The organism is Melioribacter sulfuriphilus (genome assembly GCF_052656625.1).
On sequence record NZ_JBQXXK010000002.1, the window covers coordinates 115343 to 346028 of the forward strand.

Sequence of the window (230686 nt, forward strand, 5' to 3'; positions counted from 1 at the left end):
TTCTATCTTGCCGTTATGTGCTTCGACTATCTGCTTGGTAATCGAAAGTCCAAGACCAGTACCTTCTTTTTTACCCTGTGTAAAGAAAGGTTCGAATATTTTTTCTTTCAGGCTATCTGCGATGCCCAGTCCGTAGTCACGAATTAATATCTTAACGACTCCTTTTTTTTCATCTTTCTTTGTAATTACTTCGATCGTGCCACCATCGGGCATGGCATCGCATGCGTTTTTAATAATATGAGTATAACACTGATAAAATTCTTTAACGTCAATTTTTACGGTTACATCTTTATCGAATTCATTTTTAATGCTGCAATTCCTCGACTCTACATAAGTGCCGATACGCGAAGCATAGTCGTCTAATGTTTTGTTAAGACTTATATTCATTGTACGCAGAATCGATTTTCCTTCAGAATAGCTCGATGTAGTTTGAACCAGATCGGCAACGTGGTTTAACTGTTCGAGCAACATATCGATAATTTGAATGTTATCCTGCGATAAATCTTTATTTCTCAAATGCTCGGCATAACGTTTACTTACCAATATCGGCTTTTTAATATCCTGGATAAGGAAGTTAGCCATTTTGCCGAGCGATTGAACTCGTTCTACCTTAAGAAGCCGTTCTACCATTTCTGCGTTTTGCAGTGCAATGGCAGCGTGTATCGACATAGCATTTAAAACTTCCTCGTCATCTTTTGAAAATTCGCCGTGTTTACTGTTGAGTAATTGAAGCACACCGATTATTTCACCTTCTCTGTTTTTGATCGGAAAAGTAAGAGCGTTTCTGGTTTCGTATCCGCTGGCTTTGTCGAAATCCGACCTGTAGCGAATATCTTTCGATACGTCTTTTATATTAAGAACCTCTCCCGTCTTTGCTACATATCCAGCCATTCCTTCACCGATTTTTAATCTGATCTCTTTAATTTCTTTTCCCATCGCAATCAACGACCAGAGTTCGTTTTTTTCTTTATCGATCAGATAGAGTGTGCCTCGGTCGGCTTCGGCAATTTCTGTGGCTGCTTCAACAATATTTTTCAATACTTCGTCTATCTTAACTGTGGAGTTAACCAGCTCGGCTGCTTTGATTATTTTCTTCAGTTGAGCAATATCCATTTTATTTCCCTCTTCTTTTTTACTTTCTTTTTGTTCATTCTTATCGCCCTCGTTTATATTTTCCTGAACAATCTCCTCAAAATTGTTTTGTTCTTCGTTAGTAATTTCTGGCATATTTTCATCGCGCTTTTCAAAAGTTTGCTCAACTCTTGTTTCTTTGATTTCTTCAGTGGCATTTATGGAATTGTCTATTAAGTCAGGAGTAAATTTATCTTCGTCGTGTTCTGTATTGGCTTCCTCAGTTTCTTCCTGTCCAGCAAGCAAATCAAAAATTGCCTCGTCGAGTTCTTCTTTCACTGTTTCCTCTTTTGATCCAATTATATCTTGCAACTCAGATTCTGGTTTCGGAATTCCATCTTCATCTAACAGCAGGTCAAAATTGAAATCATCTACCTGGTTTTGATTCTCCTTGCTTTCGGTTTTTTCTTCAGGAAAATCAATCGAAGTCAGGTCGCTTAAATCTTTATTTTCTGGCAATTGTTTATCGTCAATCGGCTTAAAAAATTCCTGCGTTTTTGAATGTTCTTCGCCTCCGAGAATCTCATTTTCAGAAGTAGAATCTTTTACTTTTTCTATGGGCTGTTGGGTCAAATTTATTTTAATATTCTCGTCGATCTGAAGCAAATAATCGATTTCCTCTTTTGAAAGCGCAATCAAGTATGAATCTGATAATGCAATAGCTACTGCAGTTCTCGAAGTGCCTTCGAGTATTTCATCCTGTCCGAAGAATTCGTTTTCCTCGAAAATGTATGCTTTCGATTTACCGAGTAGTTTCTTTTTTATCAAATTAACTTTACCCGAAATAATTAGATAAACAGCGTCGGCAGGTTCCCCTTCCCTGTAAATCGATTCGCCTTCGTTGACAGTGAAAAGCTTACCTCTTATTTTATCCGCTTCAATTTTAGATATATCGACATTTTTAAGTAACTTATTCCTGCTTAATCTGCTTATTAATTGATTTTCCATAAAATTGCTTTGATGTTATGAAAAAATTTGAAATTGAAAGAGCACTTTTGCATCTCAGCAGAAACGACAAGGTGCTATCAACGTTAATAAAAAACAATGGTATTTGCAATTTACCGACACACAAAAAATACTTTATTGCTCTCTTAAGAGCAATAATTGGCCAACAATTATCGATTAAAGCTGCAGATTCAATAAACAGGAAATTCTTGTCATATTTTGACAATTCCCCCACACCAGATTTAATTCTTTTCACAAAAGACGAAACACTCCGTTCCCTCGGTCTTTCGAATGCAAAAGTGAAATACGTTAAGGATCTGGCCTTAAAGGTAAAAAACGGTGAAGTCAGACTTCAAAAATTGTTGAACAAATCCGACGAAGAAATTATTGTCGAACTTACAAAAGTCAAAGGCATTGGTGTTTGGACTGCACAGATGTTCTTAATTTTCACACTCGGAAGACCGGATGTCTTGCCAGTCGATGATCTTGGCATTAGAAAGGCTATAATGTTAAATTACGGCTTTAAAAATTTACCTTCTGGCGAAGAAATAGTCAGATTAGCAAAAAATAATGGATGGTCGCCCTTTTCCACTATAGCTTCACTTTATCTGTGGAAAAGTCTCGACACTAATTTTGAAACTATTTTAAGGTAACGGCATCATACCAGATGAATGAACAACAATTAATCGAGGCGGCTCAAAAAGGCGACAGAAAAGCTCTGGCAGAACTGGTCAAAATGTATGAGCAGACAGTCTATAATTTTTCGTTCAAGCTGTGCCGAAATCGAGAAAGAGCCGAGCACACAATGCAAGAAACATTTTTAAGTATGGTTAAGAACTTGAACCAGTTCTCGGGACAGTCGAAGCTATCCACATGGCTCTACCGAGTTGTTGCAAATCACTGCTTGATGCTGGCTCGTTCTGAAAACAGGTATGGATTTTCATCATTCGACGATGACGAGTCATACATCGACGAAAAAGAAATTGCCGAATGGAAGGTGACACCCGACAGGATTACCGAGAACAACGAGCTGAAAATGATCCTTGACGAGTCGATTCAAAAACTTGCGCCCGAATACAGAGTGGTTTTTATGCTCAGGGACGTCGAAGGCCTTTCGACTGAAGAAACAGCCAAGCTGCTCGATTTAACAGTGCCTGCTGTCAAATCGAGACTCCATCGTGCACGCGCTTTTTTAAGGAATGAATTAAACGAGAGATTTGCACATGAACTCAAATAAAATATCGTGCAAAGAAGTGATGTATCACATTTGTGATAATCTCGGTGAAGATTTAGATTCTCCGCGTTGTATCGAGATCAAAACTCATCTGGAAAATTGCGAGAACTGCCAGCACTATTTCCAGAATATCGAGTTGACAATTCAGTTTTACAAAAAATATAACGTGGACTTACCCAAAGATGCTCACAATCGACTGATCGACTTTCTTGGATTAAGCGACTGCATCGAGGAAAAATAAAAGTAAATTTACCTCATAATACCGCTCAGTGCTTCTTTAATCAAATCTTCGAGTGCCATCGAAGGATTTTTATCCAGAGCAGCCTTTACAGATTTTTCAGCTGTTTTTTGATTGTAGCCCAGGTTAACCAATGCCGCAATCGCATCACCAGCAATTTGTTGCAAATCGACAGCTTGCTCGATTTCACCAGCAGATTTTATTTTGTCTTTCAATTCTAAAATTAATCTTTCAGCAGTTTTTCTTCCAATTCCCGGTGCAGATACAATCCTCGAAACATCACCTGTTAGAATTGCTCTTTTCATCTCGTCCACACTAATACCGGATAAAATACCGAGAGCTGTTTTTGGTCCAACTCCGCTCACACCGATAAGTAATTCGAACATCTCTTTCTCTTCTTCACCGTAAAAACCGTATAAGTTGAGTGCGTCATCTTTAACGACAAGATATGTATACAATTCGGCTTCTTCTCTGGTGTTGACTTTTTCGTATGTAGCAATTGAGATATTCAATGTGTAACCAACTCCATTTACATCAAGAATTAATTTAGTCGGTTTGATAGAAATAATTTTACCCCTTAAATATCCAATCATAATATTACCCTGTCTGGATTTTTTTCGATATATTCTTTCCAGTTGCGGCTTTTGGATTTTGAAGCAATCGATTTGTATTTAAATGCATGGCACACAGCAACAGCCAGTGCATCGGTTTCGTCGAATTTCAAATTATCAGTTTTGATGCCGCAGATTTTTGAAATCATAAATTGAATTTGTTGTTTGGACGAAGAGCCTTTTCCGCAGATTGCTTTTTTGATTTCTCTCGGCGAATATTCCCGAACAATCAAATTATTCTGTGCTGCAGTCAATAACGATACACCTCTGGCATAACCGATTTTAAGGGCTGACTGAACATTTTTGCCGTAAAAAGCTGTTTCGAGTGCAAATTCGTCAGGCTTATATTTTTTAATAACTGCCGTTAGATCGTCGTGTATTTTTTTGAGTCTCAGTGCAAAGTTGTCTACCGCAGGAATACGTATAATACCCGAAGAGATGTATGAAATTTCATTGTCTTTAAAATCGATGATCCCGAAACCCGTTATAAGGGTGCCGGGATCAACACCTAATATTCTCATTTTATTATTCTTCAACAAAATCTGCGTTTGTAAAAACGTTTTGCACGTCGTCGTTATCCTCGAGCGCTTCAATCAACTTCATAACTTTTTCAGCTTCTTCACCTTTAACTTCAACTTGATTTTTTGCAATCCATTGTAATGATGCATTTTCAACGGGCAAGCCTTTTTCGACTAAGGTGCGTCTTACGGCTTCAAAAGATTCGAGCGTTGTAACGACTTCGAAAAACTCCTCTTCGGTTTGTAGATCATCGGCTCCAGCATCGATAATTATTTCCATCATTTCGTCTTCAGACATGTTGTTGCGTTTAACCGTAATAATACCTTTTCTTTCGAACATCCATGCGACGGAATTCGATTCGCCGAGGCTACCACCGTTTCTCGAAAAGAGATGTCGAACTTCGGCAACGGTTCTGTTTTTATTATCAGTTGCGGCTTCAACTAAAATTGCAATGCCGCCTGGACCGTAACCTTCATAAACGACCTCATGGTAAGCTGCTCCTTCGAGTTCGCCGGTGGCTTTTTTAATTGCTCGTTCTATATTTTCGGCGGGCATATTAGCTGATTTTGCATTGTCGATTGCCAGTCTGAGTCGCGGATTTCCCTCCGGGTCACCTCCGCCCTGACGCGCTGCTATCGTAATTTCTTTAATCAGTTTAGTAAATAATTTACCTCTCTTAGCATCTAATGCGGCTTTTTTCCTTTTAATGGTAGCCCATTTTGAATGTCCGGACATAAATTACTCCTTTATATTATTTTTGATCTTTAAATCCTTTACGCGTATTTGTGGATATTCTTTGCCATCTTTATTAATTGTTTCAATCGTATATACAATATCTACTAAATCTCGGTCTTTATCAATATGTTCTGCATAGTAACCGAGGTTGAATCCGATTGCGTCGAAGACCTTGTCGTTGCCATTTTGTTTGAAAGACGTTACAAGGTGATTCATTCCAACAATTTTGGGAGGGTAAACAAGTTTGACGTTATCACTCAAAAAAACCGGTCGCATATTACCCGGACCGAAAGGAGCGAATTGTCGGAGTATACGCAAAAATTTAGGCGATATCTCTGAAAACGAAAGTTTTAAATCGATCGTAATTTCTGGATAGATATCTTCTTCGTTCATCGACTTGCAGAGAATATCGTTAAAGCGTTTTTTGAACTCGTCAAGTTTATCGATTGCAACCGCCAGTCCTGCGGCCGCTTCGTGACCACCAAATTGAAGTAGTAAATCTTCACAGCTCTGGAGTGCCTCGTAAATATTGAATCCAGGGATGCTCCGCGCAGAACCCTTTGCAATACCATCAACAGTAGTAAGCATTACTGCAGGGCGGTAGAATTTTTCGACAAGCCGTGAAGCCACTATTCCAATTACACCTGGATGCCATTCAGGGTCGTGCAATACTATCCCCATATTAGTATTCAGGTCGATCTCTTTTTCAACAATGCTGACAGCATGGCTGAATGTGGCTTCGTCGATTTCTCTTCTTTTTGAATTTTCTTCTTCGAGTATTTTTGCCAGTTGAATTGCTTTTTGAGGATCGTTCGTAGTAAATAATTCAACAGCTCGATGTGCATCACCGAGTCTACCAACCGCATTGATCCTGGGAGCAATTGTAAATACAATTTGTCCTGCGGATAAATTTCCAGGCTCCATTCTTGCCGAACGGATCAGAGCTTCGATGCCTGGCCTTGGATTTTTATTGATTATTTCGAGACCTTCCCGAACAAGTATTCTATTTTCATCTACGAGTGGGACAATATCAGCAGCACTGGCGAGCGCCACCAGATCGAGATATTTATAGGCCATTTCCTTCTTGCCAATTCTGTCGCCGATCGCAGTAGCCAGTTTAAAAGCCACACCTGCACCAGAAAGACTTTTGAAGGGATATGTATCTGTTGGTTTCAGGGGGTCCAGCACTGCATAAGCATCGGGCAATTGTTCTTTAGGTTGATGGTGGTCGCAAACAATGACGTCAATTTTATGAGATTTGGCGTGTTGAATTTCCTCAACTGCCGTAATGCCACAATCGACTGAGATAATCAGATTAATGCCCTGCTCGTTTAAATAATCGATACTTTGATTCGATATTCCATAGCCTTCAGTAAGTCTATTGGGAATGTAGGTCATCACATTGGCACCCAGTTCCTTCAGGAAAAGATACATAAGGGCTGCCGAACAGGTGCCATCGACATCGTAGTCGCCATAGACACAAATTTTTTGGTTGCTTGTAATTGCCTCGATAACCCTTTGTGTGGCTTGCTGCATGCCATCCATCATAAAGGGATCGTGAAGAGCCTCGAGCGATGGACGGAAATACGTCTTAGCTTCGAAAAAATTGGTAATTCCTCTTTGAATCAGGAGGATGGCTAAAGCTTTTGAAATATTGAGACTGTCTGCCAACGATAGAATTGATTTTTCATCTGGTAAATCTTTTAGTTTCCAGCGTTTAGATTTCATATTATTTCAGAAGAGGGAACAGATGAATCGTGTCTGTAAGCCGAATTCTGTAATCCGCCAGAGGCGGACGGCAGTTATTTATCTTGACCCGGTATTACTACCGAGTTCCAGCGGTCTACCCGAAGGTACTAAAGGCGAACAACCTTTTTCCCTTATAAAAGGGAAGACCTTCTGCTTGACCTTGCTCCAGGTGGGGTTTACCTTGTCCTGCCAATGGCAGGATCCCGTAACGGGACCTCCGACATTACTGCCGAAGCGGTGAGCTCTTACCTCACCTTTTCACCCTTACCCCAACTAAAGTCAGGGCGGTCTGTTTTCTGTGGCACTATCCGTCTTCCGATTTAATCGGAATCCCGGGCGTTACCCGGCACCTTGTTCTGCGGAGTTCGGACTTTCCTCCCCTTACATATCGGGGCAACTGCCCAACACGATTCATCTGCTCTTCTTCTGCTCTTATTATTTATACATTACTTTTTCAATTGAGACAAATATAATAAATTTAATCCCACTCCGCACTACTAAAATTCGGGCTTATAATAACATCAAACTATGGTAAAAGTTTCTGCGAGCGACTATCTAATTGCTCATCAAATTGGCAAGAAAACGCATATTCTTGGAATTTGAATTCGATATGATGATCTTTATGACGGCTGTTAACGGCACAGATAAAAACATCCCTACTATTCCCCAGATATAGCCCCAGAGCATTAGAGAAATCAATATCACCAGCGGGTTCAAACCCAAACGATCGCCAAAAACCATTGGTTCGACTATGTTTCCAAGTATGTTTTGTACGAGAATTAATGTTGCTGTTACAAGTATTGTGTACCCGAATGATTCAAATTGTATCAAAGTCATCAATGCAGGTAAAATTACTGCTATTATCGAACCAATATTAGGAATAAAATTCAGCAAAAAAGAAAGCGTAGCCCACACGATATAAAATTCAACTCCATATAGCCATAGTACTAATCCTATTAAAATGCCGAGCGTAAAACTGATAAGAAATTTTGTAATGATGTACTTCTGTACTTGATTCGTAATATCTTTAAATGTTTTCTTCAATTTCATTTCCCTTTGTATGGTCATAGTAGCAAGCTGGTCGTCAATCGATTTTTCATACAATCCTTCTTTAAGACTTTTTTCTTTCAATTCCTTTTTCAGTTTTTTCACAGTCGTCTGGACATTCTTTTCGACATACCGGATTCTGATTGCTTCGAATATTTTTTCGTGACCGCTGCTGATAAAAATGAAAAAGAAGAGAATCAGAAAAAGACTCACAAAAATATCGAGAGTTGACGTGAACAATCCGCCCACTATTGAACCGTAATCAATATTTTCAATTGTTTTAAGAAGTTCGTGCATCATCATATCGTTCATTCCAATGGAATGCATTCCTTCCTGAAACAAACGGATTATCTTTTCCTGATATCTGGGCAAAGCTTCTCCAAAACTTACAAACCGCCCTACAATTATCTGAACCACACCGCCAAATAACGATATTGTAATTATTATATTAAACAAGATTGTAAATGGGAGAGGTATTTTCTTTTGTTTTAGGTAATTGTTTATCGGTTCAAATACGAAATAAAGAAAATATGAAATAACGAACGGAATAAAGATGTGTCGTAATTCTTTTAACACCATAAAAATTATTACAAGACCTATTACCGATATAAAAAAGGTAATTGCCGGATCGATGTTTTTTTTCTTCATATCTGCCCTTATCAACTATTACAATATAATGAATTCTTTTCTAAGTAAGAGTGATGTGTGGCCGCACAACAAATAATTTTATGACAAATTTTTACACTGACAAAATAAAATAAATTTATTATCGTTATATATAAATATGAGTTTATATTGAGAAAAATTGTTACCCTTATGAAAATTCGCTAATCCCAAAAACATATCTTACGATAATTAGTTAGGAAATAATTTAATACGCTCGGAGGTTCTATGGAACAGCTGAACTTAAACATCTTTATTACCTCTGCAGACGATGCAGAATTGGCCGAATATAAATTGCTGGCAGCTCTGAAAAATTACAAAGAGGAATTTCATAAATATCGTCTCTATCCATTCTTCGGTGAAATTGTTGATGTTAGCAACCAGCTTCGTCAGTTAATTAATAGCAAAGAAGAATTTAACAAACTCCGTTCGAAAAAAATAACGGGGATAGATCTGGAAAATCAACAATTGATTTACGAATACACCGAAGAGACACTGAGCGAGGAAAAGATATCGCGCGTCTTTTCATTTATTGAATGGGCTCTGCCGAAGATTAAAGAAACTCTGGAAGAAGGAGTTGCAATTTACGATTTTGTAGAAAGCAATATCGAGATTAAAGAAATCGGTTTGCTCCCGATTTATAAGGATGAAGGTTATTTTTTTGTAAGAGACAATCTGGAACGAATGCTCTACATCTATAAATTTTCGGTGACAAAAGTTGTCAATTCCAGCGTTCCGTTCCAGTCGCTAAAAACAAATTTCGTTGAAGTGTTCAAAGAAGAGACTGCAGTTGTACCGCCGGAGGCAATAAAACTGGAATTAATTAAGAAATATCCCGATTTGCCAAATCCGGCAACATACAACATTGACACGGACGTGGATTTCCCCTTCAACGAAACAGTACTGCCCGTTGCTAAACGGAAGTTTATTCGTTTTCTGGCCGCTTAGGTACAGATCGGAGGAAAATTCCGAACTGCTTTTGTTCTTCAAGGCGGCACGACCAGACCAGGTCGCCGTTCCATACTGTAATATCCGGGCAGCCGTCGCACATACTCTGGCGTCCATCCTGCATAAAATCCACGGGCTGGATAAAAAGGATTGTCTGCATGTGAACTTTTCTGAAAACATTTAACGGATTTTTAAGATAATTTGCAAATGCCTTTCGAACCCCTTTGTCGAACAGGAAGCTGAGCAGCATGGTAGAGCGCCCCATCGATGCCAGAGTTGGAGATGCATACGAAAGATATTTCCCTTTCAACAGATGATGGAAAGTCATAATCATTTCGATAAACTTAGCACCGCCATAACCGTAAATTTTTCCTTTCGAACCAAAGCGCTCTGTCAATAGCCATTTGAAAGAATCAACTTTTTCCGTGCCATTGAGAAAAGCAGCAGGCTTGAAATCCGGGTAAATTTTACGCGCCTCGGCCACCATATCAGTCGAAAGGATATCAATTTTTCTTACGTTATCAGAATGATATGCAATTGTCTTCCAGTCGATTTTTTGTCCACCTGCATACCAATCAAACGGTAAATTAGGCACCACATGACGGAATGCGATGAAAACCATCGTATGAACTATATCGATATTTTCCTCTGCCCATTTAATCAATTGGGGTAAATAATGGAGAGTATCTTCATAAACTGTCGAATTGAACGAACAGGCAATGCCTCCTTCATTAGCAAGCATACGAGCATATTCATATCTCAATTCATTTAGCTCGATTTCATTTTTGCCCTTCCATTTGCCTCCTCTGCCTTGTTTACTATCCACGTGAAAAGTAAATCCAAAAACTCCAGCTTTTTTCAAATCCTTCAATAATGTTTTATTGAGCGCCACTCCGTTTGTGTTGAGTATGGGTTTAAAACCTCGCCTCTTAATTTCGGCAACTATTTCTACAATTTGAGGATGTAGCAGTGGATCGCCTCCAGCAATCGAAATACAGTCCGAATTTCTTTTCGATTGAAATACGTCAAGTTCATGTTTGATTTCGTCGAATGGTTTATGAGAATTTTTTTCATTTGCACGGTAGCAACCGTCGCATGCAAGATTACACATTGCCGTCGGTTCGAGCCACGAAATTGCATTGTCTGCCAGATTCCATGGAAGTCGGTATAATTCCCTGTGATTAACTACCTGACCGTTCATTTTGACCCTCGCATTTTTTATTTAGAAAACTTAAACGGAATCAGGATAATAGTGATGTCAAGTGTATTAAGTTTGCAATTGATAAAACAAACAAATTACAATTTGCTTACTGAAGCTTTCCTCTTTAAGAATTGAATTCCAATTGCAGTTTTAATAAAAAAATTACTGAATTTAACAGCCCGTTTTAAATTTTTAGACTTCCTTACCCATATCAAACATATAATATATTTCTATTCGAATCAAGGTGGCTAAATGCCTGTTAACAATAAAATAATTTATTTCACCAACAGCATTGCCCTCGTTAATTCCGTATTATCCGAAATAAGTCGGTAGAAATAAATACCCGCAGAGAGATCGGCGGCGTCGAAAAAAACAGAATAATCTCCTGGTTTATGATGTCGATGTGCCAGAGTTTTTACTTCCCTGCCGAGCACGTCATAAACTTTCAGCGACACAAAACTTTCTCGTCCAACTGTGTATTCAATTTGAGTGGAAGGATTAAAAGGATTTGGATAATTTTGCATCAATTTGTAACCGTATGATTTAAAAACTCCCTCTTCTATAGAAGTAGGGACACCTTCGCCGTAAGCTTCCACTCCGTACCAGAGAGTTTTGTACGTCGATTGATTAAGGTTAACGATAAAACAATTCGACGAATTTGGCTTCACAATGAAAGCTTTCGAGTGGTCTTCCTCCCCTTTGTTATTAAGCGGAATTATTTTTATTGAATCGGCATGAAGTGTTAATTCTAAATAAATATCGAGTGGTTGAATTTCGGTCGTACTATTACCCCAGTTGTTTTTCAAAGTGGTGTTATTGTTATACCAGACCATGCCGCTGTTTTGTATTTTTGATGCAATGGTAATAAGCGATTTTCTCGAATGTAGAAGCGAGTCATCGTTTAACGATAGCCAGGTAATAACACCGAAATCATTTCCCGACCCTGATTGTTTCACTTTTATAGCACTTCCTTCAACGTTCTTTAATTGAGAAAGATAGCCACCCAGACCGATGAATCTTTCAGTTAGAATGACGAATATTCCTTTATTAGCATCCCACTCAATTTCGCCCGTATCAGTTTTGTATGGATTTGAAGGAGATTGCTCAAGTGTTTCAAAATCTGTTGTATGGTCGCCAAAATATGTTTCTGTTTTGATCGAATGTTTCAATGCAAGCTTTCTATCGAAATAAGTAGGGCCAGTCCACCCTGCAGCGTCTTTGGATGGCATACTATAAATAGTGTCGGCAGTGTAAGAAAGATATATCGGATTTGAAGACGGTTTAACTAGTTCATTCCTGAATACATGAGCAATCGTTGGAAAGAACGACATTAAAACCGAATTACGGTTGATGGCAAAAAAATTGTTAATTCTATCGATACCCCAGTCGTAAGCCTCGTCGTATGCAAAATACATAAATCCATCTGCGTCATTGAATGATGCATAGCCGGTAGAAAAGAGAACCGATTCGACCTGGTATCGATTTGGAAAAGCGTGGTTGTATTCGCTTACTGTAAAAGGTTTCCCTTTGATTGGCACTCCCGCAAACAATGCAGGAATTATCCCGCCGTTAATATCTTTTACCATTGGTGTATTATTTATCAACCAGTCGGTCGACGACCAGGGCTCGTTGGGAAATTGTGGATGATCCCAGTAGGCATGATTATCGACATAATTACCATCGGACATTGCGGCTAAATCTGCCGTACCTGTATTCCAGTTAGTAGTTAAAATCGGAACTTTAACGCCTAATGTATCTTTTAGATATGCTATCATTTCTTTAAAATATTGACGTTCCAGAGAGATATAAAATTCCGACATATCTTTAATACGTTGTGAAGAAAATTGAACTGCTTTACTATAGTCGATCCTTCTTACATTTCCTGAAGCAAGTGATTCTCCCTCGCGCAATCCTTCAAGCCCGGCAGATCTAAATCTGATATTGTCGAACCAGTAGGTATTGATTTCCAGACCTAAATTGAATGAAAGGCGTGTATGTCCATTATTATCCTCCGGCGCCCTGAAGCTGAAGGAAAACTCCTGCCAATCTGAATTCAAATTAAGAGTTATACCCGAATAATAGGTATATGGGGAACTATCGTTCATTACACTTACACTTATTTGTGTCGGCGAACTTGACATAGCAGCAAAGTTGATTGTATACGTAGAATCTTTTTTAATAGTCGCGTAAGGAAATTTAAATTGAATATGCCAGTTCTGATCGGACGATTTTGTTACTTCCACCTTGGCACTTTTACTGCCATTGAACGATACGTTCGAATCGATTGAAAAAAATGCAGATGCTCCTGAATGTTGCTCCAGCTGCCACCTTCCTTTCGAACCGGATTCGAAACTTCCATCATCAATTTGTTCGTCGATACCTGTTTCTTTTGTGTTACTGTTCCAGGCATTTTTTAATGCTTCGTCGTTTTTATATTTTTCTCGAAGAAAGTCGATCCACAAACTGTCGAGCATTTTCGAATATCTATAAGGCAATTCCCCGCCCTCGGAAATTGGTTTGAGATTGTCCTCGCGCCAGAATCGATAGAGAGAATTTTCGTTAGTAATTTCGAGCATTGCCATTACGGGGTCGTCCTTCAAAGGTAGACCAGTATAAGGATTTACATGCGTAAGTAGCTGGTGTGCATATTCTTTATGCAGACTTTTAATGTATGGGTCGAAAAAATTTACTCCCTTTCCAAATTCTGGTAACGAATCGTATGACGGCACATTGTCGTTAATTCTGAATGTACGCGACACATGGAGGTTCATATTAATATAAATTCCGTTGCGTTTCAATTTGTCAATCAGATTTTCGAGAATATCGAGATAATGCGAATTAAGTTCTCGCGTCGAAGTTTTACCCAACAGACTGCGCTCAGACCATGGATTGTCTAAGTGATGAAGTCGAACGAGATTAATGCCAAATTTGCGCATTCTGCCGGCAAGTAATTCACATTTATCCTGAGGAGGGAATGCAGCGTCGGCTCCTAAATTTGTACCCCAGAATCGTACTCGTTCTCCGTTAAGACTAAAATGGCCTTCGTCGTCTATTGTGATAAAATCCTTTATTTCTTTCACTGGAAATTTTGGTAGAAAATTTACTGACACTGTATCTTCTGAGGGAAGATAAAAATTAAATCCACCAGTGAAGTTCTGTGCAATGAGAGATGTTAAAGGAAGTAATAAAACAACAAGTAATTGCTTTAATAATTTCATAAATGCTCTGTTTACTTAATTAATTCAAATAAGTAAGAATTTTTTGTACGGATGTAATTTCTGATAGTTTTACCGGACAATGTGAGATTCGATTCACTCCATCCACCCGTAGCTGCAGCTCCAGGTACTAACGCAGCCGAGCTCTCATTCTTATCCATTATCGACCAATTACAATTACTCAATTTATTTTTTTCCATAAAGTCGAACCAGAGATTTGCTTCGTTCATGTCGATATTTCCGTCGCCACTTGCCTCGCTCAGTCCGTATTCAGTTACAAACAAAGCGACCCCCTTTGCAAGTGCGCTTGAAGCTTTCGTTCTGTTAGGTTGTTTGTGAGTGCTGGAATAAAAATGGAGTGAATAGGCAACGTTGATATCATCAATCGGATCTTTTGCGGCAATATCCACATCCTGCGACCACGTGGAATTTCCCACTACAATTAAATTATCAGGGTCGTATTCTCTAATTGTTTTTATAACTTCAACTGCATACGGCTTAATTGTTTTGCTCCACGAAACTTGCATCGGTTCGTTATAAATTTCATATATTAGGTTAGGCCTGTCACCATACTTCTGTGCAAGCAATTTGAAGAACTCTTTAGCTTCTTTGAGGTGGTTTTCGGCGTGATGGTCGTGCCAGTCGACAATTACATAAATACCGAGATTAATAGCCGCATTTATAATTGTTTCAGCCTTCTGCATTTCAGTTTCGGGATTGGAAAGATATCCACCACTTTCGATTCCAATTGAAGCTCTTACAACAGTACACTTCCAGTCATCTCGCAGCCATTTAATACATTCTTCATTATAATATTTCCCACCCCATTGACTCCAGAACAAACTCATACCTCTCAGTACAACCGTTGTATCAGCTTTGCCGACAATTTTATTTCCGTCTACTTTCAAAGGTCCAATTAATTCAACAATTGTTTTGGGAGTGAAATTTTCTTCAGGATTAGTAACCGCCGAATTTTCATCTCCACAATTGAGTAAGGAAAATGAAGTAATTATTATAAGAATAATATTTTTAATGGACATTATCCCTCTTAATTTTAATTAATCAGTTCAAATTCTGTTTCCAGCAGGTCTTTCGAATTAGGCCCTACCATAAGTTTGAATTTACCTGGCTCAAGCAGATAATTCATATTTACATCAAAAAATTTCAAGCGGTCAACGGGCAGTTCGAATTCAACAGTTTTTGTTTCTCCTGGCTTCAAACTAATTTTCTTGAAATCTTTCAATTCTTTCACAGGACGTGTAACACTTGCAACTAAGTCCCTTATATAAACCTGAACAATTTCCTTTGCTTCATATTTGCCAGTGTTAGTTACATCGACACTGAACTTAACAGAATCGTCACTTTTAACTTTGTCGGTTTTCAATTTTAAATTAGAATACTCGAAAGTGGTATAACTGAGGCCATAACCGAATGGGTAAAGAGGTTCTAAACTGAAGTCGATATAATATGAAGTAAAGCGTGGATTTTCGGGATTGTATGGGCGGCCAGTGTTTTTATGGTTGTAGTAGAGTGGAATTTGACCAACTCCTTTCGGGAACGTGACTGTGAGTTTTCCACACGGAACATAATCGCCAAAAAGTATATCAGCAATGACGCTGCCATGTTCGCAACCGAGATACCACGATTCAATAATCGCAGGAATATTTTCAGATATCCAGTTAATTGTCAAAGGTCTGCCGTTCATTAAAATTGCTACCACAGGCTTACCGGTCTTTTTAATTTCTTTAATCAATTCTTCCTGAACGCCGGGTAAATCGAGCATGGCTTTCGAATGTGCTTCACCGCTCATGTCGCGTGTTTCTCCAATTACAACTATTGCCACATCAGATCGATTAACGGCATCGATAGCTTCTTTAAATCCAGATTTATCGTTACTGCGTACTTTGCATCCTTCTGCATAATTTATTTTAATTCTGTCGCCGACTTTATTTTTTAATCCTTCGAGAATCGATACGACAGTTTCTGGAGTTCCTTGCTGTGCCCAAGGTCCAAGCGGGTCGTCTTTTGAGGCTGCTAATTCGCCAATTAATGCTATCGATTTGATATTCTTATTCAAAGGAAGCAAATTGTTCTCGTTCTTGAGTAATACAACCGACTCAAGTGCCACTTGCTTTGACGCCCTTCGTAAGTCTTCGCTCAGTGTAACTCTGGCTTCGCGTTCGGAATTGCAATATTTGTATGGATCGTCAAACAAACCAAGTTTGAACTTAGCTTTCAGGATCCTTCTTACAGCATCATCAATATATTTAATATCGACTTTCCCCTCTTTCACAAGTTCGGCAAGATAATTGTGGTATCCGTTACTTTCCATATCCATATCGATCGAAGCTTCAATTGCAATTTTTGTTGCTTCTTTCAAATCGTTAGCAATTCCATGAATAAGAAATTCACCAATTGTATTCCAATCGGTTAATACAAATGCATCCGACTGCCATTCGTTCCTCAGTATTTGAGTCAACAATAATTTGTTTGCAGAAGATGGAACGCCGCCAATTTCATTGAATGCTGACATCAAAGAACCGACGCCTGCATCGACTGCAGCTTTGAAAGGTGGAAGATAAATTTCTCTCAATGTACGCTCTGAAATGTCCACAGTATTATAGTCTTTTCCTCCTTCAACAGCTCCGTATGCAGCGAAATGCTTGGCGCAAGCGAGTATAGTATTTTCATCATTTAAATTTTTCCCTTGATATCCTTTAACACGTGCGGCAGCCATTACTGAACCGAGATACGGGTCTTCACCGCTCCCTTCCATAATTCTTCCCCATCTCGGATCTCTGGCTATATCGACCATTGGACTGAATGTCCAGTGAACGCCTGCAGCCGAAGTTTCAATTGCCTGCATACGTGCCGAAAACTCGACTAATTCAGGATTCCAGCTACATGCCTCGGCAAGCGGTATCGGAAAAGTGGTTTTATAACCGTGTATAACATCAAGGCCAAAAATTAAAGGAATTTTCAGTCTACTTTCTTCTACAGCTATTTTTTGAAGTTGCCTGGTTTGTTCAGCACCTACTATATTCAAAAACGAACCAATTTTTCCCTGTCTTACCAGTTCTTCGTGTCCCTCTTTCGGTTTCCTTGTTTCTGTGCCTGTGTCCCATCCCGCACTGTATTGAACTAATTGACCAACCTTTTCATCGAGCGTCATCAATGCAAGCACCGAATCGACTTTTTGTTCGAGAGTTTTACTTTGTGCGTATAGAAGTGACCCTATAAAAAATAAAAGAAAATATTTTTTCATGACTGTTATCCTATAGATTTTCTGAGATAATTAAGACCTTACAAATAAAACAAAAAAATAATGCTCAAGATAGTTTACTTTTCTGCACACAATTTTATGAAGTTTTGAATATAAAGGATATCCCTAAGATATCATTTCTTATTTTTCCATTTCGTTCCATATTAAAGCTGCGGCTCCCATAATTCCGGCTCCTTTTCCGGGTAGTGCTGAAGGTATAATTTTAACCTTATTCTTGAAGATATTGAGCATATGTTTTTCCATATACTTTTTCGTCGGCTTAATTAGCAAATCACCGGCAAGAGCCAGGCCTCCGTAGAGTATGATAGCTTCGGGACTTAAATGAACGACAGTGTCTACAAGTTTAAAACCGAGTACTTTTGCTGTAAAATCAAAAGCTTCAAGAGCCAGTTTATCTCCTTTTAGAGCGGCATTATAGATATCTTTTGCCGATAACTTTTCACAATTTAATTTTCTCAATGTGCTGGGATATGGATATTTAGCCATTAATTCCAGAAGTGTCCTTTTTATGCCCGTTGCCGAAGCATAGGTTTCGAGGCATCCAAGTCTGCCACATCCGCACAATCTGCCATTCGGGTCGTAAGTAGTATGTCCGAGTTCACCTGCAAAGCCGTCGTTGCCATAAACTAATTTTCCATCGACGACTATTCCGCTTCCGAGTCCAGTGCCAAGTGTAATGACGACAAAATTTTTCATTCCTTTAGCCGCACCGAAGATCATTTCGCCAAGAGCAGCTGCATTTGCGTCATTTGTAATAACCACCGGTAAATCTGAGAACTCTTTAATCAATTTTACAACATTTACATTACCCCAATTTAAATTGGGCGGCATTTCCACTGTCCCTTTGTAATAATTTGCATTCGGAGCACCAATCCCGATACCAACGAGCTCATAGTTTTTTTCAAATTTCTTAAATGACTTATCGGCAGCCTTAAATATCCTTTCAAACAATTGCCGCGCATCTAAATCTGCTTTAGTGGGAAGTGAAGCGTCATAAATTAACTTTCCTTTTCGATCGACAAATCCAAATGCTGTATTTGTTCCCCCAACATCGATTCCCATAACCAACTGAATTTTGTTCATTTTAATATTTCTCCTGTTCTCCGAAAAAAATGATAAACTAATTTATAATACAAATTTTATGCCTTAAGCAAGATATAGAAAACATCATTTTTTAGTTAAAAATGGATGACAGGTTATTAAAATAATATAAACGATTATTAATTTAATAAATTTATTAGCAGACCTAAGGATTGCACGATAAGTTCTGCTATTCGAGGACAGCCGAAAGAAAGGCTTTTGAATTGGAGTGAGATTAAAATAGATGAATAATTACTGCTACATTGTAATAATCTGATCTTCTTGCGTTAAATGAAATGATGACTAACTTTTTCAAATTAGGATTTTTTATAATTTCCTAAATCTGGCGGTCCATTTATTATTACTGATCCAGAATTATATATATCGTTTAGCTTTTTGAAAAACGTTCATTTGAAAAAATTTTAGTTAAGCATATATCTTAAATAATGGCTGAGTAATCGAACATAGAATATAAAACAAACTTGCGCAACCAGTACTGCAATCTGTGCCCGATGTTAATCGGGAAAGCATCGAGAAAATTAATCATAATTACAAAGTCACTGAATTAATTTCAGAGAGAATTCAAGTTCAATAGGTTCAATCATACTGGCGAACCTTGGTAAACGGCTTCCGATACGATTTCCCCTCATACCTCCTTCAAAATCGGCGGGCATTTTAGTAGGTTCTTCAGTTTCGAGTTTCATTAAAATTACCTTATCCTTATCAGTTTTAATCAATCCAGTATCAACCGGAAGTTTAAGTTCGTAAACAAATTCTGATTTAAGCTGATTTATTTCCGCCTTAATTCCATATTTATTCTCGGATTTATTAATTAATGTCAGAGGATAATTTTCTTCGTTTACAATTTCAATCTCTTTTTGATTCTCCAAAAATTTGTGTAATCGCTCTTCGAACATTTTTCTCATTTCATCTCTGTCCATCAACATTTCTCTGTTAAAATCCTCGCGTATTCTTTCTCGATAGACCATCGGAAACTTAAGACCGATTTTATGATTATCGGATTCAATCCACAATGTAAGTCCTCCTCTTAATACGGGCAAAAAACTTCTGAATTCCTTGAAAATGAAACAAAGATATAGATTGTCCTTGTCGTTTGTATAAGCGACTCCGATATTTTTTTCGTCGAAATTAAAAAACTTACCGTTCCATTCGGAAGGATTAGCATCAATTACAACATTTGTTACTTCGCTCTTTTCGAGAAGAGTTGCAGATGAGCACGCAAAAATAATAAGAGGTAAAAATATTACACACCATCTTATATTTTTCATAATTAACCCCGTTTAATTTTTTATTTTTTGACAAATAGAGTCCAAGCAGGGTTTACAATTTTTTCATTTAAAATAGCCACTCACAAATACAAGAGGAGCGTTCCAGTTAATTGCAATTTCATTCGACGACCAGCTTCCTGTATCGTCTGCAAAACAGAGGGCAGGAGGGGTATTTTTATTAAACAATTTTAGTAAAACGGGATCCTGTAAATATTGATTCGGACCACCAGACAAAAACCCAGGTATTGGCTCGTCGATTCCATCCGACGCAGTAGGTCGATGATGTGGATTGCGCACGTAGTTTGAACCTATTCCTGTAACAAATGAAACTTTATGCGCATTTGCTCCTAAAATGTAATTAAGTTGTCCCAGTGCTAAGTTGTAAAAATTTTTCTCACCTGTAATTTCATAAGCTATAATTAAAATGAGCGCATTGTTTAAAACGTCAGAGTTAGAACCCCATCGATATTCGCCGGGCAATATTGTAACACCGTAACCGTCTTTATTACTTTTGGCTAAAAGGTAATCCGAATAACCCAATAGTTCAGCTTTAATTTTATCCGTGATTTCATCTGGAATATTTCTTTTAGAACTATTGACCAGAATTGTAAAATTAGCCAGGTCATTCAATTGCGACCAGCTTATTGATTTAAAGTGGAAATTATTTTTGCGAGCATATTCAGTAAAATAAATAAGATACTCTCTATCGCCTGTTGTCATAAATAGTTCTGAGGCAGCCCATGCCCTTTCATCCGAATCGTCCCTATCGCCATATTCACCTGTCACGGTACTTTCGGGATTTTTAAAGCCTCCAGCAGGAATCATATTTGGATTGTCGCTTAAAAATTTCCAGGCAGAAATTGCTGCATCCAGAAATTTTTTTGACAAATCCCGGTCGTAATCTTTTATTAACCTAGAGGCTTTCGCTAAAACAGCCGCAAAATCCGCTGTTGCCGTTGACGATATTTGATAAATCAAACGTCCGTCTTCGGTATCTTTATCGGGCATAACAAAATCTTCGAATTTTTCTTTAGTCACTTTAGTAAAAACAGCACCATCCTCACGTTGCATTTTTAGCATCCAATTGATCTCAAATATAGCTTCGTCCAGAATATCCGGTATTCCGTTTCCACTTTCTGGAATATTCAAGCTATCGCTCAGGAACTTGGCAGGGAAAAATTCGTAAGCCATCAATAAAGTGCCGACGGAAACTCCTGCATTTACAATATATTTTCCGTAATCTCCAGCATCATGCCAACCACCGGTAACATCCTTAAAGCCATCTCCAGCTAATGGATGAAAACGAGCATCTTTTGTATGACATTTTCCGTAAACATAACCTCCCGCAAATTTTTGATCGAGTCCAACGCCGCACCTTTGATAATAATACGATTTCAAGGATGCATTAAACAAGTGATTATAAACTGTATCAGAAATTTCGAATGGTGCAGATTTTTTTCCGTTAGGGAGTGTTATAAAAAATTTCCCAGAATTTTTAAAATCTGAAAAATCACCAATATAAATTTCCATTCCGCTTGCAGGATCACTCTTAGTCTTAAGCTTAATTTCACCTTTAAAAACTATTTTTCCGTCAGCAGCATCATGTAAATAAAACGAATCTGCCGGCTCATTAATAAAAAAATACTTTGGCGCAACTATTAAATATCCTGCCTGATTTATTGAAAAATCGCCTGCACTTATTATTAAAGAAGTGGCAAAGAAGAACAAAAACGTAACCTTTTTCATATTACGCCTCGATGAAATTATGGATTAAATTTTTTCAAAAATAATTAAAAATATTGATAGTGCGTAACAGACTTTTGAATTAATTGGATAAAGCACCACGATCTTTCAAGGAAGGAAAAATTTGTAGTTTAAATAGGCAGAAATGAAATTCTGATTGTAAAGAATATGCAGTTTACCGAACTCTTGCTTTGCTTCGAAAACAACCTAATTGGTTAACTCAACGATCGTGTAATTACAATTATTTAATCAAAACGATCTTTTGTGTGTTAATAAATCCGTTCAGATTGTAATTGACGAAATATGTACCACTTGTTAAGCCTAATTTATCTGCATTCAGGTAATACGAATGTTTGCCGGGCGCCTGAATTTCGTCCAGGAGCACCGCGATTTCCTGGCCGAGGATATTATAAAGTCTAACTACAACTCTGCCGAATTCTGGCAGCGACCATTCAAGTGTAGTGCCTGGGTTAAAAGGATTTGGATAGTTCTGAGCAATCACAAAACGATTTGTTATGCCATTTAAATCATTTTCCATTTTAGTAATTATTTCTTTACCATCAGATGGAGTTGGTAATTTTTTTGATGTATATAGATGAAACTCGCCTGGTTGAAGACTAATAAACGAACTTCCATTTTCGACAAGCACGCTATCGCCGGTAAAATAGTCATACCAGTATCCATTCTGGGAAAAAGAATAATTTGCAGAGCGGGATAAGACGTCGAAGTTACCGATGATTTTCACATTCACAACAGAATCGAGTAGAGTTATTTCTTTTGTCGGTCCGGTTACATTCATGTTAAAATCGTCGGTCGAAAAGACTGAATAATTTTTTTTCAATTTTATTAGTTCTGCAAAAAAGCGGAAAAGTTTCTGTCGTTCAGATTGTTGAGGCTGCGTATAATAGTCCCATCGAATTGGTTTTTCACCAAGCCGTCCATTGTAATCAATTGAATAGTCGTATCCCAATTCTTCGAATTGCCACAGCATTTTAGGTCCTGGAACTGTAATAAAAAATGCAGCTGCTAACTTTATTCTCGAGAGAGCATAATTCAATTTTTTAATATCGTAATCGCCATAAGAATTCCCCCAATTTAAATTTTTATACATCAACCTTTCCTCGTCATGACTTTCCATATATCCGACCAGGTAAGGTTTTGAAAACCCCTGTGCTTTATAGGAAATTCTATAGAAGTTTGACTTGCCGCTATCGTTCCATCCCATTGCAGCTTCCGAATAATTATAATTCAGATTTCCCCAGAGCATCATACCATAATTAGATAGTTCTTTTTCTTCACGATCTTCTGCAAAGTGTTCAAGGATAACGTAAGCCTCTGGGTCAACTTTCCAGACTTTATCGGCCATTCTTTTCAATATTTTAATGCGTGCAGCGTCATAACTGCTGCCGTCGCCTGGAGTGTTCGTAAGCCCTTTTGTGAAGTCGAATCTGAATCCGTCTACTTTAAATTCACTTAACCAGTAAGATGTAACTCTGTCAACATAATATTTTGTGTTGTTGCTTTCGTGATTGAAATCGTAGCCCCACGAAAAAACAGGATTGGGTGACACCTGATTAAACCACGGATTATTAGCGGCTGGTCTTCCCTGAGTAGTGTCCCAGTACATTCTCACCATTGGGTTTAATCCGTAAACGTGATTCAAAACAACGTCTAAAATCACTGCAATATTATTGGCATGACAGGAATCGATAAATTCTTTCAACTTTTCTGCAGGGCCATAATATTTATCTACTGCAAAATGCATCATGGAATTATATCCCCAGCTTGAATTACCTTCGAATTCCATAACTGGCATAAGTTCAACTGCATTCACACCGAGTTTTTTAAAGTAACCAATTGTGTCGATCAAAGTAGCAAAGCTGTGGGTTTGTACAAAATCTCTCACCAGCATTTCATAAATAACAAGCTTCTCTTTTGGTGGTTTATTGAAATCAGTTACTTTCCAATTGTAATTTTTCGGAGTTGTATTGAAAACTCCTACGATGTTTTCCGTTTTACCGTAAGGATATGCTTTCAAATTTGGATAGATTGTTACTGGTATCTCAGCGTCGTTCCACGGGTCAAGTATTTTTTCAGAATAGGGATCCGGTATTCTTAAGCTACCATCTATAAGATATTGAAACGCATACTCTTTACCTGGTTCCAAATTACTTAATTTAGTCCAGTAAATTACGCTATCGGGTCGTATCTGGTATCGATTCATCAAATAATTGTTATCTACTTTCCAGTCGTTAAAATCGCCGAGCAGATAAATAAATTTTTTATAAGGGGCAAACAGGACAAGATAAATTCCGTCGTCCCTATAATTAATTCCATGTTGAAGACCTTCGGGCAGTTGCATTTCGGGAATTTGCGGAACATTGACAATGGCAAAGATGGCTGTATCTTTCTGGCCGAAAATGCTTTCGGCAATTATCCTGACCAGGTTTGTGTGTTGATTCGGATTAGGTACAAAAGTATACTCTATGGAATCTGTAAATGATTGACCGACTAATTGATCGTTAATGATCATATTGATACTTTTTGTAGATGTGCCGATTGCAACACTTCTTGCAGAAATCTGCACCTGCTTGTTGTCGGCAATAAAATAAGGAGAACGCATCGGGTCACCAAAATAATTAGCGGCTTGTGGTGATTTCAATACTACTGTAATTCCTGGATCATAAATCGGCACAAATATATCTTCGGTTTGTTTTGAACCGTCGCTACTTCTTAAAACAAAACAGAGTTGAGTAATATCTACCGAAGGATTACTAACATTATAAAACTTTCTCGGGTTTTCGATTGTAATCCGATAAACGTTTTCTGTGATTCTTGTGAGTTTGGGCTGGACTGAATTATTACCCCAATTGCCGATTACATTTTGCCAAGCCGTTACATTCCCCTTATTATCCCTCAATGTAACGCCAGTATGAGCATATACATCACCTTGATAACCTGCAATTTTATTTTGATGAGTTGCATTAGTTACATCAAATGTAATTGTAATTGTGTCGGTCTGGATTGGATATTGTGGTATGGTATAAAATTGAGTGCCTGAACTGCTCTGGGCAAGAATCAATTCCGTAATTAAAAAAATCCATACAAGTATACTTTTTTTCATATCAATTCACTCTTATAATTTTTGAAAGGAGCCCTTATTCAGGGCTCCAATAATTTAATTATTTAATGAGAAGCATTTTCATCGTTCTGGTAAATGTTGAAGTTTTGAGAGTATAGAAATAAATTCCGCTGCTTAATTTCGACCCAATAAAATCAACTTCGTAGCTGCCAGCATTCATTTCTTTATTTACAAGAACGGCTACCTCTTCTCCTAAAGCGTTAAATACTTTAAGTGTGACGAAGTCGCTGTTTGGTATTGTAAATCTAATACGTGTAGTCGGATTGAAAGGATTGGGGTAATTTTGCTCGAGAGTAAAATTATTTGGAACAGAGGATTGAATTTCACGAATATCTGTCGGCAGACCTTCTGGCCAACTTTCTACCTGATCTGATTTATCTTCTTGATCTGTCCAGTTATCGAGAGGAGCAGTATACGGTTGGACGAACTGACGCGAGCCGGTCATAGCACAATAACGAACACGGTATGCATTTTTACCATATCCGGCTGTTTCCTGTTTGAAAGTGCCATCGCTAGCTCTCTGGAAAGCATATCTATACTCGAATGCATTGATACCGGGTCCAGAAACAGTCAATGTACCTTCATATATTTTATCGCCATCGGGGTCAGTCAATTCAAAATAGGTTTGTTCATCGCTATCTTCCCAACCCATCAATTTACTAAACAGAGGTTGTTCACTTATCCAGTATACTTTATCTCCTGGTTGCATAGGTTCGCCTGTTTTATCTGGGTCCATAGCATCGGCCATATTCACGCGAAAAGTAACTGAAATTTGTTGACCTTCAGGAATAACGAACTGTGGAAATACATCGTCATAGTAAACCATGTCGAGCACCTGATCGTTGGAACCTTCGAAAATTGCTTCTCTATTTCCCCCACCCATCGAAAGTGGTCTTTCCCAGCCATCAACCCAAATTTCGCCTGCTGTATCTGCTAAAGAAACATAATATTTGAATTGAAGTACTGAATTTACTTCGTATTTTTCAAATGGTACCTGCAAGAACCAATTGCTCGGGAAAAGTGGGTCCTGATTCATATGCGAACGTGCAGGGTCACTATCACTCCATCCGTTGAATCCTCCCCTTACCTGCAATTGATCGACAGCCGGATCATAAACTCCAAGTTCTTCCAGTACACTCATATCAACATTAAAAGTAATGTTGCCATCTGCAAGTTGTACATTTGGATTTACATCATTGAAATATCTTTCAATAACGTTTTCTCCATCTTGCACAAAGTAAGTTCTGTTCGGATCTCCTTCCCACGTTGTACCGCCGCTTTTATTAGTATAGAGGAATTTGTAGTTGATTGTTTGTCCTGAATTGATTTCGACGGTTTTTGAATAAACCGAGTCATTGTCGTCATCAGTTAACTCATCTTGAGAAGTACTCCAATTGTTGAAGCTACCGGCGACAAATACTTTACCCGTGCCGGGTATGAGTTCGCCTTGTTTAATTGGAAGTCTCATATCGGCTTTAAAGGTTACCTGGGCGGGATTTCCAGATGGCATTGGGATATCATCATAGTAGACAACGTCGAGTACAAGGTCAGAAGCAACATTATCTACAACACGATTACTAATTGATTCCCAACCGCCATTTGTAGCATTAGCTCCATTGTGAAAGAATTTGTATTCGAGCTTACCAGCGGGTACTTGAGCAGTTACCTCGTAAATTTTGTCCCCGTCGGCATCTGCCATAGGTGTTTCTCCCCAAGAATTGAAACTACCTCTTACTGATACCTGATTCGAGGCGGGGTCGAATTTACCTTTGGCAATCTCCACGCTCATATCAACTTTGAAAGTTACATTATAATTCTGAGCCTTAAGAGATGCAAAGGCAAACAGCAATATGAAAAATGGAATTAGTTTTTTCATGATACCTCCATGTTACATTAAATGAATTAATAATTTAGTTTGGTTAAAAACCAATAGTTACTCCAAAGCTGTGGATATTATCGAGATATTGATATTTTTGATACGAGTAATCAACCATAATTCTCAAAACTCCGAATTGATAGTTGATACCTGTACCCAATGTTAATCCCTCCTGATTATCTTTCAGGAAGAGTCCTTTATATCCACCTCTCAGGCAAAAAAGATTATTGAAAAGCGATAGTTCTCCCCCAATATTTACCCATTGATTATTGTCGTTCGGGTGTATTGCATCTACAGAAAAAACAAATTTTTGATCATTGAGAAATTGGAATTCTTTTGATATTCCGATTTGCAATCTTAATGGCAATTCGAATTCTTCAGTTTTATAATAAGCATCGAGTGTTTCGTTATTGCCTGCTCGTTGCGGGTCGGAGTCGTGCCGAATAAGAAGATCTTCTCCCTCCATTTTCATTTTAGAACCGTAATTTGTTATGCTGCTGGCAAATCGGATTCCATAAAAAGGTGTATTGAAAATCGTACCAATGTCAAAGCCGATGCCTTCTGCAGTTGAATTAAATATATTTTCTCTTATATACTTCACATTGACGCCAATCGAAAAATCCTGTGTTATAAATCGACCGTATGAAATACCAAATGCATAACTGCCGGCACTGAATGTTTCACCGGTACCTTCGGGGTAATACTCAGTAGTTACTTCCATATCGCCTATAGTTAGAGCAGTAACATTGAAACCAAAAGAACCGTAGTCTCCTGCTGGAATAACCACTCCGAAGTAATTAACGTTTAAATCGGCAAACATTTTTGTATAAGTAAAAGTAGCCTGAATTTCCTTCATATAAGAAATTCCAGCTGGATTCCAATACATACTTGTAACGTCGTTAGCAACCGAGCTGTACGCTGAACCCATTGCATTTGCTCTGGGTCCAATTCCTATACTAAGGAATTTAGCCGCTGTTGTACCTGTTTTGGTAACCTTCTGAGCTTGCAGTGGATAAACGCTTAATATGCAGAAGATTAAAACAGTCAATAGATATTTTATATTCACGTTTTTACTCCTTAAAATTTTCATCTCGCTTACTCCCAGTTATTTAATTATGGCGAATTTACCGGTTTTACTTCCGATTCCTGGCGCATCGACATGATAGATATAAACGCCATACGAAACCGAGAGATTATCTTTAGTTAACAAATTCCATTCAGCTGAACCATCGTTATATGGGCTTTCATGTTCGATCACATCTACCAGTTCACCATTTACTGTAAAAATTCGGATTGTACATTTACTGGGTAAGTGTGTAAAATGAATGGAACGAGGACCTCTACCACTGGAGTACGGATTTTTTGGCTCCCACAACGCTGTTGCTACATACGGATTCGGAACCACTTTAATATTGTCGAGTTCCGCTTTTGCTTTTTCCGTATCGATGTATCCCTTCCTTGCCACGAATCTAAATTTATCGCTCGAAAGGAATGGCTTTTTCAATTTAATAGTAATAATGTCACCTGCTTGAGGCAATCGTGTGCCATTTGTCGGATTTGGAGTATCCAGCAGATAGAACCACCAAGTATAAACTGGAATATTGTTTTTATCAGGTTCTACAAAAATAATCCTGTCACGCTTTGCTCCGTTGGTAGACAACTTACCATCGTTTCCATCTACTTCTACAAAGATAAAATCGATATATTCATTTCTACTTAAATTGAACACTTTGAAATTGACAGGTTTGGCAGGAAAAACATTATTGCCGAGTTTTCCTTCTATCGATGTTCCGAATCCCAGCTCACCAAATTCAATTCTGTAGTCATTGGGTCTTTCTTCGCCTTTGAGACCTGTAGGCCATACGAATTTTTCAAATTGATAATTCACAATTGTCGAGTCGCTCCATTTTGATTCAGAGCGGTTTAATTCAACTCTGCTTTCATTCTTAAACTTCAGTCTGAAACCATCTACTATCGGCTGTTCATAAATCTCGCTTATTTGCGTGGATTTGTTGATTACTAATTTGTTTTCTGTAGAATCTATCAGAGAATAATTTTTTGTTGTCAACGTATCGGGCTGTCCAGGACGTTGTGCTGTCTTAATTGTATCTTCGAATACGATATGATAGACGTGGCCTTCTTTGATTTTATTTATATCAACTATTTCATAAGATATCGTACCTGATGTTGAACCTTCTACTCGTGTAATTGTACCAAGCGTGGGTTCAATATAACCAGCTGCAGGAGCTTCTGGAGTAACTCTTACAACGTTAGAACCAAGTTTAACACTTCCATCCTGTTGTAACGAAACACGTATTGGAGATTCAGAAGGTATAATTTGTCCTTCAGGATAACCGAAGTCATAAGCTACCAGAGCATAATAATATGTAAAGCCATTTTGAACTGTTGTGTCTACGAACGAATGTTTAATTCCAGAATCGGTACCTAAGAAATACTTTACTCCGTCTATGCCAACAGGATCGAATCCCTGAATACCGTCTACCAGGTCGAATTGTGCAATTGGGGTTTTAAATTGTCTGTTTCCATAACCGTTAGTTATATTTTCCGCATCCTGAAAAGCGGGATCCGAAGACCTGTAGAGTTTATAGCCTTCAAAATCGTGACCGTTGCCACCAATTGCATCTATATATTGATCAAAAGAGGATTCTGCTACGTCGTCCCAATAAAGAGTAACTTTATTATCACCCGGAATTGCAGTTAGAGTTGGAATTAGAGGTGCGTTTGCAAAGCGGTAATCGTTATTATAGGTTTCCTGAGCGCGTACTCTTTTACGTAAAATCTCCTGTTTTCTGAATTGCCCGTTGGGATCTGGAACAGGGCCATTGGCCAGCAAAACAACCAATGATATAGGTTCTGTTTGTCCAGCTTTCAAGGGGAAAAGACTTGAAGACACAAATAAGTCATATTCACCTGCTACGACTTCCTGAGGGTCATAGAACTTACCTGGAATCATAAAGTCGAACCACATTTGAGCATCGCTGTTGATATTCAAACCACCTGCAGGTACATAATCGGCATTAGTTATACCGATCTGATCTGTTTCGCTTACGTCTGTAACGTCAACATTTGGTTCTCCAGGCAATCCTAAACGTGCACCAGAAGTTGGATGCGAATCATTTTCGCCTGGGTCACCCGATTGAGCAACTCCATCTAAACCCACATCGTCTCTCATCGGATCCCAATCGTAATCATTATCAATACCATCATTTCGAGCCTCATCTATTAATACATCGATGCCATCATCAATCCCTTCGTCAATTGATCCGTCGTTGTTATTATCCACTCCATCAGCATATTTCATTCCTAAAGTCGAAGCTACCACATTATAGAGAATGATTTTATCATTAACTCTGTATCTGAAGTAAGGAGCATCTTGAGCAGCGGCGTTGATCATTTGTTGTGTAATTACAGGACTGCCTCCTTCGCCGTCGTTATCGTTATCGATTCCATCTTTAAATGGGAATCCTAGTTTATCTTGTGTTACCATAATTAAATGGATCTGTCCTTTCTGGAATTCATCCAGCGGTGGCCAAATATTCCATTTAACCCCAGAAACCTGGTTAATCATTTCTTGTGTGACAGTTGGACTATTGGCTTCCACTTTAAATCGTGGATGTTTGGTTACATATTCCGGATCTACGGGTTGAGCTATACGGTCAGCATAAGTAACGCCGCGTTGAACTCCGAAAGGAATGTGAGTTTGATTTTCGTCGATAAGACCGTTTCCGTTGTCGTCAACGAGATTATCAGGAGTTTCACCCTCGAGCATCTCAGCAGAAATAAAATTGTTTAATTCAGGGCTATCGCCGTCATTGTCTATTCGATCGGTGGCATTACCAGGAGTTTCGAGGAATGAAACAGCTACAATTCCGACAGGATCGGAACCGAATGTAGGCGCTTTGTGGTCGTTATCTCTCGACCATGCAATATCTTCGAGCAAGTCGAACTCGGAAATATCATCCTGAGAATCACCGTCTCCGCCTACGAAATCGGCATACCATACCGTCACGCCAACTTTATTGATATCCCTTGTGCCATCATTTTTGATGTAATGCAATAAATAGAGAGCGTCTTCGACAAGTACTTGTGACCAGGCAAGTGCACGAACATCAAGGAGAATGCCGAGACCTTTACGTGTCATGTCAGTAGTGTCGGGGAAATAGTTCACATAGCGGTCATATTTATCGTCAGAGGCTCTGTAGAACATTTCCTGGTCAGCGTTAAATACATTCTTACCAAAATATCCATTCCATGAACCTGGCCAGCCGGGGTCAACTTCATCGTTCATTTTATCCGGCCAGAAAGCGGGCCAAGTTTCTTCATCCACACTCGTTGCAATTTCATTTTTCTTTTCGTTGAAATATCCTGGTACAGGCTCGAAATTCCATGTTTTCCCTTCCGGAGATTGACGGAAATTAAAGACGTCTATAATCCTCTGTCTTTCGCCTGCATTATCGATAACTTCACCACCGACAAATACTCCCTGCATAGCCAGATATACTTGACCGGTATTTTTAGGCCATTCGTATGGAGTTTGAACAGAGATGGGATACTGTCCACCTTCTCTTCCAGTCATTCCGAAATTAAATACCGTAGTCCTGATACGGTTTCCTTCCATCTGTCCTTTAGTTCTTTTGGTCGGGTCGCCTCTTTCTTTACCCGGAGTATATTGTGCATAAATATTAACAGTCATCATCATGGAAACAATTATGCATAAAATTTTGATGCTCTTGTTCATATCAGTTCTCCTGCTTTCCATTAAAATGATAATTCTAAACCAAATTGAATTAAACGCGGCTCACCGTAGTTAGTGGGATACCGCAAATATTCTTCTACCGAATTAGGACGTTTAGGATCGTCGCCCACATTTCTTCCTTCTGTCGTATAATCGGGTTTACCGGTATCGCCGAAAACGTTAACTACCACACGTGTATCGAATAAATTAAATACATTCAAAAACGATGTAAGGGAGATACCGGCGATATCAAATGTTTTGTGTAGTCTAAGGTCAAAAACATGTTGCGTAGGTCTACGCCTGCTATTTCTTTGCAACCCAGAAGTTATTCCCCTGTCTGCGATATACTGTGTAATAGAAGGAGTATATGGCAATCCAGTGCCGTATCTGGCAATAAGAGATGCGCCCCAATCATTGTCTCCCACAAAGAAAGAGAGGTTAACAAGATGTCTCTGATCCCAGTCGAGCGGAATTAAATACAATGTCGGTTCGTTATTGCCAAGTTGTGCATAAAATTCATCTTCTGGGTTGGAATTGCTACCTTCGGCTACCTGATAAGTATAATTAAGGTCGATAGCATAATGATTGCTGAAACGTTTATTAAGATTTAATGTAATCCCTTTCACATTAGAATAATCTTTATTTATATAGGTAGAATAACTAACAAGATTTCGAGTGATTATAAGTGGACCTGCAGTAATCCAATTTCTTATGTCGCGATAAAATGTAGTTACATCTACAGTATAATCCTCGAAAAATTGTTGCCTGAGTCCGATTTCGTACATAACAGTGCTCTGTGGCTTGAGGTCTGGATTGCCGTACGGTCCATAAGCGCTTCCAGTATTGGGCACGTAATACGGCCCGCGATTGTAGAGATACTGGAACGTGGGCACCTGTAAAAATTGTCCGTATGAAAAATGTAATACTCCTTTGTCACTAATTGGATATGCAATACCGAAGCGAGGACCAATAGCCCATTTCGGTGTTGCATTTTTATAAAAATATGGTTCTCTTTCTTCGATGCTCAAAGCTGCAAGTTCTTCTCTTAACGGTAAATAAATGTTTGGATCTGTTGGGTCTACCAATACTTTGGCATTCGAATTAAAATAATCGAGACGAACACCGATGTTAATAATCACACTTTCATACTCGATTTTATCCTGAATATATGCAGAAAATTCATACGGTGTATTCGAATATTTTGTTCTATTCGGTGTATTCTCTGCAGGTATTGAAGGTACAAAAGGTTCTACAGGCACACCATTTACTCTCAAGGGCTCCAAATTATAATCGTCCACGTCAATTTTATGCCAGCGTCCTTCAACCCCAAATTTTACAAGATGTTTATCCGTAATCTGGCTTGTAAAATCGAATTTACCGATAAGTGAATTTGTACTTCTGAAGAATCTGTGAAGATTTGTGCCTTTTGATGCAAAGGCATAGCTTACTGTAATTAAAGAATCGGGATGCAAATATCTTGAGTCAAGAGGATCTTCGTAGAGCCATTCGTTAAATTCCTTAAAAAAATTGGAAACTTTAACAGTATAATAAGTCCTGCTCGAAAGTGTATGAGTAAGAGTAAATGTTGCATTATAGCTATCCGAAAATTTATTAACGTCGCCATCAGGATTTAATTTAAAGAAATGATTATAATCTCTAAAATCCTCAGTAGAATAGAGCAATTCGGCATTCATTTTAATTGCAGAAGTTGCCCATAAACTAAGATTCAACTGGCCTAAAAAACGTTTATTCCAGTTCATTGGGACCAGCTCGCCGTCGCCAGTTGTACCGTCTGGATTAAATTTTCTTATACCATAAAGATAACCGTCGTCATAGACGTATCTTGCATTTGAAAAGAAAGTAAGTTTATTATTAGTAAATGGTATGGGACCACTCAAACTGCCCTGGAAATTATAATTTGCAACTGGATTAAATTTGTCGATCCCAGTAAAATATTTAGTAAAATTCGAAAGATAATCGCTGGTGTAGACTTTAACATTGGCATCGTATTTTGAACTGCCTTCTTTTGTTACAACGTTAATAATTCCAGAAAGAGCCTGTCCGTATTCTGCATTGAAGGTACCGCTTATAACTTGCAATTCCTGGACGCTACTGTTGTCAATTTCAATACCACGGCTGTTGTCGAAAGCATCGGTAACCGAGATACCGTTAACCCAGTAAGCAATTTCAGAAGATCGCCCGCCACGAATATGAAATTCGCCCCCTGCTCCTTTTGTGACACCTGCTTGAAGTTGCAATACGTCGTTTAATTCAGTCACAGGTAAATTGCTTATCTCCTCGGAAGTAACTTTAGCCTGACTGGAAGTAATGTCTTTCTGGATGCCATAAACATCTGCACTAACTACAATATCTCCAAGTGTAACAGCAGATTCTTCCATTTCTACATTCTGTACAGTTGTAAGATCAATCGATATTTTTACATCGTTTACAATTACGGTTTGATAACCAACGAACTGATATTTAACAGTATATTTCCCCGGCGGTATATTAAGAATAATGTAATTTCCATCAATATCAGTTGCCCCGCCGATTGTTGTGCCTTCCAGAATAATATTAACAAGCGGAAGTGGTTCCCCCGTCTTTTTATCGGTTACTTTTCCGACCAGTTTACCGGTCGTTCCTCCTTGAACAACCTGCACAATAGATATTATCATTACTATTACAATCGATAATACTTTTTTCATATTATGACTCCTCTAATATTTCAATTTCACTCAATAATTTTTCATTTATTTTGATATCTATATTTTTCTTTTTCCCGTTTATGTATTGTTCCATTATCATTTTTGACTTTTCTTTTTTGAGCAATCTTTCCGCACTATCTTTTACCTGTTCATAAGGTATCAATCCACCTTCTTTCTTGCCCAAAAGTTTAACTATTGCGTATCCATTTCCAGTTTTGACCGGTCCTATCAGCTCACCTGGTTCGGCGTTTAATAAGTTGTCTTTAAGAATTCCAAAATTAGAAGCAGCTGTAAAATCGACCACTCCTTCATTTACCGCAGTGGACTTTCGCACTGAATATTCTTTTGCCAGTTTGCCAAAATTGTCGTTATTGTCGAGCCATTTACGAATAGTATCTGCCAATTCTTTATTTTCTACTACTATTTCTTGAACTTTTAGCAAAGGCTCTTTTTTGAAATATTGTGGATTCTCCAGATAAAAACGATAAATAGCACTATCTGCAAATTTATACGCGTTATGAATCTCTTCACGTTTATATTTCAGGAAGAGATTTTTATGATATTTCTCGATAACCTTCTCTACTTCTAACTCTTTATCATAGCCTCTTTCAGCGGCAGTACTTAATAATATTCCTTGTAAAATAATTCCTTTTATAACTGTTTCAAGGGAGTGTGTATCTGTAATTTTAGTTCGATGATAACTTGGTATGGCATTAATTTCGTTGTATAGTTCTGCTACTGAATATGCTTTACCGTTGTATTCTGCACAAACATCTGCCGCATCATTATTAAATTGTTCTTTATTGTCTGCCTTTAATAGTAAGTAGTAAAGTTTATTAATTCCTGCCTGGTTGAATTTGATTTTATCGAAATTAATCATGTTGTTCATATAATTTAACTCGGCATCGCGTTTTTTACGTAAACGTACTACCTGCATCATGTGTGATTTCTTTTTTTGAAATTCCCATTCGGTAATTATTGGCAATGTAACTTTGTCTTCGAGTTTAATAATACTATATCCATATTTTGTCTTCACTGGTGTAGAAATTTCACCAATTTTCATTTTGTATGCAGCATCTTCAAATGCGGGGTCCATATCGCCCCAACTAAAGTATCCCAGATATCCACCGTTATTAGCAAGTAAACTATCCGTAAAAATAGTTTTAGCAAGAGAATCAAAATCAGCGCCGTTACGAAGAAGCTCATATAAACTATCTGCTTCTTCTTTTGTAAAAGCAAAGAGATGTCTCGCAGCTACTTTTTGATTTGTCTTTAAGAATGCGTCTCGCAATTCTTCTTCAGTAGCGGTTATTTTTGCATAAATTTCACGGTCTTTCAAGTAAGCTAATATAGTCTGCTTTCTTGCCCATTCGAGCTCTTTATTGTATTCTGGATTATTAAAAATTGCACTGTTGTCATCATAATAATAAAGTAGAATTTCATTGATCATATTGTTCAAAATTGCTTTACGCGTAGTAATATTGTCTTTAATGCCGGAAGCCAATAAATATTCTTCATAACGCGAAACAAAATCATTTACATTAATAATTTTTTCGCCTACTACTGCCAATGCTGAATCTTTATGTTGAGCAGTAGCCAGCTTGAATGTTACAAGTAAAGAGACAATCAAAATTAAATACTGTTTACTATTCATAATTTCTACTTTAATATCATTATCTGATAACCATTTAATGAAATTTTTCCGCTGCAATTTATTGCCTTTCCCGTAATCAGGTCGGTCTTTGTATTCGTCTGGTTAATTTCAATTTCCTTTTGCTCGTTATCGATATTAGCAACTACAATAATTTCTTCTTCGCCTAAAATTCTTTTGTATGCCAGTATATTTTTCTCAGCTAATTTGTCATTGAATTCGAGAGTACCAATTGCTAAAACTTTATTGTCCTTTCTAATTGCCGCCATTTTTTTATACCAATCAAAAAGCGATTGGTCAAAAAAGACTGAATCTGCAGGTCGGGCTTTTCCAGATGGATGCGATTTCTCGACTTCATAATTTAATTCCTTCCAGATCATCGGCTTACGACAGTCGGGGTCATCGCCACCCCACATTCCAGCTTCGTCGCCGTAGTAAATGTGAGGCGCACCTGGAAGCGTAAATTGCAATGCAACTGCAAGTTTTTGTTTTTCTCTTTCGATTTCATTTGGTTTCCTTACATCGAAGTCGGGATTTTGTCCAGGATTGCCCGATTGGTCATACATATTATCGGGATTAACAATCAAGGAAGCCAGCCGTTCGGTATCATGACTTCCCATTAAATTCATCATTGCATAAAAATTAATACCGTATTGTTTCATCATAGTATTAACAGTGTCGATGAAACCATCTACACCAGTAAAAAACTTTTTCGAAAAAATGAGGTCTTTAACCGCGCGCGTAAATCTGTAATTCATTACTGCATCGAACTGAGTTTGTAACCATGGAGCAGCATTAAACATTTCATTATTGTTCCAGTTCTTCCACCATACTTCACCGACCAGATAAGCTTCGGGATTAATTTCCCTGACCCATTTTCTGAATTTAATCCAGAACGTATGATTAACCATTTCTGCTACATCGAGTCGCCAGCCGTCAATACCGTCTTCGGGATTGCCGTCATTGTTTGGATCCATCCATCTCTTTATTATATAATGAATATGTTCCGCAGGCTCTTCAACTATTCCGTTTTCGTCTTCTCTAATTTCAGGTAAATCTTTAACCCCGTACCAGCCTTCATAATCAAATTCGTCTTCAGGTGTTGTGGGATCGTCCCATTTTTTAATTGTATACCAGTTCTTAAAACGGGAATTCTGTTGATTCTTTATTATCTCCTGAAAAGCCCAAAAATTTCTGCCTGTATGATTGAATACTCCATCGATAATTATTTTAATCTCTCTTTTGTGAGCTTCTTTTATCAATTCGAGGAAAAGTTTGTCTGCCGAAGTCCATTGCCAGGAAGAAGGATCTTCTGGATTTTCTTTTTCCCAAACTAGTCGATCGCCTTCAGGATCTGGCCCGAAATTATTATCGATATGGTGGTACATCGAAGCATCGTATTTATGCAACGACGGCGATTCAAAAACAGGGTTGAGATAAATTGCCGTTATCCCAAGTTCTTTTAAATAATCGAGTTTATCAATAATTCCTTTAATATCGCCTCCGTATCTTCTTAAGCCTGCATTTCTGTAAAAGTCGAAACCCGTACTTTCTTCCCATGGTTGGAGTTTATACCAGTCAGAAGTCCAAGGATGAGTTTGCCAGCCTTTTGGTGTAAAATATGGCCAGGCGCCTTCCATGTCTTCTGGCTTTGGATCGTTCGATTTATCCCCGTTATTGAAACGTTCAGGAAAAATTTGATACCAAATTGCTTCTTTTGCCCACTGCGGTGGCTCATCGAATCTTACTTGTCCGAAAATAAACGCAGTCGAAAAGATGATTAAAATCGTTGTAACAAATTTCATATCATTATCCTAATACTTTAATTCAATTGTAATGTTATCCGACACCGGTAGCTGTATGCTTAATTGGTTATTTTCAAAATGGAAATCATCTGTTTTATTGCCGTTGACTGTTAAAGTGCGCGGCTTTTCGACACCTACAAAAAGGAACTCGTATTTTTTGACGCTGCTTTTGTAACCCTTGTGTTCCTTTGTCGCTTTAAGGGATATCTGCTTGCCATTGGTATTAAGAATGAACTTCGTAAGAGAATATTGACCGTTTTTATATTCATAAGAAATGCCATCGTCTTCGTAGAATTGATATTCCGAATTTGCAGTCGGGAATACAAGAAAGCGGAGCGAGTCGATCTCTTTTTCGCCAACGTAGTTAACTACTTCCTGCATTGGAATAATTCCGCCAGCTTTAACAAAAAGTAAAATTTCATCGAGTGGCACTTCTTTAATTATCCACCTGCCGCCGTCGACCACACTGTTGTTTGTCCAATCGTACCACTTTCCTTCGGGTAGATAAAGTTTTTTGAATTTATCGTAAGATATTAAGACGGGAGCTACCAGCAGATTTTCGCCCACCATGAATTGGTATTGAGCCTCGCGACTGTATGAATTTTCATCTTCTGGATAGTTTACAAACATGGCTCTCATAATGGGCAAACCCGTCATCGATGAGTTATAAAATTCATTATATAAGAATGGAAGTAGACGGTATCTCATTTCGATCGCTTTGCGCACGTCTTTTTCAACAAACTCGCTGAAATTATACGGCTCGCGTTGACGGGTATCTACAGCAGAATGACCCCGGAAAAACGGTGTAAAAGCTCCTAATTGATACCATCTTCTGTAAAGATTATCCGAAGGTTCTCCGATAAAACCGCCTACGTCGGAACCAATGAACGGTACACCACTGAGTCCCATACCAAGCGACATTGTACAAGCAAGTATTAGATGTTCGTCGTTGGCAACATTATCACCCGTCCAGACTGCTGCATATCTTTGGATACCAGCATAACCAGCGCGTGTTAAAACAAAATGTCTTCTGTCTGAATATCTTTTTAATCCTTCGGCAGTAGCTCGTGCCATCGACAATGCGTAAACATTATGAATTTTTTTATGTGTGGCTTTATATCCATTATCGTCAAAGAGAACGATATCCGGGAAATTTTGTCCCCATACAGCAGGCTCGTTCATATCGTTCCAGAAACCTTCAACTCCCTGTTTAAGAAAAAGCGATAGTTTGTCGCCCCACCATTCTCGTGTTTCTTTTTTAGTGAAATCCGGGAAATACGCCCAGCTTGGCCATACTTCTCCCTGATAATATTCTCCGTCCGGATATTTTGCAAAGAGGTCCTTTTCAACACCCTCTTTTGCAACAAAATAGTTCGAGTCGACTTTAACTCCTGGATCGATAATCGGTACAACTTTATATCCCATTTCTTTCAAATCCGAAAGCATTTTTTCAGGCTGCGGAAATCGCTCCTTGTTCCAAGTAAATACCCGGTATCCGTCCATATAATGGATGTCAAGATAGAGGACATCACACGGAATATTACTGTCACGGAAAGCTTTCGCAACTCTACGTACCGACGATTCGGGATAATAGCTGTATCTGCTTTGTTGATATCCGAGAGCCCATTTTGGTGGCAATTCCATTCTACCGGTTAATTTAGTATAATCGGAAATAACTCTCTTGATGTCAGGTCCGTATATGAAATAATAATCCATTTCACCTTTCTCTGCTCCGAACCAGTAAAACCGGTTATTGCTTGCCCCAAAATTAAAATGGGATTTGTACGGATTATCAAAGAAGATGCCGTAGGCTTTGTAATCTTTAATCCCGATGAAAAAAGGGATTGACTGATATAATTCGTCCTTGCGTGTATCGTATGCAGGAAAGTCGCTATTCCAGAGAGTATATTGCTTGCCATTCTTTAATAGTCCGTCCGATTTTTCGCCGAGTCCATAAAATCTTTCATTCGTGTTTAATTCTTTGAAACATCTTATGTCGTCGCCGTCGAAAGCAACGCCGAAACTTTTATGATCTGCATTAACAAGATTATTGTCTTTATCGTAGATTGATACACGGCAGGGATTTTTAGAAATCTTTATCTTTAATTCCGATGTGGTAATAACAAATTCATCGCCTGAGTCGTTAAAATCGAAATTGGTTCTTTCTGGCATTTCATAAACAATGGCATAGGAGGGTGCAGCATCGAATTCATTTCTTTGTGTATATCTAAATCTAATTATATTTCGATCCAGAACGTAAAGGTTGAATTTCGCATTATCCAGCACGAACTCAACACGATTGTTTAGCACATTATATTCTTTAACTTTTCCTACAAATTCGAATTCCGCAATAATTTCAACAGATTGAATAACTACCAAAAAAAGGATGACAGCAAATTTTTTCATTATATCTCCTGTTTATTCAACTGAAAAAAAACCAGATGCCGATCGTTAGAAAAAGAATGACACCTGCGAATAAAATTGTTTGTTTATCGTAAACGCTGCCCGAAGAAGTAAATTGAAGAATCGGATTTGCATGCCGGGATTTCAAAATTGCATTGAATAAGAACATCACCGACAAAGTGAACACAAAGAGCAATATTGCAAAATGGAGATAATTGATATTAATCAGGAACAAGAGAATTTCGTTCGTCACATAACCACCTCTGTTCATCGATTCGATTGCAAATCGAAACAAGCCGACAAGTTCACCTGTAGTCAATGCGAGGAAAATCGATTTAAAGTTGATATTTTTCACAAAAAGTGCAGCAATAAATACAGCAGTTATCGGTGCGCTTACATAAGCCTGCGTGCTCTGAAGAAATAGATAAATCTGGTTATTAACTATTTTTATAAATGGCAGAAGTACCAGTGTTAAAACTACCACAATAATAGTGGCCATTCTTCCCACAAGAACGAGAGTCCTTTCCGATGCATCCGGATGTGTCGATTTATAGAAGTCGATAGTATAAACAGCAGCTATGCTGTTAAATGCAGCCGACAAAGACGACATCATTGCACCAAAAAATCCAGCTATTATAAGTCCTTTTATTCCCGCAGGTATAATGTCGCTCACAAGGAGCGACGTGTAAGCATAATTTCCTTTCAATTCAGGATAGAGTACCACAGCAGTCATCCCCGGAATTACAAATAAGAAGATCGGCAAGATTTTAAGTAATCCTGCAAAGAGAGTACCCTTTCGTGCATCTTCAACTCTTCTTGCAGCGAGTATACGTTGTACAATGTAATTATCCGTGCACCAGTACCAGAAAGCAATAATAGGAGCTCCGAATAGAATGCCCGTCCAGGGGAATTCAGGGTCGTCCATCGGTTTGAACATCTGAAAATAGTCAGCTGGCAACTTTTGAAACAATTGCTCGACGCCACCGATTTCCTTCAATCCGATAAACGCAAAAATTGCGGATGTAATGAGGAATAAAATTCCTTGAAAAATTTGGGTTCTTATAACAGCCGAAAAACCTCCTATCAAAGTATAAATTCCGCTTGCCAGAATTATAATTATGGCAGAGGAAAACAAACTCCATCCCAGAACTGCATTAAAAAGGATTCCACCGGCAAAAAGTGTTACAAGAATTTTCGTAAAAATGTGCGAGAATATCGTTAGTCCTGCAAACAGTTTTCTATTTTTTTCTCCGTAAACAATTCCAAAAAATTGAGGTGAGGTAAGGACTTCTGACTTTTTATATAAAGGAGCCAGCATCCATCCCAGCAAAACCAGCAGGAAAATGGCAATCAATTCATATTGCCCCACAGCCAATCCTCTTTGCGAACCCGACTCAGCCAGTCCAATTAAATGTTCGCTCGAAATATTTGTAACAAACAACGAGAAACCAACTATTACCCAGTTTAAGCTACGGCCCGCCAGGAAATAATCGTCGACACCCTTATCTTTGAATTTTGAATAGAGACCAATAACAATAACTATTAGCAGATAGCCAATAATTATTATACCGTCATATATATTTATCACACCATTCATAGGGCATAACATCATTCAAATTAAATACCAATTTCAGTATGGGTTAAAACGCAATAGAAGCATCTTTTAAAACAGGGACGATCTGTCAATTATCATATTTATAATCAAGCGTTATTATAATAATAAGTCGATGGGATACTTTTTCCTGAATTGAACTTTTTGTTTTAGTCGATAATTGTTTTTGTTATAAACTCGTTTTTTGAAAAAATTTCTTTTAACTTAGTGTTCAAATTTCAATGAAAAACGGATGAGGTTTTAAAATGTTTGACGAGAACTACAAATTCACCGCAGTCGACCGCTTTTTGAAATACGTTAAAATCGAAACTACATCAAACGAAGAATCGACCACATTTCCGAGCGATAAGAAACAACTCGAACTTTCAAAGCTCTTGGTTGAAGAATTGAAAGATATTGGTATGCAAGACGTTGAAATGGACGAGTACGGTTATGTAATGGCTACTCTCCCTTCCAATATCGACAAAGACATACCGGTAATCGGATTTATTGCGCATGTCGATACTTCTCCAGCAGTAAGTGGAAAAGATGTTAAACCGGTGATTCATAAAAATTATCAGGGTGGAGATATTATTTTGCCAGGCGACACTACGAAAGTAATTAAAGCCGAAGAAAATCCAGAGTTGAAGAACATGATAGGCTTCGACATTATAACAAGCGATGGCGCAACACTTCTGGGTGCCGACGACAAAGCCGGCATTGCCGAAATAATAGATGCAATGAATTACTTAATTGAGCACCCAGAAATTAAACACGGCAAAATTAGGGTATGTTTTACTCCCGACGAAGAAGTGGGGCGAGGTACAGAAAAATTCGACGTTAAAAAATTCGGTGCAAATTACGCTTACACAATCGACGGCTCGACTCGTGGCGAAGTTGAAACCGAGACATTCAGCGCCGACGCTGTAGTTGTTAAATTCCACGGCAAAAATGTGCACCCCGGCTACGCAAAAAACAAAATGATAAATGCAATTAAAATTGCAGCCAATTTCATCGATATGCTGCCGAAAACATATCTCTCACCCGAGACCACTGAAAAACGGGAAGGCTACGTACACCCGACTTCCGTAACAGGCAATGAAACTGAAACAGTAGTAAAATTTATTATTCGCGATTTTGAAGCAGAGAAATTAGAAGAATATGAATCCCTCCTCAAAGAACTGGCAGAAAAAGCTGTTGCCAATTTTCCAGGTTCTTCATACGATTTTGAAGTAATTGAACAATACCGGAACATGAAATACATTTTGGACCAGCATCCACAGGTTGAAGCATACGCAATTGAAGCTTTGAATCGACTCGGCATAAAACCGATTAAATCTGCCATCAGAGGCGGTACAGACGGTGCACGCCTGAGTTATATGGGACTTCCTACTCCAAATCTTTTTGCTGGCGGACATAATTTTCACGCATATACAGAATATGTTGCCGTTCAGGATATTGAAGCCGCTGTCAAAATGATCGTTACACTTGCACAAATATGGGCAGAAAAATCGTAATTTTTGCTTGAACTGCCGCTGTCCGAACTCAGCGGCATTATTTTATAAATTACTACACACTTATGAAACAACTTAAGCGTGCAACTGACATAACTCTCGGGATAAATATTTTCCTGTTTCTAATCAAAGCAATTGTGGGAATATTGTCGAATTCAATTGCTGTAATTTCAGAAGCACTTAATTCATTTACAGATATTCTTGTTTCAATTGGAATTAAAATTGCAGTCAAAATTTCAAAAGACAAACCGGATTCAAAGCATCAATTTGGTCACAACGCCGCACAGCCAATTGCTGCTTTTATACTGGCGGTTTTCGCTTTTGTAGTAGGAATTAATATTGTCGAAGAATCGATCAAAAGATTGATAAAACCTCACCCGATCAACCCGATTCCAGAAGTTTATATAGTTCTTCTTGTCACAATTATTACAAAAATCATATTGAGCAGATATCAGATAAGTATCTGTAAAAAATACAAAAGTCCTGCAATCAAAGCAGCCTCGATAGACAGTATTAACGACGTACTTGCATCTTCAATTGCTTTAGTCGGATTTTGGGGCAGCGTTTACAATCTCGAATATTTTGATGGAATTGCAGGCATAATGGTTGCCATGTTCATTTTCAAATCCGGTTATGAAGTAGGCCGGGAAAATATCGATTACTTGATGGGGCGTTCGGCTCCCGCAGAATTTGACTCTCAACTGAGAAATATCACAATGCAAATTCATGGTGTCAAAGGGATAAACGAACTCCGTTCCCACTTCGTGGGCGATAAATATCACATCGAAATCCACATCGAGGTAGACAAGGATATTCCCACATCAATTTCTCACGACATCGGTAATAAAGTACGCCAGAGTCTCGAAGAGCTCGATGAAATTCAAAAGGTATTCGTTCATGTCGACCCCATATAAGTTGAATTTTTGTCGATAATTTTTGTTATTATTTGTGTCAATATTATGAAGTGTGAAAATTGAAAAAACTAACCTTATTGGAAGTACTAAATTCAAGCTGCGAGAAATACAGCAACAACACTGCCGTATCATACATCGATCAGCCTCCAATTACGTATCAAAAATTCAAAGAAAAAGTCGAAAATATTTCTGCGTATCTCAAATCAAACGGCATTATTGCAGGCGACAAGGTGGCCATATTGAGCGAGAATCAGCCTAACTGGGCTGTTACTTATTTTGCTATTACAACAATGGGCGCAATTGCCGTTCCGGTTATGACTGAATTCACCGCTTCGGAAGTACAACATGTACTCAGGCATTCAGAATCGAAAGCAATTTTTGTTTCGTCCAAACAGTTTTCTAAGATAGAAGATTTCGACAGTAATAATTTAACTCTCCGAATTTTAATTGACGATTTTTCGATAATACCGGCTAATACGAAAAGCGATCTACTCAAAGAAATATTGAAAAGCGGTAAAAGGGAATTTTCAAAAATTAAAGAAGCAGCTTTGAAATTCATTGGTTTATTATCTGACGAAGTGGAAGAGGAAAATCCCGCACTGATACTTTATACTTCGGGCACCACCGGCCATTCCAAAGGAGTTGTACTGACGCATAAAAATATTGTTTCAAATGCACTCGACACTTTATCGATCGTAGAAGTTACTTCGACAGACAGGCTGCTCTCAATTCTCCCCTTATTCCATACAATTGAATCGACATTGGGATTGGTAACGCCCTTCATCGCTGGAGCATCGATAACATATTTATCGAAACCACCAACAGCAGCAGTTCTGCTTCCTGCTCTTCAAAAAGTAAAACCGACTGTTATACTCGCCGTCCCTTTAATTATCGAAAAAATTTATAAGTTGAGAGTATTGCCCGAAATAAACAGAAAGATGATTACGAGGAAATTGTACGGCATATCATATTTCAGAAAAAAGATTAATTCAATTGCAGGTAAAAAATTGATGCAAACATTCGGTGGAAATTTGAAGATGTTATGTCTTGGTGGAGCGGCTCTTGCTGCAGACGTCGAGTTGTTCCTAAAAGAATCGCGGTTCCCTTATGCCGTAGGTTATGGCTTAACCGAAACTTCACCACTTGTAACCGGTACAAAACCGGAACTTGTTAAATTCAGGTCGGCTGGCAAAGCTCTTCCGAACGTAAGTATCAAAATTGACAATCCTGACCCGACAACAGGAGAAGGCGAAGTGCTGATCAAAGGCCCGAATGTGATGAAAGGTTATTTCAAAGATTTAGAAAAAACAAAAGAAGTGTTTACGGAAGATGGATGGTTCAGAAGTGGCGACCTCGGATTTATCGACGAGGAAGGTTATCTCTTTATTAAAGGTCGTTCTAAAAATGTAATTATCGGTCCAAACGGAAAAAACATTTATCCCGAAGAAATCGAATCACTAATAAACGAATCGACTTATGTGCTGGAATCGCTTGTTGTCGAAAATAATGGTCAATTGATAGCGCGTGTCTTTCTTAACTACGACGTTATCGATAAAGAAACTAAAGACATGGACGACTCTCAATCGCGACAATTCATTCAGAAATTATTGAATGACATTTTAACAAACGTTAATTTGCGCGTTAATAAATTTTCACAATTAAATAAAATTATAGAGCAACTGGAACCATTTGAAAAAACACCTACTCAAAAAATCAAAAGATATCTCTACACATAATAGAAACTATTTTAATTTGTCAATGTATTAATACCAAATAATTCGGACTATTCAATGAAAAAATTAACTCTGTTACTCAGTTTTATATTGCTTGTCGGCTCTGTCAACGCACAAAATTTAGAAGAAGTAATTAAGAAAAACCATTCAATCGATTCATCGAGAGTAATTCTTCCGGAAGAAACAAATGCAAGAGTCGCTCAGGTAATAACAAGAATTCTCAGCCGTTACCACTTTCGCAAAGAGCCACTTTCAGATACTCTTTCATCCCTCATATTCGACCAGTACATAAAAAATCTGGACAATTCTAAACTCTATTTTCTAAAAAAAGAGATAAATCAATTTGAGAAATATCGTCACGAATTCGACAACTATCTTGAGACAGGCGATCTGACAGTTCCATTTGAAATATTCAATCTCTATAAAAAAAGATTAGGTGAACGCGTAAAATACGTTGAAAAAATTCTCCAGCACGAATTCGATTTCACTGAAGATGAATACTTTCAACCCGATAGAGATAGCGCTGAGTGGGCTGAAACAGAAGAAGAATTAGACGAGTTATGGAGACTTCGTTTAAAAAACGACGCATTGAATTTAATCCTATCGGGTAAAAACTGGGAGGGTGCAGTTGATGTTTTGTTGAAGCGTTACCGGAACTATCACAAAATCATTCTTCAATACGAATCCGAAGACGTGTTTTCCGTCTTCATGAATTCAGTAACTCAGGTTTACGATCCGCATTCAGATTACTTATCGCCTTCGGCTTCTGATAATTTCGATATCAGTATGAAGCTTTCGCTCGAAGGAATTGGCGCTACTCTTCGCCAGGATTATGATTATACAGTAGTAGTTAGCATTGTGCCTGGTGGTCCTGCAGATAAAAGCGGTCAACTGCATGCTGAGGATAAAATAATCGGAGTGGCTCAGGGCGAAGATGGTGAAATGGTCGATGTTGTTGGCTGGCGCCTCGATGATGTAATTAAATTAATACGCGGTAAGAAAGGTACACTGGTGCGTCTATCGATTCTTAAGGCTGAAGACGGAAGCAATGCGCAACCCACAGAAATTAAAATTGTGCGCGACGAAGTTAAACTCGAAGAGCAGGCTGCCAAAAGTGAAATTATTAACATCGAAGAAGATGGATCGAATTTCAAACTGGGCGTTATTAAACTTCCATCATTTTATAGCGACTTCGAAGCACAACAGAAAGGATTGCAAGATTACCGAAGTACTACACGCGACGTTAAAAAAATACTCGATGAATTTAAGAAAGAAAAAGTAGACGGTGTAATTCTCGATTTAAGAAATAACGGTGGTGGTTCCCTTCAGGAAGCAATTAATCTTACGGGTTTATTTATAAAAGCTGGTCCAGTGGTTCAGGTAAAAAATATTATGAACATAGTCGAGGTAAACAGCGATCGCGATTCGGCAATTTATTACGATGGTCCTCTGGCAGTACTTGTCAATCGATTCAGCGCATCGGCTTCCGAGATTCTATCGGGTGCAATTCAGGACTACGGGCGCGGGCTTGTAATAGGAGAAAATACTTTCGGCAAGGGCACCGTTCAAAACTTGCTCGACTTGAACAGCCAAATTCCGATTAAAGACAAAAAACTGGGCAAACTGAAATTAACAATTGCCAAGTTTTATCGCATTACAGGCAATTCTACTCAAAACAAAGGTGTCGAACCTGATATCAATTTCCCATCTCTATACGAATCAAAAGAATTCGGCGAAAGCGCTTACGACAGAGCGTTACCGTACGACACAATCAATCCCCTGCCATACGACCCGTACGATAATTTGACGAGTTTAATTCCGCTTCTGGAAGAAAAACACGAAAAGCGTGCACAAAATGACCCGGAATATCAATTCCTCCTCGATGATATAAGGGAATTCAAAAAGAAAAGAGAAAAGAAACTTTTTACTTTGAATCTTGAAGAAAGAAAAGCTGAAAAAGAAAAAGCCGACGCCGAGAAAAAAAGAAGGGACGAAGAGAAAGCAAAATTACTTGGCATCGATATTAAAGAAAAGGACGAAACTTCTTCAAAAGACTCATGGATTAAAGACTACGAATTGAAAGAAACCGGCAGAATTTTAGCAGACTTTATATTAACCAAAGTAGGTTAACATGTGCGCTTTCCCGATACTAATTCTAATCTATTGACTAATATCGGGAGAGCGCTTTATCATATCAATTTAATTCATTTCTATTGCACATCTATTAAAAATATTTAAAAGAATTTAAATTCCTTAAAAAACATTTCATCAAGCATTTCGTTTTTCGTTCGTTTTAACTCAATTCACTACGGCACGTCTTTTGTAATCATACCTATCTATGATTGACGATCAATACATACAACTCTCTTTAATACTGTTGTACATTCTAATGGTTGCAGTATTGTGCCGAATGCTAATAAAAATCGGTAAAAAATAACTACGGAAAAATTGTTATGACAAAAACCAAATTGCTTTTTATTTTACTATTATTTACTTATCCTCTTGCCGCTCAATCCTACGATTCAAATCTCGAAAATCTAATCGAACGGGCAATACGGGTAAGCCCCAAACTGAAAATGCTGCGTGTCAAACAAAACATATCGGAATCAAAAATACCACAGGTTTCCAATCTGCCTGACCCGATGCTTACATTCGGAGCTATGAATCTTCCGGTTAATTCATTTAAATTCTCACAGGAACCGATGACGTCTAAAATAATCGGACTGAGTCAAGCCGTACCTTTCCCGGGCAAATTAAACGCAGCAGAAAGAGTGCAGGCACAGGACGTGGAAATTAATCAGCAGGAAATTGACGATGCAATAAATGAAATCATCAACGAAGTCCAAAAATATTATTACGACCTTCGATTCTATCGCGAAGCCATCCGCATTGCAAATAAGAGCAAAAATCTGCTCGCTCAAATTGCCGAGGTAGTTAGAACAAAATATGCCGTTTCGAAAGCCAGTCAACAAAACCTGATACAAATTGAAGTGGAGATAACAAAAATCAACGACAAAATCGAAGAGTTGAAAAGTATGGAGAACTCTGCTCTAACTGCGTTAAATTCGCTGTTGTTAAAAGAACCCACATCTCCAATCGAAACGGACACTATTCCTGACATTAAACATTTAAGAATCGATTTTAACAAATTGGTTGAAATTGCCAGAGAAAACAGACCTTTTTTAAAAGGAATTCTTCTGGCAAAAGAAAAATCTGAACTAATGGAAAAATTGTCTGAATATGAATTCTATCCGAACTTCAACTTTGCAATTCAATATTCGCAACGCGATAAACTTGCGCCGTCAAATATTGCATTAAACGATTTTCTGTCTTTTGTAGTCGGTCTGAATATTCCCCTCGATTACGGCGGAAAGAAATCCTCTAAAGTAGAAGAAGCGAAATTAATGCAACAACTTTATACCGATCAGTACAATCTCGCACTTCAAACTCTCTATAAAAATTTCGGTAATTCGTTAGCAAGACTAAACGAGTTCAAAGAAAGAGAAAAATTGATCGAAGACGGATTGCTACCACAAGCAATTCAATCGTTAAATGCGGCAGTTGCAAATTATCAGGTTGGCGAAATTGATTTTATCAACGTACTCGACGCACAAAATAAAGTTTATGAAATTGAAACCAATCTCTGCAGAATAAGAACTAATTTCTTTAAGGAAATATCGCAACTCGAATTTTTAATCGGCAAAAGAATCAATAAGGAGCAATTCTGATGAACAAGAAAACAATTATAATCGTATTAATTGCGCTTGGAATATCAGCTGCCGGATATTTTCTGTTTGCAACAAAAGAGAGTATTCAAATAACGGGAAATAAAACGGAGATGAAACAACTATGGACCTGCGGAATGCATCCTGAGATAATTATGGAAGAGCCGGGCAACTGCCCGATATGCGGAATGAAATTAGTCCCCAAAAAAGGAACGGGCAAAACGACTGGCGAAAGGAAAATTCTCTATTGGCGCGCTCCGATGGACCCGAACGAAATTTATGACCATCCCGGCAAATCGAAAATGGGCATGGAACTGGTTCCGGTTTATGAAGACGAAGCTGGTTCATCAGGTATTGTTACAATAGACCCCGCCGTCGTTCAGAACATGAACGTTAAGACCGAAAAAGTAAAATCGATGAAACTCTCGAACATAGTCGTTACAAACGGAATTCTTACTACAAACGAGCAAACCGATTATATTGTGACGACAAGGGTCAACGGATGGATTGATAAACTATATATTAATTACACAGGACAAAAAGTAAACAAAGGCGACAGGTTAATGGACATCTATTCGCCCGAACTTGTTGCAGCTCAGCAGGAATTATTATCCGCAATCGCATATAAAAAAGCCGTAAGCAATACCGACATTAATGACATCCTTGATAGCGGGGATATGCTCATCAAGAATGCAATCAGGAAATTACAGCTTCTGGAAATATCCGACTCCGACATAAAAAAACTCATAGAGACAAAAGAAGTTAAAACCTATGCAACTCTTTACGCTCAAAAAAACGGAACCGTAATTTCAAAGAATATACTTGAGGGACAAAAAGTTATGCCCGGGATGCCGTTGCTGCACATTTCGGACCTTTCGCTTTTGTGGTTGACTGCCGATATATACGAATACGAACTTTCAAAAATTCAGTTAGGCTCAAAAGCTGAGATCCGTTTTAATTTTTTGCCGGATAAAACATTTACAGGTAAAATAAGCTTTATCTATCCGACTGTAGAACCCAAAACAAGAACAGCAAAACTTAGAATTGATATCCCAAATAAAAACGACTTGTTAAAACCCGCAATGCTTGCAAATGTCACAATATACGGCAAGGACCTGGGTGTTAAACCCGTAGTTCCCGAAAATGCAGTAATTCGCAGCGGCAAAAAAGATATTGTTATTATTGCACTGGGAGAAGGTAAATTCAAACCGCAGGAGATAAAACTCGGAGGATATTCAGACGGTTATTATCAGGTTCTCCATGGTTTAACCGAAGGAACTACAATTGTTACATCTGCTCAGTTCCTCATCGATTCGGAAAGCAATCTTCGAGCGGCAGTAAATCAATTTACTTCCGGAACTTCCGAAGAAATCAATTCTTCACATGATACCACAACTTCTCACAATATGAAGAGCGACGCTGTACACAATTTTCACTCGAATGATAATTTGAAAAATGTCGATATAAAGAACGAGAAGAAGACCGAATCGATCATTCGGGAAGGCATTATTGATTTAACTGCAATCGACAAGAACAAAGACGGGAAAGTATATCAGGATTTAATGGACTGGAACGTAATCTCGGACGAACCGGGGAGATGCCCGATTTGTAATATGTATTTATCCGAAGTAACAATCAGAGAAGCTAAACAAAATTTAATCGAACACGGTTTCCAGGTTAAGTAAATAAGGAGCTTCTGATGTATACCGATGAAAAACAAAAAGAAGGTTTAATTGCCAAATTAATAGAATGGTCTTCGAATAATAAGTTTCTTGTTATTCTTTTCACTGTGGCTCTAATCTTAGGAGGAGTTTGGTCTATAGTAAACACCAAAATAGACGCCCTTCCCGATTTGAGCGACGTTCAGGTAATTATCTATACCGAATACCCCGGACAGGGTCCACGCATCGTTGAAGATCAAGTAACTTATCCACTTACAACAAAAATGCTTTCAGTGCCTTATGCTAAGGACGTACGCGGATATTCATTTTTCGGATTCTCGATGGTGTATATAATATTTGAAGACGGCACCGACATTTATTGGGCAAGAAGCAGAGTATTAGAATATCTTTCTAGTCTCAGCAATACACTGCCTCAAGGAGTTTCACCTCAATTAGGACCCGATGCTACAGGCCTCGGCTGGGTCTATCAGTATGTTCTTAATTCCGATAAAAGAAGTCTACAGGAACTCAGGTCGATACAGGACTTTTTCCTCAAATACGAACTTTCGTCGATACCGGGCGTCTCAGAAGTTGCAAGCATTGGTGGATATGTTAAACAGTACCAGGTTAATGTAGACCCGACAAAACTTGCTGCTTATAATATCCCACTCCAAAAAATTAGAACGGCTATACAGAGAAGTAATAATGACGTAGGTGGCAGACTAATTGAAATGGGCGAAACCGAATTTATGGTAAGAGGTTTAGGCTATATAAAAAGTATTGACGACCTTAAAAATATTTCGATAGGAGTATCGCCCAACACAGGAACGCCTGTTTACCTCAAAGATGTAGCTACAATTAATATTGGTCCGGAACTACGAAGAGGGCTTGCTGACTGGAACGGTGAAGGAGAAACTGTAGGAGGAATAATTGTACTCCGCTATGGCGAAGATGCGCTTACTGTAATCAACAGAGTAAAAGAACGACTCGAAGAGTTAAAAAAATCTTTGCCCGATGATGTTAAAATCGAAACTGCATACGACCGTTCATCGCTAATCTACAGCGCCATTGACAATCTAAAAGGGAAATTGCTGGAAGAAACACTTATTGTTGCCCTAGTTATAATTGCTTTTCTTCTTCATATCCGCAGTTCATTCGTAGCTATATTTACATTACCCACTGCTGTTCTACTCTCTTTTATAATTATGAAATTACAGGGTATCAATGCCAATATAATGTCGCTTGGTGGTATTGCAATTGCCATAGGAGCAATGGTAGATGCTTCGATTGTACTAGTAGAAAATGCTGCCAAACATCTATCAGAAGAATACGACAAGCCGCCAGAAAAACAAAGACCACACTGGAAAATAATTGCCGATTCTGCTAAAGAGGTGGGTCCTTCTATCTTTTATTCTCTTTTAGTAATTACCATCTCATTTCTGCCAGTCTTTACGCTTGAACAGCAAGAAGGAAGATTATTTAAGCCGCTGGCATTTACCAAAACTTATGCAATGGCAGGGGCGGCAATTTTAGCAGTTACTATTGTTCCAATTTTGCTCGGCTATTTTGTGCGTGGGCGAATGCGTAAGGAAGAAGATAATCCGATTACGAAAATCCTAATCAAAATTTATCATCCTATTGTAGACTTTGTTATACGTAAAAGATGGTGGGTAATATCGACTGCATTAATATTAATTTTACTTACAATTTATCCTTATTCAAAATTAGGTTCCGAATTCATGCCGCCTTTATATGAGGGCGACTTGCTCTATATGCCCACAACTTTACCAGGAATATCAATAACGAAAGCTCGCGAGCTATTACAACAGACCGATAAAATTATCAAGTCGTTTCCAGAAGTAGAATCAGTATTTGGTAAAATTGGACGAGCCGAAACTGCAACAGATCCCGCACCACTTACGATGATAGAAACAACAATCAGGTTAAAACCACAGAATCAATGGCGAAAAGGGATGACTCCCGATAAATTGATAGAAGAACTTAACACAGCCATACAAATTCCCGGACTAACAAATGCCTGGACTATGCCTATCAAAACACGCATTGATATGTTATCAACTGGCTTTAAAACACCTGTAGGAATTAAAGTGGCTGGACCCGACTTAAATAAACTTGAAGAGATTGGAAAAAAAATAGAATCGATCGCCAGAACGATACCAGGAACTCGTTCTGTTTATGCCGAAAGATCTGTAGGAGGTAATTATATTGACTTCAAAATAGATCGAAATTCTATTGCACGCTATGGGCTCTCGGTGGCTGATGTCCAAGACGTTTTTATGTCGGCTGTAGGCGGAATGAATATAACAAAAACTGTCGAAGGTCTCGAAAGATACCCGGTAAATCTTCGCTATTTGAGAGACTATCGTGAAAATATCGAAGCTTTAAGACGAGTTCTTGTTCCTCTCCCCTCTGGAGGAAACGTCCCACTAGAAGAACTGGGCCAAATTGAAATTAAAAAGGGACCGGCAAGTATAAAATCCGAAAATGCACGACCCAACACCTGGGTTTATATTGACTTGAATCAAGATGCCGATATAGGTACTTATATTAAACAAGCAAAAGAAATACTCGGGAAAAAATTACAATTGCCAGCAGATTACTCGATAAAATGGTCGGGACAATATGAGTACATGGAAAGGTCGTCTAGACACTTGATGATGGTAGTGCCGCTTACGCTTTTAATTGTTATCGTGCTTTTGTATATGAATACTAAATCAGCCTGGAAAACTGGAGTGGTCTTACTGGCACTTCCTTTTTCGATGGTTGGAGCTATCTGGTACTTGTACCTCGCAGGTTATAATTTGAGCGTTGCTGTTTGGGTGGGCATTATAGCGCTGCTGGGAGTAGACGCCGAAACTGGCGTTATAATGTTGCTATATCTCGATCTGGCGTATGAAAAATATAAAAAGGAAGGAATGATGAATTCACTTACCGACCTTAGAAATTCGATCTTTGAAGGGGCCGTCAAAAGAATTCGTCCCAAAATGATGACGGTGCTTACAACACTGCTTGGCTTGTTGCCAATTATCATTGGCATTGGTACCGGCTCAGACGTTATGAAAAGAATTGCCGCACCGATGGTCGGTGGAATTATCACGAGCATGATAATGGAATTGACAGTTTATCCAGCTATCTACTATTCAATCAAGAAAAGAGAAATTATCAAAAACAATCTTACATATCTGTCAAATGATTGATAATAATTTCATAATGAAAGAGTTATCTTTTGGTATAATTTTAAAGCGCCTGTTCGCAAAGTCAAATTTTTAAAACAGCGTATAAAATTAATTTTTTAAGAATATTGCTTTATAAAATGTTATCGGCTAATTTTGCTGCCCGTTTATATCCTTGCGCAGAAGCCGTAAACGTTGTTCAGGAATTTTTTGTTATTTAGAATAAAATTATTCTGGGATAAATCGGTTGCGTATAATAAAGTAAATTATCAATTAACAAATATAAAAAGGAGTAAATTATGAAAACCCTCAAATCAGCTTTGATTATTTTAATAACGGTATATACAATGGGCATTCAAGCTCAGGATAAAAAGGAGAATCACGAAGCAAAATGTCAAATGATGGTCGAAAAGATCCAAAAGACCGACGCAAACATGGATGGTAAAGTATTTGCCTGTCCAAAATGTGAAGTTTATCAGGATGAAGCCGAAAAGTGTTCTAAATGCGGAGGCGAATTGCACGAAATGACTGTCGACGAATTGCACAAGGCAATTTGTGCAAAAGATGAAGCTCACCATCATAAAATGGAAATGAAGTCTGCTAAGGACTTGGATAAAAATAAAGATGGTAAAGTATTCCAGTGTAATATGTGCGCCAATGAAATTTCGGACGCGGCCGGCGAATGTCCTGCATGCGGTATGAAATTAACGGAAGTTTCTGTTGAGAAAGCTCAACAAAACCTGAGCAGGTCAAAAGAAAAGATCGAAATGAAAAAGAAAGAAGCAAAATAATTGAGAGAAAGCCCGTCACAATCAAGAGTGACGGGCTTTTTAACAACCACATACGTTAGACATTCTAACAGAAATTATAAATTTTGTTTTATCATATTCGCTGTCAAAGATGTTTTTTAATAAAGAAAATATTTTATTTGCCTCACCTTTTACTAAAGTCGACATTTCGCCTATCTTAAATTCAAGATCGCTTTTTCTTATAATTTCAAGAACACGTTCAACATCGGCGATGTAATCTTCAGAACCAAGAGGTATAAATGCAATTTCGCAAGTCATAATTTTTTCTTCCATAACGCTGCAATGAATCCTGGTTTGTTTTTATTTGAATAAATTTTTTCTTTTTCAAGAGATGGTTCGTTTTCGTCAGGTGGAGTATATAATGTTTCTTTAATATCAATCAGTTCGCCAGTATGAATCGAGCGGATTTCGTCGATACCAAGTAATCTGGCATATTTAAAAACTGTGTTTTCCTTGAAGTAATTCGACTGATAAAGTTCACCCCAGTTGCTATTTTTATTTATAAATCCGATTACAATTTTACCGCCGGGTTTAACAACTCTGAATATTTCATTGACTCCTTTTTGCCAATTATCAAAAAATTCAACCGCAGCCACGCAAACAGCCGCATCAAAAAGATCGTCCTCAAAAGGCAATTTGGTAACATCGGCAAATAAAAAATTCACTTTTAAATTACGATATCGAGCTTTTTCAATGGCAATGTCAATCATTTTTTTAGAATTATCTACACCTGTTACATTGCAGCCCAATGCAGCTAATTCGAGCGAATAATTACCCGTGCCGCAACCGACATCGATTATACTTTCACCCTTTGTCGCATTAAGGAGCGAAAAGATGGCTCGTCTTTCAAGACGATCAACAAAATTGCCCAGCGGCGTTTCGTACCATTGGTCGTAATTATCCGCTTCTGTATCAAATATTGCCATTTGATTTCTATCCTAGATATAAATAAATATTCTATCTTTTTGATTCATCTTATTCTCGCACAATAAACAAGGATAAACTAAATGAATTAGCAAACGCGTAAACCAAACAAAATCGTTAATTTAATCGATAAACAAATTACGTCATTAAATACTACAAAAAATTTCTAAAAATCTCCGCTTTTACAATAGTACTCTTGTAAAATCATTAAGTGAACCGACATCTTCGCATCGGTTCATGAAATAGTAATCTTTTTGAGTTACGTATGAATTCTTATAATTTATTTGACGAAGTGTAAACCATTATGTGTATCGAGTTTTTCTTCTGCAATGTCGATAATCACCAGTTTGAAATTTTTATTGCTTTTTTATTTGGGAGCAATAAATTACAATTTCATTAATTATTCAGACTGCCTCATTTTTCCTGTCTTTCCCAGAGCTGCTTTCGACTCAATTTTGTAAACATGTAAATCGATTAATCCTGTTTCAATTTCACACAATCAGCTTTAAATACAAACAAGACAAACTATTAGTAACCTTTGAACGTATTATATAATTCAAGTTCTTTTACTTATTGTATTCATTCAGAGCAAGTTTTTCGAGTTCACGTTTTAATTCCTTTGGCAATATTACTGTATCGTAATACTTACCGTCTTTTCCTTTTTCGTTTGGAGCGGATACAAACAGCCCATTCGACCCGCTAACGAGACGGAACCCTTTTATAACAATTTCTTCATCTGTTTGAATATCGAAAAAGGCAGCAGTTTTACCTCCGCTTTGAACCTTATTCATTCTTACTATTTTCATTTTTGCTCCTAATTATGATGATTAATTATTTATAAGAAAGGATAAAAACTTGAAGCGAGTTAACAAGTAGCTTCATATTGTACCATCTGCCCTTCTTTTGCAAATCAAGATAATTATTTTTTTAATTTTTGTCTACATAATTACAAATGTAAGAGAGTATTTAATCAAACATACTGAATAAAAGGAGAATTAGAGTTAGTGAATTGATTTTAAGCAATTTTAATTTCTGGCGCCCCTGAATTTTAAAAAAAAGAAGACATAGTTACTTGTAAAATAATTTTAGATGACTGCCCTTTATGGTACATATCCGCTTATGAAAAGTGCATTTAATACACATTTTTGGTGTGTTAGAATGCTACAATTTCATTATGTCAGACTTTCTTTAGAAAAAGAAATCATACGTAAGTAATTTCAAAATTCTCTTCCGTAGTGTTCGTCAATATCGATGTATGTGTTAGGAAGATAAGGAATATCCTCGTCCGTTTCTTCATCGTAATAATAATGATAGTCGTTGGGAGTATACATATCATCGATTCTTTGATTCATATATTCAATAGCGTTCCTTACATTAGTTTCTTCGTCGCCACTGTCTAACATTTCTTTAATTCTGTCGTTTACAGGGAAAATTCTTCGCATATTAAATTTTGATACATCTTGATCCCTTCGGGAGTGTATTTCTTAAATAGTGGTAAAAGTAACTCCCAGTATCCACCTACATATTTGTAAACACCTGTTCCGTCTTCACTTTTAATCCAGGTATTTAATAAATTATTTAACTGCTTGATAACGTAATCAGACATTTTTACCTCGATTTTTGTGGGGAGTAAATTTATAAGTTTTTGTATTTAGACTGCAAATTTTGAAGGGCAAATAATTTTTTTTTCACAAATGCTATTTGTTTACTTTGATTATTACTTCTTTATTGATATGCCAGCTTTTGTTTGCTTTATCTTTCAGACTTTAATTCAAACTACTTTCCTTTTAATAACACACTTTTTGTCTACACTACATCTTATCACTTCGAATGTCGTTTTTATATAAATTCCAGAATCGTGTACTTCTGAGCTATTCATTTTCACAATAGTTTTTCACAATAGTTATATTAATTCCCTTCTTAAGTGACTCGTCGGACCACCCAATTTTCGGAGTTCGTCCCGCTCTTTAAGCGGGACGAACGACGACCCCCGCCATAGGCGTGGACAATTCTACTATACCTGTCCGACTCTGACGGACCTGCCCGACTAAGACGGATTCGATTAATCCCGTCATTACATGACTCGTCGGACCTTTCGATTTTCGGAGTGAGTCCCGCTCTTTAAGCGGGACGAACGACGACCCCCGCCGTTGGCGGGGGCAATTCTATTATACCTGTCCGACTCTGACGGACTCGCCCGTCTTTGACGGGGTTCGATTAAGACCATGAGGAATATATAGAAGAGACGCTGCAATATCTGAAATTTCAATTCTACTATAGTTCGATTAATCCCGCCGTTGGCGGGACGACTCGTCACGTCGTTACGTGACTCGTCGGACCTTTCGATTTTCGGAGTGAGTCTCGCTCCTTAAGCGGTATGAACGACGACCCCCGCCATAGGCGGGGCAATTCTATTATACCTGTCCGACTCTGACGGACCTGCCCGTCTTTGACGGGGTTCGATTAAGACAAACCCGAAGATGCACAAAATGCATACCACATTTTCGCCCGTCTTTGACGGGGTTCGATTAAGACTCCCTAAATATCCTCATTTTTAGTTTATTTTGCAAACATTTTTTTTACTTTTTGTCGTCGTCCTATAATAATGTAAAAATCCCAGGGGGTCGACGACTTTATATAATTCAACTAAATTCCATTCATAACTTCTCGTAAATTTTAATCTAAATAAAAGAATCAATCTCATTTTTCTCAACCCCAATTATCCCCCTCTCATGATAATTCTGGGCGTCAAATCGGTAATAAATTACGCTATCATTTTTATCGTTGATAATTTCCTTTATACCATGCTTCAAAATTTCAAATTCGCTCTCTGTAATTTCTCCTTCAAAAACTGAATTTTGTACCCAGTTTAAATAACGCCGTAGGTATTTCATCAATTTTGTTCCCCTTTTGGGAGCTGCATCGTATACTACAATGACATACATCTTACCACCATATAGTAAATGGTTTATATTCCTTTTCACCTAATATGTGCTTTATTAATTTATAGCATTCTAACCTAATCAAATGCCGATAACTTACACTCCTTTTAAGCTGCCTATGTTTAATAGTGGTTTTTAATCTTTCGTCAAATTCTTTAAGATATATTTTTCTTCCTTCGTCTATTAAATAGCACTGATTGAGTTCTTTACTGAAATGTTTTTCCTGAATTTGATTTTTATTAAGCAAAGAAAAAATAATTCTGTCTGCCAGTAAAGGCTTGAATACTTCGGCTATATCCAGTGCCAGTGAAAATCTTCTTTCTCCAGATTCATGTAGATAACTTATCAATGGATTTAACTGCGTCCGATAGATTTCACCCAATACAACCGTATAAACCAACGCATTCCCGAAAGATATTAGTGCATTTATTGGATTTGTAGGCGGGTGCTTTTCTCTCTTTGTAAAATTAATCGTAGGATTAATTATTAAATTCCAGGACATATAATATTCTGACCTTAAATTCCCTTCAATTCCCATAAGCTCCTGAATATCGTTACAATCGGGGATTCTACGAATTGTTTCGTCGGCCTTTTCAATAAAATATGAAAGATCTTTATCACGGCTGTTGTAATACTGCAAATTCTTTTTAATATTTTCTGCCGCACCCAGAATAAATTTTTTAGCAATATTCAATCGTTCATTTCTGTCAATATGCTTTTTAACCTGTTCTACCAATAGTTTACCCGACAGGTACGGCTCGCGCGGATAAAACGACGAGGTATAATATCCGTAATAATTAAAAAGATGTAGTATAATTTCTTTTTGCGCAAGGAAGTTTAGAAATTTAGTATTGAATTTTAATTCACCATAGCAATAGATCGAATCGATATCTTCTACAGGTATCGGTTTACGGGGCAACTTTACCGGTTCTCTTTCTTCGATTTCCTTTTCAGTTATAGATTCGTCTTCTACTTCGATCTCATCTGAATGACTATCTTCTTCCGCCTCTGACAATTCGCCTGGTTCAAAATATAACGTATTGTCTTTGCGGATTAATTTGCCACTGCTGAAGATGTAGTAGTTTCGTTTCATTTTTCTTTCGATGATTATTTAAGATTGCAAGATTATTGAATATTCATTTGGTGTAATTAAATTTTAAATGGTGCTTTGATTTTTTTTATCATTATAAGTTTTTAAATATTTTATAAAATTAAAATTTGGCAAGTCAGTTAAATCGTAAATTGATTTTACAAAAGCCCTTGCATCTTGTCACACTTTCAATTCCTCAAATGCTCTAACCATTTACCCTTAACATATTTTTTATAAAATTTGTAACAATTCAACAATCCAGTAATTTTATAATCGTATAATCACCCGAATTTTGTAATCTTGTTAATCTTGTAATTTTTTAATTCATTAATCACACATAGCACAAATCATAATATGCGCACTGTTTGCAAAATGGCTTATTGATAATATCAGGTGGAGCGCTCCGTTCTATTATTTTTCTTACATCTTCTCGAATTTCTTTAAGTTTCTTTCTGTCGTCGTCACTCAATTCTACTCTTATTCTCTGCTTTAGCTTGGGATAATCGATTTCTCCTGTAATGTTACTAATGCCCCTTTTCTCAAGTACATAAATATAGAATTTGACCTGCCATATGTGAGTTTCTTCCATTTTATCTGACTTTTTTACTTCATGTATGGTTTTAGTCTTGGCGTCATAAAAGTCCAGTACAATATCATCTTCATCGTCGGAAATGTGTATCTCGTGTTTTTCGCGTTGATATGTAGAATCAGAGATGAACTTACCAATAGCAACAGAGTCACTCGTTTGTTCCATTTCGATATTACGAGAGAAAAGCCATAGTTTACGAGGACAAAGGAAATAATAAGATATTTGTGTACCTGTCATTAATGACCTTTAAAAATAGTGCAAGATTTTATAGTTGCAAGGTTTTTTAGATTACAAAGATTATTAAACTACTTTTATATAAATGAACTATACTCAGGAAAATCATAATCGTATATCCCTACATTATCATCATATTCCACTTTTACATTATCATCATATTTCACTTCAACTATAAATATATTCTTACACCACTTTTTTAATAAGTTAATTTGTGACTTTGAAAAGTCATTTTCACAAGTTTCTAACCAATAACTTAGTCGAATGTCTTCTCTAAATCTAATAGTATCATATTTCCATTTGTTGAACGGAACATTTAAAACATATTTATTTAGTATCTCTTTCTTGAATCTGACATAAAGATTTTTTTCCTCCGAATTATTCTCAAAGAAAACTATTAACGCATTTTTAAGTTCTTCTAAACTCGACATAGGAATAACTATAATGTTTGAAATTTCTCTGAAGATACGATGCGCTTCTTCTTTTCTTTCTGCCATAAATCCAGCATCGAGAATATCAAGGGTTTTGTAAAATTCGGACAAATAACTTTCTGACACAGCAAACCATTTTTTATCATATAATTCATCCACCAAGTCCCTTTTCTTTTTCTCTGATAATAAAAAGTTATCATCGTCCATATTTTTTATTTTTTTAAAAAACTGATCTACTGTTTTTACATTTCGCCAATCATTAGATTTTTTCTTATAGTAACCATTATTGTCGAGCCAATCTTTTTTTGAGTCATCAACTGAATTTGAAAGTAATTTTAAAGTAATCTCGACCAAATCATTTGAATAAACTTTATGTCCACCGGATTCAATTCCGTTTTCAAAAATAGTTATGAAAACATTAGGGCTTTCCAGAGAGCTTGGAGATTCAGTTTTATAACGACGTAAAACTCTACCCATTCTTTGAATAAGTGAATCAAGAGGGGCAAGTTCAGTGAAAAGAATATCGGCATCTAAATCGAGTGATGCTTCAACTACTTGAGTAGCAACAACAATCTTTGGCATTTTTTCATTTTCGGGCTTGGGATTTGAAAATTCCCTTTCAATTCTCTTCTCTTTTTCCTGACGAATATTAAAGGTCAATCTGGAATGAAGCAATTCAAGATAAAAATTATTTTCTTTTTCAATTAGTTTGTGTAGCTCATTGAATGTATCTACTGCAAGTTTAACCGTGTTAACAACAACCAGCACTCTTTGTCCGTTATTTTCTTTAGCTTTAGCAACCATGCCCCTTATTAACTCATTTGAGAATTGATATTCTTTCTCATTATGTTCTTCTCTGATAAAAGCCAGCTTATGTTTTTTAATATGTGCGTAAGTTTCATTTTGTTCATAATAATCAACCAACTCAAAATCCGGGCGTTCCTCATTTTCTTTTTTTATTCTTTTTTCTAATTCTTGTTTAATAAAAGAAGGCAAAGTAGCTGTAACCAGTAAAAACTTTCCTCCCATTTTATGAATATCCTCTAAATACTTTACAATTATTGCCGCTGCTTTTGGGTCGTAAGCCTGTACTTCGTCTACAACCAGGCGTGAATATGAAAACGTAGCATAAATTCTTTCGTAGGATGGAGGTCTCAATGCATAAGGAAAAAACTGGTCGCCCGTAGAAACCATAAATGGATAGCTCAGTTGTCTTGCCATACTGTATGATTCCAGATTTTCCGTTTCATTACCATCGCCCAGTAAATATACATCTGCATCTGAGTGTAATAAACCAGTTCTTTCAACCTTTTCATCATCAAATAAAACTTGAGATCGCTTAAATATTTGATTAACTGCAGAACGTAACGGCAGAGTATAAAAAGTTTTTTCGCCATTTGACCAGAGGAATGAAAATTCAGTTTTCCCGCTTCCCGTTGGAGCAATAAGGATAACATTTTTGTTCTTAAGATCATTCTGCTCAATTAGTTCGGCTTGCCAGAGATTGACAGTAGCACCATTACTTAATTTTTCACCAATGCTTGTTGTAATTTTTTCCTTAATCTTGATATACTCCAATCCTGGAATTTCAATTTGTAATTCATAGTTATTTTCGCTTTCGCAAAATGAAGCAAAGTGGTCACATCGCATCAAAAAGCCGGCAATTTTAACCCAATCAGTTAGGTTCACCTTTTCAAAAGAAAGTCGCATTGGTAGCCAGTATAAATTGTAAGGAGGTATTGCATAATTCTGTATTTGTGCACCATTGAGTATTTCCTTTGCCATTATTTCATCGAATTGAATTAAGTCGGTTTTACCTCTGAAAATATCTTCCAAATCTTCTTTAAGATTTTCTATTATTTCATTTATCAAATTAGAATTCAATAGTTTTTCAAGGTCGTTGTTTGAATATCGCACTACTTCTTCAAAATTATTCCGCCAATGATGATATGCAACCGCAGACAAAACAAATTGAGTGTACTCATCTGCTTTTTGCTGATAGTAACCTTCAATCAATTCTTTTAAATACTTTTTATTGACTAAGAACAATGAGAAGATTGAATGCGGTAGGTTTGTTGTCACTTCGAATGGCTTATAATTTCTGTTACCAACGCTTCTAATTTGAAAATATGGCAATGCTTTGCCTATATCGTGAAGCAGCACTGAAATCTTTATCAATTCATAGAGATTATCATCTTTAATGTATGGCCTTAGTTTGTCAATATTATCTTGAATATCTTTTATGTGCTTGTTTAGCGAAATTCCTTTTTCTTTGTCCTTTGATGGACTTTTTGCCCAGATTTTATAATCAGTTACTTCCATTTAGATCACCTAAAAAAAATGGTAAGGTTAATTCTTTATCTATCATCAATTTATGACCTATAATTAATCCATCATTTAATTTCGTTTTTACATAATCGAAAGTTCTTCTACCGTGACGGTTATAATTATCTTCATAGCCTTCAATTGTGCTAAATGTGGGAAGATTATATAATAATCCTTCGAAACCATCATAATCGATCTGTTTCCATATCTCGTTTTCATGAATATAAAATTTCTGAGGGATCCAAAAGAAATGATTAAAGTTACCACCATTATGTTCGTATACTATCTGGGAATCGTCGAGTAATTTTGGTTCTTCTTCCAGAACAATCCAGTCTTCAGCTCGACCGAGATGAAGGATTTCTAATCTGTTTGCAGGATCAGAAAGTTCCTCACCAATTCTTTTGAGTACGTCAATACTTTCGTGTCCTAAATAAAGAAGCAAATGGACATCATTCAATACATCAATTCGCATTGGGGATTGTCCACCCGGGTGTTCAACTGTTCCATTATTTACTCTATTTCCCGGATAGTGAAATCTTGAATTATGCGCTTTTTTACTCATATTTCTAAACCAAACATATTCTGTTATCTTGCTATCAAATTTTCCCGCCAGTGAGATTTTGAGATTCTTTATCCCTTCATTATAAAAATTATCTCTTTGGTCCCATATCCCGAGTGCATTAATAAGAAATCCGATTACCGTTGAATAAGGAGGCAAGGGATAAGTTTGCCTCCTCTGATATGCAAATGGCAGTCTATAATGTGCATTCGGTTGATAAATCCTAATTCTCAGCAGATGCATTTTCTGCCTCATTACCGTTTAAAAGTCCCACTTCTTTAAGAAATTCTTCCCAATCATATGTAATGTTATTATCTTGAATATTAACGGGAATCCTTTCACTACATTTAAGATATACCTTACTATCAATCCAACCATTTTCTAAACAATCTTTTATACCTATGACCTTAAATTGTCCATCTTCTCTTTTAACATCAATGTACGAATGAAAAATTGGTGAAGGAATTGTTACACCGCTGGCAATTATAAATAAGGGAACAATTGTATTAGCCTCACCGCTGGATTGCGAATGGAGACCATTTTTAATTGCATTTAATATTTGTTGTATCCTTTCCTTTTTTGTGTTTTCAGCTAGAACAAATTTTATCTTATATGTGTTTGGGTTAATTTGTTCAGTTATAATTCTTCCTATTTCTATTCTTGAAGAGTTTTCTTCTTTCTCAATAAAATAAAGGTTTTCATCATTGCTGTCTTTTCTACATCTAATTCTTTTTTGTTTATCAACTATTTTTATCAATAATTCATTATTGTTGTATTGAGGCTTTTTATCAATAATCCAGGTATCAAATCCAAATAACTTTTCATCTATTGAAAAACTCACTTTATACAATGATGTATGTTCTTCTTTATTATAAGGATCTGGGGCTGGATACTTATTACCTGATGCTTTAATACCTTGGTTTAATGCTCTAGATACTAAATCATGATTACCATAGAATGCTAAATCTTGCCCATAACTAAATATAGAGACAGCTTTTGTAATTCCAATAGGGCTTTTCCTTGTAATTGCACCTTGTTCACTTATTGTATACATATAACCGAAAGCATTTAATTCAGGACTTGATATAATATCAGATTGCGTTATGTCAAATTGAATAATATCCTTTTTCCCAAATAATACGTTTGTTTTTTCCCATTCATATTTCTTATTCACCGTATCAAACAAATAATGTCTGATAGCAGGCTTGCTTATGTAAGATTTAATTTCGCCGTTTACATTCATTTTTTTAATTGAAAGAATATTACCGCCAACTTTTTCGTCGCGGTTCAAAGCCGAACCTTCAAATATCATTGTTAACGTTACGTTTTTCATTTTATAACTCCTTTAATTAATATCTAATTGTTTTTCTTCTCCAATTATGCTACTCAAAAAAGAGAAGATGAATACTTTGAACATTTCATCGGTGTAAATTGGTTTGAAAGCTTCAATTAGCTCACCAGGGAAATTTATTTTGTGTGCTACGAATATCCTAAGGATACCATAATAAACATCCTCTTTTTTGCCGGCTCTTGTTTGCTCAAGTAAACGATAGCCCATATTTTCGAATGCATCTCCCAGCTCTTTTTTAAAAGCGTATCCTTTCCGGTTAAGTTTATCTACAAGCTCCGATGCATTTCTGCCAGCTACTCGCCGATAAAGTTTTCCAAATTCTTTTTCATCCTTCTTTAGTTCTGAGGCATATTCAAGTAATTTCTGAAATTCGTCATACTTTTGATTGAGCTCATTGTAATAATCTTGAAAATCTTTGAGAATCGGGTTACACTTTTTCAATTGTTCGCTAAGTATTTTTAATTTCTCTTCCATTTTAGTTCCTCTTTAATTTATCTTCTATTAGTGAATACAATTTTAGAATTTTTGTTGCCGTTGCGGTGAGATTATATTGATTTTTTGATTGGTAAAGTATGCTGTTGATTAACTTATCATTTCTATCATTATAATCTTTAAAACTCTCACGTAATAATTTGTACCCAAGCTCAATCAGATAAGAATATTTTCTATCTAATACAATATTGAGGATTTTAACCTCTCCTAAATCAGATAGAATATTTGAAATGCTTCTATCTGTAATAATTTGTATTACTTCTGTAGGTAACGAAAAGAATTCAATTCTATCTTCTAATTTTCCTTTATCAATTTTTATTTTATATTTATGCACAATTTCAATATTCATAGTAGTCCAAATACCAAGAACACTTTGCATTTTTCTTGTGTATTCAATTATTGTAGTTGCCAGTATATCCCTAACCTTTTTATTTCCTTTATCTGATGAATTCCCATACAATTCTTTCACAAGTTTATTCAAGTCGTACATCAGACGAAAAGATGGTGTGTTAATAAAGACTTGCGATAGACCTGTAAGTTTTGTAATAGCTAAATGATGATGAATTTCCAAGAAGCTGCATAAATGACATATTCTAATCCCCAGGCGGTTATTCCAATATGAATTTGGAAACTTTTCTGGAGCCGGCCCTAAATCCTGATTATGAACAAAGTTAAAGTTTGTTATTCTATTGAGAAATTTTTTGTCACTGGTCTGTTTATTATTTATATCCTCAAAATCTTTATTTGTAAGGAAATATCCGTTATTGCAAAAATCACATTGTGCATTTTGCTCAACATTATCTAATGCCTTCACAAATACATGAAAAAGTTTTTTCTCCTCCTCTGTAGTAATAAAATTTCTATACATTCCATTTCTATAAATAGAAGAAATCTTTTTTTCACTAAAGTATCTCATGTTTATATCTATCTTACTAAAGAGTGGTAGTTTAAGGACTACTTCTCCTGTATCTTGTAGAGACTCTTTAATATCAATCTCCTTTTCAATTCTCTCAACAGAATTAATAAAACCAATTACGCTAGCATTATAAAGCCAATTAGAAGGATAAAGTGTTATTACGTTGTTTTTTTCACTCATTTCACCACCTCCAGCAGTCCAAATCCTTGTGAACGATGTACTCCAAGTCCAATATCATAAATCATCTGGAGTATCTGCGGCTTGGACTTAATTTTAAATATTCCAATAATCCCGGGCATTTTTTGGTAATGATATAAAATCCGTTTTTTGTAATCTTTTACCTCGAATTGAAATGTGAAATCTGTACTTTCATTTAAATATTCTCTTGCACACTCACGAACGGAGAATTCTAATCCTTCTAAAAACCCCTCCTCACCGGGCAGCAAGAATTTATTTGAATCCCCCAGATTGTTAACAAGAAGTGGCGAGAGTGTTTTAACAGTAATTTCTTCTTTATCAATTATTTTGACCGGTTGAAGATTAGCTCTAACTGGCTTGAAATTAATTGAGCTTACGTTGTTTTGCCAGGTGTGCTCTTTCACTTTCAAAAAGCCATTGTAAATACTTGTTGCAAGTTGAACCGATGACGTAGAAAAATTGAGTTTAACAATTTTACCAACATTAAGCTTGTCGCCTTCTTTTCCACGTAGCATTGGGAAATATGTCCCGAAGGTAAATGGTTTTAATTTAGGCTCGTTGTAGTAAAGATTAAATTGCAAACTATCTCCCGCTTCCAATAGCTTTTTTATCAACGAGATAAAACCTCTACCATAGTTTTTGGGGATGATTTCAGGATTAATTTCATATTCAAATAAAATTCTCATCACGCCTCCTTAAATTTTTTTGCAATCTTCTAATTTTCTTACGCAATGATGAAAAGGGATAACAACTTTGCCCCCTCTTCTATAATTCAATTTTCGAACTGAAAGACTAAATTTAACTGGACGGAATTCCCTCTTACATACTGCATTTTCTTAATTCAAATTTTATTATCTCTGTTTTTTAATACAGAAATAGTTACTTTCAAATTAAATATTTTTTTAATATTTGTCTATCAATTTGATTGAAAAATTTTTCTGTATCTAATTTCTGATATTCATACATTTATTCAAAAAAATGATCAGATTATTCTATGCCAGGAAGGTCTGAAAATACAAACTATGTCAATTATCTTATCGAACTATCGCAAGCTGGCAGAAAAAATGCATTCTTCGACCTGTGCGAAATAAATCTTAAGAATGTATTCACTACAGTCTACCGTTTATTAGCCGACTACAACAGTGCTCGCACAATTACAATCGAAACTTTTATTAACGCATGGGAAGAAATAAAGTCGTACGACTACAAAATCCCTTTTGTTCTATGGATTAAAAAAATTGCTGTCACTACCACCATACCTAAAATCGACAAAATTAGAATCGTAAAACTACCTGAGGTACTGCCAGACGACCCCAGAAAAAAACTTGAATTACTGATCATGAGTCTCGACTATTTCAGGCGAACTATATTTGTGCTCCATGACCTCGAAGGTTATGACTACGATCAGATTGCACAATTTCTCTGGTACGACAAAACGGACGAAATTGTTATGGCATTGATGGAAACCCGCGAATATTTAATCGAAGCGGTGTGTAAAAAATGAACTGCAGCGATATTTATATTTATCTACACAGGTATGTCGATAATTCACTCGACGAAAAATCGCTTCATGAACTCAAAATTCATGTGGCAAGCTGCGAAGTGTGCCGCAAAAAGTACGATAAATTCACACGCTTTTTCGAACTTCTCAAATCGATGCCCTATTCGATTGAACCGCACTCTGACCTTATCGAATTACTTTCTAAAGAATTATTAAAAAAGTCTCTAAGTCAAGTTGATAAAGAGCACAGAACAAAAATCATACAGGATTTCAGAAAGAAAAGAGAGCAATCACGCCAGGAAAAATTTTTAAACGAAACGCGAGGCCTAACAAAAAAAAGTCAGATGAGTCGCTCGTTAAAATCCTCACATCCACATCTATCTACCGGAAAAATTATTTCGGCAATTATAGCCGGTATTTTAATTTTCTCTGCACTCGCTTATTTTGTTTACCAGTACAGTCAAAATAATTCACCGTGGACAATTGAAAGTATAAATGGAGCTTTTGAATTAAACGGGACCAAACACACCGATGCCTTCTGGTATGAAGGCGATAGATTAGTTTGTTCAGACTCATCGCTTCTACAAGTTATTGTGCCAGGCGAGGGAAGATTTCAACTGGCAGGAAAATCCTCTGTTTTATTAGTGCGAGCTCAAAAGAAAAATAATCAAATTTTTCTCGAATACGGCTCGCTTATTGCAGACAATAAACTTGGTAATCTTGGCTTGACAATTAAATTTGGAAACAACGAATTGCGCGGAAATTTTGCTTCCTATAAATTTTCTCTGTCTAAAGGGAAAGGAGAATTAAGCGTTTTGACAGGAGCAGTCGATATTAACGGTCAAATTACCGTCGACAATAATTACTTCGTTAAGTTCTATAATTATTCGTCTGGCACGCCATTAAGAACAGATGCCGAAAAGCCATTCAAAAATTTTGTTGAGCAGTTCGATACAGGTCATCTGGATTCACAAACAATCTCGGGAATAATAAAAAGCGCACGTCCCGAGGATTCGATTTCTCTCCTTTCGATACTTGAAAGGTCACCATTAAAATACAGAGGAGAATTATTTCAGACGGTTGCTAATTTCTTCCCTCCCCCAACGGACGTGACTTATGATGGAATTATTCACCTGAACAAAAAAATGCTGTCAAGATGGAAATACGAAATTGAAAAATCAATCGAACTTCAGTAAGTAAATACAGGCACACTTATCGAACGATAAATTTTCCAGTCTCCCTGATTATCTTTGAGCAAAACTTTCATGCTCCTTTCGGAATATACAGGATTTCCTTTTGATTCTAAGGGGTCGGGCATTACAAAACTACTGATTATTATTACATAGCCAATTCCATCTTTTATTAACATTTCCTCAATCGAATATTGCCATTTGCCTTCGGGATACTCGGTTTTATACTGATAAAGTTCTCTTTTAAAATTTTCAAGCCCTACAATTTCATCGGACTCGGATAGAATGGCTTTGTAATCCCGTGAAATACAGGTTAGAGCACTATCTATATTCCCTTTATTAAATTCATTGTAAAACGATTCAATCAGTTTATTAATTTTATTTTTTTCTGTAGTTTGAATTATGCTTTTATCTTCTTCAGGTACATCTTTTGTACAGGCAGCAATAAATAGAAGTAAAAGCAAAATTGAAATATTTTTTAACATAATAACACCACTCTTTTTATGAATCATTATATAATAGACGGCAATAATCTAATCGGAAAAATAATGAAAAATATGAAGACCGTAAACAAGGGGGCCTGCAGAGATGAATTGGTACGAATTTTAAACACTCATTTTGCAGGAAAGAAGTGTAGTGTTTCTCTTCATTTCGACGGGTACGAAAATATTCCTCTTTTATTTACAAAAGGAAAAATTATTTATTCTAACAACAGGACCTCAGACGAAAAAATCCGTGAAGAGATTGATAATTCGACATCAAAGCGTAAAATTATTTTAGTTACTTCGGACAGACAATTGGCAGAATATGGTCGAGTTAACAGTTGCAAAGTAATTTCGTCGGAGGAATTTGGTGATGATATTAATAGCAAACGACAGAGTGACGAAGAAGCTGAAAGAATTAAAGAGATAGAAAGAGAGAATGAAGAATTTAAAAAGTTATTTGGGGCATAAAAAAAGCCCGCTTGCGGCGGGCATTTGAGGGGAAGCATCAGGAATTAGAAGCTTAACCGACGTTAAGGAGCCTGTGTTTCGTAACATGCGAAACAGAATCTATTTTGAAGCGCATAACTAACGATTGGAGATTTTCTGTAAGATTTCTGAGATTTTCACTTGCTTTGGCTATTTGTTGGATTCCCATTGCCGATTGTCCGGTAACATTATTAATGAATTCGATATTCTTCCCGATTTGTTCAACTGCGGCCGATTGCTGTTGACTGGCGGCAGCAACTTGAGATGCAATGTCTACAACTTCCTCAGCGCCTTTGATAATGTCTGTGAGCGATTTACGAGCTTTATCGGCAGAAGTTTTGCCTTTATCAACTTCTCGAGTTCCCTGATTCATCGATTCAACTGCGCCGCTGGTATCTTTTTGAATTTCTTTAATCATAGCAGCTATTTCTTTGGTGGCTTTAGTCGTTCTTTCGGCAAGCTTTCGAACTTCGTCGGCAACAACAGCAAAGCCACGTCCCTGTTCTCCTGCGCGCGCTGCTTCGATTGCAGCATTGAGAGCCAGTAGATTTGTCTGGTCGGCAATTTCGTCAATTACCTGAATTATTTCACCAATTTTATCGCTGTTTAAACCAAGTTTCTGAACTGTTTCGGCCGATTTTTGAACAACCTCTGCGATTCTGTTAATTCCAGCGATCGTTTCTTCGACTACAATACCACCGTTTCGAGCTGTTTCGCCCGATTCTTTTGCAGCTCTGGCAGCGTATTCTGCATTTTTAGTTGTCTCAAGTATTGTTTGAGTCATTTCAGCTACTGCCGCAGCGACTTCTGAAGATTGCGCCGATTGCTCCTGAGCGCCTGCAGCCATCTCTTCGGTGCTGGCAGATATCTGATTGGCTGCACTTGCAGCTGCCTGCGCAGAGGCAATAACTTCATCGAGAATATCATTGAAAGATTCACTCAAACGGTTTACACTATCCTTAATGATTTTGAAGTCTCCTTTATAGTCGCTATTAATTCTTACAGTTAGATCGCCTTCGGCAATTTTTTCAAGGGCTTTGGCACCTTCTTGAATTGGAATAATAATGGTGTCGAGTGTTTTATTGAAACCTTCAATAATTTCTTTGTAAACACCGTCGAGACCACCCGTATTGCCGCGTACATTCAGATTACCATCTAAAGAGGAACTAATAAGTTTAATTGTTTCTTCTCTTAAACGCCTCAACGTAGTAACAATTTTATTTAATCCTGGAGTCAACTCATCTTTGGCGTCGAGCAATTTAGCCTCATTACTTAAATCCCCTAGCGAAACCTTATTCATAATTTCATTAAACTCGCGTAATGTATTAGAGAATTCATTAATCGAATCGGCAAGCACTCCTACTTCGTCCTTCGATTTAATATTGAGATTTACATTAAGATGACCTTTTTTAAGTTCACTCATGACTTCGGTAGCCTCGGCAATCGGTTTACCAATTGAGTTAAAAAGTAAGTAGCCACCAATTAGCGCAATTAAAGAGGAGAATATTAAGCCTATAATTGAAATTGTAGAGGCATTATTATACGAAGTAAATGCGTCTTCTTTTTCATTGAGTGCAAGAGTTTCAATTTGTTCCGTAAGCTTGTCGATTATATCGCGTGCAGCTTCGAAAGAGCGGTTTCCCTCTCTAAACGATAACTCGATCGCTTCGAGTCGCCCTTCTGGTGTATCGCTTTCTCGTGCCTGAACAATTTTAGCTGAGTAGTCTATCCACTCTTTACGCGCAGTTTCGTACTGTTTATACAGAGTTTTATCCACTCCATCAATATCAATTGCTTTAAACTGATTCCAGCGGTCAATAGCCTGCTGAATATTTTCATTATTTTCCTTTTTTAATTCCTCAAATTGCTCGCTGCCAACGCTGGAAAAGATCATTGTCCTTTGAGCTACAAGAGCCTGTTGCATATCCCGATCGATTTGAAGCAGAAGATCGGTTCCATTGAGCAATTCTTCTGCAAAAAGCTTTACATTGGCGTTGATGTTTTTCATATTCAAGAGAGCTATTACATTGACAATAAGGATAATTGCCAAAATAGAAGTAAATGTTACCAGTATTTTCTTTTTAATCGATAAATTTAAAAACCATTGTTTCATAAATGCCTCCGTTATTTCAGTTTTCCAGTATCGATACCGAATGTTGCCGTTCCTATTGTTATACCACCTTTTTTGACAGGCACAGACACTTGTATTACATAGGTTTGAACACTCTCATCGAAAGTTTGTTTGCCATAAAATATTTTACCCTGCCCACTGTTAAAACATTTAGTGAACTTATCTTCGTCGCCCTGCCAGTAATCACTTGTTTTGTTGCTCATAGCGACGTTTGCGCCTTTATTATCCGTAACGAAAATTTCAACCAGATATGGTTTTTGTTTCATCAAACTTTTAAGATAGCGAGAACATTCATTATTGATCAGTTCTTTCATGAAATCGTTCAGTCCTGAAGTGTTCTGCCATTCACTGTCGATTTGTTTGATTTTGGCGAGAGAAAAATTCTTTGCGTTTTGAGATTCCACAGCTGATACAACTACGGAATTTGACACTATTTTCAGAAGCTCTGAATTGGCCACTTTTACTACATTTGCTGGCACATCCTGAGCCTGCATATTAACATGAAGAAGAAATACGAATAACTGGAATAAAATAGTTACTGTTGATTTTTTCATAACTTTGTCCTCCTAAAACCTTGTTTGGAGTTCAATAAATAATATATTTGGGTTATCCCTGCCGTCTTTGTAATTGTAGATTTCGTAATTGATTCTGAGTTGAGCAAAATTGATTTTTGCAAAGTGGAAGGAAATGCCGCCGGTAATTTTTTCAATTTCGTTTGAATCGATTGAATTATTCGGTTCGTAATACTCGTACCTTATTGCAGGCATAATATAAGAGAGAATCGAGTTGTCGAGTTTAATCGAATAGACTCCATAGACAAAGAATGCATTCGAAGTTATAGAATAAGAACTCAAGTCGGTATTACGCTGACCGAACTCACCGTTTAGAGTAAAGTTATTATATTCAAATGCAGCGCCTAAGTCGAAAATATTTACATCCTCGTTGTCAAGTCTACCTCCGTAATAATTTGCCGATAATTCCACTCCATCGATTATTTCAGTTACTGCGCGAATAGAATAATTAGCAGTATTATCGGTTTCGCTTTTATTTTGTCCGCTGCCGTTAAAAAGTCCTGCACTTAACATTAATGGCACGTTTGAACTAAATTTATACTCGGCCATTACACCCACGTCTCTCAATCCGGGGGCTACACTGGTTAATAATGGTCTATTTACAAATTCGATATCCGCTGCACTTTTAAGATTATCCGTACTAAAAGGGACTTTATACTGTCCTAAGGAGAGGGTAAAATTTTTTGTCGGTTTTAAGATTGCCTGTGCATCGAGCAGTACATCGGAAAAAGAAGCGCTTACAGATGAGACCACGCTTTTGCCATCAATATTAGTATAAGTGGTTTTCAATTTTCCCAGACGAGCGAAATCGACAAGGAGGCGATAACCGGTGTATTGATTGACATCGCCTTTGAAGCCGAAACGCGCCATTTTAACTTTGAACTCGCCGTGATTTTCTGAAAAGTCGGTTTCGTACCAGCTCCGCACATAACCGAAAAATTTCATGGAGCTTTCCGATTTATTCTGAGCCGCAATTGTAACGGCAATAAACAAGAAAAGAATAATTTTATTTTTCATAGTTTCCTTCCTAATTTGTTAATGAGTTTAAATAATTACTTACATCGGCTGATAGAACTCTTTCCAGATCGAGTAAAATCAGAAGACGATCTTCCAATTTCCCGATAGCTTTGATAAGCGATGAATCGACACCTGCTACCATAGCAGGAGGTTGTTCTGTAATATCTTCTGGTATACGAAGCACTTCGCTTACTTCGTCGACGAGAAATCCAATTGTCTTTCCGTTTAGATCTACAACTACAATCCTCGAATTCTTGTCGGCTTCTATTCTTTCCAGCCCCAGTTTAACCCGGAGATTTACAATTGGTATGATCCTGCCTCTTAGATTTACTACACCGTCAATATAATATGGTGCGTTTGGCAATCGGGTTAAATTTAGCATCCTGTTAATTTCCTGAACTCTCAGGATGTCGATCCCGAATTCTTCTTTCCCTATCTTAAAACTTACAAGTTGAAGAATTTCGCTGGAGGTCTGTCTATCTACATTCATAAATCCTCTTTTTATTTTGTTCATGGGAAATTATCGCAGAGAGTGAATTGTTTTTGAGTGTTTTTCTACAAGCGATGAGTTAAATAAATAAGCGGGTTAATTGATGAATAAGCGAGTTTAAGTCTTATTAAATTAGCAGTATTTTAATTATATGCTATTTTTATCTTTTATTTTTGAGATGTATCGCTGGCTGATTTCAATTTTCCTGTTTAATTCTTTTAAAAAGATGAAATACTTACGATAGTTCTCCTTTTCAACATAGTCGATACAATTCGTGTTGACAATAGTCGATTTTCGAACTCTAAGAAAATGATCCGGTGGCAGAATCTCTTCCCATATCTTCACCAATTTGTTTGTATAATATCTTCTTTTCTCAGTCAAGAATAGGGCAGTGCCGGTATTTTCGGATTCTATTAGAATAATTTCTTTGATTTTTATCATTACTGGCGTGTTACCCGATTCGATAAAAACAGGATCTTCGTAGTTAAATTTTTTTCCATAATTGTCGTATCTATTTAAATTTTTCAAAGCTTCGTATTTAGCAAGCCGAAGCTCGATTGTATTCAAAAGGTCGGCTGCTTTAAAAGGCTTATAAATATAGTCGTCGGCACCGAGATTCATTCCCCTGCGCAGATCTTCGTAATCGGCTTTAGCAGTCAAGAAAACGAAAGGAATGAAAGCTGTCTTTTCATCCTTTTCCAGACGGTTCTTGACCTCATATCCGTCGATTCCAGGCATAAGAATGTCGCAAATAATCAAATCGGGATGAGCTTCCCTTGCAATTTTAATTCCTTCCTCGCCGTTTGAAGCAATAAGAAGTCTGTAATCTCTTTTATTCAATAAATAGTAGAGATTTGTACGGAGAAGCGAGTCGTCCTCGATTATCAATATCGTTTTCATAATTCGGTCCTTCTTAATGGAAAGGTAACAATTGCACTCGTGCCTTTGTTCAATTTACTTTTAATTTCGACTTTACCTCTCAAGGCTTCTGTCCAGCGCTTAACAATTGCAAGCCCGAGTCCAGTTCCACTGTAATTTACTGCATTAGAAGCTCTGAAAAAAGGATTGAAAATATCTTTTAGTTCGTACTCAGGTATGCCGATCCCTTCATCTTTAACAGTAAGACTAAATTCTTTGTCGTTAGAATTTAGAATGACTGAGACTTTGCTCTGGTGCGGCGAAAACTTAACGGCATTGCTAATAATATTATAAACCACCTGAGTAAAAAGCTGGGGGTCAACTTCGGCTGTGAATCGTTTTCCTTTTAACTCAAAATTGATCTCTTTATTATTAAGAAGTTTGAAATTTTCTACCAGTTCTTTGACCTTTTCAAAAACGTCAATTTCCTCATATTTGAGTTTAATTTCTTGCATATCCGACTTGCTCAAAGAAGTAATTGCATTCAACATCGAAATCATCGTATCGATCGATTTAAAAATATTATTGAAATGAGTTTCGGTTTCCGATCGGGTTAATTTATTCCTGTAGAGCTGGAGAATTTCAGCTGAGGTCTGGATTGCAGTAAGTGGAGTCCTGATCTCGTGAGAAACCATCGAAATGAATCTCGATTTCAGCTGATTGAGTTCAATAGCTTTGTCGAGTGCCTTTTTGATTTCTTCTTCAACTTTTTTGCGCAGAGTAATATCCTGAGCTATCCCAGCAACGCGATAATTGTCGTTAATTTTAGCAATAGGGAAAGTTTTGGCATAAATCCATTTTGCATTTCCTTTAGAATCAATAAGACGGAATTCCTTCTGAAAAAATTTTTCCCTGTCGTAATCGTGATAAACAAAATCCTTAATCATTTCCCTTTTATCATCTGGATGAATTTTATCGATGAAATCGTTTGCACTTTTATAGAGATCATCCCTTTTCGATTCCCACACCCGCTCATAGGCAGGGTTTATGTAGAGGAATTTTCTACCTTCCTGAAGCCAGATAACGTCTTCCAGATTTTCAGCCAGTTCCCTGAATTTTCTTTCGCTTTCATAGAGTTCTTTTGACAGGTCGGTCAGTTTTTGATTTAATTTTTTCATCTCCCTGTTGCTCTGAATCAATTCTATGCTTTTAAGCGATAGTTCGTTATACTGCGCATTAATTTTTTCATCGGCTCTTTTTCTCTGAATTGCATTTGAAATGGCGTGCGTGCTAAGCATTAGTAATTCGATATATTCCTTATCCCATTGTTTACTCTCATTTTTCGAATCGTAACCGATAAAACCAATTAATTTATCATTCGATAGAAGAGGCAAAAAAATGATTTTTGAAGTATCAAAAAGACTTCCTATTGCCGATTTCCACAAAGCCGTATTTATTTCAAGGTAGGCGCCATTTTGAAGAGTAGCAAGAATATCCTCTATATTGTTCAATTCGATTTTCGATATTTTTTTACTCAATGGTGACGAGTTGGGAGCTACATATTCTGTTACTAATTCCATCGATTTATTTTCCGACTCAACAAATAGATATCCTCTGTCGGCCCCGATTAAACCGGCAATCACTTCGATTGTACTTTTAATTCGCGATTCGATCTGAAGAGGATGTATATTTATAAAGTCAGAGGATACTTGGGTAATTATTCTAATATGTTCAAGTTTTTCAACCAGTCGATTTTCTGCACGATTTTTTATATCAATTACTTTATTTAAATATTCATTTCTTTCTTTTAATTCCGTATTAACTTTATAAAATTTCTTTTTATACGTACTGGCAACACCCACAAGTAATGCTATGACCAGTTGTAAAAAACCACCAACTACATCGAGTAGCTGAACCTGCTGAACATCAATTAATAGAAAAAAATTAAGATAATTAATTAAAAAGAAGAAGACTGCAACTATCAGAGCAGCCAATGCGCCATAGTACCAGGAAATAGTGAGAACTGGAAGTAACGAGAAGAGTCCTGCGGATGTATTAATCTTAAATGCAAATAATATTACCAGAATCTCATAAAAAACGAGTGATAATATAATTACAATATTCTTATATTTTTCCAAAGTGACCCGGATTTTTATATTTACAAATATATTAAGGATTACTCAATGTTGGCTTCTTAAAAAACATAAATGTTATCCATTACAAATGAAATGGTTGTCATTTTAATACTATAATCGGAATTTTAAGAAACTATTTTAAGTACTAATAGTATTCGGTTTAGTTTACTATTATTTATAAAAAGCCTATTTTTAATCGGAAAATCAAGTCATGAAATGAAAGAAAAGAATAGATATTTGACCACATTTTATTTCTCGATTACTGCAATTACTTTTTTCGCAGTTTCGGTCTTCATTTTTACCACACTTTTTGGCGACTTGCTGGTAACCGACGACAACGAGCCGGTAAAGATTTATTTTGCCGATAATATTTCGCCGAGCCACAAAACGGCCATCGAAAAATTCAATCGGCTTCATAAAGGGGAAATCGAGGTGATTCCGGTCGACCTCCCTTTCGAGAAATTTACAACGAACGAAAGAAAAGAACTTCTAATTCGTTATTTACGTGGCAAAAGCGAGCGGCTCGATATTTTTTCGGTGGATCAAATCTGGGTGCCACGCTTCGCAAAATTCGCTACACCACTCGGAGAATATTTCACTTCAATTGAACGCGACGCTATCGTATCCGAAGCCCTTCAATCGTGTTACTACGACGAGCAATTTATTTCGGTTCCTCTCTTTTTCGATATTGGAGTAATGCACTATCGAAAAGATAAACTAAAAAAACTTCCCGATTACCCCGAAATTAAAAAGAAGCTCGACAGCTCGATAACATGGAAAGATTTCCTTGCTCTCGGGAAAAGGTTATCAAAAGATGGGACTCCTTTTTATCTCTTTGCTGCAGATGCTTACGAAGGTCTTATGTGCAGTTTCATGGAGCTTATTGCTTCACAAAACGGAGCTTTACTGGAAAATGGCAAAATCAAATTGAACACACCCGAATGTCGAAGGGCGTTGAATTTACTCAAAGATTTGATTTATAAATACAAACTTTCTCCTCCTGAAGTGGCAAGTTTTACCGAGAACGAATCGTATGCTTATTTCGTCCAGAACAACGGTTATTTTTTGCGAAGCTGGCCTGGATTTATTACCTGGTACAGAAATAATGTAGACAGCAAGAAAGACACCCTTCTTTTTGATAGAGCACCAATTCCAAGATTCGAAGGCGGCAATTCGAGGAGTACAATTGGTGGCTGGTACTTAATGCTTTCGAAATATTCCGAAAAGAAAAAGGAAGCTGCTAAATTCATCAAATTCCTTCTGAACAACGACATTCAAAAAGAATTTTATTATTCCGGATATCTGCCCGTTACCAAATCCATCTATTCAGATTCTCTGTTTGTCAAAAACAATCCCGATGTTAAATTTTATTACTCGCTACTCAAAAATGCCGTGCGCAGACCATTTGTCGAAAAATATACACGTTACTCGGATGTAATTTCGTATCATCTAAACAGAGTACTTAAAAACAAAATGAGCGTGGAAGAAGCTCTTTCTGAAGCCGAACGAATAATCAATTCAGAAATAGAGACTGGACTTTAGATGGGAAAAAAAATTTTATTCGACAGAATTAAAAAATATCACTTTGAGTTCAAACACCTTACGGTGCTCTTTGTCGGATTAATTTTATTCCAGTTTATCCTTTCGTTTATTCACAAAGCTTCGATGCATAATTTTTTCGACAATACGCAGGAATGGTATCAGCGCAATTCAGCCGAACGACTGGCAAATATGAATACAACAACAATCGAACTGCTCTATGAAATTGTTAAATTGCGCGAAGAGATGGGACCTGAGGAAAGAAGACACATTATTCAGTTCTTCGACATGATTCTCAATCAACAAATACTTCATCAGAATATTGAAGAAATTTGCCTGCTGGTTAATAGAGGCAATAAGATTCTGGCAATCGACAATGGCAACGCTCTTTTTGCAAATTTAATTGATAACATAAATGTCACAGCAAATTCGTCTTCGCACAAAAATGCTATTGAATTATACAGGCGAATCTACGATAAAATTTCTCGCAGCGAACAAATTATAAATCTAACTACAAACAATAAAACATATCATATCTTTGTACCTTTTGTGCCAAACGGCGAATTTGCCGGCGCATTTTATATAAAAAACACACCCGACTTCACCTTCGTACAGCGCGAAATGATATCAAGTTACGAAGAAACTTCTCTCATCTATTCGGCATTGTTCCTGCTTGGACTCCTGGCAATGTATTATATCTCGACTTACACGGTTAAAGAACGTGACGAAGCTCAGAAATTACTTCTCGAAGAGCACGAGCAAAACTTAAAACAACAAATTGAACATCAGAAAGAATCGATGTTTACAAAAAGAATTTATCATACTCATCACAAAGCCGAAAAGATAATGGGCTTTATAAAAGAAGATTTACGGAATCTTTCTATTGACAACATTGACGAAGTTAAAAACCGAGTACTGAAATATTCGAATTTCATTTCCCGCGTTATTTACGATATGAAATGGTATGAACCACCCTTACAAACTATCCGCAATCCCACTTTTCGAACAAACATTAACGACGTAATACGCTTTATTGTAGAAAATATTTTCAATCGTACTGCCCGAAAAACCGGTTCCTTTAAAATTGAACTCGACCTGGACGACAATATTCCACCCGTGCACGTCAACGAATTTGTTGTCTGGGAAATTATCGAACCGTTGATTCAGAACAGTATCGACCACGGCGGAGAAGATTTTTTAAATATTAAAATAACCACAATTTATAATCGAGAAGCACATTCCACAACTATTACAATCGAAGACGACGGCGTTGGAATAAAACCAGAACTACTCGAGACGAACGAAAATGGAATAAAAAAACTATTCCTCGAAAAAGTTAGCACAAAAAACATTTCGCACACAAATTCGGGTTATGGCTGTTATATTGCTTACGAACTTTCAACACAAAGATGCGGCTGGAAAATCGACGCCGAAAATTTACCTTCAAAAGGATGTAAATTTACTATATTAGTTCCTCATTAATTTTTTTAATATGGACAAGAATAAACCAATCAAAATATTACTCATCGAAGACGAGGAATTCGACGTTCGTCGTGTCGAGAACACAATCGCACCATTCAGCCAAAGAATCAAGATTTCTGAAGTAGTATCAGACGGAAAATCTGCAATTGAACTTTTAGAGAAAAAAAGAAACGAGTTCGATATTATTATCATGGATTATCAAATTGCTGGCGGTATTCGTGGTGAATATCTGATAAAGAAAATAAAAGACGTCGACCCTTCGATCCAGATTATAGTTATTACCAAAATGACAATAAATTTAACCGATTATGAATTTGCACAAAGTTTGATAACCGCAGGCGCCTTCTGGTACTGCACAAAATATCCAGTCGATATCGAAGAATATATTTATCAGCCGACCGACTTTGTCCTCTCAATTTTCAATGCATACGAAAAGAAAGAACTTCTGAAAGAAAGAATTAATTCGAAGGCAAAAATTAAGCGAAACGTTGAAGGGATTCTTACGAGCAAACAAATTATTGGAGTTTCTGACCAAATTGTAAAGCTGAGGGAACAAATAAAAAAAATTGCAGAGAGTAATGCTCCGGTTTTAATTACAGGAGAATCCGGTACGGGCAAAGAATTGGTCGCATATAACATTCATTACAACAGCCATCGAAAATATGAAAACTTTGTTCCGATCAATTGCGGAGGCATTCCCGAACAGTTAATTGAAAGCGAACTTTTTGGATACGAAAAAGGGGCATTTACAGGAGCCGACAAAGCAAAACCCGGTTTATTTGAAATTGGCGACAAAGGAACAATTTTTCTGGACGAAATTCCTGAACTACCACTTGCTTCGCAGGTTAAATTGTTGCGAGTTTTGCAGGACGGCGAGGTCGAAAAACTTGGTAGACTCGATAAAATTAAAGTAGACGTAAGAATTCTTTCAGCAACAAATAAAAATCTCGACGAGGAAGTAAAGGCCGGTCGCTTTCGCGAAGATTTGTTTTATCGTTTGAACGTTCTGCCAATTTTTATTCCACCCTTGCGTGAAAGGAAAGAGGACATAATTTATCTGACCGATTATTTTCTAAATCACTACGCACTTGATATCGGCAAGCCAGTGCCCACATTGACCGAAGAGGCAATGTCGATGCTCGTTGAATACGACTGGCCTGGCAATGTACGCGAATTGAAAAATCTGGTTCAACGTCTCCTCTTCTACGGCGAAAACATTATAACACCCGAACAGATAGAAAATGCAATCGGGAAATCGACTTCGAGTGGAATTTCAAAAAATGACGGGATTTCATTCAAAACCGAAAATGGATTTCTTACTCTCAAAGAGATGGAAAAGCAGCTGAGATTAAAATATTTTCAGTACATCCGCAGCAAAACAAATTCAGACGCCGAAGCAGCAAAAATTTTAGGACTCGCTCCGCCTAATTATTACAGAATGTGCAAAGAATTAGGACTCAAATAAATTGAAGATGCTAACGAACCCGATCGAAATAATCAGGAAAAAGAGAGATGGCGGCAAGCTGTCGTATCAGGAAATTGATTTTATGGTTTCGAATTTTACCTCAGGTACAATTCCCGATTATCAATTTTCGGCTTTTTTAATGGCTGCATTTATTCGAGGACTCGATAAATTTGAGACTTCATATCTTACCGAATCGATGCTCAAAAGTGGAAGAATAATTGACCTCTCGACAATTGAAGGATCAAAAATAGATAAGCACTCGACCGGGGGTGTTGGCGATAAAACTTCTTTAATACTTGCGCCAATTGCCGCAGCAGCCGGTATTAAAGTGCCAATGATAAGCGGCAGAGGATTGGGTCACACTGGTGGCACACTCGACAAACTCGAATCGATTCCCGGTTTTCGCACTGACTTGAATTTAGTAGAATATAAATCGGTATTGAAAAAATGTGGCGCCGTTATGATTGGTCAGACAGAAGAAATTGCCCCCGCCGATAAACTTATCTATGCGTTACGAGACGTTACCGCCACTGTTGAATCGATTCCATTTATTACCGCCAGCATTATGAGCAAAAAACTTGCCGAGGGCATTGAAGGACTTGTACTCGACGTAAAAACTGGTAGTGGCGCCTTTATGAAAAAACAATCAGACGCCGTCAAGCTTGCCACATCGCTTGCCAATACTGCAAAAACGTTCAACAAAAAAGTTATCGCTTTTATTACTGATATGAATCAACCACTCGGAAATTATATAGGAAACTGGCTCGAGGTCTACGAATCGCTCCTTATTCTCAGAAACAAAATTAAAAACGATTTATACGAGTTGAGCGTTACACTCGCTGGCGCCATGATCTATCTGGGCGGTAAATCGAAAGATATTTCATCGGGGAAAAAGATAGCCGAAGAAATGATTGAAAGCGGCAAAGCGTTTGAAAAATTTATTGAGATTACCAGACTTCAAGGCGGCGACGTTTCTTTCCTTTTAACACCTGAAAAATATCCGAAATCAAAATACCGGAGAGGAATTCATTCGAGCAAATCGGGATATGTCCAAGCAATCGACACTTACAGAATCGGAATGACTTCCGTTTTGTTGGGCGCAGGCAGACTGAAAAAAGAAGACAAGATCGATCCAAAAGCCGGGATTATATTTTATCCTAAAATTGGTATGAAAATTAAAAGAGGCGGTCTTATTGCCGAAATCTTTACAGACAAAAGAAACGTTCTTGAAACCGCATCCGATTCCATAAAAAATTCAATCGAACTGAGCCCCTCAAAAACATCAATACCAAAGCTGATAAAGAAAAAAATTGAATTTTAATCCTTCTAAAACTGGAAATAGATAAACGGCTGTATATCTGCAGATTTAAATTGTGCCGCCAACCAAATTGCAATCGTTAATATTAATATTTTCCCTACAAGCGGAAGTTTTGCAATTATAGTCGCGCTATAATCGAATAATTTCGAGGGCAAAAAGTGGAACAAAAATCCGAGTACCATTAATCCGGTAATCAATGGCATCTTTTCGACAAACTGGAAGAAAACCTCGGCGTGGAAGAATTCCGATATTTGTGAAAGCATGTCGTAAACTGTCTGAATATCATAACTTCTGAATACAGCGAATGAGAGCGCAACCAGATGAAATGTGATTAATATCTGAAAAAATCGGAGGAACTTTGTATTCTCGATGCGAAGTAATTTCAAGATACGAGTTCTTGGTTTTTGAATAAGCAGCGAAAACGACATCATAAATCCGTGAAGAGCGCCCCAGTAGATAAAATTCCATCCTGCGCCGTGCCACAATCCACACAATAAAAACGTAACAAAAATTCCGATCATATTGCCGAAAACTCTTAGGTTACGATATTTCATTTGAATTGGCCTGAATAAATAATCGAGCAGCCATCGCGATAACGAGATATGCCAGCGGCGCCAGAAATCTGCTATGCTGGTTGCTTTAAAAGGATAATTGAAGTTCTCCATCAAACGGAATCCCATCAACAACGCTATGCCAATTGCCATATCTGAATAGCCTGAAAAGTCGCAATATATCTGCAGCGTGTAGCCGTAGATTGCCAGTAAATTTTCCAAACCTGTATATCGCAAAGGAAAATCGAATATTCGATCGACAAAATTAAGACTGATATAATCGGCAATAACAACTTTTTTAATAAGTCCAATTGAAATGAGAAACAGAGCCAGTCCCAGCTCTTTCTTTGAGATAAACGGCTCTTTATTAATCTGTGGCAGAAAATCTGCAGCTCTGTCGATTGGCCCGGCAAGTAAATTTGGGAAGAAGAAAAGATATAATGCAAAATCCCTGAAACTGTTGGTCGGTTTTAGAGTATCGTAATAAATATCGAACAGATATGTAAGCGCTTTGAAAGTATAGAATGAAATTCCAATTGGCAAAAATATATCGAGTGGTTCGATTACACCCGCTCCAATACCATTAATAATATCAACTATAAAATTCGTATACTTGAAATAACTTAAAAGGCCAAGATTGACAAATAATGCAATAACGAGTATTAATTTCTTGTATGAAAAATTTTCTGTTGCCGAAATCCATTTGCCAAAATAAAAATTAACAACAGCCGACACCAGAAGTATCGAAGTATAATATCCCGCCGATTTATAATAGAAATAGATCGAAAAGAAAATAATAAGGCCAAGTCTGAACGAATTATTTTTAATAAATAGAGTATAGAGAGCCATGAAGAATGTAAAGAGAATGAGGAAGAGCGCAGTACTGAAAACAAGCGGGTCGTCGGGCTGGTATCTTAGCAATTCAATTAGTTTATTGAAATCGATAAAAGAAGTCATAGCTATTGCTTGTTTAATTTAGAATCGAGAAGTTTTTGTAAATCGCCAACACATTTAAGGCGTAACAATTCATAGCTCTTAAATTTTACTTTGAAATGCTCTTCAATTACTAGTATGATATTAATATGGTTAAGCGAATCCCAGCCTGGTACTTCTGGAGCCGTGGTTTCGTCTTTAATATCGAAGTCATCCAGATTGAGTTGTTTTAATATTACCTGTTTTAATTCTGGAGAAATCATTTTATCTGCTCCATACTTGTGGATCTTTATTTTCGATTAATCTCTCTTTGTTGGTTTTTCTGCTCGGTTTACCCGAAGAGCTTTTGATGAGCCATCTTGGTGGCACAAGATAAACTTTATGAATGCCAACGTCGATACTCATTCCCGCTTTGAGGATTGCAAGTCGGAGATTGTTTTTTTCTTCTTCTGTTTGGGCTTTTGTTTCGGCCACAACACTTATAAACTCAGTCCCCATTTCCGGGTCTTCCTCCCCGAATGCAATTACCCTTCCGGGAATTACACCTTCCACCTGATTGACTGCATCTTCAATATCTTCAGGATAGATATTTTTTCCCGCTACGATTATAATATCTTTTTTTCTGCCAATGATAAAAAATTCATCCTCGTATTTGAATCCGTAATCGCCGGTGAAGTACCAACCATTTTCAACGACCTCTGCAGTTTTTTCGGGATAGTTACGATATCCATCGAACATCGAAACAGATTTAACGGCAACCTCTCCTACAATGCCATCTGGTAGCTCCTTTCGATTGTCGTCTACAATCTTTGCATCGCATGCTTCTATCAGTCTCCCGGAAGAAACGCAAATTCTAATTGAAGAATTTCCATCGGCTAATTTTACTCTTCCCTGAGCAAGTTCGTCTCTGTCTGCTTTGACTTCTTTAATTGGCTTGCCGAGATCGGTCACAGTAACGGCAAGGGTAGTTTCAGCCATAGCGTACATTCCAGCGAGCGAAAGCGGATTGAGATTATACTTTTTAAAACGCTCTATAAACTTAACATGACTTTCGTGACGTATTGGCTCAGCGCAATTAACAACGGCGCGTAAACTTGAAAGATCAATTCCTTCAAGTTCTTCCTCGTCGATTTTTTCGGCAAGTACATTGTAAGCAAAATTTGGCATGTACGTCATAGTGGCTCTTTCTTTTGTAGCGGCTTCAAGTTGTAAAATGGGAGCCAGTACCCACTCGAATGGATCGATTTGTATGGTTGTAATTCCATAAGCCAGTGGGATATGAAATGCGGCAATCAGTCCAAGATCGTGATACAAAGGCAGCCAGCTTACAACTTTATCATTCCGATTCATACCGAGCCGTTCGCCCAGATATTTTACATGATAAAGGAGTGCCTTGTGCGAAAGGACAACCGGCTTTTGGAGTCCTGTTGTGCCCGAGGAATGTTGCAAAAAAGCTTCATCTTCGAATTTAATTTCGTCAGCCTCTCGTTCAATTTCGTCATTCAATCCAGAATCGAATTCCGATTCCAGATCCCAGTCAAGTGGAAAGAAGATATTCTTTATTGTACTTCCCTGCTTATCGATTAAAGGTCTGATAAGTGGGTCGAGTTCTTTTTCTGTCAGAACATAATCGAGCCCGGAACGTTGCGACATTCCTTCCAATCCCTGACGGAATTTGTCGGGATGAAGTCTCGGATTCGGATAGGCAAGAATTGCTGGCAGTGCTCCAAGTCGAATTATCGAGAAATAGAGCGGATATAAAAGTTTATTATGACGGATTATTATTGAACATACTTCACCCTTTTTGATACCATGTTTTTTCAAAACTACGGAAAATTTTTCGGCTGTATCAATTAATTTTTTGTATGTCCATCTATATGGTTCTTCGCCGGCAAGCCAGTGAACTACAGCTTCCTTGTCGGGATATTTTTCGGCGTTAAGTTTCCACCTCTTCCATAGAGTATTGGCTTCTTCGATGTTGAATTTTTCCATCATTTCCTCTTGTTAAATTCGTCGAGGAGAGATTCAACAAAAAGTTCAGCAATTCTTTCGGCGCCCTGATTATTGAAGTGAATGTAATCGCGCGATGCCATAGGAGGATTTGCAGTCACCCAGTTGTGCATTGAATTTTTACCACCCATCGCTTCAAACAAACTCCATAATGCCACTCCGTTATTCTGCGCTATCTTTTTCTGAACTTCGAGTAGCTTAAATACAGCCGGGTCGGTTTCAAATTTAGTCCCGACTTTGCGGGCTTTGTCGTGAACACTTATCATTATAATGCTTGTTTCGGGAAACGCCTCTTTAAGACTCTTAATAACCTTTCCCATCTCTCTTTCGTACCAGCTGTAATCTGTCATTCGGGAACCCAGTATATTCAATCCGAATTCGAGAATAATAAGTTTGTAATTGAGATATTTCGAAAATTCTTTGAGTATCGAAGGATTGATTTGTGCAATATCAACACCTGAATTTCCTCTTAGTGGAAAATTATCGATATAAATTCCGGGTGTGTTTTCAAGACTGACTCCATAAAAATGTGCCTGTTCTTTTTGAGGAAATTCAATGCGAACCGATTTAACAATTTTGCCGGCGTCAAGAACAAGTTCCTTAATTCCTGAACCCGGATTCAGACTTACTGACTTTTTGGAAGCGTTATCGAAAGAATAGTAGATATCCGAACTTTTAGCATTAGAATAAAAAATTCTGACTCTGGAAAAACCTTTAAGCGACTTTCTCAATCTGCTGACTTCATATTCCACCCAGGCGTTCCCTTGTGGAATAAACACCTCGCCGCTTATTCCGAGCTTCAACGATTTGGGGTTACTTGTGTAGACAGACGCAATTTCCCAGTTATCGGAAAATGAATGTCTGGTAGTTGTACGAAATGCAACATCCTGTGAAACTATTCCGAGCCAGCCCACGGCGTCGCCGCCGAATTTCTTTTGCAATTGCTCTCTGATATCGGCAGTTATCAAATCGCCTTCAATCACAGAATCGCCATAATGTGCAATTCGGAACGGTTTCGTTTTAGCTGTGGAAAGTGCGTCAAAAAAATATTTTAGCTGCTCTGTGTTGCCGTAGAATCCCGTCTTCTGTCCCTGATAGAGATAATTTTCGCCGTAACTGTTGGATGATAAAAACTCAATCGCACTGGAAAAATCGAATCCAGCGAAAACTACACCGGGTTTGATTGCGACGGTCGTATTTTTCGATAAATCTTCTTCGGAACTGTCGGGTTTAATATCGATAAAGAAATCGACATTGCGAAATGTAAAACCTGCAATTGTATATTCATAATTTACAAACGAAAGGAGGTACAAAAGCAACAACGTACCGACAAGAATAATTGTTGGTTGCTTTATATAATTTTTTTCCATTTTGCACCCTTCATAATTTATATTTTGATAAAATCTTTTCGATTTCATTTGCCCAGATTTTATATCCTTCTGCGTTATAATGCAGACCGTCCCAGGTATATTTTTCGTCAATAAAACCCTCGGCATTTGACATAAGTTCGTTCAAATCAATATAATCGATGTTATTTCGGAGAGCATAATTTTTTAGCATCTTATTCAATTTATCGATTTCGCGATTTCTTCCTGCGTTAACTTCCGGCGAACCGCCCCAGTCTTTGGCATAATTCTTTGCAGCGTATGTTACAGATGTAATCACGGGAATAATATTTTTTGATTGAAGTCTGGAAATGATTTTTAAATAATTAAAATAGATTTCGTCAACGGGCGTCCAGTTATAGATATCGTTAATACCACCCATAATAAATACAATTTTGGGTCTCAACTTAATAATATCGTCGAGACGTTCCAAAAAGCCAGGCAATATATCTGAGGGTATTCCCCTTCCGACGGCATTGCACCTGCCAAGTAGTTCGCTCCAATCGACTCCAGCAGTAAGAGAATTCCCCAAAAAAACAATATCAGCCTGTTTTGTTTTATAAATATTGAACAGGGAATTCATTTTTTCGTAGTTAGGATTTTTCTTGAACTGAGGAGAGAAATTGCTCTGTCCGCAAATGACGGTAGCAGAAGATAACATGAGAGTCAATATTCCACTTAAAAATAATTTTTTCAAAATCGCCCTTTATTCTGAACTATTGCCCAACTGCTTTTCGAATTCCGAGATTCTGGTTTTCAAACTTTTTTCCAGTGCAATTAATTCCGATACTCTGGCTGTATACTCTTCTTTTTTCAATTCGATTTCCGATGCCTCTTGCTTCATTAGTTTATAGTCGTTTTTCAGTTGTTCATAATAATTTTCAAGTTCTTCTAATTTCGTACGGGCTTCATTGAGTTCCTGCGACAATCTATATTTTGTTTCGTCAAGCGAAGAATATTCCTGGCTCGATTGTTTGAGCAGGTTCTTTATCTCTTTTTCCACCGACATTTTTTGTTCTTCGAGAATTTTTGTTTCCGATTTAAGAGATTCGATCCTGCTTTTCATTTCGGAATATTCCGTCTTAATATTATTGAGTCTGTTATTCAATTCATATTCTTCGTTTCTCAAGTTGCGATTAGATTCTTCAAGAATTTGTTTTTCTTTTTCGAGCACTTTGACAATGCCTTCATATTCTGCAATTGTCGATTTTTTTTCGAGCAGCAATTTTTCCTTTGTCGATATCTCCTTTTCTTTATCCAGAATATCCTGTTTCAGGGAGTTCAATTCTTCGTTAAATTTAGAGAGCGTTTGTGTTACTTTATTCTCTAAGTTCAAAGCATGTTCTTCCAGCTCAAATTTCTTCTTTTCATATTCCTCGAGCGATTTTTTTTGCTTGTCTATAATTTCGAACAAGGCTTCGTTTTCCTTTTTAAGCTGAAGAATTCCTTCCTGTAGATGCCTTTTTACATTTTCGAGTCTATTGATTTCGTTTAACAGATTCTGCTTATCTCTTTCTTTTGATGATATTTCTTCTTTGATTTCGGTCAACTTTTTATTTTCGGCTTCAATATTGAAATTCAATTCAGCCAGTACATTTTTGTTCTTTCTAATTTCCTCAACTATTTCATCCCTGCTGAACAAAAATTCAGAAAAGATCTGTTCCTTTTCTTGCAGTTGGGTGAGAACTACATTTAGCGATTTTTCGAGATTTGTCTTGATCTCTTCACTCAATGAAATCTGTTCTTCAAGTTTGGCAAGTAGTTTTTTCTTTTGATTTTCTTCTTCTTTCAGTAGTTCTATTTTTTTTTCGATGTCTGTGGAAGCTTCTTTAAGTTCCTCCGGAACGTCCTCGTTTTTTGTTTCGGCAAACATCTTATCCTGAAGCTCTAAAAATTCCGATTCAAGTTTTACGTAAGCCTGGTTCAATTCATCGTACTTTTTATTTATTTCTTCGAGTTCTTGTTCTTTTTTCTTCAACAATTTCGCCGATTCATCCGGCGAAGATACAATATCGGAGACTTCCTGTTCGTACAAAATTCTTTTTTCTTCGAGCTCGGCAAGTTCTGTTTTTATTTTTTGGAGCATTTCATTTTTTGTCTGGAGTTCGTAATTCAGCGATTCAACTAAGGAGGAGAGCTCTTCGTTACGTTTGGTAAGTTCTTTGAATTCCTTTTCCGCTTCTGCAATTTTTCTTTCGACGTTATTTATACTTGAATGTTTTTGAACAAAAGCATGAAGAGTGTTTTTCAATTCGTCGTTTTCATCGCGCAATCTGTTCAATTCTTCTCTCATCCCTCGGGAAAAAAGCCCCATAGGAATTATCTCCTTGATTGGTATGGTGTATAAATGATGCGATAAAAATAATAAACTTTGAGAAAAGTTACTCTATTTAAAATCTGCTTGCCCAAAATTAATCGCTTTCGGCAATATCTACCGTCCTCAACGAAAGTAGATAAGTAATTACTCCAATTGCAACTATAGTCAGTACAACACGAAGAAACAGGCTCGACGTAAAAAAGATCGTCGAGCTTCCAATAGTTACTATAACCATCCCAATTGCAATAATTTTGGACTTTCGCGGTATTCCTCTGTGTTCCATGTAATTCTTTATAATCTTTCCAAATTTTGGGTGATTAATCAACCAGTTATAAAATTTCTCCGAGCTGCGGGCAAAGGATGCCGCCGCAAGAATGAAAAATATAGTCGTGGGCATCAACGGCAAAAAAATACCTACTATACCAAGTCCCACAAATATCCAACCAGCTACAATCAATATTTTTTTATAAATGTTTTTCATTTCTATTGAAATAAAGATTACGAATAACTTATGTGACAAATATAAGAAAAAGGGAAGAGGGAATAGATATTAGGGGTTAGGGATTAGATATTAGGGATTAGGGATTGGGGGTTAGATATGGGGATGAGGGAAATGAAGTTTTAGTTGTGTGGTGAGGTAGTTCTGGAAAGATGGTGTAGATTGAGCTGTAGATTAATAAAAACAAATTTTCAAATTTGTGGATACATTTTTAATGGCAATAAGTTCTATTCATCTAAAACGCGCTGTAAATAATCGCGATATAAACAATCTGGAATGCTTTCTATCAATTTTTTGAACTGATCTTTATCGATAAATTTTTTTTGATAAGCAATCTCTTCAATGCAGGCAACTTTTAAACCCTGTCGATCTTCAATAACACCGAAGAATTGGGAAGCTTTAAGGAGAGCTTCAGGCGTTCCTGTATCGAGCCAGGCTACTCCCCGTCCTATCTTTTCTACACGCAATTTGCCACGGTTTAGATATGCTTTATTAACATCGGTAATTTCAAGCTCTCCTCGTTGAGAAGGCTTAAGTTTTTTCGATATCTCAACTACATTATTATCATAAACGTACAGTCCAGGTATAGCAAAATCGGATTTCGGTAGTTTTGGTTTTTCTTCAATACTAATAACCATGCCGTTGTCGTCGAATTCGACGATTCCATAACGTTGAGGGTCCTTTACCTGATAAGCAAAAATCGTAGCACCGTCGTTGTTTTCCTGAACGGCTTTATAAAAGAAGTCGAGTTTGCCGTAAAAAATATTATCTCCGAGTATGAGCGATACTGCATCTTCGCCTATAAATTTTTCGCCGATTATAAATGCCTCGGCAATTCCATTTGGAGCATACTGAACAGCGTATTCGATCGACAGGCCGAGATGAGAACCATCTTCAAAAAGTTTTTGATAGAGCGGAATTGTTTCATAGTTCGAAATAATCAAAATTTCTCTTATCCCTGCAAGCATTAAAACAGACAGGGGATAATAAATCAGGGGCTTATCATAAATAAGGGTCAACTGTTTGCTGTAAACTTTTGAGATGGGATACATTCTCGTTCCCGAACCACCGGCAAGAATAATTCCTTTCATTACTGCTCCCGAATTTTATTTAACTTTCTTTTGTAACTATAAAAACGATATAGATAAAATTACAAGGGACTTACCAAGCTGCCGTACTCATACAAATTACCGTTCTAACAATTAATACAATTTCCATCTATCAATCTTTTTTCCTTGTTAGTCATAAATTATACGGATCAACAAAAGCGAATCAATTATTCTTAAATCTGTCGTTTTTGAGATGAGATGTAAAATAATTGTAAATATAGTTGATTATTTTATCTGCCTGTTGTTTGTTATAAAGCAGATATTCTTCTTTTCTAAAAACTTTATAGAGCGATTTGACAGTTTCTGTAATAATCAGAGATAGGTTGGACCTTTGACTGATAATATCGACGGGGAGCAGAAATATGGTATCAAAGATCGCCGCTTCGACAATTTTTATCTGGTGTTTATAACTCAAATCCTCGAAGCGGGCAAACTTGCTTATGTCGTTCGACTTATGGCGCATTTCAGTTTCAACTTTTATTCTGTCGAGCAATAAAGCCAGCGCCGCTTCGATTGTAATCTTTAATTCAATCATTTTTATATTAACTTATAACTGCCGTTACTTTTTCTGCAGCTTCTTTCAAAGAAGATGCAACTTCGAAATTAAGACCTGATTTTTTCAGCATCTCCTGAGCAATATCGGCATTCGTGCCTTCCAGACGCACTACAACTGGAATTGTAACGTTGACTTCTTTAACAGCGTCTATAACTCCTTGTGCCACTCGGTCGCATCGAACGATACCGCCAAAAATATTAATCAAGATGGCTTTAACATTCGGGTCGGAAAGAATAATTTTGAAGCCATTGGCAACAGTTTCTTTATTAGCACCGCCCCCAACGTCCAGGAAATTAGCAGGTTCGCCTCCTGCCAGTTTAATAATATCCATAGTAGCCATTGCGAGTCCTGCACCGTTTACCATACAACCCACATTGCCATCGAGTTTGATATAGTTGAGATTATATTTCGAAGCTTCGATTTCGAGCGGATCTTCTTCGTCAAGGTCTCTATATGCCGCAATATCGGGATGACGATAAAGAGCATTATCATCAAAATTCATTTTGGCGTCGAGCGCAATAATTCTTTCGTCGTTTGTAATTACCAGCGGATTTATTTCAAGCAGCGAAGCGTCAGTCTCTTCGTATGCTTTATAAAGCTTCATTATAAACGGAATGAAATTCTTAAATGCAGCACCTTTTAAACCGAGTCCAAAGGCGAGTTGACGTGCCTGGAATGGCTGAAATCCGATAGCAGGATCAATCCAGACTTTCAATATTTTTTCCGGGGTTTCTTCAGCGACTTTTTCAATTTCTACTCCGCCCTCTGTTGAAACCATTATTACGTTTCTCGAGACGGTGCGGTCGAGCAAAATTCCAACATACAATTCTTTTTTATAGTCGAGTCCTTCCGTGATATAAAGTGTTTTTACCTTCTTCCCTTCTGGACCAGTTTGATGAGTTACGAGTATATTCCCGAGCATTTTTTCGGCGTATTCTTTTACTTTTCTTTCATCTGTAGTAAACTTAACCCCGCCTTCCAGCACAAGTTCATTCCGATTATTTGCGTTGTAAATTTTACCTTTTCCTCTGCCTCCGGCGTGGATTTGAGATTTAACGACAAACTGATTAATTCCGGCGGCTTTAAGTGCTTCCAGAGCCTTGTCGAGTTCCGATAAATCTTTAATTGCATATCCGTCCTGCACTGGCACGCCATATTTTTTGAGCGTCTCTTTCGCCTGAAATTCGTGTATTTTCATAAAATTTTCTCCACTTTAATGGGCATCATTATTCTTTCATCGAAAAATTAAGTCATTTAAATAAGAGATTCAATTGAATTTCCCCATATCGAAGTTTGTTTAAACGTCAAAAGGATGACAATGAACAAAAAGCAAAAATATCTGACAATTATTTCCTCCATTTTAATATTGATCACATTCGGTATCTGGCTCTACCACGGAGGTGAAATCTTTACAAAGACCGAGGTGCTGGTGGAAACCAAAGATGAATTATTCGGCTGGACTGAAAGCAAATGGGTCGACAAATTTGTCTGGGGGTTGGACTTGAGTTTGGCAATTAGCGGAATTATCGTCATATCTACGGCATTACTCTACTTCTTCTTCAGAAGGAAAAAATGATCGAAATTTTGATTACCCTAAAATTAATTGCAGCAAATATTGATTGTTATCTTTATATAATTCTTTAGCATACGCAAGCGTATCTGTCTGTTTGCAATCTTCGTAAATTTTTGCATCGTAATCATGAACTACCAAAAAAATTTGTGTGCCGAATACCTATCAAGTACTTTCCGCGACTTTCTCAGTTCAGGGAATATTTAAGAGAATAACTGGCTCATTTCAATTTTGAGTTATACTGCAGTTTAAAATTAACTCCCGAAATTTTTATTGTTCTCAAAAGTTTTTAGAATCTCTCTTCTAATTTTATCGATTGATACTGACATATTAAAACACTGATCACACATAGTAGTTGTTTTGAATTACATGGTTTTCTAATAAAAATGTACACAGATCTTTTGATTTCGGTATCGAATACTTTTTCAGAACCTAATTTGGGGTAAATCGATCCTTAGATGCCCAAAATTTTTAACTGATTAATACTATCTCTAAGAGGCATCTAAAGCAAAAACAACAACCGCACAGAGCGAGGAACTTTTAGCTTTTTAATAACGTGGTAATAATTTTCCGAGAAGCAATCGAAATTCTATTGCAGAATCCTTTTATAACAGAAATTAAAAAATGCTATAATCCGCCAGTATTGCTCATATTCATATCCGCATCTCGTCCGTTTTTAATGCTTTCAATTAATTCCCATACGAGTTCATTTGAGTTCATTGCATCGATAACATAAGGGTCTTCGTATTTAAGATCGGCAAGTGAATTAGCAAGTTGCACAGCGCTGTGGATGCTAATATTGTTGCTTTCAATTACTGGGGCAGTATGATGAAGCAATACACCTTCGACTATCTCTTTCGGCAATCCCCATAAACTCAGAAGGTAAGCTCCCAATTCGCTATGTGTAGCGCCAAGCAAATCTTTAGATTCACTCTCTTCCATTGGGTAGAGGTTTTCTTTTCCTATTCGAAGCAAAAGCGAAAGTTGAATAATCTTGCCAATATCATGAAGTATTCCGGCAATATATGCTCTCTCACTCTTAACCCTGTCCTTAGTAAAAAATTCCATGATCTGTTTCGATAAAGATGCTACTAAGATGCTATGACTCCAGAGTTCTTCTATATAATCTTTTATTCGCGGATTTTTATTGACAAAGTTAAAGATATTAATATAAAGCACGAGGGACTTAATAATGTTAATGCCCAGCATTGTAACCGCCTGATGCAAATTTGTAATTTGTGCAACGGTACCGAAATAAGCAGAGTTGGCAAGATGAAGAATTTTAGCCGTCAATGCTATATCCTTTGAAATAATATTTACAATCCTATGAATCGAGATATCCTCTGAATTCAATTCTCTTTCGAGCTTGTAATAAATTTCGGGAAGAGCGGGCACAACATCACCACTGTTGATCAATTCTATCGTTCTGTTATTAACAATCAATTCTTTCAATATCATCACCGGTTCTATTTTTTCGCGCAACAAATTCCATTCAAACGGTTTGGCAAAATATTGATGAAAGATATTGCTCGATTGAATTGCCAGATCTTCTTTGTGAAATCCCGAGAGTGCAAAACGTACCACTTGCGGATAATTTTTCTTGACTATCCTAAGCAGTTCACTTCCGTCAATACCAGGCATTTTGATATCGCTGATAATAATATCACATCGTTCCGATTTAAGAACGTTCAATGCTTCTACTCCACTCTGTATAAACGAAGCTTTCCATTTAAATTGAGATGCATAGAGCGATCTTCTTAGACCGTTTAATACATTTATTTCGTCATCGACGAATATTATACTTGGTTCCATTTAATATGCTCCCTCTGAAGATGGTAATTTAATTATGAATTTAGTTCCTTCCTTATATCTCGAATTAATCAATATACTTCCTTTGTGTTTATTGACTATAATATTATGGCAGATCGATAGTCCCTGTCCAGTACCCTTTCCCACTTCTTTGGTCGTAAAAAACGGATCAAAAACTCTATGTAAATATTCTTCTTTAATACCGATGCCATTGTCCCAGATAATAATTTCCACGTTATTTTCTTTTTTTGCAGTTTTTATTCTAATTGTACCTTTTTTGTAAAGTCCTGCTTTAATTTTTTCTTCGATTGCATCCGCACTGTTGAGGATCATATTTAATACCACTTGATTAATCTGGTCGAGATTGCAGTATACATTCGGTAGTTTTGGATCGAGTTCAAGCTCCAGGTCGGCTATGTATTTCCACTTATTCCGAGTTATGTTTGTTACCACTTCTATACTATGATTCAAATCGTAATGCGACATTTCATTTGTGCCAGGGTGTGCAAATTCCTTCATCGAAAGCACAATTCTGTTTACTCTCCTGATTCCTGTATGAGACTGATCCAATGCATTAGGAATTTCTTCTTTAAGAAATTCGAAATCGTATTCTTTTTCTTTCTCTCTTGCAGTTTTAATTATCTCCTCGAGAGGTACAAGCTTGTCAAACGCTTCATTGATGAATGAAAGATACTCCATTATATTGAAGAAGGCGTGTTCGAGAAAATTAATATTGTCGCTGATGTATTGAAGTGGGGTATTAATTTCATGAGCAATGCCAGCTGCTAATTGTCCTATCGATTCCATCTTTTGAGATACAGCGAGCTGATTTTCGACGGCAATCGATTCGGTCTTATCTTTTAAAATAAATACCACGCCCCGAAGTTCTTTCTCATCTTTTATTTCTAAAGAATTTATCTGCAATATTTTTCGTTTCCTGTCTTTCGCATTGATAACCAGCTGTTCATTTTTCATCGGAATAAAATTTTCGATATCTGACATATCAAAGTACTTTGACTTCGCTCTGTAATTTTCTTCAAGTATCGATTCGAATAACGAAACAAGCTGAAAATTTTTAATGTCCTTTTCTTCGATGCCCAGAATATTTTCCGCCGATTTGTTTACGAGAAATACTTTACCTTTCAAATCGAGAGCAATTACGCCGTTTTCAATTGAACCGAGTATCACACGGAAATACTCCTTTTCTGCATCGATAGCAGAATTTAAAATTTCGAGCTTGCTATTCAGATTCATTATCTCTGCCGTCTTTTCCTGAACGGTTTTTTCTAATTCACGACTTAATTCATTTATTGTTTTAATTCTCACTGCGCGAGCAAGACCCAATACGCCAGCCACGACAAAAAATATCACCAAGATTAATGCGATGTCGCTGTCGAATAATAGCAATCCCGCAGCAATATTTAGTATACTGATTGAAATCAAAGCAGCTTATATTTTTTACAAAATTATCCAATGTTATTATCGATAAGAAGTGTATATACTTAAGTATTAACAGTGAACTGTATCAATATCAAAATTGTTTTTATAACAGCATTCGGCAGGTGATAAAAATGAAAATCTTACTCGCAGTTTTATTTTTTCTGACAGTTGTTACATTCCCGCAGAGCAAATCGACATTTTATTTCAAAGAAGAAACCGGCAAAAATCAAATCAGGTTCTTCAGCACTACTCCGCTCGAAGATATAAACGGGACGGGCGATCAAGTTTCGGGAAGAGCGGAGTTAAATCCCGTTAATTTGAAAGAAGGAATTAAAGGTAAGATTGTTCTGAACGTTAATTCCATAAACACTGGTATTAAACTTCGCAATAAACACTTACAGAGTAGCAACTGGCTCGATTCAAAAAAATATCCGCACATTACATACGAAGTTGCAGGTGTCGAAAAAATTCTTGCAAGCGAGGGTAATAAAACAAAATGCATTTTAAATGGAGTATTGACCATGCACGGAATTTCAAGGAACATTCCGGTGGTCGTTGAAATTGTTTATCTGCACGAAAGCAAAGAAACAAGAGAAATAGCAGAAGGCGATTTGATTGGCGTCAGCGGCAATTTCAGTATTAAACTTTCTGATTTTGGCGTCGAAAATAAATTGATTGGTAATAAAGTTGCTGAAAATATCGACATCAAATTCAATCTTGTAGGCAGCACAAAATAATTATTTGAAAAATTCGTCCTTTAATCCCTGATTGATTTTATAGTCCGAATAAGTAAGTACGACTTTGCCGCTTAGTGATTGTCGAAAACTTTTCTCTTCCTCTTTCTTTGATTTGTCAGCGCTACCTTCATTGAGATTGATGACCACTTTTGAAGGCAATGCATAAGAAGTATTTTTATAATAGAACTTGCTAGTTACGTTAATACCCCGCCTTGTTACTGATTCAAGTTTTTTGACAAGATGATTTTCTCTATCGACCCATATTGTTGAAAGAATATAATCAGCAGTATCGCTGAGTGGAATTATTTTTATTACATCTAAATTAATTTTTTCGTCTTCTTCGTCTTTTTCATTCTTTACATAAACCGTGCTATAATCTCCTTTAAGAAATTTGAGAGGATTCAGATTAACTCCGTCTTTTGGAACCATTGCAAATCCCTTCGAAGAAATTTTCAATTTATCTGGTTGCTTGAAGAAAATTTTCAATTTCATTTCGGGCATTTTGACCATTTGCAGGTCTGTTGTGATTGTAAGGTCAACTTCGTAATCTTTAACTCTTTCGAACTTTTCAACAACTTTATTCAGTATTTCATTAGCATCCAATTTTTGTGCAAAAAGATTGGTAACAAAACATAGAAGAAGAATTAAACTTCTCATCATATTACCTCAAGTTAGAATATCTTTTTTAATAAAAATTCCTGCAGCTATGGTAAAAAACAGGAATGTATAACCAGTTAGATAGAGAGCCGATTTAGTTATTTCATTATAATCAATTTCATCGGAAAAGAAATGACTCCATGCCGGCATATATGTTGTAAAAAAGTACGGCTGGATAGCATTGAAAAAGTCAATAGGCAAAGCCGACAAAACCAATAGAATTATAATCAGAGCCATGGAACCTATGATAGGTCCAATTGAATTTTCAACAAACGACGAGAACAAGAATGAAAGCGAAAAAACTGTGGTCATACTTAAAATCGAAAAGAGATATGCAAAGAAAAAACGCCACAGGACGTCGTCTGATGCAAATATGATTAATTTATCCCTGAAAGTAATCAACTCACCTGAACCGAAAATTAACAAACTTATACCCAGACTAAGAAATGCGAGCCAGGCAATTAAACTGATTACATAAATAATTCCAGCTATGAACTTCGACGTAATTATTTCAAAGCGGGATACAGGTCTTACCAACAGCATTCTGTAAGTACCGGCAGTGGCTTCTCCTGCAAGGATATCGCCTCCCACCAGTACAATCAAAAAAGGTATGTGTATGAATAAAGAATTCAGTACAAGATTGGCAATAAAATATCCGTTAAGCAGATTTCCAACCATCAGAAAAGTTTCCTGAAAACCTTGTGTTACCATTTTGATATAGTCGTCGCCAGTAAAATAAAGTGCCGTTTGAATAATAGGCACAAGCAATCCGATTGCAATAAATCCGATATAGGTTCTCCATTTCCCGAATATTTTAGTCAATTCGATTCTTATTAGATTAATCATTGTTTGCTCCCTCGGTAATTTTAAGAAAGTACTCCTCGAGAGAACGGACAGGCACTATCGAATAAACTTCAATACCGTTTTCGACAAATTTTCGATTGAGTTCGGATATTTCTTGTTGTGTTAAAGTGAGCGTTACTTTATTCGAGTCGGAATAAATATCGTGGTTTTCGACAATTTCTTTTGCAACTTCTACTGCTTTGGTATTATCGGAAACTTCGAAAGATACATTCATCCTGTCGGACCGCAGAAGTTCGGAGACGTTCCCCTCGACGATTTTTTTCCCTTTATTTATAATAATCATTCTATTTGCAATCATTTCCACCTCATGCAAAATATGTGACGAAAGGAAAATGGTTTTTCCTTTATTGCGACTGAGATAAAGAATTAATTCGCGAATTTCTTTCATTCCCTGCGGGTCCAGACCAGTAGTCGGCTCATCGAGTATAATTAATTCGGGGTCATGAAGTAATGCCTGAGCCAGTCCCAATCTTTGTTTCATTCCGTGAGAAAATGTTTTCACTTTACTCTTATATCTCGAAGCCAGACCAACAAGTTCGAGCATTTCCATAATTTTGTTTTTCGAAATGTCGGCACCGCTAAGTCTGCCCAGTATTTCAAGATTTTTATACGCTGTCAGATATAAATAGAAGTCGGGTTTTTCGACAATAGCACCGATTCTTCTCATTATTTTTTTGTGGTCGTGTTTAACAGAAAGTCCAAAGATTTTAATTGATCCTGAAGTGGGTTTTATAAGCGACAGCAACATTCGAATTGTAGTGCTCTTGCCTGCACCGTTGGGTCCCAAAAATCCAAAGATGTCTCCCCTATAAACTTTCAAGTCGAGATTGTCGACTGCCGTTAATGAACCGAACTTTTTGGTGAGTCCGTTAATTTCAATTATTGTATCGTTCAATTTATTTCCTTTCAATTTTTCCAAACGCAGGATTAAGAGGAATAAATTTAGCTACTATAAACGCCGGGATTGTAGCAATGCAAACCCACACAAAAAACATCTGATAACCGACCGCCTCTTGAATTAATCCGCTGAACATACCAGGGATCATCATGCCTAAGGCCATAAAGCCTGTCGTTATTGCATAATGAGAAGCTTTGTATTGTCCTTCTGAAACATAAATCATGTACATCATATATGCAGTGAATCCAAAACCATAACCGAACTGTTCAAAAATCACACAGAGATAGACGATCCAGATTTGATCCGGTTGCGCATAAGCCAGATAAACATATACGAGATTCGGAACATTCATGGCAACGAGCATAGTAATGAGTAATTTTTTCAGACCGTATTTTGAAATCAAAATGCCGCCAATAATTCCTCCTATCACGAGTGCAGCCACACCAGCCGTACCGTAAATCAATCCAACATCTGAGGTTGATAAGCCGAGTCCACCGGCACTTTTAGGATCGAGGAAAAATGGACCAATCATTTTAACCAGCTGCGCTTCGCCGAGTCTGTAAAGCAAAAGGAAAGCTATTATCCAGATTATTTTACGCTTTTCAAAGAATCTAAAAAATGTTCTAAAGAACTCGCTCGTTAATTTTTGTAATCCCGGTATAATTACTGGTTTGTCCGTTACCGGTGCTGGTAAAACACGGCTGTGATAAATGAAAAATATCAAAAATAATATTGCAAGAATTCCGAATGTAATAATCCATGCGAGTGGGACTTTTACAGGCTCAAGTCGTAAGAGCGCTTCGGTCCTCTCGTTAACATAAGGTTCAAGTTGAATGAGTGCGAAAGCTGGCTTATTCCAGTTTGTTGAATTAAAGACAAGTTTGTTACCCGCAATTACATTAAAATTTTTATCGCCTTCCTGGTAATTAAGATTGACAACTATTTCTTCATTTTCATCCGGTTTATTAGAAAGCATGAATTTAACAATTCCGATATTTCCTGCAGGTTCCATACTTCCGGTGGTATCAGGAAGAACAATTTCTGTTTCAGAAAAACCGTTTATAATATTCATCTTTCGAACAAAATTCAGATAAAAATCGACCGTTTGTTTTGTCTGAGGTTTCGTACTTATTTCGAGTCTTTCCGGTCGGGCTATAATTCTAAGTTTACCTTCCATCGGCTTAACTGAAGAAGAATCGACGGTAAGAGTATTTTCAAAAAATTTTTCTGGCGAAGAAATAACTCTTATTTCTGCTGGAGTAACTGTAAGTGCACTTTCGAGTTGTCCTGCAAGGATTACGAGAATGCCCTGCCCAAAGATAATTGCAAAACGATAAAACGTACTTCTTATCCCTACAAAAAAACTCTGTTCGCCTTCGCTGAGCGCATGCATATAAAAACCATCGGCTGCAATATCGTGAGTTGCCGAGCTGAATGCTATTAACCAGAAGAACAAGAGAGTGAACTTAAAGAAATCAGGAGCGGGAATGGTCAGCGCTACTCCCGCCATGCCAGCTCCTATTAACAATTGCATGGCAACAATCCAGAACCGTTTGGTACGTATTAAATCGATAAACGGACTCCAGAATGGTTTGATAACCCACGGTAAATAAAGCCAGCTTGTGTAAAGCGCTATGTCAGCATTCGAAATACCCAGACGTTTATACATTATTACCGAAAAGGTAATAACAATTACATAAGGTAACCCTTCAGCAAAATAGAGAGTTGGAACCCACGTCCAGGCGCTACGGCTATTTGTTCCTCCTTTGTGCAGAGATTTCTTTGCAATCATTTAATATCCTTAAAAAGTTTAACAGCAGTTAAAGCAGCACCATACTCGGGTGTATATCTTGCTTTATTAAATATCATTCGATTCGAGTTTTTTATTTTTTTCTTGATCAATTCTGTGTAAAATAAATTATTCGACAAACCGCCAGAAAAAACAATCGGAAGTTTATCTCCCGAGTATTTTTTCGAAGCAATATCAATTAGTGATGCAACCTCTGCTGCTTCTTCTTCTAAAATCCGCATACAGAATCTGCTCCCTCTGATTGCACATTCAATAAAAAGCATGGCATATTGCGCAATATTTTCTGAGCTGACAAAAGGAATTAATTTATCTCTTTGAAGAAGACCTAATTTGTCAGCTGTGTCATAGAGAAGCTTATCACTTAATCGACCGTCGATAATTTTTGCTATGCCGCCAAATCCTTTCCTTGCAATCGAGTAGGCACTCCCCTCGTCGCCTATAATTTTTCCATAGCCTCCTATTTTAGTAAAACTTGCACCCATCTTCAGATAAATAACCGAACCAGTTCCTGCAATCAATAATGCACCATCCCTCCCTGCAAAAGCGCTGTAATGTGCTATTTCGATATCACCTTTAATTTCAATTGGAAATTCAAATCTACTTTTAATTTTATTCATTAGTTTTTCTGCCACACTGGTATTTGAACATCCCGCTATCCCCAGTACAGCTCCCGACAATTGATATTTTTCATTTATATCATGAATAAATGACGAGAGCAATTCAGCTGATTTATTGAAGCCGACAGTATAAGGATTGGAAGCCCCTGTTTCAAAACGGGCCAGGACTTTCTTTTTTTCGTCAATGCAAACGGCTCTGGTTTTAGTACCGCCCCCGTCCGCTCCTAAAAAATACTTCATAAGCAGAAATTTTTATTGTTTGAAAAATAAAAAAAAGAATTCATATGCCCTTTATTATTTTGTTGAAATGGAATAATAATCTCTTTACTTTACGAATGTACATTTAGAGGAACCCCTTTTCCAAAAAAAATATTTCGGGAGAATGAGATGAAAAATTTATTAAAGTCGTTATTCATATTGTTACTATTTACGTTTATCTCCTGCAGCGAAGATTCGAATCCGACGTCCTCTGAACCGACTTTAACAGGCACATGGAAATTAACTGCCATCACAGTCCATACGGGTTCCGGTGATGTGAAACTTTTACCCGACGCTTTAGGATATTCTATGACGGTTGTTTTAAATGAGGACGGAACTTATCAAGCCACTTACAAAGATCCAGAAGGCGAGAATACCGAAACAGGAACATGGACTGAAGCCGACGGTAAGCTCACAATTACAATTGACGGAGTTTCAGAGACTGTCGAGTATACACTATCGGGCAATAAACTGACTTTCAATACTACTATGGAAATAGAAGGATTTGGAGTACAGAGTGTGACATTAGAGTTCACAAAACAATAGGAGGTAGTTATGCCTTCGAAAAAGCTCAAAGAATTCCTCGACAATAACAACATTAAGTATGTAACGATTAAACACTCCTTGGCATTCACAGCCCAGGAGATTGCAGCATCGGCACATATTAAAGGGAAAAAGCTCGCTAAATCTGTACTGGTTAAAATTAATGGCAAGATGGTCATGGTTGTTCTGCCGGCATCCTACAAAGTAAACTTCGAGCAGCTGCGTACAGCTTTTGGAAACGAAAATGTAAGATTGGCAAACGAACAGGAATTTATGGATAAGTTCCCTGAATGCGAAGTGGGTGCTATGCCACCTTTTGGTAATTTATACGGACTCGAAGTCTACGTCGACCAGTCACTTGCTGAAGACGAAGAAATTGCATTTAACGCCGGCACACATACCGAACTGATCCAGATGTCGTATTCTGACTTTGAAAGACTGGTACAACCGAAAAAAATGAAATTCTCTTTTCAGTCAAAAGTATAAAAAATTTCGTGGCTTATTCAGTTTCAGCAGATTATCCTGGCACTTGCTTCTAATCGGTGCACGAATGAATAAGCTCGTTACAAAATTTATAGATGCAGCACTATAGACATTTTAGATAACAACTGCTTGATGAATTGAAAGCGCTGAAACTCCCGATTATAAAATCATAGCGGTAATTATTGCAGGATTTATTATTGACTTCATCGGTGTAATTGGTTTTTAAAGTGCCTGATGAAGTGATACTTTCATATTTGTTTACATCATAATTCAAAAATTTAGCACTGCTGGATTAATTGTTGAGATAGACATACGATAAGTATTGCTCTACCACGACAATTGAAATATTCTTCTTTACTAAAAAATCCTCACCTGTTTTAACTTTGAAAAGGTACGATATTTTAATTCTAGTTCAGTCAGATTAAAATTTCATTTAGTGAAAAATGACCTTACACCTAACTCTGATAAAAGAAATGAATTATCTATTAGAATTTAATTCTAAGCAATAAATTACCAGTCGTATAAATTCCATACTGGATATCATCCTTATGGCTAAAGTTACTCACAAAATACAGGATTCTTTGAATAACACTGTTCAGTTTACTTTGATATTTTTACAAAAAAAACATCGAATGAGAATAAAATCACATCCATTAATGTGAACGCATTGACTTCAAATGTAGCTGCCAGTAAAGAATTAAATATCCTATGTATAAGAAATGAAATAAAGAAAAGTAGAGTCGATAAAATTTTTCTTAGGAAAATATGAGTTTGTAAATCAATGATTTTTGGTTGATATACTAATATTTTGTGTCCACTTTTAATGCATGGCAACTTAGTCTTCAAGAGATTTTTGAACTACCTATAAAATGATGACTAAAGACTTCATACAAATACTAAAGAGAGGGGTGAATAAAAATTATATTTGCTGCATTGTGAAATGAGATATCGAAATTTAAAGAGTAGCCTGTCGAACAAGCTACTCATAATGATAAATTCCGCCGCGCCACTCTCTACTACTCCCTAATCCCTATTCCTAATCCCTAACCCCTACTTCCTTTTAGGACGGTACATATCCGTTGCTCTGCCGTAATAAAGTTCGGCGGCAAACATTAATGTTTCGGATAAGGTTGGATGGGGATGAATAGTGAGTTCGAGGTCGTTAGCATTAGCGCCCATTTCAATTGCGAGCGTTCCTTCGGCAATTAAATCGCCTGCACCTACGCCTACAATACCGACGCCGATAATTCTTTCTGTTTCCGGTTCAATTATCAATTTGGTCATACCGTCATTTCTATCGAGAGTGGTAGCTCTGCCGCTGGCACCCCATGGGAATTTTGCCACTTCGTATTTAATTCCCTTTTCCCGAGCTTCGGTTTCTGTTACTCCAGCCCATGCGAGTTCAGGATCGGTAAAAACAACGGCGGGAATTGCATTCGGTTCGAATGCGACTCGTTTTCCAAGTATTGATTCTACTGCAACTTTTCCTTCAGCTGAGGCTTTGTGCGCCAGCATTGGATTACCGACTAAATCTCCGATTGCATAAATTTTGTCGTCGTCGGTTTTCAGAGTCTTATCCACAACTACAAATCCTTTTTGATTGACTTTTACGGCTGTATTTTCGAGTCCCAAACCTTCTGTTACAGGTCTTCGGCCAACAGAAACCAGCACTTTATTAAAAGTTTGTGCAGGTTTCTCCACCTTATCGCCTTCCAATTTTACTTCTATCCCTTCTCTGGTTTCCTTAAGCTCGACTACTTTCGTATTGACATAAATATTTTCTAATTTTGATTTCAGTCTCCTTTCTAAAACTGCAACCAGATCGCGGTCAGCGCCGGGTAAGATACCGGGCATCATTTCAACAACTGTAACTTTACTGCCTAAGGAAGCATAAACAGTGCTCAATTCGAGACCAATATATCCGCCGCCAATTACTAATAATTTTTCAGGCACATCTTTTAATTCTAGCGCAGCTGTAGAATCCATTACTCTGTCTGAACCAATTGAAAACGCTGGAATGGCAGCGGGCACCGAACCTGTTGCTAAAATAGCCTTTTCAAAAATTACTTCTTCAGTTGAACCGTCGACTTTTTCTACCAAAAGAGTAGAAGAATTGACAAACGAAGCTTTGCCCTGAATATAATTAACCTTTCTTTGCTTGGACAATTGTCCAAGTCCACCTGTTAATTTTCCTACTACGTCATCTTTAAATTCTCTCAATTTATCGATGTCAATTTTAGGTTTGCCAAAGTGGATTCCCCATTTTTTAGCTTCTTCAGCTTCGTTTATAAGTCTGGCAACGTGAAGAAGAGCTTTCGAAGGGATACAACCTCTGTAAAGGCAAACTCCGCCGGGATTTTTTTCTTTATCGATCAAAGTTACTTGCATTCCGAGGTCGGCAGCCAGAAAAGCAGCTGCATATCCTCCTGGCCCTGCGCCTATTACTGCTAATTGAGTGTTTGTAGACATTGAACTTCCAATTTTTTATTAAAAAATTATTATGAAAAACTAACCTTCCAGAATTAAAAGAAATGGATTTTCGAGAGCTTCGACAATCCACCTGAGAAATCTAATGCCATCTGCACCGTCAATTACTCTGTGATCGTAGGATAACGAAAGAGGCATGATCAATCGCGGCTCGAATTTACCATCGATGTAAACAGGTTCGTAAGAAGACCTGGATACTCCAAGTATTGCAACTTCGGGGGAATTAACTATGGGTGTAAAATATGTGCCACCGATGCCTCCCAGATTCGATATTGTAAAATTGCCTCCCTGCATCTCTTCAAGTGATAATTTTTTATCGCGTGCCTTCTGCGAGATTTCAGCCAATTCCACCGAAATATCAACAATGTTCTTTTTATCGACGTCTTTTATTACTGGCACGAGTAAACCTTTATCGGTATCAACTGCAACGCCAATATTAAAATATTTTTTATAGATGATTTCACTTTTTTGCATGTCCACACTGGCGTTGAATTGTGGAAACACTTTCAATGCAGAAGCAACTATTTTAATCAGAATGGCAGTAACAGTAAGTTTACCACCGGCGGCTTCTACTTTTTTTGAATATTCTTTTCTAAGTTTCTCAAGATTTGTGATGTCAGCTTTGTCGAATTGAGTAACGTGCGGAATTGTCGACCAGGCATACGATAAATGCTCGGCGGTCTTTTTTCGTACGTTATTCATTTGAACGCGTTCGATCTGACCCCATTTTGAAAAATCGGGCAAAGGTTCCTGCATCAGACCCGAAGCTGAAATTTGTCCGGACTGGATTTTTTGATTTAGACTCTTTGCAAAAGCTTTAACGTCCTCGATAGTAATTCTTCCGCCTTTACCGGAACCTTCAACTTGATGAATGTCGATTCCAATTTCACGAGCAAATCTTCTTACAGATGGAGCAGCGGGAACTATGTTTTTAACAATATCGCGCGGTATATCAATTACCTGAGGCATATGAGTATGCTCTTTGACAGGTTGCGGCTTTTCAACCTCTTTTTCCGTTTTTATTGAAGGCTTTGTTTCCGGTATTTCTTTTTTAATGGCAGATGTCGACTTTGTTTCAATTAGAAAAGCAGTTTGCCCAACTTTCACTTTATCGCCTTCTTTAACTTTCACTTCTTTAATTACACCGGCGTATTCAGATGGTACTTCGACCGTTGCTTTATCTGTTTCTAATTCCATCAAAATCTGGTCGACTTCAACGTTATCGCCCGCTTTAACAAGTACTCTGGCAATTTGTGCTACTTCAATATTTTCGCCCAACACAGGAACCTTGAAGTCCACTATATTGCTCGTTGATTCAACTTTTGAAATATTTTCTTGGGGCTGTTGAATTTTTTCTTCTGCCTGTGAAGGTTTTTCTGTTTGAGCTCTGGAATCAACACTTTCACTTTGTTCAATTGTAATAACTGGCTGACCGACAATAGCTTTATCGCCTTCTTTGACATGAACCTTTTTAACTATACCGGCAATTTCAGAGGGCACTTCAACTGTAGCCTTATCCGTTTCGATTTCCAGGATTACCTGATCGATTTCTACCCGATCGCCTTCTTTAACGAGTACTTTTACTACATCTGCTGTATTTATATTTTCACCTAAATGTGGCAATTTAAAATCTACTGTCATATCAAAAACCGAATTTATTTATAAATTTTTTATGATTTAGCCGGATTTGGTTTTTCCGGATTTATGCCGAGTTCCTTTTGAGCTTTTTTAAGTAAATCGAGTTTAATCTTTTTTTCTTTATAAAGCGAATAGAGAGTAGCATAGACAATATGTTTGGCATCTACTTCAAAGAAATCGCGCAATGCTGCTCTGCTTTCACTTCTTCCGAAACCGTAAGTACCAAGCGAATGGAGAGGTCCTGGCAACCATTTTGCCAGAGCGTCTTTGATAATCTGGACATAATCCGATGCAGCCACAAAAACTCCCGATTCGCCCTTCGTCACTTCGGAAATATACGGCGTTCTCGGTTTTTTATCGGGATGGAACATGTTCCATCTTTCAGTTTCCTGGGCGTCGAGATGCAAATTTTTGTAACTCGTAACGCTCCAGATATCCGTTGACACTTTATAATTATTTTCGAGAATATCCGCTGCTTTAATGACTTCGTTGAGTATGGTTCCACTTCCCAGTAGATGCGCTTTTAATTTTTGATCATTCATTTTTGAGGAGCGGAATTTATACATGCCTTTCAAAATACCTTCCTTTACTCCTTCGGGCATCGGAGGCTGGGGATAATTTTCGTTCATAATAGTTATGTAATAAAAAACATCTTCTCGCTTTTCATACATTCGATAGATGCCGTCTCTAATAATTACGGCAAGTTCATAAGCAAATGCCGGGTCGTATGCAACGAGATTCGGAATTGGATAAGCCAGAAGATGGCTCTGACCATCCTGGTGCTGCAGACCCTCTCCTGCTAAAGTAGTTCTTCCAGCTGTTGCTCCGAGTAAAAATCCTTTGCAACGCATATCACCTGCAGCCCAGATTAAATCCCCAACTCGTTGTAATCCGAACATCGAATAAAATGAAAAGAATGGGATGGTGTTGATCCCATGAACGGCGTAAGCTGTACCGGCGGCAATGAAAGACGACATCGAGCCGGCTTCGGTAATCCCCTCTTCGAGTATTTGCCCATTTTTTGCTTCTTTATAATAGAGCAAACTGTCGCTGTCAACCGGTTCGTACAATTGACCTGCATGAGAATAAATGCCAACCTGTCGGAAAAGGGCTTCCATTCCGAATGTACGAGCTTCATCCGGAACAATTGGTACAATAAGGTGCCCGATTTCTCTATCCTTCAACAACTTAGCCAGTATCCTTACATAAACCATAGTTGTCGAAACTTCACGGTCTTCTGTGCCTTTATAAAATTCTTCGAATATTTCTTCGGGAGGAGTTTTAAGCGGTTGTGATTTGACAACTCTTTTAGGAATATAACCGCCAAGAGCTTTTCTTCTTTCTTTCAGATAACGGATTTCGGGCGAATCTTCCGGTGGACGATAAAAAGGAGCTTTAGAAACTTCTTCGTCACTGATTGGAATCGAAAAGCGCGTTCTGAATTCTCTCAATTCTTCTTCGTTCAGTTTTTTCTGTTGATGGGTAATATTCTTACCTTCACCAGCTTCTCCAAGTCCGTATCCCTTAACTGTTTTTGCAAGAATTACTGTAGGGGCATCTTTATGCTCGACTGCAGCTTTATAAGCAGCGTAGACTTTCTCTGGGTCGTGACCGCCGCGTTTCATTTTTTCCAATTGTTCGTCAGTATAATGTTCTACGAGTTTTAGTAGTTCGGGGTACTTACCGAAGAAATGTTCACGGACGTACTTGCCGCCTCTTGTAACGTAGTTTTGAGATTCACCGTCGATTGTTTCGTTCATCCGCTTTACCAGGAGTCCGGTTTTATCCTGTTCGAGCAAGGGATCCCAGTCGCTTCCCCAGATGACCTTAATAACGTTCCAGCCAGCGCCTCTGAAAACTGCTTCGAGTTCCTGAACAATATTGCCATTGCCACGCACGGGACCATCGAGGCGCTGTAAATTGCAATTTATTACAAAAATCAGATTGTCAAGTTTTTCACGAGCTGCCAGCGAAATAGCGCCCAAAGTCTCAGGTTCGTCTGTTTCACCGTCGCCAATAAAAGCCCATACTTTCTGGTCGCTCGGTTTTTTAAGACCTCTATCTTCGAGATATCTTATAAAGCGCGCTTGATAGATTGCTTGAATTGGACCTAAACCCATTGAGACAGTCGGAAATTCCCAGAAGTCGGGCATCAGCCAGGGATGAGGATATGAAGAAAGTCCGCCGCCTGGTTTTAATTCCCTTCTGAAATTTTCAAGTTGCTCTACAGTCAATCTGCCTTCGAGAAAAGCTCGCGCATAAATTCCAGGCGCCGCATGACCTTGATAATAAATTATATCTCCTTCATGATTACCATCTTTACCACGGAAAAAATGATTAAATCCAATCTCATATAAAGTTGCCGCCGAAGCATAAGTTGAAATGTGTCCACCAATTCCGTTTTCTTCTTTATTGGCTCGAACAACCATAGCCATAGCGTTCCATCGAACTAGACTTTTTATACGTCTCTCGATTTCTCGTCCTCCCGGGAAAGGGGGTTCTTTTTCTTTGGGTATTGTATTGATATGAGGGGTATTGGCTGTAAATGGTATCTCTACTCCTTTCTGGTGAGCATAGGTATCGAGATTGTGAAGTAGTTCTTTTACCTTTTCCGGGCCACCTGTTTGCAATACATATTCGAGAGATTCGAGCCATTCTTGTAGTTCGATCTCTTCGAGTTCGGATAAATATTTATTGTTTTTATCGCTCATAATTAATCCCGTTTTTTCAATCTTCTAAATAATAGTTAAACTCTTATTTTATTCGACAAATTTAATAATTATTAGTCAACTATACCAATTTGCGATAACGTATAACTAAATAAGTAAGTTCCTCAATCGGAATGCCCTTCTGGTTCTGCGTGTACCATTACTGTAATGTTTTTCACTTCTTTCATAATAGCTTTCTCTACTTTGTGAGAAATATCGTGCGCTTCGCCAATACTCAAGTTCCTTTTAACATGAATATTTATATCGACAAATCTATAAGGACCCGATTCTCTAATTTTAATATCGTGCGACTCGATAACTTCGGGTAGACTGTTTACGATTTGATAAATTTTTTCGTACAGTCCTTCCGGAGCTTTGTCGATCAAGGCATCGAAAGAACGTTTGCCAAGTCGGTAACTTACTCCTAAAATAATGATTGCCACCGCTAATCCAGCAACAGCATCAGTATAAAAGAAATTAAACGAAGCCCCCGTTAAACCGATCAGTACTACTGCCGAACTCCATATATCGGTTGAAAAATGGAGAGCATCTGCTTCAAGCGCCTGGCTGTTGTGTTTGACCGCCGCTCTTCTCAATGCCCTCGAACGCGATATGTCGACCACTATTGAAGTAATCACTACAAGGAAAGCCCAGACATTAACTTCAATTTCGACTTCGTTCGTAATAAGTCGTCGTATAGCTTCATAAATTATCCAGAAACTTGTAATGAATAAAAGAAGGGTTTCGATCAGCGCCGAATAGTTTTCGATTTTACCATGCCCGTAATGATGTTTTTCGTCCGCCGGTTTATCTGAAATATTAACTGCCAGATACGTAATACCTGCAGCAATTAAATCGAGCGCCGAATGAAGCGCTTCGGATAAAATGCCGAGACTGCCTGTCATCATGCCGACGATTATCTTAAAAGCTGTGAGCATCAACGCCGCCAGTACCGACAGTAGCGCTACATTCTTTTTTTCCTTTATTGTTTCAGTTTTTGTTTCTACCACTTGATCACTTCTAATGCTTTGGCTTTATTAATTAAAGCTTTATATCGATTTATTCTATATAAAGAAATTTTATCTATTTTAGAAATAAATTCAAATTTATACTTGACACAATATCTTATTATTATTATGTTTGCCCTCAAAATCAGGCAATGTAACATGTCAGTACCCCAAAAAAATAATTTTTGTTGTGCTTGTTGTATGATGAACCTCACGACTTCGAGGCGGAGGGTATGATATAAGTTTTATGCCGATAAAATTTTATAAATAAAGCCCTTCGCACTCGAAGGGCTTTTTTTTTAATATCAATCGAGGAGCAATAAAATGAGAACGAAAATATTACATAAGCGCAAGAGTAAATATCTGTCTTTAAGAAAGCATTCATTTTCCAGCCCTTCCATGCCCTACCTTATGCAAGCTCACTGCGCTTGTTCTTGTTGTTGTTAGTCCCATAAACACACCAGCACTTTAGAACTATTTTACTATCGAGGATTTAGTCCGTTAATCGGGAGTAGTCTATGTATGAAAAACCATACAGGAGTATAATTAAATCGATCTCGTGGCGCATTACAGGCACAATCGATACGATGCTTATATCATACTTGATAACAGGTAGTATCGAGACTGCAGCTTCAATAGGTGGTATTGAAATTTTTACAAAAATGATTCTCTACTTCATCCACGAAAGACTATGGAACAAAATAAATATTGGGAAAAAATCAGAACCCGAATATCACATTTAGGAGCATATTATGAAAGGAAAAGAAATTCTTGCAGAAAACTTAAATAATCTCGACGCGTTTTCTGTATTAAAAAAATTAATTGAAAGTTATGGAAACCGGGTTGTTTTTTCGACAAGCTTCAGCATTGAAGATCAGGTAATTACCGATATGCTCACAAAAATAACCCCGAAGCCCAACATATTCACATTAGATACGGGCAGATTGCACGAGGCCACATACAAAACATTAGAACTTACACGCGAGCATTACAACATAGATATTAAAATCTATTTCCCTGATTACAACAAAGTCGAAGAGATGGTTTTTCGTCACGGCGTTAATCTTTTTTATAAAAGCGTGGACTTGCGTAAATATTGCTGTAGTATTAGAAAACTGGAGCCTCTCTCAAGAGCCTTAAGAAATGCAATGGTCTGGATTACCGGTCTTCGAAGAGAACAGTCGATTACGCGTAAAAATATCGAACTGGTCGAGGAGGACAATCTACATGGAGTAATCAAAATTAACCCGCTTTACAACTGGAGTGAAACCGAAGTTTGGAATTATATCCGTACTCAGAATATACCATACAATAGCCTTTACGAAAAAGGATACACAAGTATAGGCTGCGAGCCCTGCACTCGACCGATTCAGCCTGGCGAGGAGACGCGTGCAGGCAGATGGTGGTGGGAGCACCCCGAGACAAAAGAATGCGGATTACACATAAAACAACGGGAGAATCAATAATGGATTACATCGACAAACTTGAAGCGCACAGCATTTATATATTCCGTGAAGCCTACCGCGAATTTAAAAATCTCGCAATGCTCTGGTCAATCGGAAAAGACAGCACCGTTCTCTTACATATAGCACGGAAAGCCTTTTTCGGTCATTTGCCGTTTCCACTGGTTCATATCGACACTTCATTTAAAATTCCGGAGATGATCGAATACAGAAATCGTCTTGCAAAAGAGCTGGGATTCAATCTTATCGTAGGTCAAAACACCGAAGCTCTTAAAAGCAAAAAAACATTTCCCGACGGGAGTGTGGACAGAATTACATGCTGCCAGTTATTAAAAACCGAAGCTTTGATAAATACATTATCGGGCAAATGGAAACGACTTAAATTAGACCATTCCACCGGCGCTTTTGTTGAAGACGAGAATACAGAGGCTTACACAGGCGTTATAGTTGGCGTCCGTTCTGATGAAGAAGGCAGTCGTTCAAAGGAGAGATATTTTTCTCCGCGCGACAAAAACAGCGACTGGGATATAGGCGACCAGCCGCCTGAATTCTGGAATCAGTTCAAAACTGAATTTGCACCCGGTACACATGTTCGTATTCATCCCCTGCTTGACTGGACGGAATTGAATATCTGGGAATACATTCGAAGGGAAAATATTCCCGTAGTTTCTCTTTACTTCGACAATGGTTTCGGAATGCGTTACAGGTCACTAGGTTGCTATCCGTGCACCAAGCCAGTTGAATCTCAGGCAAAGAACGTTGACGAAATTATAGAAGAGTTACGTTCAGGTAAATTCGCAAATATAGCCGAACGCTCAGGGCGGCAGCAGGATAAAGACGGAGGTGGTACACTTGAAGAACTGCGCCGCTCCGGATATATGTAATAAATAAATCAACAGAGGTTTTTAAATGAAAGAAAGAATGAATATCGTTTTCGTAGGCCATGTGGACCACGGCAAGAGCACTTTAATCGGGCGACTCCTATCAGATACCAACTCATTGCCCGAGGGAAAACTTGAACAAGTAAAACGCACGTGTCAGCTCAATTCCAAACCTTTCGAATACGCTTTTTTGCTCGACGCTCTTAAAGACGAACAGGCACAAGGAATTACTATTGATACTGCAAGAGTCTTTTTCAAAACAAGCAAACGCGAATATATAATTATCGATGCCCCGGGTCATATTGAATTTCTGAAAAATATGGTCAGTGGAGCTTCCAGAGCCGATGCGGCCATTCTAACGATCGACGCTCAGGAAGGCATTGCCGAAAACTCGCGACGGCATGCTTATATGCTATCCATGCTCGGTATCAATCAAATTGTCGTCGCTGTTAACAAAATGGATCTGGTAAATTACAGTCGAGATGTTTTCGAGAACATAAAAACTAATTACTCCATTTTCCTGACTGAAATTGGAATAACGCCAGTTGCTTACGTTCCGGTCTCGGCACGCGAAGGGATTAATTTAATTGCGCATTCAGATCGTACACCCTGGTACAGGGGAAAAACAATAATCGATTTAATTGACGACTTTAAGTGCTCTCGGTCGGATCCGGAAAACAGCTTCCGAATGTTCGTACAGGGCGTTTATAAATTCACAGAAAAAAACGACAACAGAAGAATAATTGCTGGCACAATTAATTCAGGCAGAATTGAACGCGGCGACGAAATTATCTTTCTCCCATCAGGCAAAACAAGCAACGTTAAATCGATTGAAATATTTGGCAAAGAAGACGTTAATAGCGCCGAAGCTGGAATGGCAATTGGCCTTACTATTACTTCGGAACTCTATATTAAAAACGGCGAATTGATATGCAAAAAGGGGGAAAAACTTCCATCCGTTAGCAATCGTTTTAAAGCCAATATCTTCTGGATGGGTAAAAATAAATTAACTATCGGGAAAAAATATAAAATCAAACTGGGCACATTTAAATCAGAACTCTTTATTGAAAAAATCGAAACATCACTTGATGCCTCTACTCTCAGAATAAACACAAATCCTGAAAATGTTAATCGACACGAAGTTGCTACAGTGATTTTAAACACTCTTAAACCCGTGGCTTTCGATTTAAGTAATGAAATTAAGGACACCGGTCGATTTGTAATCGTGGAAGACTACGATATAGCCGGAGGCGGTATTATAACTGAATCGTTGCCTACAAGTGATATTCATCTACAACCTGATTATACTCAATTCGAAATCGAACTCTACAATTTGATTAAAAAATATTTTCCACACTGGGAAATAAACATCATTAAAAACCAGAACGAAAGGGGCATACATGTATAAGATAAATTCGTTGCCAATACTACTACGTAACCCCCGTATATTATTAATCGGAGGAGGCATAGTTGCCTTGCAAAAGATAACCGTACTCCTCCAGAATAATATCGATTTTTTTGTTATAGCAGAGAAATTTTGCGATGAGTTAAAGAATATGAAATTCAATCGTAAAATAAAATCATTTACAAAGGATGACGCTGAGGGATTTAATATCATAATCGATGCAACGGGAAATAAAGAAGTTAATCGCCTGCTGAAAGAATTGAAAGAAGAACGTTTCTTTTTACTCAATACGGTAGACGTACCCGAAGAGTGTGACTTTTATTTTTCTTCACTTCTACTCTACAAAAACCTGAAAATTGCTGTTTCGAGCGATGGTGCAAGTCCAACTTTGACCCAGGTAGTTCGAGATAAAATAAAGGAGTATTTACCAAATAAACTCGAACAACTGGCAGAAAAAAAATTAAACGAGCGTATTGAAGGCATAATTGATATTGAATCGACAAAAGCCGAAACGCTACGTTTGTTTGGAAAAGTTTTTATTGTAGGTTGCGGAATCGGGGGGGGCGAACTTCTCACAGTAAAAGCGTACCATATTTTAAAAAAAGAAATTGATGTAGCAGTTTATGACAATCTTGTCTCCGACGAGATCCTCTCCATTCTTCCTGATAGGGTTGAAAAAATTTATGCGGGCAAGTCGAAAGGAGACCATTCAATGACTCAGGAAGAAATAAATCAATTACTGGTAAAATTGGCCTCCGAAGGAAAACATGTCGGACGCCTCAAGAATGGAGACCCTTACATATTCGGAAGGGGTAGTGAAGAAGCACTTTATCTGATTAATAATAATATTGACGTAGAAGTAGTTCCTGGCATTTCGTCTGTAACTGCTGCTCCGCTACTTGCAGGTATTCCACCGACTGCACGTAATTTTTCCTCCTCTGTGTCAATAGTTACAGGTCATCTCAAAGGAGGCGAATTCGATTATTCCTGGATCGATCTACTAAAAAGAAAAAATCACACAACAATTGTGCTAATGGGAGTAACTTACGCCGATAAAATTTCTGCTTATGCAAGAATAAAATCTGTAGACGATTTCACTCCCGTTGCTGTTATATCTAATGCTGGCAGACCAAATCAAAGTGTGGCCATCGGAACCATATTGGAATTAGAAAGTCTTGCAAAAGAAGCTTCTTCACCGTCAATGCTGGTTTTTGGTGATGTTGTTAACCTATCTCGGATCTTGCCTCGATATTCTGTAAGCGAGTTAATCAATCAACAAGCATGAAAGGAGAAAGATAATGAATAATGTGCTGGATAAAATTGATATCAATCGCGGTTATGATATCTACAAAGAAATAGAGGAATACGAAACAGTTATTCAGAACTTCCTCGATAAAAAAATTCACCCGGAGAGATTCAAAAGCTTCCGTCTCGTTTTTGGTACTTACGGCGTAAGACACCATGACGAGGGAATTCATATGCAACGGATTAAAATCCCCGGCGGATTCATTCTTTCAGAACAAATGAAAACGATTGCCGAGCTGACGCAAGATTATGCCGCATCTGGCCATGCCCATATCACGACACGACAGGACATTCAACTTCATTATGTGTCTTTAGAAAATATTCCCTCGTTGCTAAGACGATTGGCAAAAGTTGGAATTACCACACGGGAAGCTTGCGGCAATAGCATTCGCAATATTACAGCTTCTTATCTCAGCGGTATAAATCCAGACGAAATTTTTGATATAGTACCTTACGCTCTCTACTGCACTCGTTACTTCCTGCGTCACCCGCTATCTTCGACACTACCGCGTAAATTTAAGATCTCCTTTTCGGAAAGCGAGGCCGACTTTGCATACGCCCGGATGCACGATATCGGAGCAATTGCACAAGTTGTTAATGGCAAACGAGGCTTCAAAGTTTATGCCGGTGGAGGACTCGGAGCCGTGCCGATGACCGGCCATTTATTGACCGATTTTATAGATGAAGTCAAATTCTATCTGTTAATAGAATCAGCACTACGAATCTTTCACAGACACGGACGACCAGAAAGAGAAAATCGTAATAAAGCACGAATGAAATTCTTTATATCCAGAATTGGTTTCGAAAATTTTCAGGAAAAGGTATTTGCCGAGCTGGACTTACTCAAAAAAATCCGAAAGATCGACAGCGATTTAAAAAAATACATTGAAAACTTTCCTCTCCCATCGCCTACAAAAAACGGAAGAGAAGACAGTTTCCCAAATAACAGAAAAATATCCAGCCCTATCATACGAGAATTTAATGAACTGCCGGAGAGTGGCAACTGGAATCTCTTTGCCGAAGGAATTATTGAGCAGCGTCAGGACGGCTATCTGGCGCTATTAATTAAACCAGAGCTCGGTAATCTTACACCTGAGGAATTCAATACAATCGCTGAACTATCTGATAGATATGGAAGCGGTTATGGTATATTCACACCTACACAAAATATTTTAATTCCCTGGATAAATAAGGAATTAATTTATGATGCGTATAATTTTCTCAATGAAAGGTCGTTTTTCAAAAAAGCTTCGGGTTCAACTCGCAACATTGTCTCGTGCCCGGGAGCTTTTTCGTGTAGACTAGCAGTGACCCACCCTTACAATCTGGCACAGGATATTGGAAAGAACAACGAGGAACTTGGCGGTTTGCGTATTCACATTTCTGGTTGTCCAAATTCGTGTGGCCAGCATCATATCGGCGATATCGGTCTCTACGGCGCCTCGATTAAAAGCGGCGATCGACTCGCACCACATTACGTTGTTCTTTTAGGCGGAAATATTCATATCGGTAAAATTGGTAAAGTTATCGGCAAAATACCTGCAAGGTTTGCCCATGAATTCGTTTCGAAAGTTGTAAAACTCTGGGAAGAAAATAAAAAGAATAATGAGCAATTTTACGAATTCGTCGAAAGAATGGGATTCGAGCCATTCAGAAAAATTCTCGCAACATACATGGCATCTCAAAACCTGTCAAACGATATATATAAAGAGCCTGGCTTCGAGGAAGATTTCAAAATGGAAGCCGAAAGCAGAGGAGAATGTGCCGGTAGCCTGCTCGACTTGATGGCAATAAACCTCTTCGATTCGATACGCTATATTTACGAAGCTGAAGACTACATTAAAATTGGCGACATCGACAGTGCACGCAATAAATGTCTCGAAGCGCTATTGCTTTCTTCCAGAATGTTTGTTTTTCTCGACGGTATCGACTCTGAAAACGAAGACGAAATTCTTAATGAATTTATTGCCAGAATTGTGCCCAGAAAATGGCTCTGCAACGATTGGAGCGACCTCAAAAACAGATATTACCAATGGAAAAGCAATTCCAATGCAGATATTACTGAATTATTAAAATATTCGAAAGATTTCGTATACGATTGCGATAAATCTTTCGTTCGTCTTCAACCAAACCTTAAAATACAACAATGCGCAAAAATAGAAGGAGAAGTTCATTATGAAAACTGAACTCAACACTTCAACTCACATCCTGGATTTAAGTGGAGTTGCTTGCCCTATAAATTATTTAAAAGCAAAATTAAAACTCGAAGAAATTCAAGCTGGCGAATATCTTGAAATAATTCTCGACGATGGCCAACCGATTAAAAATGTTCCTCTCTCCCTACAGCAGGATGGGCATGAAATTACGAAAAAAGAAAAATTTAACGAGAATCAATGGAAAATAATCGTCAAAAAAGAGGCACAAGGTTGACTTTAATTTAGTAATTAGGTATAATTGCTACCAATAAGATTAAAATGGTAGTGTATATGAAACTTTCAACACGCAGTCGTTATGGAGTCAAAATTTTGTTAGAAATTGCAATAGCTAATGCAAATACAACAAGGGGAGAAAATGTGCCGGTAACAATAAAAGATATCGCCGTAAAACAAAAAATATCTGAAAAATATTTGAGTAAATTGATAATTACACTTAAAGGTGCAGGCTTGATTAAATCATTTAGAGGTACAAATGGCGGATATCTTCTTGCACGGCAACCTTCGGAAATCAATATGCTAAATGTGGTCAAAGTGCTGGAAGGCGATTTATTGATTTCAGAAGTCTCGAGGTCGGATAATTACTGTCCAGTAGAGAATATGTGGGTAGGTTTACGCTCGAATATAGAAGACTATTTAAGAAACATAAATCTTAACGACTTACTCGAAGATTACACAAAGCATAATACAAAAGCGATTTCATTTGAAATATGAAAATAGCTGAAAACATTACAAAGTTAGTTGGCAAAACACCGCTTGTATATATAAATAAAATTACACAGAATGCATATGCACGGGTGGCAGCCAAGCTGGAAGCCTTTAATCCTGGAGGCTCGGTTAAAGACAGAATTGGACTGGCTATGATCGAAGATGCCGAAGATAAAGGAATTTTAAAACCTGGTAGTTTGATAATCGAACCAACATCAGGAAATACAGGATTAGCTCTGGCATACGTCGCAGCCGCAAAAGGTTATAGAGTAATCATTACCATGCCGGAAAGCATGAGTATTGAAAGAAGAAAAATACTTGAACTATTCGGAGCGGAAGTTATTCTTACTCCTGCCGAAAAAGGCATGAGCGGTTCGATAGAAAAAGCTGAGGAGTTACTCAAGAAGTATCCAGACGCTTTTATGCCGTATCAATTCCGCAACAATGCAAATCCGGAAATTCACCGTCGTACTACTGCGCTTGAAATCTGGAACGATACCGACGGTAAAGTTGATATTTTTGTCGCTGGTGTTGGAACTGGCGGCACAATTACTGGTGTGGCAGAAATTCTAAAATCTAAAAAACCAGAGATAAAAATTGTAGCTGTTGAACCTGCGAGTTCTCCGGTTTTATCTGGTGGTAAACCCGGACCTCATATGATACAGGGTATTGGTGCAGGATTTATACCCGAAGTGCTCAACACTGAAATTATCGACGAAATAATACAGGTCAAGAACGAAGAAGCAATTCGAACGAGCAAAAGAATAATTGCCGAGGAAGGAATTCTTGCTGGCATATCGAGCGGTGCCGCAATGTATGCAGCGCTAAAGCTTGCTGAATTGCCCGAAAACAAGGACAAATTAATCGTAGTTATTTTCCCGGATACAGGTGAAAGATATTTATCGCTCTCATTCTTTTCTAATAACAATGGAGTAAATTATGAAACTGACAATCAACGGCAATAATGAAAATATAGAGAAAGATAAATTAACCGTCTCTGAACTTCTAAAACTTAAAAACGTAGAAATGCCCGAGATGGTTTCTGTCGAGTTAAATGGCGAAATACTTGACAGAGAAAAATACGACTCTACCGAACTGCAAGATTCTGATGTAATTGAATTTCTTTACTTTATGGGTGGAGGTAAAATTGAATTTTGAAACTGCGGCAATTCATGCCGGGAAATTATTAATTGAAAAAACTGGTGCCACACAAGTCCCGATTTATCAAAGTGCTTCGTTTGCTTACGAAACGGCAAGCGATATTGCAAGTGTGTTTCAAGGCAGACAGTTCGGTTATCTCTATTCGCGAATTACTAATCCAACAATAACAACTTTCGAACTCAGAATGAATGCACTCGAAGATGGCATTGGAGCTATAGCTACTTCTTCTGGAATGTCTGCCATTGCTACAGTGATTTTTACTCTTGCCGAAAATGGTAGTGAAATCGTTGCTTCAAAGTCTCTTTTCGGAGGCACCTATATTTTCTTTAATGAAATTTTAAATTACTCTGGTATTAATGTAAAATACGCTGACTTCAATTCACCAGCTGAAATCGAGAAATCTATAAACGACAAAACACGCCTAATATTTCTTGAATCGATCAGCAATCCGAAACTTGAAATTTATGACCTCAAAAAAGTTTCTGATCTTGGACATAAATATAATCTTCCTGTTGTAACAGACAACACATTAACCACGCCTTATTTATGGCGTGCAAAAGAATATGGGGCCGACGTAATAATTCACTCTGCTACTAAGTTTATTACCGGAAATGGTACGGCAGTTGGCGGTATTTTAATTGATACTGGGAATTATAATTGGGAGTTACATCCATCACCTAAAATAAAATCGCTTATCGAAAAGGCTGGCTCCTTTGCATTTATAGCGGCAGCTCGTTCAAAAGTATATCAAAATTTTGGCTTCGCACCTGCTCCACAAAATGTATTTTTTCACCTTCTGGGACTGGAGACTTTAGCTTTAAGAGTGGAAAAACATTGTTTTAATGCCTCGAAACTTGCTGAATTTTTATTGAAACATCATAAAATTAAATCGGTTAATTATCCCGGGCTTAAAGATAATAGATACTATCAATTGGGCAAGAACCAGTTTAATAATCGATTCGGAGGATTAATTACAATTGAGTTAAATACAAAAGAAGATTGTTTTCGTTTAATTGATAATCTTAAATACACAAAGAATTCTGCCAATCTTGGAGACTGTCGCACTCTCATTATTCATCCTGAGTCTACAATCTATTCAAATTGCAGTCAGGAAGAAAAAGAGAATGCAGGTGTTACATCGTCCTTAGTTCGGATTTCTGTTGGTATTGAAAATATTGACGACATAATTGAAGACTTCAGCAATGCACTCGACAAAATTTAAGAGGATAAAATGAATTTCACAGAAGAACAAATATATCGATATAGCAGGAACATAATTCTAAAAGAAGTAGGGGGAAAAGGACAGGAAAAGTTACTCAATTCGAGAGTACTTGTCATTGGTGCTGGTGGACTCGGTTCTCCCTTACTTCTCTACCTTGCTGCAGCAGGAGTAGGAACACTCGGGATTATCGACAGCGACGTTGTCGACCTGAGTAATCTCCAGCGACAGGTTATCCATTTTACAGACGATCTGAACAGATCAAAAGTAGAATCCGCTGCTGAAAAAATTTCTCGTATCAATCCGGATGTAAAAGTAATTCCTCACAAGGTCAGACTCGATTCTACAAACATCGAAGAAATTATCAAAGACTACGACTTCATTATCGACGGAACAGACAATTTTCCTACTAAATTTTTAATTAACGATGCATGTGTTATGCACGGAAAATCTTTTTCACATGCGGGCATACTTCGATTCGAAGGACAAACCTTCACACATATTCCAGGCAGCATGTGTTACAGATGTATTTTCAAAGAACCACCTCCCAAGGGTGTAGTGCCAACATGTAGTGAAGCCGGCATTCTAGGCGCTGTGGCAGGTGTTATCGGAAGCATTCAAGCAGTTGAAACGCTAAAATATCTAATCGGTGCTGGAGATTTATTGACCAATCGACTCCTTACATTCAATGCTCTCAAAGGAAGTTTCAGAGAAGTTAAACTCAACAAAAATAAAAATTGCCCGCTCTGTGGAGAAAATCCGACTATTACCGTACTTACTGATTACGAACAACCAGCGTGCGATTTAAAGTGAGGAACAGGGAAATGGCTAATAAAAAGAAAATATCAATAGTTCTTTTCAGCGGCGACTTCGACAGAGCTATTGCAGCTTTTACAATAGCTTCTGGAGCTGCCGCAGTTAATTACGAAGTCAACCTTTTCTTTACATTCTGGGGCTTAAATACAATCAAACAAAAGAAAGGCAGAAGCGCAATCGGCAAAGGTTTTCTTGCGAGAGCCTTTAATTTTCTGATGGGAGGTTTTAAGAACCTACCCCTCAGCAGATTTAACTTCGCCGGTATCAGTCCTAAAATTATGACCGGAATGATGAAAAAAAGAAACGTTGCTACTCTTAATGAACTTATAAACGCTGCTATTCAATTAAAAGCAAATTTTTATGCCTGTGAAATGTCGATGAATATTCTGGGTTTGAAAAAGGAAGACTTCATTCCCGAAATAAAAGAAGTCCTGGGTGTAGCTAAATTTCTAAATTTATCAGAAGACGGAGAAATTTTATTTATATGAAAAAATATAAACTCGACATAACCAAAGACCATTGTCCGATGACCTTTGTAAAAACGAAGCTTGAATTAGAAAAACTTTCGAGCGGCGAGATACTCGAAGTAATTCTTAAAGAAGGCGAGCCTTTGGAAAACGTGCCTCGTACAGCCGAAGAACAGGGAAATAAAGTGATCGAAATAAAACACATTCAAGACGATATCTATCTCGTGACAATTCAAAAGGGATGATATGCTTCAAATACCCAGACAGATCATTGAAAAGATAATCGAACATGCCAAACAAGATTATCCGATTGAAGCCTGTGGATACCTGACAGGAAAAGACTGCGTAGTAAGCGATATAATAAAAATGACTAATACAGATAAGTCCAGCGAGCACTTCTCGTTCGACCCGAAAGAGCAGTTTCAAGCCGTTAAATATGCTCGAAGCCGCGCCGAAAGTCTTATTGCCGTATATCATTCTCATCCGGATACTCCCGCTCGAATGTCGCAAGAGGATATTCGTCTGGCAAACGATACAGAAATAAATTACATAATATTTTCGGTCAGGGACAATACGATGAGGTGTTTTAAAGTCGATAAAAACAAAAATGTAATTGAAATTCCTATTCGTGAAGTATGATTTAAATCATAAGCCACACTTGACTTAATTTGTCTCATAATTTAATATTGAGTGTGAAAAAGGGATATGTATGAACATAAGCGCAAACATAACGATACATCCTTTGCACGAGTATGTTAATACAAAACTCGACCCCAATAATATACGCACAATCAGCCAGTTGCAAAAAGACGCTCAATATGATTCCTTTCATAAATATTTTATTCCCGAAGAAGTTAGCAAAACAATAACGGAAAACTCTGATGAGAGGAAATCTGAAGAATTAAGATTCAGAGAAAACTCGCCAATAGCACGCCCGCTCGAAGGCACTCAAATTTTTAACAATACGGTTAAAATCAACAAGAAAAAATTAGAAAGATATTTCTCGTTCAACAAAGGATTTCAATCCGAAGAGGAAGAGGTAGTTGAGACGAAAGAAAATTTTGAATTTTACATTGTTACAAATGATAAATATGAATTTAATTCGGACACACAAAAACCACTTACCTACCTTCAGAGAATCGTCAAGAAGACCTACCGCGCTGGATACGTAAAAGACCCCGGCACTCTTGTGAATTTATCCGCTTAATTATCGTAGTATCCTTTCTTTTTGTATAGCTTTGCGCCGTAGGTTCTTTCGTTCCCAATTTGATTTATTATATAATGTTTTTCCGGTTTACCGTTAATCTCCAGTATCTCGTATCCCACTACACCCCGTTTAATTAGAGAGGCGAGCATTTTCATAAATTCTTCTTTCTCGGCTGCATTCAGATCACTGAGATCAAGTCTATCCTTCCTGCCGAGATTTAAGAATTTATCAAGCTTATCGAAAACTCTTGCTGTATTTGAAATTTCAGCAGAATCCGGTGAAATAGAATTGCTGTCGGTTCGCGATGTTTCGGATTTCAATTGTGCAAAAAGCGTACTAAGAAAAAATTTATTCCCCGATACAGGTTCCATAGTTTTTTTATTTTATTATCGATTGGATTCAGAAATTAGTTGAGGATTTTTTTCAAAAAACCGTCGATCCAATCGACCACCTGTTCTTGCCATGGATGAAAAAGCCAGAACGGGTGAGGAGTATTTTCAATTGTATGTACTTCGGAATAAATACCGTGCTCATTTAATATTTTAATCGCCTCATCTCGTCCCGCATGAAAGCGTGGTAAGGAGCTATTAATAAAAAGCATGGGCGGAGATGTACTGTCGACATATTTAAGAGGTGAGGCTTCGATCCATAAAGAGGGATTTTCTTTATAAGTAAACCCGAGCCATTGTTTAGCCGCTGAAGGTTTAGAGGGGATGGAATCCTTCCCACTTTCAGAAGGAGTTGTCATATCGTAAACGCCGTCTACATCAATAATTGCAGCTGCATTAATAGCGCAATTTTTTGCCGATAATTTTTCAATTTTATCCGTTAAAGCTGCCATTGCTGCAATTTGACCACCTGCCGACATCCCCATCAGAACAATTTTAGAAGTATCAATTTTATAAACATCTGAATTTTCTTTAAGCCAGCAGATTGCTCTTTTAACATCAAGGATTGCTACCGGATAGAGAGCTTCGGTCGAAAGTCTGTATTCTACTGTAGCACAAAGATAATTTTTTCTGGCAATGCGGGATGCAATTGGATGCTCCATTTCTTTGTACCCAGAACGCCAGCCACCACCGTGAACAATTACAACCAGCGGAAGTTTTTTAGCATGGCCCGCAGGCATAAATAAATCGAGCAATAACTTTCTTTGACCTTCTGAGTAATAAATTACGTTCTTTAAGATTTGCAAACCTTGCGAATCAAGTTCAGCCGGCTTAACAAACGGATATTCTTTTTTAATCTTTTCATAAGCACTTTTAGTTGTAAACGAAGTATCTCTGTTAAACTGTGCAATAGCTAGTATGGGCAAAAAAAAGATTAATGCAAATGTTTTTTTCATAACGAAGACCAATAGTGTTTACTGTTACGAAATTTATCAGATCACTCAATTTAAAATTACAGCTTGTTTTATTTCTTATCTAATCAGTATGAAAAGATTTAATTCATAAGTTATATACTGCATTAAACAATCAATAAAAAGGAAGCCCTATGAATCAGGGCTTCCTGTAATGAAATTTATTTTAGAAGTAGCATTTTATGAGTAATTATTTTTTCATTTGTTTGCAGCTGGTAAAAATAAATACCGCTTGCCAGATTCGAAGCATTAAATCGCACTTCATAATTACCTGGATTCTGGTTTCCATCAACAAGTATTTTTACTATTTGGCCGGTTACGTCGTATATAATCAATTTAACGTTACTTTGAGCTGGTAAAGAATACTTGATTTTAGTTTCCGGGTTAAATGGATTGGGATAATTCTGTGATAAAGAGTATTCTGATGGTATTTCATTGCTACTGTTATTATACTCTTCGACAGAAGTAATTACATCGGGCATCCAGCTATATCCAAAATTAGGATGAGAATCTTTCGAAAAGATATTTTCGATTGTATAGAGCTTTGCTTCTTCGTCAGTAAGTTGTCGTGAAATCGACTTAATGCGGTTAGTAGTGTCGGAACCAGGACCAAAGCATTTATACTCAGCATACAATGCAGGAGTAACGTTCCAGGTTGACCATCCAGCTGGATTAAGGGATTGAGGTTCATAACAATTGATAAATACTGTTCTGGGTTTATCCTGCCATGGTCTACCGAGTACAAAAGTTGTTATTGGCCTTCCGTCGAAACCGACCGAATCCGCAGAAATAATGCAGTCCTTAAACACATAACCAAATTTCGATACGGCCTCGGTGCTGGCGGCTGTAAGTGTTCCGCCTTCACGATTAATATGAATTTCGCATGAATCAAACAGTACTATATCTCGACCAAATATAAAATCGACCGATCCTTCGATGTAACAATTCTTCATATAAATTCTTCCGGTACCTCTACCGCCCCACGTGTAATAAGTATCCTGATAACCGAGTAGCCTGCAGTTGTAATATTGTTGTCTATCACCGTTAACTCTAAGAGCTACTGCTTGTTCACTGCTACCGTGTGTTCCGTCGTTCTTAATTGTATTTTGAAATGTTATGTTGATTGCAGTAAAATCGTCGGCGTCTATTGCCACACTATACGATTTTGATGTACCCAGATTATTTTTACCTGCATAGTCGTCATAAGTAAGAATTGTGCTATCTCTGTCTTCGCCTTCGAGAATTACATTTGTTTTAGTTGAAGGCAGCAGCAATTTTTCGTAATAGACTCCTTTTTTAACCAGTATTCTGTATTTGCCGGTATAATAATCCGGAACATCGTCAAATGCAGCTTGAACGGATGTGTAATCGCCTGTGCCGTCGAGAGCAACGATCTTGGTTACATCAGGAGCCGGCTCCTGCGTTGTAAAAGAAAATTCTTCGCCGTAACCTGTACCAATACTGTTTGTTGCATAAGCTCGTACGTAATATGTGGTATTTGGTTCAAGAGGATACATTATACTCTTGAATGCACCAAGTCCACTTCCATTCTCTGTTTTATTATCGTTAATTGTAGGATTCCCCTTTGTATTCCAGCAAACACCGCGGACTATTACCGTATCGCCGCCCCATTTTTCAACAGTGCCTCCGCTTACAGCTGTTTTAGTCATAATTTCTGTTACCTCTGCAGTTGTAACTGTGGGTACCATTAAAGAATCGAGCGTTTCGAATACAACTTCATTTCCGTAGGCAACACCTGCATCATTAATTGCATAGGCCCGGACGTAATATTTGGTTCCTGGTTGCAATCCCGTTAATTTACTTACGAACTTTCCTGAACCACCTCCATCATCAGTTTTATTGTTGTCGATAGTTGGATTTCCCTCAGTATTCCAGCAGACGCCGCGTTTTGTAACAACAGCCCCACCATCGGATGGAATGTTTCCGCCACCTGTAGCAAACGTTGTTGATATATCCGTAATTTCAGAAGTTACAACTTCCGGAGGATCAGCAGTAACACCCAAGACGTTACCGTATATCATCACGCTGTCAACTGCAATTAATTTTGCCCATCCTTCAGCCTTTGTATTATGAGGATAAATAAGCAGATAGAATGATTCGCCTGTATTGATTGTCTCTTCTAATTTAGCTCCGAATTTTGCAATCTTATTTCCAGGAAGAGAAGTATCAGCAATCAAAATAGTTTTGTTAACAAATGATGAATCTTTTGAATAGTAGATTGCTGCTTTTAAATTGCTCGAAAACCATCCGCCCAGGTAGAGTGAAACAGAATCGACATAAAGTGTACCGCCGAACTTCGGTTTAATTACATAGCCAAAATAGAGCGAATCTGTCGGGAGAGGTTCGGCATACCATTCTTTCGAAACAGTTTGAACAGCACCTACTTTGTGATCATTCCCTTCAGTGTCCTGTAGATTTGTCGTTCCGTAAAATTTCATTGCACTGCTGTAAAATGGTTTTTGAGCAATTACGGGCCCTGTTGATTCCCATTCTTCACCTGTTTCATAGGGCCATAGTACATTTGACGAAACTGGACTACCTTCCACTTCGCCAGCAATAAGAATGTTCTGGAGGCACAGATATTTGCCGGTTTTTACCGCTGGATCTTCGTTCCACGGATAAACTCTAAAATAAAATTTTTGACCCGACATCACTTTAACGTTCAGATCAAAAGTAAAACTTTCGAGTGCTGTAGCATTTAAATAATTATTACCGCTCTGGTCGCTTGTATGATAATCGAGTTTTACAGCATTTGTAAAATCCGGATTTGTAGAATACCACAAGTTAGCTTTAAAGGTACTGGAGCTTTTTGCACCGATGTCAAGACTCAAAGAATTAACATACAGTGTATAGCCGGCTTTTGGGGCAACTGTAAATTGAACATAAACTGTATCAATCTGGTCGGTTAAATTTGCTGGCCAGGAATTATTTGTATTTGCCATTCGGATTCGCTGGCTATTATTGGGACCAGTATAACCGTTAATTTCAGTATTTACAAAGAGCTCCTGTTCGGCAATAACCTGCCCAGTTGTAATAACATTAACTCCCGTTCCCCCCTCGTCGGGATTTGTAAGCGGCCAGGAAGCACTTGCGGGATATGTTATTCCTTTTGTTTCACCCCAGATAATAACGTCCTGCACATAAAGATATTTGGATGTAGAAGGCGAGCCTTCGTACCATGGATAAATGCGCACAAACAGCGTATCGCCATCATTTATTTTTTCATTGATTATAAATGAATAAAGCGTATCGCTACCGTTGCCGAGAACAAGCGGGTTTTCGTTTAACTTATGAGGATTATCAAAAGACGAATTAATGTCGTAAACAACGTCGGCACGGATGTAGCTGGTACCACCTCCGCCCAGATAGAGGGTTATTGAATCGGCATAAAATGTAAAGTTGGGTTTAGGAGTAACTGCAAATTGTACCCATCTTGATGCGACAGGCCCTGTTTCATTTCCCCATTGTATTGGATTTGTACCATCGTGGGGCCACCATCTCTGGTTAGTGCCCAGTGGACCTGGATTGCTACCCGTATAACTTCGCACTACAAAGCCGGGACTTCCTATTTCAGGAAAACCAATTAAATTACCCTGAACTACCGAGACATTCTGACTGTCCGGCGGTACGCATTTCCATTCGACGAAAGATTTACTTTGAGAAAATGCGGAAATCAAAGGAATTAATAAGAAGAGTAAAACGATAAATCTCTTTTTCATAAACACCCCATTAGAATTTATTAATAATAGTCACTGGGACTGTATTCAACAATAAAGTTATCGATTAAGTATTTTTAATGAAAGTATTTTTCGATCAAAAGGGGAATATGAAAGTTAAAATGGATTTTTTTGCGATGAAATTATCAAAGCGAGGCTGACATTTTATTTATTGCCTCTTTGTAGTTTCTGCTCATTTTTAATTTGACACCCGATTTTAAAATAACGAGATAATCTCCGTGTTCGCTCGAAACCAGCCTGTCAATCTTTTCAATGTTTACAATTATTGAGCGATGTATGCGAACAAATTTTGATGGATCGAGTTTCTTTTCAATAATGTGAAGTCTACCTCGCTCCAGAAATTCATCCTCTCGCGTAAAGATGTTCAGGTAGTCGCCTTCTGCTTCAATATATTCAATATCGTCTATGTCAATTAATTTAATTACGTTCTTCCGTTTAATTGTAATCCTTCTGAGATAATCTTTATAGCTGGATTGAGTTTTGCCTATCGAATTTAAGTACTCATTAATCAATTCTTTAATACTGACACCATATTCTCGTCGATTGTTTGTTTCAATCAGTTCGAGTGCATACTTAACAGCAGCATCAAACCTCGATGTATTTATTGGTTTCAGTAGATAATCCGTCGCGTGCACTTCAAAAGCTTGCAAAGCATATTTATCGTATGCAGTTATAAATATGATCACTGGAATCTCTTCTGTTTTCAATCTATTGAGCATCTCAAATCCACTCATACCAGGCATTTGAATATCCAGAAAAACAAGTTCAGGTTTATATTTATTTATTGCGTTTAAGCCTTCCTTCCCATCGCTGCATTCGGCTACAACATAAATATTGTTAAACTTTTTCAAACGCAGTAATATGCCTTCGCGAGCATGTTCTTCGTCGTCAACTATTATAGCTTTGATTCGTGACATTCTAGTTGTTCCGATTAATGTAATTAATTTTTATTGTCCTGTTGTTTAAAATTACTTCAATTTGACCGTCATCTTCGAGGTTTAAAATAGTTGTGACACTACTCTCATTTTCTGCTTGCTTCAATTCATTTTGCAAAAGATTTTTCACTGCATAAAATAATGAATAAGACGAAAGCTTTTTGTCAAACACATCGTTGAGTCCAGCTGATTCGAGTTTCAAATTTTCCTCGTATAATATTTTTCTTAAACTGATATACTTTTCTAACAGTGCAATTTGTGAACGGATATCAATATAATCCTCATCATTGTATAGAATCAATCTGATGTAGTCGCTCAACTCAGTTAGTAAATCTTCAGCTTCTTCGTATTGAGAATTTGCTATAAACGATTTCATTTTATTAAGAGCGCGATCAATAAGCTCGGGTTGAATTTTTGATTGTGTATCTGTTAATTCAATCCTTGCGAGCTCTTCTTGCATTTTGTAAAGGTATAGATTTTTTTCAATGGTTTTATTGCGCGTTTGAATCGAATAATAAACAGCTGCGAACAATATGCAAAAACCGTAATCCATCCATACCTGAGGATTTACAATCAGCATGTCGTATAATTTTGAATAATCTGCTTTATTGATAAAAAATAAATCTACCTGATGCTGTAAAACTTGATGCATGATTATTAAAAGAGTAGAAACGAGTGTAATAAAGAGAGTTTTAGTTAAACGGCTTTTTGTCTTTAATTTAAGCAATAGATATCCGACAAGAGCAAGAATTATCAGATACCAATTATAAATTAAATTAGACATGAAAAGTGAGAATAGGTGTTTTGTTTTATGAAATACAAAATATTCCTGGAACGTATTTATTATCGCAATCAAAGTAAGTAAGAGTATGAACGAGAAAAAATACTTAATTACAGGTAACTGATAATTATTTTCTAATAAGTCGGTTTTTGTTTTCACTTTTAGTTCAACTTTTTAATTATCGGAATCGATATTCGATTTACAAATCCACTTGAAGTTTGTTCTGCGCTGAAATAATAGTCATCTTTGAAAAGATAAGAAAGCTGGTGCTCTACTATTTTGAGTCCCACTCCACTTTTTTCAATTTTATTGCCGTTACAATTGTGGCAATTATCCTCAATTTTTATTTCAAGTTTGTTATGATTTTTTTCTGCGGATATACAAATTATCCCCTTGCTTTTATTTTTCGAAATGCCATGTCGAATTGAGTTTTCGACTAACGGTTGAAGAATAAAAGGCGGAATAAGTGCATCAAGCAACGTTTCATCAATAGCGTATTTAATTTCCAGTCGTTCACTGAGCCTAACTTTTTCAATTTGTAAGTAAGTTTGCACAAATGAAATTTCCTCGTGGAGCGTTACAAATTCATTCGTTCCTTCTTCTGCAGCTTTTCGGAACAATGCGCGTAAATTTTCAATAACCTCGATCGCTTTTTCTTTTTCCCTTTTTAAAATAAGAGTGGATATTGTGTTGAATGTATTAAAAATGAAATGTGGATGAAATTGATTTTTCAATCTTTTCAAACGCACAGCAGCAAGTTCGGATTTCAATTTCCACATTTCGATTTCTTCTTCTTCATACTTTTTGCGGGATTCGGTAATATTTATACCAACAGAAATTACAAAAAAGACTACCAGATCGACCCAAGCCCACTGACTTCTGAATATTCTTTTGTAAATCAATGTTTTCACATCGAGAAAATCGAGAAATCCATATATAATGATCGCCGACAAAATTTGGTGCAACGAGACAATTATCAGCGGTAGTAAGAAGTACAAAAATACTTTGCCAGCGATTCTATTTTTGCCAAATCTTTCAAATGCAAAGAAAAGAAGGGGAGTTATAAACAACCAGTAATACCAGTAAACTAAATTAAACGAAATGTGCCAGATCAAACTGAAACTCTGATTTGCTTCGGGATCAAATACTAAATAATGCTGTATTGCAACAATTAGAGCAATTATTGTAAGTGCCGTCAGCTCAATTATTACAAGATGCGAATAATATTCGTTTTTCAATTTCATCATTTATGGTTAAGCAAGAACTTATCGATCAAATCAAATACCACATAAGTTGAAGCAAGCACATTCCATCGGGAAGTGTTTACAACAACCACCTTTAATTCTGGTATTACAATTAAAAATTGTCCTCCCCATCCAGCAGCCAGATAAGAATTATATTTACCGAATTTTCGAGTATGCCAGTGATATCCGTAACCGCCAATTTGCTCGAATCCGTCAAAATATTTTCTGGTCGATTTCTCAATCCACTTGCCGCTTACTATCACTTTGTTTTCCCACACTCCTTCGTTTAGCAACATAATTCCAATTTTTAGCAAGTCTTTCGGCTTCATCCACAGCTCAGAATTTCCTTTATAAATTCCATCTCTGGCTTTCGACCATTTTATGTCGTTAATTCCAAGCGGATTAAATAAGTATTTGCGTGCAAATTCAAGAGTACTCATTCGTGATGTCCGCGTAATTATGACCGAAAGCAAGTGGGACAAACCACTGTTGTAATTCCATTTATCGCCCGGATTATTCTCAAGTGGAACATTATTAATCAAATATAAAGCCGGATTTTCGCTATTGTCCCATCCACTTCTTATTTTACCGCCAAGGTTATTCCACTTGAAACCCGCAGACATAGTAAGCAAATCTCTAATAGTAATTTCGAACTTGCGTTTATCGCGTATTCCTGCAAACAATTCCGGCAGCAGCTCAGATACTCTGACATATTCATTCTCGATGTACCCTTTGTCGATGGCAATTCCTATAAGTAATGAAATAATACTTTTAGTCACAGATTTAAGATTGTTCAGCTTTTCCGAATCAAAATTATTAAAGTAATGCTCATAGAGAATATTTCCATCATTATAGATTATTATAGAGTGAGTTAATGGATTTGATTTGTTGTACTCTTTGATATATCGGTCGAGCTCTTGAATCTGCGCATTAATATTAATCATACAAATAACAAGGACAATAAAAATTTTCAGTTTCATTATTTATGCAGCTGATATTAATAACCGAGCGCCCATTTTTTAATAATACTTTTTTTAATAAAGTCGAGTTTAACATTTGGCCTGGTTAAAGTATAAACATATTTAGGCATTTTATCGTTTTCAATTTCCTCCCATAATTCTTTCTTGAGATGCGATTTCTTATTAGCATCGTATGTTTCCCACTCGGAAAAATTTAATTCACTTCTGCCCTCTTTTACATCTTTTTCGATCAGCAAAGAAAAAGGTGCGATATAAGAATACCACGGCCATTTAGTTTCATTCGAATGGCAGTCATAACACGACTCTTTCAATATATTTTTAACTTCCTGAGGTGCTTTCAAGTCTCCTTTTACCAATGGGTTTTTACGGTCTACCTTAATAAATTGAATGCCGATCAAACCCACTGTCAGTATAACAATGAATATTTTTATATAAAGTTTCATTATTCCTCCTTATGAGTCATGTTCAATATAAAACATTTACCGTACTATTATCAATCGTTTATGATTTTTATTTAGATGTTCGTAATTTTGTTATCATCAAACACGGATTCGATGTATAAAAAACTACCACTGTCGTTTTACAGACGCGATGTGCATACAGTTGCCCGCGAATTGCTTGGCAAAGTTTTTATTAAAAATGAAAAGAATGCCATTCTCTCCGGCATCATAGTAGAAGTTGAAGCCTACGACGGACGTATCGATATGGCGGCTCACTCTTACAATGGCAAAACCCAGAGGAATAAGGTAATGTTCGAAGGCGGTGGAAATCTATATGTTTATTTCACATACGGAATGCATTTTTGTGCTAATGTTGTAACTGGCAATGAAGGCGAGGGATCTGCAGTTTTAATTCGCGCAGTCGAACCACTCGAAGGAATTAACATAATGGCTTTAAATCGATTTGGCAAAACTGAAATTACCGAACGGGAAAAACTAAACTTAACAAGCGGTCCAGCAAAATTTTGCAAGGCATTTAACATCGACAAAACATACAACGGCATTCCCTTGATCGGAGATCTGATCTTTATTGCTGAAGGAGAAAGTCCAGACCCTGAAAACATCGCAGTTACAAAAAGAATAGGCATTAAAAAGTCAGCTGAGCTTGAATGGCGCTATTATATCAAGAACAATCGATACGTCTCTTCAAAATGAATAAGCCCGAAAATATATTAATTATCAGAACAGATAGAATCGGCGACGTTACGTTAACCCTTCCAATGGCTTACGTTATCAAAAAATTTTATCCCGATTCTAAAGTTACCTTTTTAGTAAGAGAATATACCAGACCACTTGTAGACAATAACAAATACATCGACGAAGTGCTTATTTTAAAAGAGAAGAATGGCCGACTAATATTCAGAGAGAACCTCAACCTGCTGAAAAATTTCGATACTTGCTTTCTTGTCCATCCTACTTTTAAGCTTGCCACATTAATATTAATGGCGGGCATTAAAGTTCGAATTGGAACAGGCTATCGCTGGTATTCTTTTTTATTTAACAAGAAAGTTTATGAACACCGCAAATATGCCGGAAAGCATGAACTCGAATTCAACCTGTCGATGCTCAAACTAATTGGCATCAGTTATGATATAAATATTGACAGAGTTGACTTCGGATTGAAACCAGATATGACGGTATTAGAGAATGTAAAAATGGTTCTCAACAAAAGGGGAATAAACATAAATTCAAAGATAATAATTATTCATCCCGGCAGTGGGGGAAGCTCGGTCGATCTACCCGTCGATAAGATGAAACTATTAATTGCAAAATTATCTGAAGTAGACGGCATTGAGATTTTAATCACAGGTAGCAAATCGGAAGCGGAACTTTGCAATAGTTTAATTGTAAGCGACAAAACAAAAAACCTGGCGGGAATTTTTAATCTGAACGAATTAATCGCTCTAATAAATTTATCTGATATTTTAATAGCAAATTCAACTGGCCCGATTCACATTGCAGCTGCTCTGGATAAATTCGTCGTCGGATTTTATCCCAAAGTAGTTTCCTGCTCAGCTGAACGATGGGGTCCTTATACGAGAAATAGAGCCGTATTCAAACCGGAGACGGAATGCAGCAATTGTAGTATTAAAAAATGTTTACATACAAATTGCATGGCAACTATCGACATTGATAAAGTATTCAATGTCATAGCTAATAAATTGAGTGTATAGAATGGACAATAAATTAGAAGACATCATCAAAATTTTAGTGGTCGCTTTTATTTTTGCATACAATATAAATTATGCACAAAATAGAAATAACGAATTCAGAGAAATCAAGAATGATGCGTTTACCACCGGTGAAATTCTAAGATTCGAAGTTAGATACGGTTTTATTACGGCAGGCATTGCCGAATTTTCAATACCGCGTATGGTCAAAATAGCAGGCCGAGAAGCATACAACGTTGTCTTTAAGGTTAATTCTATTCCCGCCTTCGATATGTTTTACAAAGTCCGGGATCGTTACGAAACATATATCGACAAGGAAGGAATATTTCCCTGGCGATTCGAACAGCACATACGAGAAGGAGGATACTCGCGCGATTTTTCGGCATTCTTCGACCAAAGACGTGGCATTGCAAGAACCTCAGAGGGCTCTTATGAAATTCCCAAATATGTTAATGATATTGTTTCTGCATTTTATTTTACCAGAACTTATGATTTTTCCAGTCTTAAACCCGGAGAAAAAATTCAACTCGAAAACTTTTACAAAGATAAGGTATATCCTCTCGATGTAATTTACCGTGGCAAGGAAAAAATTAGCGTCGATGCCGGAACTTTCAAATGTATAATTCTTGAACCGATAATCCGCGAGGGTGGACTATTCAAAAGCGAAGGCACAATCGTTATCTGGTTAACAGACGACGAATTGAAAATTCCGGTTAAGGTTAAAACGAAAATATTGATTGGTTCAATTGATGCCGACCTGATTTATTACGAAGGACTAAAGTCTAGACCAAAATCGAAGATTAATTAAGTAATTTATTTTTGGGCGAACTGAATTGTAAAATAAAATTTTGTTCCTTTACCGGGTTCACTTTCAACCCATATTTTACCGCCGTTGTTTTCGACGTGTTCTTTACACAGTATCAATCCAAGTCCCGTCCCCTTTTCGCCCTGCGTACCTCTTTTGGTAAAATTATCATTTGGATCGAAAATTCTATTTATTTCTCTCTGCTCTATTCCAATGCCACTATCCTCAACACATACTTCGAGATAACCATCGTTCGTAGTACTTGTTTTAATGATTACATTACTGTTCGAATAAGAAAATTTTATTGCATTCGAAATCAAATTGAGAAGTACAGACTCGATTGCTGTTTTATCCGCATAAACACTTTTCTTGCTACCCGGAATATATTTAATCATAATATTTTTTTGTTCTGCATACGTTCGAAGCAGCGTAATAATATTGTTAATCGATTCCGAGATATCGAATTCTATTTTTCGATATTCAATTCGACCGGCTTGAATCCGAGCCCATGCAAGTAAATTTTCAATTAAATTATTCAACAAAAGCGTTGAATTCTTTATCAAATTTATTAGTTCATCTATTTCGTCGTCTTTCAATTCCTTTCTACTATTCATCAGAAAATCGGCAGACGAAGCAATTGAATAGAGTGGATTTCTGAGGTCGTGAGATATAATCGAGAAGAGTTTGTCTTTGGTCCTATTTAATTCTTCCAGTTTTCCAGCATATTCTTTTAATTCTTTCTGTACGGCTTCCTTCGCTCTAATTTCATTTTTTAATTCTTCTGTACGAATTTCGACGATCCTTTCTAAGAGCGCAGTTTGTTTTTCCTGTTTATGGAGTCGCCATTTAATTGCAAGATAAACTAAAACTATCAATAATAACGGCACAATGATTTTGAAATATATAGTTTGATAAATTGCTGGCGGTATGTAAATGGATACTTTCGCTTCCTGACTTCCCCAAACATTATACTGATTCGAAGACGTGATTCTGAAAACATATTCTCCGGGTTCGAGGTTATAATAAATTACACTTCTCCTATTTTCCCATATTTTCCACTCATCTTCATAGCCTTCGAGTTTGTACTTATATTTTATTTTTTCCGGTTTGTAAAAAGAAGGCGCTATAAAATCAAATCGAATTATAGAAGTGCCCACAGGGGCTTTCATACTTCTCGTAATTTCGAAGGGTACAAAATTGAACAATACCCTTTTGATTTTAACTGGAGGTACATAATCACTGTAAGGCTTTAAATTTGGATCGATTGAAATTGCTCCCTGAAGAGTGGGGAACCAGATTTTTCCCGATGAATCGAGGGCCACGGCTCCCTGGACTCCTCCGTTGCATTCGTCATTTTTCATACCATCTTCAGTTCCGTATTTTTCTGCATTGACCAACTTGATTTTTCCATCGGCAACTTTATTGAGTTTGATCTTACTCACTTTAAATATGCCGTTATTGCTGCTTCCCCAGATGAAACCATTGCCATCCTCCACAATAGCATGTACTGCATCGGTCGGCAATCCCTCCCGTCTCGTTATCTGTCTAACTTTTCCATCTTTGATTCTGAGTATCCCGCTGCCACTTGTTGCAATCCAGAGAGTTCCGGATTTATCACAAATGATATGACGTATTAAATTCGAAGGAAAGCCGTTCGATTCTTCGTAGTATTTGTATGTTCCGTTATTATAAATAATGAATCCGTTGCCGGCCGTCCCAAGAAGTAGATTCCCTCTGTCGTCCTCGGTTATAAAGCGTACACGCAAAAGCGATGATTTTTCGTCAACAGATTTTTTAATTAGTTTTCCGTTGCCGTATAAAAACAATCCCCCGCCGTCAGTACCCACCCAAAGATTTCCTTTCTTATCGACGTAAAGCGCATATATCTCATTGCAATTATTACACACATATCGTTTCACTTTACCTAATTTACCGTCGATAAAATAATAGAGCCCTTTGTTTGTACCTACCCACAAAGTATCGTTCCTTATAGCATAGGTTTGTATCATTAAGTCAGGCTCTCTGTTATAAATATAATTGTACACCTTCCCGTCGACTATTCTCGTAATGTTATTAGTACGCGAACCTATCCAAACGCCTTTTTTGTCAGCTATTACTGAAAGAACAAAATTTTCGGGTAAACCTTCTTCTTTTGCAAAAGTTGTTATAATCCCTTCGTGAATTTTATAGAGACCATTACTGTAAGTGCCCAGCCATAAATTATTTTCTTTGTCGAAATAGAGATCGATTATACTATTATAATTCGTCTGAGAGGATAAAATAAAACTATCGACCTGTCCTTCGTTGAACCTATAAAGCCCGTTCTGCGCACCAATATAAATTACGCCGTTTTCGTCTTCTTCGAAATCGAGAGCAGACAATCGTTTTAATTTGTCCTTCCCCTTAAAATAGACCGGCTTACCGTCTTTTATTAATTCAATGCCTGAATTAAACGTCCCCACCCACAACTGTCTTTTACTATCTAAGTAAACCGACCTTACAGAATTACTCAACAATCCCTGTTTCGTGGTAATAGCGCTAAACTTAATTCTACTGCGGTCATATTCTACAACATTAACGCCACCTCCACGAGTTGCCAGATAAACTTTTCCTTTTTGATTACCTGAAATTTTATAAATATAATCGTTTGTTAATCCATCTTTCACCCTATAACATTTTACTTTATCCATATCGATTATATTCAAACCGTTCGACGTCCCAGCCCATATTCTTCCATATTCATCCTCGAATAGAGTGCGTACAGAATTGTTCGAAAGCCCATTGCTTAAGTCGAACAATTTAATTTCACTTTCAGAATATTTTAATAATCCGCCGAATGTAGCTACCCAATATGTGCCTCTTGAGTCCTGCAGCATTGCAACTACAAGATTATTTTTCATCAAGTCGATATTTTCCGAGCTGAAGACTTCAAAACGAACGCCGTCATATCTGACAAATCCCTCCTCAGTACCGAACCAGATAAATCCATCCTTCGATTGCATAATACCATAAACAGAATTCTGTGGAAGTCCTTCATTATTTGTCCACTTTTCGATAACGTACTGGCTAAATTTCTTGGAAGGATCTAATGATTGTCCGACATTTATATGAACGATAAAAGTAAAGACAATTACCGTTCTGATTACCAACTGATAATGTTTGATTAAATTGTAGTTCATAATTTTCTCATATCTTCACACAATTTCCCCCACTTAACCATATCTAAAACTCAATTTTACAAACATCGTAATCTATCCCTTTTATTATCGTAGTGATTTTATAAAAGTTTAATCGAACTTAATCAATTACTCTTAATTTTATTATTTTTGCATCAAAAAATGCTTAATAAATACAGACATATAATCTGGGACTGGAACGGAACAATTTTAAACGACGTCGATCTGGGAATTGAAATTATCAACCGGCTCCTACGCGAAAGGAACCTACCGAACATAACAAAAGAAATTTATAAAGACGTCTTTACAATTCCCGTTAAAGATTATTATGCAAAGCTTGGGTTCGATTTCGAAAAGGAGCCATTTGAAGTTATAGGCAGGCTCTGGATTGAAGAATATGAAAAAAGAAAATACGAATGTTCAATTTATGACGGCGTTCTCGATGTAATGGAAAGAATTAGAAACAACTCAGTCGAACAATCGATACTTTCTGCTTACTCACAACACACACTCGAAGAAATGGCAATGCGTCTTGGCATCGATAAATATTGTAGCCACATAGTAGGACTCGATAATATTTATGCCGCGGGAAAACTTCATCTTGGACTCGAATTACTCAAAAAGATTGGAAACGGCAATGGCAGGCTATTGCTTATTGGCGACACACTGCACGATTTTGAAGTGGCAAAAGCTATTGGTGCCGACTGCATTCTATTGTCAACAGGACACCAGTCGAAGAAAGTATTAAAATCGGCTGGAGTTAAAGTTATAGATGATATCCGTGAACTTCTCAATTATTAATTTGCGCTGAGATTCAAGATACTCAGCGGGTCAATTCTCTTGGAATACCATTGTACTCCCCAGTGGAGATGTGGTCCGGTCGACCGCCCTGTCGATCCAACTTCGCCAATCACTTCACCTTTTTTAACTAATTGACCATCAGTAACGTACAATTTATTCAGATGCAGATAAATTGTATTTAAGCCCAGCCCGTGATCGATTAAAACAAAATTGCCGTTGAAATAGAAATCTTCTCCCGCCAGAACAACGATACCGTCTGCAGCCGCTTTTACCTGAGTGCCTACTTCTACATCTCCGATATCAATTCCATTATGAGGCTTCTTAGGAATCCCATTGAGAATTCTCTGACTACCAAAAACAGCTGTAATTTCGCCACCTTCCACCGGCATAACAAATCCGTCATCGAACATCATCGAATCGATCTGCCCAATTTTTTTGCGGGCTTCTTTCATAATCTCCAACTCCCGATCTATTCTTTCCATATCTTCCTCAGGAGGATCTACGTATTTATCTTTGATTTTCAAGCGCTGAATTTCATATTTCCGTTTTTTAATGGTTAGTTTCTTAGTTTTAATTGTACCGTCTTTGAATTTGATTTTTAATGTCCTTAACCCTTTTTCGTTCCTGTCGAAGCCAATTACAAATCTACCGTTTTTATCTACCGGGATCGGCTTTTTATTCAGATATACTTCCACTACATTCTCTCCACTTCCAATTATAATTGAGCCCTGGACAGCTTCGCCGCTCAATTTATAATTCTGTGCACTACAGATAATAGACAACAACAAGAAAACCGAAAAAAATAGTCTCATTTTTTCACCTTAAAAAGCTGTCCAGTAGATAGATAATTGAGTTGAAAAATATCTGTAGCTCGCGTCGTCCCTTGAGGTGCTGCCCATCCCCATTCTTCCACTGATTGTAAGGTTTTCTAAAGGACGATACAAAAGTTCGAGGTGTCCTTCGAGAGCAATAAATTTACTGAAAGGGATGTAACCAATTTTTCCCCCGAGTACAACGGTTAAATCCTTCTTTTTCTCCAGTTCATTATCCAGCCAGAAACTGTGAGATTCAAAATTTTGCGGTGAGTAATAATATTGCGACTTAAATTTATAATTCGTGTAATAATATTCGTATCCAACGATTAGATCGCTATAGACATATTTACCAAGTCTTATCATCAAATCGTTGCCTTCGTTGATATCCGAGACAGAAATGTATTGAAAAGACCCGCTGATCTTTAGTCCGTTCTTGTGAATATAATATCCGCCGACACGATAGAGCGAGGCATAATACGTCTGGTCGATTAAATAAGGCGAATAGAGAATCAATGCGCCATCCGAATTTTGATAAGTGAAAGATACTGAAACAGTATCTCTGATTTCAAAATTTGCGAAAACTTCCTTTTCATCTCGTTGTAACCTGCCCGCCGAATTTGTAACTCCCACTCCCGTTCCAACATTGAAATATTTCGAAATGCGGATTGTAACCAAACCTTTTAATGTTCTATAATTCCTTGTTCCAATATAATCATAGGTAGAAATTATGTCGGGATTCAGAATTTGTGAGTTCGAATTTAGTCGGGTAGAACTGAACAGAAATCCCGCCGACAAATAATTATTAATACCCAGGTCGGCGCGTAAACCGAAAGTGGACAGACTAAAACTAATATTATCGGAATAATATTGTGATAGAGGTGCGATCCCGACATAGTATGGAAATGTTTCGAGGATGGCGGCTATTCCAGTAACTGGCAGCCAGCCTTTACGTAGTTTTACCAACTCGACTTTTGAAGAGTCGAGATCCCAGGTTTCGAGTAGCATATTATAAATTTTACGTGCAGAATCGGGCTCGCCAAGTTTCAAATAAGAATCGCCGAGGTACAAATGCGCTTCAAAGTCCGTCGAATCCTCTTTAATAAGCTCTTTAAATGCTTTGACTGCATTGACAGAATCGCCCAGTGCATAATAAACTTTTGCCCTTTGCATTGCTGCATCGTAATTATATCCCAATTCAAGCACCTGATTATAAGCTTCGAGAGCGCGTTGATACTCTTTAGCACAGAAGAGGACGTCGCCATATTCCTTGAGTATCAATAAATTCGGTTCAGCTTTCGACATGTATTCTTCATAATAAACCAGTCCATCTTCGCAATGACCGTCAAGAACTTCTTTTCGTCCTTTCTCCAGAATACTATAGAGCTTTTCTTCCTCTTCTCTCAGTTTTTGCCAGTCAATATCCGACTGTAATTTAATTACTTCGTCGTTTGTCGGATCGATACTGCGGGCTTTGTCGGCATACTTTTGCGCTTCTTCAAAATTTCTTTCAATCAACATTAAGGAGCCCATCGCGATATTTGCATCCAGATTATTCGGCCTTTTCTGTAAAACGTTATTGAGATATTCTCTGGCAAGTTCCATATCTCTTTTAATCCATACCGAGACCTGAGCTCTGAACAATTGATAATCGAGATTATCGGGAAATTTTTCCAGAAGCTTATCCATTATATCGATAGACCTGTCGAACTCGCGATTCCACGCCAATATCCTGGCGTACTGATAAATCAATTCGGGGTCATCCTCGTCTGGTACTTGTTCAAAATATTTGTCGAGATAAGTCAGGGCACTGTCGTAAAATTGTAGATACTCATAATAGCGGGAAAGAATTTTAAGAGCATCTTTGTCGAGAGAATTATTTGCCAATCTCAATTTTGCTCTGTCGAGATTAAGCCGATAAAGACTATCGCGGAATTGCACCACATAATCCCACTTAGACTGAAACCGTTCGTCGTCGCTATGCGCAAAACCGATAATTTGAAGTTGTTGATATGCCTCTTCGATTCTTTTGGCTTTAAGCAATTCGTCGACGAGTTTAAATCTTATTTCAACATCGGAGGGATCTTTTTTAAGAAGACGATAATAACGATCAATCGGATATTCTTTTTCGAAGGCTCGTGGATTTTGCTGCGTTACATAAGCTTGCCTGTTAACGATATCCAGACCGTCGCGAGCTTCTTTGAAGAACGGCTTTATTGCAAGAGCTTTTTCGAAAGCATCTTTGGCAATATTGTATTTGCTAAGCCACATTGTAAAATATCCATACCTGCTCCAAAGCCGCCAGTCGTCGGGATATCTTTCTACATACTTTTTTAATATCTTTTCACCTTTAGTAATACTCCCAGTTTTAGCTAAAATTTCTGTATATCTAATAATTTCATCTGGCGAGGCGTTGTCGTCTCGCTTGAGATATTCGTCGTACCATTCCTCAGCCTTGTTCCAGATTTCCATCCAGCGATAACACTTTCCTATTTCGAGGTAGTTGATCGGATTGTCTGGATTAATGGCAATTTCCCTCAGATGACCTTCAATTTTTTTGTTGAGGATGTTATACCACACTTCCTGAACTCTTCTGAGATTTTTGAGATACTCATTCCTCCTGGTATTGTTCTTTTCGAGTGCAATCGCTCTTCTGAAATCGAGCACGGCATTTTCGTACTGCTTTCTCTGTTCGAAACAGCGCGCACGTAAATTATAACCTTCGGGATTTTGTGGAACTGCAGAGATATACTTGTTTAACTGGTCAATTGCTTCGCCGTACCTACCATTTTCCATATGTTCGAGAGCAGTTTTGCGATATATTTCCACATCCTTATTCTGCGCCTGTATTAATTGCGCAATTACAAAAATTATTAATAGAATTGTAAGCCGCTCTCTAATCATCAGAGTTTTATAAAGTTGTCAGGTCAAAGTTATTAAATTATATCTAATAATTCCGTAATTTAGTTCAATTAATAAATAGTAAAAAAATCCCGGAATAATCACGCATTAAGATTAATCCGGGCTTTATTATGAAAATAATAAATCTATTATTCAAAGTTTTCCGATTCGTCGTCGTAGATATGTTCGTGAAAGATCGATTCGAGTTCTTCTTCAAAGAAGAATTTGTCTTCTCCGAAAGCAGGCTTAAGCTGGTCAAGCCAGATTGCATTTTCATCGTATTTAGCAAAGAACGGCTTTGCAACCCAATCGGGATTTCTGCCCTGGAGAAATCTTAACACAATGATCTTTTCGCCATTGACCTCATTTACACCGAGAATCTGTACTTTGCCCGGGGTGGCACTCATACTTGGTCCTCTTACCGTACGGCAAACTCCACTTACACTTTGATAAGCATTACGATAAATATTCCATGCTTCGACAAGAGGCACACCAAAGAATTCCTGTGCACCTGTGTCGCGTGCAATAAACATGTAATATGGAATACAATTCAAGTTAACCTGTTTTCGCCACATTTCAGCCCATATTCCAGGTGAAGCATTGATATGCTTCAATAACGGCGATTGAGTTCTTATTTGAGCACCGGTAGCTCTTATCCTTCTTATTGCTGTTTCGGCTGCAGGTGTGCTTAATTCCACAGGATGATTGAAGTGTGCCATGATTGCGAGATTTTTACCTTTTGCAACTATCTTTTCGAAAAGCTTAATCAAGTCGTCTGCATCGGGCTCGTCAATGAAACGATATGGCCAGTAACCGATGGCTTTAGTGCCAATTCTAATTGTCTGCAGGTGTTCCATATTGGCGTTAAGGATCTGTTCGATATAAGAAGCAAGAATTTTTGTTTTCATTATCAACGGATCACCGCCTGTAAAAAGCAGGTCTGTTACTTCAGTATGTTCCTTCAAATATTTAATCAGCAATTCTGTTTCTTTCATGGCAAATTTTAATTCACTTATGCCCACAAATTGTGGCCATCTAAAACAAAATGTACAGTAAGCGTGGCATGTTTGTCCCTGACTCGGAAAGAACAACACTGTTTCCCTGTACTTATGCTGGACTCCAGTCAATTCAATGCCGTCAATTCTGGGAACGTTGTATTTTTGTCCTGCTGGATGTGGATTTAGCTCCCATCTAATGTTATTGACTATTTTTTTGATTTTGTCCTGCGGCGCACCGGAGTCTAAAAGTTTTTCAATTTCTTTGAAATGTTCTTGACTCAGCATTTCTGCCCGGGGAAATGTAAGTGTAAAAATTGGATCGTCCGGAACTTTATCCCAATCGATAAGTTCTTCAACCACATAATTATTTGTTTTGAAAGGAAGAACCGCTCCAACAACTTCAATAGCTCTTTTCTGATTATCGTCCAATTTCTGTAATTGTGGCAATTCCTTCCAATTTCTTAGCGTATAACTCTTATAGTTTCTCATGACAGGTTCCTCTCTCGATTTATTTAAAAAAAATTAGACTATGCACACTCACCAGGCTTTACCAGATACACCAATTCTCATCGACAGGATAGCGGAGATAGTACTACAAGATTTTAGACAGGATAATTCGGACAGTAAAAGATGTTACATTAAAGGAGTTATTTTATAGATGTAACTTTATTTACGTCGTCAAGTTTTACGAATCTTTCCTGAAATTTGTATTTACCGTTTTCGGATTTAACAGTAGAAACCACTTTAACATTAACGAAAGCTGCTTTTGCTTTGCTTTTTGCTTTATCTGCGAAGCTTTGTTGTTTTGCCATTGAATATTCTCCTTTTTTTTGATTTCAAATCTAAGAAAAAACGGCATAAAATAAAAATAAATCGATAAGGTTATTTTAACAGGTCAGCCCACGAGGCATTAGTTACATTTTTCAGATCATCGGGCGAAATTAACAATTGCATACCTCGTACACCCGCACTTACGTATATTTTATCCCAGAGTTGGGCAGTTTCGTCGATAAATGTTGGGTAGATTTTTTTCATCCCAATTGGTGAACATCCACCCCTGATATATCCTGTGAGAGGTAGCAATTCTTTAACTTTAACCAGATCGATTTTTTTTACATTGGCAGCATTAGCTGCTTTTTTCAGGTCGATCTCGCAATTTCCGGGAATAACAAAAACAAAAATTTCACCGCCGCCTTTTGCAACAAGTGTTTTGAAGACCCGCTCCGCTTCAGCATTGATTTTTTTAGCCACAGAAAGTGCGTCGATTTCATCTTCGTTGAATTCATAAACAGCGGTTTCGTACTTGACATTCAACTTATCGAGCAGTCTTAGAGCATTAGTTTTTTGGATTTTATTCGCCATCTTCAGCTAAACCGTAATTTTCAATTTTTGAATATAAAGTAGGCAACGATATTCCCAGAATCTTCGCTGCTTCTGGCTTGTTCCATTTGGTATGTTCGAGAACAAATTTGATATGTTTTTTTTCTACTTCTTTGAGTGATATTAATTTATTAGAGTCGTTGTAAAGACCAGCTTTTATCAAAAGATTTTCTTTGTGCAATATTTCATCGTTCGAAAGAACAATAGCCTGCATGAGAGTATTCTCAAGTTCGCGTATGTTACCGGGCCAATCGTATTCAATTAACGATTCAATTGCTTCCGATGAAATTTTATTTACATTCTTATGCAGTTCGGAGTTTAATTTATGGAGGAAATAGTTAACCAGCAGTGGAATATCTTCTTTTCGTTCTCTGAGAGGGGGAACATCGATCGAAACGACTTTCAAGCGAAAAAAAAGATCCTCACGGAATTTGCCTTCATTTACAAGTTGTTCCAGATTCCTGTTTGTAGCTGCAATAATACGAGCTTTCATCGGTATTAAATATTCGCCCCCGACACGTTCGAATTCTTTTTCTTGCAGCACTCTTAACAATTTCACTTGAAGATGGGGAGACATTTCGGAAATTTCATCGAGAAAAATCGTTCCCTCGCCGGCTAATTCGAATTTACCTTTTTTTAGTCTGTCGGCTCCTGTAAAGGCACCTTTTTCGTGTCCAAACAATTCGCTTTCAAGGAGCGATTCGGTGATAGCCGTACAATTAACTGCAACAAAGGGCTGATTCTGAGTAATTCCGCTGTAATGAATTGATTTTGCAATCAGTTCTTTTCCCGTGCCACTTTCGCCCTGAATAAGAATTGTTACTCTGCTTGTGGAGACCTGTCCAATAATCTTATAAATTTCTTTCATGGCATGGGATTTACCGATTAGTCTTTTTTCGGGTTGAAATTCTTCGGCTTCTTTTTCAATAATCGAGTCGATTCTCTCACTCAGTTGCTTCGACTCGAGAGCTCGTTCCACTGCAATTTTAAGTTTTTCTATGTCGAGCGGTTTTTCAAAATAGTCGTAAGCTCCTTTTTGCATGGCTTCGATTGTGGTTCGATAATCGTCGTGCGCAGTTATTAAAATTACTTTTATATGCTCGTCAGTTTCTTTTGCTTTCCGTAAAAATTCAAGACCCGATAGGCCAGGCATTCTGATATCCGAGATAACAAGATCCGGCAGCATTTTTTGAAGCATCTCGTACCCTTCATTCCCATCACGAGCCGCCACCACGTTGTAACCAAGTTTTTTGAAGTAATTGGTTAATGTTTGACGAATCGAATCGTCGTCGTCAATGATTAACAATTTAGATCTCATTTTTGATACGGAATTTTAATTTCGAAAATGGTTTCTCCTGGCTCCGATTTTTTCAATATCAAATCACCGCCATGAAGCTCAATTATTTTTTTTGAAATCGAAAGGCCGAGACCCGTGCCCGAAGCTTTGGTTGTGTAAAATGGATCGTATATTTTATCCCCCTCTTTAATTCCTTTGCCATTGTCTTTGACATAGAGACAGAAGAAATCATTTTCTATCGTGGAATAAAATTCAAGTCTACCATTTTCATCCATCGCTTCGAGTGCATTTTGAGCAAGATTAATAAGAACCTGTTTGAATTTATCCGGATCGACGTTGAGCCAGGTATTTGCAGTGTGATTAAGAATCAAGGTTTTTTTATCAGATAATTTAGGAAGTATTTGTTGAATTACGTCCTCGCATAAAGAATGAATATCAGTTTCGCTTTTTGAAATTGTCAGTTCTTTCGAAAACTGAAGCACTTCCTTGACCAGGTTTGTAAGTCTCGTAATCTCTTTGTCGATTATTACAAATGATTCTTTTTCGTCATCCGATAGAATCAATGATTTGCGAAGAATGTCGGCATTCATTTTAATGGAGGTGAGGGGAGTTTTAATTTCGTGAGCCAGAATGGCTGCCATTTTCCCGAGCGAAGCAAATTTTTCAGCCCTGATTATTTCTGCTTCGAGTTTTTTCCTGTCGCTTATATCGATTTCCACGAAAAGATAACCTCGCCTGGTTTCGCCAATTTCTGAAACAGAAATCAATAAATCCTTCTGACTACCATCCTGAACTATAATCTGTATTTCACTTAAATAAATTTTTTTCTGTTTAACGCTGTTAACAATTTCATTCAGTATTTTTTTCGACCCGCTGAACTGTATTTCTAATATTGATTTTCCGTTCAGTTCAGTATCACGTTTGAATCCGCAGATTTCGTAAAATCGCTCGTTTGCTTCGATAATATTCAAATCTTCATCGACTATGGCTATAGCGGCAAGCGATTTCTCGAAGGCATTCAACAAAATTGAAATTCTTTCTTCCTTTCTTTTTAACTCACTGTTGCTATTACTCAATGTCTCAGCCATACTGTCGAATGCGCGGGACAACTCGCCTATTTCGTCATTTGAGCGAATGTTCGTCTTAACATTAAAATTACCACGTTCTATTTCATTTACTTTCTCAATCAAAAGAGAAATCGGTTGCGCTATTATCCTGGAAAACACAAATGAAAGTGTAATGCTTACCGTAATTCCCACCAGCACGCTATAAAAGAAAAATCTTATTTGTTCCTTGCCAGGATTTATACCGAACAATACTCTGCCTATGGGAATTTGAATAAGCAAAATTATTATCGGAACTATGACCAGAGCAACGAAAAATATTTTTCTATTAAGACTGAAAGACGAGACCTTCTCCTTTGCAACGGGGAACATATTATATTTACCCACAGCAATTGAAGTAAAAAAAATAAATCCAACCATAAAAGCAAGAGGACTTATTTCAACGAGATAATAAAAACCGAGTATCCATGGCAAAAGTAAACCAAAAATGTATGTGGCTGTATTGGTAATAACGAGTCCAAACAAGTAAAGGATTAATTGTTTTTTGTGAAGTTTGTTTTCCGTCGATCTGTATTTTGAAATTATCCAGAAATAATTCAGAAGGATTAAGATCAAATACCAGATTAAATAGAGTGGATAGAGATTGGTGAAATATGGATAGAAACCATGGTCGTGTGCGTATGATTCCCTTATCAACCATCCTTTCCACAACATAACCAGCAGTAATACCAATGGAACTATGACCAAAAATTCCGCCAGCTTCGTCTTGAAAATTTTACGGGGATAATAAATAGTAAAAAAAGTAATTGATACCATAATCAGAAGAAGCAAAGAATGGCACGATCGGTCGAGCAATGTAACATCGTAGGTGGGCATGAAGACAAAATGAATTGTATGAGATATCAAATATGCAATTACAAGAAAAAGCGTCAGCAAGAAGATCTTTGAATTTATCGATTCATCAGCTCGAGCATAGATTACATAAATTAATCCAGCCGCTGCAATAAATGACGAGGCAAGAAAAATTATTTGATTTAATAACATTCCCATAATTACAAAATAGAATAAGTAATTCCTATTTGCAATGCCTCTTTCGTTTGTGTTTTTAATGATTGCGCTTTTTCATAGAGCAGAAGGTAAGTAAAGTTGACACTCAACCAGTTATTAACTTTTGCAGTAATTACATTATCCCATCGAACGTCCCAGACATCGAGGCTTTCGAATCGGGAGAAAAATCTCAATTTACTCGCAAGAACGATATTATCGTCGAGATTAAAATTCATATCTGTCACCGACTCGAATCCGGTTTCGAATTTGAATGTTTCAATTTCGCTTGTTTCGGGATTGTCTGTATATTGAGTAAACCGATTCGATATTACCTCCTGAAATGCGAGACCAACTCTGGTGGTAATATTTGCGTATTTATTGTAAGCAAAGCCGAATGTTTGTGTAATATATCCTGGATCAAAAAAATCCGAAACATTCGGAGCGTTAGATAATTTGTAATCATAACCTTTCGTAACCTGTGTTCTGACGGAATTCGAAAAAAATGGATCGATAGCCCAACCTGCCTTATACGAAAGAACATCTTCCATAAAAAGGTCGTTTTCGGTCGTTTTGTAAGTAGCTTCGCCTATTTTTGCCCTTCCATACGCCGCTTTTAATTGATGTTTAAAGTTCCATTTTTCTGTGCCGCGACTTAATTTAAAATCGCCATATAGCGTCCATGCAATCGAATTTTCGCCCCCTTTTACCCAGTTATTGAATGCCACCTGGTTGATTCCAAGTCCCATTACAAGTCCCGGAATCCACTTCCCTTCCAGCGAATCGGGGGTCTGAGAATAAATTATACCAAAAGAAAACAAACAAATCATTATAATTCTCGATTTCATAAATAACCTCTTTAATTTTGGGATATTAAATTTAACAAATAAAACAGGTTCCTTACTAATTTGCTCATGTCTTGAGAGATTTTATATATTTATTACTCAATTAAACGAAACGAAAGTGTTTTATGAAAATAAATAAAATTATTTTACCTGTAATGATCGTGGCTGTAGTTTTGGTTATTTATATTACATATTTCAATCCAAAGGATGATCTGGGACTCTTTTCTGATTTCGATAAAAACAGCAACGTAAACAGGGATATAATTGTAAAAGTGATTCACGATAAAGGATTTTTTATCGATCAGGCTTCGGGTGGAACTGTTTTTTACGTTGAAGATAGAGCTGGAATTCAAATGAAAGTTTTGGGTCCTATTAAACTGCCACCGGGAATGGATGTAACAAATAATGTTACTTTGAGAGGACATTTACACGACGGTTATTTTCATGCTGCAGAAGTCAGGACACGCAACTAAGTATGAAATTTGAATTAGTTTCCAGTTACCAGCCTTCGGGCGATCAGCCGAAGGCAATTAAGGAATTGGTCGAAGGGCTCAATAAGGGACTGAAGCATCAGGTTCTGCTTGGAGTTACAGGCAGTGGAAAAACTTATACGATTTCCAATGTGATTAAGGAGGCTAATCGACCTACACTTATTATTTCGCACAACAAAACTCTCGCTGCCCAACTCTATTCTGAATTTAAATCGTTTTTTCCCAAGAACGCCGTCGAGTTTTTCATAAGTTACTACGATTACTATCAACCGGAAGCCTATGTGGTCAAAAGGGATTTATATATAGAAAAAGATTTTTCGGTAAATGAAGAAATTGATCGACTGCGGCTTAAGGCAACTACGGCATTAATTGAAGGCCGACGCGATGTAATTATCGTTGCGAGCGTTTCGAGCATTTACGGTATCGGTGCACCTGATGAATATGCCCGTCAGATTTTATTTCTCAGAAAAGGTCAGGAAATAAACCGCAAGAAACTTATGAGGGATTTAATCGACATTTATTACACCCGCAACGATATCGAATTTTCGAGAGGCACTTTCAGGGCGCGCGGAGACGTCATTGAAATTATTCCAGCTTATCAATACGAAGAGGCCATAAGGGTAGAATTCTGGGGCGACGAAATCGAGCGAATCTCGGTGATCGATTCAATTACTGGCGACACAATTAGAGAGGTAGATTCTGCACCGATCTATCCGGCGAAATATTTTGTAACAACTAAAGAACAGATCAACCGCGCAATCAAATCGATCGAAGAGGAACTTAAAGAACGCCTGCAGTATTTCTGGTCACAGGAAAAATACGTCGAAGCACAGCGGCTCGAACAGCGCACCCGTTTTGATATCGAAATGATGCGCGAAATTGGTTACTGTTCCGGAATTGAAAATTATTCGCGCCATATTGACGGCAGACCACCTGGCTCGCGACCCTATTGCCTTTTCGACTATTTTCCGAAAGATTATCTTCTGATAATTGATGAATCGCACGTTACAATTCCTCAAATAAGAGGAATGTACAACGGCGATCGCTCCCGCAAAGAAACTCTCGTTGAATACGGTTTCCGATTACCTTCAGCACTCGACAATAGACCTCTTAAATTCGAGGAATTCGAAAATCTTGTCAACCAGGTAATTTACGTAAGCGCAACACCGGGTGATTATGAACTCGAAAAAAGCGGCGGCGCCTATGTGGAACAAATTATTCGGCCTACAGGACTACTCGACCCTGAAATTGAAGTACGTCCCGTCGCCGGTCAGATTGACGATTTAATCGGAGAAATTCGCAAACGCGTCAAAAATAAAGAACGAACTCTAGTAACTACTTTAACGAAAAAAATGGCCGAAGATCTTACCGATTATCTCGATAAACTCAACATCAAAGTGCGTTATATCCACAGCGATATCGACGCTCTTGAAAGAGTCGAAATTATACGCGACCTGCGTATGGGGGACTTCGATGTACTTGTGGGGGTTAATTTATTACGCGAAGGTCTGGATTTGCCGGAAGTTTCACTCGTCGCAATTCTCGATGCCGATAAAGAAGGTTTCTTGAGAAGCGAACGCTCGCTTATGCAAACTGCCGGCAGAACCGCAAGAAACATAAACGGCAAGGTAATCATGTACGCAGACGTTATAACAGAATCAATGCGTAAAACAATCGATGAAACTTACCGCCGAAGAAAACTTCAGCAAGAATATAACGATAAACACGGCATTACACCCCAAACCGTCTATAAAAGCGTCGAGGAAATCCTCAGTTCGACCTCGATTGCGGATGTTCGTAGAAAAGAGAGCGAACCTGCAGAAACTTCAGTGCTCAAAGTAGTAGAACCGGTCATTAAGTATATGACAGACGAACAGAAAAAAGAATTGATTGAACAGATGACCGAAGAAATGTACGCCGCAGCAAAAGACCTCGAATTCGAACGTGCAGCTTTTCTTAGGGATGAAATTGAAAAATTGAAAAAAAACATCAAAGACAATTAAGATATCACCTGCTTTCTCTGTCAATATAAAATCCCAGCGTAAAGAATCCCACCCAGTGATCGAGAGAATAAGGCGCCGTTGTACCCATTGAACTTCCTTCAAAAGGAAGAAGTTTTTCTGTGTAGGTATCGGAATATTTTATTAACGCACCGTGAATGCTACCGAGATTTAATTGATCAACTACATTTTTAACAGTCATAAGACCGAATAAAAGCGGATATCTTCCACACCAGAGAGGTTGTGTACCTCGATTTACACCATCGATTAATTCTCCATAAAGACCTATAATTTTTTCTTTACCAATAACACCCACGAGATAATTATTTATTATTCTGAGGTCATTATCGATTGCGCTTTTATGAGCAGCTTCATCAATACCGTAAGGATAATTGTTAAAATCAACGCCGTAATGATTTGCATCGTTCGATATCAATATAAAAATATCTTTTCCAAGCGTTAGTTGACGTTCAATAATATATTGAGAAATAATCTCCGAAAGCTCTTTCGATATTATTTCCATTGTGTCCCGATTCATAGCCGTAACCATTACTGGAGTTATCTTTATTTCTTTATTATAAAATTGAAGAAACGGGATAACAGCTTCGATCGAATGTTCTATTTGATGAGCCCTGTTATTAATTACATAATAGTTTCGGTCTAATTTTTTCTTGATAATTTCTCTCAGGGGTGAAATTTTTACGTCGTTGTAAATTCCAGTCCACGCATCATGATTCTCGAGGATTAATTTGTTTCTGAAAGTCCCCAATTCTTTTCTGACTGTCGAATGTGTAACTCCCAGAATAATTACTTCTTTTGCATCGATCAATTTGAAAAGAGGATGATAAACTTTACCAGCATAGAGATAATCGTCGTGAACAGATATTGCGGCAATCAAACGTCCTTTGAAATTAATATTGTCGCTCGAATTTTTATTCAACCAACTAACAAAACGTTCCATCTCGCTTGCATCCCAGCAAAAACCAACTTTATCCCGAACATCTCTCTTTTCCTGAGTGTAATGTTCAGCAAAAGGCAGAAGCAAGAGCAATATGACCAATATTTTTTTCATATTCACTCTATTTCATCACCAGCTCTACTTGCTGAGGTAAATTAATATATCCGTCTTTATTTAACAAGTCTGTAACCCTGTCGGCCACAATATAGACTGTCCAATAAAGCCATTCTCTAAAGCTGCACTGATCCTTAAAGCTACTTTCAAGATAATATTTTACCAGCCTTGGAATTTGTCTATCAAAGTATTCGACCAAATCTTTTTGAGTAATCTTTGAAATATTTTCAATCGTCTTTAATTCATCTTTCTCAAAAATAATTTTACTTCTTAATCTGCCATTGTTCAGAATTTCTTTTTCAAATAATGCTGCATAGAACCTATCTCCGCCTCTGAGTGGTGGTTCGACTTTAATAATATAATCGGAAATATTTTTCATAATGGAATAGTCACGAATCACAAAGTACGCAATGTCATTAAAAGGTTTGCTCATTTTGTTTTTCTTGTATTCGTTCTCAATATTATCGAGGCGATCGAGAATAATTATCCTTACATCTTTAATTAACGAATCGAGTCTATTTAAAATATCATTATAGTCGTCGCTGGAAATTACGGGGAATGCTGGCTGAAAATTATCGTCGTCTTTTTTTATGAGGTTATTTGAAAAGAGGAAATTGATTTCTTCGTTAAATTGCATCTGATTTATTTTAAAATACTCTCTAATTTCATCGCTGGGAAATCTGTGCTTGAAAAGTAGCAGATAATCTTTCTGGCGCTTGCTTAAGTCGAAGTTTTGTTGAGGGACAGTAACAAGAACAAAATTGGCATCGAGAAAATCTTCCGGAGATTTTTTTGTACTGCATGCGCTCATTAACATTAAAGCCATTATTAAAATGAATAGTCGCTTCATAAACGACTCCTATTTAAAACCGATATAAAGTGCCGGCCCGAATCCTGTTTCTTTTTTTTCCGTTCGCCGAATGCCGGCATTGACTAACCATTCTTTAATTTCGCTTTCCGAGTAAGTGCGTCCTTCTTTTGTAGAGACGAGCATATTCACCGAAAATAAAGCCGCTTCTGGAGGCTCCGTTAAATTATCATTCATCACCCAATCTCTTATTACAATAAAGCCATCTGGAGAGAGAACATCTGCTGATTTTTTTATCAATTTATTGTTTTGATCATAACTATTCATATGAATTATCGAAGAAATGAAAATCATATCGTAATTTTGGCCGAAATCAACAGATAAATAATCACCTTCTATGAATTCGGTTCTATCGGACATCTGCTCTTCGGAAGCATACCATTTTGTAAGCGGTATTACTTCAGATAAATCGAGAATTACTGATTTTAATTCTGGATTACGTTTCATGAATGCGTATGAAAATGCACCTGAGCCGCCGCCAACGTCAAGCATTTTTTTTACTTTGCCTATATCGATCATGTATGCAATGATCTCCGCTTGCAATCTGGCTCTGTAATGCATAGCTGCGATAAATTGTTCTCTTTCAATTTCGTTTCTCTCAAAAGATGCCACACTTCTACCGTGCTTGATTATTTCCGTAAGCCTGCTCCACTTGCGCCATTGATTTGCTGTATGATGGAGATTTGGCATATAGTCGGTACTTTTTTGCGACAAATATTTAGAAGCTGTTTCCGTACAGTAATATTTATTTTTAGATTTCTTTAAAAGACCGATTGCACAAAGTGCATTAAGTAAAATGGAGGTCGCAGATTCGTCGGTGTTCAAATCCTGGGCAATTTCTTTACTGGTTAACAATTTGCCGTCGAGCTCAGAGAATAGATCGAGTTCGACAGCAGTTAGTAATATTTTGCTAATGCGAAAAGAAGAAGCAAGCGTTTCGATCTCTCTTTTGTCGAGTAAGTCGCTCATTTATTAGATCCTTCTTCTAAATCCTTCGCCGAGCACCTCGTGCACGTTATAAACGATTACAAATGCAGAGGGATCGATGCTCTTGACAAGGTCAACCAGTTTTGATACTTCGCGCAGTGGCACAACAGTCAAAATCATTTCACGTTCCACATTTCGATAAACACCTCTGGTTTTGACAGCAGTGCACCCTCTTCCCATTTCAGTCAATATCGTATCGATAATTTCATTGTATTTGTCCGATATAACGTAAGCTGCTCTGGCGTAGTCGAAGCCGTCAATAATTGCATCAATTAATCGGGAAGAAACGAACAAAAGAAAAATTGCATAAAATGTTAGAGTTAGCGCAGGACGATTGGGCGAGAGATTTTTTAGTTCAATTATCATTCCTGCAAATGCAATAACAAAAAAGTCGATTATCATTATTGCCTGGCCTGGTTTAATTCCAAACCGTTTATGCAAAATCGAAGCTACGATATCGGAACCAGCGGTTGTACCTTTAAATTTGAAAACCAGACCGAGTCCAATTCCAAGCAAAACAGCACCAATAAGTATCAAGAAAAGAAAATCGTTTTTGTACAAATCCTGAATTGGCTTGGTATTTTGCAGGCGAATAAAAGAAAGTCCTGGTATGTCGCCCCTGAAAAGATCGATAAAAATTGAATTGAATGTAAAACCGACGAAAGTACGCATACCGAACTTACCGCCGAGTTCCTTAATTCCCCATATAAACAAAGGCACATTAAAAATCCAGATCAGCATACCAACTGGAATTTTATTGCCTGACAAATAATGAAATGCCATCGCCAATCCACTTACTCCGCCTGGTACGACCTGTGCATCTACAAGAAATACTCCGATACCTACAGCCATAATAGCCGAACCGATTATAATTACGGTATAATCTATTATCGGGTACTTCATAAAAAGTGACTTAATCATGGTACTCCAAAAATTTATTTTTTGAGGACTAAAATAGTCAGATGGGAATTGTGAAAAAAGTTATAAAGTTTAAAGTTTGCCGTTGCGGTACATCATGCGTGTTTTAATTCTGAGTAGCTGGCGTTCAATTATCAAATCGGCAAGCCTTGCAGGGATGGCAGTTTTATTTCTATCATACAAAATTTCATTAACCTTCGCTTCGTCGACGTCAATTCTGTACAAATTATTTATGAATCTTCCGTAGTCCCGTGCCATTAATTCTTTTATTTTCTCTACGAGATAAACGCGAATGAATTCAATATCGTTCTTTGCAGGAAGATTAGTTTCATCGAGCGAAAAATCTTTATTTAACGTATTCACCAATTCGGAATAAATGTCTACATCGCTCATTTTTTTCTCCGAAATCGAAATTGACTTGTTAAAATTTTCTACGGACAGAATCAAAGAAATGACTGTTTATTACGGAGAACAAGTTAATAAATCGCACCGACAGGGTCAAATTAAAAAACGGCAAACACGCATCGAAGTTAGATACGCGTTTGCCACAATAAATTACTGTTTAAGCCAGCGGAATACTTCCGACCATTTTGGTTTCTTGCCTGTAATTAAAATTCCCACACGATAAATTTTTCCGGCTACAGGGAATATGGCAATTATGGTAAGAATATTTATTAGAATTGCGGCTATCAACTGCCAGGTTGGCACGTCAATTAAAGTCATTCTTGCAGGCATTACGATTACTGATGAAAATGGGAACAAAGAGGCAATCTCAGCGTAAGGCTTATTCGGATTTTCCATAATCGAAAAAGCTATGAAAAATGGAATTATGATAAGCATCATTATCGGCATAGTACCGGATGAAGCATCCTGTGGGTTGTCGAATATTGCGCCTACAGTTGCGAACAATCCAATAAACAGTACCAATCCAATGAAGAAATTAACAAGGACATAGAGCACCACGTTAGTATCGATTTCAAGAACCAGATTATCGGGGAGTGTTAACCAGGAAGATGAAACGACACCCATAATCGTAAAGAGCCAGATTCCCATTTGAACCAATCCGGTAATCGACGCTCCGAGTATCTTGCCTGTCATCAATTCTTTCGGCTCTACCGATGAAAGAACAATTTCGACAATCCTATTACTCTTCTCTTCAATTACCGATTGAAGCGTAATCTGACCGATGATAAGCAAACTCATATAGAGCAGAAACGTAAAGGCGTAGGCAAGAATTATATTGCCGTATCCTTCTTCTTTAATTTGCTCTTCTTCAGAGACTTTGAAACCGGCAAAATCGACCCCACGTCGCGCAAACTCGAGTTCTTCTGGGTTTAGCGTCTTATTCATAAAATAAGCATCAACCAGCACTTTATTTATTGGTCCGTTCAATTCTCTCGAGAGTGCAATGTTTTGTGGCGACTTAGAATAATATTCTATTTTCTTATCTTTAAGTGCCGATGAAGGAACAAATATCACGCCCGTCAATGATTCGTCAACAATTTTGTTTCTTATTTCCTCTAAATGTTTTTTGAATTCTTCCCTTTTCATCGATTTGTAAAGGAAGACATAGTGTTTTTCTTTGACAAAATCTGCATTCGAAAATTCATACTTAAAAGCAGATGTCAGTTCTTCATTCTCGGTAATCAATTCAAAATTGAGATTTTTACTCTCAGTGCTGTAAAGCAATGCCTGTACACCAAAAATTACGATTATAAGTCCTGGTATCAATAATGTCGTAGTAATAAAAGCTTTAGAAAAAAGGCGCTCTCTCAATTCTCTTTTAATGATTGCAAGTACTCTGTAATTAAACATTTTTGCCCTCCTTATCCGATAACGAAAATTGAGTTTCGGAATCGACTTCGTTGCCAACGGTTTCAACAAATATTTCGTGAAGCGAGATATCGTTGGCATTGAATTTTTTTATCTCAACTCCATTATCAATCAGTAGTTTCAACAAGTCCTGTATTTGTGATTCTTTGTGTACTCTTATTCCAGTCGAATTACCAAAGTCTTCTATTTTTTCTACTATCTCATTATGTTTTTTCAGGAATGAAATATCTCCGTTATAGACGAGACTTACATTCCTGTTAGCATACTTAGATTTTAGTTCTTCGAGGGAGCCCTTCAAAACTATTTTTCCTTTATCGATAATTGCCACGTGGTCACACATCTTTTCGGCATAATCAATCAGGTGAGTCGAAAGTATTATTACCTTGCCTCTCCTTTTCATTTCAAGAATAATTTCTTTCAGGATATTTGTATTAATCGGGTCGAGTCCGGAAAACGGTTCATCAAGAATAATAAACTCCGGGTCGTGGAGAATAGTAGTGATAAACTGGATCTTCTGCTGGTTTCCTTTGGAGAGGTCTTCTATTTTCGACATTCGTCGGTCATAGAGCTCGAATTTCTTCAAGTATTCGATCGCTTGTTTATGTACCTCTTTGCCGGTTTTGCCTTTAAGTTCAGCGAAATAGTGGAGTGTTTCGAGAACTCTCATTTTTTTATAAAGTCCTCTTTCTTCCGGCAGATAACCCACCTTGCTTTTAAATTCCCTGCCTACTTTAACGCCTTTAAGAATTACTTCGCCTTCGTCTGGCAGATAGATGCCCATCATCATTCTGATGGTTGTAGTTTTACCCGCTCCATTTCTGCCAATTAATCCAAATATCGAGCCGTCGGGCACCTCGAAAGAGGCGCCGTCGACAGCTACAATTTTATCGAATCTTTTGGTAAGATTATGTACTTCTAAAGAATTCATTCTACCCTCGAAAAAAATTAAAAATCAGTTTACCATATTTTAACGATTTTATCATCCGGTATTCTCATCGGATCTCCCGGTTGTACATTGTATGCTTCAAAGAATTCGGGCATAGTCATCAAAGGCCCGTTGACGCGTTGAACTGCCGGTGAATGGACATCGGTTTTGATCTGAAGTTTAAGAGCCTCGGGTCTAATATTTGTAGCCCACACCTGAGCCCATCCAAGGAAAAATCTTTGAGCTGGCGTGAAGCCATCGATGCTTTCTCCCTTTTTGTATTGTTCGGTTTTCTTAAACGCATTGAAGGAAATCGTCAGTCCGCCAAGGTCAGCAATATTTTCGCCGAGAGTCAAAGCACCGTCAACTTTAAATGTATCGATAACTACAAAGCTGTTATAAAGGTCGACCAATTTTTGTGCTCTCTGCTGGAATTTTTCGTTGTCTTCTTTTGTCCACCAATCATTCAGATTTCCGTTCTCGTCGTATTTCCTCCCCTGGTCATCGAAGCCGTGGGTAATTTCATGACCGATAACCGCTCCCATTGCGCCGTAATTGATCGCATCATCAGCATCGGGATTAAAGAAAGGAGGTTGCAGTATGCCCGCAGGAAATGTAATATCGTTTCGTGTGGGAGAATACATTGCATTGACAGTTTGAGGATTCATCGACCATTCTGATTTATCTGTCGGTTGACCGATTTTTTTCAGGTTGTCTTTAATTTCCCATTCCGATGCTCTCATCAAATTTTTGAGATAAGAATCGCGTTTTATTTCGAGTTCCGAATAGTCTTTCCATTTATCGGGATATCCAATTTTCACACCGAAAGTGCTTAGTTTTTTCAAAGCTCGAGCTTTTGTTTCATCGCTCATCCAGTCAAGATTTTGAATGCTTTCCTTCATCGAGACGAGTATATTGTCGACAATAGCTTTAGCTTTGGCTTTCGATTCAGGCGGAAAAGCTTTTTCAACATAAACCTGGCCGAGCAATTGGCCGAGCGTTCCGTTCATTACGTTAATTACCCTTTTCCAGCGCGGCTGGATTTCCTGTTGACCTCTCAAAAACTTTCCTTCGAATTCGAATTTTTCCATAACAAAAGGAGTGCTAAGTGCTTCGGCGGTCTCATTAATTACATTCCACTTCAAATAAATTTTCCAATCGTCGAGAGTTACATCGTCAATCAAAGCCGCCATCCCTTTAATAAATTCAGGTTGCCTAATTATTATAACATTCAGATTTTCGACTCCAAGTCCTTCAAAGTAACGGTCCCAGTCAAACGAGGGAGTCAATTTTTTAAGAGCATTGATTGTCAATTTATTATATGTTTTTATCGGGTCCCTGTTTTCCAGACGTGTGTTGGAAACTTTTGCGAGAGCCGTTTCAATTTTCATAATTTTTTCGGCAAAATCATTAGCATTCTTCTCTTCGCCTGCTAATGCAAACATCTTTGCAACGTGCTGGAGATACTTTTCTCTTATTTCTTTCGATCTCTCGTCGTCTTTGGTATAATATTCCACGTCCGGAAGACCAACCCCGCCTTGATAAATATGAGCTGCCATTAGATCACTTCTTTTAGCATCGCTGGCAACGTAAAAATAAAAGAATGGAGAAATTCCAGTTTTATGGAATTGTGCTACTGCTTCAATAAGTTCGGCTTTGTTTCTGATTTTATCAATTTGTTCGAAAAGAGGAAGAATTGGTTTGTAACCATATTTTTCGATCCGAGCCGAGTCCATTGCCGTTACATAAAAATCAGCAATCTTTTGCTTTGCTGTCCCCTTTTCCCAATTCGGATTTGAAGCTACTTCTTCCACAATAGAACGGAGCAATTCATTATTCCTCTCGATTAGAACGTTGAAGGTTCCCCACCTGCTCTGATCGGGAGGTATTGGATTGTTTTTAACCCAGTTACCGACTGCGAACTCATAAAAGTTTTCTCGTGGCGATACAGATTTGTTCAAGTTACTGATGTCAAAACCTTTTCCTCCTCCTGATGCATTTACATTTATAAACGCCGAAAGGAGGAATAGACCGAAGAGAATAATTTTAAATCGCATTACCAAACTCCTTTTAATTTTTTGTACTTATTTTGACGGAATAAACAGTTAGTTTGTTCTGTTGTTCAAAAAATAAGTAAAATAATGGAGTTCGAAAAATTTTCGAGGTAATAATCCTGGCTTGAAAAAATTATGCAGAAGCGAGTTTTTTCTTCCACTTACGTAAAGCTTTGTTGACTTCTTCAGGGGAAGTGCTTCCTTCGGATGTTTTTTTCTTTATGCTGCTCAATGGAGTGAGGAGTGAGTATAAATCTTTTTCGAATGCGGGAGAAAATTTTTTATATTCACTCAATTCGAGTTGATTCAATTTGATCCCTTTTTCTACACAACGGGCGACAATTTTCCCAACCAGATGATGAGCTTTTCTGAAAGGTACATTCTTCCGTACAAGATAATCGAGCAAGTCTGTTGCAAGCGATAAATCGCCGGTCAGCTCTTCCTCAAATCTGTCGGTTTTAAATTCTGTATGGTCGATCATGCCGGCTGCAATTTTTAAAGAATCTTTCGTTGTATCGAGTGCCGAAATTAGATGATACTTGTCTTCCTGCATATCTCTATTGTAAGCAAGCGGGAGGCCTTTCATTAAAGTTAAAATTCCGGTCAAAGCGCCAAAAACTCTGCCCGACTTACCTCTTATCAATTCGGCAAAGTCAGGATTTTTCTTCTGTGGCATCAAACTACTGCCCGTTGCATACGCATCGTCAATTTGAGCAAACGCAAATTCGGAACTACTCCACAGGATAAATTCTTCAGACAGACGACTTAAATTCACCATTATAATTGACATTGCCGAAATTAATTCGATAATAAAGTCCCTGCTGCTGACGGCATCGATGCTATTTTCAACAATACCTCCGAAGCCGAGCAGTTTAGCAGTGTAACTTCTGTCGATCGGGAGCGACGTGCCGGCGAATGCAGCAGCACCCAGAGGCGATTTGTCGCTCCGTTTCAGACAATCTTTTAATCTTTCTTTGTCTCTTTCGAGCATTTCAATATACGCTGTCAGATGGTGTGCGAAGAGGATAGGTTGCGCTCTTTGCAAATGCGTATAACCCGGAATAACTGTGGTCTTATATTTTTCAGCTTTTTTCAATAACGATTTTTGTAAACCCGTAATCAGTTTAATTAATATATTGATTTCTTTCTTCAGGAACAGTCGTTCGTCGAGTGCTACCTGGTCATTTCTGCTTCGGCCTGTATGAAGCCGCTTTCCAGCTTCGCCAATTTTCTGTATCAGTCTCTCTTCAATTGCAGAATGAATATCCTCTTTAGTCCAATCGATTAGATATTTGCCATTTGCAATTTCACTACGAATTTCTTCAAGCGCCTTTACAATCTTTTTCGATTCTACAAGAGTAATAATTTTCTGCCTGGCTAACATTTTGACGTGAGCAATGCTACCATCAATATCTTCGTTAAACATCCGTCGATCGAGCTCAATTGAAGAAGAAAATTTTAGCGCTTCTTTGTCCAGATCTTTTTTAAAACGACCGTTCCAGACAGCCATATCACACCGTTACTTTATTATCACTTAATTTTTGTTCGACCCGGTTGATTGTTTTGTAAGGCAATCCGTAGATTTTAATAAATCCTTCCGAGGCTTTATGGTCAAATTGATCTTCAATAGTATAAGTTGCCAGCGAAGGGTCATAGAGAGAGTAAGGAGATGTTCTACCGACAACTCTCATTGTACCTTTGTAGAGTTTAACTTTAACAAGACCCGTTACTTTTTCTTGAGTTTTATCGACGAAAGCCTGGAGTGATTCTCTCAATGGAGTAAACCAGAGTCCGTTATAAATAAGATTAGCAAATTCATGAGAGACGAGATTCTTGTAATGCATAACAGCTTTATCGAGAGTAAGTCTTTCGAGTTCAGTATGTGCAAAATGAAGAATCGAGGCAGCTGGAGCTTCATAAACTTCGCGGGATTTAATTCCGACCAATCGATTTTCAATCATGTCGATTCTGCCTATTCCGTGCTTACCTCCAATTTCATTCAGGTAATTAACCAGTTCTATCGAACTTAACTCTTTGCCGTCTACTTTAACAGGAATTCCTTTTTCAAATTCGACCGTAACAGTTTCAGGATAGTCGGGAGCTTTTTCGGGAGAGACGGTATGGAGGTATGCATCTTCCGGTGGTTCCTGCATCGGGTCTTCCAGAATGCCGCATTCAATTGCAGTTCCCCAGATATTATCGTCAATGGAATAAGGATTGTCTTTGGTAATTGTTACGGGAATATTATTTTCTTTAGCATATTCAATTTCTTCTTCGCGGGATTTAAATTCCCATGTTCTCAATGGTGCAATACATTTAAGATCGGGTGCCAGCGCGCCTACAGAAACTTCGAATCTGACCTGGTCGTTTCCCTTCCCTGTGCAGCCGTGAGCTACCATAGTTGCATTTTCTTTCAGAGCTATCTCGACGAGTGATTTTGCCAGTAATGGTCGCCCAATAGCCGTTGCCATTGGATATGCATTTTCGTAAAGAGCACCCGACCTTAGTGCCGGGAAAGCGTAATTTGTCAAGAATTCTTCAGTTAAATCTTCTATATAAACCTTAGAAGCGCCGGATTTAAGAGCTTTTTCCTCCAATCCGACTAATTCTTTCGACTGACCCAGATTACCTGTAAAAGTAATTATATCGGCGTCATAGTTTTTTTTGAGCCAGTGGACCATAACAGATGTGTCCAGACCACCGGAATAAGCCACTACTATTTTTTGTTTACTCATTTTTCTATTCCTAACATTGTTTTTAATTCTTCAACTACTTTTTTAATGTTCTTAATTGATTTTGGGATAACGATAATCGTATCGTCACCGGCTACTGTACCTAAAACATCGGGAAGGTTTTCCTTGTCAATTTGAACAGCCACTCCCTGAGCACGCCCTAAAAATGTTTTTACCACAATCACACATTCATTAAAATCAATCGACAGGACTTCTTCGGCTATATAATTTTTTAAGGCGCTTTCTCCTCCTTCCTGATTAATTTGATATACAAGTCCATTTGACGTGGGTACGCGCACCACGCCCAGTTCGTTTAAATCCCTGGAAAGAGTAGCTTGCGTGACTTTAATGCCTTTACTTCTTAAAATCTTACCTAGTTGAGTCTGATTAAATACTTCTTGCGAAGTAATAATCGATTTAATTAATGAATGACGTTTTTGAATTTCCTCTAATTTCTTTCCCATTGTTTTCCTTCGTTTATTCATCGACTATTTCTGTTCCAACGCCTTCTTTGGTAAAAATTTCGAGCAGGAGCGCATGAGGAATTCTACCGTCGATAATGTGAACTTTTTTTACACCGGCTTCGAGCGCCCTGAAAGCTGACTCGACCTTGGGAATCATACCGCCACTAATAATCCCGTCTTCGATCATATTCTGAGCTTCGGAGCGCGTTAAATGAGTCAAAAGTCGATCGCCGTCTTTAATACCTTCGACATCGGTCAAAAATACCAGTTTAGATGAAGTAACTGCACCTGCAATATAACAGGCGGCTATATCTGCGTTTACGTTGTAAATTGTTCCTCTGGAATCCACTCCAACAGGAGCAATGACTGGCATGTAGCCGTCCTTCATCAGGTTTGAAAGAAGACGGTCATTAACATTTTCGATTTCACCAACGAGCCCCAGGTCTTCTTTTTCATATTTTTTTACACCGAGCAGATTTCCGTCAATACCGCTAATTCCGACAGCTCTGCCGCCGTGCATATTTATTCTTCTTACAATATCTTTATTAATCTGCCCGGCAAGTACCATCTGAACAACGCCAATTGTATCCTGGTCGGTATATCTTTGTCCGTTTATAAAATTTGTTTTTATATTGAGTTTGTTTGAAAGTGAAGTTATTTCTTTACCACCGCCATGAACTACAATTATATTGATACCTATTTTACGTAAGAGAGTAACATCCTGTGCTACCATCTGTTTAAGATTTTCTTCTTCCATTACGGCGCCGCCGTATTTAACAACAAAGGTTTTATTTTCGAATTCCTGTATGTATGGCAGAGCTTCTACAAGTACATCCTCTTTTCTGTATTTAGGAAGTGTCATGTTCTGTAGCTCCCATTAATCTTAACATATTCTTCCGAAAAATCGCACGTCCAGTAATTTGCTTTACCGGAACCTTCATTCAACTTAATCAATAATTCGATCTGATCCGATTTCAAGGTTTTGTTTGCTTCTTCCATCGAAAGTTTTACTTCATAGTTCTTCCCGAGAATGCATTTTCCATTAATGTAAATCTCGGCATCATCGGGATAGAATGTAATTCCAGAATAACCGACAGCGGCTAAAATTCTGCCCCAGTTGGCATCCTCGCCATGAATAGCAGTTTTAACGAGGGGAGATTTAGCAACGCTACAAGCGGCTTTCAATGCATCGTTATTGTTTAGTGCTCCTTCAACTATTATTTCAATGAGTTTTGTAGCGCCTTCACCATCTTTAACAATATCGGTAGCGAGTTTTTTCATCACTTCGAAGAGTGCATTTTCAAAAACTTGTGCACTTACGTCTCCTTCTATTATTTCAACTCCCGATAATCCGTTTGCCAATGCAATCACCATATCGTTTGTACTTGTATCGCCGTCGACTGTTATTCTGTTAAAGGTTCTGTCGGCTGTTTTCTTTAATAAATTTTGAAAATAATTTTTTTCGATCTGCACATCCGTCGTAATAAAAGCCAGCATTGTCGCCATATTGGGATGAATCATTCCCGAACCTTTTGCTATGCCACCGATTGTACCTGTTTTCCCATTGACATCAAATTTTATCGAAGTAAATTTTGGGAAAGTATCTGTAGTCATAATTGCTTCAGCAGCGGCAATCCCTTCGTTTTCAGAAAGGACTTCAACTATCTTATCGATGCCATTTCTTATCTTTTCCATCGGAAGTGGCTCGCCTATAACTCCCGTTGACGAGACGAATACTTCTTCTGGTTTAATATGCAGTCTTGAAGCTGTTAAAAAAGCCATTTGAATTGCATCACGCATACCACGTTCGCCCGTGCAGGCATTTGCATTGCCGCTGTTAATAATAATTGCACGAAATTTGTCGTTTGATTTTAGATGCTCTTTAGATAGCAAAACAGGGGCGGCTTGAACTTTGTTTTGAGTAAAAATTGCCGCTGCGGTAGCCGGGGCTTCAGACATAATAAGTGCAAGATCCTTTTTGTATCTCTTTATGCCGCAATGAATGCCTGCACTCAGAAAACCCATCGGCGCAGTTATTCCGTATTTCATTTCTTTATCCGATGTTATTTCCACATATTTATTTTCATTCATAACAATCCCAATGTTTGATCATAATTAAAAATCAAGTTCATATTTTGAATAGCCTGGCCTGCAGCGCCTTTGATGAGGTTGTCGATGGCGGACATAATAATCAGATCATTACCAGCAATACTGAATCCAATATCACAAAAATTAGTATAAGCAACATTTTTAATTTCTGGAATTCCATCGTCTATTAATCGAACAAAAGGCTTATCGGAATAATATTTTTTATAAACTTTCTCGACTTCCAGTCTATCTGTCGATTTATTTGTTTTACAATGAATTGTTGTATATATACCTCTTGTAATTGGCATAAGATGCGGCACAAAAGTGAAAGCGGTAGCGACATTACCAAACTTTTGTAGATAAAAATCTATTTCCGGAATGTGCTGATGATTACCCACTTTATATGCTCTCACATTTTCGTTGACTTCTGTGAAAATCATCGAAAGGTTTACCGATTTTCCTGCTCCCGATGTACCACTGTATGAATTTATTGAAATAAAATCCGGTTTGATAAGTTTTTCTTTAAGCAGCGGAATTAATGGCAGAAGAACGCTCGTTGGATAACAGCCCGGATTTGCAATAATTTTCGCTTTTTTAATTTCACTTGTATTCCATTCCGGCAGTCCGTAAACTGCTTCATCCAGCAATTCAGGATTTAAGTGCTCGTGTTTATAATATTTTTTATAAAGATTCACGTCCTTTAATCGGAAATCGCCACCAATGTCAATCACTTTTACGTTCTTTTTATACGCTTCCGAAACAATCGACTGGGCTTCTCCAGAAGGAAGAGCAACAAACAAAATATCCGTATCACTTAACGACATTGTCTCAAAAGGGACTATTTCTTTTGAAAGCAGATATCTAAAAGACGGATGGACTTCGTCTATTTTCTTTCCAGCCGTTGAATAGCCGAAGAGTTTATCTATTTTGACTTCAGGATGCCGCAGCAGTAATTTAATTAATTCTGCTCCCGAATATCCCGCGGCACCAGCTATCGAAACATTAATCACTTATTTCTCCATTTCTGAAGTATAATTATACATAATTATGCATAATTATGCAAATTCTTGATTCATTGTTTTTTATTTTATTTATTTGTATACGTAATTCTTTTTTTAGTACCATCAGAGGTTGTTATGAAAAAATCTATTTTACTTGTGCTTGTAGGTAAAAGGAAAGAAGAAGCCATCAAAGTGCAACAGATACTAACCGCCTGGGGATGTATGATTAAAACTCGACTTGGCATTCACGATGGCGTTCTTGAGAATTGTTCTGATACGGGTTTGATAATGCTCGAACTCGTGGGAGAAGACGAAAAGAAAACAGAACTCGAAAGAAAACTAAACCTGTTAGCTGGAGTGACGGCTAAACTTGTCAATCTTGAAGTAGAGGAATAATATTATTTAAGCGTCCGACTTCCGACTACAAATTATTTAAAAGGAAAGAGCTGTCTATTTTAAGTTCCTAATAGTTTCGGGTTTTGTTAATTCTCTGTAAGCGTCGCTTCCAATCCATCGGGCAGATTTCGTGTTGGAATTCTTCAGTTCCTGTGCAATTTGAACTGCCAGCCTATTTAAGTTTATGTTTCTTTTTCCAATTTGTCGAAGAGCCCAGTTGACAGCCTTTTTCACAAAATTTCTTTCGTCGTACGAATAGCGCTTGATGTCACTTAAATAATTAATGAAGGTCACATCGTCCGCTTTTTTATCGTGAAGAGCAAGAGTGGCTATTAGTGTAAATGAAGCTCGCCGCACAAATTCTTCATCGTTTTTCATCCAGCGATTTATTTTATCGTTAGCAAACGGTGTTTTTCGGAAAAGATGTATGCAAGTTCCGTCGCATAAATCCCACGAGTCGAAGTCGTGGACCCATTTTTCCATCTGCTTTTTGGTCACCTTATCTAATTCCTCAATCAAGACAGCCAGGTGACGGGCTTCGTGATATCCCGATTCCCACAATTCTTTAGCCAATTCGTGATTCTTGCCAATCCGTCGCGCAATGTCTCTTAATTCATTCAGGCTAACACCAAAAGCCTTTTCAACGTTAATACCGTATCTTGCCATCCCTGTTTTATTCTTTTCATTCCTTTTCGACAAAAGGAGATGCATTACTTTTTCCTTAGTCCATCCAATTTCTTTCATTTTATCTTGAACCTGTAAAGTTTTTCTTCCCTGTCGGAAATAATATATATCACATTGTCATTATGATTGATTGCCACACCTTCCATCTGAATTACATTAGTATCGAACGATTCCATTATATTCATTTTCATGTCGAGCTTAAATATTTTTTTGTCTTCGTCGCTTATCATCCACAGGCAGTTATCAGTGCCATCGTAACACAAACCCGATATGTCTCTTACAAAATCAATTTCTTTTCTTTCGATTTCGTTGAAAAGACTATCATATTTTATAATCATTGCAGGATTTTTTTCGTTTGCCAACCAGTAAGTTTTATTATTCCGATCATAGGCTATACCTTCAGGTCCGTTATTAAAGATTCCATTGTTGAATGCGGACTTTCTATCGATTATGCTACCGTTTTTAGAGACGAAAACTATTTTACGTCTTTCCTCGCTCAAAACCGCAAGTGTCGAGTCGTTAACAAGAGCTATACCTTCAAGATCTTTGTCGGGAAGTTCTATCCTTTTCAGAATCTCTCCGTCTCTGTTTAAGAGATAAATACAGTTGGTTTCGTCGCTCACTGTCCAGAGTTTATTCTCCACCGCGTCATATTCCAGACCGGATGGCTCGGGTATATTGAGATTCACGCTGGTATATTTTTCCTGCTGTATGCAGGAACAGATAGAACAAAATATAATTACAGCTGAAAGCAATTTAACATTCGACATAACTCTCACATAAAATTATATGTTAACTAATCACGGATTTTAACATAATGCAATTTAATCGAACAGTAACAGATATAATATTATTCATTAAAATGCAATAACCATCAAACTTTTAATTCAGGTAGTAAATTAAAAATTACTACGGAAAACTTATTTTCAACCGTCAGGATTTTACCAGTAACATTATTGGAATTATCTCAAGCAACTCTTTCTATTTCTGGCATGGCAGGAAGTGCTTCGAGAAAAGGTATGGCATAAATCGAATAGCAATTATCATAACATAAATGCAAAAATATTTATCTACCCTGTAATTAATTTCTCCAGCCATCATTTATGTTCAAGAACGATTTCAATAAAACAGATTTAGTGTGGGAAGTAGCTGATCTGGAACATCTCCGTCTTACTTTTTATAATAACCGCGTTAAAAGTATTCCATTGGTCATAGTTTACCATTTAAGAGCTGCTTCAATTTTATCGTCGCCACCGAATAAGATCAGTTCGTCGCCTTCCTGAATTATATAATTGGGATCAGGGACAATAACCTCTTTTTCATTTTCATCAAAGGGCGAATTAGTTTTTTTAACAACGAGTACTTCCAATCCATAACGACTTCTAATTTTAAGTTCTACGAGCGATTTACCAACAAATTCAGGAGGAGCTGTTTTTTCCAGTATAGAATAGCCTTCAAACACCTGTGTCTTTTTAATTTTTGATACGGTCAAAAGCTCGTGCGACAGACCTTCCACAATATTAGTTTTTAGACTTTCTTTATTATAAGCCGAAATTACATCTTGGCGACTGATAGTACCGAGAATTTTATTCACGTCTGAATTGCTGACCACTGGAAATTCATCGGCGTCTTTTGCTTCGAATTTTTTAAGCACACTATCGAGTGTTTCATCTTCTCGAATTAAGGTAACCGAAGAAGAAGCCACATCTCTTGCCACGAGAACATTCCTTATATGTTCGTACTCAGTTATTATGGGTCTTAGTTCAGCTTCGGTAATTGTACCAGTGATTTTTCCGTTATCGTCAATCATGTAAAAAGTAGTATGTGTACTTTCAATTAGATGTTTTACAATTTCCGGCAGAGGCGTATCTCCTTTTACCAAAACTATATCGTTTTTCATAACTTGTTTTGCAGTCAGCGATTTTAGCAAATTAATTTCTCCCTTAGACGAAACCCTGTAGCCTTGTTTTTCGAGATGTCGTTCGTGAATCGATTTTTTCAAGATAATTTGAACAATCATTGTGCTTGTAACAACAGCCAGCATCAATGGTAGTATAAAGGAATAATCTTTTGTCATTTCGAAAATGATAAGGATAGCAGAGATAGGAATGAAATTTATCCCTCCAAGAACCGCTCCCATTGCTACCAATACAAATGCGGTAGTATCAAATTGATAGCCAAGTAAATAATTCAAACCCGTGCCGTAAAGGAATCCAAGGCAGGCACCCATAAACAACGAAGGAGCAAATATTCCCCCAAATCCGCCAGAGTTTAACACCAATGGAACCAATAAAAATTTCAGAATCAGCAGTGCTGCAACAACCTGCCAGGCAAGAGAACTCGAAAGGATATGATTTATGCCATTATAACCAATTCCGAAAATATCTTTATAAAAATAACCCGATATTCCAACTATTAGACCTACAAAAGTCATTAACACCCAGCGGGGTATTTTTTTCAATATTTTTTTAGTGATAAAATTGTCGAGCAAATTTGAATACCTTATAAAAGAGAGCGATAAAATTCCAGCCAGTACTCCGAGTATTGCGTAATAATAAAGACTGAGATAGTCGCCTACCAGAGGGGTGTGGAATATAAAAATCGATTTATTGCCTAAAAACGCGCGCGACACGGCGCTCGAAGTAACCGAGGAAAGGATGAGTGCCGGAAAAGTTGAAGTGGAAAATTCATTTAAAAGTACGATTTCCAGAGCAAAAAAAATGCCGCCCATGGGAGTGTTAAAGATAGCAGCTATTGCCGCACCTGCGCCGGCCGCCGTCAAAACCTTTCGTTTCGTTTCAGAGAGATTGAAAAGATATGCAAGTTTATTTGCCAAACCCCCGCCCAGTTGTGCCGCCGGCCCCTCGGGCCCTACTGTATTACCGGAACCGATACTAATTACAGGGGCAATAAAGTGGAAAATTGTATTGCGCAGTGGTATCCGATATCCCTTCGTTGCAACGGCTTTGATAACTTCGACCACTCCTCGATTCTTTGCAATCTCAGGCGCACCATAAATCATCAAGCTCTGGATTAACATTCCGATTGCCGGCAAAGCAATTACAGCCGCTGCTCCAAGAAAATAGAGTCCGCCAGTGGTTTGTTTGAAAAAAAGCTCATTGAAAAAATCAATCGATTCGTGGAATGTTACAGTTGCAAATCCCACCACAATTCCCATAATAACAGAATAAATCACATAAGTCGTATAATCGTAGTCGAGAATTTTTTTTGTATTAAGGACTCTTAGCTTTTCTTTAAGCACTTCGTCTTTTTTTCATTAACTTTTTTATGATATTCTTTTAATTACAACCACTGTAGCGTCGTCTTCCCAATCTTTCTTCCCGCCGTAGACGTAAAGCGTATCAAATATTATTTCGACTATTTGATCGGGTGTTTTATCGTAATGTTGTTGAATGATTTTTTTCAGGCCTGTAATATCGAAATCATTTTGCTTTCCGTTTTTTCTCTCGATTATACCGTCACTGTAAAGCACCATCAGATCGTTTGGCTTCAAAAAAGCATAACCTCTTTGAAGTTCAATTTCAGGCAAAGCGCCAAAGACCAGTCCCGTTGACTGCATTTCTCTAAATTCCTTGCCATCGTAAATTAATGGCGAAGGATGGCCAGCATTTACATAGAGAATATTTCCGTTCTTTTCAATTTCGGCATAAACGAGTGAGACAAAACTGGTTGCATAAACGCTTCGGTAAATGACATTATTTAGTTTTTTAAAAGTATAAACCATTTTCAGATGTTTTTCGAGCCCCATTCTCAACCCTGTTACAACATCACGTACGAGAAGTGCTGCTGGCAATCCATGACCGCTAGCGTCGCCCACACATACACCAAATACATCGTCGTCGAAATCAAAAAAATCATAAAAGTCCCCACCAACCAATTCAGCTGGCACCGAACGTGCAGCTATTTGCAATCCTTTCACATCAGGTATGTTTACCGGTATTAAACTTTGCTGTATTTGAGCTGCCTGTTCCATTTCACTTTTAACTGCTTCGGACGTTAAACGATAATTCAGTACTGTTCTTACTGCATTAAAACAAAATTCAATTTCTTCACGAATCCACCCGCTCTTGAGTTCGAAAACAAATAACCATACGTTGTCCGGACTTTTAACGCTTAGTGCGGCAGGTATTCTGTAATCTTTTTTCAAAAAAACCGAAGGATCGATTGTAAAATTCGGATTGTCGAAAATATAAGTTTTCGATTTAAGCAGGGCTTGCAAGGGTTCTGAATCAACTGGAATTTCAGTTAAATAATTTTTCTTGTTTTCTTTGGGCGATATGAGCACAAATTTATCATCCTGCTCAACATATATTCGACCATTGCAGATATGTAAATCTTCACCGAATGTCTTTTCGAGCTCCTGTACAATCGTAAAAAGGAAATCCTCGCCCGATTTTTCGGTGCCAATTTTTGCTAACAGAGAATCGAGTTTCCTGTAGAAAATTTTTGGGTCAATCATAAAGCATCCTCTATTTAACTTACAAAATTAGTAAAAAGAAGAGAATTGATAGGGAATCAAAGAATAAAATTAGTGTTAATATTTTCCAGTACTCGATTGAACGAATCAGACAAATCAACCCTTAACCGGTAAGACTTGCCCCCGTAGTCAAATCTAATCGATTCGGCGTGTAACATAAGGCGAGGATATTTTTTTTGAACTTCACGATTCCCGTATTTCAAATCGCCGGCAATCGGACAGCCAATCGAGTACATATGCACCCTTAGTTGATGGCGCCTTCCAGTAAGTGGATTTAATTTAACAAGCGCGTGACCATTATAATATTTCAAAACTTCGTAATAAGTTTCAGATGGCTTTCCTTTCTCGTGGTCAACCCCCATTCGACCCGAGCCAAATTGTCGTAATGGATAATTGATTATTCCTTCGTCTGCTTCAGGCTTTCCGATAATAAGAGCCTTATATGTTTTCTGAACATTTCTACTCTCAAAAAGGAGATTCAATTCTCTGTGTGTCTCGCTATTAAACGCAAAAATAATGATACCGCTTACCTCTTTGTCGAGTCGATGTACTACATAAATTTTACGCCCATATTTTTCTGATAACATCTTGTATAAATTTATAGCCATGTTATTGCTTTCAGGAATTGCAGCTATTCCCTCCGGCTTGTTTACCGCTATCAGAGAATCGTCTTCGTAAATAATATCTATTTCCAACTTCAATCCATTAGATTAAGTTCGTATTTGCCTTCTGCAGTTTCAACGAATCCCATTTTTTTCAAATACTTCCGATGCACTTTGTTGCCAGGATCGCTTATTATTTTCTTTACATTTCTATTCCTGAAAAAATTTTGAAAGACGAACTTGCCCACTTTAAAATCGCGATAACCGGGAATAACATAATCGAGCTTAACTGAGAGTGAACCGTCGGATAGAGATTCCGCACAAATAATTCCTGCAGGAACTGAATTTCTCAGTACAAACAGGATCGTCCAATCAGGCTGAGGTTTGAAATTAAAAGTAGGAATAAATTTTCTAATATCTTTTTCATGGAATTTCAAAAAATATTCGAGGAACCCCGAGTCGTGTTTTACTTCGAGAATATCAAAGTATTCTTTTCTGGAAAATATTTCAACCAGGTAATAGATATTAACGATTGCCACAAATCCGTTTACAAGAGCTACTGGGTAAGCGTTGATTATTATACCATAAATAGTAAAAATTAAGGAGCCAACGAAGTTTATAATTCTGAGTTTTACAATCGAACTCATCATTAATGATACTGCAACCATCATTGAGGCGACATAACCGATTAATTCTACAAATGGAATCTCCATGCTAAAATCCTCGCAGTTTTCAATTACATTCTTTAACAATAAATCTTATTTTTACTCTACAAATAAAAAAAATTTATTATGGAAAACCACGCTGTAATTAGTTTGGATAAGGTCATTAGACCTACGCATGTGGTCGTCAATCTGAAAATCATAAAAGAAAATTTCCACAAAATCAAAGAGGCTGTCAAGCCTTCGAAAGTAATGCCGATACTCAAAGCCAATGCTTACGGGCATGGATTGATTAAGATAGCACAGACTCTTGAGAAAGAAGGAGCCGACTATCTGGGTGTGGCATTCCTGGAAGAAGGAATACTATTGCGTCGACAGGGAATTAAAATGCCAATACTCGTTCTCGGCGGCATCTGGGGGAATCAAATACCAACTTTTCTCAAATACAATCTCACCATGACTGCATCGTCTATCGACAAAGCGCGCCAGATTGATTACGAAGCCAGCAAACAAAATATAAAAGCTAAAGTGCATCTTAAAATCGATACAGGCATGGAACGAATTGGTGTTCATTATTTCAATGCCGACAAATTCTTTGACGAAGTAGTGAAATTGAAGAATATTGAAATAGAAGGCATCTATTCCCACTTTGCCAATGCCGACAATGGTAATATTGACTACACAAAACTACAGTTCGACAGATTCAAGCAGGCAATCGACTATTTCGAACACCTCAATTACGGTCCAATCATAAGGCACATTTCAAATTCTGGGGGAATACTTCAACTGCCCGAGGCAAATTTAGACATGGTAAGACCAGGCATTATGCTTTACGGTGTTTATCCTTCTGATAAAACAAAGAGAACCATCGAAGTCAAACCCGCTCTTACATGGAAATCACTCGTCATCTACTTTAAAGTAATTAAAGCAGGTCATCCTGTGGGATATGGCTCAAAATGGGTTGCCAGCAGAGATGTACGAGCAGTTACTGTTCCCGTCGGTTATGGCGACGGTTACATGAGAAGAATGAGCGATAAAGCTCATGTGATAATCAACAAAAAGAAATATCCAGTTATCGGAACCATTTCAATGGATCAAATTGTAGTGAACATCGAAAAAGATTCCGCATACAACGGAGACGAAGTTATTTTGATTGGCAAACAAGGCAATTGCGAAATAACGGTTGATGACCTTGCCTCCTGGGCAGAAACAATTCCCTATGAAATTCTAACCGGCATAAACACTCGTGTACCGCGAATTTATATCGACGAGTTATCCAATCCGTAAGTTTTACGTCTCCTGTAGTATATGAAATATCCCGCCAGAGCAGCCACTAACAAAATGGCCACCAAGTAAAACCATTTGAATTCTTCTTCGGGGCCTAATTTATTTTTCCACTTCATTAATTGGGCTTCTATCGAATCTTTATCCGCCTCAGTAATCATATTGTTATCGATCAAAATGGGAATCCATTCAGGAAGAACTTTTTCATAATATACTGTATCGCTAAAAGTCTTAAAAACCTCGTACGATTTGTCTTTTCCTTTAATTTCCATATTCTTTATTTCATCTTCTACGAATGATTTGATACTGTAGACAAACTCCTCGCCATTATTGAAAGGCAGAACGGGTAATTCTCTGGATCGGAATTCAGTATAAATCGAGTTCCATATTTCTTTATCGATTCTGCTCCTCCATTCGTAAAAAAGGTCATTTATAGTTGCCAGCTGTACTTCTTTTTCTTTCTTGTCGAGATAAATCTCGCTCAGTTTTGGCGATATTCTTTTCCACTGTTTATTAAATTCCACCTGATGTTCCTTAATTTCAGCAAGGTCTTCCGGTTTTAGTTCGGTAACTTTCATAAACTGGATATTATCCATCAATGTCCTCTCTATATTAAAGAACAACTCGGCATTATCTATTTTCATTCTGTAGGAGACCTTTTCCGCTTCGTTCAAAGTAGCTGGAATCTGGGCAAAATCCAGAATAAGCGAATCAATAATATCGCGTATTAAAAGGTCTCTTTTTTCCAGATTGCTTTTCAACTGTGCAATCATATTATTAAGAGCAGCGATTGTGGCTGCATCTTTATCAACCTGGCGCCGCAATATAGTTATTCTTGCCAACAAGTCCTTGTTTTTTTCATTAAGCTCTGTCAGCTCGGTTTTAAGATTCACAATTTCGGTTTTCAATTCCGTAATCTGTGTGAATTCATTTTGACGGAGAGAGATTGCATTAAAAAGTTTCTCGAAAGAAGATTCGAAACTTTCCGGATAAAGTGAGTTATCGAGCAATGAGGAATGTTTTGAATATTCTTGGTATAGTTCTTTAGCCCGTGCATGTATCGAATTGCAGTCGTCGAGCGATTCGGCTTTTTTTATTTGGTCCATCAAAAGGTTGTACTTTTGCTGGAAAGACTGCACAATTTCATAATCCGACTGGCAGAAGTAATTATTGTATGCAGTAAGTATTAATGTAAAAATTACTATAAACTTTTTCATCACTACCTCACTATGCCATTTTTATTGAGAAGAAATTTTTCTTGATTGTCAATCAATTCAATGTAAGGTTGACGCTGATTCATAGCTGGATTTTCGAGAGTTTTATCGGTATAAACATTTATTTTTTTGAACAGCTTCATACCTCTTTCAGTCGGGAAAAACAAGTAGATATTTTTAAATCCTTGCGACGTTATATAATAGTATCCTTCTAAATCTCTTATTATACGCACTTGTTTATTAACTGTATTCGACGAATCCCCTGTTTCTTCAAAGAAAAGAGGATTTACATTTATCGAAAACGAATGACGTTTTTCGTGCACATATCCATTTTCGTCGACATTAAGAACCGATTCGATCGGCCAGGAAAAATCCGCAGGCTTCAGCATTAACACGGTGCACGAACAAATTGTTAAAGATAAAGCGAGAGTTGCAAATATCTTCCTAATCATCTCTAAGCCCCTTTTTGAACAGTAATTAACATACACAATTTCTATTTTAAATTGAATAGTTGCACTTATATTTTTCTTTTTTTTGGAGATTATATTAACTAAGTTAACTATCATTTTAAACAACGAAAGGAATACCATGAAAAAACTAATTTCATTTTTATCAATAATCGTATTTTTATCAGGAGTTTCATACGGACAGGACGATCCGGCAGCCATGGAAGCCTGGATGAAATATATGACACCGGGTCCGATGCACGAGATGCTTTCCTCGATGGCAGGCGACTGGAAAACTGTAATGACCATGAAAGGTCAGGGCGGTCAAGAAATGAAAAGCGAAGGAACAGCCAAATTTGAAATGATCATGGGTGGCAGATACCTGAAATCGACCTTCCATAGCGACATGATGGGAATGGCAATGGAGGGAATTGGTATTGATGCCTACGACAATGCAAAAAAAGAATTTATTAGTATCTGGATCGACAATATGGGAACTGGCGTGACAGTGTTAAACGGAAAGTTCGACGAAACCACAAAAACAATTACTTATTATGGTACAACTGTCGATCCCGCCACTGGAAAGGATTCAAAAATTAAGTCCGTTACAAAAATAATTGACGACGACAACCATAAATTCGAAATGTATAACGTCCTGCCTGACGGTTCGGAAGCTTTGATGTTTGATATGGATTATATCAGAATAAAATAATTATTATTCAGAAAACGGCTTAAAGTTGGCCGAAAAATTATTTGCATTGAAACCGGGCATCTCGTGGAGTTGACCGGTTTCTCTATTAAAAAACCAGAGGTTTTTCTTCAATCCATTATCCACCGTAATACAGACTATTTTGCCATCGGAAGAAATTACGGGACTGTCTGCAAAATCAGAAAAGCTTACGAGCTGCCTTTGATTGCTACCATCCGAATTCATCACAAAAATTTCAGACCTGCCGTTTCTATTACTGACAAAGATAATTTCTTTACCATCGGGAGTAAATAGAGGTTTATTGTTCCATTCGGTTGTATTTGTCAATTGATTTCTGTTAGAGCCGTTGTTATTCATAATAAAAATTTGAGCCACTGAATTTTTATAAGCGACAGAAATAATTTTTGAACCATCCGGAGAATAATTGCACAAAACCTCATAATCTTCATTGTCGGTAAGTTTATTCAAATTCGATCCGTCTATATTTACTGTATAGATATCAGAAGTATTGTTGTTCTGTAAAATGAAAATCAATTTGCTGCCGTCGGGGGAAAAATTAATCGAGCGTGGTTTTCCTTCGGGTAAATTTAATTTAATTCTGTTTGTTCCGTTGCTATTTATAAGAGCAATGCTTTCGTCATACAAAAATGCAATCTTACTCCCATCTTTCGAAAAAACAGGTTCTCTGCCCTCGCTCAGTATTTTTTGCGTTTTAGTTGCAAGGTCGTACAATACAATATTAGAATTTGATGAGTTATCGAAAGCAGTATATAGAATTTTAGAACCATCTGGAGAATAAATCGGATCGAAATCCCAGGTTTGATTAAAAGTCAATCGTTTCTGGGAAATGCTGTCGAGTCCAGTGGTATAAAGTTCCGTTTTGTTTCCCAATTCCAGATTAGTTTCTCCGCTGTAGTCTCTGTCGGAAACAAAAACAATCTCGTATTTTTTTATAATTTCAATATCGGGTTCAAACGGATTTTCTTTATTGCAAGAAACAATTGATATAAGAAAAAACAACAAAGGCAGATACACGGCTTTTTTCATTTAATCCCCTTTTAATCGTTTTGTAAGTTATAGCTATAACACAATAATGTCAAATTCATTCCAGTCTTTTGTGAAATCTCTTTGCGGCGAGGAAAAGTATCGCTGTCCCCATCAGAGCCAGTATTAATGTTTCCTGCCACAAATCTGCTATTCCGATACCCTTTAGGATGACGCCGCGAATAATAGTAATAAAATATTTCAACGGGATTATGTAGGTTACATACTGAATTATTCTGGGCATATTTTCAATCGGGAAAACAAATCCCGAAAGATAAATCATCGGCATCGTAGCTCCGAAAACCGTTACCATCATTGCTTGCTGTTGTGTTCTGGAAACTGTCGATATAAATAGTCCTATCCCGAGTGTAGAAAGAATAAAGAGCAAAGATGCAAAAAAGAAAAAGAGGATGCTGCCTCTTATCGGAATACCGAACCAAAATATCATAACTGAATTTACCAACAGTATCATTATCAATCCGAGTATGGTAAAAGGCAATATTTTGCCGAGAATCATTTGCCACGGTTTAATCGGGGTAACAATCAACTGTTCGAGAGTGCCGAATTCTTTTTCTTTTACGATGGCAAGCGAAGTAAGCAACGTTGTAATAATCATCAACAGAAGCGCCGTTATGCCCGGCACCATAAATACTCGAGTTTTTAATTCAGGATTGTACCAGATTCTGGTTTCGGCATCTACTGATTTCAATGGAACCCTTATGCCATTTCTTTCTATTTTATCGAGTAGAATTGTTTTTGCATAAGCAGCGGTTATCGCCTGAATGTATCCGAAAGCAATTGAGCCTTTATTACCGTCAGAACCATCGACAATTACCTGAACTTTTGTTCCGTTATTGTTTTCGATCCCCTTTTCAAATTCTCGAGGTATAATCAATCCCATCACGGCTTTTCCGTTCATAATGGCATTTTCAATTTCCTCATAATTTTCTGTGTTCCCCTTAATTGTGAAATAACCGGAGTTTATAATCTTTTCAACATATTTACGGCTGGCAGAAGATTTATCTCTGTCGAGTAAATAAAAATCGACATTATTCACATCGAATGTAGCAGCATATCCTAAAATTATTGTCTGGAGAACCGGTGCAGCAAGAACAATAGCGAACATTTTCGGGTCACGCTTAAGCTGCTGGAATTCTTTAATTATAAAATGGATTACTGTGGCGAAACCATTTCCCTTCAACCGTTTAATTCCTTCAATTGTTTTTTATTATATATTTTCGAAGCAGCAACTACAACTATCACAGTGAAGATTGCCATATAGAGCAACTGATCCCAAAAAACTTCTATTCCGGCTCCTTTAAGCAATATCGATCGGAGGCATACAATATAAAATTTCGTTGGAGTAACATTCGAAAAGATGCGAATAATATATGGCATACTTTCAATCGGAAATACAAAACCCGACAGGAGCATAGAAGGTAAAAGCGAAATTAACGTACCGGCTTGAAATGCCACTTGAAGAGAATCTGCAATTATGGAAACCAAAATTCCAATACCGATAGACGCCGCCAGAAAGAATAATGTGCTTATTAACAGCCATAAATAACTTCCTTTAACAGCAATTCCAAAAAAAAGATACCCGGCAGCCAGAATTACTCCCGCATTTATAAAGGCTATTACGATATACGGTATGGCTTTCCCAATCAAGAGTTCCGGAATTCTTATAGAAGAAACATTTAATTGCTCAACGGTTCCACGTTCTTTTTCCCTTACAATTGATAACGAAATTGTTACAACTGCAATTATAATTAGTATCATTCCTATCAGACCTGGAATTAGAAACCGTGTAGAATTTAAATCGGGATTGAACCAGAATCGCGGTTCAAGTGATATCGATGATGCTAATTTTATTCCCCTTGAGGATAGAAATTCATAGTTCAGATTATTTGAATAATTCGCAACGGCAACATTAACATAATTCATTATTATTGTAGCTGTATTTCCATCGACTCCATCGATAAGAAATTGAATTTTAGCAACTTCGTTTCTGTGTATCTCATTTGAAAAATCTGACGGAATAACAGCAATGCATTGTGCCTTTTTTCTATCAAGATACTCTTTAATTTCTATATCCGATTTAAGATTCGTTACCAGGTCGAAGTAATCTGTACTCAAAAGAGAATTAATAAATTTCCTGCTCTCAGAGGAATTGTCCCTGTCTAAAACAGCCAGTTGTATATGCTGAACATCGAAATTGATTGCATATCCAAATACAACAAGCAGAAAAACAGGGAAAAGAAAAATCACTCCCATCATCCTTACATCCCGGAGCAACTGTCGTGTCTCTTTAACTGCGATTGCTTTAATTCTGTTGAGCATTGTTACTCCCATGTTCCAGTAAATGAATAAATACGTCTTCAAGAGTTGGAACAATACGTGTTATTCTGTCGATCTTAAATCCTTTTTGAGTACAGTAATTTTCTAATTCAGCGGGATTTTCAAACTGTTTTTTTGTGATGACGTGAATTTTTTTCCCAAAAATCGATACGTCGATAATAAACTTTGCCTTCTTTAAAATATCCATCAGATCGACAGGTTTTTCTGTTTCGATTTCAAAAACATCGCCGTCTATATATTCGGTTTTGAGTCTTTGCGGGTTTCCTTCAGCAATTAATCTTCCAGCGTTGATCAAAATAATATCGTTGCAGTATTCCGCTTCTTCCAGATAATGAGTCGTTACAAGAACAGTTGTCCCTTCGTCCGAAAAGCGATTAATCAAATCCCAAAAATTTCTTCTTGAAACCGGATCAACGCCGCTGGTAGGTTCATCAAGAAACAATATTTCGGGTTTATGAATTACTGCAACGCCCAGAGCCAGGCGTTGTTTGATACCGCCTGGCAAATCTCCGGTTAGCGATCTTTCTTTCCCGACGAGATTCGAAATTTCGAGCACCCATTTTTTTCGCTCTTCAAGTAGCTTTCCTTTAAGACCATAAACTCCACCAAAAAATTCGATGTTTTCTTCGATAGTCAGGTCATTATATAGTGAAAAGCGCTGTGACATATAACCAATACTTTGCTTCACTTTATCGGGTTCTTTCATAATGCTGAAGCCACCGACAACAGCATCTCCAGAAGTCGGTTCGAGCAAGCCACACAGCATTCGGATTGTAGTCGATTTACCAGCACCGTTGGCACCAAGGAATCCAAAGATTTCTCCTTTTTCAACTTTGAATGAAATGGAATCTACTGCAGTAAAATCGCCAAACTTTTTTGTTAAATTTTCCACAACGATACTATAGTTCATCCGCTCAATTTCCTGTGTTTAATCAGATTCATAAATACATTTTCTATTGAAGGTTCGGTCAATCGACTGTCTATCACTTCCACATTTGCTGAATTTAATATTCTCAAAATGCTATCGGCTTCTTCATGGTTATTTACCAATACATTAATCCTGTCACCGAAAAGTTGAATATCATTATTAATTTCAGAAGACAATAATTCATGGGCTATTTTAATTGGTTTGCACACAATTTCGAGACTCCACAAGCCAATAGATTTTTTTATATTGCCTGGAGTATCGCAGGCAATAATTTCACCGTTATTAAACATTGCAACCCGACTGCATCTTTCGGCTTCGTCGAGATAAGGAGTAGCCATAACTATAGTAATTTTTTCTTTAATCAAATCTGCCAGTATTTTCCAGAAGTCGCGTCTCGAAACCGGGTCCACACCCGTAGTTGGTTCGTCGAGAAACAATATTTCCGGTTTATGGATTAAACTGCATGCCAATGCGAGTTTTTGTTTCATGCCTCCCGAGAGTTTTTCTGCCAATCGTTTTCTAAAAGGTTTCAATCTGGTAAATTCGAGCAGCTCTTCCCTTCTCTTTTTGTAATCCGTTACGTCATGAATTTCGGCAAAGAATTCGATATTTTCGTCGACAGTAAGATCGCCGTAAAGACTAAATTTTTGCGATAAATATCCGATTCTTTTTTGAATGGAATTTCTCTTTTCGCGAATATCTTCGTCAAATAAGCGAACAGTTCCTTCACTTGGATAAAGTAGTCCGCACATAATTCTTATGGTAGTTGTTTTACCCGCACCGTCCGGTCCAACAAATCCAAACATTTCTCCTCTTTTTATACTCAAGGATATGCCGCGGAGGGCAACGGTTTTTCCATATTTGCGATGCAGATTATTAATTTCTATAATTCCGTTCATTCAATTCAATCCAGGTTGAATTGTTGCGTCTGCCGGTATTCCAACTTTAAGAATGAAATCTGGATTTGGTATTTCGATTTTAACTTCGAATACAAGTTTTGTTCTTTCGTCTCTGGTCTGGATATTTTTAGGTGTAAATTCAGCTTCGGGGGAAATGTAAATTATTCTGCCTTTAAAAATTCTATCGGGATAAGCGTCTACTGCAACTTCTACTTTCTGTCCAAGCTTAATTTTCGGCAATTCAGTTTCAGGAATATAAATCGACATTTTAACCTTGCTCAAATCGGATATTTTAAATAGAGCTGAGAGCATTGTAACCGTTTCACCTTTTTCAATGAATTTTTTCACAACGAATCCATCAATTGGAGAAACCACAAAACAGTCTTTCAAATTTTTTTTCAAAAGATCAACCGAAGCTCTGGCTTTTTGGACATTTGCTTCGGCTTGTTTTATTTCTTCTGGTCTTGCAATGTTTTTGAGTTTTCTCAAGTTTTCTTCGGCAGAATTGTACTGAGCAGACATTATCTGATATCTCGTTTCAGCATCGTCGAGCTGTTTTTTATTGACCGCGCCGGTATTAAACAAGTTCTTAATTCTTTCATAATCAGTTTTAGCAGAACTCAAATTTGCGCTGGCCTGTCTTAGAACTTCCTCGGCCTGTTTAATATCTTCTTTCCTGGTTCCGTTTATCAGCAAAGTCAATTGAGCTTCAGCCATTTTTAAAGCAGCTTCGGCTTGTTTTAATTGCAGATGGTATGATGTCGTATCTATTATGCAGAGAGTATCGCCTTTATTAACCTGCTCGCCTTCGTCTTTTAATAGATCGATTATCTGCCCGCTTACCTGAGAGCTTATTAATGCTTCCGTCGATTCGATAGTACCTGATTCGACAATATTTTCTTGTTCGTTATCACCGCAGCCATATAAAAAGACTGCCAATAGAAGAATAAAAATCTTTTTCATTTTCTTCAGACCGTTTGTTTTTGATTATTTTTTTATAAGCTTCTTTTCCTTTCTCCGTAAGAATTCCATTAATGAAAATCCCCATGGTATAATCCACCGCTTCTTTTAGCGAAAAACTATTATCAAGTATAAAGTCGGGATTAATAACCGATTTAACAGAACTCAGAAAAACAGCTAAAATTATCTGCGGGGGAATATTAACTATGTAACCTTCCTCGATTCCCTGAATAAATACCCGAAAAATATCTTTATTAATAACCTTAGTTCTCATTTCGTCTATTTCCTTCCAGATATCCGGTTTATAGACGCGAATATCGTTCATCCAGTTGACACTAAGTCGGCTTGCTGCCATTGATTTTAGTGTGTCTAAAAGTAGTACGATTTTTTCAATCGAATTAAGATTGTCTTTTAAAATATTTCCGATATTTTTTTTAATATTCTTTTTAAGATTTTGAACTGCAGCGTTCAACAGCTCGTCTTTAGAATGGTAGTATTTATATATAGTCTTTTTACTCATTTTTAAGTCGGCTGCAATCATATCCATAGATACACTGCTGAATCCATCTCGGAAAAATTTTTCCTGCGCTGCTTTTAATATTCTTTCTTTTTCACTCATAGAATTCTGTTTCTTAACGATGTCAAAATAAGTACAGGAAACTACAAAGTCAAATATTAGTTTCTCGGGTTTCCGATAAAAAATGTCTGGTGCAATTAGAAAAGTTCAAAGCTCCGATTTAAAATCCTAATCTATCTCTTAGATCCTTCGGAACGGCGTCTTTGTGAACCATTATGGCAATAACTTTTAGTTTAGTATAAGACTCCGACATATACCAGTAACCGTCGTATTTTTTATCTTTGGTGCCCCACGAGTTTTTGGTATAGTAATATTTATTGCCGTTTTCGTCTTTTGCCAGTCCAACTATATGCATCAGGTGGTCGTCTGTAGTAGTTTGATTGTCGAACGTTTCCTGTCTCATTTCCTGATCGACAGTTTTTTCTATTAACTGTTCATTATTTTCATTACTCTCTTCATCGCTTGAATCCTCTACGGGGAGAGTGGCTATTCCTTTCTTCCTGTCGAAACTTTTTTCGCTGACGTCTCCATCCCAGGCAATCGAATATCCATTTTTGAGTGCATAATCCATTATACGCATTAAGTCATCGATTGGTACGTTATAATATAAATCTTTGCTCCAGTTATCTGGAATTTCAAGGTCAAATTTTTCATAAAATGGATGATGTGTAAAAGAAGTAAATTCAACATAATCATCGGGATTAAATCCGAGTGAATCAACAAAACTTTTGGGAGTGTATTTTTTGCCATTGTATTCAAATTCTGCCGGAGGTTCACCAAGATAAATTTCGAGCGCGCTTTCGACAAGCTGCCTCCATGCGGGAGTAATTTTTCCCCCTTTTTTCTTAACTACAGTACTTACAATCTCTTTAAGTACGGCGTCCATCTCGCCATGGTTATGTTCTTTTTCTCCCCACTTTAAGCCGGGATAAATCTCCTCCGGAACCATTCCGTATCGGCGAATTACATTCATTACATCATGCGCCTGACCACCCATACCAAAGTTTGCCAATCCATTGTATCTGATATAATTTTCCGCTTTTAATGGATACGTAAACCGCACATTCCACATCGGCGAAAGGATATGAACTCCCTTGCCCATCCTGATTAATTCTGTTTCAATAAATGACATTGTAGCGAACGACCAACAAGTACCTGTTTTCGCTTGATTCTTTACAGGCGTAGTTTCAACTTTATAAATCATCTCAAAGTGTTTTTCGTATTTCTCTTTTTTCTGCGCTGTCAAAACAAACGGAATTATCGCTACAAAAAAGATTATTTGAAAAATTTTTCTGCGATGCATGTTTTTCTCATATTTATTTATAAATTTATTTCAGCAGCCTTAAAATAATGAGAAATGTAAATTATAACGAGAAAATTTTAACATTTCTTGTTCTGGTATAACGTTTAATTTTCACTCTAATACCATTAATTTGTCAAAAGTTTGTTTTTGATGCTGGATTACAGGAACGTTGATGTGCTGGAGTGCTGATGTGCTGGGGTGCTGGGGTTCTTTGTTTTTGGAATATATTATCTAATTTAGAGTGAGTTTGCTACTCTCGTTTCACTTTTAAAGACGGGGGTCTTACTCGAATAAACAAGTTTATGTTCGTTTTTAAAGATGTGGTGATTTATCTGTCATCGCAAATCCAGCTTAACGGGGACGAAGCTATTTTGTTTGTAGAGAATTGTATCAGTGTTTGCTTCGTTAGCTTTGCTCAATCACAAAGACGAGGGCCAATGTTTTGAGAGCTTAGCTTGAAACTGAGTATTCGATTCATTCCTCACAAAAATAATAGACTCCCTCTTCCAAAAAACTTTGAACAAAGAACCACGAACATTGAACAACGAACCAAGCACATAATCATAGAATAATTAATTACTCCCTGTTCCCTAATCCCTCATCCCTAAATTAAAATTAATTCCAGAATATAAATCATAAGTTATAAGCTGTAGAGTCAGATAAAAATTATGAGAGCAGGTCTTCGTCCCTGTAAAGAATAAGAATTGCAGCTTGAGGAACAACGACTAACTTTTCGCCGTCAATTTCGACTTCCACTGCTTCTTTTCTTAGAAAGATGGCATAATCGCCTTCGTGGGCTTGCAGAGGAAAATATTTAATTGGCTTCCGTTCTTTCCACGGTTCGTCGTCTTCAACTGGAATACCCATCGGATAACCGGGTCCCACTTTGATTACGTATCCACCCTGTACTTTTTCTTTTTTGTGCACGCCTGGCGGCAAATAGAGACCGCTGTTCGTCTTCGAGGCACTCTCTTCGGGCTTTATTAAAACACGGTCGCCTACTATTATTATTTTCGATGTATCGATCAATTCAATTATTTTTTTATTTTTAGTTACTTTAAAATACCAAATAATCCGCAGTTCATCAATTCGGAGAAATCAACATGAAAGAGTTATGGGATAGAAGATATTCCTCTGAAGAATATATTTACGGAATAGAACCGAACGAATTTTTTAAAATTCAAATAGCAACACTTCCGCCGGGAAGAATTTTACTATTGGGAGAGGGTGAAGGCAGAAATGCAGTCTATGCGGCCGAACTTGGATGGGGTGTAGAAGCCGTTGACTTCAGCCAATCAGGTAAACTAAAAGCCGAACGATTGGCCGCCGAAAAAAATGTGAGGATAAACTATATTGTTAGTGATTTAAATAAATTTCAACCCGCGCAGGATTCTTACGACGCAGTAGGACTTTTTTTTGTTCACTTTGAAGAAGATTTAAGAAAGCATATACACAAAAATGCCATCGATGCCTTAAAAAAAGGAGGCAGATTGATAATGGAGGCATTTGAAAAAGATCAATTGAATTATGATTCCGGCGGTCCAAAAAATTTATCGCTTCTCTATTCTTTAGAAGATATAGCTGAAGATTTTATTGACCTCGATTTCGAATATTTTGCCAAAGAAATTGTGACACTCAACGAAGGTAAAGGACATAAGGGCAAAGCCTCCGTCATTCGATTTATTGGAATAAAAGTTTGAATTCTTTCAGGAATTGACAGGTTCACTTTTTAACTTTTTCAAATTATTGACGTATTCGGCTGCGCTCAACGCTGCCACAGTTCCATCTCCGACAGCAGTCGTAACCTGGCGAAATCTTTTAGCAATCGAATCACCTGCAGCAAACACGCCCTTTATATTGGTCGACATATTTTTATCTACTACAATTTCCCCATAATCATTCAATTCGAGTATGCCTTTGAACATTTCTGTATTTGGCACATAGCCGATAAAAATAAAAACGCCGTCTATCTCCATTTCGGTTAGCTCGCCTGTGCGTTGATTTCTAATTTTAACAGCGTTCAACTTTTCTTCGCCTATAAATTCTTCAATTTTCGATTCCATAATAAAATTGATTTTGGGATTTTTACGTGCTTCAATGACGTAATGTTCGAATGCCTGGAAATGGTCGAATTGATGGACAACAGTTACAGACGAGGCATATTTTGTAAGCGCTACGGCTTCTTCAAGTGCTGAATTTCCTCCTCCTACAACGATAATTTTTTTATCCTGGAAAAAGTCGCCATCGCACGTAGCACAATACGAAATCCCCATTCCCTTGAATTTATCTTCTCCCGGAACACCCAGAGTTCTCGAACGCCCACCCGTTGCAATTATCAATGCATCGGAAGTATAAACTTCACCGTTCGTCAGTTCAACAGATTTTATTTCATCCTCGAGATTGACTTTGCTTATTTTTATGTTCGTTTTAATTTGAGCCCCGAATTTAAGAGCTTGATTTTTCATATTTCTTGCGAGTTGATAGCCGCTAATCGAATCGACACCAGGATAATTTGCTATTTCGTGCGTCAATACCATTTGTCCGCCTACAGCTCCTTCATTCAAAATGAGCGTATTTACTTTTGCTCTCGACAAATAGATAGCAGCTGTTAGACCTGCGGCTCCTGCTCCAATAACAATTACGTCGTAATGATTTTCCATCTCGATGCTCCGGGAAAAAATTAATTATTTATTATTACCAAAATATTCATCAAGGATAGCAGTAATCTGCTCTTTTGTCTGTATACTACTTGTAGCTTTTACAACTTTGCCATTTTTATAATAGACCACGAAGGGCAAGCCTGCAAAGTTTCTGCATTCTGGTAAATCTCTAATTACACTTGCATCTGGAATGTCGAATTCCATATCGGCAAATTTAACGTGCGGATATTCTTTTTCGAGTTCTTCCATCACTTCGTAAACTGGGATACACATGGGACCCATTCGCCCACAGCAAATCATTACATTTTCATTTTCCTGTAATAATTTTGAATGCTCGTCTTTTGAAAGAACATGAGTAAGATTTGTGTAAAGCATGATATTCCTCTTTTAATTATTTTATACAGCCAATCTGATGATTTTTTTATCAAAAGGTTTCAATTCAATAGTACTTGAAAAAGTTTATTTAAAAAATTTTATCAAACAGATAGCTATTAATACCCTCTATCCATCTGATTATAAGTTATGTATAAGAGTATCTTAGCGAAGAGTAAATCTGATAAAATCTTAATGGATTGAATCTGCTATATGCAATAACATTGTACTCTTTACAAAAAACGATAACCTGCAAAATAAATAGAATGCCCTCTCAACTTATTGTAAAATTGAATACTACCACAGAAACATTCAAAAAAGAATCTTTTGTTGATAAATCCTTGAATAATATTGATGAGGTTATGAAACAAAATTTTAGGTACTTGGATTTTTATAACAAAGTGTCTATAAAAGTTCACTGTTATTCAGTTAATGATTATTAGAAAAAAACAAAATTTTTGAAAAACTTTAAGTAAAAAGCTAAAAAAATTTATTAAGAAAAAATGAAAAGTAAAGCCGGCACAAGGTTAAATATGTTGTTTATATTTTCCTCCTTCTTATATAGCCATAATTCAATTTAATGCTGAACTGATACTATAAAGTCATTATTAATAAAATATCCAATCGTAGTATTCCTTTTATCAAAAAGAGTTTTAGAGTTCCTGATTGCTTCACTATGGTTTAATACAAACAAGGAATTCTCGTCGTCTTCTATATTGAAAAACTATGATCTGTAAAAGCTTTTTTTACACAATAAGATTGATAAAATTAAGATACAGTCACTCAATAGTTTGTGGTTTTTAAAGAATATTTCTCATTGAATTGATTATATCAGTAAAGAAATGACATTTTATACATTATTTTATACCTCTTAAGGGGCTGTTAGAATTGACCACAAATTTTTATAAATCTCTTTTTGCCAAAATGATATATTTTTATCCGCCTCTATTATTACAGGTATTTTTATTAAGAAGCATTTCCTGTCATCTGAATTATATCGTATTGATTTTCTAAAAAATCCTCGTCGTAACTTATCTTCTTTTTGCGATTCGTTGCTGGCTCCATATGGATATATTAATGCTGAAATTTGGGCATTATAATATTCTTGATAAACAAATATTTGATATAAATCTTCACTCGAGGGAGTAAAATCTTGAAGCACTTTCCATTTTGTATCAAGTACAAATTGCATGTTATTATTATTTACTATTATATCAGCTCTTATATTCATGTGCGTATTATTTAAAGTTAAAAATCGCATCGACTTTTGACTCTCGATTTTAGTTTGTTCGTCTTTGTATTTTCTCAATGTATAAAAAATAAATTTTTCCCAGAGCTCATTCATATCAAACATTAATGCAAGTACACTATGTCTTCCTGTTCTTAAATCGGGGTGATATTGTAATAATATCTGTTTAGCAATATTGATTGCATTTTTATAGCAATGCGTTTTACGATTAAAAACAAGTTTATCGAAAGTAGATTGGGTTATTTTGATATTTGGCAATTCTGGAAAGTTAAATAAAAGTGAATTAATTCTATCTTGTAAATTAAGATTAGTATTTATTTTACTTATTAAGTTAAGTGCTTTGTATAAGATAATGTTAAAAAGATTCTCATAATCATAAAATGAATAATTGACAAAAAAACGCTCCCTATGAATATAATTCTTGATAATATGATTATTAAAAACTAAACGCCCCTTGAAGGTAGTAAGATTTTTTTCTATCCTTCTATAACTCTTAACCAATCCTGTCTTAATCAAGTATTCCAATTCATGTATGAATAATTCAAAATAAAGATCCAGAATAGTATTACGATGTATTCTTAAATTAGAGTAACCTGTATAATCCACCTTAATGTTATTGACAGTTCTAAGCATACTAATTAATACTCTACGCCACTTATATATTTCATCGCGATTTTTTATGTCTCCATTAGATACTCTGTCTGCCTTTGGTAATACTTCTATTAAATAATTTCCAATCTGAAGTACACCAACATATTGGTTAAATTTCACACCGTTATGTATTAAGCTGTAGTACGGTGTAGCTTTATCTTCAAAATATCTGACTAAGGCTTCATAAAGCGGATAATCAGATTTATCAAATTTTAAGATACCGTGTTCGAATACAGTTATTATTTTACGACTCATCAGTTCTAAATGGAATTATGGTTCATTAATTCTTCAATTGCTTCGTAAAAGTTATCTCTGTTTTTTTGAATTTTATACAATTTACGTTCATTGTAATCTTCTAATTCAGGATAGTCAAAAGATGCAAAGTTAATTTGATCGTCTTTATTCTCAATAAAACCTTTACCTAATACAAGACCAATTTTTCCGTAATCATTGTAAAAATATTCTTGTAGGAGCGGAATAATCCTATTGTAAAAAACATCTTTTAAATTTTCTTCAAGGTTTCCATCTTCGCTAAACATAAAGTAAGAATGTCCAATCCTATGGTCTTTGTCCAAAAGTTTCTCAATGCGAGCATTGATTGTCTTTAGAATATCTCCTATTCTATATTGACCATATATTTGATCAAGTTCTTTAGGACCTTCATATAGCGGTTCAATCTCTTCGAATACAAATCTTCTTCTTAAGGCAGTATCCATAGCTTCTACACTACGGTCTGCAGTGTTCATAGTACCGATTATATACAAATTTGCGGGTACCGAAAAAATCTTCTTGCTATAAGGCAATACAACGCTCAAAGCTTCATTGTTACCCAAGCGTTTATCCTCTTCAATTAAGGTGATTAATTCCCCAAATATTTGCGCAATATTTCCTCGATTGATTTCGTCTATGATTAAAACAACTCGTTCAGCTTCGTGCGATTTTTCTTTGACAGCTTGGTTATACTTTCCTTCATTGAACTCTGTTAATATCTTTTCGAATATATCGTTGGTTATTTCTATAAAATTATCTTTGTTTTTCTTCTTGTTTGATTTACCTATCTTCTTTTTTAAATGGCAGTAATATGCAGCAATGGCACACGCTTGTTTAAAGACCCCATCTTTAATTTCATACTTTACGCTCCCCTCATTTTCAGCTCTATCTGTTTTAGATTTTTCCTTGTCAATCTTCGGAGATGCATGTAAGTCAGATAACTTTGGTTTTATTCCCTCGATAAAATCTTCATAAGTCATGCTCTGGTGAAATGTAGTAAAAAATATTTGTCTATTTTTTAAGCGTCTATCAAACTCTTCTTTATCTTCTTTGCTTCTACTTTCATAAAATTTATTATTTATAATTGACAATGCTCTACTTACAGTCTCATAAGTTTTTCCTGTACCCGGAGGACCGTATAATATTAGATTCAGTGGTAACCTTTTTTGGTTATTATTTTCACTATTAATATACGAATTACTTTCTTCTTGAAGTTGACCATTTTCCTCATCATTCACAAGAACTTGCCATATAATGTCCTGTGCAAGAAGTTTGTAGTCTTTTTCTTCAAATGTCGTTATTTGAACTTTTTCACTGACCATATTTATTAAGTCCTTGTCATGCTTAATAAAATTCTCTATTAAAAAATCAATTATATTCAGATACGAGGAATATTTCTTACCTACTTTTTCTTTATTATCAACCCCCATATATAACAAGATCGCTTGATAAAGTTGATCCCGATAAAAAGTGTATTTTGAGGGATTATGTAATGTTAGTAAGAAAGCAATTGTCGATTCATCATGTTCTCTTAAATTTTTGTCATTAGCTTTTAACTTTTCGAGATCTTCTTTAAATTTCTCCAACCTTTGACCCAAATCCATAGACTCATTAAATAGATTATCCAATAGATGCATATAATCTCCTGGATATTTTTTTAAATTATCAATTATACTATTTTTATTTCTCCAGTAAATTAAGTTAGAAGATTTTTTAATAATCTTATTCATATCATCTTGAAAATTTTTTAAATTATCTGTTCTTGGTAATCCTTCATAATTTCTAACCAATTTCCACTTATAAGCTTCACCTTTCAAAGAATCTTTTTCATTTATTATTGTTTTATATTTTTCAATTAGCTTATCAATAGAATTCAAGAGATTGCCGTAATCATGAACTGCGTTCAACCAAGGATAACTTTGTTTTAATTCTGTTGTTAATTCATTTTGTCTCATTTTACACCCTTCTTAAATTTATTTATTATTGATATTAAAAATCATTTTAACTTATTATTTATTTACAAAATTAAGACATCTTTAGTTAGCTGATTATTTATTTCATAAGCATATAAATTTAATAATAAACTTACTGAATAATCTGCAATCTAAATAATTTTGAAATATATTAAAAGCATTTTTATATGTTAATTAAGCTTAAAAAAACAGAGATTTTTTAGTAGCTAATTTGGAATTCTAACACCTTCAAAAGAAACTCATTGCAATATATTTTAATTAAAAATTTATAATAAGCAAATCAATAATTATAAACAAATAATGATAATTTTATAAAGTAATTATACAATTAATTATTTATGAAATTAGACAAAAATAATTTTATTATCACCAATAAATAATAATGAATAAACTTATAATTATACATAATAAAAGAGAATATTTAAAAAAGTGAAACTATAAAGTTATTCTCTTGGCTCACTATTCATTTAATTAGTACTCTCATTCTTTATATTTTCAAATAGAAATTAAGATCGATCAAAAAACTTGGAAAAACTGAAAATAATATTGCATTCATTATGCATTGTTTATTTCAAATATAAACTAAATTAACTTTTACTCATTTATACAATCACCAATTATGCAGACGACTTTGTTATAGCGAGTAACACAAAAATAATTGAGTCGAGGTAATAATTCTTTTAGACTCCCGATTTTACTATCTTGATAATAAACATTTACTTGGGGATTATCTTTAAGGAATCCAAATATCCCGGCATCTATGCAAACAATCATTCTTTCTTTGTCAGACAATCCTGCTATTAAACTGCTATTTGGCATATTGAAATAAATCGTTAACGATCCATCCTCCTGCCGCTCGAACTTTGTTGTTCCGAACAAAGGTAATTCTTTATTTGTAAAGGCATTATCTTCTATGTTGAGAATTATATTTTCTTTCACTTCCTTATACATATCGATTACATCAAATAGCTGTTCGTGCGTAATTTCGAACATTCCTACCGCCTCACCTTGAAAAAATTCGTTAAGCAATACATAGCCATTTGGATTTTCTATATTTATTTGGTCTACAAATTCACCTTTTATTCGTCTCTCATACTCAATTTTTTGATATATTTGATTCATCTTTTGTATTTCAGAGTCAATTTCATCTTCTAAACCATCGAATCTTTCGTTTAAAATTTCCAAGACTGTCTTACCTATCTTAAGCAATAAAAAATCCTCTAATGACATTTTGCCTTCTAAAGATTGTTCGATTAACATGAGAGTATTAATTACTAAATTATACGCATTATCTAAATTTACTTTCTCTTCAACTATGTTCTCTTTTTCTAACATTTCTATGTTTTTTCGAATTTCCCTCAATAAATCTGGTTTTGTGTATTGTTGACAAAACGTCTGTATGATATTTACTATTTCGCTTAAATGCATTAGACACCTCCGTTTTATAATATTCAAAAGTAATTTTTAACATTGAAATTAGAGTATCATTGAATGATATTTTTTTAAAAAAGTCTTAATTTATATTAAAAAGTATATCTACTTATGGAAAATTTGAGTCTCAAGATCAAACGCCAGATAGAAATTCTAAGTTTAGTTTTAGAGTCGCCAAATAAGTATAATGTTTACGATTTGAGTGAGCTATTTAATGTAAGTGATATTACGATTAAACGCGATTTACGGGAATTACGTTCTATAGGAGTCGATATCCATTCAAATTCCCAAAAAGGTATTTCTATTACGTCTTTATTAAGAGATGACTTAATTAGATTTTTCATTATTCAGTATTTCGGAGTGGCTTTATCTAATAGATACATAGACGGGGCTACAAATTTACTGGTAGCCAGACAGGGTATTAAAGCTCTTATAACTATGACATCATTGCAAAAGGCAATTGAACAAAATAGGAAAATACGTATTGAATATGAAAGACGAGCAGGTAAGCCAACAAAAAAAATGATTGTTGAACCGTATTGTATTTTTCAGAGAGATAAACAATGGAGACTTTTAGGGAAAAACGAAGAGACGGTAAAACAATTCATACTTAGTAATATACTTGATATTGAAATTTCTGATGAACAAATCAATCCTTATGACCTTGAGGAACTAAATGAGATGTTTGCAACTTCATTTAAGAGTTGGTTGAGCAAAGATAAAATTAAAGTCAAGATCAAGTTTTCACCACTATGGAAAGAACGAATATTATCGAGACGTTTAATGGAGTATCAAAAAATTGAATACAATTCAGACGGTTCGATTATTTTCGAGACAATAGTTAATTCTTTGGGAGAGATAGCTAGCTGGATTGTCTCTAGGGGTAAAGGTATCGAAGTGATAGAACCATGCGAGTTAAGAAACATAGTTATTCAACTGGCGCAGGAAGCCTTAAGTAATTATAACATTAAATAATTTTGGGATGTTTTATGACAAACGGTCAACTTTCATGTGAATATAAAATACACTACTATTTATTAAGCCGCATTTTGTTGTTTTAGTTTTATCTCGGTTTTAATGCTGTTCTTAATAGGAGTAGTTTTGAAATTTAAAAGCTGCCGCAATTCCAGAGGAATTTTTATTTACTGATTAACCTATCATTTTATTCTTCTTAAATTACCAGGTATTCTTGAGTTTGAATTTTTAGTCAGGTTTGTAATTGTAAACATTTAATATCCAAGTCAACATCATTCCTCATTAATGATTTTTATACGATTTGGAGCTTCACTACTATTTTCCGTTCTAAAATCATAGGAATTTTTTATCCTTCCTACCTAAGAGTTTTATTTCTTATCATTTTTTGCCAATCAAACATTATTATAAGTGATTTAAATTTCTTATCCTAAATTTCAATAAAGAAATAAATTTCACTCATTTGAAAAATTGTATTTTGTTTTTTAAATACTAAAGCAAAGCAAAAAAATTATATTTATTGCATGTAATGCATACAAAATAAGTAGAATAATAGTGGCATATTAGCGACTCATTTTTTGCTGTGAAATTGTGTTTTTGAAATTGTATTTTAGTTATAGTTTCTTTTTATAATTGTTCACCATCATTTTAGGGACAATATAAGACTTTTTACGAGTTACATTAACTAAGCTAAAACTTACAATTAAATATATTGCATCATTGTTTGAATCCTCTTAATATTAATTGGCGACGGAATATTAACAGGATAGCAAGGAAGGTATCTCAGGTAAGATATAATTACGAGAAGGAGTAACTTAATTGGAAAAATCAAATGTATTTTACTCGAGCGATAAAATTGTCATGATCAATGATGATATTTTGACAACAAGCACAATTAGTCCCAATAGCATAGACTTAATTGTTACTTCACCACCTTACAATGTTGATATTCAATACAATTCTCATAGAGATAATACTTCATATCCTGAATACTTGGAATTCACACGTGCTTGGTTAACAAGATGTTTAGCATTTTTAAAAGACGATGGGCGCTTTTGCTTGAACATTCCATTGGATAAAAACAAGGGAGGGCAACAAAGCGTAGGAGCTGATATTACAACCATTGCTAAACAAATAGGCTTTCAATATCACTCTACAATTGTATGGAACGAAGGTAATATCTCACGACGAACTGCATGGGGATCCTGGATGAGTGCTACTGCCCCATTCGTTATTGCCCCCGTTGAGCTTATAGTAGTGCTATATAAGAAAAACTGGCGTAAAACAAGCGGGAGTAAAAAATCAGATATTACCAAATCTGAATTTATGAACTGGACTAATGGTGTTTGGACTTTTAGTGGCGAAAGCAAGAAAAAGATAGGACATCCAGCACCATTTCCTATTGAATTACCTCGACGTTGTATAAAACTTTTTAGTTTTATTGGAGATACTGTTTTAGACCCATTTGCTGGCAGTGGTACAACTCTGATAGCTGCTGCTATGCTGAACAGAATTGGAATAGGTATAGAAATTGATTCGCGTTATTGTGAATTAGCTAAAAAGCGGATTCTATCTGCACCAGAACTTATACAGCAGAGATTACCTCTGGGGGAGGAACGTGCCTAATAAAACTGTCAGTGAACTTATTATGGAGTATTTTTATGCTCACCCAAATGAGGACCTTGAACATGGGCCTGTTGTAGATTGGGTCACTGAACAATGGTTAAAATCGCATCGCACTCCACCACGTGATCCGTGGCGTGCTATACGAGCATTACATCAAAAAGGTTTTCTAATCAAAGTAAAGAAGGGTATTTACAGGTACGACCCCACTGCAGTTAGTGTGCGTGAGTTGGAAGACTTCACACCGGAACAAAAGGAAGAAATTTTTAGACGAGACAATTATCGTTGTGTGATATGTGGGCGTGGTAGACATAACGGCTTTGAAATCCATGCAGATCATATCATACCTAAAGACTTGGGCGGTAAAGCCGAATTGACCAATGGCCAGACCCTTTGTTCAATTCATAACTATAGGAAGAAAAATTATAAACAGACGGAAACTGGTAAAAAGATGTTTATCCATTTATATGAGTTGGCAAAATTGTTGAAAGATACAAAAACTATCCGTTTCTGTGAAGAGATCCTTGAGACATTCGAAAAACACCACATTAACGACCATATTGAGTGGAAACGATAAAGTTAGTCCTATAAAACCTCTCTTTGCGAAAAATTCAAACTCTCTGCATTTAATTTTAGGTAAATATTTATAGCGCCTTTTAACCCTAAACGTGTAAACAATTTAATATGGTGAAACATCAAAAGAATTACAAATACTTTTAGGGTTATTATTCAGTAAAAGTAAAACTCAATTCAAAACTTTGACACTATTACTTATTAAGCCGCATTTTGTTGTTTTAGTTTTATCTCATTTTAATGCTGTTCTTAATAGGAGTAGTTTTGAAATTTAAAAGCTGCCGCAATTCCAGAGGAATTTTTATTTACTGATTAACCTATCATTTTATTCTTCTTAAATCACCAGGTATTATTGAGTTTGAGTTTTTAGTCAGGTTTGATATTGTGTATATTGAATTCTATTAACAATAACTAAAATAACTCTATCTCTATTTTATACTAATTGTTTTATGCTTCTTAGCAGATTTTCTGACGCAATTTATTTATTTTTCATCCTCGAGATTACTTTCTCTCAAATTTTTTTGTTAATCAAATTTGACTATTAGAGTCGTGTGTCAATTATTTTCCCTGATTTCAACTAAAAATGAATTGACACATCCATTATAACCTGATTAGAATCTTGTATATAAAATTTATATAAAATGAAGAATAAATACGATTTCATTGTTGTCGGTGCAGGGCTTGCCGGTATTTACTCTGCATTAAAAGCTTCCGAATATGGCACTGTTGCACTTTTGACAAAAACTACAATCGAAATAAGCAACTCTTATCTTGCACAGGGAGGTATTGCCGCTGCTTTAAATGACGACGATTCGCCACAACTTCATATTGAAGATACTTTAAAAGCTGGTGCGGGACTTTGTAATGTTGAAGCAGTTGAGATACTCGTTAACGAAGGGATTGACTGCTTAAAAGAACTAATTTCGATGGGAATGAAATTCGACACAGAAAATGGTAAGCTTAGCTTTGGATTGGAAGGTGGTCATTCACGCAAGAGAATACTCCATGCAGGCGGCGACGCAACTGGAAAAGAAATTGTTAATTTCATTCTCAAATTCATTTATAACAACAATAATATTACAATTTTCGAAAACACACTTGTTTTCAAACTCGATGTTGTTGACAACGAATGCCATGGAGTTTATGTCTATAATCATAATGAGAAAAAAAGTTTTTATTTGAGTGGTAAATCGGTAATACTTGCAACCGGAGGATTTTCTGCTGTCTATTCGTTTTCTACAAATCCTCATACCTCAACTGGCGAAGGTATCAATCTGGCATACGATGCTGGTGCAGAAATCGAAAGTATCGAATTTATACAATTTCATCCCACTTCTTTTTATACAGGCAGCGAAGAAACATTCTTAATCAGCGAAGCCGTAAGAGGAGAAGGCGCTTATATTGTAAATCACGAAGGACTCCGTTTTTTACAGGACCTCGACAAATCGGAACTTTCAACTAGAGATATCGTTTCAGAAGCTATTTATGAAGAATTAAAACGTACGAAAAGAAAAAACGTCTTTTTATTGATGAATCACCTCGATGCCGATAAAATCAAAAATCGATTTTCGCACATTTACAACGAAGCTTTGAAATACGGCGTCGACATAACGAAAGACCCCGTTCCGATAGCTCCTGCTGCCCATTATACTGTTGGCGGAATAAAAACTGACATCAACGGTAGGACGAATATAAGTCGTCTTTATGCTGTTGGCGAAACGGCTTCTACAGGTGTACACGGAGCTAATCGGCTTGCCAGCAATTCACTTCTTGAATGCCTTGTATTCGGTAAACGTGTGGTTGATTACGCCGTTAAAAACGACAAAGATTTAAAAGATTATTCCAAACCTGAAGTTATCGATTTCAACGTTGATGAAAACCTAGCCGAGTTATTCATCGATATTAAAAATAAAATTGCCGAATTATTGTGGAATAATGCCGGAATACTTAGATCCAAAGCAATTTTAAATTCTGCATTAAAAGAAATTACAAAACTTAGTAACGAATTCATAAATTATCGAAATGAATATTACAGTAGCCGAATAAATGGATTACTAAACTTGGCTGGCATGATTATCAAGTCGGCATTAATTAGAGAAGAAAGTCGCGGATGCCATCGACGGTCCGACTTTCCATATCCGAACGAAAAATTCAATGCAACTATTGTCCACAAAAAAGAAACCTCGCCAGAATTCAGGAAACTTTAAGAGATGAAAAAATTGGACAGAAAGATTGTCAGTCGTATTATTCAGAACGCTCTCAGAGAGGACATCGGAAAAGAAGACGTAACTACAAATGCATTAGTACCACGCATGCAAAAAGGTGTGGCAGTAATCTATGCAAAGGAAGCCGGAATAATTGCCGGTTTATCAATTGCAAAAGAAGTCTTCAATAAACTTGACCCAAATTCAAAATGGAAAAATTTTGTCGTCGAAGGGGAAGCTGTAAAAAAAGGTCAAAAAATTGCAGAGGTTACCGGCAATTTGCGCGCATTGCTTTCGGGTGAAAGAACTGCTCTGAATTTTCTTCAAAGAATTTCTGGAATTGCTTCCATTACCCGTAAATTTATCGATACTATTGCCAGTACAAACGTAACGATACTCGATACTCGTAAAACTGCTCCAGGCTTGAGAATTCTCGACAAATATGGAGTACAGGCTGGCGGAGGAACAAATCATCGCTTCGGACTTTATGATATGGTGTTAATTAAAGACAATCATATTGAAGCTGCTGGTGGAATTAAAAATGCTGTTAGTAGAGTTCGAGAAAAATACGGAAGAAAATATAAAGTGGAAGTTGAAACGAAAAACATAAAAGAAGTGAAAGAAGCCATAGAAGCTGGCGTCGATATTATAATGCTCGACAATATGACAATTTCACAAATGAAAAAAGCAATACGCTTGATAAACGGGAAGTGCAAAACCGAAGCTTCGGGCAATGTCGATTTGAAAAGGGTAAAAAAAATTGCGTCGATCGGTGTTGATTATATTTCTATCGGTTCACTCACTCATTCTGTTAAGGCAATGGACCTCAGCATGAAAATATCAAACAAATAACAGGATCGAAAATGCACGACTTAATAAATGAAATCCATAAATTGAAAAAAGAAAAAAATGCTGTAATACTCGCTCACAATTATCAAATACCCGAGATACAGGACATAGCCGATTTTGTAGGCGACTCTCTCGGATTATCGCAGCAGGCGGCAAAAACCAATGCAGACATAATTGTATTTTGCGGGGTTCATTTCATGGCAGAAACTGCTTCGATAATTTCTCCCAATAAAAAAGTATTGATCCCCGATTTAGAAGCTGGTTGCTCGCTGGCTTCGACAATCGACGCTGAACAATTGAGAGCCTGGAAGAAAGAGCACCCTGACTCAGTGGTTGTTTCTTATGTTAATACAACAGCGGAAGTAAAAGCTGAAAGCGATTACTGTGTGACTTCTTCAAATGCCGTTAAAGTTGTCGAGTCGATACCGAAGGAGAAGAAAATTCTTTTTCTACCCGATCGTTTTCTGGGCATGTATGTTAGCACTGTAACCGGTAGAAAAATGGAAATATGGAACGGAGCCTGTCATGTACACGAAAAAATTGGTGATCTAAATTTCGACGACGCGCGCGCCAGGCATCCTAATGCAGAATTTTTGATTCACCCCGAATGCGGCTGTTCTACATCCTGTATGTTGAAATCCCAGCTCTATTTCGATTGTAAAAATATTCATATCTTTTCTACCGAAGGTATGATCAATTACGTAAAAGAATCCGACGCCGATGAATTCGTAATAGCAACTGAAGTCGGCATTCTCCACCGATTGAAAAAAATTAAGCCGCAATCGAATTATTTCCCGATTAGCGACGAGTCTGTTTGCGAATATATGAAAATGATAACACTCGAAAAATTGTACGAATCGCTCCTACAAGAAAAATATGAGGTAAAGGTTCCCGAAGAGATTGCACGTAAAGCACGCATTCCAATCGATAGAATGCTTTCAATAGTTTAACTCGAAGATGAAAGTAGTAGTAGGCTCAAAAAATCCGGTTAAAATCGAGGCAACAAGGGAAGTCTTTTCGATTTACTTCGACAAACCGGACATTGAATCGCACGACGCGCCTTCGGAGGTAAATCCTCAGCCCTTAGGCGACGAAACCTTCCGCGGTGCCTACAACAGAGCTTTTCACCTCTATAAACTTTTTAACGATTCACCCCGCAAAGCAAATTTTTATGTGGGTATTGAAGGCGGGATTACAAAACTTTATGATAGATGGTTCGCATTTGGTTGTATGTGCATTATCGATTCAAACAAAAGATTTTCTTACGGACTGTCTCCCTTCTTCGAGCTGCCTGATTCAATTACTCAAAAACTTCTCGACGGTATTGAACTCGGCATAGTTATCGATGAGTTAACAAATCAGGAAAATACGAAACAGAAAGAAGGAGCAATTGGATTTTTCACTCGCGGCGTTATGAACAGAAAAGAATTATACGTCGAGGGGTTAAAAACAGCAATCATACCATTTCTGCACGAAAAACTTTATTTCAAATACGAGTAACCTTTCATACATCATACGAGTCTAAATAGCCACATAAAATTTTTTAAGTGAAGGATTATGAAAAAATCGTTTTTCTTTTTCATATTTATATCATTCATTGCTCTTTCTGCTCAGGAAGATAACGATACCATCTACTGCAAGCATGAAGCTATAAACATCGGTTTTAATGGAGGTGGAATTAGTTTTGGTAATTCAAAGGATTGGAACGGAATACGATTTAACACCTCCGATTGTAATTTAGGCAGAATTAATGGATTAAACATTACCTTCTGGAAACCTGGTGAAAGCATTACTGGAACAGTCAATGGCATTTCAATTGGCCTGGCTCCAGCTGCCTCCAAATTAAACGGAATTACATTTGGGCTTGCTGCCGCCGTTGCAGAAGAAGGAATGAAGGGTATTAATCTGGGTGGACTTGCAGTTGTATCAGACGATTTTATTGAAGGCATTAATCTGGGAGGACTTGCACTTGTTTCAAACGGAAGTATCAGTGGAATTAATATTGGCGGGCTTGCTGCAGTGGCAAATGGGAAACTGAGTGGTTTGAATTTTGGTGGCCTCGCACTTGTTGCCCAGGATGAGATGATGGGATTAAACATTGGAGGATTGGCACTTGTATCACAAAAATCAATTAAAGGAATTTCACTATCGGCGTTAGCTCTCGTTTCCCAGGAAAACATTTCAGGATTAAATTTTAGTGGTATTGCAATTGTAAGCCAGGGTTCGATCTACGGACTAAATCAATCTCTGCTTGCCATAGTAAGCAGCAACGACATAAAGGGAATTAATATCGTTGGATACAAGACTGAAGCAGAAAGTCTAACCGGTTTAAATCTTTCAGCTGGCTGGCTCGAAGTGAATGACCTTAAAGGCATTTCGATTGCATCCTATAACAAAGTTTACAATCGCCAGAATGGATTAACTATCGGCATTTTCAACATTGCAGAAAGTTTAAACGGCGTACAGATTGGTTTAATCAACATAGCAAAAAACAATTCGAACTGGACAAAAGTATTGCCCTTGATAAATATCCATTTCGACTAAGCGATTATAATAAAACTGTAAGCAATGCAAAATTTTATCTGCTTTGATCTGTTTAGTGATAATTGAGCGTACTTCCGCCAATAAATTCTCGTAGCACAGAATCGCCCGGAATTGGAGAATCATCTTCGACAGGTTCAATCGATTCGAGCATTTTTCTTACACGTGAAGCCCGCTCATAAGCATCTTCTCGTAAGGGATCGCCTTCATATTTCTTTTCCCACTCTCTAAATTTATCCAGAAGTTTGGGGCGATAAAGTGGTACCTCATAAGGCATTGAAGTATTGATGATATAATCAGCTGTGTTGCAATATGGTAAAATGTTTCTCTTTTCAGAAGAGCGAACGTAGTGCCAGTGTAGGAGAGTTTGTTCGGGATTGTATGCCCGGTGCACGGAATCCCTCAGCATTCTTCTGATCAACCTTAAATCCGTCCAGCGGATATACTTTCCGTCGGGCATTTTCATTTGTAGTAGCGGTTCGAGATACAATTTAAATTTCTGAGAAGCAGGAATTCCTTTTGCAAATTCCGGGTAGAGTCCGTGTAAACTATCTATTAAAAGCACTTCGTCTTTACCAATTTTAATTGGCGTTCTGTCGAGATATCGCTTTCCTTCCTTAAAATCATAATATGGAATTTTAACTTCCTCTCCTTCGGCTAGTTTAATTAAATGCTCGTTAATCAATTCAAGATCGAGCGCCTGAGGGGTTTCAAAATCGTAATCTCCGAATTCGTCTTTGGGATGTAATTCAAGATCAAAGAAATAATTGTCTACGATAAGCGGGACAAACTTCATTCCCATTTTGTTGAGACGTTGCTCGAGTTTAAGAGTGGTTGTTGTTTTTCCAGATGAAGAAGGACCGCTTACAAAAACCATTTTGAGTTCATTGCTTCTTTCCTTAATCATTTCTGCTGCTGTATCGAGCTGGGTCTCATATGCAGTTTCTGCCTCGTGTACTATATGAGGAAATTCTCCGTTGCGGATTCTTTCGTTTGCTGCTTCGACTGTATGAAGATTATGCGAAACTGCCCAGTCCAGTGAACGCCATACTTTAGCCCAGGGTATAAACTCGGAAGGTTTTGAAAAATGTTTGGAATCCGCACGCCTTCTCCTGGCTGCTTCTTCTCTGTACAAAATAAATTCCTTTGCAACTTTCGCGTGCCCATTTTCAATTAAAACTTTTTCGACTATATCCTGTATCTCTTCAACATGGGGTTTATAACCTTCTTCGAATTTTTCTTCCATTACTTTTACAACTTCTTTTGCAAGGAATTGAGCTCTTTCTTTATCCCTGCCACCGACGGCAACTGCAGCTCTATAAATTACATTTGCAATTCTATCAAAATTAAACGGAACAACAGCTCCACTTCTTTTTATTACATATTTGAATTTGCTCATTTAAAACCTCGCAACTTTTTAATGCAAAAATACTATTTCTTCGGATATCCTACCGTTTGCGCAAGAATAATTTTCTCCTCCGGTTTAAGTTTCAATAACGAACCCAATTTTTCCTTATCAATCAATCCTCTTACAACAACACTCAGTCCTTCAGAAGCACAAAAGAGATAAACATTCTGAGCAATAAAACCGCAATCGGCTAACGTAAAAATCAATTTCATTTCATCATCGTTGATACTTTTCATTTTCGAAAAATCCGATACGTAAACAAGATTTAGTGGGGCAACGGATACAAAATCCTGCTCTCCACAGTAATTCCGATAGTCTCCATTTAAGATTTTCTTTAAAGAATGATCTGTTGCATCATAAATAAATATTCCCTCCTTAATGAAAAGATAAATCGTATACTCCTGCCAATTCATTGCAGAAGGAGCAGTTCGTTTACCAGTTTCAGGTCTGTTAATGCCATAAGCTGCCCAGAGTAAATTTGAAATTTGTCGCATCGACAAAGAAAGAGTGTCGAAAGTCCTGTTCGATGCACGTTTATGCAAAGCTGTCATCAATGGCACCCCGCCCTCCATCTCTGGTGCGGACAGTTTAATAATGTCGTTTTCCTGTCCTTTCGTTAAACCCACAAAAAGAAACAAAAAAACCATAAACATACTTTTCATCTTATCTCCCATTTTTCTTACAAATATAACAGATGTATTGAAAGAGAAAAAGCAATGTTTATGGTTCAAAATTGAAAATTAAACTGTGGCTATACCGAATGAAACTTCGAATGATTCTTGCGGCTTCAGAATAATCAATCCTTCGCCGTTATTGAAAGCATTGATGTTAGAAGTCATCGGCTCGATGGCTATTGTTTTTCTGTCTGGAGGAGTATAAATAACCAGATAATTGTATTTATCTTTTCCCGATTCCTGCCAGATTTTAAGATGGAAGTTTTCTTTTTCGTTAAAAAGAAATGTATTAAACACACCCTTCTCAGGAACAATTGTAAAACAATTATCAAAAAAAGTATTACCAATTTTTTTCAGTGTTTTGAATTCGTCGTATCTCTTCTTCGATGAAGGCATTTTATTTTCATCTGTGATAATCATTTCGTAAGAATCAAACTGTAGTTTCAGATTATCGATATTTGTATTCAAATCAAAATAAGGATGCCAGCCGTCTGCAATGGGAATCTCAGTATCCGATAAATTAATTATCGAAGTTAAAGATGAATAGCCTTTCCCTTTTTCCAGTCGATGAATAATTCTGATGTCAAAATCGAAAGGGTAGCCCTCGTTTTCTTTTCTGTACTCGTAATCGAGGGCAATTTCTGCAAAGTTTTCGTCGCTTTTCATATCAACTACCTTAAACGGTTTATCGAATATCAATCCGTGCGAAGAATTACCTTCTTCAGGATAATTAATGGGAAGTTGGTATTCTCTTCCATTGAAAATATATTTGCCGCTCTTAACTCTGCCTGCATAGGGACACATTTTTGCATTGGTAAATAAATCGTCCCTGCTTTCGATTGAAAAAGGATTGTAACGGCGCAATACCTGATGAACTTTTTTGCCATTTGACAGATAAAGTTCGTGTAATCTGCCTCCCAATTCTGGGATAACAGAGAAGCCTTCACGGGTTGTGTCTTTAACAACCTTACAAACTGACAGTGAAGTTCCGTTATACCTTTCGGACGATAAGTTAGATTGAGGAATTTCTTCCCGATAGATACTAAAGTTACTTTTAATCATGACAATCTACCGCGTTTATTTTGTTAATAATATCTTTCCAATACTGAATTCAATTGTGCCGGTGGTGGTGGGTATATTTTCGATCTGAAGAAAAACCAAATTTCCGATGTTCTCTTTTAATGTCTTTGATGTGTTAATACTTTTTCTTTTGCGGGGTAGAAACTGTGGATACGAATTTGGCAAAAGTAAGGCTTCAGATAATTTAAAATCCTCAAGTCGTATTCTATATTCATTTTTAAGATTGTCTATCATTAAATCGTAAGAATAGACCGCACCGTCGTTCGTAAGTAAATTTACCTTTATCTTACTCTCTTCTGCGCTGTCGGTGTAACCGTGAAGTACAAGATAGTTATAACAGTTCGATTCATCGAGATAATAATCGATGTTGTTTTGAAAACCAAAAGCCATAGAAGAACTATCCGAGTAGCTTACATTTATCGTTAAGTAAGAAGAAGTAGTTCCCATTTTATAATCGAGTGTATATTTCATGTTTTTTGCAAAATGAGGGAACACCAGATCTTTTCGATCTCGCAGAGGGTCGTACAATATTGCATTGCATGAATCCGTAATATCGAGTCTCCAGAGACTTCCAGGATTAAAGTCCCAATCTTCGGGTGTAACTGTACCTCCTCCCGGGAAAACGTGCTTACCATCCTCGGTATTGATAACGATACAATATTCAAAAATTCCTGGACTGAAGAAATTATCTTTTAGTGACAGGCGATATTCGTAGGCAGAAATTTTTTGCAAATTAAATTTCTTAAATCCCCGCCATCCCAATCTACGCACATACAATTCGGTACTTACAACTTCTTTTTCCGAAGCAATAGTAAATTTGAATTCGTGTACTCCATCAGGAATTAAATCAGGCGTGGTGCGGTTATAAACATTTATTTTCTCTTTGCTGTAATCAGGCATATAGATATCCGAAAGGAAATTGCGGGCGTCAGATAAATAATCGAATACAACTCTTTCCGGCAGAGGATAACTCGACAATAAATAGACTCCCGGCTGAACGAGAAATGATTGGAAGCTATCGGGGAGAGTATAATTGCCTTCAAAGGAATAAAGCCTTGTAGTTTTTCCTAATTGGCCAAGGTTGAATTTAATCTTATGTTTTTTAAAATAGAGACGAGCTATTTCTCTTTTAAGACTGGTTTGTTCGAATGGGTCGTTAAGCCATACTGCATCGGGATAAATTTCGAGTTTCCATAGACCATTGTCAATTTTATCCAGGAAATAGGCTCCATTCCCTTCGTAATCAACCAAAGATGATTTACCAACTCCGGCGATATGTTTTAATTTTTCAGGTGCAATGGGATTAATATCGGTGTTGTTTGAATAAAAAAATGCTGTGTCGCAATTCATCAAAGCCAGGTCATTTTTTTGATCAATTAGAAAGACGTCGAATTTTTTATTCTCGGGATATCTACCGTATGATTTTTTGTGAGGCAACAGTTCAAAAGCTTTAGCCGCAATCATCATACCTATAGCTTTACTGGGTGTGTACAAAAGATTAATAAAATGCGTTTGATATTCTGTATTGCTCCAGGCAATCTGAGCGGGGTCATAACTGAATACTGTGGCAAATTGCATTCCGGCTTCTCTAAAGCTACGCGCCATGGCAAGATACATATACGAATAACCGATATCGGCAGCGTCAAATTCGTAGACCATCTTTGCTTTTCGATCGAAACCAGTGATTGTTTCTGATGGTATCTTGTATTCGTCAACATTAAAAAGATAATTTCCCTCCAACATTTTATTGTGTACAAGTCCAGTAGGATACCATTGGAAAGAAACCCCTTCGACTTTTGAATTCGATACTGCCTGTGCCTGAGTGTTGCTCCAGTTTTCGCTTATATTATAAAAAATTGGTTTGGCAAATCCTTCGCCTCTTAAAACCTCATACATTTCGTTGATATATTGTGTAACAACATCAGGATCCTCGGGATGATGTGGTTCGTTTATAATTTCGACTGCAATAATCGAAGGTTCGTCTTTATAAGAAATTCCGGTAAATCTGTTAACATGATTAATTACCTGTTTTAGGTAATTCTTTTGAGCAGTTCTTGCCACTGGATTTGTCAGTAGTTCTTGCTTCGTATAGATTTGCGAAAAGCCGGGAGTTTCCACATCTGGCATTGGCCATCTTGTGCCCCACCATGCTATTGGAGTAAGTATAATTTTGATACCATTTTCTTTTAGTTTCATCAACAGATAATCGAACAATTCAATATGTTCATTGTTCAAAAGATTCCCCTCTCGGTCAGAAATTTCCCGATCCCACATATGTATTCGATATGCCTTGACTCCTAAGCGAACGAGGTGTTTAACGTCGATCTCAATTGCTTTTTTTATATCGATGCCGAGGTTTTTCATAGCATTATAAGAAAACGCAAACGGTGCCGTATAGTTTACACCGAACAATCTTATTTCTGAATGACTTTCACTCCATCGCAACACACCGTTATTATCCACATAGACGCTGTTGTGCTGGGAGTAATAAGGATTACAGATTCCGATTGAGAAAAGAAAAATCAACAGGAATTTTTTATTTAAGCAGGATAATCTTTTTTGTTTCATAGTGTTTATCTGTTATCAACCTGCAGAAATAAATTCCACTGGGGATATTTTTTGCAGACCAGTTTATTTGATAACGACCCGGACTTTTGTGTGTGGCAATTAATTTTTCTACTTCTTTTCCAAGCAAATTATAAATAATTATGGAAGTATTAGATGGCTCAGGAATTTCATAAATAATAGTGGTACTGGAATTAAAAGGATTTGGATAAATATTTAACCCATAGTTATTGGGAATATTATCATTGTCAGATTCGACAGAGGTAACTTTTATCCCTAAAAATGCATCGAGAGCAACAGTAGGTGCTTTTGTAATTGGATCCCATGCTCCAAGTTTATAACCTCTCCAATTATAAGATTGGGGTTCCCAATAAAAAACACCTAATCCTCCAACAGACTTTGTTTTTTCAATTAAGTCAATAAGAAAATTATTCGCTTCAATTGGTTTATTATATAAATAACCAGTTTCTACAACCATAACTTTAGTATTATATCTCGAAATCATCTCTTTCATAGTTATTAGAGCTAAGCTATCATCTACAGCCCATGGCAAATTAGCCCAGTAAGGATATACCGACATCCCTATTATATCCCACTTTGCACCATTATTTTTCAGTCCATCAAACATCCATCTATATAAGTCAATTCTATGAGCATCAGAAAGATGGACAATAACTTGAATTGTAGTATCAATAGCCTTTACAGCATTATAGCCACTCTTAATAAAACCAGCAAAGTTACTCATATTTGTTGAAGCACGTCCCTCCTCCCAGAGCATCCCGTCGTTAGTTTCATTGCCGATCTGAACCCATTTGGGAATTACGCCAACAGACTTAAGTGTATCTAATACATCGTAGACATGGTTATAAACATCATTAAGCAATTCCTGATATGAATGTTTAGCCCATGCAGCTGGTTTTTTCTGGTTACCAGGATCGGCCCAGGTATCACTCATATGAAAATTAATCATTACGTCGAATCCCATTTTTTTTGCACGTTGTGCCATATAAGTCACATCACTCTTACTACAATACTTATTTGAAGGATTAACCCATACTCTGAATCGTAAAGCATTAATCCCCTTTTCTTTCAAAATCTGGAGGCAATCTTTTTGATTGCCCGAATTATCTCTGAATATATAGTGGTAAGCTTCCATTTCAGAAAGCCAGCCAACATCAGCACCGTTTGCAAATTGAGCTAATGCCTTTGAATATGAAATAAAAACAAGAAGTAAAAAAGATAACAGTCGCTGTAATTTTAATACTGACATTTCGTTTAATTATTTTTTATTAATTGGTTTTATAGATACCCGGCATTTAAATGCCGGGCTTCTATTTTCACAAAATGGTAAATCTTTTGTCGTTATTTTCCTTACTTAAGCAGCACCATTTTTTTTGTTAATGAATAATTATCAGAATTTAGTACATACATATAAACACCACTTGCCAAATCTTTAGCATTGAACAATACTTTATATGTACCAGGATTTTGTTCTTCATTAACTAAGGTGGTTACTTCCTGACCCAATAAATTGTACACTTTCAAAGTAATATAACTGCGTTTGGGAACCGAATAAATTATTTCGGTAGCAGGATTAAATGGATTGGGGAAATTTTGCTTAAGTTCAAAATTAGAAGGGACAACAGAAGATTGTTCTGATACACCCACTATTTCCGGGAACCAGTTAAGGTCACCAACGGGTTTACCATCATCTCCTACTACTGTACCAGAATATCTTAAATTTTCCGGTACTGGATATCCTTGCTTGTTATACCAATTCGTAGCAACATTTTCCCATGTTGGAGGATTGGAAAAAGGATTAACATAAGGACGCTGTCCTTGTGCAGTACCACCGTTTACCCAAACAATTTCAATAAATTCAGCCATCTTTGAACCTGCTTCTTGAACTAATGTTGGATCAAATCCTGGATCTACATTTAAGTTATCTGCAACATTTATATGTGGCCATTTTGTTTTATCTGTTAACATACCGGGTTGGGCATTAATAAAGTCTGGTGGTCGTAGAGGGTCACTTGCTCTAATTCCTGCATTTAGTTCATTCCATTTGTCAGTTATTACTTTTGGCCAGTAATATACATTGTTTGTGATTGTTATATGTCGATCTTCTTCTTTCATATTATAAGGTTCTGCAGCTAAAGAGCGCAAAGAATCGATTGGAATAACTGCTGAGCCCCAACTACCGGGTGTGTTATTATACCATGAAGTTGGATATGCTGCCGATGAAACGCTGTAAAAGATATTATTTTTTATCACTGCATTGTGCATTTGATATAAATCGAAGGCACCGCCCTGTGCGGTAAAAAATATCGTATTGTGCTGAAAATCTAGGTACTTGGCTCCATAGCCGGAAGAACCTAAAATATATCCACCCATAATGAAGAACGTATTATTATGAAATACTGCCGTGTCACAAGGATATGTACCCGGGTCTATCCATGCAAAACCTGGATTTTGAGGATTGTCATCCTGATTATTTCTGAACAAACAATTAGTAATATAAAAACTGTTGTGGTCTGTATTCCAGGTATCAAATAAATTAGGAGTTCCAGCACCTGAAATATTTTCTACTACGCACTGGTCAAAAATAAATACATTGTTATTACCAGTAGGGGCAACGAATCTTCCAGTAAAAGAAATCCCATCAGTTCTAGTACCCATAAAATAGAGCCCTTTTAATGATAACGTATCGTCTCCTTGAGGAGCAAAAAAGTAGCCTATCGATGAATTATCTTCAGCAATTGAGGGGGCGATTACAGGTGGATGTCCCGTTTTAGGATTAATTTTTCCAACAATAAAAACACTCCCTTTTACAGAGATAGGAGCAGTCATATAATAAACTGTATCGAGATCACCTGTTTGCTGAAGTAGATATACTCTATTGGGTTTTGCATAACCACCAGCAATTGTATCTCCATTAATAAAATTATTCAAGTTTCCTGGTGGTAATGCTGATACTCTTACTGTATCTTTTACTAAAGCAAAGGATGATTCGTTAAATGCTAGTGTAAAAGTAAACAGTAGTGCTATTATAATTTTAGAATAAAAATGTTTCATCTTCTACCTCCTTTAATTTTAATTTGTTACTACGCTATTTTTACTTTAAATATAGTTTATGAATTATAACTTATTATCAAATACTCCTCCTTTTTTAATTAAACGATATTACTCTACTTTGATGCGTATACCTAAGTCAGCTACAAGTCCATAATGTGATATTGAATTAGGAAAGCCCGAGCCACGAATCAAATAAACATCTTCTTCGCTATTAAGGTTATATAAATCAAAATAAAGTTCTAAATTGTACCAGGGTAAAATTTGCTTAACCGATAAGTCCCACCTTAAATATTTATCTTTATCTGAACGGAGAGAATTATAGAAGTTAGTACTGTTATAAATTTCTGCTTGATATATCATAGAAAGTAATATCGAAAAACCCTTGTAATCGTAACCTATAGATAAATTTACAATATCATTCGGTTGTTGTATGAGCCTGTCTGTATATGTAGAATCGATGTAAATTGTTGGGAAGGGATAAACGGGAGAATGTTTTGTGACAGTGTAAGGATACTTAGCTTGAGAAAATATATGTGTATAATTTATATTAAACACTAAGCCGTTAAATGGATTTGGTAAATACCAGAGATGTGTTTGCCATTCGGTTTCCAATCCCCAAACATTAACTCTATGAGGATTATTGATAAAAGTAGTAAGAGCAAAAGTTTTGGTATAACTCGGAATCCCGGGGTATTTAGATGGGTCAGTTATATACGTAGATTGACTGAATATCAAATTATCTATTTGTTTCAAGAAAGGATTAATCGTAAATAAACCAATACTATTATTATAAACTGCAATTTGAAAATCGTAATTTTGTGAATAAGCTGGTTTTAACTCGTAATTATTCCACACAACCCAGTGGCCACTATTACTTGACACAGCCATTCGTGGTATAATCTGATTGAAATCTGGATAGGCAAGTGAAGTAGTGTATGCGGCACGAATACTCAGCCACGATAGTGGATTATATTTAATTCTAATATTTGGCAGCCAGTAACCATGATATTGATTTTCAGTCACCATTTTATGAGGTAGGTCGTTCGGATAGGGATTAGGTGCGTCTGCATTGCCCAAAAAGTGAGCAGCAGTATAAGAAGTCTTTAATCCCTGGTAACGTACTCCCGGAATTACAGTTAGATATCGACCAATGTTAAATGTTGCCATTAAATATTCCCCACTTCTGAATTCATTCCCCGAATAATCATTTGTAATACTACTATAAACATCGGGCACAAAACTCGGTACGGCTTGTGGTTGAGTTATAGAGGCTCCTAACGATTTAATCGTATTCATTATATTCGATAATACTTCTTTATTAAGAGCAGAATGAATTTCAAATTCACCTTTAAGAAATTTTCCAAAATTCATGTCTTTATCGTAGAAACCACGTATATTAAAATATCTATTGCCCGTTGGATCTAGATTATAAGGTTCTTCGGTCAACCATGGAAGTGCTTGAACGAGATCATATCTAAATCCCGCAGCAGCGCCAGAATACAAGCTGCCAAAGCCATTATCAAAGTTAGAATACCTAGTTGTATATTCATATTGCCCTCCAAATTTTATAGCTACAGAAATTAATTTGGAGAGAGTAAAAGAAGCTTCTACATCAATTGAAGCACGGACATTATTTTGTTTATTAAAACTATTCCATGCCGAATTTCCTTGCCAGAACATATTATCAAGATTAATTAATTCTTTTGCTCTATTTGCTATCTCTACAGGTGTAAGATTATTTGGTATTTTATTTGTACCTGCAGATAGTTGATCAAACGCCACCCTCCATCCGTCGGGTGTTCTATTATCTGAGTATGCATTGGATAATTTTATATTAGCCTTAAAAGAACCGAATCTTTGTTCATACGTTAAAATATTAGTGACAATATTTTGCTCATTTGTTGAAAATTGAATTCCCATAAGAATATCATTGCCATAATTAGCCAGGTTATAAGTTTCATCGTGTGACCTTGTTGTGGTGGTTCCATGACTAATAAAATTAATTAAGGCAATTTTTCCATCAGGTAACACATAATCCAGCGTCAAAGTACCATCATACCTCTTTTGTTCAGAAGGTGAAAATGTTAGTGTCATACTACCCATTACAACTGAGTCTGGTTTATCTTGTTTATTTGGTTGATAATATGATACACCGAGTTGATTTGATGTAAGATTTTGTTTTTGAGCAATACCTTGAATAAAAACACCCAGGCGATTATTAAAAAATCTTTGTTCAGCACTTCCGACTATTTTGTAGTCATTATAAGAGCTCATCAGATCATTATAAGCGCCCTGTGCGAGGAAAAAAAAGGAGGGTTTGCCAGAGATATTAGCCTTTGCTTCTCTAATACCGAAATTTACGGTACCGCCTAATACAGCTGCATCCATATCGGGAGATACAGTCTTGAATACTTCAATATTTTCCAAAGAATGGGAGGAAATCATACTTAAATCGACAGCACGACTGCCCGCTCCCGCAAGGGTTGGCGTTGCATATGCGCCACTTGCCGTAACTCTCCCGGCATCATTTGAAGGGATTGTAACGCCTTCGATAGTAATACTGTTGTATTGTGGACGAAGTCCGCGAATTACCACCTGGGTTGCTTGACCTCCTGAACGTACTAAAGAGATACCAGGTAATCTACCAATAGATTCAGCTGCATTTGCATCTGGTAGTGCCTGTATTCTTGCTTTTGATACAACATTTGTAATGTTTTCTGAGGATAGTTGTTGGTTAATTGCAGCATTTTGACCGCTTGCTTGAGCTGTTATTACAACTTCCTGTGTTGCCACCGAAACAACGTCCAATTCAAAATTAATTTGAATATGCTGATTTTCTTTAAGTTCTATTTCAGTTTGCTCGGGTTCGTAACCCAAATATGAAACTTTAATAATATGTTTTCCTTCAGGTACGCCTGAAATTATATACCTCCCTTCTGCGTCCGATGCGGCTCCGAGGCTTGTTCCCATTATAATTATATTGGCACCGATTAAAGCTTCGCCAGTAACTGCGTCTGTAACTTTACCTGAAATTCTGCCTGCAGCATAAGAATAATGAAGCTGAGTAGAAAAGAAAGTGAAGAAAAAAATAAAGAGTGAGATTTTTTTTCTCATAGCCTCCTCCCTGTTAATTCAGTAAAATAAATACCCCCAACTCTATATAGCCAATCGTTCCTGCAAACGTTTGCAAATTACCTTATTACTTTATTTTTGTCAAGCATTTTATTTAAACTTCTTGATTTTTTTTACTTTTTCCCGGCTTTTACTACCTATTCAACTTTAATTAATAACCTCCCTCTATAATTTTCCGGATAAACCCTGTATTCAGGCATTACCGGATTGGGAGTATCACCCACAGAAACAGGCTTATAATCGATTCTTATACGATAAGTATCGCCCTTCCTGAGTTGATACAAATATTTAGCTCGATCTAAATTTGTGTACGGCACAGCAGAAATTGCTATCGATTCACTGGAAATTATTTTAACCAAACCATCTTCGGACTTTAATTCGAACCATTTTACATCTGAAAAATTGCCATATTCTTGAGGTTCTAAATACGGCTGGAATATTTCTGAAATTCTTAACTGATGTTCACCTAAACGTTGTCCCGTTTTTCGATCACCATAGTTTTCGTGTGGACCTCTTCCATAAAAAGATAATTGATCAAAAAGATTCGGAATTTCAAACTTGAGTCCAACTGCAGGCAACCAAGAAACGTCGAACCTACCCAAAGGTATAACTTTATGCTCCATCAATAACGTACCATTACCATTAATTTTATATTTGAAATGGTTTTCAACTAAGTCGTAACTATATGAAAATCGGGTGTATGTTACAGCTTCGATTGTTAACTCTGTTTCATCATCACTTGTCTTTATACTAACATTGTCGAGATGATTTGAATATTCATCTAAACCCATTCGATACCAGTCTTCTGCCTCTGCTTTTCCCCAAAACGATTTTTCATTTGAAATCGGTGCCCTCCATATATTAAATCCTAATTGGGACACAACTATTTGCCCCTTATTCTTTATATCAATATTTCCGGTGGCTTTGTCAAAAATAAACTGATTATTGCCCGCAGTTATTACAACTTTTTCTTCTTTATTTTTATAATTGACTTTTTCGACAGAAGACATGTTAAAATATTTTTCGAGCTCACTTTCTTTTTCGTTAAGAATAAATTGCTCAAAAGTAACCTCGAATCCTTTATCGGCATAAAAAGTTTTTTCTTTCATTCGACACGAAATTTCCAGAATGTAGTCAGATTCAGGACTTATTCCCTCCAATGGGATTTCAAATATTTCCTCCTGCTGTGGTGGAACATCCAGTTTAAGATTTCCATTCTTTATTACTCTATTATCCTTGTATAATATCCATTCAGTATCAAATTGATTTAGATTTGTAAAGCCATATTTGTTAACAACACGGAATACTCCTCTTTTTGCATCGATAGCATAAAAGCGAATTGGCGACATACTTTTTTTTGCCTGCCATAATTCGGGCTGAGGTTTTCTATCGGCGGTAATCATTCCGTTTATGCAGAAATGACTTATTCCATACGTAAGATATTCTTTATCCCCGTCGATTATTTCATCGAACTTAAGCCAGAGGAGCTGCTTTCCTTCCGACGAAATTTTTACGTCGTCATAGACATAATTTGAAATCCATCCCAAATGCTGGTCAGTATGCTTAAATGCATCCCTGCCGATATTAACTGGATAGTGGTTATTTCTGATTTCACTCTTATAACTTTTTTCGGCACTCAATTTACCGTCGATGTACAGCTTCATTGATAGTCCATCATAGGATGCTTTTAGGTTATGCCACTTATGATACCAGTCTGCAGGCACTTTTGCCTTCAGCACATTTTTGTAATCATTAATATAAAATGCAATTGTATCGGCACTCAATTGCATTAAGCCATATTGCATTGCCTTGGTAACAAACGGATTTTCGGAATAAAAATGACGCGGCATCAATGTAACATCAATTTGAAGGTCTTTTCCCTTCAAGTCCAGAATCGGATCATTATAAACCTCCACCCAATCGTCGAGACCGCTTAGTTCGAGAGCGCTATCGTTTTGTCCTTTGAGTAATTTTGGCCTTCCCATTATTCCGCACTGGATATTATTACCCGAATAATCTTTTACATATTTAGACTTTACATACAAGCCCTGGTCAACCCAATCCCACACAAATCCACCCTGCAATGCGGGAACCTGATAGATAGTTTCCCAGAACTCATCAAAATTGCCCAAACTATTACCCATAGCGTGAGCATATTCACCCATCACAACCGGCTTGCTGCTTTTTTGCCCTATAATTCGCAAACTGGCGGGAGTAGGATAACGGGGACCGATTATATCCACATAAGGGGCTTCGCCGTCGGGCCAGTTTGATTGGTGCATTAAAAAGCGCGAAGGATCGAATTTTTTTATAAATTCTGCCATTGCATAGTGCGGTTTGTCCAGTCCACATTCATTTCCTGTACTCCAGATAACGACGCTCGGATGATTTTTATCTCGATGAACCATAGCAAGAAATCGGTCCATAAATGCATCGAAATAATCTTCGCGTGATGGGAAGATATTTTCTGTATAATGACATTCGGCATTTACTTCGTCCATTAATAAAATACCATACTCATCACACAGGTCGTACCAATCAGGAGAATTTGGATAATGACTGGTTCGTACGGCGTTGAAGTTAAATTGTTTGAGAAGTTTTATGTCCTCAATCATATTATGACGTGGAATTGCACGTCCTTTGTATGGATCGTGCTCGTGTCTATTGGTACCGCGAAAATAGACTGGCATACCATTCAGCAATGCAATGCCATCTTTAATCTCGAGTTTTCTAAATCCTATTCTTTTACTTGTAATCTCAATCTGATTGCCTTTGACATCCAATAACTCAATAACTAATGTATATAAATAAGGATTTTCATCCGACCATTTGTAAGGATTTTCAACATTCGTTGTAAGATTAATATTTAACTGAGTATCGACGGTATAATTTTCGGACTGATTTTTAAGAATGACTTTCCGGTACCGGTCATAAAGCGAATACCGAATAGAAAAATTATTCTCCATCCCTGTATAGTTTTTGACCAATAAATCGATGTTTAGTACAGCATCTTTATAATCTTTGTCCAAGTCTGTTTTAATAAAGATATCGCGTATGTTTAATTTAGGTTTGGCATAAATAAAGACATCTCTGTAAATGCCAGAAAATCTAAACATATCCTGGTCTTCAAGGTACGACCCGTCGCACCATCTCAATACTTTGACTGCCAATACGTTTTTGCCTTTCGATACTTTATCTGTTATATCAAATTCAGCAGGCGTCATACCGTCCTCATGGTAACCCAGATATTTATCGTTTAGCCAGAAGAAAGCCGCCGATTTAACTCCTTCAAAGCGCAAGTATAATTTTTTGTTATTCAGCCATTCATCTGGTAAATCAAAGCTACGTTTATAAAGACCAGTTGGATTAATACTGTCGGGCACATTAGGTGGATCGTAAGGTTCGAATTCCATTGGTACATTACGATACATTAGATATCCAAAGCCTTCGGTTTGCCAGTTAGATGGGACATTAATATCGTCCCAGTCAGAGCAGTTATAATTTTTTTTATAGAAATCATTCGGAGCAGACTGTGGATTAATGAACCATTTAAATTTCCAGATGCCATTGAGGTTTAAAATTAAATTCGAATTTTCTTTGTAATACTTGAGAGCCGATTCAACATTATTAAAAGGAATAACCAGCGCTGCATGCGGTTCAGTATTTTCGTAGAAGCGGCGAGGATTCTCGATATAATCGTTAATTGAAATTTGAGCTGAAAGAGAAAAGAGAGGAAGTAACAAGAAAAGAAGAATTCTGTTCATATTAATCCTCATTAATTATAATGTAAAAAAACATAAAGGGGTGAACTCATTTATGCAAACGTTTGCAATCTACACTTTTCAGTGTTTTTTGTCAAGTTAAATTTTGCGGTTACTTGTTGGTTATAATTCCAAAAACTTTCCCTCTTCGACCAATTCTTCAAAGGTTAAATTGATAAATCGTACTTTCTCGCCCAAAGACATGTAATTCAACTGCAACGATTCTCTCTTTTTGGGGTTAATTACCACCAATTCCACCCCCGCTTTGATATTCTTTTTTAATAATGCTTTAATATGCAAATCACTTTCAGAAAGCGAATAACCAATAAAAATTATTTTCCGAGCTGCTCTTATTTCCTTAGAGGCCTCAACTAATAATTGCGATATTACCGGATGATGCAGCGACTTTAAATAAGAGGGCGGCATTATTAACGTTTCGAAATCGGTTCCATCTATCGGGCACCGATATTCATATTCAATTTTGTCGGGATGTGTATAACCCAAAAATTTACCCCTGTTCAAATCGATTTTTCGATCCCAGGTTGTCAATAATGTTTGATTACAGCAACTGCAATATTTCCAGTTAAGACTCCCGTGCAATTTTATAACTTTAAATGCTTTTGGCTCTATCGATTCACCCAACAAAAGTGGTTCCCGCGGATTAATCCAGTAATGATACTCCTTTAACTCCGGAATTTTTTCGTAATTCATAAAGTGCATACAATAGTCAAGATAGTAATTCTTATTTAAAAAGGATTCGTTCTTGTCATTCTTTTCAAATGATTGTTCAAGCAGGGTATCGTAATTCAAAGTTATTATAGAAGAATTCGGATAGTTACGGATTATGTTTTTCCAGAAGAGATGATAATAGTGACTCTTTTTATCTGTATTAAGATTAACTATGTAATGAATCAGCTTGATTAGATATTCGCGTATTTCTCTAATTCGTGCGACATTATATTTACTGCTCAAACTTTCATTATGTTGAATAAAATAATCGATAAATCCAAAAACCGCCTCAAGACGCGGATAAAGATTGAGTTCCCTGTCGTACCGAAAATTTTCTTCAATAAATTCAATTACAACTTTTCCGATCGTTGAATTCCGGATCTCTTCAAGCGAGGGATTTAATATTTGAGGCAGCAATTCTTTTTGCAAAGGGACACCGTCGGGATTCGAAGCTCCCGCTCCCAATACAAATACTACATCCCTCTCTGGTGGATACTTAATAAATTTTTCCACTTGCATAGTGGGTTTTCCTTATGGCTACCAGCGATGATGGACATAATTATAAATATACTTTTTATAAATCTCTTTTACTTTCGACATTGTCTCATCTGTAAGGGGCGGAAAGTCTCCTGCTGTAAAATTATCTTCTGCCTGAGTTTCGTTTTTCGCTCCTGGAATTGCACAGCTAACAGCATCGTTCATTAATATCCATCTCAATGCAAATTGAGCCATCGACATTCCTGGTGGACAGATCGATTTTAATTCTTCTACGGCTTTGAGTCCAATTTCGTAATCGATACCCGCAAAAGTTTCACCTCTGTCAAAAGCTTCGCCGTGACGATTAAAAGCTCTGTGGTCATCGGGTTCAAATTTAGAATCGGGCTTCATTTTACCGGTTAAAAGTCCAGAAGCCAGCGGTACTCGAGCCAGAATTCCAACTTTTCTTTTTTTGGCCAGTTCGAAAAAGATCTCTGCAGGTCTTTGTCTGAACATATTATAAATTATTTGAACAGACTGAACGTTCGGATATTCAATTGCTTTGATTGCTTCCTCCACCTTTTCTACACTAACTCCGTAATATTTTATTTTTCCCTCTTTTACCAGTTCGTCCAGTATATCGATGACTTCGGGCATATAATAAACTGGAGTTGGCGGACAGTGAAGTTGTAATAAATCTATCGAATCGGTTTCTAAATTTTTAAGACTTCTTTCTACGAATGAAGTCAAGTTTTTACGGTTGTATCCTTCCGCAGTATGTGGTTCGAGACGCCTGCCTGCTTTGGTTGCAATATAAATTTTGTCTTTATATTCCTTTCTGAGTCTGGCAAGCAATCGTTCGCTACGACCGTCGCCATACACATCGGCTGTGTCGAAAAAATTAACGCCTAATTCGACAGCTTTGTGAAGAGCTTTAATCGAATCGTTATCATCGACTTTGCCCCACGAGCCGCCAATTGCCCAGGCGCCAAAGCTTACTTCAGATACTTTCCATCCAGTGCGTCCGAGTTCTCTGTATTTCATATTTCCCCCATTAATTAACCAAGTTTTATTTTTGTGGCAAGAAATTCATAAATGCTCGACGGCAAAATACCGACAATTTTTGACATTATTACTGTCGGCATAGGAAATTGAATTATTCTCTTTTCTTTTTCAATACCTTTAAGAATTATTTCCGCAGCTTTTTCGGGTGTCATAAGAAATGGCATTTTAAATCCATTTTTGTCGGTCATTGGAGTTTTCACAAAGCCGGGTTTAATAGTAATTACTTTTATGCCGTATGGTTTCAGTTCGACTCTCAAGCCTTCCAGCATAATAGTGGCTGCGGCTTTGCTGGCACAATAGAATCCACTACCAGAATAACCACGGTTATCCGCAAGACTCGACACCCCAGCAATTACTCCTTCTCTCCTCTTCAAAAAATGGGGCAATAGTTTTTCAATCCAATAGATCATACCGAGCAGATTAACCGAAAAAGTTTCTTCAGCATATTTGGAATTATAATTTTCGACATCCATTCTGTGTCCAACGCCGGAATTCAAAACAGCCACATCAATCCTACCAAATTTTTCAAGAGCAACTTTATAAGCTTCGTCCACCTCTTCTTTCCTAGTGACATCACATTTTAACTTGATGATTCTTATTCCACTCAAATTGATACGTTCGATATTTCGGGAGCAGAGAACGAGATTACACTTTTCAAATGACAGTTTTGTAGCAAGAGCCTCGCCGATTCCGCTCGAAGCTCCTGTAATAAGAATTGTTTTATTTTCGAATGTCATACAATTTTTTAACGAAAGATAAGAATTTGACAGGATATTATTCGGCAAAAAACTACCAATCCTTCAAAATTCACATTAGTTGCAGAGCTTAATCTACAACCACTTATCTATCAAATAACTTTCGAATTTCTTTAAATAAAAACGATTAGTCCAACTGAACAGAATTTTGAAATTAAATAGATTAAGAGCTAATACATATACTACGAGATATATTAAAACCAAGCAATATCAAATCTGTACTATCGCAATCGGGTAAACGATCAGAATTACCTTCCTTTAATTGGCTCATCAATTTTTTTCTTATTATAAAATTAAACTGATTACCGTAGTCGACGACTAACCTGTTAAAGATCATTCTGTCAGTCAAATTTCAAAATGATCTGAGAATACAATTTTACGACTAGATTTAAATTATGTGTAATATCGTAAGAACTGCGTGTTATAGTTCTGTAATCCATCCATTTGCTTTTAGTATCGATATAACCATAAGAAATAAAACTTCATTGGTCATTAATAAAATTCCAGTGTAAAAATTATGTTTATTTTCATTAAATAAACTGAATAATTATTTGTAAATTGTTTTACCGAATGAATGAAAAATGGGATTGATTCACTATTCATTCTTAGAAGGACAGAAAAGAAGGCGGAGCATTAGATATGACAGATATTAACTACATGAGTAAATTTCCGACGGCGCCACTCGCATTTCTGAAAAAACTAAAAAAGAACAACAATCGTAACTGGTTCGAAGAACATCGACGAGAGTACGAAGAAGATTTTCTTAAACCCGCTCAGGCTTTTGTTGAAATTATGTCGATGCATTTAATAGAAATCAAGCCGTCATTCCAGGCAGTCCCCAAAATCGACAAATCGATTTTCAGAATTCACAGAGACGTCCGTTTTAGTAAAGATAAAAAACCGTATAAAACCAATCTCGGTATTTTATTCTGGGAAGGTAAAGGAAAAAAAATAGAATCGAGCGGGCTCTACTTTCACGTCGATCCGGAATCCTTTTTCATAGCCGTAGGAATCTACGAATTCACGAAAGAGCAACTGAAAAGATACAGAGATGTAGTTGCAGTTGAAACCAATGCAAGGCAATTGAACAAAATTTTGAGTAGCATCAAAAAGAAAGGATATACTATCGGCGGCAAAAGTTATAAGCAGGTTCCAAGAGGATACGATAAGAATTATAAATTTTCCGAATTATTGCTTTACGGAAGTATTTATGCTTTTTACGAGGAGGACGTAAATTTCCTCGATGGAAAAGATCCTGTTAAGTTAAGTATAAATACATTAATCGATTTGTTGCCGCTTCATAACTGGCTGATTGAAAATATATGTTAAAAAAAAAGACGGACATTTTTTGTCCGTCTTTTTTAGTTTACTTCTTCGAAAAACTTAAGTGACCTCTCTCGTCATATCTTACAATTATTGTATCACCGTTTTCATAGTTATTCATCAACAATTCGCTTGCAAGTGGATTTACCAGATATTTTTGAATAGTCCGTTTTAATGGGCGAGCGCCGTATGTAACATCGTATCCATGGTTGACTAAAAATTCTTTTGCTTCTTCTTCTACTTCCAGCATCAATCCTTTTTCTGACAATAGCTTTCCAACTCGTTGCAATTGAATATCGACAATTTGATTGATTTCGCTTTTCAGCAAAGGTTTGAAAAGAACAACTTCGTCAATACGATTCAGGAACTCAGGACGTATTGCTCTGCGTAATAATTCAGTTAACGAAACTCGTAAATCGCCCATTATATTTTCGAAATTATCTTCGTTAATTTCACTCAGCTTTTCTTGAATCAGATGCGAGCCGAGATTCGAGGTCATTATAATGATTGTATTTTTGAAATCAACTGTTCTGCCTTTATTGTCGGTCAAACGACCATCGTCCAGAACTTGCAACAATACGTTGAACACATCCGAATGAGCTTTTTCAATTTCGTCGAGCAATACAACTGAATATGGTCTTCTTCTGACGGCTTCCGTTAACTGACCACCTTCTTCGTAACCCACATATCCTGGAGGAGCTCCAATTAGTCTGGAGACAGAATGCTTTTCCATATATTCGCTCATGTCGATACGTATCATAGCATGTTCGTCGTTAAAAAGGAATTCAGCAAGAGCACGTGCAAGTTCGGTCTTACCTACACCCGTTGTACCGATAAAGATAAATGAACCAATCGGTCGATTTGGGTCTTGTAATCCCGCTCTTGACCTTCTAATAGCATTTGCCACAGCGGCAACTGCATCATCTTGACCGACGACACGTTTGTGGAGTTCTTCTTCGAGTCGCAATAATTTAGAACGTTCGCTTTCGAGCATTCGGCTAACTGGAATGCCTGTCCATTTAGCTACGATTTCAGCTACGTCCTCGGCATCTACTTCTTCTTTTAACATTTTCGTGTCAGATTGAATCTTGGTAAGTTCTTCAGTTTCTTTTTTAAGTTTTCTTTCGAGTTCATTAATAACGCCGTATCTGATTTCTGCAACTTTACCGAGGTCGCCTTCTCGTTCGTATCTTTCGGCATCAGCTTTTGCCTTTTCGATTTCGCTTTTCATAGTACGAATTTTCTGAATCTTTTCCTTCTCAAGCATCCAGTGGCTTTTTAGTCTATCGCGTTCTTCAGTCAATTCATTTAATTCTTTTTGAAGCTCTTCCAGGCGAGAAGCTGATTCGGGGTCTTTTTCGCGTTTTAAGGCTTCGCGTTCAATTTCAAGCTGTTTAATTTTTCTTTCGAGTGCATCCAACTCTTCGGGCATCGAGTCAATTTCGATGCGGAGTTTCGATGCGGCTTCATCGATAAGATCAATTGCTTTGTCGGGTAAAAAACGGTCTGTGATATATCTGTTTGACAATTGAACGGCTGCAACTATTGCACCGTCTGTAATTCTAACGCCATGGTGCACTTCATATCGTTCTTTCAATCCTCTCAAAATTGAGATAGCATCTTCTTCATTAGGTTCAGAGACATAGACGGGCTGGAAACGTCTTTCGAGTGCTGCATCTTTTTCGATATACTTTCTGTACTCGTCGAGAGTGGTGGCACCAATCGCATGAAGTTCACCGCGTGCAAGCGCTGGTTTCAAGATATTCGCAGCATCCATTGCGCCTTCGGTTCTACCGGCTCCAACAAGCTGATGAATCTCGTCGATAAAAAGAATAATTTCGCCGTTTGAATTCTGAACCTCTTTAACGACTGCTTTGAGGCGTTCCTCAAACTGACCTCTGTATTGAGCACCCGCAACTAGTGCACCCATATCGAGAGCCACAATTCTTTTGGAACGAAGGGTTTCCGGTACGTCGCCCGATACAATTCGATGAGCAATTCCTTCGGCAATGGCAGTTTTACCCACACCGGGTTCTCCAATTAAAACTGGATTGTTTTTAGTCCTGCGCGAAAGTACCTGGAGTACACGACGAATTTCTTCGTCCCTTCCAATTACGGGGTCGAGTTTATTTGTACGCGCTAATTCATTTAAATCACGTCCATACTTCTTCAGCGCTTGATATGTATCTTCCGGATTTTGAGATGTAACTCTCTGATTGCCGCGTATTTCTTTTAAAGCGGCAAGAATAACATTTTTATTTACACCGTTACTGTTGAGTAATTTTCCTACGGCACCTTTGTCTTCACTAAGTGCAATTAAAATGTGTTCGTTGGATACATATTCGTCTTTCAATCTATTAGCTTCTTCGACTGCCTGGTCAAATACTCTTGCAGTATTCATCGACAGCTGTTGATTACCGAGCCCAGCTCCCGTCACCTTTGGTAACCTTTCGAGCAATTCAGCAGTCTTTATTTTTAGCTTGTCGATACTGCCCCCCACTTTTTGAATTATTGACGAGGCAACACCAGAACCGTCCTGTAATATTGCGGCAAGTATATGTTCAGGTTCTACTATCTGATTATTATAGTTTTGCGCTATTTCAAGAGAGTTCTGTATCGTCTCCTGCGCCTTGATTGTAAATTTGTTAAAATTATATGCCATTTTTACTACCTTATTTTTTTTGCCCTTATAAAAATCATTTAAATAAAAGTTTCAAAATAAATAATTATATTATCAATTATTATTATAATAATTAATAATATTTATTTTTTTATCGATATTTCATTCCAGTACTAATAAAATTGACTATCGAATGTGAGATAATTATCATAATTTTGCAATATTTATTTTTATTAAAATATGACACATACAATATCAACAAATGAAGATACAATTACAGCGATAGCAACTCCACCTGGTATAGGAGCCATAGCTGTAATTAGAGTAAGTGGACCGGATACATTTTCTAAGGTCGATTTGATATTCAGAGGTAGAAAAAAAATTTCCGAGTGCAACACGCATACAATTCATTATGGCAGCATAGTCGATTCAAACGGCGAAGTAATCGATGATGTTCTCGTATCTGTATTCAGAGCACCGAATTCATACACTGGCGAAGATTCTGTTGAGATTAGTATCCACGGTAGTCAACTAATCGCCGAAAAGATAATTAGTTTGCTTGTTGAACACGGAATAAGAATTGCAGAACCAGGAGAATTTACCAAGCGTGCTTTTTTAAATGGTAGAATCGACTTAGCTCAGGCAGAAGCCGTTGCCGATGTAATTAATTCCCGTTCAGAGGCCTCGCTCAGAGGTGCACGTAACCAGCTCGACGGCTTACTCTCCAGAAAAATTGATACTCTAAGAGAAAAGCTAATCAACACTTCATCCCTCATCGAACTCGAACTCGATTTTGCCGAAGAGGATATCGAATTGCTGCCGGTTAATAAAATCATCAAGAACATCGAAGAAATTGAAAATGAAATCGATGAACTTCTCAAGTCGTTCCGATTCGGAAAAGTAATTCGAGATGGAATTAACGTTGCGCTTGTAGGTAAACCGAATGTCGGCAAGTCTTCGCTCCTGAATTATCTATTGAAAGAAGCGCGTGCAATTGTAAGCGAAATTCCAGGTACTACACGCGACATTATTAAAGAAGAAGTTACAATTGAAGGGATTCTTTTCAAATTGTATGATACGGCAGGAATCCGTTTTACAGATGATATAATTGAAAAAGAAGGTGTCGAAAGAAGCCGTAAAGCTGTAGTTGACGCCGATGTAGTTCTTTTTCTCAACGATTCAACGCATGGTTTCGACATCGACATTTATAGTGAATTGATCAAACTTCAACGGGAAGAGAGAATATTAAAAGTGGCAAACAAAATTGACTTAAAACCAGTAGTTGAGAACATTTTTGACGTTGGAATTTCTGCAAAAACAGGCGAAGGGATAGAAGCTCTTTTCAAGAAATTGAAGGACAAGGCACTTGGAAGTGGAACTTATACAGAGAAATCTGCCGTTGTAACAAATTTGCGTCACTACAATGCACTGAAAAAAGCCAAAGAGCATCTAATAGCTGCAAAGAATTCGATTAATGAAGGATTAAGCGGCGAGTTTTTGGCAGTCGACTTGAGAAATGCCGAGAATTCGCTCGGCGAAATCATTGGCAAAGTAACAACGGATGACATACTCAACAATATATTTGCAAAATTTTGTATCGGAAAGTGAGGTTTCACGTGAAACCGAAGTTTGAGAAAAGGTAATTTTCAAGTTCGCTGTTTCACGTGAAACGGAAAGGAAAGAAGTATGAAAAGTTACGATTTAATTGTTGTAGGCGGCGGACATGCAGGGATAGAAGGAGCTGTTGCCGCCGCGAAAATGGGCTGCTCTGTGGCTGTAATTACGATGGACAAAAACGCATTTGGCCGAATGTCCTGCAATCCTGCCATCGGTGGTAGCGCAAAAGGACATCTTGTACACGAGATCGACGCACTCGGTGGAGTTATGGGAATAATTGCCGATCGCACTGGAATTCAGTTCAGAACATTGAATAAATCGAAAGGTCCAGCTGTATGGGCAGGTCGAAGTCAGAATGATCGCTCGCTCTATACAGCAGAGGCATCACGTCTGGTTCAGTCAACTCAAAATATCGAAATTATTGAAGATTCCGTCGTTGAAGCTTTTGAAGAAAATAGAAAAATTAAAGGAGTAAAAACTGCCAGAGGCATTGAATATGGATGTAAAGCCCTGATCGTTTGTTCTGGTACGTTTTTGAATGGATTGATGTATACTGGATTGGAATCATTTAAAGGTGGACGATATGGCGAGCCGCCGGCAGTAGGCTTGACCGAATCACTTACTAAAATGGGTTTCGAAGCAGGACGCCTAAAAACTGGCACTCCCCCCCGCCTTAAAAAGGATTCAATTAATTGGAAAATACTGGAGGAACAACCTGGCGACAATCCACCTCAACCTTTTTCGTTAAGAACTCCACTGGATGAATTTCCTTACCAGCCTCAACTCAGTTGTTATATAACCTATACTGATACAGAAGTTCATAAAATTTTGGAAAAGGGTTTTGAACGTTCCCCCCTTTTCACTGGAATAATTAAAGGAAAAGGTCCAAGGTATTGCCCTTCAATCGAGGATAAAATTTATCGTTTTTCTGATAAAGAACGACATCAACTTTTCCTCGAGCCGGAAGGTCTCGATTCTGATCTTATTTATATTAACGGTTTCTCGACTTCATTGCCAGAAGAAATTCAACTCGAAGCCCTACGTAAAATTAAAGGGCTGGAAGAAGTTGAAATGGTGCGACCTGGATACGCAGTCGAATACGATTTCTTTCCTCCCTATCAGGTTGAT

Annotated in this window: 189 protein-coding genes and 1 other RNA gene (2 of these 190 cut by a window edge); 60 read left to right on the top strand and 130 right to left on the bottom strand. The window is 37.1% G+C overall.

The genetic code is table 11. The features are described 5' to 3' along the window. Positions 1 to 2079, bottom strand: the 5' portion of a protein-coding gene (locus ACUN8G_RS02455) for an ATP-binding protein (RefSeq protein ID WP_437345531.1). The gene continues 66 nt to the left of window position 1, outside the view; 2079 of the gene's 2145 nt are visible here — the first part of the coding sequence; it begins with the start codon at positions 2077 to 2079; the stop codon falls past the left edge of the window. Between the two features lie 17 nt (positions 2080 to 2096). Here ACUN8G_RS02455 and ACUN8G_RS02460 point away from each other — a divergent pair, with 17 nt between their 5' ends. Genes ACUN8G_RS02460 through ACUN8G_RS02470 form a run of 3 tightly spaced genes read left to right on the top strand, consistent with a single transcriptional unit; the run spans position 2097 to position 3551 of the window. Next, positions 2097 to 2729 carry a DNA-3-methyladenine glycosylase family protein gene (locus tag ACUN8G_RS02460; RefSeq protein ID WP_437345532.1) on the top strand — a complete coding sequence of 211 codons (633 nt, stop codon included), beginning with the start codon at positions 2097 to 2099 and terminating at the stop codon, positions 2727 to 2729. 14 nt (positions 2730 to 2743) lie between these two features. Further along, a complete protein-coding gene (locus tag ACUN8G_RS02465; RefSeq protein WP_437345533.1) occupies positions 2744 to 3313 on the top strand; it encodes an RNA polymerase sigma factor in 570 nt (189 codons plus the stop codon). Further along, positions 3300 to 3551: a zf-HC2 domain-containing protein gene (locus ACUN8G_RS02470; protein ID WP_437345534.1), complete on the top strand. Its 252-nt coding sequence runs from the start codon at positions 3300 to 3302 to the stop codon at positions 3549 to 3551. Before ACUN8G_RS02465 ends, ACUN8G_RS02470 begins: the two co-directional genes overlap by 14 nt. An 8-nt stretch (positions 3552 to 3559) precedes the next feature. Here the strand turns inward: ACUN8G_RS02470 and ruvA are convergent, their stop codons facing one another. The 6 genes from ruvA to ACUN8G_RS02500 all read right to left on the bottom strand — a co-directional run bounded on the left by ruvA (position 3560) and on the right by ACUN8G_RS02500 (position 8857). Continuing rightward, complete coding sequence (gene ruvA, locus ACUN8G_RS02475; protein ID WP_437345535.1) at positions 3560 to 4141, bottom strand: Holliday junction branch migration protein RuvA; 582 nt, start codon at positions 4139 to 4141, stop codon at positions 3560 to 3562. After that, a complete protein-coding gene (gene ruvC, locus ACUN8G_RS02480) occupies positions 4138 to 4680 on the bottom strand; it encodes a crossover junction endodeoxyribonuclease RuvC (RefSeq protein ID WP_437345536.1) in 543 nt (180 codons plus the stop codon). Before ruvC ends, ruvA begins: the two co-directional genes overlap by 4 nt. Before the next feature lie 4 nt (positions 4681 to 4684). Continuing rightward, complete coding sequence (locus ACUN8G_RS02485; RefSeq protein ID WP_437345537.1) at positions 4685 to 5413, bottom strand: YebC/PmpR family DNA-binding transcriptional regulator; 729 nt, start codon at positions 5411 to 5413, stop codon at positions 4685 to 4687. A 3-nt stretch (positions 5414 to 5416) separates the two neighbouring features. Beyond that, positions 5417 to 7141, bottom strand: coding sequence for a single-stranded-DNA-specific exonuclease RecJ (recJ, locus tag ACUN8G_RS02490; protein WP_437345538.1), 1725 nt, complete (start codon positions 7139 to 7141; stop codon positions 5417 to 5419). A gap of 20 nt (positions 7142 to 7161) precedes the next feature. Further along, an RNA gene (rnpB, locus tag ACUN8G_RS02495) (RNase P RNA component class A) lies at positions 7162 to 7575 on the bottom strand. A 142-nt stretch (positions 7576 to 7717) separates the two neighbouring features. After that, positions 7718 to 8857 (bottom strand): AI-2E family transporter, encoded by a 1140-nt coding sequence (locus tag ACUN8G_RS02500; protein WP_437345539.1) that lies wholly within the window; start codon positions 8855 to 8857, stop codon positions 7718 to 7720. A gap of 243 nt (positions 8858 to 9100) precedes the next feature. Here ACUN8G_RS02500 and ACUN8G_RS02505 point away from each other — a divergent pair, with 243 nt between their 5' ends. Next, positions 9101 to 9820 (top strand): hypothetical protein, encoded by a 720-nt coding sequence (locus ACUN8G_RS02505; protein ID WP_437345540.1) that lies wholly within the window; start codon positions 9101 to 9103, stop codon positions 9818 to 9820. Here the strand turns inward: ACUN8G_RS02505 and ACUN8G_RS02510 are convergent. From ACUN8G_RS02510 to ACUN8G_RS02585, 16 genes are all read right to left on the bottom strand, one after another. After that, positions 9798 to 11021 carry a radical SAM protein gene (locus tag ACUN8G_RS02510; RefSeq protein ID WP_437345541.1) on the bottom strand — a complete coding sequence of 408 codons (1224 nt, stop codon included), beginning with the start codon at positions 11019 to 11021 and terminating at the stop codon, positions 9798 to 9800. The two genes, ACUN8G_RS02505 and ACUN8G_RS02510, sit on opposite strands and share 23 nt — an antisense overlap. A 275-nt stretch (positions 11022 to 11296) precedes the next feature. Then, on the bottom strand, positions 11297 to 14239 hold the full coding sequence (locus ACUN8G_RS02515) for a carbohydrate binding domain-containing protein (protein WP_437345542.1): 2943 nt from the start codon (positions 14237 to 14239) through the stop codon (positions 11297 to 11299). An 11-nt stretch (positions 14240 to 14250) separates the two neighbouring features. Then, positions 14251 to 15276, bottom strand: coding sequence for a glycoside hydrolase family 5 protein (locus ACUN8G_RS02520; protein ID WP_437345543.1), 1026 nt, complete (start codon positions 15274 to 15276; stop codon positions 14251 to 14253). 14 nt (positions 15277 to 15290) lie between these two features. Then, entirely contained in the window at positions 15291 to 17501 is a 2211-nt protein-coding gene (locus ACUN8G_RS02525; protein ID WP_437345544.1) for a glycoside hydrolase family 3 N-terminal domain-containing protein, read from the bottom strand. A 138-nt stretch (positions 17502 to 17639) separates the two neighbouring features. Then, complete coding sequence (locus tag ACUN8G_RS02530; protein WP_437345545.1) at positions 17640 to 18602, bottom strand: ROK family protein; 963 nt, start codon at positions 18600 to 18602, stop codon at positions 17640 to 17642. 554 nt (positions 18603 to 19156) lie between these two features. After that, complete coding sequence (locus ACUN8G_RS02535; RefSeq protein ID WP_437345546.1) at positions 19157 to 19888, bottom strand: hypothetical protein; 732 nt, start codon at positions 19886 to 19888, stop codon at positions 19157 to 19159. A gap of 63 nt (positions 19889 to 19951) precedes the next feature. Further along, on the bottom strand, positions 19952 to 21634 hold the full coding sequence (locus ACUN8G_RS02540) for a glycoside hydrolase family 9 protein (protein ID WP_437345547.1): 1683 nt from the start codon (positions 21632 to 21634) through the stop codon (positions 19952 to 19954). A gap of 238 nt (positions 21635 to 21872) precedes the next feature. Continuing rightward, entirely contained in the window at positions 21873 to 24755 is a 2883-nt protein-coding gene (locus ACUN8G_RS02545) for an alpha-amylase family glycosyl hydrolase (protein ID WP_437345548.1), read from the bottom strand. A 58-nt stretch (positions 24756 to 24813) separates the two neighbouring features. Continuing rightward, complete coding sequence (locus ACUN8G_RS02550) at positions 24814 to 26649, bottom strand: carbohydrate-binding module family 20 domain-containing protein (RefSeq protein ID WP_437345549.1); 1836 nt, start codon at positions 26647 to 26649, stop codon at positions 24814 to 24816. A 43-nt stretch (positions 26650 to 26692) separates the two neighbouring features. Next, positions 26693 to 27715 (bottom strand): PorV/PorQ family protein, encoded by a 1023-nt coding sequence (locus ACUN8G_RS02555; protein WP_445480893.1) that lies wholly within the window; start codon positions 27713 to 27715, stop codon positions 26693 to 26695. 39 nt (positions 27716 to 27754) lie between these two features. Further along, positions 27755 to 31408, bottom strand: a complete 3654-nt coding sequence (locus tag ACUN8G_RS02560) for a hypothetical protein (protein ID WP_437345551.1) — start codon at positions 31406 to 31408, stop codon at positions 27755 to 27757. Positions 31409 to 31428: 20 nt separating this feature from the next. Continuing rightward, entirely contained in the window at positions 31429 to 34110 is a 2682-nt protein-coding gene (locus tag ACUN8G_RS02565) for a TonB-dependent receptor (protein ID WP_437345552.1), read from the bottom strand. A 1-nt stretch (position 34111) separates the two neighbouring features. Next, complete coding sequence (locus ACUN8G_RS02570; protein WP_437345553.1) at positions 34112 to 35764, bottom strand: peptidylprolyl isomerase; 1653 nt, start codon at positions 35762 to 35764, stop codon at positions 34112 to 34114. 5 nt (positions 35765 to 35769) lie between these two features. Continuing rightward, the gene (locus tag ACUN8G_RS02575; protein ID WP_437345554.1) at positions 35770 to 37566 is read right to left on the bottom strand and encodes a glycoside hydrolase family 13 protein; all 1797 of its coding nucleotides are present in this window, start codon (positions 37564 to 37566) and stop codon (positions 35770 to 35772) included. 9 nt (positions 37567 to 37575) lie between these two features. Continuing rightward, complete coding sequence (locus tag ACUN8G_RS02580) at positions 37576 to 39972, bottom strand: glycoside hydrolase family 31 protein (RefSeq protein ID WP_437345555.1); 2397 nt, start codon at positions 39970 to 39972, stop codon at positions 37576 to 37578. Positions 39973 to 39988: 16 nt separating this feature from the next. After that, positions 39989 to 41566 carry a sodium:solute symporter family transporter gene (locus ACUN8G_RS02585; RefSeq protein ID WP_437345556.1) on the bottom strand — a complete coding sequence of 526 codons (1578 nt, stop codon included), beginning with the start codon at positions 41564 to 41566 and terminating at the stop codon, positions 39989 to 39991. A 260-nt stretch (positions 41567 to 41826) separates the two neighbouring features. Between ACUN8G_RS02585 and pepT the strand changes: the two genes are divergently transcribed. The 8 genes from pepT to ACUN8G_RS02625 all read left to right on the top strand — a co-directional run bounded on the left by pepT (position 41827) and on the right by ACUN8G_RS02625 (position 55092). Further along, the gene (gene pepT / locus ACUN8G_RS02590) at positions 41827 to 43077 is read left to right on the top strand and encodes a peptidase T (protein ID WP_437345557.1); all 1251 of its coding nucleotides are present in this window, start codon (positions 41827 to 41829) and stop codon (positions 43075 to 43077) included. A gap of 62 nt (positions 43078 to 43139) precedes the next feature. Further along, complete coding sequence (locus ACUN8G_RS02595; protein WP_437345558.1) at positions 43140 to 43988, top strand: cation diffusion facilitator family transporter; 849 nt, start codon at positions 43140 to 43142, stop codon at positions 43986 to 43988. Between the two features lie 59 nt (positions 43989 to 44047). Continuing rightward, complete coding sequence (locus ACUN8G_RS02600) at positions 44048 to 45724, top strand: AMP-binding protein (protein ID WP_437345559.1); 1677 nt, start codon at positions 44048 to 44050, stop codon at positions 45722 to 45724. Between the two features lie 54 nt (positions 45725 to 45778). Beyond that, entirely contained in the window at positions 45779 to 47851 is a 2073-nt protein-coding gene (locus tag ACUN8G_RS02605; RefSeq protein WP_437345560.1) for a carboxy terminal-processing peptidase, read from the top strand. 323 nt (positions 47852 to 48174) lie between these two features. After that, the gene (locus ACUN8G_RS02610; protein ID WP_437345561.1) at positions 48175 to 49449 is read left to right on the top strand and encodes a TolC family protein; all 1275 of its coding nucleotides are present in this window, start codon (positions 48175 to 48177) and stop codon (positions 49447 to 49449) included. Next, positions 49449 to 51131, top strand: a complete 1683-nt coding sequence (locus tag ACUN8G_RS02615) for an efflux RND transporter periplasmic adaptor subunit (RefSeq protein ID WP_437345562.1) — start codon at positions 49449 to 49451, stop codon at positions 51129 to 51131. Before ACUN8G_RS02610 ends, ACUN8G_RS02615 begins: the two co-directional genes overlap by 1 nt. A gap of 14 nt (positions 51132 to 51145) precedes the next feature. Continuing rightward, positions 51146 to 54325: an efflux RND transporter permease subunit gene (locus ACUN8G_RS02620; protein ID WP_445480894.1), complete on the top strand. Its 3180-nt coding sequence runs from the start codon at positions 51146 to 51148 to the stop codon at positions 54323 to 54325. A gap of 275 nt (positions 54326 to 54600) precedes the next feature. Further along, positions 54601 to 55092: a heavy metal-binding domain-containing protein gene (locus ACUN8G_RS02625; protein WP_437345564.1), complete on the top strand. Its 492-nt coding sequence runs from the start codon at positions 54601 to 54603 to the stop codon at positions 55090 to 55092. A 39-nt stretch (positions 55093 to 55131) separates the two neighbouring features. Here ACUN8G_RS02625 and ACUN8G_RS02630 read toward each other — a convergent pair whose 3' ends face one another. The 14 genes from ACUN8G_RS02630 to cas6 form a co-directional block, all read right to left on the bottom strand. Continuing rightward, positions 55132 to 55368 (bottom strand): YkoF family thiamine/hydroxymethylpyrimidine-binding protein, encoded by a 237-nt coding sequence (locus tag ACUN8G_RS02630; protein ID WP_437345565.1) that lies wholly within the window; start codon positions 55366 to 55368, stop codon positions 55132 to 55134. Beyond that, positions 55365 to 56036 carry a class I SAM-dependent methyltransferase gene (locus ACUN8G_RS02635; protein WP_437345566.1) on the bottom strand — a complete coding sequence of 224 codons (672 nt, stop codon included), beginning with the start codon at positions 56034 to 56036 and terminating at the stop codon, positions 55365 to 55367. The genes ACUN8G_RS02630 and ACUN8G_RS02635 overlap by 4 nt, the downstream gene beginning before the upstream one ends. Before the next feature lie 564 nt (positions 56037 to 56600). Next, positions 56601 to 56840 (bottom strand): septation protein SpoVG family protein, encoded by a 240-nt coding sequence (locus tag ACUN8G_RS02640; protein ID WP_437345567.1) that lies wholly within the window; start codon positions 56838 to 56840, stop codon positions 56601 to 56603. A 411-nt stretch (positions 56841 to 57251) separates the two neighbouring features. After that, a complete protein-coding gene (locus tag ACUN8G_RS02645; protein ID WP_437345568.1) occupies positions 57252 to 57476 on the bottom strand; it encodes a hypothetical protein in 225 nt (74 codons plus the stop codon). Then, positions 57455 to 57640, bottom strand: coding sequence for a hypothetical protein (locus ACUN8G_RS02650; protein ID WP_437345569.1), 186 nt, complete (start codon positions 57638 to 57640; stop codon positions 57455 to 57457). Before ACUN8G_RS02650 ends, ACUN8G_RS02645 begins: the two co-directional genes overlap by 22 nt. Before the next feature lie 1075 nt (positions 57641 to 58715). Then, positions 58716 to 58979 carry a CRISPR-associated endonuclease Cas2 gene (gene cas2, locus ACUN8G_RS02655; protein WP_437345570.1) on the bottom strand — a complete coding sequence of 88 codons (264 nt, stop codon included), beginning with the start codon at positions 58977 to 58979 and terminating at the stop codon, positions 58716 to 58718. Between the two features lies 1 nt (position 58980). Next, on the bottom strand, positions 58981 to 60069 hold the full coding sequence (gene cas1b / locus ACUN8G_RS02660) for a type I-B CRISPR-associated endonuclease Cas1b (RefSeq protein WP_437345571.1): 1089 nt from the start codon (positions 60067 to 60069) through the stop codon (positions 58981 to 58983). A gap of 328 nt (positions 60070 to 60397) precedes the next feature. Continuing rightward, positions 60398 to 60892 carry a CRISPR-associated protein Cas4 gene (gene cas4 / locus ACUN8G_RS02665; RefSeq protein ID WP_437345572.1) on the bottom strand — a complete coding sequence of 165 codons (495 nt, stop codon included), beginning with the start codon at positions 60890 to 60892 and terminating at the stop codon, positions 60398 to 60400. A gap of 74 nt (positions 60893 to 60966) precedes the next feature. Further along, the gene (gene cas3 / locus ACUN8G_RS02670) at positions 60967 to 63642 is read right to left on the bottom strand and encodes a CRISPR-associated helicase Cas3' (RefSeq protein WP_437345573.1); all 2676 of its coding nucleotides are present in this window, start codon (positions 63640 to 63642) and stop codon (positions 60967 to 60969) included. Next, positions 63629 to 64447 (bottom strand): type I-B CRISPR-associated protein Cas5b, encoded by an 819-nt coding sequence (cas5b, locus tag ACUN8G_RS02675; protein ID WP_437345574.1) that lies wholly within the window; start codon positions 64445 to 64447, stop codon positions 63629 to 63631. Before cas5b ends, cas3 begins: the two co-directional genes overlap by 14 nt. Further along, positions 64428 to 65537, bottom strand: coding sequence for a type I-B CRISPR-associated protein Cas7/Cst2/DevR (cas7i, locus tag ACUN8G_RS02680; RefSeq protein ID WP_437345575.1), 1110 nt, complete (start codon positions 65535 to 65537; stop codon positions 64428 to 64430). The genes cas5b and cas7i overlap by 20 nt, the downstream gene beginning before the upstream one ends. 12 nt (positions 65538 to 65549) lie before the next feature. Further along, a complete protein-coding gene (locus ACUN8G_RS02685) occupies positions 65550 to 66029 on the bottom strand; it encodes a hypothetical protein (RefSeq protein WP_437345576.1) in 480 nt (159 codons plus the stop codon). Position 66030: 1 nt separating this feature from the next. Next, a complete protein-coding gene (locus ACUN8G_RS02690) occupies positions 66031 to 67143 on the bottom strand; it encodes a hypothetical protein (protein WP_437345577.1) in 1113 nt (370 codons plus the stop codon). Next, positions 67140 to 67847, bottom strand: coding sequence for a CRISPR-associated endoribonuclease Cas6 (gene cas6 / locus ACUN8G_RS02695; RefSeq protein ID WP_437345578.1), 708 nt, complete (start codon positions 67845 to 67847; stop codon positions 67140 to 67142). The genes ACUN8G_RS02690 and cas6 overlap by 4 nt, the downstream gene beginning before the upstream one ends. Positions 67848 to 68155: 308 nt before the next feature. Here cas6 and ACUN8G_RS02700 point away from each other — a divergent pair, with 308 nt between their 5' ends. Together ACUN8G_RS02700 and ACUN8G_RS02705 are read left to right on the top strand one after the other, a co-directional pair. Next, positions 68156 to 68665 (top strand): RNA polymerase sigma factor, encoded by a 510-nt coding sequence (locus tag ACUN8G_RS02700; RefSeq protein WP_437345579.1) that lies wholly within the window; start codon positions 68156 to 68158, stop codon positions 68663 to 68665. Continuing rightward, complete coding sequence (locus ACUN8G_RS02705; RefSeq protein ID WP_437345580.1) at positions 68662 to 69858, top strand: anti-sigma factor family protein; 1197 nt, start codon at positions 68662 to 68664, stop codon at positions 69856 to 69858. Before ACUN8G_RS02700 ends, ACUN8G_RS02705 begins: the two co-directional genes overlap by 4 nt. Here ACUN8G_RS02705 and ACUN8G_RS02710 read toward each other — a convergent pair. Then, positions 69852 to 70337: a nuclear transport factor 2 family protein gene (locus tag ACUN8G_RS02710; RefSeq protein WP_437345581.1), complete on the bottom strand. Its 486-nt coding sequence runs from the start codon at positions 70335 to 70337 to the stop codon at positions 69852 to 69854. The two genes, ACUN8G_RS02705 and ACUN8G_RS02710, sit on opposite strands and share 7 nt — an antisense overlap. A gap of 18 nt (positions 70338 to 70355) precedes the next feature. Between ACUN8G_RS02710 and ACUN8G_RS02715 the strand changes: the two genes are divergently transcribed. Beyond that, a complete protein-coding gene (locus tag ACUN8G_RS02715) occupies positions 70356 to 70805 on the top strand; it encodes an NYN domain-containing protein (RefSeq protein WP_437345582.1) in 450 nt (149 codons plus the stop codon). Between the two features lie 52 nt (positions 70806 to 70857). On the opposite strand, the gene ACUN8G_RS02720 is transcribed toward ACUN8G_RS02715, so the two are convergent. From ACUN8G_RS02720 to ACUN8G_RS02745, 6 genes are all read right to left on the bottom strand, one after another. After that, a complete protein-coding gene (locus ACUN8G_RS02720; protein WP_437345583.1) occupies positions 70858 to 72936 on the bottom strand; it encodes a HAMP domain-containing methyl-accepting chemotaxis protein in 2079 nt (692 codons plus the stop codon). A gap of 11 nt (positions 72937 to 72947) precedes the next feature. Further along, positions 72948 to 73508, bottom strand: a complete 561-nt coding sequence (locus ACUN8G_RS02725; protein WP_437345584.1) for a PDC sensor domain-containing protein — start codon at positions 73506 to 73508, stop codon at positions 72948 to 72950. A gap of 12 nt (positions 73509 to 73520) precedes the next feature. After that, complete coding sequence (locus ACUN8G_RS02730) at positions 73521 to 74543, bottom strand: porin (RefSeq protein WP_437345585.1); 1023 nt, start codon at positions 74541 to 74543, stop codon at positions 73521 to 73523. A gap of 10 nt (positions 74544 to 74553) precedes the next feature. Next, the gene (locus ACUN8G_RS02735; protein ID WP_437345586.1) at positions 74554 to 75033 is read right to left on the bottom strand and encodes a chemotaxis protein CheW; all 480 of its coding nucleotides are present in this window, start codon (positions 75031 to 75033) and stop codon (positions 74554 to 74556) included. Between the two features lie 147 nt (positions 75034 to 75180). After that, positions 75181 to 75933: a response regulator gene (locus ACUN8G_RS02740; protein ID WP_437345587.1), complete on the bottom strand. Its 753-nt coding sequence runs from the start codon at positions 75931 to 75933 to the stop codon at positions 75181 to 75183. Beyond that, positions 75930 to 78029, bottom strand: coding sequence for a sensor histidine kinase (locus ACUN8G_RS02745; RefSeq protein WP_437345588.1), 2100 nt, complete (start codon positions 78027 to 78029; stop codon positions 75930 to 75932). Before ACUN8G_RS02745 ends, ACUN8G_RS02740 begins: the two co-directional genes overlap by 4 nt. Before the next feature lie 213 nt (positions 78030 to 78242). Here ACUN8G_RS02745 and ACUN8G_RS02750 point away from each other — a divergent pair, with 213 nt between their 5' ends. From ACUN8G_RS02750 to ACUN8G_RS02765, 4 genes are read left to right on the top strand one after another with little or no spacing between them, the layout of a single operon-like run. Next, positions 78243 to 79568: an extracellular solute-binding protein gene (locus ACUN8G_RS02750; RefSeq protein WP_437345589.1), complete on the top strand. Its 1326-nt coding sequence runs from the start codon at positions 78243 to 78245 to the stop codon at positions 79566 to 79568. After that, a complete protein-coding gene (locus ACUN8G_RS02755; RefSeq protein WP_437345590.1) occupies positions 79569 to 81047 on the top strand; it encodes an ATP-binding protein in 1479 nt (492 codons plus the stop codon). Between the two features lie 10 nt (positions 81048 to 81057). Next, positions 81058 to 82512, top strand: coding sequence for a sigma-54-dependent transcriptional regulator (locus tag ACUN8G_RS02760; RefSeq protein ID WP_437345591.1), 1455 nt, complete (start codon positions 81058 to 81060; stop codon positions 82510 to 82512). A 7-nt stretch (positions 82513 to 82519) separates the two neighbouring features. After that, positions 82520 to 83833 (top strand): thymidine phosphorylase, encoded by a 1314-nt coding sequence (locus ACUN8G_RS02765; protein WP_437345592.1) that lies wholly within the window; start codon positions 82520 to 82522, stop codon positions 83831 to 83833. Between the two features lie 5 nt (positions 83834 to 83838). Here the strand turns inward: ACUN8G_RS02765 and ACUN8G_RS02770 are convergent, their stop codons facing one another. The 10 genes from ACUN8G_RS02770 to sucC all read right to left on the bottom strand — a co-directional run bounded on the left by ACUN8G_RS02770 (position 83839) and on the right by sucC (position 94388). After that, positions 83839 to 85338, bottom strand: coding sequence for an MBOAT family O-acyltransferase (locus ACUN8G_RS02770; RefSeq protein ID WP_437345593.1), 1500 nt, complete (start codon positions 85336 to 85338; stop codon positions 83839 to 83841). Positions 85339 to 85340: 2 nt separating this feature from the next. After that, the gene (locus tag ACUN8G_RS02775) at positions 85341 to 85577 is read right to left on the bottom strand and encodes an acyl carrier protein (protein ID WP_437345594.1); all 237 of its coding nucleotides are present in this window, start codon (positions 85575 to 85577) and stop codon (positions 85341 to 85343) included. Position 85578: 1 nt separating this feature from the next. Further along, positions 85579 to 87306, bottom strand: a complete 1728-nt coding sequence (locus ACUN8G_RS02780) for an AMP-binding protein (RefSeq protein WP_437345595.1) — start codon at positions 87304 to 87306, stop codon at positions 85579 to 85581. Continuing rightward, positions 87306 to 88694 (bottom strand): SGNH/GDSL hydrolase family protein, encoded by a 1389-nt coding sequence (locus tag ACUN8G_RS02785; RefSeq protein WP_437345596.1) that lies wholly within the window; start codon positions 88692 to 88694, stop codon positions 87306 to 87308. The genes ACUN8G_RS02780 and ACUN8G_RS02785 overlap by 1 nt, the downstream gene beginning before the upstream one ends. 10 nt (positions 88695 to 88704) lie before the next feature. Further along, on the bottom strand, positions 88705 to 89406 hold the full coding sequence (locus ACUN8G_RS02790) for a GDSL-type esterase/lipase family protein (protein ID WP_437345597.1): 702 nt from the start codon (positions 89404 to 89406) through the stop codon (positions 88705 to 88707). 9 nt (positions 89407 to 89415) lie between these two features. After that, complete coding sequence (locus ACUN8G_RS02795; RefSeq protein ID WP_437345598.1) at positions 89416 to 91023, bottom strand: hypothetical protein; 1608 nt, start codon at positions 91021 to 91023, stop codon at positions 89416 to 89418. 97 nt (positions 91024 to 91120) lie between these two features. Then, positions 91121 to 91507, bottom strand: coding sequence for a YbaN family protein (locus tag ACUN8G_RS02800; protein WP_437345599.1), 387 nt, complete (start codon positions 91505 to 91507; stop codon positions 91121 to 91123). A 245-nt stretch (positions 91508 to 91752) separates the two neighbouring features. Continuing rightward, a complete protein-coding gene (gene rfbA, locus ACUN8G_RS02805) occupies positions 91753 to 92616 on the bottom strand; it encodes a glucose-1-phosphate thymidylyltransferase RfbA (RefSeq protein ID WP_437345600.1) in 864 nt (287 codons plus the stop codon). Positions 92617 to 92797: 181 nt separating this feature from the next. Further along, positions 92798 to 93169 carry a hypothetical protein gene (locus ACUN8G_RS02810; protein ID WP_437345601.1) on the bottom strand — a complete coding sequence of 124 codons (372 nt, stop codon included), beginning with the start codon at positions 93167 to 93169 and terminating at the stop codon, positions 92798 to 92800. Positions 93170 to 93176: 7 nt separating this feature from the next. Then, positions 93177 to 94388 (bottom strand): ADP-forming succinate--CoA ligase subunit beta, encoded by a 1212-nt coding sequence (sucC, locus tag ACUN8G_RS02815; protein WP_437345602.1) that lies wholly within the window; start codon positions 94386 to 94388, stop codon positions 93177 to 93179. A gap of 120 nt (positions 94389 to 94508) precedes the next feature. Here sucC and ACUN8G_RS02820 point away from each other — a divergent pair, with 120 nt between their 5' ends. Further along, complete coding sequence (locus ACUN8G_RS02820; RefSeq protein ID WP_437345603.1) at positions 94509 to 94766, top strand: LPXTG cell wall anchor domain-containing protein; 258 nt, start codon at positions 94509 to 94511, stop codon at positions 94764 to 94766. A 621-nt stretch (positions 94767 to 95387) separates the two neighbouring features. Here ACUN8G_RS02820 and ACUN8G_RS02825 read toward each other — a convergent pair. Next, on the bottom strand, positions 95388 to 96572 hold the full coding sequence (locus ACUN8G_RS02825; protein WP_437345604.1) for an HDOD domain-containing protein: 1185 nt from the start codon (positions 96570 to 96572) through the stop codon (positions 95388 to 95390). Beyond that, on the bottom strand, positions 96573 to 98012 hold the full coding sequence (locus tag ACUN8G_RS02830) for a sensor histidine kinase (RefSeq protein ID WP_437345605.1): 1440 nt from the start codon (positions 98010 to 98012) through the stop codon (positions 96573 to 96575). It lies immediately after the preceding gene. Between the two features lie 128 nt (positions 98013 to 98140). Here ACUN8G_RS02830 and ACUN8G_RS02835 point away from each other — a divergent pair, with 128 nt between their 5' ends. Further along, entirely contained in the window at positions 98141 to 98746 is a 606-nt protein-coding gene (locus tag ACUN8G_RS02835) for a YceI family protein (protein WP_437345606.1), read from the top strand. Here the strand turns inward: ACUN8G_RS02835 and ACUN8G_RS02840 are convergent, their stop codons facing one another. Genes ACUN8G_RS02840 through ACUN8G_RS02860 form a run of 5 tightly spaced genes read right to left on the bottom strand, consistent with a single transcriptional unit; the run spans position 98747 to position 103832 of the window. Then, on the bottom strand, positions 98747 to 99406 hold the full coding sequence (locus tag ACUN8G_RS02840) for a LolA family protein (protein WP_437345607.1): 660 nt from the start codon (positions 99404 to 99406) through the stop codon (positions 98747 to 98749). A 6-nt stretch (positions 99407 to 99412) separates the two neighbouring features. Continuing rightward, on the bottom strand, positions 99413 to 100249 hold the full coding sequence (locus ACUN8G_RS02845; protein WP_437345608.1) for an ABC transporter permease: 837 nt from the start codon (positions 100247 to 100249) through the stop codon (positions 99413 to 99415). After that, positions 100242 to 101162: an ABC transporter ATP-binding protein gene (locus ACUN8G_RS02850; protein ID WP_437345609.1), complete on the bottom strand. Its 921-nt coding sequence runs from the start codon at positions 101160 to 101162 to the stop codon at positions 100242 to 100244. The genes ACUN8G_RS02845 and ACUN8G_RS02850 overlap by 8 nt, the downstream gene beginning before the upstream one ends. 1 nt (position 101163) lies before the next feature. Continuing rightward, positions 101164 to 102957, bottom strand: a complete 1794-nt coding sequence (locus ACUN8G_RS02855) for an MFS transporter (RefSeq protein ID WP_437345610.1) — start codon at positions 102955 to 102957, stop codon at positions 101164 to 101166. After that, positions 102954 to 103832 carry an N-acetylglucosamine kinase gene (locus ACUN8G_RS02860; RefSeq protein WP_437345611.1) on the bottom strand — a complete coding sequence of 293 codons (879 nt, stop codon included), beginning with the start codon at positions 103830 to 103832 and terminating at the stop codon, positions 102954 to 102956. The genes ACUN8G_RS02855 and ACUN8G_RS02860 overlap by 4 nt, the downstream gene beginning before the upstream one ends. Before the next feature lie 147 nt (positions 103833 to 103979). Here ACUN8G_RS02860 and ACUN8G_RS02865 point away from each other — a divergent pair, with 147 nt between their 5' ends. Continuing rightward, positions 103980 to 104396, top strand: coding sequence for a lipocalin-like domain-containing protein (locus tag ACUN8G_RS02865; RefSeq protein ID WP_437345612.1), 417 nt, complete (start codon positions 103980 to 103982; stop codon positions 104394 to 104396). Positions 104397 to 104405: 9 nt separating this feature from the next. Then, positions 104406 to 104879: an aminoacyl-tRNA deacylase gene (locus ACUN8G_RS02870; protein WP_437345613.1), complete on the top strand. Its 474-nt coding sequence runs from the start codon at positions 104406 to 104408 to the stop codon at positions 104877 to 104879. 1047 nt (positions 104880 to 105926) lie between these two features. On the opposite strand, the gene lpdA is transcribed toward ACUN8G_RS02870, so the two are convergent. The 4 genes from lpdA to ACUN8G_RS02890 form a co-directional block, all read right to left on the bottom strand. Beyond that, positions 105927 to 107345: a dihydrolipoyl dehydrogenase gene (lpdA, locus tag ACUN8G_RS02875; protein WP_437345614.1), complete on the bottom strand. Its 1419-nt coding sequence runs from the start codon at positions 107343 to 107345 to the stop codon at positions 105927 to 105929. Positions 107346 to 107384: 39 nt separating this feature from the next. Continuing rightward, a complete protein-coding gene (locus ACUN8G_RS02880; protein WP_437345615.1) occupies positions 107385 to 109004 on the bottom strand; it encodes a dihydrolipoyllysine-residue acetyltransferase in 1620 nt (539 codons plus the stop codon). Between the two features lie 29 nt (positions 109005 to 109033). Next, entirely contained in the window at positions 109034 to 111712 is a 2679-nt protein-coding gene (gene aceE / locus ACUN8G_RS02885; RefSeq protein WP_437345616.1) for a pyruvate dehydrogenase (acetyl-transferring), homodimeric type, read from the bottom strand. Positions 111713 to 111834: 122 nt separating this feature from the next. Then, positions 111835 to 112719: a cation diffusion facilitator family transporter gene (locus ACUN8G_RS02890; RefSeq protein WP_437345617.1), complete on the bottom strand. Its 885-nt coding sequence runs from the start codon at positions 112717 to 112719 to the stop codon at positions 111835 to 111837. 515 nt (positions 112720 to 113234) lie between these two features. Between ACUN8G_RS02890 and ACUN8G_RS02895 the strand changes: the two genes are divergently transcribed. The 16 genes from ACUN8G_RS02895 (at position 113235) to ACUN8G_RS02970 (ending at position 125561) form a co-directional block, all read left to right on the top strand. After that, a complete protein-coding gene (locus ACUN8G_RS02895; protein ID WP_437345618.1) occupies positions 113235 to 113459 on the top strand; it encodes a DUF2061 domain-containing protein in 225 nt (74 codons plus the stop codon). 9 nt (positions 113460 to 113468) lie between these two features. Continuing rightward, the gene (locus ACUN8G_RS02900; protein ID WP_437345619.1) at positions 113469 to 114182 is read left to right on the top strand and encodes a phosphoadenylyl-sulfate reductase; all 714 of its coding nucleotides are present in this window, start codon (positions 113469 to 113471) and stop codon (positions 114180 to 114182) included. Continuing rightward, positions 114182 to 115063: a sulfate adenylyltransferase subunit CysD gene (gene cysD, locus ACUN8G_RS02905; protein ID WP_437345620.1), complete on the top strand. Its 882-nt coding sequence runs from the start codon at positions 114182 to 114184 to the stop codon at positions 115061 to 115063. Before ACUN8G_RS02900 ends, cysD begins: the two co-directional genes overlap by 1 nt. 25 nt (positions 115064 to 115088) lie before the next feature. Beyond that, positions 115089 to 116468 carry a sulfate adenylyltransferase subunit 1 gene (locus ACUN8G_RS02910; protein WP_437345621.1) on the top strand — a complete coding sequence of 460 codons (1380 nt, stop codon included), beginning with the start codon at positions 115089 to 115091 and terminating at the stop codon, positions 116466 to 116468. Continuing rightward, entirely contained in the window at positions 116461 to 117750 is a 1290-nt protein-coding gene (gene cobA / locus ACUN8G_RS02915) for a uroporphyrinogen-III C-methyltransferase (protein ID WP_437345622.1), read from the top strand. Before ACUN8G_RS02910 ends, cobA begins: the two co-directional genes overlap by 8 nt. 13 nt (positions 117751 to 117763) lie before the next feature. Continuing rightward, positions 117764 to 119956, top strand: coding sequence for a nitrite/sulfite reductase (locus ACUN8G_RS02920; protein WP_437345623.1), 2193 nt, complete (start codon positions 117764 to 117766; stop codon positions 119954 to 119956). Then, a complete protein-coding gene (locus ACUN8G_RS02925) occupies positions 119946 to 120200 on the top strand; it encodes a sulfurtransferase TusA family protein (RefSeq protein WP_437345624.1) in 255 nt (84 codons plus the stop codon). The genes ACUN8G_RS02920 and ACUN8G_RS02925 overlap by 11 nt, the downstream gene beginning before the upstream one ends. A gap of 56 nt (positions 120201 to 120256) precedes the next feature. Further along, the gene (locus ACUN8G_RS02930) at positions 120257 to 120697 is read left to right on the top strand and encodes an RrF2 family transcriptional regulator (protein ID WP_437345625.1); all 441 of its coding nucleotides are present in this window, start codon (positions 120257 to 120259) and stop codon (positions 120695 to 120697) included. Further along, a complete protein-coding gene (gene cysK, locus ACUN8G_RS02935; protein ID WP_437345626.1) occupies positions 120694 to 121656 on the top strand; it encodes a cysteine synthase A in 963 nt (320 codons plus the stop codon). The genes ACUN8G_RS02930 and cysK overlap by 4 nt, the downstream gene beginning before the upstream one ends. Next, positions 121631 to 121849, top strand: coding sequence for a sulfur carrier protein ThiS (gene thiS / locus ACUN8G_RS02940; RefSeq protein ID WP_437345627.1), 219 nt, complete (start codon positions 121631 to 121633; stop codon positions 121847 to 121849). The genes cysK and thiS overlap by 26 nt, the downstream gene beginning before the upstream one ends. After that, a complete protein-coding gene (locus ACUN8G_RS02945) occupies positions 121839 to 123074 on the top strand; it encodes an O-acetylhomoserine aminocarboxypropyltransferase/cysteine synthase family protein (protein ID WP_437345628.1) in 1236 nt (411 codons plus the stop codon). The genes thiS and ACUN8G_RS02945 overlap by 11 nt, the downstream gene beginning before the upstream one ends. Before the next feature lie 9 nt (positions 123075 to 123083). Beyond that, positions 123084 to 123884 carry a HesA/MoeB/ThiF family protein gene (locus ACUN8G_RS02950; protein WP_437345629.1) on the top strand — a complete coding sequence of 267 codons (801 nt, stop codon included), beginning with the start codon at positions 123084 to 123086 and terminating at the stop codon, positions 123882 to 123884. A gap of 11 nt (positions 123885 to 123895) precedes the next feature. After that, entirely contained in the window at positions 123896 to 124375 is a 480-nt protein-coding gene (locus tag ACUN8G_RS02955) for a DsrE/DsrF/DrsH-like family protein (protein WP_437345630.1), read from the top strand. Further along, positions 124372 to 124599 (top strand): sulfurtransferase TusA family protein, encoded by a 228-nt coding sequence (locus ACUN8G_RS02960; RefSeq protein WP_437345631.1) that lies wholly within the window; start codon positions 124372 to 124374, stop codon positions 124597 to 124599. Before ACUN8G_RS02955 ends, ACUN8G_RS02960 begins: the two co-directional genes overlap by 4 nt. A gap of 1 nt (position 124600) precedes the next feature. After that, positions 124601 to 124993, top strand: coding sequence for a M67 family metallopeptidase (locus ACUN8G_RS02965; protein WP_437345632.1), 393 nt, complete (start codon positions 124601 to 124603; stop codon positions 124991 to 124993). A 70-nt stretch (positions 124994 to 125063) separates the two neighbouring features. Continuing rightward, positions 125064 to 125561, top strand: coding sequence for a hypothetical protein (locus tag ACUN8G_RS02970; RefSeq protein WP_437345633.1), 498 nt, complete (start codon positions 125064 to 125066; stop codon positions 125559 to 125561). On the opposite strand, the gene ACUN8G_RS02975 is transcribed toward ACUN8G_RS02970, so the two are convergent. From ACUN8G_RS02975 to ACUN8G_RS03010, 8 genes are all read right to left on the bottom strand, one after another. Then, positions 125558 to 125932 (bottom strand): hypothetical protein, encoded by a 375-nt coding sequence (locus tag ACUN8G_RS02975; protein ID WP_437345634.1) that lies wholly within the window; start codon positions 125930 to 125932, stop codon positions 125558 to 125560. The genes ACUN8G_RS02970 and ACUN8G_RS02975 overlap by 4 nt on opposite strands. Before the next feature lie 35 nt (positions 125933 to 125967). Continuing rightward, positions 125968 to 126906, bottom strand: coding sequence for an alpha/beta hydrolase (locus tag ACUN8G_RS02980; RefSeq protein WP_437345635.1), 939 nt, complete (start codon positions 126904 to 126906; stop codon positions 125968 to 125970). A 176-nt stretch (positions 126907 to 127082) separates the two neighbouring features. Continuing rightward, on the bottom strand, positions 127083 to 130661 hold the full coding sequence (locus ACUN8G_RS02985) for a pectinesterase family protein (RefSeq protein ID WP_437345636.1): 3579 nt from the start codon (positions 130659 to 130661) through the stop codon (positions 127083 to 127085). 143 nt (positions 130662 to 130804) lie between these two features. Continuing rightward, the gene (locus ACUN8G_RS02990) at positions 130805 to 131596 is read right to left on the bottom strand and encodes a LytR/AlgR family response regulator transcription factor (RefSeq protein WP_437345637.1); all 792 of its coding nucleotides are present in this window, start codon (positions 131594 to 131596) and stop codon (positions 130805 to 130807) included. Position 131597: 1 nt separating this feature from the next. Further along, positions 131598 to 132554 carry a histidine kinase gene (locus ACUN8G_RS02995; protein ID WP_437345638.1) on the bottom strand — a complete coding sequence of 319 codons (957 nt, stop codon included), beginning with the start codon at positions 132552 to 132554 and terminating at the stop codon, positions 131598 to 131600. A 2-nt stretch (positions 132555 to 132556) separates the two neighbouring features. Continuing rightward, positions 132557 to 133642 (bottom strand): sensor histidine kinase, encoded by a 1086-nt coding sequence (locus ACUN8G_RS03000; protein WP_437345639.1) that lies wholly within the window; start codon positions 133640 to 133642, stop codon positions 132557 to 132559. Next, positions 133639 to 134619: a serine hydrolase domain-containing protein gene (locus ACUN8G_RS03005; protein WP_437345640.1), complete on the bottom strand. Its 981-nt coding sequence runs from the start codon at positions 134617 to 134619 to the stop codon at positions 133639 to 133641. Before ACUN8G_RS03005 ends, ACUN8G_RS03000 begins: the two co-directional genes overlap by 4 nt. Positions 134620 to 134636: 17 nt before the next feature. Further along, a complete protein-coding gene (locus tag ACUN8G_RS03010; protein WP_437345641.1) occupies positions 134637 to 135062 on the bottom strand; it encodes a heme-binding domain-containing protein in 426 nt (141 codons plus the stop codon). A 111-nt stretch (positions 135063 to 135173) separates the two neighbouring features. Here ACUN8G_RS03010 and ACUN8G_RS03015 point away from each other — a divergent pair, with 111 nt between their 5' ends. Genes ACUN8G_RS03015 through ACUN8G_RS03025 form a run of 3 tightly spaced genes read left to right on the top strand, consistent with a single transcriptional unit; the run spans position 135174 to position 137597 of the window. After that, the gene (locus ACUN8G_RS03015; protein WP_437345642.1) at positions 135174 to 135773 is read left to right on the top strand and encodes a DNA-3-methyladenine glycosylase; all 600 of its coding nucleotides are present in this window, start codon (positions 135174 to 135176) and stop codon (positions 135771 to 135773) included. Continuing rightward, complete coding sequence (locus ACUN8G_RS03020; RefSeq protein ID WP_437345643.1) at positions 135728 to 136792, top strand: glycosyltransferase family 9 protein; 1065 nt, start codon at positions 135728 to 135730, stop codon at positions 136790 to 136792. The genes ACUN8G_RS03015 and ACUN8G_RS03020 overlap by 46 nt, the downstream gene beginning before the upstream one ends. Position 136793: 1 nt before the next feature. Further along, positions 136794 to 137597: a DUF3108 domain-containing protein gene (locus ACUN8G_RS03025; RefSeq protein WP_437345644.1), complete on the top strand. Its 804-nt coding sequence runs from the start codon at positions 136794 to 136796 to the stop codon at positions 137595 to 137597. A 5-nt stretch (positions 137598 to 137602) separates the two neighbouring features. On the opposite strand, the gene ACUN8G_RS03030 is transcribed toward ACUN8G_RS03025, so the two are convergent. Then, positions 137603 to 140773: a ligand-binding sensor domain-containing protein gene (locus ACUN8G_RS03030; protein WP_437345645.1), complete on the bottom strand. Its 3171-nt coding sequence runs from the start codon at positions 140771 to 140773 to the stop codon at positions 137603 to 137605. A 159-nt stretch (positions 140774 to 140932) separates the two neighbouring features. Between ACUN8G_RS03030 and ACUN8G_RS03035 the strand changes: the two genes are divergently transcribed. Next, complete coding sequence (locus ACUN8G_RS03035) at positions 140933 to 141571, top strand: HAD family hydrolase (protein ID WP_437345646.1); 639 nt, start codon at positions 140933 to 140935, stop codon at positions 141569 to 141571. On the opposite strand, the gene ACUN8G_RS03040 is transcribed toward ACUN8G_RS03035, so the two are convergent. The 8 genes from ACUN8G_RS03040 to ACUN8G_RS03075 all read right to left on the bottom strand — a co-directional run bounded on the left by ACUN8G_RS03040 (position 141568) and on the right by ACUN8G_RS03075 (position 151915). Beyond that, positions 141568 to 142383, bottom strand: a complete 816-nt coding sequence (locus ACUN8G_RS03040; protein WP_437345647.1) for a M23 family metallopeptidase — start codon at positions 142381 to 142383, stop codon at positions 141568 to 141570. The two genes, ACUN8G_RS03035 and ACUN8G_RS03040, sit on opposite strands and share 4 nt — an antisense overlap. A 9-nt stretch (positions 142384 to 142392) precedes the next feature. Beyond that, complete coding sequence (locus tag ACUN8G_RS03045) at positions 142393 to 145287, bottom strand: tetratricopeptide repeat protein (RefSeq protein WP_437345648.1); 2895 nt, start codon at positions 145285 to 145287, stop codon at positions 142393 to 142395. A 146-nt stretch (positions 145288 to 145433) separates the two neighbouring features. After that, the gene (locus tag ACUN8G_RS03050; RefSeq protein ID WP_437345649.1) at positions 145434 to 146771 is read right to left on the bottom strand and encodes a KamA family radical SAM protein; all 1338 of its coding nucleotides are present in this window, start codon (positions 146769 to 146771) and stop codon (positions 145434 to 145436) included. A 158-nt stretch (positions 146772 to 146929) separates the two neighbouring features. Then, positions 146930 to 147094, bottom strand: coding sequence for a hypothetical protein (locus ACUN8G_RS03055; protein WP_437345650.1), 165 nt, complete (start codon positions 147092 to 147094; stop codon positions 146930 to 146932). Positions 147095 to 147164: 70 nt separating this feature from the next. Continuing rightward, positions 147165 to 147644, bottom strand: coding sequence for a Cys-tRNA(Pro) deacylase (ybaK, locus tag ACUN8G_RS03060; protein WP_437345651.1), 480 nt, complete (start codon positions 147642 to 147644; stop codon positions 147165 to 147167). Next, on the bottom strand, positions 147634 to 148980 hold the full coding sequence (locus ACUN8G_RS03065; protein ID WP_437345652.1) for a sigma-54-dependent transcriptional regulator: 1347 nt from the start codon (positions 148978 to 148980) through the stop codon (positions 147634 to 147636). The genes ybaK and ACUN8G_RS03065 overlap by 11 nt, the downstream gene beginning before the upstream one ends. After that, the gene (locus tag ACUN8G_RS03070) at positions 148977 to 151067 is read right to left on the bottom strand and encodes a sensor histidine kinase (RefSeq protein ID WP_437345653.1); all 2091 of its coding nucleotides are present in this window, start codon (positions 151065 to 151067) and stop codon (positions 148977 to 148979) included. The genes ACUN8G_RS03065 and ACUN8G_RS03070 overlap by 4 nt, the downstream gene beginning before the upstream one ends. Positions 151068 to 151075: 8 nt before the next feature. Next, complete coding sequence (locus ACUN8G_RS03075; RefSeq protein ID WP_437345654.1) at positions 151076 to 151915, bottom strand: DUF3078 domain-containing protein; 840 nt, start codon at positions 151913 to 151915, stop codon at positions 151076 to 151078. A gap of 122 nt (positions 151916 to 152037) precedes the next feature. Here ACUN8G_RS03075 and ACUN8G_RS03080 point away from each other — a divergent pair, with 122 nt between their 5' ends. Then, complete coding sequence (locus ACUN8G_RS03080) at positions 152038 to 152385, top strand: hypothetical protein (protein WP_437345655.1); 348 nt, start codon at positions 152038 to 152040, stop codon at positions 152383 to 152385. 2 nt (positions 152386 to 152387) lie between these two features. Next, positions 152388 to 154406, top strand: coding sequence for an excinuclease ABC subunit UvrB (uvrB, locus tag ACUN8G_RS03085; protein WP_437345656.1), 2019 nt, complete (start codon positions 152388 to 152390; stop codon positions 154404 to 154406). Positions 154407 to 154410: 4 nt separating this feature from the next. Here the strand turns inward: uvrB and amrB are convergent, their stop codons facing one another. From amrB to argC, 14 genes are all read right to left on the bottom strand, one after another. After that, positions 154411 to 155475 carry an AmmeMemoRadiSam system protein B gene (amrB, locus tag ACUN8G_RS03090; RefSeq protein ID WP_437345657.1) on the bottom strand — a complete coding sequence of 355 codons (1065 nt, stop codon included), beginning with the start codon at positions 155473 to 155475 and terminating at the stop codon, positions 154411 to 154413. Positions 155476 to 155482: 7 nt separating this feature from the next. Then, positions 155483 to 156325, bottom strand: a complete 843-nt coding sequence (locus tag ACUN8G_RS03095) for a putative periplasmic lipoprotein (RefSeq protein ID WP_437345658.1) — start codon at positions 156323 to 156325, stop codon at positions 155483 to 155485. A gap of 9 nt (positions 156326 to 156334) precedes the next feature. Further along, a complete protein-coding gene (locus tag ACUN8G_RS03100; RefSeq protein ID WP_437345659.1) occupies positions 156335 to 157312 on the bottom strand; it encodes a methyltransferase in 978 nt (325 codons plus the stop codon). 3 nt (positions 157313 to 157315) lie between these two features. Beyond that, positions 157316 to 158251, bottom strand: coding sequence for a YitT family protein (locus tag ACUN8G_RS03105; RefSeq protein ID WP_437345660.1), 936 nt, complete (start codon positions 158249 to 158251; stop codon positions 157316 to 157318). 69 nt (positions 158252 to 158320) lie between these two features. Further along, the gene (locus ACUN8G_RS03110; protein WP_437345661.1) at positions 158321 to 158641 is read right to left on the bottom strand and encodes a hypothetical protein; all 321 of its coding nucleotides are present in this window, start codon (positions 158639 to 158641) and stop codon (positions 158321 to 158323) included. Positions 158642 to 158803: 162 nt separating this feature from the next. Further along, positions 158804 to 160063 (bottom strand): ABC transporter permease, encoded by a 1260-nt coding sequence (locus ACUN8G_RS03115; RefSeq protein WP_437345662.1) that lies wholly within the window; start codon positions 160061 to 160063, stop codon positions 158804 to 158806. Next, positions 160056 to 161009, bottom strand: coding sequence for an ABC transporter ATP-binding protein (locus ACUN8G_RS03120; RefSeq protein ID WP_437345663.1), 954 nt, complete (start codon positions 161007 to 161009; stop codon positions 160056 to 160058). Before ACUN8G_RS03120 ends, ACUN8G_RS03115 begins: the two co-directional genes overlap by 8 nt. Positions 161010 to 161038: 29 nt before the next feature. Then, entirely contained in the window at positions 161039 to 163063 is a 2025-nt protein-coding gene (locus tag ACUN8G_RS03125; RefSeq protein ID WP_437345664.1) for a M13 family metallopeptidase, read from the bottom strand. A 130-nt stretch (positions 163064 to 163193) separates the two neighbouring features. After that, positions 163194 to 164570, bottom strand: a complete 1377-nt coding sequence (gene argH, locus ACUN8G_RS03130) for an argininosuccinate lyase (protein WP_437345665.1) — start codon at positions 164568 to 164570, stop codon at positions 163194 to 163196. A gap of 1 nt (position 164571) precedes the next feature. After that, positions 164572 to 165795, bottom strand: a complete 1224-nt coding sequence (locus tag ACUN8G_RS03135) for an argininosuccinate synthase (RefSeq protein ID WP_437345666.1) — start codon at positions 165793 to 165795, stop codon at positions 164572 to 164574. Then, positions 165792 to 166256 (bottom strand): arginine repressor, encoded by a 465-nt coding sequence (gene argR / locus ACUN8G_RS03140; protein WP_437345667.1) that lies wholly within the window; start codon positions 166254 to 166256, stop codon positions 165792 to 165794. Before argR ends, ACUN8G_RS03135 begins: the two co-directional genes overlap by 4 nt. A 13-nt stretch (positions 166257 to 166269) precedes the next feature. Further along, positions 166270 to 167118, bottom strand: coding sequence for an acetylglutamate kinase (gene argB, locus ACUN8G_RS03145; RefSeq protein WP_437345668.1), 849 nt, complete (start codon positions 167116 to 167118; stop codon positions 166270 to 166272). After that, the gene (argJ, locus tag ACUN8G_RS03150) at positions 167115 to 168347 is read right to left on the bottom strand and encodes a bifunctional glutamate N-acetyltransferase/amino-acid acetyltransferase ArgJ (protein ID WP_437345669.1); all 1233 of its coding nucleotides are present in this window, start codon (positions 168345 to 168347) and stop codon (positions 167115 to 167117) included. The genes argB and argJ overlap by 4 nt, the downstream gene beginning before the upstream one ends. Beyond that, positions 168344 to 169354: an N-acetyl-gamma-glutamyl-phosphate reductase gene (gene argC / locus ACUN8G_RS03155; protein ID WP_437345670.1), complete on the bottom strand. Its 1011-nt coding sequence runs from the start codon at positions 169352 to 169354 to the stop codon at positions 168344 to 168346. The genes argJ and argC overlap by 4 nt, the downstream gene beginning before the upstream one ends. Positions 169355 to 169480: 126 nt before the next feature. Here argC and ACUN8G_RS03160 point away from each other — a divergent pair, with 126 nt between their 5' ends. Then, positions 169481 to 169741, top strand: coding sequence for a CPF_0552 family protein (locus tag ACUN8G_RS03160; RefSeq protein ID WP_437345671.1), 261 nt, complete (start codon positions 169481 to 169483; stop codon positions 169739 to 169741). A gap of 54 nt (positions 169742 to 169795) precedes the next feature. On the opposite strand, the gene ACUN8G_RS03165 is transcribed toward ACUN8G_RS03160, so the two are convergent. The 6 genes from ACUN8G_RS03165 to ACUN8G_RS03190 form a co-directional block, all read right to left on the bottom strand. Beyond that, a complete protein-coding gene (locus ACUN8G_RS03165; protein ID WP_437345672.1) occupies positions 169796 to 170485 on the bottom strand; it encodes a DNA alkylation repair protein in 690 nt (229 codons plus the stop codon). After that, the gene (locus ACUN8G_RS03170; RefSeq protein ID WP_437345673.1) at positions 170482 to 171195 is read right to left on the bottom strand and encodes an SdiA-regulated domain-containing protein; all 714 of its coding nucleotides are present in this window, start codon (positions 171193 to 171195) and stop codon (positions 170482 to 170484) included. The genes ACUN8G_RS03165 and ACUN8G_RS03170 overlap by 4 nt, the downstream gene beginning before the upstream one ends. 446 nt (positions 171196 to 171641) lie before the next feature. Further along, positions 171642 to 173687: a chloride channel protein gene (locus tag ACUN8G_RS03175; protein ID WP_437345674.1), complete on the bottom strand. Its 2046-nt coding sequence runs from the start codon at positions 173685 to 173687 to the stop codon at positions 171642 to 171644. Positions 173688 to 173711: 24 nt separating this feature from the next. Further along, positions 173712 to 174905: a PP2C family protein-serine/threonine phosphatase gene (locus ACUN8G_RS03180; RefSeq protein ID WP_437345675.1), complete on the bottom strand. Its 1194-nt coding sequence runs from the start codon at positions 174903 to 174905 to the stop codon at positions 173712 to 173714. 56 nt (positions 174906 to 174961) lie between these two features. Further along, complete coding sequence (locus tag ACUN8G_RS03185; RefSeq protein WP_437345676.1) at positions 174962 to 175618, bottom strand: RluA family pseudouridine synthase; 657 nt, start codon at positions 175616 to 175618, stop codon at positions 174962 to 174964. A 2-nt stretch (positions 175619 to 175620) separates the two neighbouring features. Then, on the bottom strand, positions 175621 to 176238 hold the full coding sequence (locus tag ACUN8G_RS03190) for a hypothetical protein (protein ID WP_437345677.1): 618 nt from the start codon (positions 176236 to 176238) through the stop codon (positions 175621 to 175623). Between the two features lie 102 nt (positions 176239 to 176340). On the opposite strand from ACUN8G_RS03190, the gene alr reads away from it, so the two are divergent. Further along, complete coding sequence (gene alr, locus ACUN8G_RS03195) at positions 176341 to 177474, top strand: alanine racemase (protein WP_445480895.1); 1134 nt, start codon at positions 176341 to 176343, stop codon at positions 177472 to 177474. Here alr and ACUN8G_RS03200 read toward each other — a convergent pair. After that, positions 177447 to 178688 carry a coiled-coil domain-containing protein gene (locus ACUN8G_RS03200; RefSeq protein WP_437345679.1) on the bottom strand — a complete coding sequence of 414 codons (1242 nt, stop codon included), beginning with the start codon at positions 178686 to 178688 and terminating at the stop codon, positions 177447 to 177449. The two genes, alr and ACUN8G_RS03200, sit on opposite strands and share 28 nt — an antisense overlap. Positions 178689 to 178690: 2 nt before the next feature. Next, a complete protein-coding gene (locus ACUN8G_RS03205) occupies positions 178691 to 179137 on the bottom strand; it encodes a hypothetical protein (protein WP_437345680.1) in 447 nt (148 codons plus the stop codon). 136 nt (positions 179138 to 179273) lie between these two features. Between ACUN8G_RS03205 and ACUN8G_RS03210 the strand changes: the two genes are divergently transcribed. Then, positions 179274 to 179843, top strand: a complete 570-nt coding sequence (locus tag ACUN8G_RS03210; RefSeq protein ID WP_437345681.1) for a DUF1579 domain-containing protein — start codon at positions 179274 to 179276, stop codon at positions 179841 to 179843. A 3-nt stretch (positions 179844 to 179846) separates the two neighbouring features. Here ACUN8G_RS03210 and ACUN8G_RS03215 read toward each other — a convergent pair whose 3' ends face one another. From ACUN8G_RS03215 to ACUN8G_RS03255, 9 genes are all read right to left on the bottom strand, one after another. After that, a complete protein-coding gene (locus ACUN8G_RS03215; RefSeq protein ID WP_437345682.1) occupies positions 179847 to 180887 on the bottom strand; it encodes a beta-propeller domain-containing protein in 1041 nt (346 codons plus the stop codon). A gap of 55 nt (positions 180888 to 180942) precedes the next feature. After that, positions 180943 to 182085, bottom strand: a complete 1143-nt coding sequence (locus ACUN8G_RS03220) for an ABC transporter permease (RefSeq protein WP_437345683.1) — start codon at positions 182083 to 182085, stop codon at positions 180943 to 180945. Next, positions 182082 to 183224, bottom strand: a complete 1143-nt coding sequence (locus ACUN8G_RS03225; protein ID WP_437345684.1) for an ABC transporter permease — start codon at positions 183222 to 183224, stop codon at positions 182082 to 182084. The genes ACUN8G_RS03220 and ACUN8G_RS03225 overlap by 4 nt, the downstream gene beginning before the upstream one ends. Then, a complete protein-coding gene (locus ACUN8G_RS03230; RefSeq protein ID WP_437345685.1) occupies positions 183208 to 184152 on the bottom strand; it encodes an ABC transporter ATP-binding protein in 945 nt (314 codons plus the stop codon). The genes ACUN8G_RS03225 and ACUN8G_RS03230 overlap by 17 nt, the downstream gene beginning before the upstream one ends. Then, on the bottom strand, positions 184149 to 185069 hold the full coding sequence (locus ACUN8G_RS03235) for an ABC transporter ATP-binding protein (RefSeq protein WP_437345686.1): 921 nt from the start codon (positions 185067 to 185069) through the stop codon (positions 184149 to 184151). Before ACUN8G_RS03235 ends, ACUN8G_RS03230 begins: the two co-directional genes overlap by 4 nt. After that, complete coding sequence (locus ACUN8G_RS03240) at positions 185070 to 186032, bottom strand: HlyD family secretion protein (RefSeq protein ID WP_437345687.1); 963 nt, start codon at positions 186030 to 186032, stop codon at positions 185070 to 185072. Then, complete coding sequence (locus tag ACUN8G_RS03245; protein WP_437345688.1) at positions 185980 to 186648, bottom strand: TetR/AcrR family transcriptional regulator; 669 nt, start codon at positions 186646 to 186648, stop codon at positions 185980 to 185982. The genes ACUN8G_RS03240 and ACUN8G_RS03245 overlap by 53 nt, the downstream gene beginning before the upstream one ends. Before the next feature lie 118 nt (positions 186649 to 186766). Beyond that, the gene (locus ACUN8G_RS03250; RefSeq protein ID WP_437345689.1) at positions 186767 to 187909 is read right to left on the bottom strand and encodes a C1 family peptidase; all 1143 of its coding nucleotides are present in this window, start codon (positions 187907 to 187909) and stop codon (positions 186767 to 186769) included. A gap of 666 nt (positions 187910 to 188575) precedes the next feature. Next, entirely contained in the window at positions 188576 to 188938 is a 363-nt protein-coding gene (locus ACUN8G_RS03255; protein WP_437345690.1) for a co-chaperone GroES, read from the bottom strand. 74 nt (positions 188939 to 189012) lie between these two features. Here ACUN8G_RS03255 and ACUN8G_RS03260 point away from each other — a divergent pair, with 74 nt between their 5' ends. Continuing rightward, positions 189013 to 189609 (top strand): class I SAM-dependent methyltransferase, encoded by a 597-nt coding sequence (locus ACUN8G_RS03260; RefSeq protein WP_437345691.1) that lies wholly within the window; start codon positions 189013 to 189015, stop codon positions 189607 to 189609. Positions 189610 to 189615: 6 nt separating this feature from the next. Here ACUN8G_RS03260 and trxB read toward each other — a convergent pair whose 3' ends face one another. The 5 genes from trxB to ACUN8G_RS03285 form a co-directional block, all read right to left on the bottom strand. Further along, positions 189616 to 190569: a thioredoxin-disulfide reductase gene (trxB, locus tag ACUN8G_RS03265; protein ID WP_437345692.1), complete on the bottom strand. Its 954-nt coding sequence runs from the start codon at positions 190567 to 190569 to the stop codon at positions 189616 to 189618. Positions 190570 to 190593: 24 nt separating this feature from the next. Next, entirely contained in the window at positions 190594 to 190944 is a 351-nt protein-coding gene (locus ACUN8G_RS03270) for a thioredoxin family protein (protein WP_437345693.1), read from the bottom strand. Between the two features lie 868 nt (positions 190945 to 191812). After that, positions 191813 to 193096 carry an McrC family protein gene (locus ACUN8G_RS03275; protein ID WP_437345694.1) on the bottom strand — a complete coding sequence of 428 codons (1284 nt, stop codon included), beginning with the start codon at positions 193094 to 193096 and terminating at the stop codon, positions 191813 to 191815. A gap of 5 nt (positions 193097 to 193101) precedes the next feature. Next, positions 193102 to 195066: an McrB family protein gene (locus ACUN8G_RS03280; RefSeq protein ID WP_437345695.1), complete on the bottom strand. Its 1965-nt coding sequence runs from the start codon at positions 195064 to 195066 to the stop codon at positions 193102 to 193104. Positions 195067 to 195678: 612 nt separating this feature from the next. Then, on the bottom strand, positions 195679 to 196512 hold the full coding sequence (locus ACUN8G_RS03285; RefSeq protein ID WP_437345696.1) for a hypothetical protein: 834 nt from the start codon (positions 196510 to 196512) through the stop codon (positions 195679 to 195681). A gap of 114 nt (positions 196513 to 196626) precedes the next feature. Between ACUN8G_RS03285 and ACUN8G_RS03290 the strand changes: the two genes are divergently transcribed. From ACUN8G_RS03290 to ACUN8G_RS03325, 8 genes are all read left to right on the top strand, one after another. Then, positions 196627 to 197490 carry a helix-turn-helix transcriptional regulator gene (locus ACUN8G_RS03290; RefSeq protein WP_437345697.1) on the top strand — a complete coding sequence of 288 codons (864 nt, stop codon included), beginning with the start codon at positions 196627 to 196629 and terminating at the stop codon, positions 197488 to 197490. A gap of 858 nt (positions 197491 to 198348) precedes the next feature. Then, positions 198349 to 199113, top strand: a complete 765-nt coding sequence (locus ACUN8G_RS03295) for a DNA-methyltransferase (protein ID WP_437345788.1) — start codon at positions 198349 to 198351, stop codon at positions 199111 to 199113. Further along, entirely contained in the window at positions 199106 to 199687 is a 582-nt protein-coding gene (locus ACUN8G_RS03300) for an HNH endonuclease (RefSeq protein ID WP_437345698.1), read from the top strand. Before ACUN8G_RS03295 ends, ACUN8G_RS03300 begins: the two co-directional genes overlap by 8 nt. Before the next feature lie 637 nt (positions 199688 to 200324). After that, positions 200325 to 201890 (top strand): L-aspartate oxidase, encoded by a 1566-nt coding sequence (gene nadB, locus ACUN8G_RS03305; protein ID WP_437345699.1) that lies wholly within the window; start codon positions 200325 to 200327, stop codon positions 201888 to 201890. A 3-nt stretch (positions 201891 to 201893) separates the two neighbouring features. Then, positions 201894 to 202739 (top strand): carboxylating nicotinate-nucleotide diphosphorylase, encoded by an 846-nt coding sequence (gene nadC, locus ACUN8G_RS03310; RefSeq protein ID WP_437345700.1) that lies wholly within the window; start codon positions 201894 to 201896, stop codon positions 202737 to 202739. An 11-nt stretch (positions 202740 to 202750) separates the two neighbouring features. Beyond that, positions 202751 to 203686, top strand: a complete 936-nt coding sequence (nadA, locus tag ACUN8G_RS03315; RefSeq protein ID WP_437345701.1) for a quinolinate synthase NadA — start codon at positions 202751 to 202753, stop codon at positions 203684 to 203686. 7 nt (positions 203687 to 203693) lie between these two features. Then, on the top strand, positions 203694 to 204236 hold the full coding sequence (yjjX, locus tag ACUN8G_RS03320) for an inosine/xanthosine triphosphatase (RefSeq protein ID WP_437345702.1): 543 nt from the start codon (positions 203694 to 203696) through the stop codon (positions 204234 to 204236). A 57-nt stretch (positions 204237 to 204293) separates the two neighbouring features. Next, entirely contained in the window at positions 204294 to 205280 is a 987-nt protein-coding gene (locus tag ACUN8G_RS03325; protein WP_437345703.1) for an LA_2272 family surface repeat-containing protein, read from the top strand. A gap of 52 nt (positions 205281 to 205332) precedes the next feature. Here the strand turns inward: ACUN8G_RS03325 and ACUN8G_RS03330 are convergent, their stop codons facing one another. From ACUN8G_RS03330 to ACUN8G_RS03380, 11 genes are all read right to left on the bottom strand, one after another. Next, entirely contained in the window at positions 205333 to 206676 is a 1344-nt protein-coding gene (locus tag ACUN8G_RS03330; RefSeq protein ID WP_437345704.1) for a uridine kinase family protein, read from the bottom strand. A 32-nt stretch (positions 206677 to 206708) separates the two neighbouring features. Further along, a complete protein-coding gene (locus ACUN8G_RS03335) occupies positions 206709 to 207347 on the bottom strand; it encodes a SagB/ThcOx family dehydrogenase (RefSeq protein WP_437345705.1) in 639 nt (212 codons plus the stop codon). Positions 207348 to 207425: 78 nt separating this feature from the next. Continuing rightward, positions 207426 to 208421, bottom strand: a complete 996-nt coding sequence (locus ACUN8G_RS03340; RefSeq protein ID WP_437345706.1) for an aldose 1-epimerase — start codon at positions 208419 to 208421, stop codon at positions 207426 to 207428. A gap of 15 nt (positions 208422 to 208436) precedes the next feature. Further along, on the bottom strand, positions 208437 to 211007 hold the full coding sequence (locus ACUN8G_RS03345) for a glycoside hydrolase 5 family protein (RefSeq protein WP_437345707.1): 2571 nt from the start codon (positions 211005 to 211007) through the stop codon (positions 208437 to 208439). Then, positions 210976 to 212274, bottom strand: a complete 1299-nt coding sequence (locus ACUN8G_RS03350; RefSeq protein ID WP_437345708.1) for a T9SS type A sorting domain-containing protein — start codon at positions 212272 to 212274, stop codon at positions 210976 to 210978. The genes ACUN8G_RS03345 and ACUN8G_RS03350 overlap by 32 nt, the downstream gene beginning before the upstream one ends. Positions 212275 to 212375: 101 nt before the next feature. Beyond that, complete coding sequence (locus ACUN8G_RS03355) at positions 212376 to 214079, bottom strand: T9SS type A sorting domain-containing protein (protein ID WP_437345709.1); 1704 nt, start codon at positions 214077 to 214079, stop codon at positions 212376 to 212378. A 108-nt stretch (positions 214080 to 214187) separates the two neighbouring features. Next, entirely contained in the window at positions 214188 to 217193 is a 3006-nt protein-coding gene (locus ACUN8G_RS03360; protein ID WP_437345710.1) for a TonB-dependent receptor, read from the bottom strand. Positions 217194 to 217348: 155 nt separating this feature from the next. After that, positions 217349 to 220975 (bottom strand): glycoside hydrolase family 2 TIM barrel-domain containing protein, encoded by a 3627-nt coding sequence (locus ACUN8G_RS03365; protein WP_437345711.1) that lies wholly within the window; start codon positions 220973 to 220975, stop codon positions 217349 to 217351. A gap of 120 nt (positions 220976 to 221095) precedes the next feature. Next, on the bottom strand, positions 221096 to 222220 hold the full coding sequence (locus ACUN8G_RS03370; protein ID WP_437345712.1) for an SIR2 family protein: 1125 nt from the start codon (positions 222218 to 222220) through the stop codon (positions 221096 to 221098). An 18-nt stretch (positions 222221 to 222238) separates the two neighbouring features. Continuing rightward, positions 222239 to 223222 carry an aldo/keto reductase gene (locus ACUN8G_RS03375; RefSeq protein ID WP_437345713.1) on the bottom strand — a complete coding sequence of 328 codons (984 nt, stop codon included), beginning with the start codon at positions 223220 to 223222 and terminating at the stop codon, positions 222239 to 222241. A 14-nt stretch (positions 223223 to 223236) separates the two neighbouring features. After that, positions 223237 to 223980: an SDR family NAD(P)-dependent oxidoreductase gene (locus ACUN8G_RS03380; RefSeq protein WP_437345714.1), complete on the bottom strand. Its 744-nt coding sequence runs from the start codon at positions 223978 to 223980 to the stop codon at positions 223237 to 223239. A gap of 657 nt (positions 223981 to 224637) precedes the next feature. Between ACUN8G_RS03380 and ACUN8G_RS03385 the strand changes: the two genes are divergently transcribed. Then, a complete protein-coding gene (locus tag ACUN8G_RS03385) occupies positions 224638 to 225327 on the top strand; it encodes a DUF2461 domain-containing protein (RefSeq protein ID WP_437345715.1) in 690 nt (229 codons plus the stop codon). Between the two features lie 37 nt (positions 225328 to 225364). Here ACUN8G_RS03385 and clpB read toward each other — a convergent pair whose 3' ends face one another. Next, entirely contained in the window at positions 225365 to 227983 is a 2619-nt protein-coding gene (clpB, locus tag ACUN8G_RS03390) for an ATP-dependent chaperone ClpB (RefSeq protein WP_437345716.1), read from the bottom strand. 198 nt (positions 227984 to 228181) lie between these two features. Here clpB and mnmE point away from each other — a divergent pair, with 198 nt between their 5' ends. Both mnmE and mnmG read left to right on the top strand, forming a co-directional pair. Beyond that, complete coding sequence (mnmE, locus tag ACUN8G_RS03395; protein ID WP_437345717.1) at positions 228182 to 229549, top strand: tRNA uridine-5-carboxymethylaminomethyl(34) synthesis GTPase MnmE; 1368 nt, start codon at positions 228182 to 228184, stop codon at positions 229547 to 229549. Positions 229550 to 229627: 78 nt separating this feature from the next. Then, a protein-coding gene (gene mnmG / locus ACUN8G_RS03400) for a tRNA uridine-5-carboxymethylaminomethyl(34) synthesis enzyme MnmG (protein WP_437345718.1) crosses the window boundary here: on the top strand, positions 229628 to 230686 show its 5' portion. The gene runs 825 nt beyond the window's last position; only the first 1059 of its 1884 coding nucleotides appear in the window; it begins with the start codon at positions 229628 to 229630; its stop codon lies beyond the right edge, outside the window.

Coding starts and splice junctions, on each gene's coding strand:
- ACUN8G_RS02460 (WP_437345532.1), top strand. CDS start 2,097: ATGAAAAAATTTGAAATTGAAAGAGCACTTTTGCATCTCAGCAGAAAC.
- ACUN8G_RS02465 (WP_437345533.1), top strand. CDS start 2,744: ATGAATGAACAACAATTAATCGAGGCGGCTCAAAAAGGCGACAGAAAA.
- ACUN8G_RS02470 (WP_437345534.1), top strand. CDS start 3,300: ATGAACTCAAATAAAATATCGTGCAAAGAAGTGATGTATCACATTTGT.
- ruvA (WP_437345535.1), bottom strand. CDS start 4,141: ATGATTGGATATTTAAGGGGTAAAATTATTTCTATCAAACCGACTAAA.
- ruvC (WP_437345536.1), bottom strand. CDS start 4,680: ATGAGAATATTAGGTGTTGATCCCGGCACCCTTATAACGGGTTTCGGG.
- ACUN8G_RS02485 (WP_437345537.1), bottom strand. CDS start 5,413: ATGTCCGGACATTCAAAATGGGCTACCATTAAAAGGAAAAAAGCCGCA.
- recJ (WP_437345538.1), bottom strand. CDS start 7,141: ATGAAATCTAAACGCTGGAAACTAAAAGATTTACCAGATGAAAAATCA.
- ACUN8G_RS02500 (WP_437345539.1), bottom strand. CDS start 8,857: ATGAAGAAAAAAAACATCGATCCGGCAATTACCTTTTTTATATCGGTA.
- ACUN8G_RS02505 (WP_437345540.1), top strand. CDS start 9,101: ATGGAACAGCTGAACTTAAACATCTTTATTACCTCTGCAGACGATGCA.
- ACUN8G_RS02510 (WP_437345541.1), bottom strand. CDS start 11,021: ATGAACGGTCAGGTAGTTAATCACAGGGAATTATACCGACTTCCATGG.
- ACUN8G_RS02515 (WP_437345542.1), bottom strand. CDS start 14,239: ATGAAATTATTAAAGCAATTACTTGTTGTTTTATTACTTCCTTTAACA.
- ACUN8G_RS02520 (WP_437345543.1), bottom strand. CDS start 15,276: ATGTCCATTAAAAATATTATTCTTATAATAATTACTTCATTTTCCTTA.
- ACUN8G_RS02525 (WP_437345544.1), bottom strand. CDS start 17,501: ATGAAAAAATATTTTCTTTTATTTTTTATAGGGTCACTTCTATACGCA.
- ACUN8G_RS02530 (WP_437345545.1), bottom strand. CDS start 18,602: ATGAACAAAATTCAGTTGGTTATGGGAATCGATGTTGGGGGAACAAAT.
- ACUN8G_RS02535 (WP_437345546.1), bottom strand. CDS start 19,888: ATGAAAAATATAAGATGGTGTGTAATATTTTTACCTCTTATTATTTTT.
- ACUN8G_RS02540 (WP_437345547.1), bottom strand. CDS start 21,634: ATGAAAAAGGTTACGTTTTTGTTCTTCTTTGCCACTTCTTTAATAATA.
- ACUN8G_RS02545 (WP_437345548.1), bottom strand. CDS start 24,755: ATGAAAAAAAGTATACTTGTATGGATTTTTTTAATTACGGAATTGATT.
- ACUN8G_RS02550 (WP_437345549.1), bottom strand. CDS start 26,649: ATGAAAAAACTAATTCCATTTTTCATATTGCTGTTTGCCTTTGCATCT.
- ACUN8G_RS02560 (WP_437345551.1), bottom strand. CDS start 31,408: ATGAACAAGAGCATCAAAATTTTATGCATAATTGTTTCCATGATGATG.
- ACUN8G_RS02565 (WP_437345552.1), bottom strand. CDS start 34,110: ATGAAAAAAGTATTATCGATTGTAATAGTAATGATAATATCTATTGTG.
- ACUN8G_RS02570 (WP_437345553.1), bottom strand. CDS start 35,764: ATGAATAGTAAACAGTATTTAATTTTGATTGTCTCTTTACTTGTAACA.
- ACUN8G_RS02575 (WP_437345554.1), bottom strand. CDS start 37,566: ATGAAATTTGTTACAACGATTTTAATCATCTTTTCGACTGCGTTTATT.
- ACUN8G_RS02580 (WP_437345555.1), bottom strand. CDS start 39,972: ATGAAAAAATTTGCTGTCATCCTTTTTTTGGTAGTTATTCAATCTGTT.
- ACUN8G_RS02585 (WP_437345556.1), bottom strand. CDS start 41,566: ATGAATGGTGTGATAAATATATATGACGGTATAATAATTATTGGCTAT.
- pepT (WP_437345557.1), top strand. CDS start 41,827: ATGTTTGACGAGAACTACAAATTCACCGCAGTCGACCGCTTTTTGAAA.
- ACUN8G_RS02595 (WP_437345558.1), top strand. CDS start 43,140: ATGAAACAACTTAAGCGTGCAACTGACATAACTCTCGGGATAAATATT.
- ACUN8G_RS02605 (WP_437345560.1), top strand. CDS start 45,779: ATGAAAAAATTAACTCTGTTACTCAGTTTTATATTGCTTGTCGGCTCT.
- ACUN8G_RS02610 (WP_437345561.1), top strand. CDS start 48,175: ATGACAAAAACCAAATTGCTTTTTATTTTACTATTATTTACTTATCCT.
- ACUN8G_RS02615 (WP_437345562.1), top strand. CDS start 49,449: ATGAACAAGAAAACAATTATAATCGTATTAATTGCGCTTGGAATATCA.
- ACUN8G_RS02620 (WP_445480894.1), top strand. CDS start 51,146: ATGTATACCGATGAAAAACAAAAAGAAGGTTTAATTGCCAAATTAATA.
- ACUN8G_RS02625 (WP_437345564.1), top strand. CDS start 54,601: ATGAAAACCCTCAAATCAGCTTTGATTATTTTAATAACGGTATATACA.
- ACUN8G_RS02630 (WP_437345565.1), bottom strand. CDS start 55,368: ATGACTTGCGAAATTGCATTTATACCTCTTGGTTCTGAAGATTACATC.
- ACUN8G_RS02635 (WP_437345566.1), bottom strand. CDS start 56,036: ATGGCAATATTTGATACAGAAGCGGATAATTACGACCAATGGTACGAA.
- ACUN8G_RS02640 (WP_437345567.1), bottom strand. CDS start 56,840: ATGAAAATAGTAAGAATGAATAAGGTTCAAAGCGGAGGTAAAACTGCT.
- ACUN8G_RS02645 (WP_437345568.1), bottom strand. CDS start 57,476: ATGCGAAGAATTTTCCCTGTAAACGACAGAATTAAAGAAATGTTAGAC.
- ACUN8G_RS02650 (WP_437345569.1), bottom strand. CDS start 57,640: ATGTCTGATTACGTTATCAAGCAGTTAAATAATTTATTAAATACCTGG.
- cas2 (WP_437345570.1), bottom strand. CDS start 58,979: ATGTATGTCATTGTAGTATACGATGCAGCTCCCAAAAGGGGAACAAAA.
- cas1b (WP_437345571.1), bottom strand. CDS start 60,069: ATGAAACGAAACTACTACATCTTCAGCAGTGGCAAATTAATCCGCAAA.
- cas4 (WP_437345572.1), bottom strand. CDS start 60,892: ATGACAGGTACACAAATATCTTATTATTTCCTTTGTCCTCGTAAACTA.
- cas3 (WP_437345573.1), bottom strand. CDS start 63,642: ATGGAAGTAACTGATTATAAAATCTGGGCAAAAAGTCCATCAAAGGAC.
- cas5b (WP_437345574.1), bottom strand. CDS start 64,447: ATGCATCTGCTGAGAATTAGGATTTATCAACCGAATGCACATTATAGA.
- cas7i (WP_437345575.1), bottom strand. CDS start 65,537: ATGAAAAACGTAACGTTAACAATGATATTTGAAGGTTCGGCTTTGAAC.
- ACUN8G_RS02685 (WP_437345576.1), bottom strand. CDS start 66,029: ATGGAAGAGAAATTAAAAATACTTAGCGAACAATTGAAAAAGTGTAAC.
- ACUN8G_RS02690 (WP_437345577.1), bottom strand. CDS start 67,143: ATGAGTGAAAAAAACAACGTAATAACACTTTATCCTTCTAATTGGCTT.
- cas6 (WP_437345578.1), bottom strand. CDS start 67,847: ATGAGAATTTTATTTGAATATGAAATTAATCCTGAAATCATCCCCAAA.
- ACUN8G_RS02700 (WP_437345579.1), top strand. CDS start 68,156: ATGCCAGGAAGGTCTGAAAATACAAACTATGTCAATTATCTTATCGAA.
- ACUN8G_RS02705 (WP_437345580.1), top strand. CDS start 68,662: ATGAACTGCAGCGATATTTATATTTATCTACACAGGTATGTCGATAAT.
- ACUN8G_RS02710 (WP_437345581.1), bottom strand. CDS start 70,337: ATGTTAAAAAATATTTCAATTTTGCTTTTACTTCTATTTATTGCTGCC.
- ACUN8G_RS02715 (WP_437345582.1), top strand. CDS start 70,356: ATGAATCATTATATAATAGACGGCAATAATCTAATCGGAAAAATAATG.
- ACUN8G_RS02720 (WP_437345583.1), bottom strand. CDS start 72,936: ATGAAACAATGGTTTTTAAATTTATCGATTAAAAAGAAAATACTGGTA.
- ACUN8G_RS02725 (WP_437345584.1), bottom strand. CDS start 73,508: ATGAAAAAATCAACAGTAACTATTTTATTCCAGTTATTCGTATTTCTT.
- ACUN8G_RS02730 (WP_437345585.1), bottom strand. CDS start 74,543: ATGAAAAATAAAATTATTCTTTTCTTGTTTATTGCCGTTACAATTGCG.
- ACUN8G_RS02735 (WP_437345586.1), bottom strand. CDS start 75,033: ATGAATGTAGATAGACAGACCTCCAGCGAAATTCTTCAACTTGTAAGT.
- ACUN8G_RS02740 (WP_437345587.1), bottom strand. CDS start 75,933: ATGAAAACGATATTGATAATCGAGGACGACTCGCTTCTCCGTACAAAT.
- ACUN8G_RS02750 (WP_437345589.1), top strand. CDS start 78,243: ATGAAAGAAAAGAATAGATATTTGACCACATTTTATTTCTCGATTACT.
- ACUN8G_RS02755 (WP_437345590.1), top strand. CDS start 79,569: ATGGGAAAAAAAATTTTATTCGACAGAATTAAAAAATATCACTTTGAG.
- ACUN8G_RS02760 (WP_437345591.1), top strand. CDS start 81,058: ATGGACAAGAATAAACCAATCAAAATATTACTCATCGAAGACGAGGAA.
- ACUN8G_RS02765 (WP_437345592.1), top strand. CDS start 82,520: ATGCTAACGAACCCGATCGAAATAATCAGGAAAAAGAGAGATGGCGGC.
- ACUN8G_RS02770 (WP_437345593.1), bottom strand. CDS start 85,338: ATGACTTCTTTTATCGATTTCAATAAACTAATTGAATTGCTAAGATAC.
- ACUN8G_RS02775 (WP_437345594.1), bottom strand. CDS start 85,577: ATGATTTCTCCAGAATTAAAACAGGTAATATTAAAACAACTCAATCTG.
- ACUN8G_RS02780 (WP_437345595.1), bottom strand. CDS start 87,306: ATGGAAAAATTCAACATCGAAGAAGCCAATACTCTATGGAAGAGGTGG.
- ACUN8G_RS02785 (WP_437345596.1), bottom strand. CDS start 88,694: ATGGAAAAAAATTATATAAAGCAACCAACAATTATTCTTGTCGGTACG.
- ACUN8G_RS02795 (WP_437345598.1), bottom strand. CDS start 91,023: ATGGGGCTTTTTTCCCGAGGGATGAGAGAAGAATTGAACAGATTGCGC.
- ACUN8G_RS02800 (WP_437345599.1), bottom strand. CDS start 91,507: ATGAAAAACATTTATAAAAAAATATTGATTGTAGCTGGTTGGATATTT.
- rfbA (WP_437345600.1), bottom strand. CDS start 92,616: ATGAAAGGAATTATTCTTGCCGGTGGTTCGGGAACGAGAATGTATCCC.
- ACUN8G_RS02810 (WP_437345601.1), bottom strand. CDS start 93,169: ATGATTGAATTAAAGATTACAATCGAAGCGGCGCTGGCTTTATTGCTC.
- sucC (WP_437345602.1), bottom strand. CDS start 94,388: ATGAAAATACACGAATTTCAGGCGAAAGAGACGCTCAAAAAATATGGC.
- ACUN8G_RS02820 (WP_437345603.1), top strand. CDS start 94,509: ATGAACAAAAAGCAAAAATATCTGACAATTATTTCCTCCATTTTAATA.
- ACUN8G_RS02825 (WP_437345604.1), bottom strand. CDS start 96,572: ATGGAACCAAGTATAATATTCGTCGATGACGAAATAAATGTATTAAAC.
- ACUN8G_RS02835 (WP_437345606.1), top strand. CDS start 98,141: ATGAAAATCTTACTCGCAGTTTTATTTTTTCTGACAGTTGTTACATTC.
- ACUN8G_RS02840 (WP_437345607.1), bottom strand. CDS start 99,406: ATGATGAGAAGTTTAATTCTTCTTCTATGTTTTGTTACCAATCTTTTT.
- ACUN8G_RS02845 (WP_437345608.1), bottom strand. CDS start 100,249: ATGATTAATCTAATAAGAATCGAATTGACTAAAATATTCGGGAAATGG.
- ACUN8G_RS02855 (WP_437345610.1), bottom strand. CDS start 102,957: ATGATTGCAAAGAAATCTCTGCACAAAGGAGGAACAAATAGCCGTAGC.
- ACUN8G_RS02860 (WP_437345611.1), bottom strand. CDS start 103,832: ATGAAGTATTTTTTAGGAGCGGACGGGGGCGGTACTAAAACCAGAGCC.
- ACUN8G_RS02865 (WP_437345612.1), top strand. CDS start 103,980: ATGAAAAATTTATTAAAGTCGTTATTCATATTGTTACTATTTACGTTT.
- ACUN8G_RS02870 (WP_437345613.1), top strand. CDS start 104,406: ATGCCTTCGAAAAAGCTCAAAGAATTCCTCGACAATAACAACATTAAG.
- lpdA (WP_437345614.1), bottom strand. CDS start 107,345: ATGTCTACAAACACTCAATTAGCAGTAATAGGCGCAGGGCCAGGAGGA.
- ACUN8G_RS02880 (WP_437345615.1), bottom strand. CDS start 109,004: ATGACAGTAGATTTTAAATTGCCACATTTAGGTGAAAATATAAATACA.
- aceE (WP_437345616.1), bottom strand. CDS start 111,712: ATGAGCGATAAAAACAATAAATATTTATCCGAACTCGAAGAGATCGAA.
- ACUN8G_RS02895 (WP_437345618.1), top strand. CDS start 113,235: ATGTATGAAAAACCATACAGGAGTATAATTAAATCGATCTCGTGGCGC.
- ACUN8G_RS02900 (WP_437345619.1), top strand. CDS start 113,469: ATGAAAGGAAAAGAAATTCTTGCAGAAAACTTAAATAATCTCGACGCG.
- cysD (WP_437345620.1), top strand. CDS start 114,182: ATGGATTACATCGACAAACTTGAAGCGCACAGCATTTATATATTCCGT.
- ACUN8G_RS02910 (WP_437345621.1), top strand. CDS start 115,089: ATGAAAGAAAGAATGAATATCGTTTTCGTAGGCCATGTGGACCACGGC.
- cobA (WP_437345622.1), top strand. CDS start 116,461: ATGTATAAGATAAATTCGTTGCCAATACTACTACGTAACCCCCGTATA.
- ACUN8G_RS02920 (WP_437345623.1), top strand. CDS start 117,764: ATGAATAATGTGCTGGATAAAATTGATATCAATCGCGGTTATGATATC.
- ACUN8G_RS02925 (WP_437345624.1), top strand. CDS start 119,946: ATGAAAACTGAACTCAACACTTCAACTCACATCCTGGATTTAAGTGGA.
- ACUN8G_RS02930 (WP_437345625.1), top strand. CDS start 120,257: ATGAAACTTTCAACACGCAGTCGTTATGGAGTCAAAATTTTGTTAGAA.
- cysK (WP_437345626.1), top strand. CDS start 120,694: ATGAAAATAGCTGAAAACATTACAAAGTTAGTTGGCAAAACACCGCTT.
- thiS (WP_437345627.1), top strand. CDS start 121,631: ATGAAACTGACAATCAACGGCAATAATGAAAATATAGAGAAAGATAAA.
- ACUN8G_RS02950 (WP_437345629.1), top strand. CDS start 123,084: ATGAATTTCACAGAAGAACAAATATATCGATATAGCAGGAACATAATT.
- ACUN8G_RS02955 (WP_437345630.1), top strand. CDS start 123,896: ATGGCTAATAAAAAGAAAATATCAATAGTTCTTTTCAGCGGCGACTTC.
- ACUN8G_RS02960 (WP_437345631.1), top strand. CDS start 124,372: ATGAAAAAATATAAACTCGACATAACCAAAGACCATTGTCCGATGACC.
- ACUN8G_RS02965 (WP_437345632.1), top strand. CDS start 124,601: ATGCTTCAAATACCCAGACAGATCATTGAAAAGATAATCGAACATGCC.
- ACUN8G_RS02970 (WP_437345633.1), top strand. CDS start 125,064: ATGAACATAAGCGCAAACATAACGATACATCCTTTGCACGAGTATGTT.
- ACUN8G_RS02975 (WP_437345634.1), bottom strand. CDS start 125,932: ATGGAACCTGTATCGGGGAATAAATTTTTTCTTAGTACGCTTTTTGCA.
- ACUN8G_RS02980 (WP_437345635.1), bottom strand. CDS start 126,906: ATGAAAAAAACATTTGCATTAATCTTTTTTTTGCCCATACTAGCTATT.
- ACUN8G_RS02985 (WP_437345636.1), bottom strand. CDS start 130,661: ATGAAAAAGAGATTTATCGTTTTACTCTTCTTATTAATTCCTTTGATT.
- ACUN8G_RS02990 (WP_437345637.1), bottom strand. CDS start 131,596: ATGTCACGAATCAAAGCTATAATAGTTGACGACGAAGAACATGCTCGC.
- ACUN8G_RS03000 (WP_437345639.1), bottom strand. CDS start 133,642: ATGATGAAATTGAAAAACGAATATTATTCGCATCTTGTAATAATTGAG.
- ACUN8G_RS03005 (WP_437345640.1), bottom strand. CDS start 134,619: ATGAAACTGAAAATTTTTATTGTCCTTGTTATTTGTATGATTAATATT.
- ACUN8G_RS03010 (WP_437345641.1), bottom strand. CDS start 135,062: ATGAAACTTTATATAAAAATATTCATTGTTATACTGACAGTGGGTTTG.
- ACUN8G_RS03015 (WP_437345642.1), top strand. CDS start 135,174: ATGTATAAAAAACTACCACTGTCGTTTTACAGACGCGATGTGCATACA.
- ACUN8G_RS03020 (WP_437345643.1), top strand. CDS start 135,728: ATGGCGCTATTATATCAAGAACAATCGATACGTCTCTTCAAAATGAAT.
- ACUN8G_RS03025 (WP_437345644.1), top strand. CDS start 136,794: ATGGACAATAAATTAGAAGACATCATCAAAATTTTAGTGGTCGCTTTT.
- ACUN8G_RS03030 (WP_437345645.1), bottom strand. CDS start 140,773: ATGAACTACAATTTAATCAAACATTATCAGTTGGTAATCAGAACGGTA.
- ACUN8G_RS03035 (WP_437345646.1), top strand. CDS start 140,933: ATGCTTAATAAATACAGACATATAATCTGGGACTGGAACGGAACAATT.
- ACUN8G_RS03040 (WP_437345647.1), bottom strand. CDS start 142,383: ATGAGACTATTTTTTTCGGTTTTCTTGTTGTTGTCTATTATCTGTAGT.
- ACUN8G_RS03045 (WP_437345648.1), bottom strand. CDS start 145,287: ATGATTAGAGAGCGGCTTACAATTCTATTAATAATTTTTGTAATTGCG.
- ACUN8G_RS03050 (WP_437345649.1), bottom strand. CDS start 146,771: ATGAGAAACTATAAGAGTTATACGCTAAGAAATTGGAAGGAATTGCCA.
- ACUN8G_RS03055 (WP_437345650.1), bottom strand. CDS start 147,094: ATGGCAAAACAACAAAGCTTCGCAGATAAAGCAAAAAGCAAAGCAAAA.
- ybaK (WP_437345651.1), bottom strand. CDS start 147,644: ATGGCGAATAAAATCCAAAAAACTAATGCTCTAAGACTGCTCGATAAG.
- ACUN8G_RS03065 (WP_437345652.1), bottom strand. CDS start 148,980: ATGAGATCTAAATTGTTAATCATTGACGACGACGATTCGATTCGTCAA.
- ACUN8G_RS03070 (WP_437345653.1), bottom strand. CDS start 151,067: ATGTTATTAAATCAAATAATTTTTCTTGCCTCGTCATTTATTGCAGCG.
- ACUN8G_RS03075 (WP_437345654.1), bottom strand. CDS start 151,915: ATGAAATCGAGAATTATAATGATTTGTTTGTTTTCTTTTGGTATAATT.
- ACUN8G_RS03080 (WP_437345655.1), top strand. CDS start 152,038: ATGAAAATAAATAAAATTATTTTACCTGTAATGATCGTGGCTGTAGTT.
- uvrB (WP_437345656.1), top strand. CDS start 152,388: ATGAAATTTGAATTAGTTTCCAGTTACCAGCCTTCGGGCGATCAGCCG.
- amrB (WP_437345657.1), bottom strand. CDS start 155,475: ATGAAAAAAATATTGGTCATATTGCTCTTGCTTCTGCCTTTTGCTGAA.
- ACUN8G_RS03095 (WP_437345658.1), bottom strand. CDS start 156,325: ATGAAGCGACTATTCATTTTAATAATGGCTTTAATGTTAATGAGCGCA.
- ACUN8G_RS03100 (WP_437345659.1), bottom strand. CDS start 157,312: ATGAGCGACTTACTCGACAAAAGAGAGATCGAAACGCTTGCTTCTTCT.
- ACUN8G_RS03105 (WP_437345660.1), bottom strand. CDS start 158,251: ATGATTAAGTCACTTTTTATGAAGTACCCGATAATAGATTATACCGTA.
- ACUN8G_RS03110 (WP_437345661.1), bottom strand. CDS start 158,641: ATGAGCGATGTAGACATTTATTCCGAATTGGTGAATACGTTAAATAAA.
- ACUN8G_RS03115 (WP_437345662.1), bottom strand. CDS start 160,063: ATGTTTAATTACAGAGTACTTGCAATCATTAAAAGAGAATTGAGAGAG.
- ACUN8G_RS03120 (WP_437345663.1), bottom strand. CDS start 161,009: ATGAATTCTTTAGAAGTACATAATCTTACCAAAAGATTCGATAAAATT.
- ACUN8G_RS03125 (WP_437345664.1), bottom strand. CDS start 163,063: ATGCGATTTAAAATTATTCTCTTCGGTCTATTCCTCCTTTCGGCGTTT.
- argH (WP_437345665.1), bottom strand. CDS start 164,570: ATGGCTGTCTGGAACGGTCGTTTTAAAAAAGATCTGGACAAAGAAGCG.
- ACUN8G_RS03135 (WP_437345666.1), bottom strand. CDS start 165,795: ATGAGTAAACAAAAAATAGTAGTGGCTTATTCCGGTGGTCTGGACACA.
- argR (WP_437345667.1), bottom strand. CDS start 166,256: ATGGGAAAGAAATTAGAGGAAATTCAAAAACGTCATTCATTAATTAAA.
- argB (WP_437345668.1), bottom strand. CDS start 167,118: ATGACACTTCCTAAATACAGAAAAGAGGATGTACTTGTAGAAGCTCTG.
- argJ (WP_437345669.1), bottom strand. CDS start 168,347: ATGAATGAAAATAAATATGTGGAAATAACATCGGATAAAGAAATGAAA.
- ACUN8G_RS03160 (WP_437345671.1), top strand. CDS start 169,481: ATGAAAAAATCTATTTTACTTGTGCTTGTAGGTAAAAGGAAAGAAGAA.
- ACUN8G_RS03165 (WP_437345672.1), bottom strand. CDS start 170,485: ATGAAAGAAATTGGATGGACTAAGGAAAAAGTAATGCATCTCCTTTTG.
- ACUN8G_RS03170 (WP_437345673.1), bottom strand. CDS start 171,195: ATGTCGAATGTTAAATTGCTTTCAGCTGTAATTATATTTTGTTCTATC.
- ACUN8G_RS03180 (WP_437345675.1), bottom strand. CDS start 174,905: ATGATTGACCCAAAAATTTTCTACAGGAAACTCGATTCTCTGTTAGCA.
- ACUN8G_RS03190 (WP_437345677.1), bottom strand. CDS start 176,238: ATGGAGATTCCATTTGTAGAATTAATCGGTTATGTCGCCTCAATGATG.
- ACUN8G_RS03200 (WP_437345679.1), bottom strand. CDS start 178,688: ATGAAAAAGTTTATAGTAATTTTTACATTAATACTTACTGCATACAAT.
- ACUN8G_RS03205 (WP_437345680.1), bottom strand. CDS start 179,137: ATGATTAGGAAGATATTTGCAACTCTCGCTTTATCTTTAACAATTTGT.
- ACUN8G_RS03210 (WP_437345681.1), top strand. CDS start 179,274: ATGAAAAAACTAATTTCATTTTTATCAATAATCGTATTTTTATCAGGA.
- ACUN8G_RS03215 (WP_437345682.1), bottom strand. CDS start 180,887: ATGAAAAAAGCCGTGTATCTGCCTTTGTTGTTTTTTCTTATATCAATT.
- ACUN8G_RS03225 (WP_437345684.1), bottom strand. CDS start 183,224: ATGCTCAACAGAATTAAAGCAATCGCAGTTAAAGAGACACGACAGTTG.
- ACUN8G_RS03230 (WP_437345685.1), bottom strand. CDS start 184,152: ATGAACTATAGTATCGTTGTGGAAAATTTAACAAAAAAGTTTGGCGAT.
- ACUN8G_RS03235 (WP_437345686.1), bottom strand. CDS start 185,069: ATGAACGGAATTATAGAAATTAATAATCTGCATCGCAAATATGGAAAA.
- ACUN8G_RS03240 (WP_437345687.1), bottom strand. CDS start 186,032: ATGAAAAAGATTTTTATTCTTCTATTGGCAGTCTTTTTATATGGCTGC.
- ACUN8G_RS03245 (WP_437345688.1), bottom strand. CDS start 186,648: ATGAGTGAAAAAGAAAGAATATTAAAAGCAGCGCAGGAAAAATTTTTC.
- ACUN8G_RS03250 (WP_437345689.1), bottom strand. CDS start 187,909: ATGCATCGCAGAAAAATTTTTCAAATAATCTTTTTTGTAGCGATAATT.
- ACUN8G_RS03260 (WP_437345691.1), top strand. CDS start 189,013: ATGAAAGAGTTATGGGATAGAAGATATTCCTCTGAAGAATATATTTAC.
- trxB (WP_437345692.1), bottom strand. CDS start 190,569: ATGGAAAATCATTACGACGTAATTGTTATTGGAGCAGGAGCCGCAGGT.
- ACUN8G_RS03270 (WP_437345693.1), bottom strand. CDS start 190,944: ATGCTTTACACAAATCTTACTCATGTTCTTTCAAAAGACGAGCATTCA.
- ACUN8G_RS03275 (WP_437345694.1), bottom strand. CDS start 193,096: ATGAGTCGTAAAATAATAACTGTATTCGAACACGGTATCTTAAAATTT.
- ACUN8G_RS03280 (WP_437345695.1), bottom strand. CDS start 195,066: ATGAGACAAAATGAATTAACAACAGAATTAAAACAAAGTTATCCTTGG.
- ACUN8G_RS03285 (WP_437345696.1), bottom strand. CDS start 196,512: ATGCATTTAAGCGAAATAGTAAATATCATACAGACGTTTTGTCAACAA.
- ACUN8G_RS03290 (WP_437345697.1), top strand. CDS start 196,627: ATGGAAAATTTGAGTCTCAAGATCAAACGCCAGATAGAAATTCTAAGT.
- ACUN8G_RS03295 (WP_437345788.1), top strand. CDS start 198,349: ATGATCAATGATGATATTTTGACAACAAGCACAATTAGTCCCAATAGC.
- nadB (WP_437345699.1), top strand. CDS start 200,325: ATGAAGAATAAATACGATTTCATTGTTGTCGGTGCAGGGCTTGCCGGT.
- nadC (WP_437345700.1), top strand. CDS start 201,894: ATGAAAAAATTGGACAGAAAGATTGTCAGTCGTATTATTCAGAACGCT.
- nadA (WP_437345701.1), top strand. CDS start 202,751: ATGCACGACTTAATAAATGAAATCCATAAATTGAAAAAAGAAAAAAAT.
- yjjX (WP_437345702.1), top strand. CDS start 203,694: ATGAAAGTAGTAGTAGGCTCAAAAAATCCGGTTAAAATCGAGGCAACA.
- ACUN8G_RS03325 (WP_437345703.1), top strand. CDS start 204,294: ATGAAAAAATCGTTTTTCTTTTTCATATTTATATCATTCATTGCTCTT.
- ACUN8G_RS03330 (WP_437345704.1), bottom strand. CDS start 206,676: ATGAGCAAATTCAAATATGTAATAAAAAGAAGTGGAGCTGTTGTTCCG.
- ACUN8G_RS03335 (WP_437345705.1), bottom strand. CDS start 207,347: ATGAAAAGTATGTTTATGGTTTTTTTGTTTCTTTTTGTGGGTTTAACG.
- ACUN8G_RS03340 (WP_437345706.1), bottom strand. CDS start 208,421: ATGATTAAAAGTAACTTTAGTATCTATCGGGAAGAAATTCCTCAATCT.
- ACUN8G_RS03345 (WP_437345707.1), bottom strand. CDS start 211,007: ATGAAACAAAAAAGATTATCCTGCTTAAATAAAAAATTCCTGTTGATT.
- ACUN8G_RS03350 (WP_437345708.1), bottom strand. CDS start 212,274: ATGTCAGTATTAAAATTACAGCGACTGTTATCTTTTTTACTTCTTGTT.
- ACUN8G_RS03355 (WP_437345709.1), bottom strand. CDS start 214,079: ATGAAACATTTTTATTCTAAAATTATAATAGCACTACTGTTTACTTTT.
- ACUN8G_RS03360 (WP_437345710.1), bottom strand. CDS start 217,193: ATGAGAAAAAAAATCTCACTCTTTATTTTTTTCTTCACTTTCTTTTCT.
- ACUN8G_RS03365 (WP_437345711.1), bottom strand. CDS start 220,975: ATGAACAGAATTCTTCTTTTCTTGTTACTTCCTCTCTTTTCTCTTTCA.
- ACUN8G_RS03370 (WP_437345712.1), bottom strand. CDS start 222,220: ATGCAAGTGGAAAAATTTATTAAGTATCCACCAGAGAGGGATGTAGTA.
- ACUN8G_RS03375 (WP_437345713.1), bottom strand. CDS start 223,222: ATGAAATACAGAGAACTCGGACGCACTGGATGGAAAGTATCTGAAGTA.
- ACUN8G_RS03380 (WP_437345714.1), bottom strand. CDS start 223,980: ATGACATTCGAAAATAAAACAATTCTTATTACAGGAGCTTCGAGCGGA.
- ACUN8G_RS03385 (WP_437345715.1), top strand. CDS start 224,638: ATGACAGATATTAACTACATGAGTAAATTTCCGACGGCGCCACTCGCA.
- clpB (WP_437345716.1), bottom strand. CDS start 227,983: ATGGCATATAATTTTAACAAATTTACAATCAAGGCGCAGGAGACGATA.
- mnmE (WP_437345717.1), top strand. CDS start 228,182: ATGACACATACAATATCAACAAATGAAGATACAATTACAGCGATAGCA.